This window comes from Faecalibacterium sp. OF03-6AC, assembly GCF_003478175.1.
Taxonomy (GTDB): domain Bacteria; phylum Bacillota; class Clostridia; order Oscillospirales; family Ruminococcaceae; genus Faecalibacterium; species Faecalibacterium taiwanense.
Map to the genome: position 1 here is coordinate 122,466 of NZ_QUEN01000003.1, position 187,029 is coordinate 309,494.

Annotated in this window: 233 protein-coding genes, 3 tRNA genes, 1 riboswitch and 1 other annotated feature; of the genes, 29 read left to right on the forward strand and 207 right to left on the reverse strand. The window is 55.3% G+C overall.

Features of this window, described 5'->3' with window-relative positions:
• Nucleotides 1-14: 14 nt before the first annotated feature.
• Nucleotides 15-2,426 (forward strand): endonuclease MutS2, encoded by a 2,412-nt coding sequence (locus tag DXA66_RS04465; RefSeq protein WP_118527065.1) that lies wholly within the window; start codon nucleotides 15-17, stop codon nucleotides 2,424-2,426.
• Between the two features lie 109 nt (nucleotides 2,427-2,535).
• Nucleotides 2,536-3,402 carry an N-acetylmuramoyl-L-alanine amidase gene (locus DXA66_RS04470; protein ID WP_243089027.1) on the forward strand — a complete coding sequence of 289 codons (867 nt, stop codon included), beginning with the start codon at nucleotides 2,536-2,538 and terminating at the stop codon, nucleotides 3,400-3,402.
• 605 nt (nucleotides 3,403-4,007) lie between these two features.
• Here the strand turns inward: DXA66_RS04470 and DXA66_RS04475 are convergent.
• The 102 genes from DXA66_RS04475 to DXA66_RS04920 all read right to left on the reverse strand — a co-directional run bounded on the left by DXA66_RS04475 (nucleotide 4,008) and on the right by DXA66_RS04920 (nucleotide 65,102).
• Nucleotides 4,008-5,213, reverse strand: coding sequence for a tyrosine-type recombinase/integrase (locus DXA66_RS04475; RefSeq protein ID WP_118527069.1), 1,206 nt, complete (start codon nucleotides 5,211-5,213; stop codon nucleotides 4,008-4,010).
• Between the two features lie 11 nt (nucleotides 5,214-5,224).
• Nucleotides 5,225-6,637: a DNA repair protein RadA gene (radA, locus tag DXA66_RS04480; protein ID WP_118527071.1), complete on the reverse strand. Its 1,413-nt coding sequence runs from the start codon at nucleotides 6,635-6,637 to the stop codon at nucleotides 5,225-5,227.
• A gap of 84 nt (nucleotides 6,638-6,721) precedes the next feature.
• Nucleotides 6,722-7,462 carry a hypothetical protein gene (locus DXA66_RS04485; RefSeq protein ID WP_118527073.1) on the reverse strand — a complete coding sequence of 247 codons (741 nt, stop codon included), beginning with the start codon at nucleotides 7,460-7,462 and terminating at the stop codon, nucleotides 6,722-6,724.
• 25 nt (nucleotides 7,463-7,487) lie between these two features.
• The gene (locus DXA66_RS04490) at nucleotides 7,488-7,883 is read right to left on the reverse strand and encodes a TIGR04086 family membrane protein (RefSeq protein WP_118527075.1); all 396 of its coding nucleotides are present in this window, start codon (nucleotides 7,881-7,883) and stop codon (nucleotides 7,488-7,490) included.
• Between the two features lie 75 nt (nucleotides 7,884-7,958).
• Nucleotides 7,959-8,270 (reverse strand): preprotein translocase subunit YajC, encoded by a 312-nt coding sequence (gene yajC / locus DXA66_RS04495; RefSeq protein WP_005942086.1) that lies wholly within the window; start codon nucleotides 8,268-8,270, stop codon nucleotides 7,959-7,961.
• A 73-nt stretch (nucleotides 8,271-8,343) separates the two neighbouring features.
• Entirely contained in the window at nucleotides 8,344-9,489 is a 1,146-nt protein-coding gene (gene tgt, locus DXA66_RS04500; RefSeq protein ID WP_005942084.1) for a tRNA guanosine(34) transglycosylase Tgt, read from the reverse strand.
• Between the two features lie 348 nt (nucleotides 9,490-9,837).
• A complete protein-coding gene (locus tag DXA66_RS04505; RefSeq protein ID WP_118527077.1) occupies nucleotides 9,838-10,365 on the reverse strand; it encodes a DpnD/PcfM family protein in 528 nt (175 codons plus the stop codon).
• Between the two features lie 15 nt (nucleotides 10,366-10,380).
• On the reverse strand, nucleotides 10,381-10,716 hold the full coding sequence (locus DXA66_RS04510; RefSeq protein ID WP_118527079.1) for a hypothetical protein: 336 nt from the start codon (nucleotides 10,714-10,716) through the stop codon (nucleotides 10,381-10,383).
• Complete coding sequence (locus tag DXA66_RS04515) at nucleotides 10,713-10,922, reverse strand: hypothetical protein (RefSeq protein ID WP_223454326.1); 210 nt, start codon at nucleotides 10,920-10,922, stop codon at nucleotides 10,713-10,715. Before DXA66_RS04515 ends, DXA66_RS04510 begins: the two co-directional genes overlap by 4 nt.
• A 128-nt stretch (nucleotides 10,923-11,050) precedes the next feature.
• Nucleotides 11,051-11,263, reverse strand: a complete 213-nt coding sequence (locus DXA66_RS04520; protein ID WP_118527083.1) for a hypothetical protein — start codon at nucleotides 11,261-11,263, stop codon at nucleotides 11,051-11,053.
• Complete coding sequence (locus tag DXA66_RS04525; protein WP_118527085.1) at nucleotides 11,260-11,592, reverse strand: hypothetical protein; 333 nt, start codon at nucleotides 11,590-11,592, stop codon at nucleotides 11,260-11,262. The genes DXA66_RS04520 and DXA66_RS04525 overlap by 4 nt, the downstream gene beginning before the upstream one ends.
• Entirely contained in the window at nucleotides 11,589-12,401 is an 813-nt protein-coding gene (locus DXA66_RS04530) for a hypothetical protein (protein ID WP_118527087.1), read from the reverse strand. Before DXA66_RS04530 ends, DXA66_RS04525 begins: the two co-directional genes overlap by 4 nt.
• A complete protein-coding gene (locus DXA66_RS04535; RefSeq protein WP_118527089.1) occupies nucleotides 12,391-12,717 on the reverse strand; it encodes a hypothetical protein in 327 nt (108 codons plus the stop codon). The genes DXA66_RS04530 and DXA66_RS04535 overlap by 11 nt, the downstream gene beginning before the upstream one ends.
• A gap of 15 nt (nucleotides 12,718-12,732) precedes the next feature.
• Nucleotides 12,733-12,993 (reverse strand): hypothetical protein, encoded by a 261-nt coding sequence (locus DXA66_RS04540; protein WP_118527091.1) that lies wholly within the window; start codon nucleotides 12,991-12,993, stop codon nucleotides 12,733-12,735.
• Nucleotides 12,959-13,618, reverse strand: coding sequence for a hypothetical protein (locus DXA66_RS04545; RefSeq protein WP_118527093.1), 660 nt, complete (start codon nucleotides 13,616-13,618; stop codon nucleotides 12,959-12,961). Before DXA66_RS04545 ends, DXA66_RS04540 begins: the two co-directional genes overlap by 35 nt.
• On the reverse strand, nucleotides 13,615-13,896 hold the full coding sequence (locus DXA66_RS04550; protein WP_118527095.1) for a hypothetical protein: 282 nt from the start codon (nucleotides 13,894-13,896) through the stop codon (nucleotides 13,615-13,617). Before DXA66_RS04550 ends, DXA66_RS04545 begins: the two co-directional genes overlap by 4 nt.
• 2 nt (nucleotides 13,897-13,898) lie before the next feature.
• Nucleotides 13,899-14,633 (reverse strand): hypothetical protein, encoded by a 735-nt coding sequence (locus tag DXA66_RS04555; RefSeq protein ID WP_118527097.1) that lies wholly within the window; start codon nucleotides 14,631-14,633, stop codon nucleotides 13,899-13,901.
• Between the two features lies 1 nt (nucleotide 14,634).
• Complete coding sequence (locus tag DXA66_RS04560) at nucleotides 14,635-14,871, reverse strand: hypothetical protein (RefSeq protein WP_118527099.1); 237 nt, start codon at nucleotides 14,869-14,871, stop codon at nucleotides 14,635-14,637.
• Between the two features lie 14 nt (nucleotides 14,872-14,885).
• Nucleotides 14,886-15,164, reverse strand: a complete 279-nt coding sequence (locus tag DXA66_RS04565; RefSeq protein ID WP_118527101.1) for a hypothetical protein — start codon at nucleotides 15,162-15,164, stop codon at nucleotides 14,886-14,888.
• 1 nt (nucleotide 15,165) lies between these two features.
• On the reverse strand, nucleotides 15,166-15,447 hold the full coding sequence (locus tag DXA66_RS04570) for a hypothetical protein (RefSeq protein WP_118527103.1): 282 nt from the start codon (nucleotides 15,445-15,447) through the stop codon (nucleotides 15,166-15,168).
• A gap of 1 nt (nucleotide 15,448) precedes the next feature.
• Complete coding sequence (locus DXA66_RS04575) at nucleotides 15,449-15,799, reverse strand: hypothetical protein (RefSeq protein WP_118527105.1); 351 nt, start codon at nucleotides 15,797-15,799, stop codon at nucleotides 15,449-15,451.
• 130 nt (nucleotides 15,800-15,929) lie between these two features.
• Nucleotides 15,930-16,391, reverse strand: a complete 462-nt coding sequence (locus DXA66_RS04580) for a helix-turn-helix transcriptional regulator (RefSeq protein WP_147365145.1) — start codon at nucleotides 16,389-16,391, stop codon at nucleotides 15,930-15,932.
• A 4-nt stretch (nucleotides 16,392-16,395) separates the two neighbouring features.
• Complete coding sequence (locus tag DXA66_RS04585; RefSeq protein WP_118527109.1) at nucleotides 16,396-16,914, reverse strand: type II toxin-antitoxin system PemK/MazF family toxin; 519 nt, start codon at nucleotides 16,912-16,914, stop codon at nucleotides 16,396-16,398.
• A 4-nt stretch (nucleotides 16,915-16,918) separates the two neighbouring features.
• Nucleotides 16,919-17,227 (reverse strand): hypothetical protein, encoded by a 309-nt coding sequence (locus DXA66_RS04590; protein ID WP_118527111.1) that lies wholly within the window; start codon nucleotides 17,225-17,227, stop codon nucleotides 16,919-16,921.
• Nucleotides 17,220-17,855, reverse strand: coding sequence for a hypothetical protein (locus DXA66_RS04595; protein WP_118527113.1), 636 nt, complete (start codon nucleotides 17,853-17,855; stop codon nucleotides 17,220-17,222). The genes DXA66_RS04590 and DXA66_RS04595 overlap by 8 nt, the downstream gene beginning before the upstream one ends.
• A 148-nt stretch (nucleotides 17,856-18,003) precedes the next feature.
• The gene (locus DXA66_RS04600) at nucleotides 18,004-18,408 is read right to left on the reverse strand and encodes a hypothetical protein (RefSeq protein ID WP_118527115.1); all 405 of its coding nucleotides are present in this window, start codon (nucleotides 18,406-18,408) and stop codon (nucleotides 18,004-18,006) included.
• Between the two features lie 17 nt (nucleotides 18,409-18,425).
• Nucleotides 18,426-18,776, reverse strand: coding sequence for a hypothetical protein (locus DXA66_RS04605; protein WP_118527117.1), 351 nt, complete (start codon nucleotides 18,774-18,776; stop codon nucleotides 18,426-18,428).
• Nucleotides 18,773-18,919: a hypothetical protein gene (locus DXA66_RS14210; protein WP_154276154.1), complete on the reverse strand. Its 147-nt coding sequence runs from the start codon at nucleotides 18,917-18,919 to the stop codon at nucleotides 18,773-18,775. The genes DXA66_RS04605 and DXA66_RS14210 overlap by 4 nt, the downstream gene beginning before the upstream one ends.
• Nucleotides 18,913-19,458, reverse strand: coding sequence for a hypothetical protein (locus DXA66_RS04610; RefSeq protein ID WP_118527119.1), 546 nt, complete (start codon nucleotides 19,456-19,458; stop codon nucleotides 18,913-18,915). Before DXA66_RS04610 ends, DXA66_RS14210 begins: the two co-directional genes overlap by 7 nt.
• Nucleotides 19,459-19,472: 14 nt before the next feature.
• A complete protein-coding gene (locus DXA66_RS14215; RefSeq protein ID WP_158576287.1) occupies nucleotides 19,473-19,610 on the reverse strand; it encodes a hypothetical protein in 138 nt (45 codons plus the stop codon).
• Nucleotides 19,594-19,929 carry a hypothetical protein gene (locus DXA66_RS04615; RefSeq protein WP_118527121.1) on the reverse strand — a complete coding sequence of 112 codons (336 nt, stop codon included), beginning with the start codon at nucleotides 19,927-19,929 and terminating at the stop codon, nucleotides 19,594-19,596. Before DXA66_RS04615 ends, DXA66_RS14215 begins: the two co-directional genes overlap by 17 nt.
• A 14-nt stretch (nucleotides 19,930-19,943) precedes the next feature.
• Nucleotides 19,944-20,162, reverse strand: a complete 219-nt coding sequence (locus DXA66_RS04620; RefSeq protein ID WP_118527123.1) for a hypothetical protein — start codon at nucleotides 20,160-20,162, stop codon at nucleotides 19,944-19,946.
• Nucleotides 20,163-20,258: 96 nt separating this feature from the next.
• Nucleotides 20,259-20,420, reverse strand: a complete 162-nt coding sequence (locus tag DXA66_RS14220; protein WP_158576290.1) for a hypothetical protein — start codon at nucleotides 20,418-20,420, stop codon at nucleotides 20,259-20,261.
• A 21-nt stretch (nucleotides 20,421-20,441) separates the two neighbouring features.
• Nucleotides 20,442-20,807: a hypothetical protein gene (locus DXA66_RS04625; RefSeq protein ID WP_118527125.1), complete on the reverse strand. Its 366-nt coding sequence runs from the start codon at nucleotides 20,805-20,807 to the stop codon at nucleotides 20,442-20,444.
• Between the two features lie 22 nt (nucleotides 20,808-20,829).
• Nucleotides 20,830-20,997, reverse strand: coding sequence for a hypothetical protein (locus DXA66_RS14060; RefSeq protein ID WP_158576292.1), 168 nt, complete (start codon nucleotides 20,995-20,997; stop codon nucleotides 20,830-20,832).
• Between the two features lie 137 nt (nucleotides 20,998-21,134).
• On the reverse strand, nucleotides 21,135-21,353 hold the full coding sequence (locus DXA66_RS04630) for a hypothetical protein (RefSeq protein ID WP_118527127.1): 219 nt from the start codon (nucleotides 21,351-21,353) through the stop codon (nucleotides 21,135-21,137).
• Nucleotides 21,340-21,678, reverse strand: coding sequence for a hypothetical protein (locus tag DXA66_RS04635; RefSeq protein ID WP_118527129.1), 339 nt, complete (start codon nucleotides 21,676-21,678; stop codon nucleotides 21,340-21,342). Before DXA66_RS04635 ends, DXA66_RS04630 begins: the two co-directional genes overlap by 14 nt.
• A 126-nt stretch (nucleotides 21,679-21,804) precedes the next feature.
• Nucleotides 21,805-21,957, reverse strand: a complete 153-nt coding sequence (locus tag DXA66_RS14225) for a hypothetical protein (RefSeq protein ID WP_158576294.1) — start codon at nucleotides 21,955-21,957, stop codon at nucleotides 21,805-21,807.
• A 99-nt stretch (nucleotides 21,958-22,056) separates the two neighbouring features.
• Nucleotides 22,057-22,344: a hypothetical protein gene (locus DXA66_RS14065; RefSeq protein ID WP_147365147.1), complete on the reverse strand. Its 288-nt coding sequence runs from the start codon at nucleotides 22,342-22,344 to the stop codon at nucleotides 22,057-22,059.
• Nucleotides 22,345-22,385: 41 nt separating this feature from the next.
• Nucleotides 22,386-22,814, reverse strand: a complete 429-nt coding sequence (locus DXA66_RS04640; RefSeq protein WP_118527131.1) for a hypothetical protein — start codon at nucleotides 22,812-22,814, stop codon at nucleotides 22,386-22,388.
• 19 nt (nucleotides 22,815-22,833) lie between these two features.
• A complete protein-coding gene (locus tag DXA66_RS04645; protein WP_097780300.1) occupies nucleotides 22,834-23,085 on the reverse strand; it encodes a phage holin in 252 nt (83 codons plus the stop codon).
• A 15-nt stretch (nucleotides 23,086-23,100) separates the two neighbouring features.
• Entirely contained in the window at nucleotides 23,101-23,754 is a 654-nt protein-coding gene (locus tag DXA66_RS04650) for a D-Ala-D-Ala carboxypeptidase family metallohydrolase (RefSeq protein ID WP_158576295.1), read from the reverse strand.
• Between the two features lie 12 nt (nucleotides 23,755-23,766).
• Nucleotides 23,767-24,075 carry a hypothetical protein gene (locus DXA66_RS04655; protein ID WP_097780298.1) on the reverse strand — a complete coding sequence of 103 codons (309 nt, stop codon included), beginning with the start codon at nucleotides 24,073-24,075 and terminating at the stop codon, nucleotides 23,767-23,769.
• Between the two features lie 66 nt (nucleotides 24,076-24,141).
• Nucleotides 24,142-24,261 carry a CD1375 family protein gene (locus DXA66_RS14655; RefSeq protein WP_343251956.1) on the reverse strand — a complete coding sequence of 40 codons (120 nt, stop codon included), beginning with the start codon at nucleotides 24,259-24,261 and terminating at the stop codon, nucleotides 24,142-24,144.
• 53 nt (nucleotides 24,262-24,314) lie between these two features.
• Nucleotides 24,315-24,428 carry a CD1375 family protein gene (locus tag DXA66_RS04660; protein ID WP_118527137.1) on the reverse strand — a complete coding sequence of 38 codons (114 nt, stop codon included), beginning with the start codon at nucleotides 24,426-24,428 and terminating at the stop codon, nucleotides 24,315-24,317.
• 2 nt (nucleotides 24,429-24,430) lie between these two features.
• Nucleotides 24,431-24,574 carry a hypothetical protein gene (locus tag DXA66_RS14230; protein ID WP_154276169.1) on the reverse strand — a complete coding sequence of 48 codons (144 nt, stop codon included), beginning with the start codon at nucleotides 24,572-24,574 and terminating at the stop codon, nucleotides 24,431-24,433.
• 56 nt (nucleotides 24,575-24,630) lie between these two features.
• On the reverse strand, nucleotides 24,631-26,487 hold the full coding sequence (locus DXA66_RS04665; RefSeq protein WP_118527139.1) for a DUF6273 domain-containing protein: 1,857 nt from the start codon (nucleotides 26,485-26,487) through the stop codon (nucleotides 24,631-24,633).
• Between the two features lie 18 nt (nucleotides 26,488-26,505).
• A complete protein-coding gene (locus DXA66_RS04670) occupies nucleotides 26,506-27,234 on the reverse strand; it encodes a hypothetical protein (RefSeq protein ID WP_118527141.1) in 729 nt (242 codons plus the stop codon).
• Nucleotides 27,231-27,914, reverse strand: a complete 684-nt coding sequence (locus DXA66_RS04675; RefSeq protein ID WP_158576297.1) for a DUF2612 domain-containing protein — start codon at nucleotides 27,912-27,914, stop codon at nucleotides 27,231-27,233. Before DXA66_RS04675 ends, DXA66_RS04670 begins: the two co-directional genes overlap by 4 nt.
• Nucleotides 27,907-29,346, reverse strand: a complete 1,440-nt coding sequence (locus DXA66_RS04680) for a hypothetical protein (protein WP_118527145.1) — start codon at nucleotides 29,344-29,346, stop codon at nucleotides 27,907-27,909. Before DXA66_RS04680 ends, DXA66_RS04675 begins: the two co-directional genes overlap by 8 nt.
• Nucleotides 29,328-29,693, reverse strand: coding sequence for a hypothetical protein (locus tag DXA66_RS04685; protein WP_118527147.1), 366 nt, complete (start codon nucleotides 29,691-29,693; stop codon nucleotides 29,328-29,330). The genes DXA66_RS04680 and DXA66_RS04685 overlap by 19 nt, the downstream gene beginning before the upstream one ends.
• Nucleotides 29,694-29,707: 14 nt before the next feature.
• Nucleotides 29,708-30,346: a Gp138 family membrane-puncturing spike protein gene (locus tag DXA66_RS04690; protein ID WP_118527150.1), complete on the reverse strand. Its 639-nt coding sequence runs from the start codon at nucleotides 30,344-30,346 to the stop codon at nucleotides 29,708-29,710.
• The gene (locus DXA66_RS04695; protein WP_243089028.1) at nucleotides 30,343-31,188 is read right to left on the reverse strand and encodes a hypothetical protein; all 846 of its coding nucleotides are present in this window, start codon (nucleotides 31,186-31,188) and stop codon (nucleotides 30,343-30,345) included. Before DXA66_RS04695 ends, DXA66_RS04690 begins: the two co-directional genes overlap by 4 nt.
• 61 nt (nucleotides 31,189-31,249) lie before the next feature.
• Nucleotides 31,250-31,792, reverse strand: a complete 543-nt coding sequence (locus DXA66_RS04700; protein ID WP_118527152.1) for a hypothetical protein — start codon at nucleotides 31,790-31,792, stop codon at nucleotides 31,250-31,252.
• A complete protein-coding gene (locus DXA66_RS04705; RefSeq protein ID WP_118527154.1) occupies nucleotides 31,785-31,979 on the reverse strand; it encodes a hypothetical protein in 195 nt (64 codons plus the stop codon). Before DXA66_RS04705 ends, DXA66_RS04700 begins: the two co-directional genes overlap by 8 nt.
• Nucleotides 31,980-32,437: 458 nt before the next feature.
• Nucleotides 32,438-32,746 (reverse strand): hypothetical protein, encoded by a 309-nt coding sequence (locus DXA66_RS04710; RefSeq protein ID WP_118527156.1) that lies wholly within the window; start codon nucleotides 32,744-32,746, stop codon nucleotides 32,438-32,440.
• Nucleotides 32,747-32,757: 11 nt separating this feature from the next.
• The gene (locus tag DXA66_RS04715) at nucleotides 32,758-33,351 is read right to left on the reverse strand and encodes a phage baseplate protein (protein WP_118527158.1); all 594 of its coding nucleotides are present in this window, start codon (nucleotides 33,349-33,351) and stop codon (nucleotides 32,758-32,760) included.
• 10 nt (nucleotides 33,352-33,361) lie between these two features.
• Nucleotides 33,362-35,536: a hypothetical protein gene (locus DXA66_RS04720; protein WP_118527160.1), complete on the reverse strand. Its 2,175-nt coding sequence runs from the start codon at nucleotides 35,534-35,536 to the stop codon at nucleotides 33,362-33,364.
• A gap of 5 nt (nucleotides 35,537-35,541) precedes the next feature.
• Nucleotides 35,542-35,694 (reverse strand): hypothetical protein, encoded by a 153-nt coding sequence (locus tag DXA66_RS14070; RefSeq protein ID WP_154276181.1) that lies wholly within the window; start codon nucleotides 35,692-35,694, stop codon nucleotides 35,542-35,544.
• 2 nt (nucleotides 35,695-35,696) lie between these two features.
• Complete coding sequence (locus tag DXA66_RS04725; protein WP_118527162.1) at nucleotides 35,697-36,245, reverse strand: phage tail assembly chaperone; 549 nt, start codon at nucleotides 36,243-36,245, stop codon at nucleotides 35,697-35,699.
• Between the two features lie 11 nt (nucleotides 36,246-36,256).
• Nucleotides 36,257-36,676 (reverse strand): phage protein, encoded by a 420-nt coding sequence (locus DXA66_RS04730; RefSeq protein WP_097780281.1) that lies wholly within the window; start codon nucleotides 36,674-36,676, stop codon nucleotides 36,257-36,259.
• A gap of 14 nt (nucleotides 36,677-36,690) precedes the next feature.
• Nucleotides 36,691-37,815 carry a DUF3383 family protein gene (locus tag DXA66_RS04735; RefSeq protein ID WP_118527164.1) on the reverse strand — a complete coding sequence of 375 codons (1,125 nt, stop codon included), beginning with the start codon at nucleotides 37,813-37,815 and terminating at the stop codon, nucleotides 36,691-36,693.
• Nucleotides 37,812-38,492: a hypothetical protein gene (locus tag DXA66_RS04740; RefSeq protein WP_118527166.1), complete on the reverse strand. Its 681-nt coding sequence runs from the start codon at nucleotides 38,490-38,492 to the stop codon at nucleotides 37,812-37,814. The genes DXA66_RS04735 and DXA66_RS04740 overlap by 4 nt, the downstream gene beginning before the upstream one ends.
• Nucleotides 38,489-38,914, reverse strand: coding sequence for a hypothetical protein (locus tag DXA66_RS04745; protein ID WP_118527168.1), 426 nt, complete (start codon nucleotides 38,912-38,914; stop codon nucleotides 38,489-38,491). Before DXA66_RS04745 ends, DXA66_RS04740 begins: the two co-directional genes overlap by 4 nt.
• A 1-nt stretch (nucleotide 38,915) precedes the next feature.
• On the reverse strand, nucleotides 38,916-39,377 hold the full coding sequence (locus DXA66_RS04750) for a hypothetical protein (RefSeq protein WP_118527170.1): 462 nt from the start codon (nucleotides 39,375-39,377) through the stop codon (nucleotides 38,916-38,918).
• Nucleotides 39,374-39,757 carry a DUF4054 domain-containing protein gene (locus tag DXA66_RS04755; protein WP_118527172.1) on the reverse strand — a complete coding sequence of 128 codons (384 nt, stop codon included), beginning with the start codon at nucleotides 39,755-39,757 and terminating at the stop codon, nucleotides 39,374-39,376. Before DXA66_RS04755 ends, DXA66_RS04750 begins: the two co-directional genes overlap by 4 nt.
• Nucleotides 39,758-39,760: 3 nt before the next feature.
• On the reverse strand, nucleotides 39,761-39,931 hold the full coding sequence (locus DXA66_RS14235; protein ID WP_158576301.1) for a hypothetical protein: 171 nt from the start codon (nucleotides 39,929-39,931) through the stop codon (nucleotides 39,761-39,763).
• A 72-nt stretch (nucleotides 39,932-40,003) separates the two neighbouring features.
• On the reverse strand, nucleotides 40,004-41,044 hold the full coding sequence (locus DXA66_RS04760) for a DUF2184 domain-containing protein (RefSeq protein ID WP_243089029.1): 1,041 nt from the start codon (nucleotides 41,042-41,044) through the stop codon (nucleotides 40,004-40,006).
• Nucleotides 41,045-41,064: 20 nt separating this feature from the next.
• Nucleotides 41,065-41,598: a hypothetical protein gene (locus tag DXA66_RS04765; protein ID WP_118527174.1), complete on the reverse strand. Its 534-nt coding sequence runs from the start codon at nucleotides 41,596-41,598 to the stop codon at nucleotides 41,065-41,067.
• Nucleotide 41,599: 1 nt separating this feature from the next.
• Complete coding sequence (locus tag DXA66_RS04770) at nucleotides 41,600-42,925, reverse strand: DUF2213 domain-containing protein (protein ID WP_243089030.1); 1,326 nt, start codon at nucleotides 42,923-42,925, stop codon at nucleotides 41,600-41,602.
• 37 nt (nucleotides 42,926-42,962) lie between these two features.
• Nucleotides 42,963-43,874 carry a minor capsid protein gene (locus tag DXA66_RS04775; RefSeq protein WP_118527176.1) on the reverse strand — a complete coding sequence of 304 codons (912 nt, stop codon included), beginning with the start codon at nucleotides 43,872-43,874 and terminating at the stop codon, nucleotides 42,963-42,965.
• A 492-nt stretch (nucleotides 43,875-44,366) separates the two neighbouring features.
• Nucleotides 44,367-45,128 carry a phage antirepressor KilAC domain-containing protein gene (locus tag DXA66_RS04780; protein ID WP_118527178.1) on the reverse strand — a complete coding sequence of 254 codons (762 nt, stop codon included), beginning with the start codon at nucleotides 45,126-45,128 and terminating at the stop codon, nucleotides 44,367-44,369.
• Between the two features lie 98 nt (nucleotides 45,129-45,226).
• Complete coding sequence (locus DXA66_RS04785) at nucleotides 45,227-45,619, reverse strand: YjcQ family protein (protein WP_158576302.1); 393 nt, start codon at nucleotides 45,617-45,619, stop codon at nucleotides 45,227-45,229.
• A 2-nt stretch (nucleotides 45,620-45,621) separates the two neighbouring features.
• Nucleotides 45,622-45,810 (reverse strand): CPCC family cysteine-rich protein, encoded by a 189-nt coding sequence (locus DXA66_RS04790; RefSeq protein ID WP_118527182.1) that lies wholly within the window; start codon nucleotides 45,808-45,810, stop codon nucleotides 45,622-45,624.
• Complete coding sequence (locus tag DXA66_RS04795) at nucleotides 45,794-46,081, reverse strand: hypothetical protein (protein ID WP_118527184.1); 288 nt, start codon at nucleotides 46,079-46,081, stop codon at nucleotides 45,794-45,796. The genes DXA66_RS04790 and DXA66_RS04795 overlap by 17 nt, the downstream gene beginning before the upstream one ends.
• On the reverse strand, nucleotides 46,030-49,260 hold the full coding sequence (locus DXA66_RS04800) for an anti-CBASS protein Acb1 family protein (RefSeq protein ID WP_118527186.1): 3,231 nt from the start codon (nucleotides 49,258-49,260) through the stop codon (nucleotides 46,030-46,032). Before DXA66_RS04800 ends, DXA66_RS04795 begins: the two co-directional genes overlap by 52 nt.
• A gap of 17 nt (nucleotides 49,261-49,277) precedes the next feature.
• Nucleotides 49,278-49,646 (reverse strand): phage terminase large subunit, encoded by a 369-nt coding sequence (gene terL / locus DXA66_RS14350; protein ID WP_243089031.1) that lies wholly within the window; start codon nucleotides 49,644-49,646, stop codon nucleotides 49,278-49,280.
• Nucleotides 49,643-50,701: a terminase large subunit domain-containing protein gene (locus DXA66_RS04805; RefSeq protein ID WP_199663709.1), complete on the reverse strand. Its 1,059-nt coding sequence runs from the start codon at nucleotides 50,699-50,701 to the stop codon at nucleotides 49,643-49,645. The genes terL and DXA66_RS04805 overlap by 4 nt, the downstream gene beginning before the upstream one ends.
• A complete protein-coding gene (locus DXA66_RS04810; protein ID WP_118527188.1) occupies nucleotides 50,685-51,182 on the reverse strand; it encodes a helix-turn-helix domain-containing protein in 498 nt (165 codons plus the stop codon). The genes DXA66_RS04805 and DXA66_RS04810 overlap by 17 nt, the downstream gene beginning before the upstream one ends.
• Nucleotides 51,183-51,192: 10 nt before the next feature.
• Nucleotides 51,193-52,125 carry a ParB N-terminal domain-containing protein gene (locus DXA66_RS04815; protein WP_118527190.1) on the reverse strand — a complete coding sequence of 311 codons (933 nt, stop codon included), beginning with the start codon at nucleotides 52,123-52,125 and terminating at the stop codon, nucleotides 51,193-51,195.
• Nucleotides 52,080-53,519 carry a hypothetical protein gene (locus DXA66_RS04820; protein ID WP_118527192.1) on the reverse strand — a complete coding sequence of 480 codons (1,440 nt, stop codon included), beginning with the start codon at nucleotides 53,517-53,519 and terminating at the stop codon, nucleotides 52,080-52,082. Before DXA66_RS04820 ends, DXA66_RS04815 begins: the two co-directional genes overlap by 46 nt.
• Nucleotides 53,520-53,681: 162 nt before the next feature.
• Nucleotides 53,682-53,758 (reverse strand) — tRNA-Lys (locus DXA66_RS04825).
• A 3-nt stretch (nucleotides 53,759-53,761) separates the two neighbouring features.
• Nucleotides 53,762-54,214: a hypothetical protein gene (locus DXA66_RS04830; RefSeq protein ID WP_097780261.1), complete on the reverse strand. Its 453-nt coding sequence runs from the start codon at nucleotides 54,212-54,214 to the stop codon at nucleotides 53,762-53,764.
• Complete coding sequence (locus DXA66_RS04835) at nucleotides 54,189-54,452, reverse strand: hypothetical protein (protein WP_097780260.1); 264 nt, start codon at nucleotides 54,450-54,452, stop codon at nucleotides 54,189-54,191. The genes DXA66_RS04830 and DXA66_RS04835 overlap by 26 nt, the downstream gene beginning before the upstream one ends.
• Before the next feature lie 237 nt (nucleotides 54,453-54,689).
• On the reverse strand, nucleotides 54,690-55,256 hold the full coding sequence (locus tag DXA66_RS04840; RefSeq protein WP_118527194.1) for a hypothetical protein: 567 nt from the start codon (nucleotides 55,254-55,256) through the stop codon (nucleotides 54,690-54,692).
• A 67-nt stretch (nucleotides 55,257-55,323) separates the two neighbouring features.
• Nucleotides 55,324-56,490 (reverse strand): methionine adenosyltransferase, encoded by a 1,167-nt coding sequence (gene metK / locus DXA66_RS04845; RefSeq protein WP_118527196.1) that lies wholly within the window; start codon nucleotides 56,488-56,490, stop codon nucleotides 55,324-55,326.
• Entirely contained in the window at nucleotides 56,487-56,822 is a 336-nt protein-coding gene (locus DXA66_RS04850; protein ID WP_118527198.1) for a hypothetical protein, read from the reverse strand. The genes metK and DXA66_RS04850 overlap by 4 nt, the downstream gene beginning before the upstream one ends.
• A gap of 13 nt (nucleotides 56,823-56,835) precedes the next feature.
• A complete protein-coding gene (locus tag DXA66_RS14525; RefSeq protein ID WP_242702823.1) occupies nucleotides 56,836-57,528 on the reverse strand; it encodes a single-stranded DNA-binding protein in 693 nt (230 codons plus the stop codon).
• The gene (locus DXA66_RS04860) at nucleotides 57,525-58,346 is read right to left on the reverse strand and encodes a hypothetical protein (RefSeq protein WP_118527200.1); all 822 of its coding nucleotides are present in this window, start codon (nucleotides 58,344-58,346) and stop codon (nucleotides 57,525-57,527) included. Before DXA66_RS04860 ends, DXA66_RS14525 begins: the two co-directional genes overlap by 4 nt.
• Nucleotides 58,347-58,358: 12 nt before the next feature.
• A complete protein-coding gene (locus DXA66_RS04865) occupies nucleotides 58,359-58,787 on the reverse strand; it encodes a RusA family crossover junction endodeoxyribonuclease (RefSeq protein WP_118527202.1) in 429 nt (142 codons plus the stop codon).
• Nucleotides 58,784-58,957, reverse strand: coding sequence for a hypothetical protein (locus DXA66_RS14240; RefSeq protein ID WP_158576304.1), 174 nt, complete (start codon nucleotides 58,955-58,957; stop codon nucleotides 58,784-58,786). Before DXA66_RS14240 ends, DXA66_RS04865 begins: the two co-directional genes overlap by 4 nt.
• Entirely contained in the window at nucleotides 58,950-59,843 is an 894-nt protein-coding gene (locus DXA66_RS04870) for an ATP-binding protein (RefSeq protein ID WP_118527204.1), read from the reverse strand. The genes DXA66_RS14240 and DXA66_RS04870 overlap by 8 nt, the downstream gene beginning before the upstream one ends.
• Nucleotides 59,836-60,588 (reverse strand): hypothetical protein, encoded by a 753-nt coding sequence (locus DXA66_RS04875; protein ID WP_118527206.1) that lies wholly within the window; start codon nucleotides 60,586-60,588, stop codon nucleotides 59,836-59,838. Before DXA66_RS04875 ends, DXA66_RS04870 begins: the two co-directional genes overlap by 8 nt.
• A 29-nt stretch (nucleotides 60,589-60,617) precedes the next feature.
• Nucleotides 60,618-61,526, reverse strand: coding sequence for a phage recombination protein Bet (gene bet, locus DXA66_RS04880; protein WP_118527208.1), 909 nt, complete (start codon nucleotides 61,524-61,526; stop codon nucleotides 60,618-60,620).
• A gap of 1 nt (nucleotide 61,527) precedes the next feature.
• Entirely contained in the window at nucleotides 61,528-62,007 is a 480-nt protein-coding gene (locus tag DXA66_RS04885; protein ID WP_118527210.1) for an NUMOD4 domain-containing protein, read from the reverse strand.
• A 4-nt stretch (nucleotides 62,008-62,011) separates the two neighbouring features.
• A complete protein-coding gene (locus tag DXA66_RS04890; protein ID WP_118527212.1) occupies nucleotides 62,012-62,722 on the reverse strand; it encodes a hypothetical protein in 711 nt (236 codons plus the stop codon).
• Nucleotides 62,723-62,741: 19 nt separating this feature from the next.
• Nucleotides 62,742-63,356, reverse strand: coding sequence for a hypothetical protein (locus tag DXA66_RS04895; protein ID WP_118527214.1), 615 nt, complete (start codon nucleotides 63,354-63,356; stop codon nucleotides 62,742-62,744).
• Nucleotides 63,301-63,570, reverse strand: coding sequence for a hypothetical protein (locus tag DXA66_RS04900; RefSeq protein ID WP_118527216.1), 270 nt, complete (start codon nucleotides 63,568-63,570; stop codon nucleotides 63,301-63,303). Before DXA66_RS04900 ends, DXA66_RS04895 begins: the two co-directional genes overlap by 56 nt.
• Nucleotides 63,567-64,178, reverse strand: coding sequence for a hypothetical protein (locus DXA66_RS04905; RefSeq protein WP_147365149.1), 612 nt, complete (start codon nucleotides 64,176-64,178; stop codon nucleotides 63,567-63,569). Before DXA66_RS04905 ends, DXA66_RS04900 begins: the two co-directional genes overlap by 4 nt.
• Complete coding sequence (locus DXA66_RS04910; RefSeq protein WP_118527220.1) at nucleotides 64,144-64,323, reverse strand: hypothetical protein; 180 nt, start codon at nucleotides 64,321-64,323, stop codon at nucleotides 64,144-64,146. Before DXA66_RS04910 ends, DXA66_RS04905 begins: the two co-directional genes overlap by 35 nt.
• Nucleotides 64,316-64,825, reverse strand: coding sequence for a helix-turn-helix transcriptional regulator (locus DXA66_RS04915; RefSeq protein ID WP_118527222.1), 510 nt, complete (start codon nucleotides 64,823-64,825; stop codon nucleotides 64,316-64,318). The genes DXA66_RS04910 and DXA66_RS04915 overlap by 8 nt, the downstream gene beginning before the upstream one ends.
• A gap of 58 nt (nucleotides 64,826-64,883) precedes the next feature.
• Nucleotides 64,884-65,102, reverse strand: a complete 219-nt coding sequence (locus DXA66_RS04920) for a helix-turn-helix transcriptional regulator (RefSeq protein WP_158576306.1) — start codon at nucleotides 65,100-65,102, stop codon at nucleotides 64,884-64,886.
• Between the two features lie 144 nt (nucleotides 65,103-65,246).
• Here DXA66_RS04920 and DXA66_RS04925 point away from each other — a divergent pair, with 144 nt between their 5' ends.
• The 3 genes from DXA66_RS04925 (at nucleotide 65,247) to DXA66_RS04935 (ending at nucleotide 68,126) form a co-directional block, all read left to right on the forward strand.
• Entirely contained in the window at nucleotides 65,247-65,627 is a 381-nt protein-coding gene (locus tag DXA66_RS04925; protein WP_118527224.1) for a helix-turn-helix transcriptional regulator, read from the forward strand.
• A gap of 31 nt (nucleotides 65,628-65,658) precedes the next feature.
• Nucleotides 65,659-66,291, forward strand: a complete 633-nt coding sequence (locus DXA66_RS04930; RefSeq protein ID WP_118527226.1) for a hypothetical protein — start codon at nucleotides 65,659-65,661, stop codon at nucleotides 66,289-66,291.
• Nucleotides 66,292-66,389: 98 nt separating this feature from the next.
• Nucleotides 66,390-68,126 carry a recombinase family protein gene (locus DXA66_RS04935; protein WP_118527228.1) on the forward strand — a complete coding sequence of 579 codons (1,737 nt, stop codon included), beginning with the start codon at nucleotides 66,390-66,392 and terminating at the stop codon, nucleotides 68,124-68,126.
• Nucleotides 68,127-68,167: 41 nt separating this feature from the next.
• Here the strand turns inward: DXA66_RS04935 and queA are convergent, their stop codons facing one another.
• Entirely contained in the window at nucleotides 68,168-69,223 is a 1,056-nt protein-coding gene (gene queA / locus DXA66_RS04940; RefSeq protein ID WP_118527230.1) for a tRNA preQ1(34) S-adenosylmethionine ribosyltransferase-isomerase QueA, read from the reverse strand.
• Nucleotides 69,224-69,393: 170 nt separating this feature from the next.
• Here queA and asd point away from each other — a divergent pair, with 170 nt between their 5' ends.
• The 5 genes from asd (at nucleotide 69,394) to DXA66_RS04965 (ending at nucleotide 74,142) form a co-directional block, all read left to right on the forward strand.
• Nucleotides 69,394-70,476 (forward strand): aspartate-semialdehyde dehydrogenase, encoded by a 1,083-nt coding sequence (asd, locus tag DXA66_RS04945; protein WP_118527232.1) that lies wholly within the window; start codon nucleotides 69,394-69,396, stop codon nucleotides 70,474-70,476.
• 42 nt (nucleotides 70,477-70,518) lie between these two features.
• Complete coding sequence (gene dapA / locus DXA66_RS04950; RefSeq protein ID WP_118527234.1) at nucleotides 70,519-71,412, forward strand: 4-hydroxy-tetrahydrodipicolinate synthase; 894 nt, start codon at nucleotides 70,519-70,521, stop codon at nucleotides 71,410-71,412.
• 90 nt (nucleotides 71,413-71,502) lie between these two features.
• Nucleotides 71,503-72,261, forward strand: coding sequence for a 4-hydroxy-tetrahydrodipicolinate reductase (gene dapB, locus DXA66_RS04955; protein WP_118527236.1), 759 nt, complete (start codon nucleotides 71,503-71,505; stop codon nucleotides 72,259-72,261).
• A 54-nt stretch (nucleotides 72,262-72,315) separates the two neighbouring features.
• Nucleotides 72,316-73,623 (forward strand): CapA family protein, encoded by a 1,308-nt coding sequence (locus DXA66_RS04960; RefSeq protein ID WP_243089032.1) that lies wholly within the window; start codon nucleotides 72,316-72,318, stop codon nucleotides 73,621-73,623.
• Between the two features lie 51 nt (nucleotides 73,624-73,674).
• On the forward strand, nucleotides 73,675-74,142 hold the full coding sequence (locus DXA66_RS04965) for an ACT domain-containing protein (protein WP_118527240.1): 468 nt from the start codon (nucleotides 73,675-73,677) through the stop codon (nucleotides 74,140-74,142).
• Nucleotides 74,143-74,234: 92 nt separating this feature from the next.
• On the opposite strand, the gene tyrS is transcribed toward DXA66_RS04965, so the two are convergent.
• The 22 genes from tyrS to ligA all read right to left on the reverse strand — a co-directional run bounded on the left by tyrS (nucleotide 74,235) and on the right by ligA (nucleotide 93,268).
• Nucleotides 74,235-75,455, reverse strand: a complete 1,221-nt coding sequence (tyrS, locus tag DXA66_RS04970; protein WP_044953690.1) for a tyrosine--tRNA ligase — start codon at nucleotides 75,453-75,455, stop codon at nucleotides 74,235-74,237.
• 64 nt (nucleotides 75,456-75,519) lie between these two features.
• Nucleotides 75,520-75,775 (reverse strand) — a binding site (T-box leader).
• 66 nt (nucleotides 75,776-75,841) lie between these two features.
• Nucleotides 75,842-77,506: a DNA repair protein RecN gene (gene recN, locus DXA66_RS04975; RefSeq protein WP_118527242.1), complete on the reverse strand. Its 1,665-nt coding sequence runs from the start codon at nucleotides 77,504-77,506 to the stop codon at nucleotides 75,842-75,844.
• Between the two features lie 21 nt (nucleotides 77,507-77,527).
• A complete protein-coding gene (locus DXA66_RS04980; protein WP_097777786.1) occupies nucleotides 77,528-78,010 on the reverse strand; it encodes an arginine repressor in 483 nt (160 codons plus the stop codon).
• A gap of 18 nt (nucleotides 78,011-78,028) precedes the next feature.
• A complete protein-coding gene (locus tag DXA66_RS04985; RefSeq protein WP_118527244.1) occupies nucleotides 78,029-78,880 on the reverse strand; it encodes an NAD(+)/NADH kinase in 852 nt (283 codons plus the stop codon).
• A 38-nt stretch (nucleotides 78,881-78,918) separates the two neighbouring features.
• The gene (locus DXA66_RS04990; protein ID WP_118527246.1) at nucleotides 78,919-79,722 is read right to left on the reverse strand and encodes a TlyA family RNA methyltransferase; all 804 of its coding nucleotides are present in this window, start codon (nucleotides 79,720-79,722) and stop codon (nucleotides 78,919-78,921) included.
• A complete protein-coding gene (gene dxs / locus DXA66_RS04995; protein WP_118527248.1) occupies nucleotides 79,719-81,602 on the reverse strand; it encodes a 1-deoxy-D-xylulose-5-phosphate synthase in 1,884 nt (627 codons plus the stop codon). Before dxs ends, DXA66_RS04990 begins: the two co-directional genes overlap by 4 nt.
• Before the next feature lie 68 nt (nucleotides 81,603-81,670).
• A complete protein-coding gene (locus DXA66_RS05000; RefSeq protein ID WP_097777783.1) occupies nucleotides 81,671-82,138 on the reverse strand; it encodes a divergent PAP2 family protein in 468 nt (155 codons plus the stop codon).
• Between the two features lie 32 nt (nucleotides 82,139-82,170).
• Complete coding sequence (locus DXA66_RS05005; protein ID WP_118527250.1) at nucleotides 82,171-83,052, reverse strand: polyprenyl synthetase family protein; 882 nt, start codon at nucleotides 83,050-83,052, stop codon at nucleotides 82,171-82,173.
• The gene (gene xseB / locus DXA66_RS05010; RefSeq protein WP_242702821.1) at nucleotides 83,052-83,267 is read right to left on the reverse strand and encodes an exodeoxyribonuclease VII small subunit; all 216 of its coding nucleotides are present in this window, start codon (nucleotides 83,265-83,267) and stop codon (nucleotides 83,052-83,054) included. The genes DXA66_RS05005 and xseB overlap by 1 nt, the downstream gene beginning before the upstream one ends.
• The gene (gene xseA / locus DXA66_RS05015; RefSeq protein WP_187119377.1) at nucleotides 83,245-84,468 is read right to left on the reverse strand and encodes an exodeoxyribonuclease VII large subunit; all 1,224 of its coding nucleotides are present in this window, start codon (nucleotides 84,466-84,468) and stop codon (nucleotides 83,245-83,247) included. Before xseA ends, xseB begins: the two co-directional genes overlap by 23 nt.
• Nucleotides 84,456-85,397, reverse strand: a complete 942-nt coding sequence (locus DXA66_RS05020) for a glycoprotease (protein WP_097781770.1) — start codon at nucleotides 85,395-85,397, stop codon at nucleotides 84,456-84,458. Before DXA66_RS05020 ends, xseA begins: the two co-directional genes overlap by 13 nt.
• Nucleotides 85,394-85,828, reverse strand: a complete 435-nt coding sequence (gene nusB, locus DXA66_RS05025) for a transcription antitermination factor NusB (RefSeq protein ID WP_097777779.1) — start codon at nucleotides 85,826-85,828, stop codon at nucleotides 85,394-85,396. The genes DXA66_RS05020 and nusB overlap by 4 nt, the downstream gene beginning before the upstream one ends.
• 74 nt (nucleotides 85,829-85,902) lie before the next feature.
• Nucleotides 85,903-86,289: an Asp23/Gls24 family envelope stress response protein gene (locus DXA66_RS05030; protein ID WP_118527252.1), complete on the reverse strand. Its 387-nt coding sequence runs from the start codon at nucleotides 86,287-86,289 to the stop codon at nucleotides 85,903-85,905.
• A gap of 160 nt (nucleotides 86,290-86,449) precedes the next feature.
• The gene (locus tag DXA66_RS05035) at nucleotides 86,450-87,076 is read right to left on the reverse strand and encodes a SpoIIIAH-like family protein (RefSeq protein ID WP_118527254.1); all 627 of its coding nucleotides are present in this window, start codon (nucleotides 87,074-87,076) and stop codon (nucleotides 86,450-86,452) included.
• A 32-nt stretch (nucleotides 87,077-87,108) separates the two neighbouring features.
• Nucleotides 87,109-87,642 (reverse strand): stage III sporulation protein AG, encoded by a 534-nt coding sequence (locus DXA66_RS05040; RefSeq protein ID WP_097777777.1) that lies wholly within the window; start codon nucleotides 87,640-87,642, stop codon nucleotides 87,109-87,111.
• Nucleotides 87,639-88,109: a hypothetical protein gene (locus DXA66_RS05045; RefSeq protein ID WP_118527256.1), complete on the reverse strand. Its 471-nt coding sequence runs from the start codon at nucleotides 88,107-88,109 to the stop codon at nucleotides 87,639-87,641. The genes DXA66_RS05040 and DXA66_RS05045 overlap by 4 nt, the downstream gene beginning before the upstream one ends.
• Before the next feature lie 3 nt (nucleotides 88,110-88,112).
• Nucleotides 88,113-89,195 (reverse strand): stage III sporulation protein AE, encoded by a 1,083-nt coding sequence (locus DXA66_RS05050; protein ID WP_118527258.1) that lies wholly within the window; start codon nucleotides 89,193-89,195, stop codon nucleotides 88,113-88,115.
• Nucleotides 89,192-89,575, reverse strand: a complete 384-nt coding sequence (locus DXA66_RS05055; RefSeq protein WP_118527260.1) for a stage III sporulation protein AD — start codon at nucleotides 89,573-89,575, stop codon at nucleotides 89,192-89,194. The genes DXA66_RS05050 and DXA66_RS05055 overlap by 4 nt, the downstream gene beginning before the upstream one ends.
• Nucleotides 89,572-89,766: a stage III sporulation protein AC gene (spoIIIAC, locus tag DXA66_RS05060; RefSeq protein ID WP_118527262.1), complete on the reverse strand. Its 195-nt coding sequence runs from the start codon at nucleotides 89,764-89,766 to the stop codon at nucleotides 89,572-89,574. Before spoIIIAC ends, DXA66_RS05055 begins: the two co-directional genes overlap by 4 nt.
• An 18-nt stretch (nucleotides 89,767-89,784) precedes the next feature.
• Nucleotides 89,785-90,249, reverse strand: coding sequence for a hypothetical protein (locus DXA66_RS05065; protein WP_118527264.1), 465 nt, complete (start codon nucleotides 90,247-90,249; stop codon nucleotides 89,785-89,787).
• Nucleotides 90,246-91,139: an ATPase, T2SS/T4P/T4SS family gene (locus tag DXA66_RS05070; protein WP_118527266.1), complete on the reverse strand. Its 894-nt coding sequence runs from the start codon at nucleotides 91,137-91,139 to the stop codon at nucleotides 90,246-90,248. Before DXA66_RS05070 ends, DXA66_RS05065 begins: the two co-directional genes overlap by 4 nt.
• 128 nt (nucleotides 91,140-91,267) lie before the next feature.
• On the reverse strand, nucleotides 91,268-93,268 hold the full coding sequence (ligA, locus tag DXA66_RS05075; RefSeq protein ID WP_118527268.1) for an NAD-dependent DNA ligase LigA: 2,001 nt from the start codon (nucleotides 93,266-93,268) through the stop codon (nucleotides 91,268-91,270).
• A 622-nt stretch (nucleotides 93,269-93,890) separates the two neighbouring features.
• Between ligA and DXA66_RS05080 the strand changes: the two genes are divergently transcribed.
• The 3 genes from DXA66_RS05080 (at nucleotide 93,891) to DXA66_RS05090 (ending at nucleotide 98,269) form a co-directional block, all read left to right on the forward strand.
• Entirely contained in the window at nucleotides 93,891-94,466 is a 576-nt protein-coding gene (locus tag DXA66_RS05080; protein WP_118527270.1) for a uracil-DNA glycosylase family protein, read from the forward strand.
• A gap of 70 nt (nucleotides 94,467-94,536) precedes the next feature.
• Nucleotides 94,537-95,622, forward strand: coding sequence for a hypothetical protein (locus tag DXA66_RS05085; RefSeq protein ID WP_118527272.1), 1,086 nt, complete (start codon nucleotides 94,537-94,539; stop codon nucleotides 95,620-95,622).
• A 160-nt stretch (nucleotides 95,623-95,782) separates the two neighbouring features.
• Nucleotides 95,783-98,269: an ATP-dependent DNA helicase gene (locus tag DXA66_RS05090; RefSeq protein ID WP_118527274.1), complete on the forward strand. Its 2,487-nt coding sequence runs from the start codon at nucleotides 95,783-95,785 to the stop codon at nucleotides 98,267-98,269.
• Nucleotides 98,270-98,335: 66 nt separating this feature from the next.
• On the opposite strand, the gene DXA66_RS05095 is transcribed toward DXA66_RS05090, so the two are convergent.
• The 4 genes from DXA66_RS05095 to glyA all read right to left on the reverse strand — a co-directional run bounded on the left by DXA66_RS05095 (nucleotide 98,336) and on the right by glyA (nucleotide 101,744).
• On the reverse strand, nucleotides 98,336-99,307 hold the full coding sequence (locus tag DXA66_RS05095) for a ketopantoate reductase family protein (RefSeq protein WP_097775482.1): 972 nt from the start codon (nucleotides 99,305-99,307) through the stop codon (nucleotides 98,336-98,338).
• Nucleotides 99,308-99,342: 35 nt separating this feature from the next.
• Entirely contained in the window at nucleotides 99,343-99,603 is a 261-nt protein-coding gene (locus tag DXA66_RS05100; protein WP_118527276.1) for a heavy-metal-associated domain-containing protein, read from the reverse strand.
• 270 nt (nucleotides 99,604-99,873) lie between these two features.
• Nucleotides 99,874-100,389: a cob(I)yrinic acid a,c-diamide adenosyltransferase gene (locus tag DXA66_RS05105; protein ID WP_097775481.1), complete on the reverse strand. Its 516-nt coding sequence runs from the start codon at nucleotides 100,387-100,389 to the stop codon at nucleotides 99,874-99,876.
• 101 nt (nucleotides 100,390-100,490) lie between these two features.
• Nucleotides 100,491-101,744: a serine hydroxymethyltransferase gene (glyA, locus tag DXA66_RS05110; RefSeq protein WP_005942005.1), complete on the reverse strand. Its 1,254-nt coding sequence runs from the start codon at nucleotides 101,742-101,744 to the stop codon at nucleotides 100,491-100,493.
• Between the two features lie 250 nt (nucleotides 101,745-101,994).
• Between glyA and DXA66_RS05115 the strand changes: the two genes are divergently transcribed.
• From DXA66_RS05115 to DXA66_RS05125, 3 genes are read left to right on the forward strand one after another with little or no spacing between them, the layout of a single operon-like run.
• Nucleotides 101,995-102,567, forward strand: a complete 573-nt coding sequence (locus DXA66_RS05115; protein WP_097777765.1) for a 5-formyltetrahydrofolate cyclo-ligase — start codon at nucleotides 101,995-101,997, stop codon at nucleotides 102,565-102,567.
• Nucleotides 102,558-103,193 (forward strand): cyclodeaminase/cyclohydrolase family protein, encoded by a 636-nt coding sequence (locus DXA66_RS05120; RefSeq protein WP_118527278.1) that lies wholly within the window; start codon nucleotides 102,558-102,560, stop codon nucleotides 103,191-103,193. The genes DXA66_RS05115 and DXA66_RS05120 overlap by 10 nt, the downstream gene beginning before the upstream one ends.
• A gap of 11 nt (nucleotides 103,194-103,204) precedes the next feature.
• A complete protein-coding gene (locus tag DXA66_RS05125; RefSeq protein WP_118527280.1) occupies nucleotides 103,205-104,059 on the forward strand; it encodes a bifunctional 5,10-methylenetetrahydrofolate dehydrogenase/5,10-methenyltetrahydrofolate cyclohydrolase in 855 nt (284 codons plus the stop codon).
• A gap of 107 nt (nucleotides 104,060-104,166) precedes the next feature.
• On the opposite strand, the gene DXA66_RS05130 is transcribed toward DXA66_RS05125, so the two are convergent.
• Nucleotides 104,167-105,120, reverse strand: a complete 954-nt coding sequence (locus DXA66_RS05130; protein WP_118527282.1) for a phospho-N-acetylmuramoyl-pentapeptide-transferase — start codon at nucleotides 105,118-105,120, stop codon at nucleotides 104,167-104,169.
• Between the two features lie 171 nt (nucleotides 105,121-105,291).
• Here DXA66_RS05130 and DXA66_RS05135 point away from each other — a divergent pair, with 171 nt between their 5' ends.
• Nucleotides 105,292-106,710 carry an MATE family efflux transporter gene (locus tag DXA66_RS05135; protein WP_118527284.1) on the forward strand — a complete coding sequence of 473 codons (1,419 nt, stop codon included), beginning with the start codon at nucleotides 105,292-105,294 and terminating at the stop codon, nucleotides 106,708-106,710.
• 127 nt (nucleotides 106,711-106,837) lie between these two features.
• Here the strand turns inward: DXA66_RS05135 and DXA66_RS05140 are convergent, their stop codons facing one another.
• Nucleotides 106,838-107,437, reverse strand: coding sequence for an ECF transporter S component (locus DXA66_RS05140; protein WP_097777761.1), 600 nt, complete (start codon nucleotides 107,435-107,437; stop codon nucleotides 106,838-106,840).
• A 151-nt stretch (nucleotides 107,438-107,588) separates the two neighbouring features.
• Nucleotides 107,589-107,708: riboswitch (FMN riboswitch) on the reverse strand.
• Between the two features lie 168 nt (nucleotides 107,709-107,876).
• Between DXA66_RS05140 and DXA66_RS05145 the strand changes: the two genes are divergently transcribed.
• Nucleotides 107,877-108,959 (forward strand): mechanosensitive ion channel family protein, encoded by a 1,083-nt coding sequence (locus DXA66_RS05145; protein ID WP_165853648.1) that lies wholly within the window; start codon nucleotides 107,877-107,879, stop codon nucleotides 108,957-108,959.
• Nucleotides 108,960-109,197: 238 nt separating this feature from the next.
• Here DXA66_RS05145 and pta read toward each other — a convergent pair whose 3' ends face one another.
• From pta to DXA66_RS14735, 7 genes are all read right to left on the reverse strand, one after another.
• Nucleotides 109,198-110,223, reverse strand: coding sequence for a phosphate acetyltransferase (gene pta / locus DXA66_RS05150; RefSeq protein WP_118527288.1), 1,026 nt, complete (start codon nucleotides 110,221-110,223; stop codon nucleotides 109,198-109,200).
• A 782-nt stretch (nucleotides 110,224-111,005) separates the two neighbouring features.
• Complete coding sequence (locus DXA66_RS05155) at nucleotides 111,006-111,257, reverse strand: phage holin (protein ID WP_118527290.1); 252 nt, start codon at nucleotides 111,255-111,257, stop codon at nucleotides 111,006-111,008.
• On the reverse strand, nucleotides 111,254-111,493 hold the full coding sequence (locus DXA66_RS05160) for a hypothetical protein (protein WP_097775474.1): 240 nt from the start codon (nucleotides 111,491-111,493) through the stop codon (nucleotides 111,254-111,256). Before DXA66_RS05160 ends, DXA66_RS05155 begins: the two co-directional genes overlap by 4 nt.
• A 6-nt stretch (nucleotides 111,494-111,499) precedes the next feature.
• Complete coding sequence (locus tag DXA66_RS05165; protein ID WP_118527292.1) at nucleotides 111,500-111,916, reverse strand: D-Ala-D-Ala carboxypeptidase family metallohydrolase; 417 nt, start codon at nucleotides 111,914-111,916, stop codon at nucleotides 111,500-111,502.
• Nucleotides 111,917-111,931: 15 nt separating this feature from the next.
• On the reverse strand, nucleotides 111,932-112,945 hold the full coding sequence (locus DXA66_RS05170) for a hypothetical protein (protein WP_118527294.1): 1,014 nt from the start codon (nucleotides 112,943-112,945) through the stop codon (nucleotides 111,932-111,934).
• 9 nt (nucleotides 112,946-112,954) lie between these two features.
• Entirely contained in the window at nucleotides 112,955-115,174 is a 2,220-nt protein-coding gene (locus tag DXA66_RS05175) for a phage tail protein (protein WP_118527296.1), read from the reverse strand.
• Nucleotides 115,175-115,178: 4 nt separating this feature from the next.
• Nucleotides 115,179-117,584 carry a hypothetical protein gene (locus tag DXA66_RS14735; protein ID WP_371682333.1) on the reverse strand — a complete coding sequence of 802 codons (2,406 nt, stop codon included), beginning with the start codon at nucleotides 117,582-117,584 and terminating at the stop codon, nucleotides 115,179-115,181.
• Between the two features lie 357 nt (nucleotides 117,585-117,941).
• On the opposite strand from DXA66_RS14735, the gene DXA66_RS14740 reads away from it, so the two are divergent.
• Nucleotides 117,942-118,337 (forward strand): hypothetical protein, encoded by a 396-nt coding sequence (locus DXA66_RS14740; protein WP_147365151.1) that lies wholly within the window; start codon nucleotides 117,942-117,944, stop codon nucleotides 118,335-118,337.
• Nucleotides 118,338-118,410: 73 nt separating this feature from the next.
• Nucleotides 118,411-119,328, forward strand: coding sequence for a hypothetical protein (locus DXA66_RS14745; protein ID WP_147365152.1), 918 nt, complete (start codon nucleotides 118,411-118,413; stop codon nucleotides 119,326-119,328).
• Between the two features lie 499 nt (nucleotides 119,329-119,827).
• Here DXA66_RS14745 and DXA66_RS14750 read toward each other — a convergent pair whose 3' ends face one another.
• The 21 genes from DXA66_RS14750 to DXA66_RS05265 form a co-directional block, all read right to left on the reverse strand.
• Nucleotides 119,828-120,112: a DUF6353 family protein gene (locus tag DXA66_RS14750; protein WP_118527300.1), complete on the reverse strand. Its 285-nt coding sequence runs from the start codon at nucleotides 120,110-120,112 to the stop codon at nucleotides 119,828-119,830.
• 65 nt (nucleotides 120,113-120,177) lie between these two features.
• The gene (locus DXA66_RS05190) at nucleotides 120,178-120,411 is read right to left on the reverse strand and encodes a hypothetical protein (RefSeq protein WP_147365153.1); all 234 of its coding nucleotides are present in this window, start codon (nucleotides 120,409-120,411) and stop codon (nucleotides 120,178-120,180) included.
• 60 nt (nucleotides 120,412-120,471) lie between these two features.
• Nucleotides 120,472-120,636 (reverse strand): hypothetical protein, encoded by a 165-nt coding sequence (locus tag DXA66_RS14250; RefSeq protein ID WP_158576310.1) that lies wholly within the window; start codon nucleotides 120,634-120,636, stop codon nucleotides 120,472-120,474.
• Nucleotides 120,629-121,408 carry a DUF6353 family protein gene (locus DXA66_RS05195; protein ID WP_118527304.1) on the reverse strand — a complete coding sequence of 260 codons (780 nt, stop codon included), beginning with the start codon at nucleotides 121,406-121,408 and terminating at the stop codon, nucleotides 120,629-120,631. The genes DXA66_RS14250 and DXA66_RS05195 overlap by 8 nt, the downstream gene beginning before the upstream one ends.
• A gap of 62 nt (nucleotides 121,409-121,470) precedes the next feature.
• On the reverse strand, nucleotides 121,471-121,698 hold the full coding sequence (locus DXA66_RS05200; protein WP_118527306.1) for a hypothetical protein: 228 nt from the start codon (nucleotides 121,696-121,698) through the stop codon (nucleotides 121,471-121,473).
• 65 nt (nucleotides 121,699-121,763) lie between these two features.
• The gene (locus DXA66_RS05205; RefSeq protein WP_097775616.1) at nucleotides 121,764-121,988 is read right to left on the reverse strand and encodes a hypothetical protein; all 225 of its coding nucleotides are present in this window, start codon (nucleotides 121,986-121,988) and stop codon (nucleotides 121,764-121,766) included.
• Nucleotides 121,989-122,041: 53 nt separating this feature from the next.
• Nucleotides 122,042-122,215, reverse strand: coding sequence for a hypothetical protein (locus tag DXA66_RS14255; RefSeq protein ID WP_158576312.1), 174 nt, complete (start codon nucleotides 122,213-122,215; stop codon nucleotides 122,042-122,044).
• Nucleotides 122,216-122,356: 141 nt separating this feature from the next.
• Nucleotides 122,357-122,491 carry a hypothetical protein gene (locus DXA66_RS14660; RefSeq protein ID WP_256372184.1) on the reverse strand — a complete coding sequence of 45 codons (135 nt, stop codon included), beginning with the start codon at nucleotides 122,489-122,491 and terminating at the stop codon, nucleotides 122,357-122,359.
• Nucleotides 122,492-122,600: 109 nt separating this feature from the next.
• The gene (locus DXA66_RS05210; RefSeq protein WP_118527308.1) at nucleotides 122,601-122,858 is read right to left on the reverse strand and encodes a DUF2442 domain-containing protein; all 258 of its coding nucleotides are present in this window, start codon (nucleotides 122,856-122,858) and stop codon (nucleotides 122,601-122,603) included.
• 13 nt (nucleotides 122,859-122,871) lie between these two features.
• Nucleotides 122,872-123,138: a DUF4160 domain-containing protein gene (locus DXA66_RS05215; protein WP_118527310.1), complete on the reverse strand. Its 267-nt coding sequence runs from the start codon at nucleotides 123,136-123,138 to the stop codon at nucleotides 122,872-122,874.
• A 50-nt stretch (nucleotides 123,139-123,188) separates the two neighbouring features.
• Nucleotides 123,189-123,536, reverse strand: coding sequence for a hypothetical protein (locus DXA66_RS05220; RefSeq protein WP_118527312.1), 348 nt, complete (start codon nucleotides 123,534-123,536; stop codon nucleotides 123,189-123,191).
• 88 nt (nucleotides 123,537-123,624) lie between these two features.
• Nucleotides 123,625-123,819, reverse strand: coding sequence for a hypothetical protein (locus tag DXA66_RS05225; RefSeq protein WP_118527314.1), 195 nt, complete (start codon nucleotides 123,817-123,819; stop codon nucleotides 123,625-123,627).
• Nucleotides 123,820-123,908: 89 nt separating this feature from the next.
• Nucleotides 123,909-124,157: a hypothetical protein gene (locus DXA66_RS05230; protein ID WP_118527316.1), complete on the reverse strand. Its 249-nt coding sequence runs from the start codon at nucleotides 124,155-124,157 to the stop codon at nucleotides 123,909-123,911.
• Nucleotides 124,158-124,227: 70 nt separating this feature from the next.
• Nucleotides 124,228-124,593: a hypothetical protein gene (locus tag DXA66_RS05235; RefSeq protein WP_118527318.1), complete on the reverse strand. Its 366-nt coding sequence runs from the start codon at nucleotides 124,591-124,593 to the stop codon at nucleotides 124,228-124,230.
• Between the two features lie 54 nt (nucleotides 124,594-124,647).
• Nucleotides 124,648-125,052 (reverse strand): hypothetical protein, encoded by a 405-nt coding sequence (locus DXA66_RS05240; protein ID WP_118527320.1) that lies wholly within the window; start codon nucleotides 125,050-125,052, stop codon nucleotides 124,648-124,650.
• A gap of 57 nt (nucleotides 125,053-125,109) precedes the next feature.
• A complete protein-coding gene (locus DXA66_RS05245) occupies nucleotides 125,110-125,349 on the reverse strand; it encodes a hypothetical protein (protein ID WP_118527322.1) in 240 nt (79 codons plus the stop codon).
• Nucleotides 125,350-125,448: 99 nt separating this feature from the next.
• Entirely contained in the window at nucleotides 125,449-125,682 is a 234-nt protein-coding gene (locus tag DXA66_RS05250) for a hypothetical protein (RefSeq protein WP_097775622.1), read from the reverse strand.
• A 92-nt stretch (nucleotides 125,683-125,774) separates the two neighbouring features.
• Nucleotides 125,775-125,844: transfer RNA gene (locus DXA66_RS05255), tRNA-OTHER, on the reverse strand.
• Between the two features lie 93 nt (nucleotides 125,845-125,937).
• Entirely contained in the window at nucleotides 125,938-126,084 is a 147-nt protein-coding gene (locus tag DXA66_RS14260) for a hypothetical protein (protein ID WP_158576314.1), read from the reverse strand.
• Nucleotides 126,085-126,349: 265 nt separating this feature from the next.
• A complete protein-coding gene (locus DXA66_RS05260) occupies nucleotides 126,350-126,763 on the reverse strand; it encodes a hypothetical protein (RefSeq protein ID WP_118527324.1) in 414 nt (137 codons plus the stop codon).
• The gene (locus DXA66_RS05265) at nucleotides 126,760-127,008 is read right to left on the reverse strand and encodes a hypothetical protein (protein WP_097775624.1); all 249 of its coding nucleotides are present in this window, start codon (nucleotides 127,006-127,008) and stop codon (nucleotides 126,760-126,762) included. Before DXA66_RS05265 ends, DXA66_RS05260 begins: the two co-directional genes overlap by 4 nt.
• Before the next feature lie 238 nt (nucleotides 127,009-127,246).
• On the opposite strand from DXA66_RS05265, the gene DXA66_RS05270 reads away from it, so the two are divergent.
• Nucleotides 127,247-128,488 (forward strand): tyrosine-type recombinase/integrase, encoded by a 1,242-nt coding sequence (locus tag DXA66_RS05270; RefSeq protein WP_118527326.1) that lies wholly within the window; start codon nucleotides 127,247-127,249, stop codon nucleotides 128,486-128,488.
• Nucleotides 128,489-128,610: 122 nt separating this feature from the next.
• Here DXA66_RS05270 and pfkA read toward each other — a convergent pair whose 3' ends face one another.
• The 6 genes from pfkA to hprK form a co-directional block, all read right to left on the reverse strand.
• Nucleotides 128,611-129,585: a 6-phosphofructokinase gene (pfkA, locus tag DXA66_RS05275; RefSeq protein ID WP_118527328.1), complete on the reverse strand. Its 975-nt coding sequence runs from the start codon at nucleotides 129,583-129,585 to the stop codon at nucleotides 128,611-128,613.
• Nucleotides 129,586-129,755: 170 nt separating this feature from the next.
• Complete coding sequence (locus tag DXA66_RS05280; protein WP_118527330.1) at nucleotides 129,756-133,265, reverse strand: DNA polymerase III subunit alpha; 3,510 nt, start codon at nucleotides 133,263-133,265, stop codon at nucleotides 129,756-129,758.
• Nucleotides 133,262-134,191 carry a DNA-binding protein WhiA gene (gene whiA / locus DXA66_RS05285; protein WP_118527332.1) on the reverse strand — a complete coding sequence of 310 codons (930 nt, stop codon included), beginning with the start codon at nucleotides 134,189-134,191 and terminating at the stop codon, nucleotides 133,262-133,264. The genes DXA66_RS05280 and whiA overlap by 4 nt, the downstream gene beginning before the upstream one ends.
• Before the next feature lie 16 nt (nucleotides 134,192-134,207).
• Entirely contained in the window at nucleotides 134,208-135,071 is an 864-nt protein-coding gene (gene rapZ / locus DXA66_RS05290) for an RNase adapter RapZ (RefSeq protein ID WP_097777756.1), read from the reverse strand.
• Nucleotides 135,072-135,105: 34 nt separating this feature from the next.
• Nucleotides 135,106-136,002, reverse strand: coding sequence for a UDP-N-acetylmuramate dehydrogenase (murB, locus tag DXA66_RS05295; RefSeq protein ID WP_118527334.1), 897 nt, complete (start codon nucleotides 136,000-136,002; stop codon nucleotides 135,106-135,108).
• A gap of 28 nt (nucleotides 136,003-136,030) precedes the next feature.
• Complete coding sequence (hprK, locus tag DXA66_RS05300; RefSeq protein WP_005941969.1) at nucleotides 136,031-136,966, reverse strand: HPr(Ser) kinase/phosphatase; 936 nt, start codon at nucleotides 136,964-136,966, stop codon at nucleotides 136,031-136,033.
• A gap of 298 nt (nucleotides 136,967-137,264) precedes the next feature.
• Between hprK and DXA66_RS05305 the strand changes: the two genes are divergently transcribed.
• From DXA66_RS05305 to DXA66_RS05315, 3 genes are read left to right on the forward strand one after another with little or no spacing between them, the layout of a single operon-like run.
• Nucleotides 137,265-139,052 carry a Na/Pi cotransporter family protein gene (locus DXA66_RS05305; protein ID WP_097775629.1) on the forward strand — a complete coding sequence of 596 codons (1,788 nt, stop codon included), beginning with the start codon at nucleotides 137,265-137,267 and terminating at the stop codon, nucleotides 139,050-139,052.
• A complete protein-coding gene (locus DXA66_RS05310; RefSeq protein WP_097775630.1) occupies nucleotides 139,049-139,738 on the forward strand; it encodes a response regulator transcription factor in 690 nt (229 codons plus the stop codon). Before DXA66_RS05305 ends, DXA66_RS05310 begins: the two co-directional genes overlap by 4 nt.
• Nucleotides 139,735-141,084 carry an ATP-binding protein gene (locus DXA66_RS05315; protein WP_118527336.1) on the forward strand — a complete coding sequence of 450 codons (1,350 nt, stop codon included), beginning with the start codon at nucleotides 139,735-139,737 and terminating at the stop codon, nucleotides 141,082-141,084. The genes DXA66_RS05310 and DXA66_RS05315 overlap by 4 nt, the downstream gene beginning before the upstream one ends.
• Nucleotide 141,085: 1 nt before the next feature.
• On the opposite strand, the gene DXA66_RS05320 is transcribed toward DXA66_RS05315, so the two are convergent.
• From DXA66_RS05320 to DXA66_RS05330, 3 genes are read right to left on the reverse strand one after another with little or no spacing between them, the layout of a single operon-like run.
• Nucleotides 141,086-142,057: a hypothetical protein gene (locus tag DXA66_RS05320; RefSeq protein ID WP_118527338.1), complete on the reverse strand. Its 972-nt coding sequence runs from the start codon at nucleotides 142,055-142,057 to the stop codon at nucleotides 141,086-141,088.
• Entirely contained in the window at nucleotides 142,054-142,854 is an 801-nt protein-coding gene (locus tag DXA66_RS05325; protein ID WP_118527340.1) for a hypothetical protein, read from the reverse strand. The genes DXA66_RS05320 and DXA66_RS05325 overlap by 4 nt, the downstream gene beginning before the upstream one ends.
• Nucleotides 142,851-144,311, reverse strand: a complete 1,461-nt coding sequence (locus DXA66_RS05330) for a spore germination protein (RefSeq protein WP_243089033.1) — start codon at nucleotides 144,309-144,311, stop codon at nucleotides 142,851-142,853. Before DXA66_RS05330 ends, DXA66_RS05325 begins: the two co-directional genes overlap by 4 nt.
• Before the next feature lie 78 nt (nucleotides 144,312-144,389).
• Here DXA66_RS05330 and DXA66_RS05335 point away from each other — a divergent pair, with 78 nt between their 5' ends.
• Together DXA66_RS05335 and DXA66_RS05340 are read left to right on the forward strand one after the other, a co-directional pair.
• The gene (locus DXA66_RS05335) at nucleotides 144,390-145,082 is read left to right on the forward strand and encodes a DUF421 domain-containing protein (RefSeq protein WP_243089034.1); all 693 of its coding nucleotides are present in this window, start codon (nucleotides 144,390-144,392) and stop codon (nucleotides 145,080-145,082) included.
• 9 nt (nucleotides 145,083-145,091) lie between these two features.
• A complete protein-coding gene (locus tag DXA66_RS05340; RefSeq protein ID WP_097782131.1) occupies nucleotides 145,092-145,460 on the forward strand; it encodes a DUF4363 family protein in 369 nt (122 codons plus the stop codon).
• 52 nt (nucleotides 145,461-145,512) lie between these two features.
• On the opposite strand, the gene nrdR is transcribed toward DXA66_RS05340, so the two are convergent.
• The 34 genes from nrdR to DXA66_RS05510 form a co-directional block, all read right to left on the reverse strand.
• Nucleotides 145,513-145,983, reverse strand: coding sequence for a transcriptional regulator NrdR (nrdR, locus tag DXA66_RS05345; protein ID WP_044953681.1), 471 nt, complete (start codon nucleotides 145,981-145,983; stop codon nucleotides 145,513-145,515).
• 38 nt (nucleotides 145,984-146,021) lie between these two features.
• Complete coding sequence (secF, locus tag DXA66_RS05350; RefSeq protein ID WP_118527344.1) at nucleotides 146,022-148,358, reverse strand: protein translocase subunit SecF; 2,337 nt, start codon at nucleotides 148,356-148,358, stop codon at nucleotides 146,022-146,024.
• Between the two features lie 180 nt (nucleotides 148,359-148,538).
• Nucleotides 148,539-149,822 (reverse strand): aminotransferase class I/II-fold pyridoxal phosphate-dependent enzyme, encoded by a 1,284-nt coding sequence (locus DXA66_RS05355; protein ID WP_118527346.1) that lies wholly within the window; start codon nucleotides 149,820-149,822, stop codon nucleotides 148,539-148,541.
• A 230-nt stretch (nucleotides 149,823-150,052) separates the two neighbouring features.
• The gene (clpX, locus tag DXA66_RS05360; protein ID WP_097777745.1) at nucleotides 150,053-151,375 is read right to left on the reverse strand and encodes an ATP-dependent Clp protease ATP-binding subunit ClpX; all 1,323 of its coding nucleotides are present in this window, start codon (nucleotides 151,373-151,375) and stop codon (nucleotides 150,053-150,055) included.
• 41 nt (nucleotides 151,376-151,416) lie between these two features.
• On the reverse strand, nucleotides 151,417-152,013 hold the full coding sequence (gene clpP / locus DXA66_RS05365; protein ID WP_005941935.1) for an ATP-dependent Clp endopeptidase proteolytic subunit ClpP: 597 nt from the start codon (nucleotides 152,011-152,013) through the stop codon (nucleotides 151,417-151,419).
• A gap of 146 nt (nucleotides 152,014-152,159) precedes the next feature.
• Complete coding sequence (gene tig / locus DXA66_RS05370) at nucleotides 152,160-153,476, reverse strand: trigger factor (protein ID WP_118527348.1); 1,317 nt, start codon at nucleotides 153,474-153,476, stop codon at nucleotides 152,160-152,162.
• Nucleotides 153,477-153,685: 209 nt separating this feature from the next.
• Complete coding sequence (locus tag DXA66_RS05375) at nucleotides 153,686-154,369, reverse strand: metallophosphoesterase (protein WP_005941928.1); 684 nt, start codon at nucleotides 154,367-154,369, stop codon at nucleotides 153,686-153,688.
• Nucleotides 154,370-154,403: 34 nt separating this feature from the next.
• Nucleotides 154,404-155,864, reverse strand: coding sequence for a threonine synthase (thrC, locus tag DXA66_RS05380; protein WP_118527350.1), 1,461 nt, complete (start codon nucleotides 155,862-155,864; stop codon nucleotides 154,404-154,406).
• Nucleotides 155,865-155,963: 99 nt separating this feature from the next.
• The gene (locus DXA66_RS05385) at nucleotides 155,964-156,326 is read right to left on the reverse strand and encodes a YraN family protein (RefSeq protein WP_005941923.1); all 363 of its coding nucleotides are present in this window, start codon (nucleotides 156,324-156,326) and stop codon (nucleotides 155,964-155,966) included.
• Nucleotides 156,323-156,970 (reverse strand): ribonuclease HII, encoded by a 648-nt coding sequence (locus DXA66_RS05390; RefSeq protein WP_118527352.1) that lies wholly within the window; start codon nucleotides 156,968-156,970, stop codon nucleotides 156,323-156,325. Before DXA66_RS05390 ends, DXA66_RS05385 begins: the two co-directional genes overlap by 4 nt.
• On the reverse strand, nucleotides 156,967-157,890 hold the full coding sequence (ylqF, locus tag DXA66_RS05395; RefSeq protein ID WP_005941918.1) for a ribosome biogenesis GTPase YlqF: 924 nt from the start codon (nucleotides 157,888-157,890) through the stop codon (nucleotides 156,967-156,969). Before ylqF ends, DXA66_RS05390 begins: the two co-directional genes overlap by 4 nt.
• Nucleotides 157,887-158,435, reverse strand: a complete 549-nt coding sequence (gene lepB / locus DXA66_RS05400; protein WP_118527354.1) for a signal peptidase I — start codon at nucleotides 158,433-158,435, stop codon at nucleotides 157,887-157,889. Before lepB ends, ylqF begins: the two co-directional genes overlap by 4 nt.
• Before the next feature lie 170 nt (nucleotides 158,436-158,605).
• Nucleotides 158,606-158,947 (reverse strand): 50S ribosomal protein L19, encoded by a 342-nt coding sequence (gene rplS / locus DXA66_RS05405; protein WP_022257134.1) that lies wholly within the window; start codon nucleotides 158,945-158,947, stop codon nucleotides 158,606-158,608.
• A gap of 215 nt (nucleotides 158,948-159,162) precedes the next feature.
• A complete protein-coding gene (locus DXA66_RS05410; RefSeq protein ID WP_005941909.1) occupies nucleotides 159,163-159,807 on the reverse strand; it encodes a TIGR03936 family radical SAM-associated protein in 645 nt (214 codons plus the stop codon).
• Complete coding sequence (locus tag DXA66_RS05415; RefSeq protein ID WP_118527356.1) at nucleotides 159,782-161,644, reverse strand: TIGR03960 family B12-binding radical SAM protein; 1,863 nt, start codon at nucleotides 161,642-161,644, stop codon at nucleotides 159,782-159,784. The genes DXA66_RS05410 and DXA66_RS05415 overlap by 26 nt, the downstream gene beginning before the upstream one ends.
• A gap of 65 nt (nucleotides 161,645-161,709) precedes the next feature.
• Complete coding sequence (locus DXA66_RS05420) at nucleotides 161,710-162,195, reverse strand: peptidase (RefSeq protein WP_118527358.1); 486 nt, start codon at nucleotides 162,193-162,195, stop codon at nucleotides 161,710-161,712.
• The gene (locus DXA66_RS05425; RefSeq protein WP_118527360.1) at nucleotides 162,192-162,722 is read right to left on the reverse strand and encodes a M23 family metallopeptidase; all 531 of its coding nucleotides are present in this window, start codon (nucleotides 162,720-162,722) and stop codon (nucleotides 162,192-162,194) included. The genes DXA66_RS05420 and DXA66_RS05425 overlap by 4 nt, the downstream gene beginning before the upstream one ends.
• A 94-nt stretch (nucleotides 162,723-162,816) precedes the next feature.
• Nucleotides 162,817-165,204: a polyphosphate kinase 1 gene (ppk1, locus tag DXA66_RS05430; protein ID WP_118527362.1), complete on the reverse strand. Its 2,388-nt coding sequence runs from the start codon at nucleotides 165,202-165,204 to the stop codon at nucleotides 162,817-162,819.
• Between the two features lie 41 nt (nucleotides 165,205-165,245).
• Entirely contained in the window at nucleotides 165,246-165,605 is a 360-nt protein-coding gene (locus tag DXA66_RS05435) for a ComEA family DNA-binding protein (RefSeq protein WP_118527364.1), read from the reverse strand.
• 66 nt (nucleotides 165,606-165,671) lie between these two features.
• Nucleotides 165,672-166,502 carry an HAD family hydrolase gene (locus tag DXA66_RS05440; protein ID WP_118527366.1) on the reverse strand — a complete coding sequence of 277 codons (831 nt, stop codon included), beginning with the start codon at nucleotides 166,500-166,502 and terminating at the stop codon, nucleotides 165,672-165,674.
• Nucleotides 166,499-167,431, reverse strand: coding sequence for an RluA family pseudouridine synthase (locus DXA66_RS05445; protein WP_118527368.1), 933 nt, complete (start codon nucleotides 167,429-167,431; stop codon nucleotides 166,499-166,501). The genes DXA66_RS05440 and DXA66_RS05445 overlap by 4 nt, the downstream gene beginning before the upstream one ends.
• 3 nt (nucleotides 167,432-167,434) lie before the next feature.
• Nucleotides 167,435-167,920 (reverse strand): signal peptidase II, encoded by a 486-nt coding sequence (gene lspA, locus DXA66_RS05450; protein ID WP_005941866.1) that lies wholly within the window; start codon nucleotides 167,918-167,920, stop codon nucleotides 167,435-167,437.
• A gap of 90 nt (nucleotides 167,921-168,010) precedes the next feature.
• Complete coding sequence (ileS, locus tag DXA66_RS05455; protein ID WP_118527370.1) at nucleotides 168,011-170,806, reverse strand: isoleucine--tRNA ligase; 2,796 nt, start codon at nucleotides 170,804-170,806, stop codon at nucleotides 168,011-168,013.
• A gap of 39 nt (nucleotides 170,807-170,845) precedes the next feature.
• Nucleotides 170,846-171,679, reverse strand: coding sequence for a DivIVA domain-containing protein (locus DXA66_RS05460; RefSeq protein ID WP_223387554.1), 834 nt, complete (start codon nucleotides 171,677-171,679; stop codon nucleotides 170,846-170,848).
• A gap of 21 nt (nucleotides 171,680-171,700) precedes the next feature.
• The gene (locus tag DXA66_RS05465; RefSeq protein WP_118527372.1) at nucleotides 171,701-172,519 is read right to left on the reverse strand and encodes a S4 domain-containing protein; all 819 of its coding nucleotides are present in this window, start codon (nucleotides 172,517-172,519) and stop codon (nucleotides 171,701-171,703) included.
• Entirely contained in the window at nucleotides 172,503-172,967 is a 465-nt protein-coding gene (locus DXA66_RS05470) for a cell division protein SepF (RefSeq protein WP_118527374.1), read from the reverse strand. The genes DXA66_RS05465 and DXA66_RS05470 overlap by 17 nt, the downstream gene beginning before the upstream one ends.
• Before the next feature lie 110 nt (nucleotides 172,968-173,077).
• The gene (locus DXA66_RS05475; RefSeq protein ID WP_243089035.1) at nucleotides 173,078-174,391 is read right to left on the reverse strand and encodes an HlyD family efflux transporter periplasmic adaptor subunit; all 1,314 of its coding nucleotides are present in this window, start codon (nucleotides 174,389-174,391) and stop codon (nucleotides 173,078-173,080) included.
• Nucleotides 174,392-174,396: 5 nt separating this feature from the next.
• Nucleotides 174,397-175,341: a tRNA (adenosine(37)-N6)-dimethylallyltransferase MiaA gene (miaA, locus tag DXA66_RS05480; protein WP_243089036.1), complete on the reverse strand. Its 945-nt coding sequence runs from the start codon at nucleotides 175,339-175,341 to the stop codon at nucleotides 174,397-174,399.
• Nucleotides 175,325-177,466 (reverse strand): DNA mismatch repair endonuclease MutL, encoded by a 2,142-nt coding sequence (mutL, locus tag DXA66_RS05485; protein WP_118527376.1) that lies wholly within the window; start codon nucleotides 177,464-177,466, stop codon nucleotides 175,325-175,327. Before mutL ends, miaA begins: the two co-directional genes overlap by 17 nt.
• A 43-nt stretch (nucleotides 177,467-177,509) precedes the next feature.
• Entirely contained in the window at nucleotides 177,510-180,125 is a 2,616-nt protein-coding gene (mutS, locus tag DXA66_RS05490) for a DNA mismatch repair protein MutS (RefSeq protein ID WP_118527377.1), read from the reverse strand.
• Between the two features lie 112 nt (nucleotides 180,126-180,237).
• Entirely contained in the window at nucleotides 180,238-180,645 is a 408-nt protein-coding gene (locus DXA66_RS05495; RefSeq protein WP_097775655.1) for a YlbF family regulator, read from the reverse strand.
• A 52-nt stretch (nucleotides 180,646-180,697) separates the two neighbouring features.
• On the reverse strand, nucleotides 180,698-182,077 hold the full coding sequence (miaB, locus tag DXA66_RS05500) for a tRNA (N6-isopentenyl adenosine(37)-C2)-methylthiotransferase MiaB (protein WP_118527379.1): 1,380 nt from the start codon (nucleotides 182,075-182,077) through the stop codon (nucleotides 180,698-180,700).
• A gap of 133 nt (nucleotides 182,078-182,210) precedes the next feature.
• Entirely contained in the window at nucleotides 182,211-182,603 is a 393-nt protein-coding gene (locus DXA66_RS05505; RefSeq protein WP_118527381.1) for a transcriptional repressor, read from the reverse strand.
• A gap of 48 nt (nucleotides 182,604-182,651) precedes the next feature.
• A complete protein-coding gene (locus tag DXA66_RS05510; RefSeq protein ID WP_118527383.1) occupies nucleotides 182,652-183,926 on the reverse strand; it encodes a replication-associated recombination protein A in 1,275 nt (424 codons plus the stop codon).
• A gap of 183 nt (nucleotides 183,927-184,109) precedes the next feature.
• On the opposite strand from DXA66_RS05510, the gene nth reads away from it, so the two are divergent.
• The 3 genes from nth to DXA66_RS05525 all read left to right on the forward strand — a co-directional run bounded on the left by nth (nucleotide 184,110) and on the right by DXA66_RS05525 (nucleotide 185,300).
• Nucleotides 184,110-184,799: an endonuclease III gene (gene nth / locus DXA66_RS05515; RefSeq protein ID WP_044953658.1), complete on the forward strand. Its 690-nt coding sequence runs from the start codon at nucleotides 184,110-184,112 to the stop codon at nucleotides 184,797-184,799.
• A gap of 20 nt (nucleotides 184,800-184,819) precedes the next feature.
• Complete coding sequence (locus tag DXA66_RS05520) at nucleotides 184,820-185,059, forward strand: GlsB/YeaQ/YmgE family stress response membrane protein (protein WP_005941717.1); 240 nt, start codon at nucleotides 184,820-184,822, stop codon at nucleotides 185,057-185,059.
• A gap of 165 nt (nucleotides 185,060-185,224) precedes the next feature.
• A tRNA-Thr gene (locus DXA66_RS05525) sits at nucleotides 185,225-185,300 on the forward strand.
• Between the two features lie 193 nt (nucleotides 185,301-185,493).
• Here the strand turns inward: DXA66_RS05525 and DXA66_RS05530 are convergent.
• From DXA66_RS05530 to DXA66_RS14355, 5 genes are all read right to left on the reverse strand, one after another.
• Entirely contained in the window at nucleotides 185,494-185,760 is a 267-nt protein-coding gene (locus tag DXA66_RS05530; RefSeq protein WP_118527385.1) for a phage holin, read from the reverse strand.
• 2 nt (nucleotides 185,761-185,762) lie between these two features.
• Nucleotides 185,763-185,996, reverse strand: a complete 234-nt coding sequence (locus DXA66_RS05535) for a hypothetical protein (protein WP_118527387.1) — start codon at nucleotides 185,994-185,996, stop codon at nucleotides 185,763-185,765.
• Between the two features lie 5 nt (nucleotides 185,997-186,001).
• Nucleotides 186,002-186,304 (reverse strand): DUF4406 domain-containing protein, encoded by a 303-nt coding sequence (locus DXA66_RS05540; RefSeq protein ID WP_118527389.1) that lies wholly within the window; start codon nucleotides 186,302-186,304, stop codon nucleotides 186,002-186,004.
• 10 nt (nucleotides 186,305-186,314) lie between these two features.
• A complete protein-coding gene (locus DXA66_RS05545; protein WP_118527391.1) occupies nucleotides 186,315-186,728 on the reverse strand; it encodes a D-Ala-D-Ala carboxypeptidase family metallohydrolase in 414 nt (137 codons plus the stop codon).
• Nucleotides 186,729-186,809: 81 nt separating this feature from the next.
• Nucleotides 186,810-187,029: hypothetical protein (locus DXA66_RS14355; RefSeq protein ID WP_118527393.1), on the reverse strand; the 220-nt coding region annotated here is incomplete at its 5' end.

Genomic DNA, 187,029 nt, shown 5'->3' on the forward strand with positions numbered 1-187,029 from the left:
CATAAAGGAAACCTATGGAAACAAGTTACTTAAAAACTCTGGAACTGGATAAGATCATCGCCCGTGCCGCAGAGGGCTGCGTGTGCAAGGAAGCGCGCGAAATGCTGCTTGCCACTCAGCCGCAGTGCGACCCGGACGAGGTGCGCTATGCGCTGGAACAGACCGATGCCATCAACACTCTGCTGATCAAAAACGGCTCCCCGCGCTTTGGCGGCGTGGAGAATGTCAGTCAGCTGGCGGCCCGCGCCGTAAAAGGTGGCGTACTTTCAATGGGCGAGCTGTTGATGGTGGCTGGTGCACTGCGCAATTTTCAGAATCTTTCAAGCTGGTATGGCGCTTCGGAGCACGACGCTCTGCCTACAGACGATCTGTTCTATGCGCTGGCACCGCAGCCGGGCCTGGAACAGCAGATCTCCAGCGCCATTCTGGCACCGGATGCCATGGCAGACACGGCTTCTCATACCTTGAACGATCTGCGCAAAAAGATCCGCGCAACGGAGAACAGCATCCGTGACCGTCTGGAGAGCATGGTCCGCAATATGGATACCTCCAAGTATCTACAGGAAAGCGTGGTTTCCATGCGCAATGGCCGGTATGTTGTGCCGGTCAAGAGCGAATACCGCGGTGAGGTGAGCGGCATTATTCATGATGTTTCGTCTACCGGAGCCACCGTCTTTGTGGAGCCGCAGGCCGTTGTGGAAGCCAATGCCCGCATTTTGCAGTACCGTGCGCAGGAAGCGCAGGAGATCGAGCGCATTCTGGTGGCCTTTACCGCACAGGTGGCTGCCATTGAGCCGCAGTTCCAGTACAGCTACAAGGCTATGCTGGAGATCGATGTTCTGCTGGCAAAGGCACGGCTGGCTTTGGATCTCAAGGCATTCAAGCCTGCTGTCCGCACCGACGATTCCTTCTCGCTGATCCGTGCGCGCCACCCGCTGATCGATCCTAAAAAGTGCGTGCCTGTGGATATTGCTCTGGGCAGGGATTACGATTCGCTGATCATCACCGGACCGAACACCGGTGGCAAAACCGTCACCTTGAAAACAGCGGGCCTGCTGTGCGCCATGGCGCAGTGCGGCTTCCTGATCCCGGCTGACGAGCGCAGTGAGATCTGCGTATTTGACGAATTTCTGGTGGATATCGGCGATGAACAGAGCATTGAGCAGAGCCTTTCCACCTTCTCCGGCCATATGAAAAAGATCACCGGCATTCTGGAGCTTGCCATGCCGCACACACTGGTGCTGCTGGACGAGCTTGGTGCCGGTACCGACCCCGCCGAAGGTGCTGCGCTGGCTGTGGCCATCATTGAAGAGCTGCGCCGCCGCGGCGTGCTGCTGATGGCCACCACTCACTACGCTGAGCTGAAGGTGTTTGCTCTGGAAACCAAGGGCGTTGTCAATGCCAGCTGTGAGTTTGATCTGGAAACGCTGCGCCCGACCTATAAGCTGAGCGTCGGCGTGCCGGGCAAATCCAATGCGTTCCTCATCAGCGAAAAGTTGGGCATCCCGGAGCGCGTGATCGAAGCGGCACAGCAGCATCTTTCCGCAGAGGATAAGCGTCTGGATGCCGTTCTGGGACAGCTGGATGATCTGAAGCTGCAGCTGAAGGAAAGCCAGAACGAGGTGGAAGAGCTGAAAAATGAAGCTTCCCACCAGCTGGAAGCCGCGCAGAAAAAGCGTGATGAGCTGATCCGTCAGGGCGAAAATGAACTGGAAGCTGCCCGTGCCAAGGCTCGTGCGCTGGCACAGCAGGTGGAAAGTCAGGCTTACGCCCTGACTGATGAACTGCGTCAGCTGCAGAAGGACGAGCGCATGAGCACCCAGCAGAAAGCTCAGCGCGCCCGCGAGATCGCCAAAAAAGAATCGGAAAAGCTGTTTATCGGCTCCGAGGCGGTGCATAACCCCATCAAGGAATTTGTGCCGTTGAAAGAGGTCAAGGTAGGGCAGGAGGTCTGCATTGCAGAGCTGAACCAGCTGGCCACCGTATTGGCCCTGCCGGATAAAAACGGCGATGTTCTGGTGCGTGCAGGCATCATCAAGACCAAAGTTCCGCTCAAGGGCTTGAAACAACCGGAAAAGCTGGTCAAGGAAAAGAAACCGCAGACCAAAGCACAGCAGCGTTATTCCCGCCTGACCGGCGATGCCAACCGCCCGAACGGCAGGGTAGAGAGGGTACAGCGTTCCGCCAAGATGGAATGCAATCTGCTGGGCCTGACGGTGGACGAAGCGCTGCCGGAAGTGGATTCCTTTATCGACCGTGCCATCCTGAACGGACAGACAGTGGTTTATCTGATCCACGGCAATGGCACCGGTGCGCTGCGCACAGCTATCCACAAGCATCTGCGCGGCAACCGCATGGTCAAAAGCTTCCGTCTGGGCCGTTATGGCGAGGGTGAAAGCGGCGTGACCGTGGTAGAGCTGAAATAAAGAAAAAGCTATCCGAAGGATTTTTCGGGTAGCTTTTTCTCACATTGAAGGAATTTGCAGAGCAGGATCGTATTCTATAAAGAATACTAATATAAGGATGTAAGCCAAAATGGCAAAACGATATTCCAAAGCCGCGCACTCAAAAAGACGAAAACAGACTTCTCATGTGCTCAAAAATACGGTCATTCTGCTTTTTTGCGCAGTGGGCATCTGGTTTGGCAGCTCACTCTGGCATGCAGCGCTGACTCTGCAGACAGCTCAGCCAGCGGAAAGCATCGCCAGTGAAGAATTTCGTCCGCAGGTCGGTGATCCGCCTTACCGCGTGGTGATCGATGCCGGGCACGGTGGAGCAGACCCGGGTGCAAGGGGAGTGATCGAAGAAAAAGATATGACCGCAGCAACCGCCTCGGAACTGATCCGGCTGCTGCAGCAGGACTCTAATTTTATTCCGCTGCAGACCCGTGACAGCTTTGATGAAACCACTACGCCCGCCCAGCGTGCCGCCAGAGCGGACGAACAGGCACCGCAGCTGCTGCTTTCCATCCACGGCAACTCAGCTGCAAACGGCTCCACTGCATCCGGCTTTGAGTGCTATCCGGCAGTGCCGGGCCGGACTTGGCATCAGGAAAGCTTTTACTTTGCGCAGCTGCTTGCCAAAGGAATGCAGGCTGCAGGGGCATCTCTGCGTGGGCGCGGGGGAGTCCGATACATTTATTATCTGGAAAACGATCAGAAGCAACTGGTGGAAAGCACCCACACCGAGGTGCGTGCAGAGCGAAGCTTTACGTTGCTGGAAGATGTAAATTGTCCGGCAGTGCTGGCAGAGCAATGCTTTGTAACGAATGAAGCAGATGTTGCACAGTTCGGCAGCGAAGAAGGTTGTAAAAAAACAGCCCGCGTTTATTACGAAGCGATCTGTGCATACTTTGGCACACAGCCGCAGGCCGAGCAGCTTGCCGGGTTCACTTTAAATTAAAAAGTATCAGCATAGCATCACCAAGGGAGAAGAAGCGATAACATTCTGAACCCAACACCATACAGCCATCCGTATTTTAAGACCGCTGAACTCATAACCAGAAGAGAAGGGCGGTCTTATTTTTCGATTACATGATTTTCGTATAATGCACGTTATGCGAAATGTAGGGAAGCGAAAAATCTCTATTTTCCTGAATCTGGCCTTTTTCTGCGACCTGCGGATCTGCAGCCATCTGTAATACCGTATGATTCAACTTTTGCTTTTTTATATTTTTGTGTCTCACATTTGTATTTTGGTGCTACAATCTTTTTATGGACTTACAAATTACAAAGCTGCACAGTCTGCCGCTGCCATGCGCGCTTGCATTTTATTTTTCCAGATTCTCTTTTTATGTCGCTATAAGTTCTGTGGTCATTCTGATCTTTTTATTTTTCTGTGAACGACCATTTGCTCGTACGATTTCAAATCGCTGGCCAGATCACAGCTTATCATTCCATTATTTATATTTATATAAATATATCTATAAAAATACCGCCGATGACATGTCCGCACTTTGGACGCGTCACAGACGGTATCGTTCCATTTTATGGGTATTCTTATGTGGTTCAGGAATTTCCGTTTCCAGCGTTCGCATCAGGCTTCATTGCAAGCACGGAAGTATCCAGCCCGATGCCATCCTGAGCCGCACCCTCGAAGGCTTTCATGGGCGCAGACGAAAGTTCCTCATCCAGAGCTGAATCCTCTGCTGTCTCCCCTGTTTCCTTTTCTGTTGTATCCAAGATGTGAGAAGATGCTTTGGGCTTTTTGACCTTGCCCAGCGGGTTTTCTTCAATAGCCGCGCGCACCTGAAATTCCTGTAGGTGCGTATAAATTTGTGTGGTAGACACGTTGCTGTGGCCCAAAAGCTGCTTGAGTGTAAGGATATCTACATTGCCGGTCTGATACATCAGAGTTGCGGCAGTGTGGCGCAGCTTATGTGTGGAAAAGCCTTTTAATCCGGCTGCTTTCATTGCACCGGTCACTAGCTGTTCTACCCTGCGGTTCGAGATACGCTCTTTGCGCCGTCGGGTAATAAAGACCGCCTTTTCCTGCGGCAGAAGCCCATCCATCGTATTGCGTTTGCCCAGATACAGCCGCAATGCTTCCATGCAGGCATCATTCAGATAAACCATGCGCTCCTTGTGGCCCTTGCCAAACAGGCGTATCTGGCGGTTTTCCAAATCAATGTCGTCCAGATTCATGCCGACAAGCTCTGCCAGACGCATTCCACAGTTCAAAAACAGCGTCACCATGCAATAATCCCGCTCCGGAAAATCGCTTTGGGTCTGCGTGCTTTCCAATAACTCCATGGACTGCTCCGCCGTCAGATATTTGGGCAGTACCTTATCCTGTTTGGGTGGGTGGATGGCCGCAGTCGGATCTGCATCCAGCCGGTTGACCTGATTGACCAGGTAATCATAAAAGCCGTGCAGGCTTGCCAGCCGCCGGGCCGTTGAGGACTTTTTGTTGCCGCACTCGCGGTTTAAAAAGTACAGATATTCGTAGATATCCTCCTTTGTTACGGAGGCCCAGAATGCGGTGTCCAGCCCTTTGGGGTCGATATCCTTCATCTCGCTGTCTTCGGGCACAAGCCCACGGCGGCGCTTCATAAAACGGCTGAATCCGCGCAGATCACAGTAGTAGCTGAACGCCGTGTTTGCGCTTTTGCCCGCGATCACTTCCAGATAGCGGACGTATTCTACAATGTCCGGCGCAGCATCATCGAAGGACTTGTGCTTGCCGGGATTTTTCTCGTCCAGATAGATCGACATTGTTTTTCCTCTTATAAGCGGTCAGATTTCAGGGCATTGATCGCATCGGTGATATAAGCCGCGCCAATCAGCTGCATTCCAGGATAATCTGCCGGGTTCAGATGATTCAGGCTGTGCTTCGGGATCACCGCACGTTCAAAGCCGATACGCTCTGCCTCATGCAGGCGCTGTTCCAGATTGGGTACGCTGCGCACTTCACCGCCAAGGCCGACCTCGCCAATGGCGATCAGCTTATCGCTGACGGGCCTGTCCAGCAGCGATGAGACCATACTCAAGCAGACAGAAAGATCACAGGCAGTATCACGCAACGCAATGCCGCCCACGATGTTGATATATACATCCAGGTTGCCAAAGAAATATCCTGCGCGCTTTTCCAACACAGCAATCAGCAGATTCATGCGGTTGTAGTCGTAGCCGCTGCAGGCACGGCGCGGTGCTGGAAAATTGGTTTTGGTTGCAAGGGCCTGAATTTCGCTCAGAATAGGACGGCTGCCCTCCATGGTACAGGCCACACAGTTGCCGGAAACGCCAAGAGGACGGCCTTCCAGCAGCATCTGTGAAGGGTTTTCGATCTCAGCAAGGCCCTGCCCCGTCATATCAAACATGCCCAGCTCATTGGTGGAGCCATAACGGTTCTTGGCCGCACGCAGGATGCGGTACGGCAGCATTTTATCGCCCTCAAAGTAAAGCACCGTATCCACGATATGCTCCATGACTTTGGGGCCTGCAATGGCACCGTCCTTGTTCACATGGCCCACAATGAACATGGGGATCTCCTGCTTTTTGGCCACGGCCAGCAGGCGGGCCGCACTTTCCTTGACCTGACTTACCGTACCGGCGGAGGACGAGATATCCATGCAGCGCATCGTCTGGATGGAGTCGATGACCACGAGATCCGGCTTTTCTTTTTCGATCAGGCCGCAGATCTCGTCCACATCATTCTCCGCTGCCAGAAAGATGTTATCCTGCGGCACTTTCAGCCGGGCAGCGCGCAGCTTGACCTGCCGCACCGATTCCTCGCCAGTGATATACAAAACGCTGTGCTGGTTGGAAATGGCACCGCACAGCTGCAGAAGCATAGTAGATTTGCCCACACCCGGCTCACCGCTCAAAAGCACAACGCCGCCCAGCACAATGCCGCCGCCAAGTACACGGTCCAGCTCCGAAATGCCGGTCAGAATACGGCTTTTTTCTTCGGTCATGCTGATCTCAGAAAGGCGTTTTGCGGTCAGGGTGGTCACCCCTTCCGGGCGGGCGGCTGCCGCCTGTTTGGCTGCGGCCGTACCTGCTTTGGGGGCTTCCGCTACAACGTCCTCGTTCATCGTGTTCCAGCTGCCACAGCTTGGGCAGCGGCCCATCCAGCGGGGGCTTGTCTCGCCGCAGTTGGAACACACATATACAGTTTTCAGTTTTGGTTCCTTCATCAAAAAAGCTCCTGTTACATTGTCTTGGTTTTATTATTCTCTATTGTAGCATATAACAAGCAAACCCGCAAGAAAAGCCCTTGTTCAAAGCCTGCTTCCAATGCTTGCAAGCGCTGCAGAAATGCCGCACAGCGGCACAAATAACGTCAGCGTCAGCAGATACTGCCGGATGAATCCATGTGGCCGGACGATCTCCCGGTCAGGCCCTGCTGCAAAAAAGGAACAGACGCGGATCTGGCTGCTCACCCGCAGAGAATCTGTGCCGAGCGTGCACAGCCCTGCAGAAGCAGCTGCCGCAGGCAGAAATGCAAGCAGCAGAAGCCACGTTTCTTTTTTCAGTGCCGTGTCGGAAAGCAGCTGCACAAACAGCGTCCCGTTTCCCAGCCCATAGAACATCGTAAACAAAAAAATCAAAACCGGCCCCAGTGTGGAAAAGCCCATCAGGAACAGAAGGGTCGCGGCCGCAGCCAGCGTAAGATATTCCGTTCCGAAAAGGCTGGCCGCAGTATGTGGATCTGCAGCGGCAAACAGGCCGCGCCAGCTTTGCAGGTAATATTGCAGCCAGTCCGGCTGCTGCTTTTCGCAGAAAGCCAGAAGCACACCAGCTGAGCCAGAGCCGATCAGAAAGGCACAGACGAGCAGCCAGCAGGTTTTCTGCCGAGTTTCCGTGTTATGTCTCTGCAGCGGTGAAGGCACTTCCGGTGCAGAGCGTTCTGGCGGCAGTGTTTTCTGCGGCTGCGGCAGAAGCACAGCTTCACCTGTGGGAAGCTGCTGCGCAGCTTCTGGCAAGTGCGCTGGCATTTCGGTTTGCTGATAGACCCACATGATCGAACCTCCTTGTTTTATTTGTTCAGCTGCGGCGCTTTTTCTCCCGGGTCACCATGCCCAGCAATCCGCCAATACTGCCGCACAGGATCAGCACAGCAAACCGCAGCAGCGGCGGCTCTTCCGTAAGCGTACCGGAAGGAACGCTGAGCACCACGAGCAATACCGCATAAAACAGGCCCTGTACAAGCCCGCACAGCAGGCCGCGTTCCTTTTTGCAAAATGCAGCGATCCAACCGCTGCAAAGGCTCCCTGCACCAACAGCTGCTGTTGCCAGCGGCGGTGCGGCGGCACCAGAATAACCCTGCGCTGTCATCAGCGCTGCCATTGCGGCCAGCCAGCCCGCTGTGACCATAACGCCGACTGCCCCCGCCAGCAGAAGAACCCGGAGTTCCGCCGGGAAAAGTTTTTTCTCAGACATAAAAACGCGCCTCCCTGCCAGTAATCTATGCAGGAAGACGCGTTTGATATGCTCTTAATTGTTTGAAGAAAAAGCTTACTTCTTGTCAGCCTTGTCCATGTTCAGCTTTTCAACAGCGGAAATTGCAGTCTTGGTGAAGCGGATCTTCACACGGTCAGCACCGGTCTCCAGAACAAAGGTATCGTCCTTGATTGCAACAACACGGCCAATGACACCGCCAATGGTGGTGACCTGATCGCCGATCTCTAGGCTGCTGCGCATTGCGGCATCCTTCTTCTCCTGCTTCTTCTGGGGACGATAGATCATGAAGTACAGCAGAACCAGCATCAGAGCCAGTGTGAAGAACAGGCTGATATAGCCTTCGGAAGTGGTAGTCAGAAATTGCATGGGGCAAAATCTCCTCTCAAAATTCAGATAAGCTTATTATACCTTTTTAAACGACCTGTTGCAAGGCTTATTCTCAAATTCGGGTATCCAGAAGCTTTACATATTTATCGTGGAAAGCCGTGAAGGTGCCTGCATCCAGCTCATCCCGGATGCGCTCCATCAGATGGTTATAGAACCACAGGTTGTGCATGACGGCAAGGCGCATTCCCAAAATCTCCTCCGCTTTGAACAGGTGGCGGATATAGGCGCGGGAATAGCTGCGGCAGACCGGACAGCCACAGGCAGGATCAATAGGGCGTTCATCGCGCTCATACTTTGCATTCTTGATGTTGATGATACCGCCCCAGGTGTTCAAGTGGCCGTGGCGTGCATTACGGCTGGGCATCACGCAGTCAAACAGATCCACGCCGCGGGAAACTGCCTCAATGATATTGCCGGGGGTGCCAACGCCCATCAGGTAGCGGATCTTATCCTTGGGCATGTGGGGCTCCACCTGACTGATCATTTCATACATCACCTCGGTGGGCTCGCCCACAGCCAGACCGCCGATGGCGTAACCGTCCAGATCGAGGTCTGCAATCTGCTTCATGTGCTCCACACGCAGATCAGCAAAGGTGCAGCCCTGATTGATGCCAAACAGCAGCTGATCGGGATTCACGGAAATGCCCTCGTGCTTCAGGCGGGCCATTTCAATCTTACAGCGTTTCAACCAGCGGGTCGTGCGTTCACAGCTGGCCTTGGAGTAATCGTGCTGTGCGGGGTTCTCTACGCACTCGTCAAAGGCCATGGCGATGGTAGAGCCAAGGTTTGCCTGGATCTGCATGCTCTCTTCCGGTCCCATAAAGATGCGGTGGCCGTCCAGATGGGAGGCAAAGGTCACGCCCTCTTCGGTGATCTTGCGCAGCTTTGCCAGACTGAATACCTGAAATCCACCGCTGTCGGTCAGAATGGGGCCGTTCCAGCGGGTAAATTTGTGCAGACCGCCCATATCGGCTACCAGCTTGTCGCCAGGGCGCAGATGCAGGTGGTAGGTGTTGCACAGCATGACCTGTGCGCCAATGTCTTTCAGGTCCTGCGCAGACAACCCGCCCTTGATAGCACCGGCGGTAGCCACGTTCTGAAAAGCGGGCGTCTGCACCGTGCCGTGCACGGTCTTGAACTCGCCCCGCCGGGCATCGTGTTCCTGCTTGAGCAGCTTATAGGTCGTCAAAGAAGGCATAGTTTTTGTTCCTTTCTGTGCACGGAAAACAGCCGTGCGATCTTCATGAAAAAGCCCGGGATCAGGCTCATCAACAACAGAATAGCGGGAAAAATAATCAAAGAATCAGCATCGCATCCCCCATACTGACGGGAGTCGGGATGCCGGTATGGAAAGCAGCGAAAATGCGAGCATTTTCAAAACGCAGGAGTGCCACTGGTTCCGTCTGAAACGCTACCTTTGCAGCCAAAGATTGTTTGTATCTGTGCAGCAAAAAGACCCCGTGTGGGGCCTTTTTGCTCGGTATAGTGCCGCATATCCCTATTCTAACAGATGCTTACCGATAATGCAACTGCTTTTTGGACGACATCAGCGGCCGAGCGTAAAGCTCACCCCGGCAAAGTCATCTGCGGTCAAGACGTAGGTTCCGTTGTCCCACGCCTCGTTGACAAGCATCTTGGCTTCTTCCCAGCTCGCCGCTTCGACGGGTACGACCTTCTTCAGGTATTCGACGATGACCACATCGTAGGTGCTGGTCCGGGGCGGAAGCGCTACCTTTGCGCGTTCCATCATCATGCCCAGAATCAGCTCGTCCTTCTGAAGCTCGCTGAAATTGTCCGGGTCACCGCCTTCTTTTCCCGCTTCCTCCAGAAGAAGCTCGCTGTTCATCTCCTGACAGAAGTCGATGCAGTCCCGGATGGTGTACGGCTGATCGTTGTCGGCATTCTCGCCGTCCTGATTGTCATGCAGGGCGAGATGGAACTTGTCATCCATCATCAGGCTGTAGTCATGCCCCTCCAGATAGCCCAGCAGCACTTTGGCCTCAATGGCGGCAAGCTCAACACCCTGCCGGACAGAAACGGCCATCAATTCTTCGGACTTCGTAATCAGCGTCATATAAGCGCTCTCCTTTCATTCCATACAGACTTTTCCGACCGAAAGCAGATACGAACACCAGCCGTAACTGATGCCGAGGCCTTTTGCCTTTTCGACCACCTGAGTGATGCTGTACTTCGGTTCCGGTCTTTTTGCGAGCAAAAGTTCCTCCAGCATCCTTTCCTCCAGCGTTTCCTGCTTCCGACGTTCAGCTTGAGCAAGGCTGCGTTCCAGATAATGCTCGCGGTGCTTGAGATAAGATTTGTGGGATTGTGCGGCCTGACGTTTCTTTACGCAGTCAGGGCAGAACTTCTGGCGGTTCTTGGCGTTCGGTATGTCCCGTCCGCACATCTCGCACTTTGGGGTACTCATCTGAAAATCCTCCCAGAATCCTTATCCATAAGAACAACCCGGCCCACGATCTCGAACCCGGCGAGATCGGCCACCTGCTTCAATGCGCTGACCAATGCGCTGATGGTGCGCATCCGGGCAGCTTCAAGCTGTTCCTCCTTGCGGATGTTCTTGTGTGCCTCATACGGCGTCGGGTCGTTGTAATGCTCGCTGTTCTTCAGTTCCACGGTCGGCACCTCCTCATCAACAGATCATCGGAATCAGAAAGAACCACAACGGGTACGTCTGCCCAGTTACGATAATGGCCGCGACAATCGCAGCTCCAACTGCCAGCCACTTGGCTGCATCAGACATTTCAGCCCACATTAGTTTTTCCCTCCGTTTCAAGGTCTTTGTACGTTTTTTCCATCATCCGCTCTGAAAAATACAGCGCTTCAGCCAGTCTTCCCTCAACAATCATTCGCTCGGTGCAGGGCGGAAATTTGGAGCATTCAAACAGCGCTTTTCTGACCGCATCACGAAATCCATCACTTGCAATGCTGAGGTCAAACATTTCTTTACGTGTCATTCTGCTTTTTCCTCCGGCGCTACAGGCAACGGCATCCAGAACGGAACGTCCACAGGGTGAAAAATTGCATTCTCCCAATATGTGATGTCAACATGCTTGACCGCGGCTCCCCAAACAATGATTCTTCCGAGTCTGTCAGCATCCGCTTCTGTCGGCGGGTCATACTTGGAATTTCTCCAGCATTGACCGGCCACTTCCTGCGGGGTAGCTTCTGGCTGGGTGTCGATATAGTTCTCCACATCCAGTAATGTGTGGATATGGCCTACCTTCATACCCATGCGCAGGAACTCTTTCAGCATCTCAGCTTCAAGATACCGTTTCTTACTCATAAGGCGTCGTCCTCCTTTGCCTCAGCAACGTAGCACCAGCTCTGGGGCGGCTTGCTCAAACAGCAGCCATTGATTGCGCAGGTCGGCGGGAGCATATAGCTTCCAGACGGCTGATAATGCTCGCAGCTCTCATTTCCACAGACATCGGTTCCGTTCATGCCACGAAAGTCATGCCTAGAAAAGCCGGACAAGGACTTGGGCTGGTCATAAATCTTCAGGTCTGAGATATGCCAGCCAAAGCCATCGCCGCCTTTAAGATACCCTTCGACGTCAGCTTCGCTCAGGCAAGCTGCCCGAAGCAGTTCGTCAGGGTATTCGTACTGCAAATCGGGAGTTTCAATGTACAGTTTAGCAGGCTCATTGCTCCCCATCGTACCAACATGGGCCAGTCTGTCGATTTTATCGCAGACGAATGTGCCGATGACTTTTCCATTGAGCAATTCAAAGAGGTTTTCGGCTCTTTCCCGCCCGCATCCATGAACCGGCCAGACTTCCTTACGGAATGCTTTTTTGTCAGGCGACCATCGTTCCTGCCACGCAAGCAGCGGGGTTGCCTGCGTGCAGTAAATATAGCATCGAAACGGGAAATCGAGACTCGGTACATTCCTGCGGATTTCGACCGTCTTTTTACCTGCGGCGATTTGGCAGCACCATCCCGGCCGAATGCTGATGAGGACTGCTTTATTCTTCAGGGACATCGACTTCAGGGCCACCATGCCCATCCGGCAGGCTTCCTGCACGGTTTCGAGGCTGTCGTAGTCCTCATAATGGGTGGGGTTGAGGATTTCGGCTGCGCGTTCATTGGTCATTTCTATCACCTTCCTTTGCCTGACTCACAAATGCGGAAACGTCGATAGATGCAATATTCATGCCATGGTACACATCATCGGCGAAGGCTTTATCATCGTCATTGAGAACTGCTTCCAGCGCGTCAACTGTGGCCTTCAGAGCTGCAACAACAAGCTGCAAATCAGCACGCATATAGCCCTGTGCAAATTCGCAAATGCCGTCGGTCATTTCGGCAAGCGCGTCATTGATGAGTTTCTTTGCGTGACTGTCGGCGCCAAGCGAGAGGAGCAGCCCGGCCTGAGCAATATAAGGAACATTTTTTGAAAACATAAGCATATAAAAACTCCTTTCTTATACGAGCCACTGGCTCATCCAACTATCGAACTCACTGAAGCGGAAGATGCGCAAGGCACGTCGCTGCTCAAGTGAAACGGCAAGCCACAAATCAAAAAGCGTTGCATCGTACATCTTCGTATCAACGCACAGGTCATTGTGCATACAGTACGCGGTCCACAGGGCCATGAGCTGACTGCGACAGACGGCGTTGCGAAAGTCTGTCGTGTCATCCTTGACGTAATCAACGAGGAACTGCCATTCGGACTTCTCGGTCATCCAGATCACCTCCAATCTTGTAGGTCTTTCCACGGCTGCGGCCAGTCCCCTTGCGGTACTCTGCAATCCAGACCGTCTTTCCGCTCTTGTAGTGGCGGAAGTGGCCTCTCACGGTAAAGGAGCAAGCCGGGCTTGCATGGTGGCCTCTGGGAACCGCTGTGAGCTGTTTTCCGGCCGAGTGAATGATGTATGTGGTGTTGGCTGTATGCGGCTTTGTGGAGCCTATGCGCTTGGCGGGAGCCTTTGTTGAGGTGGCGGATTTCTCACCCCTGATTCCGACCTCTCCATACGCCATCAGCGCCATCAGGGAGCCGTACACGGTCAAAGCGCCCTGTTCGGTTTCGGTGGGGTTACAGTCCGCAGGAAGCGTGCTTACTTTCTTCTTCCACAGGCCGTTGCCCAGCGGAGCAAAGACAACGTGGCCGAGCTTCCGGGCCGGGCTGTCGAGGTAGAGCTTCAGCTTCTTGTCAGAGCGGAAGCACTTGATGGAGATGCCACTCTCGACAATCTGGATTTCCACCTCTCGCAGGGGAACCGGCATCGAACGAACCAAATCGTTGTTCTCATCTCGCCATGCGAGGAGCTTTTCGATGTCTGCCGCTGTGACCACAATCTTGTCCATCATCGTGCATCCCTCCCAACGAATGTGCCGGCATAAAGCCGCCCGCCGATCATGTAGTGGTAGTATTCATGCCCACGCTGGATGTCGGCCTGTCTACCGGGCATGGGCCGCAGAACCAGCGGATGCCCAGCAATCTGCACCACATATTCTCCGGCTGGGATGAGCGCCGCCATCCACGGCTCCACCGGACTGGCCCGTGCCGGGCATCCATCCATGCAGCAGGTGGCAGTAATCGGGTCCACGTTCATGGTGAACATGGAAAGTTGCTGATAGTCGCTCATAATCACACCCACGCCGGTTCGACGGGCGACTCAGGCAGGTTGAACAGCCAGTCAATCACATCCTGCGGGACTTCTTCCGTCAACCACGAGTGACCGTACTTGTAGCCGCAGACCGGGCAGGGCTTGCCGAGAATGCCATCAGGGTGTTCCTCAGGATGGAGCCAGCCGAGGGTCTTTGTTTCGGTCGCACCAGCCATTCCGGGATAGAGAGGCTTCTGCGGTTCGTAATACAAAGCTGCATCGCCGGAGATTTCATGAGGAAGCGTAAGGCTGTACGGCAACTTAGCAACTTCGATCTGGTTATCGTTCAGGGCTGCGGTCATGCCATCGCAGAGCATCTTCCACGAGCTTTTCTTCATGGATTCCTGCCGCCGAAGGGTTTTGCTGTTCAGCCGATAGTGGTACAGCGTGACAGGCGTGACGGCCAGCTTGTTCCATCCAAGTTCTTTCTGGTGCTTGCAGTACGGCCGCATATCGTTCAAATGCCACTCGTCCCAGATGGAGCAGAACTTGTCGAGCATTTCCTGCGTCCATTCATCGCAGGGGTGGCCTTTGCGGATTGCATCAACGCACTGACCAGCACCGCCACGGCAGTTGCCGCTCGGCATGGGGCCGATAACGCCGGTGATGCTGAGTCTGCCATCCTCAAACTGGATTTCGCAGAATGCCCGTGCGGCAGCTTCATTACCGCTGCGGGTGTAGACCTTGCAGAAGCACGGACTAACAACTTTTTTCATATCACTCTCTCCCCTTTCGTGCTTCTTCAGCAATCCTGTCAATGTTGCGGTTGAGCAATTCGTTCATGTCCAAGAGCCGCTGTTCGAGGATTTCAAAGAACTGCTTCGTGACGGTCTCCCTGCTGATGACGCGGCAGTTGCAGTGAACTGCGAGAATCACGTCTTCAAACGTGATGCCGTCCAGCAGGTTATCGCAGGCTGCTAAGTCATCGCCAAGAATCCATTTCCGTTCTTCCATTCAGACTTCTCCTTTCAGATGGACGCGCAGAAGTCACCGAGCTTCTGCCACAGGTGGAACGTCTTCCGGCTCATCTGCACGGTATTGGGAACGCCCCGGCCGACCGTCCAGTTGTGAGCCATGCGGAACAGCCGCCCTGCGGCCTCACGCTCCGATTTGCTGAAGTCGGCCAGCCATGCCCTGCGGCAGCGACCGCTGCTCCAAGTGCAGCCGTAGCGAACCATGCAGATGAGGTCGTACGGGATGTTCGCCCGGACTTCCTCAACGGTGAGCTTCATCATCCGCTTTGCCATATCACTCATCCTCCTTAATCCTGAAAAAAGCCATTGCGCTTGCCTTGATGCTGCTCGGCCATCCGTCCGGGTAGGGTCGCTGCGTACCATCCGTAAAGGGAACAATCGCGGTGGCCTCTACGGCCAACATCTCACCTTCGTACTGGTAGGGGCGGCAGCGGAACGTACGGAGCTGGATGCTCTCGCATTCCATCGTACCAGCCCCCATGCGCCGCAGATCATCCGCGTTGCGTGCTGCATTCGGGTCATACCCGGCGGCTTTCATGTGGTCCAGAACCGTCATATCAGGCAACCTCCTTTCCGACAACATTCAGGCAGATGTAGAACCGGCCATCGAGGTCTTCAACCTCCCAGAAGTAACCGCCGGTGTACTTGCCATCGGTCAGCGCCTTGTCCTGCCAGAAGCCTTCCTTGATGCACTCCGTGATGGTTTCCTGCCAGCCATCGAAGCGCTTATCCCCGGCCAGCGCCTTGAAGAAGCGGTTGACTGCGGTCTGCCACATCTTGCAGTCGGTGATGAGGTCGGCGCAAACCATGCCGTTCGGCTTGTTCACGATGGCAACCAGATCAACGTCCTGCCGGTGTTCGTCCTGCTCGAACTTATCGAAGCTGGCGTATTCTTTCACCTTCAGCATTTCTAAATCCTCCGTGTTTTGGTAAGTTGTTTTCCGTATCTTCATTCTAGCTTACCGGTCTGGTAAGTCAAACGTATGCTGAAGTTTTCACAAAAAATTTTACGGTATTCCGAAGATACTTTATGGAGGCTTACACTACTTTACGGCTGAACCTTTCCCAGAACTGCTTGGCGATGTAGGGGCTGACCGGGGTGATGGTATGATGCTGGCATCCAGAAAGCTGGTAGAGGACGGTGAAGTAGTTCCCGGCGGCATCCTCGAACAGCTCTACATAGAAGTCCTCGAACATCACGGCCTTGTTCGAGCAGAGCGATTCTGCCTTCCGGGTGTCATATCGAACGCCGTCTACGGTCTGCGCTACGGCGGGGCTGGTGCTGTTGCCCAGCTCCGGGAGGCCCGCACCGTTGGCATCACTCATGGAGACCTCATAACCAGCAAAATGCAGAGCCTTTGACAGCTCATCGAAGGTGAGCGAGTTGTTCTTCAGCCGCCCGCTGAGGTTCTGCGGGGTCCAGCCCATGTGTTCGGCCAGTTCTTTCTGAGTCTTCCCGGCTCCAGCAAGGGCTGCGCGTACCATATCAGATGCTCGCATACCATCAGCCTGCCTTTCCAGCCAGAACCCGATTCAGCAGGCTCTCGTACATGGTCTGGAGCATTTCACACTTGGCTTTCGCTGCGGCCAGCTCCGCAGCCATGTTCGGATTTGACGCTGGCGTAGACACCTTGACATCCCGGATGACCGGAACTTCTTTCGTGACCTCCACGATTTTCTCTACGGGCTTTCCAACTTCCAGCTCCAGCGAGATCAGCATTGCAACCTCCACGTTGGTCATCTCTGCCGGGGTCAGGTGGCCCTTGTAGCCCAGCAGGCGGTCAACCGATACGGTCGTAATCTGCTCACAGAGGGCAGTGCTTTCACGTTCAGAGCTGCGGATGAGAACGTGCGTCGGCAGGTCTTTCTTCGGTTGGGTGGTCAGGTATACGACCTCTACTGTCTCTGCACAGGCGTTGTTCTTCTCGTTGGAAACGATGATTGCCGGGCGTCCCGCCGCCTGCTCACAGCCGGTGTAGTTGTCCTTGCTCACATACCAAATGTCGCCGCGCTTGATTTCCATATCCTTACTCCTCCTCTTTAGCCTGACGCTTCAGCTCGGAAGCATCAATGGTGATGCAGGTGGTGTTGGCGACGATGCCGTCAGCAATCCCCTTGCCATGCTCGTCCAGCAGGGACTCCAGCGAGGTCGCGGTGAGCCGCAGGGCAGCAATCATGAACGGGAAGTCCATCAGATCATAACCGCTTGCAACACCCATCAGCTCCTTGGTCATCGCAGTGACGCACTCAGCAGAGATGTTGCGGGCATCATCCGGCCTATTTGCAAGCACTGCCAGCGTCATCCGCAGCGCATAGGGCATCATTTTCTCAGGCATTGTTTTTGTCCTCCTTATACTCGCTGACGGCCTCCGAGATGGCATAATCACGGTGGTACGTCCAGCTATCGTCATTGTCGATATACTTCCGCATCAAGACCGCCGCACGCGGGGCGAGCGCATTGAGCGTCGTTCGGTCAAGCTCATAGGCTTCCATAAGCTCCTCATCGGTGAACTGTGAGATATATTCCCGCACGTCCTCCTCATAGCTCCGAAGCTCATATTCGGAGTAGGAGCGGACCGGCTCACAGCCATCCAGCGGTTTCGGGCAGTAATCGGTGCAGCCATCGTCGTGGACGCCCGGCTTCCTCCCGGTCAGGAACGGAGCCATGCAGATGCCCTGCGGGTTAAACACGCAGGTTTCGGAGTCGCATTCCGTGCAGAGCTTCTGGCAGTGCAGCAGGCTCGTGATGCTTGCCGCGTTAGAGGCATCCTCGTTGTAAAGCAAGTAGGCAACGCCCTTGCTATGCCGTTCATCAAACCAGCGCCAGATGTCAACGCGGCTGGTTCCTGCCGGGAAATCCAGAAACGGGGCCTCCATCGTTTCGGTGGAGGGGTCCATAGGGACATCCCCGAACCGCTTCCACAATTCTTCAAGCAGCGCATCGCGCTCTCTCAATGTTCTCATTACCAACGCCTCCCCAGAAAGAGCCTTGCCAAGCCCACAACGGCCATCGCCCCGACGATTGCCCAAAAAGCAGCGCAGAGGATGTCCGTGGCCGTTTCGAGCCACTGATCTACCACGATCAACCATGCCATCATCATTTTGCCTCCACTCAGCCGAATACCAAATCGCCAAACAGTGCGTGCTGGACAATCTCGTCCGCACAGGTGGCATCAATCTGGCCGCAGTCAACGGAACCATCTGTGCTGTCCACAACATCGCAGTTGGCGTAGCAATTTTCGAGCCACTGCTTAAATCCAGCGAGGAACTTGTCGAGATCGAGCATATAACAAGTCTTGTCATCCTCAAACGGTTCTTCGAGCCAAACGGCAAGCTGCCCACCGCGAGAAATCTGGTCGCTTGCGTACTCCCCAAGATACTTGCCCTGCACAACAACGCGCCTGCACCAGTAGTTGATGCCGCCCTCCAGCGCAGAAACCATGATGTCATCAACATCCTGCTGGGTCAGCCGAGCCGTAATCTCTGCACGAACCTCAAACTTCTTTTCATCGGTCATCTTTCTTCATCCTTTCATCAAATTGTCGGGTCAAAAATCAGGCCATCCCACTTTCCGTTCAGACGGTCGGGGTACTTCCCGGTCGGAACCATGTACCCGTCCGGGACTTCCGGCGGCAACGGCCGCTCGTTCCTCAAATCCATACCAGCGTCGAACATCGAGAGCTGCACGGTCTGGCTGGTACGTTCCCGCAGGAGCCGATACCAGTAGATGATGTGGTTCCGAACAAGGTTCAGATTCACACCATCCGGCCATGCGGGGTCAGAACAGCCGTTCTTCTTCAGGTCATCCCAGTGCTTATACTCAGCGTCCAACTGCTCCCTGATCTGGGCCTCGCTCATCTCTTCAGGGGGAATATAGCGGCTCACAGGTGCGCCTCCTTTCGGCGTTCATCGGCGATGACATCAGCGGTAATGCGGTCAACGCCGAGCTTTTCGAGCTGCCGGTAAGCTGCTTCCTTTTCCTGCGGGCAGTCGGCCCGGACGAGATCATCAATCATGTCACTCAGCATACGCCAGCCTCCTCTCTGGTGATAGTTCCGTGAGTCCACGGCCCGGTGCGAACGCCAATGCTGGGCAGGCGGGCCAGCAGGGCCTTTTTCATGCTATCAAGGTATCCCCGGTAGCGCCGCTTCTGAAGGCCGGCCATCCATGTGCTCTCACAGTCGGAATAGCCGTCTTTCTGGACAAGCTCGACGGCCAGTGACCACTCGTTATCCTCCACGCAGATGTAAAACAGCTCGTTTTCGAGGATGACCCGGCGCTCATTGCCGAGCCAGACGTTTGAGTTAGCCGCAGGCTGGAAGCTGGGACAGAGCTTCCGCAGTTCGGCGCAAAAGCATTCGAGAACGTCTTCTTCCTCGTAACTACTCCCGACCTCATCAAGAAGCCATTCACCGCTCGAAAAGTCTTCACAGCTGAGGTCGCGCTGTAAGCTGGTTTCCTCCTCTTTGGCGTAGGGGTCATTCCTGCGGTAGACCCGCAGATCATCGTTGTCGATGTAGAACAAGCCCTCATACGAGCCGGTCACACAAACATTGCCACGTCCCATATCACTCACCTCCATCAGTCACTCCAGCAAACGGCATTGGCTTCTTCGGGCCGCTGCCATTCAGGTTCTTCTTCAATGCCCCGGTCATCAGGCGGCTCCGTTACTCCGCCGAACCGGTCAAGCCGGCCGGAGCAATCATACATCGGATTCATCGCTGTTCTCCTTCAGGTAGCAGTGGTCAACGACCCAGCCGCCCTTGTTGCCGAAGTCCTTCATGTACCAGTCGAGGCGAACCATCTGGTCGGTGCCATCCAAGCAGGAACCGAACAGGCTGGTGGAGCAGCAGCTCGACCGGAAAGCCTTGTTGTCGCTGCTGACCTCATAGGTGCGGCTGCGCAGCGGGTAATGCCGGTCAGGCCAGTTGCTCTCAGCAAATACGATGCAGGCGCTCACCGGCTTTGCAAGCTGGGTCTTGTTGCGCTCAACGAGCAGGTCCCGCAGTTCGGGATAGGTCATGTTCTGGTTATCCATAGCTGATACCTCCATCAGAGAGCAAAGCAGATAACGAGCAGGGTGACGGCAAAGGCTGCTGCGCCGATGGCAACGGCGTTCAGCACGTTGTTGAAACGCTCCCGGTCGGCATCCTTCTGGCGGCGGGCTGCGCGGCTCCGCTGCTGTGCGGGGCTGTTCAGCATCCGCAGAAAGCAGTTCGGGTCGTTCTCCCACTCACGGGTCACCTCAGCGGTCATGTTCTCGTTTTTCATAGCTAAAACCTCCATAGTATCAATTTCTTTACGGGTGGCTCCCGCGACGCCCAGCAGGGCGTTTCGGCCTTTGCCAGAGGCCATCGTCAGGCGAGGTTAGATGTTGGTTTTTTGTGCTCCGTCTTTGGTGTGCTGCCACACATCGACGGAATAGCCAGTGCTGCGGAGCTGTTCGGCTAGTTTCCGTGCCCTGTCCACGTTGTCGGCCCAGGTGGTGAGCGGCCAGCCCCGCTTGCAGTAAACAATCTGGTAACGCATCGTTTACACCTCCTCACTTCATCAGGATGTCGTACAGGCGGGTCGGACTTCCTCGCAGTAGTAGAGGTCAACAAAACCGTTGCTGTACATCCACATCTGGCTCATCCAAGGCTGCTCGCAGTGAGCTGCATCGGTGCTGTGCCAGCCATTGCCCCGGTTGGTGAGAACGTCTGTGTAGGTGGCTTCTCGTGCATCCACGCCCTTGACTTTGTGAGCTGCCCCGCTGCGCTTCATGATCTTGAGAAGGTAGACCGTTTCTTTGTCCATGTACTGCTCGGCCTCGTTCATGGCATCCAGCAGGTTCTCCGCCTTCAGCATCTTGTAATCAATGGTCATCGGCTTGTAGTTTGCGCTGTAGTCAATCGCTACGATGTACTCGTTCTTCATATTCCACGCCTCCATTCTCGAATCAGCCGAAGTACTTGCTTGCGAACTGAGCCTTGCTGAGCGTCTTCATATCATAAACGTACTCAACAGCGGATGCGACATCCATGTCGGCTCCAGTAACAAGTTCCTTGACCAAGTGGGTGAGGTTGTTCTCACGGATGTAAGACTTCATAGCTTCGAGTTTCATCATCGTCTGTTCCTCCATAATCTTACCGTTTTGGTATGTTTTTCTGTATCTTCATTCTAACTTACCCACCTCTGGTGTCAAACGAAATTTGAAGATTTATCGAAAAAATTTACGGAGTACGTCCGGGGCTTTACCTGCGGTCAAAAGACTATGCCCTCCGGGTCGATGATGACACATTGCCAGCCGTTGACGTAGTAGGCGTTCCCTCCCTCATCGACCAGAACCCGGTACTCACCGTCCAGTCCGATCTCCGGGTTCTGGAACCTTCCATCCCATTCGGGCTTCCGGACCAGCCTACCGGTCACCGCAAACCCGATGGAGGAAGCATATCGGCGGGCTATGCGCTCAGTAGCACTCATGGGCGGTGTTGATAATCGAATAGGCCATCATTTTGATGGCTTCATCAATCGGGGTGTTCAGGCGAGGAAGACCTGCACACTCAACTATCTCAAAGTTGAGTGTGTCTCCGTGCTCATCCTTCGCATAAATCAAGCAGCCATCGTCGTCCTCGACAAGTTCAATCGTAAAGCACGGCTTATGGCCTTCGTACTCCAGATAGCTCCAGAAAATGCTGGCTTTGGTCTTGCTGAGAGCTTTTAGTGACCAGTGCCAGTTGGCATCATTTTTGTTTGCCTCGGAAACCAAACGGCGAATGAGGCCTTTATGCTCACGCAAATCAAACATAGCTATGAACCTCTTGACTTTCCCCTGCTATACTGATAAAATCGAAACGAGATGGGGCAGGTCCCATCCCGTTCCGACCGGCTAGGTTCCCACGTGGCTGTCAAACTTTGTGGGGGGACCTAGCCTTTACTGTTTCTTAGGCTCCTCGGTCTGCGGGTCGAGGACTCCGGCAATGCACTTGATACACTGCGTCGCTTCCTCGTCCGTATGACCGTGAGCTTTCAGCCAGTCGATCAGACGAGAGGCTTCCAGAGCTGTCATACTGCACTCACCTTTCATTTTGCTACACCTCCTGCTCGTGCTTCCAACTTACCAGCCGGATGCCAGTAATTGTAGATAACTTACCTTTTTGGTAATTTATCTTAGTATCATTATAACTTACCCAACTGGTAAGTCAATCTGTTTTTTAATTTTTTCAAAATATTTTTTATATCCACTGGCTATTTGATGCCGAGCCGCTGGTAGCCTCTGGAAAACCTCTGGATTTGCATTTTGGTTACGGGTAAGAGTGTATTGGAAATTGTCTGGAACCTTCTGGGAAGGATTTGTCAAAAGTGCATAACAAAATTTGGCTATTTTGAGAATTGATTTTTCTGGCGACGCTGTTCCATCGGAATTTCCGTGCAAACAAAAAAATCCCCCTGCACCAGCCTTTTTACGGGTCATGGTACAGGGGGATTATCATTTTACGCTGACTTTTCGCTGACTCAGCCCAGATTCAGCGTATTCTGGACAGCGGCCTGCTTGGCGGCGACATGGTTGGCGTCGATCTGGGCCTCAATACGATTTTCGAGGTACTGGGTCGTATCGCCGAAGTTGCTCTTGATGTAGTCCTGTGCGTCGCTGCTCATGCTTTTCAGGGCGGCAGACACGGCCCGCATCAGGGCTTCCTTCTGCTCCGCCTCATTGAACGTCTTGGCAGCTTTCAGGTCGTTGACGTAGGTCTGGTTCATCGCGGCCACGGCATCGGACACCGCACTGCCGATTTCGCGGACGAGGCGCTGCACCTTGATGTCGTTGGTCTTTGCCACGATGAACTCGATGAACACGGCAATGCCCTTCTGGATGCAGGCGGTCACGATGGGGACGCAGACCAGCAGGGCGACGTACAGCAGGCTTCTCGTAAACTCATTCATATTCGGTTACTCCTTTCATTCAGTGAACCTGATTCTTCAGGCTGTTCATCCGCTTATCACCTTCGATGGCGGCGGCGGTAAAACTGTTGTTCTTCCACCACGCAGCGACGCTGGTGGCAATGGTCAGGCCGGTGGTCACGAACTGTTCCACCTCCGAACTTTCGATGGGCAGCAGGGGCTTCCCGGCTGCGCTCGAAACCTGATTTGCCAGAGCGAACGCCAGAGCGGCCGTGCGGGCCAGCGTAGCGATGGACACTTTGCTATTCGTCATAGAGCCTATCTCCTCTCACAGGTACTTGTCAGCGCCAGACAGCGCCTTCCACGATGCAGGGCCGCAGATTCCGTCCACGGTCAGGCCATGCGCCTCCTGCGTCCTCATCAGGGCATTTTCCGTCCCCTCTCCGAACAGGCCATCAGCCTTCAGCTTCAGGAGCTTCTGGAGCATGATCGTCGCACTGCGGTTCGCGTCCCCAGTGCAGCCCCGGCGGATGGTGGGAAGCACGAACTTGTTGTAGGTCGTGCTGGGGTACTTTCCCGGCGTGGTGCAGAGCCACGTCGCTTTTGTGCCACGGGTGTCGGCGTGAACAAAAGCCCCACGGCTGTGCCAGTAGATGCCGATGCCGCCGAACCCCACGGCTTGAGCAAGGATGCCCAGTGCCACCGGGTTGATGCTGCGGTTCTCCGTCCTCCAGTCCGCCGCCATGCCATAGCGGTGCTTGGAGTTCTGGCTTCCGCCCACAGCCGCATTGTGCGTGATGCAGCGGTAGCCGGACGTGATCTTCAGCGGGCGGTCTACCTTGTCCCGGATGAGCTGGAGCTTTTCGGCCAGCTCCGTGTCAACCGACTGCTGTCCGCAGCCGCAGGGACACTCGAACTCAGACTTGGTAAAGTTCTTGGTGAGCGCGGTCTTATCCCCGCGCTGGAACGTAATGATGCTCAACTTACACACCTCCTAAAAGCCGATTTGGGTAAACAAGAAGCCGACAAAAGCGCCAATGACAGCGCTCACGACATACCCAACAGCTTTGCGCCACATTTCGCCATCATGGTCTTCCAGTGTTTCCAGCCGCCTGCCCTGTTTTTCCTGCTCCTTTACCATGCTTTCCATGCTCAAGGCCAGCTTCTCGACCGAAGTGGACAGTGCGCCCATTTTGCTTACGCTTTCCTCCAGCAAGGCGATTCGTCTGTCCTGACGGGCATTTTCCTCTTCGAGCCGACGCTTGAACTCCTCATGCTCGGCTCGCGTAATAGGCTGGTCCATCTGAACCTCCTCTCCTTCGTCATACAAAAAATGAGGGGAGCCGGTTCTCCCGACTCCCCTGCGCGATCACTCGACCTCGACTTCGAGGTCCTTCAGGATTTCCTCAACCTGCTTCCGAATCAGCGCCGGAACCTGATCGAGGGTCTTCTTGCCCTTCACAATGAGGGTTGCATAGATGACTGCCATGATGCCTTTCTCCTTTCTCAGTAATATTTTTAAGGCAAATTCCCGCAGGCGGCTCATGCGTTGCCGTCCGCCGCGAGAATGGCCTTGACTTCTTCCCGCAGGTGCTCAGGCACCTGCTCGATGGTTTTCCGCCCCCGGCGGATGAGGTTTGCATAGACTTCTGCCATGATTATGCCTCCTTATCTGCGGCGGATGTGACCGCGATGAGCTGTTCGTACACGTCGCACAGCGCCATCTGGGTATTATCGAGGTTGGTTTCCAGAGAAGAAACCTTGGTTTTCAGGGCTTCATTCTCCTCCTGCAATTCCGCCATCGTTTTCTTCTTCTGCAATTTAGCTACAGAATCGACTCTTACTCTGTTCAAACCCATTACTGGAAACCTCCCTGAATCGAAGCGATATAGCCGCTCTCGCCGCTTGCACCGCGCTCTGCGGTGACACGGAAATTGAATGCGAAGCCGTTGGCCGCAGTCTGGTTCGTGAACAAATGGTTCCGGCCATTCCGGGCCTCGGTGGTGGCGTCCTCCCATACCGGCGAACTGTCCTTGCCGTTGTTCGTGACCTCCACCTTGAACACAGCGTCAGCTGGAATCAGACCGCCTACGGTGATGGCGCAGAGCGTGATCTGGGCATCCGCCTCCATCGGCTTCGCCAGCGTGATGCTGGCGGCGGTGACGGCCTTCGTAAAGGTGAACGTCTTGGTGACGGTGGCCTTGCCATCGGTCACGGTAACGGTCATGGTATGACTGCCGTTCGTAATTTTCTGGAAATATTCACCGGTGACGGCGAAGCTATTGGTGGTCTTGCGGGTCGCGGTGTAGGTGCGCTTGGTCGTTCTGTCCACCTTTTCGGTGACAGTCAGGGTGTCCACCGCGTCCTCATCATCCACGGAGTACGAGATGGTGAAGCCGCTGGACTTCGTGCCGAGGTTGGCTGCGCTGGAGGTCGTGATGGTCGGCGCGGTGTTGTTATCGACCGTGCGCTTGGTGGACGTGGTGTAGCCGGACTGAGCGTCATAGCTGTCATACGCCTTGACACGGTACATCACGGTGGACCAGCCCTTGGTGATGGTGTCGGTATAGGTCAGAGCACTGCCCCGGTACACCTGCGTATAGGAGGCACCGCCGTCGGTACTGCGCTCCAGAATGTAGCCGCTCAGGTTGCCATCGCTGTCACTGGCCGCAGTCCACGAGATCACCAGCGTGCTGCCGCCCTTGACATCCTTCGGCACCGCGATGGACGGCGGCGCAGACGGGGCGTTGTTGTTGACCACCGTTACCTGCGAACTGGTGCGCCAGCCAGACTCCAGACCCTCGGTGTCGTATGCCTTGACGCGGTACATCACGGACGTGGTGCCGAAGGCGACATTATTCGTGGTGCTGGTGGCCGTACCCTGATAAATCTGGCTCCACGAACTGCCGCCGTTGGTCGAACGCTCTACCTTGTACCCGTCGAGGTTGCTCTCTGCATCAGAGCTTTTTGCCCACGAGATCGAGATGTTCGTGCCGCCCATGATGGACGAAGGAACGGAGATGCTCCCCGGAGTCGAGGGCGCAGTGTTAGTCGAGACCGTGCCGTCGTCAGAGACCACGAGTGTAGGGGGAAGAATGAAAGCGGGGCGAACACTGATGGAATTGTAGTGTTGCCAGAAGTTGAAAGAGCCATCCGACTTGACACCCCAGACGAGGCTGCCGTGGTTGGTGTTCGGAGAGCGCAGCCACCAGTTGGCAGCGGAGCTGCCGTTGTATGCGATACGCTTGCTGTTACCGCCGGAGCTGTTGCCAAAGTACGCCAGCCGAACACCATCCTTGGGGAAAGAGCTGTTGTCGCTGGTCGTCCAGCCAACCTCATAACCAGACAGCAGGAATACTTTCGTGCTCAGGCCATTGGAGCCGGTGGCAAGGCTACCGCCGGAACCAGTGCCGTTCTGGTACGGAATCTTGACCTGCTTGATAGCGTTCCGAATATCGGAATCGATCAGGCTGTAGAACGTGTCGTTCAGGTAGGTGTGGATGCCTGAATCCTTGTACGAGTTACCGTTACCGTCGCCGAATGTGGACTTGGCTGCTGATGCATCCTTCATCAGCAGCCAAGTACCGTTGCAGGATGCATCATAGACATTACCGGGCAAGCCCTGATGCACCACCAGCCAGTCGTAGTCCTTGCCGTCCACGGCGATTTTGACAATGCTGCCAACAGCTTTCGTACTCAGTTTTACTTTTGCCATAGAAATTCACCTCCTTACTCAAAATTCAACCCTTGCCAGATCGGCGTTCCAAACGCCGGCAACGGTCAAGCCGTCCAGCGTCTCAAATGTGACCGTGAACGGATTGCCGGTGACGGAGGTATTGATCATCAGCTCCAGCAGAGCCAGCCGGGCGGACACGTCGGAGATGCTGTTCTGGATGGAGTGGTGGGCCTCCTCATCGTCGTTGTGGGCATCTACGAGCTTCTGCGCTTCCTTCAGGAATGCCGGGAGCATCGTGACCGAGCAGTACTGTTCCACATCTTCCGCCGTCATCCACGCCTCGCATTTGTAGTCTACGGTGACTCCCAGCCCTTCGCCGATGACGATGCACACCGGGAAGCGGCGGACATCTACGCCGGTGTTGGATGCAGCGCTGACGTACTGCGGGTAGTCACCCAGCGTGCCATAGTAGATGAGGACTTCGCCCTTGTCCGGGTCAAATGAGAACACGCCGAACTCCCGGAGCCAAAATCCGTGGTCAAGACCGCCGTTCAGGTCGGAGCGGTACTCCACGATCATGCGGACGCTGGCTCCATCATAGACCGGCGCGGTCGATGTGCCAGCGACCACCGGCTCCACCAGCGCGGTCATCGTGGCCGGCTTCACATCATCCGGGATAGTGCCGCTGCCCACCATAATCTTGGAAATCGGGAGCTGCTGCCCGGCAACCAGCTTGGCAATCAGCTCTCGGCCGCTGTCAGTAACAACAAAGCCATAGTAGCTCATAACTCATCCTCCTCAAGTTCAGGCAGTTTTGTCTGCGTGATGTTCTGTGCAGCCGGGACCGGCAGCACAGTGTCGATGAATGCTTCGCCGGTTTCAATCTCCGGCAGGGTCGTTGTCGTATAGCCCCGGCCCAGAATGCCCTCGACCGGCACATCTGCGACCATTTCAGGAGCCTCGGTGTTCGCAACCACCAGAATTGCCACACCCGCCGCCTTGATGAACGGAGCGTTCAGCAGTTTTGAAACGTCAGCCTCCGGTGTCAGGGCATCTGTTTCAAAAATCATGGTGGCCGGGATAGCCGGGTCCTCGCGGTAATGCAGGGGCTTATCCCAAAACATTTTGAACGCCCGGATGATGTCATAGTAGGTGCAGTTGTTGGTGTTCTTCCAGATTTTGTATATCAGGTACGTCCGGTAGGCATCATCATCCAGTACATACACAGATTCTTTGGCGCAGGCCAAAGCACCAGCTTCAAGGCGGGTCAGAACCGCATTGTCGCCGATGCCATCAAGCTGCTTCCCAACTGCGGTCTGGATATTCCGCTTGTCGCGCAGGTCTTCGTAGAACTGTCGAACCTCGTTCAGCTCATCACCGACGGCCTCCATGAGCGCGTCGATGACCGGCTTGCCCTTGAACTGCTCCACAAGATCATCCCGGAGCTTCTGGACATAATCAACCATCAATGACCACCTCGATTCGGTTCTCGTCGGTGACGGCCCGTTCCCGCGCCGAGATGGACACGCTGCGCTGATTGTAACTGCCGCCCGGCATATCTCCGTCATTCGGCGTTGCGTACAGCCACACGTCGATGTAGTCGATGCCGGACACCTGCAAATTGAACTTCTGAGGGATGACGTTTTCGCCCGCCTCAAGCCCGGCCATCTTTCCCAGAATCTGCTCCTTGATAAGTTCGGCGTAGTTGGCCGGAGGGTTGATGTTCGGACTCAGTGTGACTCCGACACGGAACCAGACCTTGACATACGTCGGGCGGTTGAAGCGAATCACGATGTCCTCGCCATAAACGCCGTGCAGGGTGGCTTCTACACTGCCGAAAGTGTTGATGCCGCCTGCCTTTGTGTTCAGGATTTGCTGGGCAATTTCCGTTGCGTCGCCGCCCTCGACTACGACCTCGATGCTGTGCGGCCACCGACCGGCAGAATCCACTTCGTTTGTGCAGTTCTCATAGGGGGCCACACTGACTACACCCTGCACATTCTTCAGGATGGCGCTCCTGATGCTTTCCAGCATGGCAGACGAGCGGTTGTAGATTTTGTTCGTATAGGACTTTCGGAACTCGATGTCGCTCTCTGCAAGCTGGCCCGCAATGTAGGAGCCGACATTGGAAACGGCATTCAGGCCCGGTACGGCCTTTACGATCTTCGTGATGACTCCATTCGGGATGAAAATATCCCCGGCGTCCACCGTTTCAAACGTAACGACGCTGCTGACAGACGCTGTGGTCAAATTCTCTGACAGAACCAGCGTGTTGGAGCTGGTTTCATCCACGGCTTCGATCACGATGGTGTCATTTATGACCGTGACATGGAAGTCTTTATCGGTAATGGCCGTCCCCAGCGCCTCTAGGGCTTCACTGGAGCCTTTTTTGACATCAGGGGTAATGGTGTATAGGTTTCCGTTAAGAGCCACCCCAAGGGCTGTTTTTGCCTCCGGGGACGCGAGGATAACGGTGGCCTTGTTGAAGGATGCTCTCGTGATCTCTGCGTCTGCGCTGGAAACAAGGTTCGTGGCCGGGCTGGTGTCGGATGCAATCGACGTGCCGACCGGAATAGTCGTACCGTCCACGCCGGTACAGAGGATGCTGTAGTAGGACTTTGCAGCCATTCCGCGCGTGGAGCCGCCGAACTGCGCCGCGTAATCAAGGCTCACGCCGGTCGCACTGGAAACGTACTCCGAGTGGTACACATCCACGCCAAATTCCCACATCTCTGCGATTTCATCTGCAACATTGGTCAGCAGGTGATTCAGCAAAGACTGTGGGTTCTGGCGGGTGTTCACGCCAAGGCGGTCTGTCATCTTGCTGTGCATATCCTCAAGGATTGCATCCAGACGTTTCGGGTTAGGCCCCTGCGGTGTTAAGCCATATTTTGCCACGGTATTCTGATCTCCTCTCTGAACCTGTCTTCGTCCGTAGTGAACGAAATTGCAACGGACGCACTGCGGTTCTTTTTGTCAATGTCAAACGAAATATCCGTCACATCCTTCACTCCATCAACGCTCATCACGGTTTCCCGGATAAGATGCCGGAGCTTGGACTCATTCGGATTTTTGACCAGCAGGTTCTCGAAGTAAGGGAAGCCCAGCGACGGCATCAGCCTCCACTCTCCGAAAAACCAGAGCAAACGAATACGGACAGCCTGAATGATGCTGTCCGTAGATGATATATCGCCCGCCGCCGAGATGTCCAAATCCCCGGTGGCATTGAGCTTCAGGTCAATCAAGCCTATTCCTCCCCTCACTGCGGCTTCCCGGTCGTGCCGCCGCTGTCACCCTTGTGCGTGTGGCCTGCAAGGCTGATGCTTCCGCCGGATGCGGCAATATCATCGCGGGCAACAATGCCGCCCTTGACCGTGAGCTTTCCTTCGATGGTCACGCCGTCGGGCAACACACTCAGCACGGTTCCGCTGACCTTGGCCTGCACGGTGTCCGGCGTGATCTTGACCTTGGTATCGCCCGCTGCAATAACGACGGCATCTTCATCGCAGGCCAGCTTCATGGTACTGTTGCCTCCAGCGACGATGTTTGGGATTGCAATGGCATTGGTCAGGTCGAACTTCAGCTTCGTATCCGTTTCATTACCGTACATCCAGTAGTCGAGTGCCTGCTCGCTGAACACCAGCAGACAACCATCGCCTGCCTTGACAGGCCATGCAATCGTGACGTTCTTGCTCTGCGGAAACATAACCGGGACTCCGGAGATTTCCGGGAAGTCCATCGTGCTGCCATCTGGCTTTGTGAACTTTGCTTTCGGCAACACGGTGGCGACGCCCTTGCCCGGGTCGTAGCTTTTTATCTCGCCCGGCAAAGCTGTGTGCATATCGTCTGTTGCGCTGCGAGCAGTCTTATTGATCTGGTCAACAAACTCCTGCATCATTTTTGCTTCACCTCCAGCAGACGAGCTGTACAGCTCCATGAACCTTCCATGTTGTCGCCCTCAATCCTGACGGAGTAGACCCGGAAATACCCCTTGACCATCTTGCTATTCAGATACACATAATCGTCCAGACCGATGGCGGCGTTCATCAGGTACTCCACGTCCCAGCCGTAGCTGTACCCCTTGTCCTCGTTGGAGATTTGGACACGCTCAGGGAGGCCCAGCAGGCCGGTTTCTGCCGACAGCTCATACACCTCGCGGCTCATGGTATCGCCCGGCTTTTTGACCTGTAGGACGCCGTTGTTGATGCTCCACGTCAATCCGCTGGTTTCGCAGGCTTTCGTCAGCACATTTCTTGCCGGGCCAACATAGCTGTAGCCATTCGGGATGTCCTTGAACTCTGCGTTGTAGGAGAAAGCAACCGTCACGCCCATCTGGTCTGCGGTGTCCTGTATCAGGGTCTTGCAGTTTACAGCCCCGGCATAGCTTACGGAAACGTAGGTGTCGCGGACTTCAATGCGGTTATCCACCAGCTCGATCTCCGTTGCCCTGTCTGCTCCGTCAGCTTTTGTCGTAGCAAATGTGACTACGCCGGTGAAGATGAGCGGACGGGTGTTGCCATACCCTGCATGGAGTACGACCACGCAGTCATTTTTACTCAATTCTGCGAGATGTTCATCGCTCAGGTTCCAGATGGTCACTTTTGCCGTGTTCTGGCTGTTGGTGTCAGCCTTTTCCACTGAGAACGAAACGTGCAGCGGTCGCTTGCCGCCGCCTATTTCAAATCCGGTCGAGCCTGCCTTTCCAGCGGATAAGCGGTACTGCCTGTCAAAATTCTTCACAGCATCCTCCCCTTTCGATGGCAACAAAAAAGGCTGCGTTTCCGCAGCCCATAAAGGTTTCTTACTTTGCCTTGCTGATTTCCTTCTTCAGCAAAACGCATTCCAAGATGATATTGTCCAGTCTTTCGATGAGCGACCCGCCATCTGCCGGAACCTGCTCCAGAAACCGCTTTGGATGGACTTCCACAATCGTTACGTCCTGCTCCTGCTTTTCCTTCTGCTGGGGAGGCTTGTTCCATCCGGGGTAAGCCCGCGCAACTTCCTCGCCCATTTCCTGTGTTTTTGGGATGACCTCATCCTCCAGCCAGCGAATCGCCGCATACGGAGCCGGTCTGCGGCACAGGAGCTTCACGGCGTTCTCAGCACTGAAGCAGGTGAACTCGCAGCGGCCTTTCCGCATCCCGTTGTCCCAAGGCACCTTCCGCAGCACGGAGTCGATACGGTTCACTCCCTTGTTGCCACCGGTGACGGCTTTCCTCGGCTGCTCATACCCGGCAATCGCAGCGAGATCAGGCCCGCAGAAGAACGGGGTTCCGTCCGGGTCAAACACGACCCGGAGTTCCTGACGTTCCGGTGTCGTGAAAATCACGCAGTTGTCACGCATTCCGCCCACCTCCGTAGAAGCTGTTCCGCAGCCCGTCATTGCGGGCTTTGAAGATTTCCCGGAGAATCACAACGGCACGTTCAGCCTGCTCCAGCTTGCCATCCGCAAGGTTGCTGTCTACCATGTCGATAGCGACACCGACATCGCCCATACGGATGACCTCGCGCTCAAGGTCCATAGCACTCATATCGGCACACTCCTTTATCTTGCAAGAAGCCCGCTGACATGATATAATCGTGTCAACGGAACTTCTCAGGATTGTTCCGGGCAAGATGTAGGAACCAGCGGTGCTTTGTGAGGGCGAGCCGCTGGTTCTTTTTTGTTTGCCCGGTTCACATCTTCATTCTAACTTACCGTTCTGGTAATGCAATGAAAGTGACCAATGATATGAGCGTTTTGCGAAAGTTTCCCGTTTTGGTCAGTCCAAGGACTGTCCGGCGGACAATCCAACGGATTCCATGTAAAATCGGCCATTTTGAACGGCATTCATCCCAAAACCTCTGAAAAGCCTCTGATTAAACCCGGACTTTACCAGTAAAAGTATATGGAAATTTGTCTGGAACCTTCTGAGAACGAATTGTCAAACCCACCCTCAGATATTTGTTCAAAATGAGAATTGATTTTACCGGATGATTTGTTCCAGCGTCATGCCGGGACAAACACAAAACGAGCAGTCCCATCGGCAAAATCCTGCCGACCGACGCTCTCCTTTTCGGTCAGGACAGCGAAGATGCCGCTGGGCATATCATCCCGGCCGAACAGCAGGTTGAGCGGAAACTGCGGAACCATCTTGACACCGAGCAGCATGGGCGTTCCGAGCGAGTCCATCACCCCGAACATCCAATAGCCGCCGGTGTCATTCCATGTGAAACGCAGCTGATACAGCCTGCTTTGGAGGGAAACCTTCACAACGCTGTCGTTCATGTCCGGGACTTCGATAACGAAGTAGTCCACGAACGCCCTCCTTATCCCAGCAGGCCGAAGCTGCTGGCAACGTTATAGAGAACAGAACTCCTGCTGGAGCTGGACGAACCAGACGAAGAACCGCTGGATGAGCTGCTTCCCGCCGTGCTTGCGGCGGTTGTGCTTGCTTTTCCAGCGGCTTTCCCTGTTTTACCCGACTTGCCGTATCTGGCCGGTATTTCTGCGGTGGCTGTTTCCGTCACCTCGATCTTCTTGAAGGCTATCGGAATCTCACGGGCGTAGCCGACCTCCACAGACTTCTTGATGTTCATGCTTGTAATCACCATGTTGGAATACACGCAGTCAGTGGTCGTGACTTCGAGAATCTTCTTGGCGAAATACAGGTCCTTCAGCCGACGAACAACGCCCTCCGTTTTTCCGGGGCCGGAGCCTGTACGTTTCCGCCATGTCACCGGCGTATCGGTCACATAGAGCGTCATGTTCAGGGTGTCGGCTTTCAGCACGATGGTGTCGCTTACACTGAAGCCCTTTTCGGTCGGGTACTCAGGCACATCCGCTTCATAGCCTTCTTCGGAGTCGATCAGGGCATCAAACTCGATGTCATCGACGCTGACGGGCTGTTTTGCTCTTGCCATGTACTCTCACCTACTTTGCAAATGCCAGCGCACGGGCCATCTCGCCGGTAGCATCGCCTGCGGCCTTATCCATAGCCTCAGAACTCTTTTGCTGCCCGGCACGGTCGCCGTTGAACTGGTTGTTGATGTTTACGTTCTGGGTCACAGTGCGTCCACCGGTCGTTCTGCCGGTTGCGCCCCGCCCGGTAGCTTTGGAAACCACATTGGCCTTGGCGATGACCGACATTTCGCCGGTCATGCCTTCCAGTGCATCCTTCACCTTCTTCTTGCCGGAAGTGATGCCCGATGCCATCAGGTCGATCATGTCCGGCATATAGGTGTGGAAGTCGCTCAGGGGGCCATCCTCCGGCTCCGAGAAGCCGAGGAACGACTTGATCTTATCGGCTACGCCTTTTACAGCCTCGCCTACACGACCTACCGCAGACTGGATGCCTGATACGATGCCGTCGATGATGTCGGAGCCCCACTTCAGGGCTTCAGCCGGGAGAGATGTTATCCAGTCGATGGCCGCTTGGATGCCCGTCACAATGGCATCGCGGACGTTGCCAATCGTAGCCTTGATGCCTTCCAGCAGATTGCCTGCTGCCTCACGAATCTTGTCCCAGTTCTTCCACAGCAAAACGCCGATTGCGATTGCAGCGGCGATTGCCAGAATGACCGGGCCGAAGGCGCTGGCAAGAACAGAGATTACCGCACCGACCACCTTGATAACGGTGATGATGCTCTTTACAACAACAAAGGCCAGCTTAATAACGGAAATGACCGCTTTCACAACAGAAATAACGGTTGTAATCACGCCAAAGATAGCCGAGATGCCCTTGACAGCGGCTATGACAGCCACCACGCCCACGGCAATTCTGCCGATGGATTCACCGATGTCTGTCCATTTTTTCTTATCAACCTTCCCGCTCGACAATTCCTTGAAGAACTGAGCGATACCGGGGGCTACCTTGGCTACGGCTTGCTGTATCTCCTCAAACGCCACCACCGCCGCAGTTCGGATGCCCTCAAATATGGGAGCAACCACATTACGGATGCCTTCGCCGATGTAGCCGATGGCCTGCTTGATCTTCGTCCATACTCCGACGATGTTCTGGCGCAGCTTTTCGCAGTCTACGCCAGCTCGTTCGAGCATGGTTCCGAGCAGGCTTTTGTCGCCCCGCATGAACGAGATGAAGTCCTCAATCACGAGGGCCAGCAACAGGAAGACCGCAAAAAAGGCCAGCGCCTTTCCGTGGCCCAGTCCTATTGCCCGTGCCAGCTTCGTAAAGCCGGTTATGGCCGCTCCGATTTTCTTGAGGTTCATCGCCACGAGCATGGCCGTGAACGCCGCAGCCAGAACAGACAGCACACGCTGTGAGCCGCCCAGCTTATCCGTAAGGTCGGTGAGCTTCTGGAGCCAGTCACGAATCATCGTCAGACCCTTTGCTCCAATGCCCAGAATCTTCTGATAGGTCGGCAGGAAGAACTGGCCGACTATCGTTTTGATTTCCTTCAGCTTGGCGATGTACCGCTTTTTGGTGCTTTCGTAGCTGTCGAGGCTGCGCTGGCAGTCGCCAATGGCATCCGGGCTTTGCTGGAGAATAGCCTGATAGTTGACCTGCATCTTCGTGAGCTGGTCTAGCTTATCGTAGGTTCCCTTCAGGCCCAGCGTAGCCATCGCCTGCGCTCTGGTGCTGTCGTTCAGGACCGCACCCAGCGTCTTGGCGGCTTCAGACTCACCCATGACAGCCTTCGTCATGGCGTTTACGGACGCTGTTTCGTCCATGTTACCAAACGAGGCAAGGTCGAGGGCCAGCGAGGTCATCTGCTCGGCCATTTCAGCGCCAGCTTGGCGGGTCATGCCAAAGCCGACCAGCAAGTTCTGCTGATCGGCAAGGTAGGTCTTGATGTCGTTTTTGTTGCGGCCAATGGCATCGGAGTATTCCTGCGCCCATTTATCGACTTCATTCCGCATATCGCCGAAGACAACATCGAACTTGTTCTGCATCTCTTCAATGGAGGATGCCACCTCAACGCAGCCATCAATGGCGCTCTTGATGCCCGCGACGGACAGCGTAATACCGACCGCGCCGAGAACTTTGGAGGCCATCGACTTCAGCGACTTGATGCTGCCCTCTACCTTCTGCTCGGAGGCCTGATCGACTTTGTAGCCAAACAGGATACCGATGTCGCGTATGGTCATACCGGTCAGCTCACCTCCTTAGCCATATCCTCTACTCGGCCGGCTTCCACGTCCTGCTCCATGCGGTACAGTGCATAGAGCTTCAGAGCTTCGTCCAGTGTATAGCAGTTCTTCAGCTCCCACATGGATGCCAGCCGGGCCTTGATGAGGATATACATTCTCAGCTCAAGCTCTGTGAAACCGCTGAGGTCGAGGTCGCCGTAGCGCTCCGGGCCTGAGCCATCGTCCTCTCCGCCCACTCGGCGACTTTGCCAAATCGGTCGCCGAGCTTCTTGAAAAAACCGTTGTAGTTGGTGCGGATGACCTCAAACGCCAGAATGAACATATCCTGCACATCGGTGCAGAACACCTCGTTGGCAAGGTCTTCCGTAAGCAGGCGCACCTTTTCGCCCGGCTGCTCCACCGAGATGTTGCTGCCCGCGATCAGCAGGTGCTTCAGGATTTTCTCGACCTTATCGCCATCGAGCGAAGAGAAAGCCCCCGCAATCGCGGGAGCTGCATCTTCTACCTTGATGTCGAGCAGACCGTTACCCTCCTTTTCCGTATCCACGGCAGACAGCATCGGTGCAAGGCCAGATACGAGCGGCAGAACGAGCGCTGCCAGTTCGCCGGTCATATTCGCCGCTTTGAACGCCGGAAGCGGACGGATGTAGAAGATGTTTTCACCCACGGTTACTTCGCGGGTTTCGAGCTGCTTCAGGTTATTCATCGGCGTCCTCCTTACTCGTTCATGGTGGCATCGCCGGTGTCAAGCTCCCACTCACGGTTGTTGGTCTCTTTGCCGCGAGTGACGGGTGCTTTCTTCACGCACCATGCAGCTTCCGTGCTGAACACCAGACCGCCCTTCAGGTCCTTAATCAGAATCGGGAACAGACCGTTGCCGGTGTCGCGGTCGAGATCGACCATACCGGAGAAGTACGAGTTGCTGTCGCTGGTCTGCAACAGGGTGAGCTTGACCTTGTAGGTGTTGTCCGGCGAAATTGAACGGGCAATTTCGCCGTCACAGCCGGTCTTTTTGGTAATACCGTCGCCGTTCGGCTCAATGCTGATGAAGCTGTCATCTGCATAGCCGGTGACAATGTGCGTACCACAGGTGACGATAACTTCCTTCGGGTTGTAGGTCTTGATCTTGCTGGACATTTACTTTCCCTCCCTTACAGCTTCTCGTAGGTCAGGCAACCCTTGATTTCCACCACATGGATAGCACCAGCAATGCGGGCAGAGAACTTGCAGTCCTTCAGGATACGGGATGCCTTCTGGGCGCTGGTCAGGTCTGCTGCCAGCGGCACAGACGTGGTGTAGCCCGGAATAGCATTACCGTCTGCATCATACTCCGTAGGAGCAATGCCGCCGTACTTCTGGCCGTCCTTCAGGGATGCAAGCATCTGGTTCTCAACAAGGCCGATGCCGTTGTCGGTGTAGGGAATCTTCGGGTTGACGATGAGCAGGTTCACGACACGAACCTGCATATCGTTCTGGATCCAGTCGCGGAAGCGGATAACATCAATCCACTCACCGCCGCCGGTCTTGCCGCCCTGCGTGATGTTCTTGGATGCCACGGTAATGACGTAGTTGAAATTTGCAGCCTCCAGTTTCTTGATAAACGTGCTGGTCAGCTTTGCAGGAGAAACGGTCGCAAGCGGCATCAGCGCCCACGTTTCCTGACCGGCGTGGTAGTTCATAGCCTTGACGGCCGCAGCTACAGCCATGCCGTACAGGTTCTCAGCCGGGATGTCGTTCTCCAACTGGTCTGCCGTTTCTTTCGGGAAGAACGGGAAGCTGCGCAGATAAAGGCCGGCATCCACAATGGGTTTATCCGGGTCCTTGTCGATGTAGCCGCACAGCTTGTTCTGGGTTTCGGTCCACTGGATGATTTCCTTGACTTTTTCATCTGCCAGACCGACCGGGCAGATGCAGTACCAGCCATTGACGGCCAGCGCGTTCTCCAGAACGGCGCTTACGGTCTGCAATGCAGCGTTTTCGCTCTCTTTGTCCACGATGTCGCCCATAAAGGCAACATAGACCTCGTGGGGTCTGGGAGACTGCGAAAAAGCCACCCGCGCAGCTACGCCAACAGGGTCAGCGCGTTCGCCGGTGGCGATGATGCCCAGCGCCGTCAGCTCCTCCAGACTGTTGTACACGCCAACGGCAGGCACATCTTCAGTCGGATTTGCAGGGGCCGGACCCAGAATCAGGATATTGTCGAAGTTGGCATCGTTGGAGATGGGGGACGCCAGCGAAATGTCAACGGTACAAATCCTATCGAGGCTATTGCTCATATATCTTTTTCCTCCTTTACGGGTCGATTATTTATCTCGGCATTCGTGAAATATTCGCCCTCATGGGCAGTCATCTCCGAACTGCCGCCGCCGCTGGGTGTCGGGGTTACCTGCGGCTCAATGTTGATGACATCATCAGCTTGGATGTCATCTTCGCCATCGGAATGCTTCACGCTGTCGATGTCCAGCGTTCCGGTAATGCCGATGGCCGTCATGGTGAAATAAACCGCGATTTCCAGCATTGCCCGGAACTCGTAGTTGGTATCATGCACCAAATCGGTCAAATCCTGAACTGCCGTAGGAACGACAATGGCGATGTCATGCCGGTGACACCACTGTGTTACGAACGGGGAGTTCAGGAAGCTCTCAAAGGCCAGCATATCATCTTCAGCTGTGTTTTCGGCAATGGGGGTGAAGCCCGGTGCCACTTCTTCCTGCCTGCCATGCGTGAACAGATCAATCTGCACAGGAACAGATGCAGGATAAAAGGCTACCGGTGTGCCTTCAATGATTTTGACCGGCGGGTTTCTCGACCGGTTGACGGAGCCGGTGGTCAGCGTGACCAACGGACTGCCGGGCTTTGCTACAAAACTCTGCTTGGCATACGTCACGGTTGCTCCGGCAAAGTACGTTTGGGTGAGCTGCACAAGCAACTTCTTCAGCTCAGATAGCGTCATACGCAGCAATACCCGCCTTTCCCATCTGCTCGGATTTCAGGGCGCGGCATACGGTTGGCCTCTGCTGCTGAAACCTGAACAAACTCGCTGCGGCAGTGACCCACCATCGTGTGGTCCCACCCCAGCGAGCTGACACATTCATACCAGTGTCCTTCCGGGTCCATCCGCCCCTGATAGAAAAGCCAGTCGGCTCTGCGGCCGGCAGAGCGGTCTGCGGTATGGAAAACGAGATCACCGAAAGCCTTCATGCGCTTTACGGTATTCTCACCTTCCGGGAGCGCCTGAAGCTCATCTTTGGAGAGCGGCTGAACATTCAGGGACGTGATGAAGTCTTTATACCCGGAAACCCCATAGCCATCGACAATGTTCTCCTCGCCGAAGCGACGCACAACAAATGCTCTGCGAAAAATGCCAAGCCCCATATCAACCACTTCCTTTCTTGCGAATGACGTATTTGACGGACTGCCGCATTCTGCCGGTGTCGATCAGCGGTTTGTCTGATTTTTTCTTGCGGATGGTGGAGGGCGCATTCGGTTCATAGCTGCCGCTCTCGATTTTCTCTTGAACTAAGCCCACACCGAATACACCAATTTGCTTCAGGCTTTGCTCGGCCGTTCCGCCAGCAGTAATAGCCTTTAGCTGCTGTGCGCACATGGCGTTGATGGGGTCAGCATTCTCATCAACGCTCTTGCGCAGAAATGGCCGGGACGGCGCGGTCGAAGTTCCCAGTTCATTCCACATAGCTATTTGAGCCATATCAACGCCCCGGTCGTCTGTGACCTTGCCAGCCTGAAATCCAACAAAAACTTCCTTGTCCTGAAGCTCATCAATTTGGCGGAAGAACTTTTCCCCTTCCGGGGTCAGCCGGTCCCACCCGCCAGTCATCGGCACTCACCCGCTGAGTGAATCGAGATCACGACCAGCCGCCGCAGCGTCAAATACTCCAGACCATAGGGAGTCAGCGCCAGTTCGGCATCTGCCATCAGGTTGGTTCCCTGATTTACGTTGAAGCTGACAGACGTTTCGCCTTCAGTGTAGCTTCCAACGCGCAGAGCGTCGCCTACGCTTCCGTACTGGTTGTCGCCATAGCCGGCCATTTTCAGGCGATGTGCCGTCAGGAGTGCGATGGCTTGGTCATACAGCTTCCCGAACACCTTCTTGCTGATGAGCGGCGCTGTGAGGTTCAGCCATGCCTCAACGGTCTCATCGTTCAGCACGTCGAACTCGGTGGCAACCAGCCTGAAAATTCTGACGGCATCTTCCATGACTTATTTCTCCTTCGCAGCAGTGCGGCTCTTGACATCGGACAGGTTTCCCTGCCCGATGAAGAACTTCACGATCTCGTTGTCATCATAGCCGGTGACTTCCTTGGTTTCACCCGGCAGGATCACGGTAGCGCCGACGCTGATGATTTTGTTTCCGATATTCTTCAGTTTCATATCATGGCTCCTTTACAAAAAGATAGGAGCCGCCGCACAAACGTACAGCCGTACAGCAGCTCCACGGGTGAATCAGCAGATGCCAGTAGCAATCAGCATGGACATGGGGTAGTAGATGATAGCGCCTGCGGTGCGGGCCTCGCAGGGAACGACCATCTCCAGACCTTCAGGCTGCACGGGATACTGCATGAAGGACAGCGGGTTCTCGATGGTGAACTTGCGGGGGTCGTTCTTGAACAGCAGCGCAACACCCTTGCCATCGCTTTCTGCCGCATACGGGTTGGTGTCCACGCTGTCGGGGTCCAGCTCCGGGCAGGAGACGATGCGGGCAATATCCGTGATATTATCCTGAATGTACTTCAGCACGGTGGTCGCAGTGCTTTCGATGCGGCGGTTCTGAATCTCGATATACGCCTCGGACGGCAGGGCCAGAGTGTCCGGCTTCTCCACCTTCTTGGTGGTGCGGGCGACCTGCTTCAGCATACCGGTGATGTCGGCCAGAATCTCGTCCTCGGTCTTGTCGGCCCACTTAGTAGAACCCTTTGCACCGGTCGCAGGGACGTACAGCGGCACATCGTTATCCTTGGACAGAACGCCGCGCAGGCCGGTCTCGGCATCGCCATTCCACGCGATCTTGTTGTTCAGGTAGTCGATCTGGTAGCGGGCGGACTCAGCCTTGCGGGCATCCAGCGACTTGCCTGCCATAGCAGAGGCACGCATTTCCTGAACGGAGTAGCCGTAGCTGTCACCCAGAGACTTGATGATGGCGGTGGTGGGCTTGCCCTTCACATCAGCACGGGGCAGGTCGGTGGCATAGTTGCTGATAATCTTCGCCATGCCGGTCTTATCGTAGCTGTAGTAGGTGACGGTCTCGGCACCGGGGTTGATTTCGCTGGACATCGGGAACAGCTTCAGCGCGGTGAACTCCGGGTACTCCACATCGTAGGACTGAGACTTGACGTAATCCAGCTCGCGGGCGAAGAACACGGAGGCATCGCTGGCATCATCGAAGTTCATCTGCGGAATTTCGACCAGAGCGGCCGGAATCTCGGAGTGCAGCAGAGCGTTGTAGTCGTTCTGGTCGTATCTCATGGATTTCTGGTTAGTGTTCATCTGATTTTGTCCTCCTTCTCTCAGACAGTAGGCTTGGCATCGTCGGTGGATGCAGCGTGACCGTCAGCGCCGCTCGCGGCAGGAACGCCGTACAGCTCCACCGGCGCAACGCCATTGCTGGCCGCACCGATGAAACGACCGGGAATTGCGATGCCGCCCTCCTTTGCGAAGCAGCCTGCCTCATCGCCTTCCACGATCATGTGCAGGGCATCACCATAGGCGGGTGCAGCGCCGGTCGCCAGACGTACCCAAACGCGGCCACGGCGCATGACACCGACGTTCTGGTTGTTCAGGACGTAGAGCTTCCCCTCCAAATCCTGCTGGCGGTCGAAACCGTTGATGACAACACCCTCGAAGTTATCAGCAGTGCTTGCGCTGGTCGGAAGCGCAACGCTGCTGCCCGGGACCTTGCCGGTGACAACACCAACACCGAAATGCAGCTTGCCGGTCGCCTCCTCATTGAAACGGGAGTCCACCGGGTAGTGGAACATATCGTAGATGCCACCTGCAACGCCCTTGCTGGTTGCATAGCCGTAGGTTTTCTGAACACCCATCTTACTTTTCCTCCTTCTTCATTCTGCGGTCGATCATGCGCTGGCGGGCCTCGGAAGCGGAGCTGGTCTGCTTCACAGGGGGCTTGCCATCGCCGTGCATCATCTGGGAACGCTGATAGTTGGTATCCTTGCGCTCCTTCATCTCGGAAACGGCCATGTCAAACGCTGCGTTGACGTAGGCGGCGCTCTTGCCGTCCAGATGCAGGGTGGGCTTCAGCTTGCCCAGAACGGCCTTCTTGGCATCCTTGACACTCATGGCTTCCAGACCATCCATGTTCAGGCGGTCGCCGACACGGACAACGCGCAGCAGCTCGCGGAAGTCATTGGCGGAGTCTGCGTGGCCTTTCTTATCCTGCGCGGCGTCGCCGCCCTCATCGGCGTTGCCTTCATCGCCGTCGCCATCGGTCTGAGTGCCGCCGCAGTCGCCCTCAGCGCCATCAGTGGTCGTACCAGCAGCTTTCAGAACGTCGATAACTCCCAGCAGGGTGTCGATGTCCTCGTCCTGCTGCGCAATCACGCCCATTGCGCCGGGCATATCTGCCGGGTCGCCCTCAGAATCGCGGCGGTCACGGCGGTCTTTGACCTGCTGAACTGCATCCGGCTGTTCGCCTTCAGCAGCACCGGCGGTCTGCGCAGGCGGCTCTGCGGTAATACCGCCGTCGGCCGCAGCACCAGAACGCTCTGCACGGCGTTTCTTGAACGCCTCCACAGCAGCGGCCAGCTCCTCCGGGGTGGGAGCGCCATCAGTTCTCTTGGTGGTGTTTTCCATGTTCAGTTTTTCTCCTTTCATGCAGTCGTGGCCCTGCCCATCAATGTTGAGCCGGGCCTGTTCACCAGCCCTCGCTTTATCGACAAGGGCGAGATGGTTGATTTCGATGTCCCGCTGAATGGCATCATAGGGTTGCCCCTCCCAGACACCGGGCGTTTCGTCCAGACGCAGGTTATAGCCGCAGGACAACTCGCGCATTTTGTACTTCTTCAGGCTGTCGGTGTCGTGGACGATGATTTCTGCTCGGACATCATCGCCGTCCCGGTAGCCCTCCGACAAAATCGTGCCGATGCTCTCCTCTTTCACGTTGTCGGTGTCAACGTAGCCTGCATCATGCGTTACGATGATGGGCTTCCCCTTGTAGGACGCAAGGCTCTTTTCAGCAAAGACTTCTTCGGGCAACCGCAGCTCCCGGCGCTCGGAACCGTCCGGGTTGTGATAAACAAAAATGCCCACCGATGTCACGATGGGATGGTCTACAAGGTAGCCCTCATCTGTGAAATAGGTGGCATCCAGCGGCAGGCTGTCAAAGCGCTGAACCTTCATATCGTTTTCCATATTGAACAACTCCCCTCTCAGGTCTTACAGGATAGTTTCATCCACGGCCATCGCCTCCTTTCGTGACCGGCAGGTCAACGGTTTTGATGTTGAAGACCGGCAGTGCGCAGCAGCGGCACTGGTAGTCTTTGCCGGGGTGACAGCGCCGCCCGGTCTTTTCATCGACCACCGGCGGGTCATCCCAGCGGAACCGCTTGCGGTTCAGCGCAGCATGGCTTGGGCGGACGCGGCTATCGCCAGAGGTTGACCAGACGTACTCCACCACGCCTGCGTCCTGCTGTTGCTGCTGGGTGATGTCACCGTTCAGCTTGGCGATCTGGTCGCGGGCAAGCAGTTGGGCGTGCCGCCGGTCTACGCTGTACGCCCGCTGAATCTGCTTGATGATGGCCGTCGTGGTTTCGCCGTTCCGATAGCCCTCCAGCACGATCTGGCGCATACGCCCCAGACTTTCCTGCGGGATGGTCTTGATGAGCGCCACGTTATCCTCGACCCAGCGCTCCATCATCGTTCTGTACAGCTCGCCGGTGTAGTAGTCATCCATCAGGTCGATGCCCAGCGTGGACTTGACTGCTTTCTTCCACTCCCGGATGCTCAGCTTCCGAGTGAGTCTTGCCATGGACTCAATCTTGCTGCGCAGGCTGAACATCGAAGTCCGGCGCTCCAACTCCACGGCCATCTTGGAGAAGACGGTCTTGACCTTGGCAATCAGATCTGAAGCATCATCGTAGCGCTGACCTTCTTTCTCGGCTCGCGCGGCATCCCTGATCTCCGGCAGGCTCTCTTTCAGCAGTTCGTTCAGAATGCGGATGTACGCATTTGTGACCCGCTGGAACTCTCGCTCTGCCTGCGCAGGGTACTTTGGTGAATATTTGCATATCAGGTTATCGTGACTGCCGAAGCGGTGGCGGAGCAGGTCTTGTACCATGTGTCCGTGGACGGTATCATTCACTGTTTTCGCCTCCTTTTCTGGTTCTGAACAGCAAAAAAGCGGCGATTTGCACCGCCGCAGTTGAGATTATGGCTTAATGCCCTCTGAGAACTTCTGATGAGTGCCGGGAAACGTCCCAAATGTGCTTGTGGGATAATTTTGTGTCAGAGGGTTGAAAGACGCTGGATGGCTTTATTTGCGGCAGTTGCAAAAAGTCCCTGCCTGATGCTCGGCCCCGCGCCCGCACCGTTGGCAAATTTGAACGAAGTGAAAATTTGACAACAGGTTACGGTTTGGTTGGGTAAGGTACGGTTATAGTCGGACGCTCCAGTGGATTGTCCGGCGGACATTTTACCAAAATTTGGTTGATTTCTGCCATTTTTGAATATTTATCCAAATTTGATTGAATTTATTCTAAGAATAGGCAAATTTCGGGCCTGCGTTTTCCGACCATTTCGGTGATTGCGGTGGAAAAGCGGCTCTTTTCTGGTTTACAATCTCCTTGACATTGGTTTACAATACGGTGAACTGCGGTAAAACAGCCGGTTCCTTGCACAGCAGACGGAAGGTCTCCCGGCCCTTCGGGGTGATGAGCGTCTGGGTCCCGGCCCAATCATTGTGCCGGCCCTTGCCCTCCTTCACCTCGAACAGACCGTTGTTCTTTGCCGCATACGGCATCAGCTTGTTCTTCTGGTCACGGTAGACGTACTTATGGTCGAGCAGCCAGCCGATGAAGTCCTTCTCCTTGATGCCCAGCTCCTTGGCGGTTTCGCGGAAGTTGGTCAGCAGGTTCCGGGCCACCAGCTCGTCAAAATACTCAGCCTTCGGCTGCATGATCTGGTTCTGCGCCGTCAGCTCCTTGATGCGGGCATCGCGGTCAGTCAGGGTCTTCTGCGCGACCAGCAGGGCCTTTGCCATAAGCTCCTGCGGGGAAAGCTCCTCCTGCCCGGCAATGTAGCCGCCGTTCTTGCGGATACTGGGCAGCACCACGGCCGTGACCCACTTGCGGAAGGGTTTGGCCTCCGGCTTATCGCTGCGCAGGATGACGTTGTACAGGCCGGACTCGCTGATAATGCTCATCATCTGCGAACCGCCAAGGGTGTAAATCTGACTGACCCCCTTTTCATCGTCATCCAAGCGGTCAGAAACCATGCGGCTGTTGCTGAGGCCCAGCACATCGCACACATCCTTCAGGACGAACCACGGTTCGTCGTTGATGCTCATGGTGCGCACCAGCTTGTTTTCCTCGTACTTGAAAATCGTAACTTTGTTCATAATCTATCTCCGTTCCGTTTTCTGAGATGGGAAATTCGGACAAAGAAAAAGAGCGGTGGTTTCCCATCGCTCTAAAATGTTGATGATATTTTTAATGGTCAGTAAATATGTGTACCTGCAGCGGCCCCCATTTTCTGGTATCCTGTGCGGGCGGCGGGGGGCGGAGAATCCGGCTTTCTGATAATCTTACCAGAGGCTTTCTTCTCGATTGCTTCGGCCCTTTTCATTGTAGGATTTTCCTGCAAGTATTCCAGACCTCTAAGGGTGAGTCGTACACTGGAAACAGACGTGACTGTTTTGCGACCAACGCTCTCCCTCGCACACACCACTTCGATGTAATTTTCTCCGGCGAGCATCGCCAACAATGAAAGCCACCTCCGTTCGGAGATGGCCATTGTTTTTGCAGATATGCAATTCATATCAGGTTCATCGTAATCCAGCGCCTTTTCCAGATACCGCAGGATACGGTAGATGACTCTGAAGTTGTCCATGCTCACTCCACCTGCTTTCCAGCAGCCCATGCCGCGCGGGCTTGGTTCAGGCTCATGCGGTTCTCGCAGTCCTCCTCATCAGGAAACTCCTCCTGATAGCGGTCATGGAACCACTTGCAGACATCGCAGACATCGCCGTCATCGACAAGTTCGGTCTGCCCGCATACCGGGCATTTAACTGCCTTGCTCATCGTCTTCCTCCTTCAGGTCCTTTTCCCTATTGAACTCGTAATACTTCATGGCGACTTCGGGCTGTGCCTCGCCAGTCTTTCGGTTGCACTTGGCTTTCATGTAGGTTTTAAGCGGCCCACCGGGAACACCGGTTGCGTACTCTGTCGTTTTGGTGTTGAACCGAACAACTACGCCATCAGGCCGAGCATAACCAATAACATCACCGCCACAAGGCTGCTTCAGAAAGTCGATGCCTTTCTGCTGGTATTCCTCTTTCGTCGCAAAGCCCATCTCAGCCAGCCCGTGGCGGGTGGCATGATCTTCAAGCCTTGCAGGAGAAGCAAACCCAGTGCAGGGGGCATTTTCACCTTCGGGAGATACCGCGCAGGCCCGCTTTCGGTGGAGCCAGAGCTGCTGCCCTCGCTCTCCGCGAACTGCCCGTTTTCATCCCGTGGGTGGTCGGCCTCGTTGAAGTCCATCCTATCTTTCATCTTAGCATTTTGTGCTTCCGATGTCAAACCGGGATTTAACGATAAAACGTCGAGCAATGCAGTGATGCTTTGGGCAAACGGCGGGAACAGACGTTCCGGATTCTGAGTGGACAGCTCGGCCACCTTTTCGACGGTGATGAACCCCGGAGAGGTCATCTCGCCATCAGTGCACCGGATGCTTCCGTCAAAATCCGTGCAGAGAAACACATGGGACGGGCAGTACGGCGGTTTCAGGTCACTCAGAAAGGCTACCGGCATGAGGTCTTTCGGCGTGATGCCAAACTCCTCCCGCGTTTCGCGGATTGCTGCATCTTCCGGGGACTCCCCCGCCTCGATATGACCACCCGGTCCACCAACAGAGCCGCCCTTCAGGCGAGTGCCACAGAGAAACCGGCCATCCTGCACAACAAGAACGCCGACACCATAGTCAGTGTCGGCGGCATCAGCACGAGGGGACATGGATTCCGGGAAGCACATTGCATCTCTGGTCAAAAACACGATGTAGTTCTCGGCATTGCTTCCTTTTCCGTTTACGTTTGACCGGCGCACAGCATTATAGCCCATTTTATAGGCGACGGCTTCCTGTGATAGCTGTGGGTACTTCCTGCAAAGCTGCTTCAGGTCTTTCTGCTCAATAACTCTTGCATTCGGTGCAACGCACAGCTTCACAATTTTTCCGTGTCCATAGTTTTCGGCACTTTCTTGCTTGTTTGTGGTGTAGTAGCCTTCCGGCCCACCATTTCCGATGTAGGTCTTATCGCCATAAAGAGTACTCCTTATGATGTCATCAGCAGAAACTCCCTTGCGGTCGTTTCCAATAATTCCTCTATACAGAACACCGTCCTCGCTACTGGATGCAATTTTCTCAAACTCGGAATCGGAAACCACTTTTGGCCTTGCATTAAGATTGAAATGCTCAACCATGTGCTGCCATGGACTAGACGTATTCAAACTAGGGTCGATTTTCTCTCGGCTGGCTTTTTTCGCTTCATCAGCGAGATCGTCTTCGGGCATGTCCATTACAGCTTTTTGTTCTGTAGATGCTTTTTCATACCTTTCGGCCACGTCAACATACTTTTTATCGATGTTGTCCTTGGCCTCATCAATAGCTTTTCCAGACTCGATAAGTTCAACACACTTGTCGTAACTATATCCACAGTTCTCATCAAGATACGATGCGGCATCTTCCTGAGACTCCAACGACTCTTTTTCACTGCGAGAATACGCCGGAGTGTAACCGGTTCTTGAAAAAACAGCATCTGGCGAGTTTTTAACTGAGGGAGGTTCTGCCGGGGATGTCTTCGAGGCTTCAGAGCTTTTTTGACTCTTTGCACCCTTAAATTCCTTTCCTTTCAGCTTTCCGCCACTTTGTGCAACGCCATTTTCGTCAATGAGGACGTGAGTGCCGTTGATAGTCACCCAGTCTTCAGTGTTAGCTGCATCCTTATGAGATTCAGCTAACACACTTTGCTCTGCGCCGCCCGGAGCCTGCCCCTGCTCAATGTTCTTCTGGGCGGCTTCCACGTCGCTCATGGTGCTCGGCTCAGTACCCAGCAACGACTGCAACAGATCATCCTCGTCATCCTCGGAGATGATGTCTTCGACATCAAACTCCTCATCGGACGCAAGGCGGCGGCGCACCTCGGTGGGGTCGAGCGCCTGCATATCGACGTATGCCTGCGCAGTCTGGGCCTTGACCAGAGCGGTCTGAGCCTTGGTCTGGTCAACTGCGGCCTGCTCTGTGTCGCTCAGGCTCCACAGGGGCTTGAACTCCAGCTTGTAGTCGGGTTCCTCGGCCACATCGCCTGAAGCGATGCCCGCCCGGAACACAACGTCCAGCAGTGTGCGGAGGTTACGCTTCAGCATCAAGCGCTGAATCTTCTCCACAAAGTTGTAATAGCTCTCGAAGTCACTGTCGCCGGTGGCGTTCATGCCGGCCGGTGAACGGCCAAACAGAATCGTCTGGGGGATGTTCGTCAGCGCGGACAGCATATTGCAGGTCGCGTCGATGACATCCTTGACACCGGAAAACTGGAACGTCTTGAAGTCGTACTGCTCTCCCTCGGAGTCAATGGCGATGCTGTTCAGCAGACCACGGGAAGTGTCTACAAGCTGTAGGCGCTTCAGCACTTGGTTCTCGCCGTCATCCGTGGTCAGCAGAGAGGCAAGGCCCTTCATGCTGTAGATAGCCTGCACGCTCCGTTCCAGCAGCTTCACGCTGTCGGTGTGAGCTGTTACGGTTTCCCGCAGTGCCCGGCGAATGCGAACGTATTCAGGCATACCCCAGAACAGGTAGGTTGCATTGGAGGTCTGCTCCGGCAGAACGCCGTTGCGGAACACCAGACAGCGGCTCTCATGGACCTTGAAAGAGCCGTAGATGCTGGAAACATAGTAATACTCCGGCTGTCCGAACTTAGACACCCGGTTTCCTACGCCTTTCCCGCCGTAGTCCTGCTGGTACAGGCTGGCGTAGTCTGGCTGCACGATGGAGCGCTCATAGACGCGCAGTTCATCAATGCTGCGGATATGTTCCCAGTCAACGGGTTCTTCCAGCCCGCGCCCATCGTCGATCAGCATGACGATAAGAGCGCCGCCGTAGAGCCGCGCCCACTTGATAGCGGTAGTGGCCTTCTCATCCCATTCGAGATCATCCAGCGCCTCATCGACAAAAGCATTCATCTCGTTGCTTTTCAGATTCAGGTCAAAGCCGTGCTTCAGCGCTTCCTCGGCAGGCGTATCAATGATTTTGGAGAACAGGCCATTGCCTTCATACAGCCCTGTGAGCTGCATATCAGGGATGACCGGCTCCCGCTCAAACTTGTACGCCTCGGAGTTGTCCTGCTTGGTTCCATACTTGTTCAGGAGGTTCACATAGCCATCCTCACGATGCGGACGCACAGCGCCGTTCTTCCGCCGGAGGATTTCACGGCCACGCTCATTCAAACGCCGACGCTCGGCTTCATCTTCAGGTATGTGCATTGTATTCACCTCTTTTCTTACGTTATCAGCGAACGAATATCAAACGTATTGTCGTTGTAATAGGCGTTCGCCTGCGAATAGCAGTCAACTTGGTCGTCGTGGGCACCGCTTGGGAATGCCGCCATTTCTTCCACAAAGTCCATCACCCATGGGCAGGCAGATGCCGCTGGGATGTAGACGTTCCCAGCTTCAGCCACAGCGGTGGTCGCATGGGCGCGGACCACCTTGCCGCCAAACGGCTCTACGGGTATGATGCCGGGGATTTCTTTCTTCAGCACGTCGATGACTGCCGTGCCGTTGGCCTTGTCCTCGACCAGCTTTCTTGTGGTCTGGGGCCACTTGGAGGAAAGCCCGCGCATGGCATCCAGCGTTTCCGTGAAGCTCATGCGGCCACGCACCTGATCGAGCAGATAGCGGTCTGCGCCTTTCCTTTCCTTGCCCAGACCTGTCCAACAACGAAGTCTGAACCGTCCTTGTCCTTGAAGGTGCAGTCCCACGACTGGATGAAGTCATGCAGGCCGGACGGCAGCGCCGCCCAGCGTTTCCACCACTCTCTCTTGAACATACCGCCGGAGCTTGGTGTGGGGGTCTGCATATACAGAGAAGACCATGCGTATGTACCGACGGTCTCTTTCTGTTGTGCAGCCCATGCTTCGTCGTAGCCGCCTGCAGGCCACAGCGCCTCGCCTAGCTCACGGCCCAGAGGGTCGGTAGCCGGGTCTTCGCAAATGGCCGGGAGCGAGATAATGTCCCAGTCCTCAACCTTGCCGTACTCCGGGTTCAGGAGCCGGGCGGCAAGGTCGTCTTCGTGCCAGCGGGTAAGGATGATGATAACAGCGCCGCCTGCGTGCAGTCGGGTACTCACCGTAGACTGGTACTCGTCCCACAGCTTATCGCGGTAGGTGGCAGATTCAGCCTCGGCGCGGTTCTTGATGGGGTCATCGACGATAAGCAGGTCTGCGCCATAGCCGGTGATGGAGCCGCCGATACCAACGGAGATCATGCCGCCCATGCCGTTGTCGAGGTTCCAGTTCGTTTTGGTGGCCTGCACTTGGGAGATGGTATGCCCAAACAGCGCAGGACCGAACTCCTCGACCTTATCGCGGTTCCGCTTGCCAAATTGTTGAGCAAGGTCGCCGCTGTAGCTGATCTCGATGACCCGCTTTTCAGGGTTCTTGCCCAGATAGAACGAGGGGAAGGTTTCGGTCACGGTCATGGACTTGCCGTGGCGCGGCGGCATGAATATCATCAGCCGCTTGGTCTTTCCCTCCATGATGCTTTCCAGCTTCTCACACACGAGGTCAAGGTGTCTGGCTCTTTTCCACCTGCCCATGTGGACGTACTGGACATAATCGGCGTAGTGCCGTTTCGCCAGCGCAATCCGGGCATTGGAGCCGAGGTACTTGCGCTTGGCAGGCGAAACATTATTCTGCGTCGCCATCAAGGCCCTCGTCCATTTGAGCCAGACGGCGGAGTTCATCATCCGTCAGGTTATCGAACGGGGATGTCTGAACAGCTCCGTCAAGCGTAACCTTCTGGGTCTGGGAGAACTCATCCCGGCATCGGTTGTTGAGCCAGTACATCTGCGCCATCGTATCGGGGACGGCTTTCTTGGTGAGCGTTCGGACCCGCACCGGCTTCTGTTCGCCCGTCCGGGGGTCTACGTCGATGACGCTTTCCTTTTCCTGATACTCGAAGCCTACGGCACGTTCATACAGCGACCGCTTCACCTTTGCATCGGCGACTTCCTTCCCGTGCTGGCAGGCTTCATTGAACGACGGGTATGTCTGCCGCCAGCGGATGATGGTCCTACGCGAAACATGGAAGGCATCAGCAATGTCCTGATCTGTTGCGCCCTTGATAGCAAGCGACCATGCCCAGTCATCGTGGTACGCCGGATTGTACTTTAGAGGCGTAGGCATTTGCTATCACCTACTTCCCTGCCAGATAATCCGCAGCCCAGTATTCGAGCGCCTGCCACTTGTTCTTGGGGCCGATCTCGCCCTCCTTGACCATCTTGTCAAGAGCCTGTGCGATGGTGTCGGCGGCTTCCTTCGGGATAGCCGGGGAACCAAACAGGTTCGGGAGCTGCACCCACTCCTGACTCTCGTCGAAGTGCAGGTCCTCGAACAGGGATTCCGTGGCCTTAATCATCGCATGGATGGCAGCGCCGGTGTTCTTGACATTGGCGAACTGCTGATACTTCGTGATGGTTTCGATGAACTCCTCGTGCTGGTCAATATCGGCAACGCCCAGCATATCGGGACTGAGAGAACCCAGAACCTTCACAAGCTGGTCCAAATCGCGGAGCTGGTGCGGCAGGAAGGTGAACGTGACGTTCTTCCAGTCAAACTCCACCTTCGGGGACAGCAGCTTCTCAAGCTCGGCCATAGGCTCGCCGATGATGTCCTTGCCGATGTAGCTTTCCAGCATATCATCAACATCGTCGATCATCTTGGCAATTTCCTTCAGGGTGGACTGGTCATCAAAGCCGCTGATGGCGTTGTGCGCCAACTGCTTTGCAGCCACCTGAGAGCGCCGCAGGCCGGTGGTGTCCAGAATGACAAAAAGCTCCGTCAGCACACCGCTGTCCTTTGCAGAACGGATGCGGTGGTGGCCGGAGATAATCTCGATCTTGCCGTCGATGAGTGCGCAGAACGGGAGACTTTCGAGCTGTCCCCGCTTTTTGATATTGTCGGTGAGCTGCTTCTGCATCTCGGTCTTCATAATGCGGGCGTTGATGTCCTGCTCCCTGAAATCCGTCAGCTTTACCTTGGCGATGACCAGCCCCGAACCCATGTCGGCGACCGTTTCATACTTTACGGCTGCGCTGCCGACTTGGTTTTCTCGCGCTGTTTCTGCCATCGTTCTTCCCTCCCTAACCATTCATTCAATGCCTGTTTGGCGTTTCTATCGTACAAAGGCGACTCGTATGTGAGACGGTAGCCCATCTTCTTGTCCGGGACTTTCTTGGTCAGCTCCATCAGCCCCCGCATTTCCTTGGCCTCCGGATACTTGGTCATCTGCACTGTCTTGAGGGACTTGGCCTTTTCTTTCTCCAAATCCGTGCAGATGTTCATAATCAGCGGCCGGTTCTGTGCAAGCATGGTCAGCAGCCGCCCCAACCGGTAGGTCTTATGGGGAACTGTCATGCCGTACATGAGGAACACGGCATCAGAAACCTGCGTGCCGAAGGCACCCATCGTGAGTGCCGACTTATCCAGCCCGAACACGCCTGCCAGTTTTCCGTCGATGAGGACGGCCATGTTGATAGGCGCAGACGAACCGACAAAGTTGTGCGTCCAGAGCTTTCTGTAATACTGGGCGGCGGTGCGCTCGATCTGGGTAATCTGAATCTTGCTCTTGCGGGTGATTTCATAATCACGCGGCAGGATGCTGCAATCCAGAGGTTCCAGCTTGCCCTCGTTCGGGCGGGTAATCATTTTACCCTCGGCAAGCATGGTCGCCTCATCCGGGCGGTTGGTAGTCAGGTACACGTTGATGCCGTCGCGGACACCATACCGGGCAAAGACGGGATGCCCGGCAGTGAGGCCCGGGGCGTTTTCCTCATAGCACATCAGCAGGCACTTGGCATCCTTCATCTTGTCGAACAGATCGTTCAACCCGGTCTTGGGGTCAAAGATGCCGTACTCAGGCTCTTTCCACGTCATGCGCCCGCCGGTGTCGTACCACTTCTCGAATCCAGCGGCATAGGTGGGCGGGTTTGCAACCACAAGGCAGTGGGTGTCATCATAGCACGTTTCAAGGTGCTTCCACATATCCAGCGGGCGGTAGCTCATGCCGTGGAGGGACTGCTTGGCTCTGTCGAGCTGTGCGCGGATTTCCGCCAGATGCTCCTCCTTGCGGTATTCCAGATCGCGCATGATGCCGTAGAAATATTCCTTCCCGGCGTTCTTCACAGTCCGCAGGTACAACTGCGCATAGAGCGCAACCGCAGGGTCAAGCAGCTCCTCATTCGTGAAGCCGTCCGCTCTGATTTCCAGCTCCTCAAGGGACCGGCCCGTGATGGCATATCCCATGATGGAGGTGAACATCGAGACATCACTGGCCTCGATCTCGCTGGGCTTGTACCCACACTGCGCCGCGATGTGCGACATGGCGAAAGCGCCGGCGCACGGCTCAACAAACCGGGTGTACCCATGCTTGCGGGCGTTTTCAATCAGCGGCTTCAGGAACTTCTGCTCCTGAGCAACCAGAGTTCCGAGGAAGAACGCTCCGGGGTTCTGGAACTTTGCCATTCATATCACCGACCTTTCTTTCAAAATTGCCCCTCTGGTTTCGACTGGAGCAGTTGCTTTCCAGAGGGTGGGTTGTTTCCAAAGACGTGAACGTCTGGAAAGCCCTTGTTCGTAGGCATAAAAAATGGGAGCCATGCTGTTTCCAACATGACTCCCTATGGTTGGTCCGCCGAGCAGGGATTGAACCGTGCGACCCCCTGATTAAGAGTCAGGTGCTCTACTTTCTGAGCTATCGGCGGGTATTACCACATTTTCATCTGGACTGCATCAGGCTCAACCGCTTTCTGCGGTTCAGGCTGTTTCGCCCACTTGTTTGGTGACGGGTCGGGCAACTCCTCGATCATTTCTCCTGTTCTCTGGAGCCACCATTCTGCGAACACCAGTCTATGACACCACTCTCCGGGTTTTCGGACATCTTCGTAGCAACAAAGCACCACGGGCTTGCCCATGTCCTCATAATGCTGGAGAATCTGAGCAATCCGCGCCGTCCCTACTCTGTCCATGTGCTGGAAGTAGGGCGGCGTGAACCGCTCCCGGTTGTATTCGTTGAACAGATAACCCGGCGGCGCGATCTCCATGATGTTGCCTGCAAGCGTATACCGAAGGGGGAACTTAGGCGCCCCCCGTGTTATCCCAACGACTGTGTAGTTCCCGGTCTTGAGTTCCGGGTTACTGTACCGGCTGGTGTAAATCATGTGCCTCGCTCCTTCCGTACAAGCCCACCAGAATCTTCACGCCCTCAGCTATCTTCTCATCGAGATCATAGCCGAGCTGCTTGTAGAATCTTCCGTGGACCATGCACTCATACGCTCTTGTCATCGTGGAGGACTGCTCCTTCGTGATGCCGAGCCTGAAGTCCTTTGCAATCCGCAAAGCCCCTTTGAAGTCGCCGTCTGCAACCAGACGCCTGACCTTATCGGATTTTCGTTCCATCTGTCGCACCTCCTGACCGATTCGGTAATATTTTGGGGTCATCTTCATTCTAACCCTTTACCCACCGGAGTCAATCGGTTTTGCATTCGGAGCGAAAAATTTGGGCTTTACAGCTTGATACGAGGCCGGATGTGCCACTCGCGGTTTTTCCGGGGTGACACATCGGTTCACGCTTCGTATCTTACCACAGTGGTAATTGCACTGCAATAGCAACTTTTTTGCAACTTTGCCAAAATTTTAGTCCAACCATCCAAAAATCAGGGCGCTCAACTTGGAAATACCCGCCTTCTGGTCGCGGAACACGGTTGACAAATCGACGTGTTCTTCATCGGCGATCTGCTGCTGAGTCTTGGGTTCAGGGGCAATGTAGAGGTCGTAAATCGTCCGATACCGACGCATTTCCTCCGCGCGCTTGGAATGCTCACAGCGGAACTTGTAGTATTCCAGCATACGGTCGATGTGCTGCACGATGATGCGGGTGTGGGCAGCACTCTCCTGAATGCTCCTCACCACCGGGACCCTCACCCTGCCGTCGCTCTGACTCATCAGCTCCTCCATCAACTCCTCGAAGTCATCATCCTCGGAGAGCTGGCTGGCTTCATACACGGCACTCTTACTATGCTCTACAAAGCAGTGGTAGTTCTGAAGCAGCAGCTTGGTGTTATGCAGGCGCTTATCCTTGACGGCCTTTCGGTTCCGCTCCGCTTCGTGCTGGAACTTTTCAATGGCTGTTTCCGATGCCACCCGTACGATCTCCTGCATCATTTCCGGGGGAATGGTGACGTTCTTGTCTTCCTGTGCCATGTCTAAACCTCCCATCATGGGCTTCGCCCCCTTCCCCGCCCACGGGGAAAGAGGCTTGCCCTGTTTCTTACAGCGTGTTATACGTTCTGCGCAGGAGTCCCGCTTTGTGGGTGCTCTCCCATGTGAAATTTCCGCCCACCACGTTTCCGAAGTGGCCGTAGGCGGATGTCTGTTCATAGATGGGCAGGCGCAGGTTCAGGGCATCAACTATTCCCAGCGGGGTCAGTTCAAAGCAGCGATCTACTGCATTGCAGAGCTTTTCCTCATCCACATTGGCCCCGAACGTGTCGATGCGCAGGGATACCGGGAGCGCCATGCCGATTGCATAGGCCAACTGAACCTGACACTTGTCGCACAGACCCGATGCCACGACGTTCTTTGCAATATGCCGGGCCATGTATGCTGCACTGCGGTCAACCTTTGTGGGGTCTTTGCCAGAGAATGCCCCGCCGCCGTGGGGAGCATAACCGCCATAGGTGTCCACGATGATCTTCCGCCCGGTCAAGCCGGTGTCTGCCGCAGGGCCACCCTGCACAAAACGCCCGGTAGGATTGATGTACAGGTCGTAGGTGTCGATGTCGAGCCACGGGAGGTGCTGACGGGCTTCCTGCAAAACAGGCGTGATGACATTTTCCACCAGCGGGTGCATCAGCAGAGGGAGACTCCCGTCCGTGTGCTGAGTGGAGATGACGATGGTGTCGATACGCTGGGGCTTCCCATCCCCCTCATATTCCACCGTTACCTGCGTTTTGCCATCCGGCAGGATAAAGGGGATGGTTCCATCCTTGCGGGTCTGGGAGAGCTTGTAGGCCATCTTGTGCGCAAGCATGATGGGCAGGGGCATCAGCTCCGGGGTTTCGTTGCAGGCATAGCCGAACATCATGCCCTGATCGCCTGCGCCGCCCACCGTGTCGCTGGTTCCCATTGCAATATCGGGGGACTGCTTGTGGATGAACGTCATGACCTTGCAGGTATCGGCATCAAAGCCAGATGCCCCACCGGTGTAGCCGATGTCACGCAGGACCCGCCGGGCAATGCCCTCAATATCCACATCGACCTTGCTCGTGATCTCGCCTGCAATAAACACCGTGTCGGTGGTGCAGCAGGTCTCACAGGCCACCCGGCCGTTCGGGTCAACAGCCAGCACTGCATCCAGCACCGCATCAGAGATACGGTCGCACACCTTGTCGGGATGACCCTCGGTCACAGACTCAGACGTAAACAGCTTTCTCATGCCTTTTCCTCCTCAGCATTCTTCTTGTCTTCCTGCTCGTGGTGACATACAGCAGCAGCCGCCTGCAAGAGTCTCATCAACTCATCCAGACGGACGCTCACCATAACGGGCTTTTCCCCGTGGACAGAGAACGAGACCGTTCCCCGCGTATAGCTGGCAAGCATATTGCATTCTGCCGTACCCATGCTTTCGATGCCAGCCGGTTTGCCATCGACCGCCGCAAAGGTGGTCACGGCTGCGTTCACCGTCATCTGCACCCCGTCAGGGATGCCGGACACCTGTGCAGGGACCTTTACGACGTGGCCCATAAGGGGATTCTTATTTTCTTCCATGTGTTCTCCTTTCTCAGAACGGGATGTCATCATCATCGGGCAGCGGGCGGAAATCATCGTTCGTGGGTTCCGGCGCTGCCTGCGGGGTGGAGCCGCTATCTTTCTTGGACTCGCCGAAGAAGACCTGATCGCAGCGAACCTCCGTCCGCTTGCGCTTCACCCCGTTTTTCTCGTAGGTGCGTGTGGTAAGAACACCGCTTGCCTCGATACGCTTTCCCTGCTTGAAATACCGGGCGACAAACTCAGCTTTCTTTTCCCACGCCACGCAGTCGATAAAGTCCGTCTGGTCCTTAACGCCGGGCCGGTCAACCGCAACCGTGAACTCCACCACGGGCTTTCCGTTGGGAGTGGTGCGCAGTTCGGGGTCGCGTGTCAAGCGGCCGCTGATGGCAATAATGTTCATAGGGTAGCTCCTTTCATCATCGTAGTAGTCGAGTTCCAGATAGTTCTTCCCGAATGCCGCCCGGAAGTCTGCGACGCTGGCTTTGTGGGCCATCATGTACTTGATCTGCCAGAACTGCTTCAGGGCATCGGAGGTTTCCCTGCACTGGTGCGCCGCATACCGGCCGTTCCGATGGCAGCTCTCGCCGCACAGGCCCACCTTCAGGCCATACTTTTCGGACTTGTCCCGGAACGGCCCCGGGTAGACGTGGTGCTCTTCCAGCCAGCCGGTCTTTCCGCACAGAAAACAGGTTCCGTACCTCATTCGGCATCACCCTTCTGGACGTTGGGGTTTTCCACATCCAGCAGGATGCCACCGCATTCCAGACACTCTACCACGATCTTCTCCGGCTCCTCATGGTCGCCGACCTGAACCGTGCCGAAGCCGTTGCAGGCGATCTCCTCTGCCAGATGAGGCTCCAGAATGCTGTCATCCACATGGCGGGGGTCTTCTGCGAGGTAGGCAGAACCGAGGGCGATGATGCCGTCTGCGGTCTCCGCATAGCAATGGCCTGCACTCCGGCTCACCGTCATCCGCTCTCCCACAAGGACTTTGAGGATGCCCCACTGGTCCTTGATGCCGCACTTATCGGGGTTGCGCAGGATGTAGCCCTTGTCATCGCTGATGACCGTGTAGTCAACATCCACGATGCCTTCCGGGAGCTGGGGCGGTTCCTGCTCCACAGGGGACGCAGCATTCTGGCGGCTCTTGGCCGTGTCGAAAAGCGAGGTCTGCCCATCGTCGATGTCCTTCATCACATACTCCATCAGCTCCTCATCCCACACCAGCTTGCGGTTGCCGGAGAGGTTGCCGGTCGTTTTGTCCTTGACCTTGATTTCGGTGCTGATCTCGTGGCTGAAGCTGGGCTTCATCACCTGCACGGTGTCCCCCTCCCGCGTTGCATCGAAGTTCCGTTCCGGAGCCGGGGTCAGTGCCACGCTGATTTTGCAGTTGATGGAGGCGCTGTCGCTCTGGAGCCTGTCCATCTTCTGAAGCAAGCGCTGGAGGGCGCTGTCGAAGTCCATCTTGAAGGCGTTGAAGGTGTCCGCGCTCAGGGACAGCACATACGTTTTGTCGCTCATAGTCTTTCTCCTTTACTGTTCATACGGTATATCTGAGATTTCAACGATAACACGCGGGGTGTCGGAGTAGAACTTCCGAACCAGTGCGTCTACGATCTGGGCATCATCGCGGTAGGCAATGCCGTTCAGGGCATCGCAGATGACTTTGCCGATGTTGTCGAAATCAGGCTTTCGTGTCGGGCGTATCAGGCGGTCGATCATGGCAAGGTGTTTTTTCTGGCTGGCCGACCTCGGGACGGAGAGGAACGCAAAAATCCTCACGCTCAACATGGCGTCATCAGCAAACCGAACCCCGGATTGGATTCTGTACTCGGTCTTTACGAGGTTTTCGTACAGAACCGTGTTTTCCGGGGTTCTGGCTGTCACATGGCCGCATACGGTTGAGAATTTCGGGCGTTCCTTACCTCGCGGCTCCCCGTAGATGCAGAATTGCGTCCTCATTCCCCTGCCGCCTGCTTCGGCTTGTCGTTCGGAGTGTACTCCAGATAGTATTCGTAGCTTTTCTTGCCCTGCCGGAGCTGCTTGCCCTGCCGGACGGTGTAGTCGTTCTTTACGAGGATGGCAGCTACCGTAAGCCGGTCCTCAACGCTTGCGATGATAACTTTATCCATCGTTGCCCTCCAAAAAGTTCTTCATCTCGTCAAATCTGCGGGCCGCTTCCGCCTTTCTCCACGACCGACCTGTGAACTGCATCGGGTAGCACATTTCAAAGATACGGTCATAGATGCGGGTGTAGCGGATGTCCGCAGATTCTTTCATTTCGGTCATGCTCAGATTCGTGGTGAGGATGATGGGGAGTTTGGCTCTGTACCGGCTATCCACAATGTCGTAGACCTTTTCCAGCGCAAAGTCTGTACTGCGTTCAGCGCCGAGATCATCAATGATGAGCAGCTTTGCCCTGTTCAGCCGGGCAATCAGGGCGCTGTCATCCTCACTGAAGCCCTGCATGGTTTCCATCAGCTTCACAAACGAGGTCATCACCACCGGAACCCGCAGGCTCAGGAGATGGTTTGCAATGCAGGCCGCTGCGAATGTCTTTCCGGTTCCGACCCCACCGTAGAACAAAAGCCCCTGATTCTTTGCCAGCATTTCATCGAAGTGCTTCGCATACCGCAGGCAGAGCTTCAGGTTGTAGGCGTTATCCTTAGTCTGCTGGAATCCCTCAAAGCTGATGTCCCGCAGGCGTTCGTCCATGAGGCTTTGCCGCTGAAGCGTTTGCGCCGCCCGCATTTCCCGGTCCTGCATGAGCATCTGCTCTTCCTGCTTCCGCCGTTCTGCCCGGCAGCGGCAGGATACCGGCATCTTGACCCGGACTTTCTTCTTAGGGTCGAACGGAACGGCTTTCAGGTCGGGCATATTGACTTCTACCTGCCGACGGGTGTGGCAGTTCCCGCAGACGAGGAACCCTTCATCGTCGTAGTAATCACCGTTCTCCGGTTGATTTGCCGCCTGCGCCTGACGAACAGCACCTTGCAGCAGGCCGTCAAATTCACCCATTCTGCTCACCCCACTCTCTGAACGGATTATCCTTAGCCGGTGCTGCCTCGCTAACGCTTTGCTGAAGCAGGCCCGGTTTCTTTTCTTTGACCCGGTCTACGACCCAGCAGAGGATGGCGCGGTAGTCGTCCTTGTAGGTCTTTCCCCGTGCGCCCTTGTAGTTGTCAAGCTCCACAATGCAGGCATCCGCAAAGGCTTTGCCGTACAGTTTCACGAGCCTGTCGTAGTTTGCTTCGCTCATCTTCACGAACTCCGCATAGGATTTTTTATCGGGTTTCGGCTTTGCAGGCGGCTTGACTTCTGGTTCCACAGGAGGTTCCATCTGTTCCGGCTCCGGGGTCTTCGGCGCAGGCTTTGCGGCCTCACGCTCCATCTGGCGGGCTTTCCGCTTTCGTTCAGCATCCAGCCTACGGTTTTTCTGGAGCTTATACCACTGCTCCTGCCATGTGTCCCAGTCGTGGATGTAAAAGCCGTCAGCCGCCACATCAATCCAGCCGGTATCCACAAGGGCCTGAACCACTTTGCCCATGTCGAGCTTGCAGTCCTCGCCGCAGCCGTACAGGTATCGGCTCAGGACTTCGAGGTCTGCATCCTTGACCAGCCCGGTCTCATCGGCGTTCTTCATTCCCCAGAACCACAGGAAGTTCAGGATGCCGAGGGCTTCAAACTTGGAACACCCGATGGCACGGTATAATCTACGGAGCTTCGTACCGTCCACCTCCTGATGTACGCTTATCCACGGCATCCCCTCACCTTCCTTTTCCGCCGGTGGCTTTATTCTTCAGCCGCACCGTCATTTTTGGTGCCGTCCTCAGCTTCCAGCTCCGCCTTGTGGGCCGTGCAGATCTCGACCAGCCGCTCGACCACCTTGTTGTAGGTGGACATCTTCATGCCGGTCGTAGAGGTCAGCCCCATCTCCTCGATGATGGACTTGACCACGGCGTTGCCTTTGTCCTTGCCGAAGTTTGCCTGCGCCGCCTTGAAAAGCTGCTGGCGCTGCTCCTGCGAGATGGCCGGGTCATCTTCTTCCTGTGCAGGCTCCTCCGGCTTCGGGTCATCCAGCTCCCTGTATTCCGCCGGGATAGCGCCGGATGCGATCATCTCATCCTCGGAGTACACACCCTCATAGTCCTTCGGGAAAGCGTCCCTCACGCACTGGCTGACAGCGACCTTGTTGATCATGGTGGCAGGCTTGGAGTTCCAGTTTGCCTTCCCCTTGTTGTACTCGGCAAAGGCAACTTCCTTGAATGCAGTGCGCTCCTTGCCGTTCCGCATGAAGGTAACGCGGCACCAGCCGCCAACCAGAGTTTCACCCGGATAGAGGCAGCATCCCTCTTTCTGGATAATCTCGTTCCCACGCTGTACCGTGATGCCGTCGTTCTTGAACAGGTAGTCCGGGTGGTCAAATGCTCTGCGGAGGTAGGCATCCTTGCCAACGACCATCTGCGCCGGGTCATCCTTGCTGTACTTGATGAGGTAGACCTCGCCCTGAACCAGCGGGTTGAGCTTCTGCTGGCGGCAGGTGTTCATAAAGAACACGAGTTCCTGATTGCTTACCAGTTCTGCCCTGCCGCGAACGAGGTACTTCTTCACGAAATCCAAATCCAGCTCAACGTGCGTGCCCAGAACATCGTAGCTGACAACGAGAGCGTTGCTCTCAGCTTTGCTCATAGCAGTAGACATCTCACATATCTCCTTTCGCGGATTTAATATAACGAGCGGTATATCCGCCCGTGGATTTAATTCTGCCGTTGCATACAGCCGACAGATTGCCCTGATGGACACCGAGAACACGCGCGGCTTCGTTCGCACTGTCGAACCGCATCGTCACCCCGGTAGAAATACAAGTGACTTCAACCGGCTTGCTTCTCTTTTCAATACACCATTCCAGATTATCGACACGGTTGTTCAGCTTGTTGCCGTCAATGTGGTTGATTTGCGGCAGGGCTTCAGGATTCGGCAGAAACTGTTCTGCAACCAACCGATGAACTGTAAGCGTCTTCCGCCCGCCGTTGTGCTGAAGTTTAACTGACGAATACCCGCGTGAATTGGGAGCTGTAAAAAGAATCTTCCCGTCATTCCTTTTGACTCGTCCAAACGAGCTGACTTCATACCGATTATCGTAACCAGCAATCGGTTTCCAGATTTCCATTGAACAGTCCATGGACTTACCCCCTGAAGCTCATTTTTGCGACCTGACGGTAGGTGATGCCGGGAATCTCGATCTGGCCCTTCGAGGCGCGGATGAGGCGCATAACAGCGGCCTGATCGACCGGGCGGAGCTCAATGCCAGCCACCGCCAGCGGGACCGCCTTGGGGTCAATCTCGACGATTTCCCAGTCTTTCGAGGTGCTGACGCCGGAGACCTTCGGGGTGGCTGCGGCAGGCACTACCGCATAGCTTGCAGCATCATCCATGATGGCGGCTTCCTCAAAGGCGGCCTCCGCTCCATCTGCGTCACCAGCGGCTTCCAGCGTAGCCGCTTCCTGAATCTTGCGCTCCCGTTCAGCTTCCGCGGCCCGTCGAGCAGCTTCTTCAGCTTCCCGGCGCTTACGTTCCTGCTCTGCAATGTAGGCGCTCATCACCTGCTTGACCGTCTTCTCGGCGTTGCGCAGCGGGGTCAGCATGGCCTTTTCCCGGTCGCAAACCGCTTTGTGGGCCTGATAGGCGCTGTCTTTCATGGGCTTGAAGAACGTCGTGACCTGCGACGCCTTTTTCTTCAGCATCTTGCCGAACTCACCGGCAAAGGCGTAATCTTCATCGGTCTGAATAACCAGCGACTCCGCCTGAAACTCGATGTCGGTCACATCGCGGGAGAGCTGCTGCTCATCAACGATTTCGGCCTGCGGAACGGTTGCCACCATCGTTTCTTTTTCCATCTGTCGAACCTCCTAAAAATCACTCGTTCATGTAGTTCTTAATTGTCATCAAGGACGAAAACACCGACCAGCACTTCCCACTCCGGGGAAAGCGCACTTCCTGATAGCCCTTCTTGGACAGGTGGAGAATCAGCCGGTCATCGACCTTGATGTCGTGACTCTCCCATGCCCTGTCATAGGCTTCAAGCTGCACAGCGCAGAGCTTGCTGTTCACCTGTGCCGATGTCTTGTAGTCCACCAGCGTCACCCTGCCGTCGATGATGCACAGCAGATCGACCGTGCCTGCATACCGCAGGATTTTGTGGTAGACCTTGGTTTCGGTCGCCAGAACTTCCGGCTTGCGGCCATCCCACCACTCCCGGAAGCCGGCAAAATACCCGGCATACACCGGCGGAATGTCCTCAATGCCGAACTTGGCGTAGTTCTCCACCGCATTGTGGATGGCCGTGCCGCGCTTTGCGGCCTTGTTCAGAACCTCCGGGTCCACCGTGCTGTAGAAGTCACTGGACAGCGGCTTCATCAGGGTGGTCACGCTGGGTACTTCCAGCCCGTTCAGGTAGTAGAGATGCCGTTCTTCCTCAAATGTCAGTTCCGGGAACTGCGGAATTTCGGGCTTCACGCATTCGTTGCTCACGTTGCTTCTCTCCCTTCAGGTTGATTGCCAACCGCATATAGTAGTCGGTCAGCTCGGTTTCGTACAGAAGCGGAAGGTAGCTCTCCGGCTGCTCTGCCAGCTCACATTTGCGCCGGGCATACCAGAGAACGCTGGTGGCTACCACATCCGGGATTTTGAATCCCAGCGATGTTTCCGCCGCCTGCCGTGCTTCTGCCAGCTTATCGGCACTCATGCCTTTTCCGCGAGTCTGCGGTGGATTTCCTGAAGCAGATCATCGGTTGGAATCTTGCTCAAGTCCAGACCGGCCTCAGAGTCCTCAAAGAGGATAGAGGGGGCCTTCAAAGCGGGGCGAATGCCGTACGAGTTGGAGCAGTAGCTGTTGCTCCAGACGCCATTGGAGCTGACGCCCAGCGCGTAGTCACCGTCCGACTGGCTGGGACCGCTCCAACCGGTCGCCAGCCAGCACCACCGCTCCGCATTGGGGATGATGTCAGCGTACTCGCGAGCTTCATCCAGTGTAATCGGCGCAGCCTTCACCGACAACTTCCCATAGCAGCCGGAACCGTCCAGCGTGGTCAGGTCGATCTCGCGGGGGATGAGCTTGGCGTTGTCGAGCCCCCTCTTGTCCATGTCCTCCAACCACTTGTCCACGGCCTTCTTCAGGTCGCTCTCTGCGTAGTTGTTGGAGCTGCCAAATTCAGAAGTACCAACCGATTCCAGCGCCAGCAGGAACAGGCTGTCCGGCAGGCTACCACGACGCTCAACATCCAGCACCACAAATCTGGTTCCGGCCAGCGTAACGATGTCACCCGGCTCGTGCAATACTGCGTACTTTTTCATGTTTCGTTCCACCCTTTCTTACCGGCGATGCAAACACGCCGATATTCAATCCGCCGATTTTCTTCATGGCTTCGTCGAGTTCTCTTGCGGTTGTGATGCCATATTCTTCTGCCAGCAGCTTCTTCAGCGTTTGGATGTCAGCCATCGTCTGTGCCTCCGTTCAGGAGCTTGGAGCCAATGAGCTTCAGCTCCCGCGCCGCCAGAATCAGTCCGTCGAGGTAGTCGAGGATTTCGGTCAGGTCTGCCCACTCATCCTTGGAGATGATGCCATCTGCCGTGATGTCGATGAGCTTTTCCTTGACCTGCTCGATGTCACCCTGCCGGAGCTGCTTCAGCAACTTCATGGTCGTACGCTCTACCGAGGCAATTTCAGGGGACGGCATTTCGAGGCTCTTTCCGATAAGGCATTCCGACGAACAATACCACGCCATCAGCTCCGGTGCATTGTAGATGTCTGCCATCAGCACCACCTTATCCACCGGGATGACCTTTGTGTTGCCCAACTCGTAATCTGCAAGGCTCGAGACAGAGATTCCGAGCAGTTCCGCAGCACCTTCACGGCTACCGAGCTTATCGTTGTACTTTGCGGCCTCTTTCCTACACCGGAAGCACTGGTTTTCACAGGCTTTTGCGGCATCGCGTCCCATTTTCTTTGCCCCCTTGATGCGTTATACTTTAGACATCAGCAAACCGCCATGCGTATACTTACCCTTTCGGTAAGTTGTCGTCGAAAAAAATAGCGTTGACCTGATCGCTGGTCAGGTCAAGCGCCTTGGCGACAATGCTCATTTCCTCATTGGAGAACTCGACTTCTCCGCGCTCCTTCTTGGAGTAGGTAACAAGCGATTTGCCGATCAATTCGGCCATGTTCTTCTGGGTCTTTCCCTTCTCGACCCGGATGCCCTTGAGCTTGGAGCTATTCATCTGCTCACCCCCTTTCCGTGTCTTCATTATAGCTTACCAATATGGTATATGTCAATCTTAAAATGATAATTTTGGTAAGTTTTGTTTACTCTTTGACAAGTATGTTATAAACTTGGTAAGTAAGCTACATTGGGAGGTATCACTATGTACAGCAAAGCCATGTTCGCCAAACAGTTCAAAGAACTCATCGACAAGCGCGGCCTCACGCAGCGTACTGTCGCAGAGCGCATCAACACAACGGAGACGACCATCTCACGTTATGTTTCCGGCGATAGAACGCCGAACATCGAGACTGCTGTGGAGCTGGCCTCTGTACTGGGCGTGACGCTGGACGTTCTGGTCGGTGCTGATCTGCCCTCTGCAAGCCGCACACCGCCCGACGTCAACATCTTAGTCGCCTGCTACGAGAAAGCGTCCATCGCAGACCGGCAGGTTTTGTGGTCGTTGCTTGACCGCTACATGACCCCGGAACAGCGGGTCATCATAATGTCCATGCAGCGTGAGGAAAAAGCCGACGTAGGCTAATACGAGTTGACTTTTCGAGGAGATGAAAACCATGACGAAGCAACGTACCGGGGACGAGCTTATCATCTTCGATGATATGCCCATCGGCAAATCCTTGGGGGACTACTGGCGCTGGAACGCATCAGACCTGCTCAACAACACCCTACGAGGCTCCTACTGCGAGTTCATCGTATCGGCCGCGCTGGGCATTGATCTGAGCGGAACCAACGATGACTGGACTCCCTACGACATCTCTTTTCCCTACAACTGGGTATGTAATGGCGAGGCTCGCGATGAAGTGCGCATCGAGGTCAAGAGCTGCGCATATCTTCAGGCATGGCGACAGGGCGATGGCAGGCTGTCCAACATCCAGTTCAGCATCCGTCCGACAAGAGCTTGGGACTCCATCAACGGTTATGCTGAGGAGGTCATGCGGCAGTCCGATGTGTATGTGTTCTGCCTCTATACCGAGACCGTGCGCGAGCGTGCCGACCCGCTGGTGTTGGATGGATGGGACTTCTACATCGTACCGACTCATATTCTGGACGAGCAGTGCGGCCCTCAGAAGACCATCTCGCTTACTATGCTGCAAAAGCTGGATCCATACCTTGCAGACTATGGCAGCATCCGTGATGCCGTTGTTCATTCGCTGGATGTGTACCCCCCTCCCCGACATTTTGCATAATTTCTTTCATTCCTTTTTGTGCATAACAAAAAAGCAGCCCCGCACTACGCACGGAGCTGCTTTTTCTTCAGCTATCATTATCTTCTGGAGGTTTCGCAATGGGCTATGTAACGAAGAAGGCGGCACAACGCTTTGAGGAAAAGAAAGCCGCCATATACGTTCGAGTCTCAACGCAGTATCAGGTTGACCGGGCTAGCCTGCCCGTCCAGCGAGAAGAACTCATCAACTATGCAAAATATGCCCTCGGCATCTCGGACTATGTGATTTTCGAGGATGCAGGCTACTCTGCCAAAAATACCGACCGTCCAGACTATCAGCAGATGATGGCCCGAATGAGGACCGGCGAGTTTTCTCACCTGCTGGTCTGGAAAATCGACCGTATCAGCCGTAACCTTCTGGACTTTTCCGTCATGTACGCCGAGCTGAAAGAGCTTGGCGTGGTCTTCGTGTCGAAGAACGAACAATTCGATACCAGCTCCGCGATGGGCGAAGCCATGCTCAAAATCATTCTGATCTTTGCGGAACTGGAGCGCAAAACGACCTCTGAGCGAGTCAGCGCCGTCTTCGTGTCCCGCGCCAATGATGGTATCTGGAACGGCGGCAAGGTTCCCTACGGGTACTCCTACGACAAAGAGGGCAAGACCTTCTCCATCGCCGAGGACGAGGCCAAAGTCGTCCGTCTGATCTACTCCTTGTACGAGTCCGAAAAATCCATTGTCCGGGTTGCTCGGATTATGAATGAGCGTGGCCTGAAATCCCGCGCTGGAAGCGACTGGAGTCCGACCACCGTCCACACGATTCTTTCCAGTCCATTCTATTCTGGAACGTATCGGTACAATTACCGCAACGAGTCCAACAGAAAGCGTTTCCGCGAAAAGGGCAAGGACGAATGGGTATTGGTCGAGAACCACCACCCGGCCATTGTGTCCCCTGAACGACAGGCTGCTGTCGGTGTCATTCTGGAAAGCAAACGCTACAACAAGAATGCCACCTATCAGCGAAAAAACGTCCACGTCTTCGCCGGGCTGCTCACCTGCGGCTGCTGCGGCTCCACGATGGCTGCAACCACCGATAAAGTCCGGGCAGACGGCTGGAGACCGTCTATGTATATCTGCTCCCGGCGACGCAAATCCGAGGACTGCACCAACAAGTACGTCTCTGATGTGAGCCTCGGTCCCTTTGTGCTGAACTTCTTCGCCAACCTGATAAAGGCATCCAACTCCTTCGGCAGAACGACATCCATCGAGACACTGGAGAAGAAGCTGCTGCGTGGCGAAGCGCTTTCCCGCGTTGACCACATCGAGCGTCCGGGCCTCGAAGAACTATACAACCACCTGCGCAGCGGCTTTGACGAGAAGCGCTTTGAATCTCCTACCATCGCGGCCACGGAGTCCAGTGCAGACTTGAGCGAACGCGATCTGCTGCTCTCCGAGAAACGCCGGCTTGAGCGCGCCCTCAACCGCCTGAAGACCATCTATCTCTACGGAGATGACGAGATGGCAAGCAAAGACTTCAACATCGAGCGTGAGCGCATCACAAAAGCCCTCAGCGAGGTAGACTCCCGCATCAACGAGCTGGACATTGCCAATGCCTTCGACCTGTCGCTTTCCGATGAGGCATTCATGCAGAAGGCCAGCCAGTTCATCCTGACCCAGCAGCTCTTGGACAAGCGCTATGTGAACTATGAGCGTTTCATCCGCAAGATCGACCCCAAAATCGTCAAGGATTTCCTCAACGAAACGGTCTCAAACTTTTGTATAAAAGATGGCCTTACCACCTCAATTTTGCTCAAAAACGGCATTGAACTACGATTTTCGTACAAAACCGCCGAATAAGAAAAAAGTCCAGAAACCCGCATGGCTTCTGGACTTTTTCATTACTTTTTATCTTCCGGGTCGTTCCCGCCTCGTATAAACATCGCATCGCCAAAAGAGAAGAATCTATAACGTTCCTCCACAGCCACCTTATAGGCTGCCATGGTCTTTTCGTAGCCATACAGGGCCGACACCAGCATGATTAGGGTGCTTTCCGGCAGGTGGAAGTTGGTGATCAGGCCGTCGATGCAGTTGAACTTCACGCCTGGATACAGGAAGATAGAAGTGTTGCCGCTGCAGGCGCGGATCTCGCCGTACTTTGCGGCAACGGCTTCCAGCGTGCGGCAGCTGGTAGTGCCCACTGCGATCACACGGTGACCGGCAGCCTTGGTATCGCGGATCACCTGCGCCGTTTTTTCGTCGATGCAGTACCATTCGCTGTGCATTTTGTGATCCGTGATCTCGTCCTCCTGTACAGGGCGGAAGGTGCCCAGACCCACATGCAGAGTCACTTCGGCAATGTTCACGCCTTTGGCGCGGATGGTATCCATCAGTTCCGGGGTGAAGTGCAGGCCAGCCGTGGGCGCTGCGGCGCTGCCAAGCTCCTTGGCATAGACGGTCTGGTACTGGCTCTGATCCTCCAGCTGCTTGGTGATATAGGGCGGCAGAGGCATTTTGCCAAATTCGTCCAGCTTTTCATAAAGGGTCTCGGTATCGTAATAGAATGTAACGTACTTGTTGCCGTCCTCCATGGTCTCGTCCACCACAGCAGTCAGGGAGCCATCGCCAAAGCTCACCTTCGTGCCGGGCTGCATCCGCTTGCCGGGCTTTGCAAGGCATTCCCACTGGTCGCCTTTGACCTGACGCAGCAAAAGCAGCTCACACACAGCACCGGTGGGCTGCTTGACGCCCACAATGCGGGCGGGCAGGACCTTGGAATTGTTTACCACCAGCAGGTCGCCCGGCTCTAAAAATTCCGGCAGATCGTGGAAGATCTTGTGCTGGATGCTGTCGTCTTTCTGGCTCAGCACCATCAGCCGTGCAGAATCTCTGGGGTCAGCCGGCTCCTGTGCAATGAGTTCTTTGGGTAAATCATACCAAAAATCTTTTTTTAACATAGCGTGCAATTTGCCTTTCCGATGATTGACACGGACACCGTATCAATGATATCATAAAATCTGTATAAACAGTATCTATTATATTGCATCGCTGTCCGGTTTGCAAGCCGTGAATCTATGTAATAGAAATATTTATTGAGTTCGCTTTCACGAAAGGAAAGGTGCTGGAAATGGAAAAACAGTATAAAGTGGGTATCGTAGGTGCGACTGGTATGGTCGGTCAGCGTTTTGTGACGCTGCTGGAAAATCACCCCTGGTTCAAGCTGACCGTTCTGGCTGCATCCGGCCGCAGCGCCGGCAAGACCTATGAGGAAGCTGTCGGTCCCCGCTGGGCCATGACTGTCCCCATGCCGGAAAGTGTCAAGAAGATGGTAGTTTTGGATGCATCCAAGGTGGAAGAGGTTGCTTCTCAGGTGGATTTTATCTTCTGTGCAGTCAACATGCCCAAGGATGAGATCAAGGCTCTGGAAGAGGCCTATGCAAAGGCTGAGTGCCCGGTGGTGTCCAACAACAGTGCGAACCGCTTTACCCCGGATGTGCCCATGGTGGTGCCCGAGATCAACGCCGACCACATCGAGATCATCCCCGCACAGCGCAAGCGTCTGGGCACCAAGCGCGGCTTTATTGCCGTCAAGTCCAACTGCAGCCTGCAGAGCTATGTTCCCGCCCTGCACCCGTTGATGAAGGATTTTGGTGTCAGCAAGGCTCTGGTGTGCACCTATCAGGCCATTTCCGGTGCAGGTAAGACCTTTGACCGTATGCCCGAGATCGTGGACAACGTGATCCCCTACATCGGCGGCGAGGAAGAAAAGAGCGAGCGCGAGCCGCTCAAGCTGTGGGGCCACATTGAGGGCGACCATATCGTGAACGCCGAAAAGCCGGTAATCACCGCACAGTGCTTCCGCGTGCCTGTCTCCGACGGCCACACCGCTGCCGTGTTTGTAAGCTTTGAGAAGAAGCCCACCAAGGAGCAGATTTTGGAGGCATGGGCAAACTTCCGCGGCCCTGCACAGGAGCTTGACCTGCCCAGCGCACCCAAGCAGTTCCTGCATTACTTCACCGAGCCGGATCGTCCGCAGCCCAAGCTGGACCGCAACACCGAGAACGGCATGGCTGTGTGCATCGGCCGCCTGCGCGAGGACACCCTGTTTGATTACAAGTTTGCCTGCATGAGCCACAACACCCTGCGCGGTGCTGCAGGCGGCGGCGTTCTGCTGGCAGAGCTGCTGGCCGCAAAGGGCTATTTCGACTAAGTATATTTTGCGCAAAAGCGCATACAAAGGAGTTTTTAGGCTATGAAGAATCCTGTCTTTACCGGCGCGGGTGTTGCCATTATCACCCCGATGTACGAGGACGGAAGCATCAACTTTGACGAGCTGGGCCGCATTATTGAGGATCAGATCGCGCACCATACCGATGCCATCATCATCTGCGGCACCACCGGCGAGTGCTCTACTATGACCGATGAGGAGCAGCTTGCCGCCATCAAGTATACGGTGGATGTTGTCAACCACCGCGTGCCCGTCATTGCCGGTGCCGGCTCCAACGATACCGACCACGGCTGCGCACTGGCCGCAAAGTCTGCCGAATGCGGCGCAGACGCTCTGCTGATGGTGACTCCCTATTACAACAAGACCACGCAGGCTGGTCTTGTTGCTCACTTTACCGCCATGGCTGAGGCCGGAGGCATCCCGGTGATCATGTACAACGTGCCTTCCCGCACCGGCCTGAACATTGCCCCGGAGACTGCTCTGGAACTGAGCAAGCATCCTCTGATCAACGGCATCAAGGAAGCTTCCGGCAACATCTCTCAGGTAGCCAAGATTGCACAGCTGTGCGGCGACGAGCTGAACATTTATTCCGGCAACGACGATCAGGTGGTTCCCCTGCTGGCTCTGGGCGGCAAGGGCGTGATCAGCGTCGTGTCCAATGTCAAGCCGGAGCTGGTGCACAACTGCTGCAAGGCATTCTTTGACGGCGATACCGCAAAGGCCCGTGAGCTGCAGCTGGAAATGCTGCCGCTGGCAGATGCTTTGTTCTGTGAAGTGAACCCCATTCCGGTGAAGTACGCCATGAATGTGCTGGGCTGGGAAGCTGGCGAGTGCCGTCTGCCTCTGGTAGAGCCGAGCGAGGCACACAAGGAGTATATTGAAAAGGCTCTGCGTGCAGAGGGTCTTATTACAGAATAAGTTTTTGGCTGCAAAATGCCCGGCGGAGCGCTCTGTCCGGGCATTTTGCGATATGCCGATATGTAAAACGGGCAGGAAAGGATAAAAATTATGACGGATATTGTGATTCAGGGCATCGGCGGCCGCATGGGCCATGTGCTGTGTGATATGATCGCACAGCGCGAGGACTGCCGCGTGATTGCAGGCATCGACATAAAGGATGGCGAACAGAACGGCATCCCTGTGTATGACAGCCTGGAAAAGCTGGACGGCAAGGGCGATGTGATCATCGATTTCAGCTCTCCGGCCGCTGTGGAAAAGGCTCTGCCCTACTGTGAAGCTCACAAGCTGCCCATCGTGGTGTGCACCACCGGCCTTTCGGAAGAGCTGCAGCTCAAGGTGGTGCAGCTATCCCGCACGGTGCCGGTGTTCAAGAGCGCTAATATGTCCATGGGAATCAATGTGCTGTCGGAGCTGTGCAAGCGCGCTTCGGCTATTCTGGGTGTGAACTACGATATTGAGATCGTGGAGCAGCACCACCACAACAAGCTGGATGCACCCAGCGGCACCGCTCTGATGCTGGCCGATGCCATCAATGAGCAAAACAATGGCGAATATCATTATGTTTACGACCGTTCTTCTGTCCGCCAGAAGCGCGACCCGAAGGAAATTGGTATCAGTTCCGTGCGCGGCGGCAGCATCGTGGGTGATCACGAAGTGCTGTTCTGCGGCCCGGACGAGGTGATCACTCTCAAGCACACCGCTTATTCCCGCAATATTTTTGCAAACGGCGCTGTGAATGCAGCAGTTTACCTTGCAAAAAAGGAGCCGGGCCTGTACAATATGGGTGATATGATCGCTGCACTTTAAAAAGCCTGATTGCTCTGCTTTTGGCAGAAACATGGTGGAAGGATGTGGACGCGGATGAGCAAACAATCCCCGCAACAGCACCGGCGCAGACCGACTGCAAAACGCCGCGCCAGAAGGCAGGCTTTCTGGACAGCCGGAGCGATGCTGATCGTATTTCTGTTCTGCCTGCCTTTGCTGCCAAAGTTCTTTCTGCAGGAAAGCATACTGACGGCAGAACCGGTGAGCACGGAAAGCTCTTCTGCAGGTTTTACCACTGTATCACAACCGGAAGAAGCAGAGCCTACGCCAGAGCGGGAACCGCAGCCGCTGGTTCAGACTGTCTGCTTTTCTGCAACAGGAGATAATCTGATCCATGCTCCCATTTATAAGCAGGCGCAGCGCCGCGCTTCCGGGGAGGAAGCTTACAGTTTCGATTACTGTTACGAACATATTGCGCCTTTTTATGCACAGCATGATGTGAACTGGATCAATCAGGAAACGCTCTGCACGGATGAATTGGAGCCATCCACCTACCCATGCTTTTCTACGCCGGGCGATTGCGCCCGTGCGCTTTATCGGGCGGGTGTGCGGGTGTTCAGCCTGTCCAATAACCACACCTACGATAAAGGCGCTTCCGGCATTGCCGCTACCCTGCGCTTCTGGGGCAGTATGCCGGAGGATGTAGTGACCACCGGTTTGTGGAAGGGCAAAGAGGACTACGGTCATATCCCGCTGCAGACTGTCAATGGTGTAACGATCGCATATCTTTCCTATACAGAGCATACCAATGGCATCCCGCAGAATAGCTCCATGCAGGCCAATGTGATCTATACCAGCCAGACCGATGTGATCGAGCAGCAAGTAAAAGCGGCACGTCAGCTTGCAGATTTTGTGGTGGTGGGTGTGCACTGGGGTGTAGAAAACAGACATACCATCGCAGATCCGCAGCGAACTCTGGCGCAAAACCTTGCAGACTGGGGTGCAGACTTGATCATTGGCACCCACCCGCATGTGCTGCAAAATGCACAGTGGCTGACTGCAGCAGATGGCAGGCAGGTGTTCACGGCCTATTCTCTGGGCAATTTTATCAGCACGCAGGAAAAGCCCGATCAGCTGGTCGGCGCAATTTTATCAGTTCAGCTTGAAAAAACGACCGAACCGGACGGCACTGTCCGTTGCAACGTGCTCTCTCCCAGACTTCTGCCGACAGTGACCCACTATGATGCAGGCAAATCCAATGTGCGTACCTACCTGTTCCGCGATTATACCGAAGCCCTTACAAAGGCCCACGGAGTACGGCAGGCGTATCCGGATTTCAGCCTGGAAATGATTCAGTCCATTGCCCGGGAAAATATCGACCCGGAGCTTTTGCAGCTTACCTGAATAAATTTTGTATCGTTGAAGCCCGCCTTTCGGGCAGAATGGAGGATCTTTATGTACGGAGTATCGAAGATCAATATTGAGCCGAGCCTCATGATGATCAGTGTGCAGGATGTAGCGTTCAAGGGCAACAGTCTGGCACGTTACCTGCAGATCTTTGCAGATAACGGTGTGGTCGTAGATATGATCAGCCAGAGTGCACCCCATGGCACCACCATTGATTTCAGCTTTACCGCTTCCAGCAGTGATCTTCCGCTGGTGATGAAGGCTATTTCCGTTGCAAATCTGGACAAGGATGCCAAGGCTTCCCCGCTGATCAGCGTGGGTTATTCCAAGCTGAACCTGTTTGGTGAAGAAATGGTCACCAGCTGCGGCGTAGCTGCCCGTGCACTGAATTCTCTGGCAATGGCCGGCATTGAAGTACTACTTATCACCACCAGCGATCTGGATATTTCCCTGCTGGTCCACGCAGAGAATGAGGATGCAGCTTACGAAGCATTGAAGAAGGCTTACGAGCTGTAAATTCTGCAAGCAAGCGAGCAATCCTCCATCAAGTGAAAAAATGCCGGTGCACTCCAAAACAGAGTACACCGGCATTTTCATGTTCAATATTTTTACAGAGTGACCTTGTGGTAGATCTTCTTGCCCTTCTTAATCACAATACCCTTTGCCAGCTGCTCAGCAGTGAAGCCAACGGTGGGAGCGGCTACCTTCTCGCCATCCACCAGAACACCGCCCTGCACGACCAGACGGCGTGCCTCGCCGTTGGATGCTGCCAGACCAGCCTTGACCATCAGGGTCAGGATACCGATGGAGCCATCGGTCAGGTCGGCCTCGGTCAGCTGAGTAGAAGGCATGTGCTCGGTATCCATTGCGCTGCCGCTGAACAGTGCGCGGGCAGCATTCTGGGCCTTTTCGGCCTCTTCTTTGCCATGGACCATGCTGGTCAGCTCGTAAGCCAGAATTTCCTTAGCTTCGTTCAGGCGCTGATCCTTCCATGTGCTCATCTCGTCGATCTGCTCCAGCGGCAGGAAGGTGAGCATACGGATGCACTTCATCACATCGGCATCGCCCACATTGCGCCAGTACTGGTAAAACTCGAAGGGACTGGTCTTGTTGGGGTCCAGCCAGACGGCATTGCCGGCGGTCTTGCCCATCTTCTTGCCCTGAGAGTCGGTCAGCAGGGTGATGGTCATAGCATAAGCGTCCTTGCCCAGCTTGCGGCGGATCAGCTCGGTGCCGCCCAGCATGTTGCTCCACTGGTCGTCGCCGCCGAACTGCATGTTGCAGCCGTAGTGCTGGAACATGTAGTAGAAGTCGTAGCTCTGCATGATCATGTAGTTGAACTCGAGGAAGGACAGGCCCTTCTCCATGCGCTGCTCGTAGCACTTGGCGCGCAGCATGTTGTTCACGGAGAAGCAGGCACCCACATCACGCAGCAGTTCCACGTAGTTCAGGTTCAGCAGCCAGTCTGCATTGTTCAGCATCAGTGCCTTACCCTCAGAGAAGTCGATGAACTTTTCCATCTGCTTTTTGAAGCATGCGGCATTGTGGGCGATATCCTCTTTGGTCAGCATCTTGCGCATGTCGGTACGGCCGGAGGGGTCGCCGATCATGGTAGTGCCGCCGCCGATCAGGGCAATAGGCTTGTTGCCTGCCATCTGCAGGCGCTTCATCAGGGTCAGGGCCATAAAGTGGCCTGCGGTCAAGCTGTCGGCAGTGCAGTCAAAGCCGATATAAAAGGTTGCCTTGCCATTGTTGATCAGGTCGATGATCTCTTCATCGGTGATCTGGGCCACCAGGCCACGGGCCTTGAGTTCTTCGTACAGAGTCATGATTTTTTCCTCCTGTTTGTGGGCAGAGGGAAAAATAAAACACCCCCTGCCAAAAATGAATTTGGCAGAGGGCGAGAAAATTCGCGGTACCACCTCTGTTTGCCGCTTCCTCACAGAAACGACCTCACGAGTGCACACCCCAGAGTAGAGAGACACTCCTGCGTTTGTAACGCTCGCACGCGGCACAGCCTATTAACCTGAACGGCATTCAGCCTGCAGCTCCGGGAGGTATTTCCCCTGCTGCTCTGCGGCCCCTTACACCAACCGGGGTTTCTCTGGGCAGAACACTTCAAGGTACTTGTTCCCTTCATCGCCATTAACAAGAACTACTTTATCACAATGCTTCGGGCTTGTCAACCCCCTTATCTGCAGCGGTTTATTTTGGCTTATTTTGCGCCAAGACCCAGCATTTCGCGGGCATTGGCACGCGAAAGCTCGGTAACGTGGTCGCCGGAGATCAGCCGGGCCAGTGCTTCCACCCTGCCCTCCTCATCCAGCGGATGGATCTCGGTATAGGTGCGGTCATTGGCTACATTTTTCTGAATCAGCAGATGGCAGTCGGCCAGTGCAGCGATCTGGGCTGTATGGGTGATGCACAAGATCTGGTGGCCCTGTGCGCTCTGGCGCAGTACCTCACCGATACGCCCGGCGGCTTTGCCAGAAACACCGCTGTCGATCTCATCATAGATCACGGTAGGCACGGCATCCTTATCGGCCATTGCATTTTTGATGGCCAGCGTGATGCGGCTCAGCTCGCCGCCGGAAGCAATTTTTGCAAGGGGTTTGGGCGCCTCACCGGGGTTTGTGGAAATGTAGAACTCGATGCTGTCCTGCCCATGGCTTGCCAGCGGGCCGCGGGTATGGCGCAGTGTCATGCGCACGCCCGGCATGTTCAGAAAATCCAGCGTGCCGGAAATACGCTTGTTCAGCTCTTCAAACGCGCGCAGGCGCGTCTGGGTCAGTGCTTCTGCCTTTTCACGGGCCAGCGCATAAAGGCGGAGCTTTTCTGCCTGCAGGTGGTCATGCCGCTCCTGTGAGGACTGGATGCGCTCCAGTTCTTCCCTTGCATTCTGTCCAAAAGCGATCACGTCTTCTACCGTATCACCATATTTGCGCTTGAGCTTGTAGATCAGATCCAGACGCTGCTCAATCTCGTCCAGCTCCGCATCGTTGGTATCATAGGAATCCAGCCGACCGATCAGATCTGCGGCAACATCCTTTGCATTGTAATACAGATCCAGCAGCTGACTGGATGCACCGGCAAGTGCATCATCCAGCTGCGCGGCAGCATCCACTGCATTGGATGCCTCGCCCAGCAGATCGACTGCGCCGGAGGCCTCGTCATCGCCCGAAAGCAATGCATAGCTCTGTGCGATCTTATCCCGGATGGCAGATGCATTGGCAAGGATCTTGCGGCGGCTTTCCAGCGTCTGTTCCTCTCCGGCGGTCAGTTCGGCATCCTCGATCTCCTGCACCTGATAGCTCAACAGATCGATCCGGCGCTGCTTTTCGGCTTCGTCGGTGATCATGACATCCAGCTCCCGCTTGATGCGCACAAGCTCCCGGTACAGGACATAATAGTCCTGAAACTCCGCGCTGTTCTGCGCATAATCATCCAGAATGCCCAGATGTCTTGCCGGGTTCAGAAGGCCCACAGAGTCGTGCTGACCGTTGATATTGATAAGTCCTCCGCACAGCTCCCGCAGAACCGCAGCCGTTGCAGGCATTCCGTTGATGCGGCAGGTGCTTTTGCCCTCGGCTGTGATCTCGCGGCTGAGCATCAGTGCATCCGAGCGCTCGTAGCCCGCCTTCTCAAGGCTGTCCAGCACCGTACCGGGCACCTCCTCAAAGGCTGCACGGATCACCGCCTTGGAGGCCCCTGTGCGCACAAGATCCTTTGAAGTGCGGTTTCCCAGGATCGCATTGATGGAATCGATCAGGATCGACTTGCCGGCACCAGTCTCACCGGTAAGAACATTCAGTCCCGGCTTGAAATGTACTTCAGCCTTCTGGATCACAGCAACATTTTCAATTTGCAGGCTGCTCAGCATATCTTTTCTCCCGCGTTATTTTTATCCAATGTGTCTCGTCAGTTCCGAGCAGATCGTTTTTGCATCACGCTCCGACCGTGCAACGATCAGGAACGTGTCGTCGCCCGAAAGCGTGCCGACCACACTTTTCCACTGCAATGCGTCAAAAACCTCGCATGCGGCGTTGGCCATGCCGGAATAGCACTTTACCAGCACAACATGTCCGGCGTAATCCACCCCCAGCACGGATTCATGAAAGATCGTTTCAAACCTTCCCTGCGTTTTGGGGTTGAAGCTTTCGTTCCGGCTGGAGACATAGCGATACCCCTCTGCCGTGGCAGCTTTTACCAAACACAGCTCCCGGATATCGCGGGAAACGGTGGCTTGTGTTACCTCGAATCCCTCTTTGGAAAGGTGATCCAGCAGAACTTCCTGCCGGCTGATCGGGTGCTCCTGCACAAGCCGGAGAATCGCCTGCTGACGTTCTCCCTTGCTTTTTACATCTTCTTTACGGCTGCGCGCCATCGTAAACTCGCCTCCCCTTTATCGTCTGCTGCGAAGCTTCTGGTCAATGGCCTGGAACTGATCTGCTTTTCCGAAGGTGATCAGCTTTACCACCTGATCGGAGAGTCTTACTTCAGCCGTTGCGCCGGCCTTGAGCGGACAGCCAGCTCTGCCATCGCAGCTGATAAACACTTCATCATCGGCCACCTGTCCCACACAGATATTCAGCTTGCGCTCCTGCGCAAACACCATGGCCGGGCTGGCCAGACTGTGCGGGCAGATAGGCGTTACAACAACGCCCTTCGTCTGGGAATCCAGGATCGGCCCGCCCGCCGCCAGCGAATACGCTGTGGAGCCGGTGGGCGTTGCAACGATCACACCGTCCCCACGGTAGTGCTCTACTAAAATATCATCGCAGTAAATGCTGAAATCGATCGCCTGCTGCAGGCGGCCCTTTGTGACCACCACGTCATTCAGGGCGTGGCCCTCCCAGCCATCGTGGCCAAGAACGCGGACATACAGCAGCATCCGGTTGTCTACGCTGAACTCTCCCCGTGCAACAGCGGAGAGCTTGGCTTCCATCTCGCTGACTTCGCAGGTAGCCAGAAAACCACAGCGTCCCAGATTGATGCCCAAGATCGGCTTTGCGTACCGGAGCGAAAGATTTGCCTCATGCAGAATGGTGCCGTCGCCGCCAATGGTCAGGATCACATCTGCCTGCTCAAGGCATTCCTCCAGCGGCAGATAAAACACTCCGGCTGTGCTGCAGCTTCTGCGTGGCTGTTCACACATCAGAACAGCTGCACCATGGTTCATTAGGATCTGCGCTGCACGCAGTGCGATCTCGTTGGCAGAGGTCTTGCCGGGATTTGGCGAAATATAGATCGTCATGCTGGAAGCTCCTTTTTCTGGACTGATGGCAGAGCCGCTCAGCGGTCCAGCGTGCTGTGGCTTGCCGCCACCACCTGCTCTGCAACGCTGTCGTCCAGCACGGAAGGTTCACCGCTCTTCTGCACGAACATCAGGTATTCAATGTTGCCCTCGGGTCCCTTTACCGGGCTGAAATCCAATCCGCGTACAGCAAAACCGTTTGCAGCAGCATAGCCCATGGCATTGTGCAGCACTTCACGGTGGGTAGCAGGGTCGCGCACCACACCGTTCTTGCCAACCTTTTCGCGTCCGGCTTCAAACTGCGGCTTGACCAGACAAACGCCCATGGCATCCGGCGTTGTGATTGCCTGTGCCACCGGGAAAATATGGTGCAGCGAGATAAACGAGACATCCACACTGAAAAACTCGATCTGCTCGGCAAGATCCTCCGGCTTGACATTGCGGATGTTCGTGCGCTCCATGTTCACTACGCGCTCGTCTGTACGCAGGCTCCATGCAAGCTGTCCATAGCCGACATCCACCGCATAGACCTTGACGGCACCGTTCTGCAGCATGCAATCCGTAAAGCCGCCGGTAGATGCGCCGATGTCCATGCAGATCTTGCCATTGGGTGTAAGTGGGAAACACTTCATAGCTTTTTCCAGCTTCAGGCCGCCGCGGCTGACATAGCCAATGTCGTGCCCGCGCACTTCCACCTTGGCATCTTCCTTGATCATCTCTCCAGCCTTGTCCACCTTTTGCTCATTGACAAAAACGATGCCGGACATGATCAGCGCCTTTGCGCGCTCACGGCTCTGTGTCAGACCATGCTGAACAAGATATTGGTCCAATCGAATCTTCAAAGTAAATTTTCTCCTTTCGTCACGGCCATCTGCACGGCCTGTACAAGATGCGCTGCATCCAGACCGGTTGCCTGTTTGATCTGTGCCACACTGGCATGCGGAAGACACGCGTTCCGCACTGCACAATGGATAAAGCGCCCATTCCATCCGTTTTGCTGCAAAGCATATTCCAGATGTTCACCAATGCTTCCGTTTGCAATGCATTCTTCCGCGAACAGGATTATTTTATATTTCGACAGATCAGCGATCATTTTGTCTGTAAAGGGATATAGCTTTACAGTCTTTATCACATCACACGCAATACTTTTCTGCTGTAATTCACGTTCTGCCTGCAAAAGGTCGGCCAGTTCGTCGGCGTAACTCACCAGAACGATTGTTGCATCATCTGCCTTGCGCAGGAAATCATAATCTTCGCCGGTGCAGCCAAATTCCGCCAGAGCTGCATCCTGCCCACCGCGGGGATAACGAATTGCCCGTGGGCCATGGAAGCGGTCACTCAACAGCTGCTGCAGCCAGTAATTCAGTTCCTGATAATTGGAAGGCGCATACAGCGGCATTCCAAGCTGGCTCAGGAAAGCGGGATCGTAAATGCCCTGATGCGTTTCGCCATCCGCTGGGACAAAACCGGCGCGGTCGATGGCAAAAACTACATTCTCCCGCAGCAGATTTACGTCGTGGATGATCTGATCATAGGAACGCTGCAGGAAGGTGGAATAAATGCATACCACCGGCAGCATGCCCTGACTTGCAAGCCCGGCAGCAAAGGTCACAGCGTGCTGCTCTGCCATACCGACATCAAAAAAACGCTCCGGGTGGCTGTGCGCAAAAAACTGCAGGCCGGTGCCATACTTCATTGCTGCAGTGATGGCGCAGATATTCGGGTTCCGGTCGCCTTCCGTCACAAGAGCATTGCCAAATACCGTCGAGAACGATTCCTTTGGTGCCACCTCCGGGTCGGGCATTCCATCCAGATCAAATGCCGACACGCCGTGATAGTTGCCGGGGTTTACCTCGGCCGGCTGATAGCCCTTGCCCTTTTTTGTGATCACGTGCAGAAAATGTGGCCCTTGCCGGTTGCGGATGGTGCGCAGTGTGCGTTCCAGCTCTTCCACGTTGTGGCCATCCACCGGCCCGATGTACTGGAAGCCCATATCCTCGAACATGGTAGAGTGGTACATTGCCCGACGCAAAAGCGTCTTGCACTCGGTGATGTTTTTTTTCAGTGGAGCGCCCACCAGCGGTACTCTATCCAAAAAGCTGCGCACATTATCCTTGGCATCAAAATAGGCCGTGGTCGTGCGCAAATGAGTCAGATAGCGGGCAAGTGCACCGACATTTTTAGAAATGGACATCTTGTTGTCGTTCAGGATCACAAGAAGGTTGTCCAGCTGTTCAATGTTGTTCATTCCCTCGTAGACCATGCCGCCGGTAAAGGCACCATCGCCGATCACCGCGACCACAAGCCCTGCTTCATGATGCAGCTTTTTGGCCCACGCCATGCCGATCGCAAGCGAAAGCGCCGTGTTTCCGTGCCCGGCAATGAATGCATCGTGTTCGCTCTCGTTCGGGTTCGGGAAACCGGAGATCCCGTCGAGCTGGCGCAGCTTATCAAACTGTCCGCGCCGACCCGTAAGGATCTTGTGTGTGTAGCACTGGTGACCGACATCAAACACGATTTTGTCCTGTGGTGTATCCAGAACACGGTGCAGCGCAACGGTAAGCTCTACCACGCCAAGGTTTGAGGCAAGGTGGCCGCCCGTCTTGGAAATATTCTCCAGCAGAAACTGGCGGATCTCCGCGCACAGCTGTTTCACCTGCTGTTCATTCAGTTGCTTTAAATCCTTGGGCTGATTGATGCTGTCCAGCAGCAATGCTCCCATAAATCACACGTCCTTCAAATGAAGATTTTCTGTTTCTGCAGTGCGTTCCTGCGTGAAAAAAGAATGTCTCAAGCCAGCGGATACAGGAAGCCGACGGCTGCGCCGACCAGTACGCCTGCCACGACCTGCAGCGGCGTATGGCCGACCATCTCCTTCAGATGCATGTTCTGCAGGAAAGGAGCATTCTTCTCGCTCACTTCGATCCACTGATCGATCATCTGGTTCAGGACCTTGGCCTGCTCGCCAGTCTCATGCCGCACGCCCATGGCATCGTGCATGGTAATGATTGCCACCACGCTTGCCACTGCAAAAATGGCAGAGTCAACACCCACACAGCGTCCGGTTGCAATGACCATGGCACAGACCGTTGCGCTGTGGGCACTGGGCATACCGCCATCACCCCACATGCGTTCCAACTGGAACTTGCCCAGTAGGATAAAATTGATGATGGTTTTAAGCACCTGCGCCACAAACCAGCCGAGCAGTGAAACCGTAAGGATCTGATTGAAAGACAGGATGTTTTGAATAAGCTGCATAATCTTTTTCCTTTATTCTGTATGGATTATTTTTAGTTTTTACGCACAAGAAGCTGCTGCGCAAGCTGTTCCAGAAACGCAGCTTTTTCGCCAAAATTCCGGTGCAGTTCCGTGCAGGTCTTCTGATTCAGGTCATGTGCAAGCTTCATGGCACCTTCCGCACCATAAAGGGTCACAAAGGTAGTTTTTCCATTTTCGCTGTCGCTGCCAATGGGCTTGCCCAGCTGTTCCGGTGTGCTGGTAACATCCAGCACATCGTCCACGATCTGAAAAACAAGACCCAGACCATAAGCATACTGTTCCAGCGCTCTGCACTGTGCTTCATCCGCTTTGGCCGCAGCCGCACCCATCTGGATGGCTGCATTGATCAGCGCACCCGTTTTATTGCGATGGATCAGCCGAAGCTGGTTTTCTGTTGCGGCCAACGCTTCGTATTTCAGATCCAGTTCCTGCCCATAGACCATGCCGCGGCTGCCAGCGCCTGCACCCAGTGCCCGCGCTGCCTGTACACAGACAGACGCATCTGCCGGGGCATTGGCGACTGTCTCAAATGCTTCTGTCAGCAGCACATCACCGGCCAGCATGGCAGTTGCTTCGCTAAATGCCTTGTGGCAGGAAGGACGGCCGCGGCGCAGATCATCATTGTCCATGCAGGGCAGGTCATCGTGAATGAGCGAATAGCAGTGCAGCATTTCTACAGCAGCTGCAAAATGCTGTGCCGCCTGCATACTGCCGCCCAGCATATCGCAGACGCTGAGAACAAGAACTGCACGGATCCGTTTGCCGCCGCCCATCAGGCTGTAGCGTGCCGCACGGCACACCTCGGATTCTTCCGGCAGAAAACGGCCGCAGGCCTTTTCCAGCGCGGCCATTGCCTGCGCCAAATAATTCTGATACTGCTCCTGATAGTCCATTAGCTTTCCTCCTGCACTGTGCCCGCAAGCTTTGCGTCGATCTCGTCGATCTGCAGCGATGTTTTTTCCAGTGCAGCATGGCAGTACTCCATCAGAGAAGCGGCCTCTGCATACAGTTTGACCGAATCTGCAAGGGTCGTATCCTCACTCTGCATCTGTGCAAGGAGCGTATTCAGCCGTTCCATGCCTTCCTCAAAACTTTTGGGTGCTCTCATTGATCTCCTCCACCGCTTCCACCCTGCACTTTGCACGGCGGGAAGCGCTGCGAACATAGATTGTTTTTTCCGGCTGCAGATCATCTGCATTTAAAATAGTGCCGTTGGCTGCTGTGACCATCGTGTAGCCGCGCGCCAGCACCTTGTATGGATCCAGCGATCCTGTAAGTGCTGCCGCATGACCCAGCTGCAATTCTGCAGAATGCAGGCGTTTCTGCATCTGCTGACGGATGGCATCCTGCACCTGCTGCAGCTGCCCCTGACTTTTTTGCCAGTTTCGGTGTGCAAGGCCCTGCTCCAACACAAAGTTGTATTGTTCCAGACCATTATAGCATAAATCAAAACGTTTTTGCATATTTTTGCGAATATTTTGCTGCAAATCCAGCAATATCCGCTCCTGCTCTGCCCGATCCGGTACAGCCAGCTCTGCTGCAGCCGAAGGTGTGGGGGCACGGCAGTCTGCCACAAAGTCCAGAATGGTATAGTCGATCTCGTGGCCGATTGCGCTGATCAGTGGTTTTTTGCAGCGGTATGCAGCCCGGGCGATCATCTCTGCGTTAAAGACCCACAGGTCTTCCCGGCTGCCGCCTCCGCGTGCAACGATGATCTCGTCCACCTCTTTGCACTGATCCAGCTTTTTGATGGCATCGGCCACCTGCTGCGCGGCTTCAAACCCCTGCACTGTCACCGGACACAGCAGCAGCCGTACCGATGGCCAGCGCCGTGTGAGCACATTGCGGATGTCCTGCAGGGCAGCTCCCGTCTTGCTGGTAACAACACCGATGCATTTAGGAAATTCCGGCAGCGGCTTTTTGTGCTCCGGTGCAAACAGGCCCTCCTGCTCCAGTTTTGCCTTGAGCTGTTCCAACGCCAGCTGTGCGGCACCAATGCCATCTGGAAACATATCGTTCACGTACAGCTGAAATGCGCCGTCGCGCTCATAAAGGGTAGCGCGGCAGCGCACGACTACACGCATTCCCTCTTCCGGGCGGAAAGCAAGGCGGCATGCATCAGTGCGGAACATTACCGCTTTGACGCTGCAGACATCATCCCGCAGAGAAAAATAGCAGTGCCCGCTGCGCGCATTCTGTACAAAATTTGCGATCTCGCCGCGCAGGGCAAGGTCAAACAAAGCATCGTTGGCATCCAGCAGCGTTTTTACATAACGGTTGAGTGCTGAAACGGTAATCACTTCAGCCATAATCCGGCCTCCCGCGCTGCCAGGATCGAAACACCGATGGCATTATCGCTGGAATACTGTCCCGGCACAAAGTAGACCTGCGGCAGACGTTTCTGCACCCATGCACGGATGATATCGCTGCTCATCACTCCGCCAGCACATACCACCGGCAGGCCGGGGTATTCCTTCTGTGCAGCTTTGGTCATTTTTACCACTGTATCCGCCACACAGAGCAGGCAGTACTTGCACACATATTCCGGCGTTTTGCCTGCGGCAAGCAGGGCATTGCACTGGTTTTCCAGCCCGGAAAGGCTGCATTGCATCCCCTTCACGCTGGATTTTGGCTTGATCTCCTCAGTGCACTGTGCAGCCAGACGGGAAACCTCGGCACCCGCCGGGAAGCCAAAGCCAAGCCTGACCCCCACACGGTCCACAGCCTGTCCGGCATAAAGGTCTGTGCTGGTGCCAAGCGTTGTGATCCGGCGCACCTGATCGCAGAGCAGCAGGTCCGTGGTGCCGCCGGAAATATGGAACAGCAGAACTTTTTCAGCAAACAGCTGTTCCCCCTTAGCTGCAAACAGCGCTGCGGCAGCGTGACCCTGCTGATGGGTCGTCAGCACAAGTGGGATCCCTTTTGCATGTGCAAAGGCCGTTGCAGCATTGACACCTGCAAGAAAGCAAGGCATATAGCTGCCTTCTACCGGGCGGGGCTTTTGCGATACGCCCACAGCATCGATCTGCGTCAGATCAAATTCCTGCGCCAGTTCCTGCATCATCTCCGGCAGCGCGACCGTATGATGAAACAGTGCATCGCTTTGCCGCAGGCCCAGCTGGCCCGCTTTTACCGGCAAAAAGCGCTTCTTTGCGCAAACAACCTCTCCAGCTGTATCAAACACTGCCAGAGAGGTTGCATAGTTGCTTGTATCAATGCCAAGCGTATAACGGCTCACTGTTCGGCCTGCTCCGCATCCAGACCGTGATCCCGGGCCACTGCGCCAAGCAGACCGTTCACGAACTGGTAATCTTCGTCCGCACCATACTTTTTCGTCAGTTCCACCGCCTCGTTGATGGCAACACCGGGCTTATTCTCGCCGCCAAACAGCATCTCGGCAACTGCCAGACGCAGGATGGTCAGGCTGACACGAGGCAGGCGCTCCATGGTCCAGTTGCGCAGATGTGCACGGATCTCGTCATCCACCTCGGCAGAATGATCGTAGTATGCGTTCAGCAGATGCTTGCTGAAACCATCCACAGGGTGTTCTTCATCGTTTTCTTCGTGGTTGGTAATGGCCTCTGCCAGCGGGATATCACCAAAGGTCTGCGAAAATGCCAGCAAAAATGCATTCTCGCGTGCTTCTCTACGGGGCAAAATATTTTCCATAATGTTCCTCTCGCAGCACGAAGCCTCTCCGGCCAGAGCACAGAGAGGATCGGCTTCCAATTCTGAATTTTATTTTACTGCTCTGCTGCAGCGGTTTGTGCAAGGCCGGCGATCACCAGATTGACGCGGCTCACAGTGACATTGGTCATGTTCTGTACGGCGTTCTTCACGTTTTCCTGCACCTTTTCGGCCACAGCAGGAATGCGTGCACCAAAGCTCATCATCAGGTTCAGAGTGATGTTTGCGGTACCATCCCGCATTTCCACCACGACCGGAGACTGGATGCTGGATGCTTCCAGCAGATCCTTGAGCTTTTTATTTTGTCCGCCGCAGGAAACCTCGGCAACGCCGTCAATTTCCAATGCTGCGCAGCGTGCGATCTTACCGATGACTTCGGTGGAGATCTGAAGGCTGCCGCCCTGAAGATCTGTATTCTGAAAATCCATTGTGTTGTCCTCCATTCAAAAGCGGGCACAGCCTGCTTTTTCTTGTTTGAAATGGTCCTGCCTGAAACGATCAATGCCATACGCAGGACAACATCATTCTTTATTGATAGAGTTATTATACCATCAAAGCGGGTGCGATTTCAATACTTGTTTCGGAAAACTCTGCCGCACCTTCTTATTTGACCTCCACCACCGTGATGTTCTGGGCAGTCACAGTGCTTTTGTTCAGCACCACATCCCGGATCTGTGCCACCTGTGCCGCTGTGAGCGGTTCACCGGAGGTCATCACGGTAAGGTCTGCCCGGCCGGACTGCAAAAAGCACAGGCAATCGGCAAAACCTTTGGCTTTGATCAGCGTTTCGATCTCATTCTCCGCATTCAGATCTTCCAGATTTTCGGTCATCTGGGCGGTATATTCCTTCTTTTCCTCTGCGGAAAGCGACGAGGATTTCATCGTTTTCTTGATGGAATCCATCGCCTCATCGTGGGCCTTCTGTCGCTTGAGCCGAGCCTGCTCAAAAAACTTTGCACCGCTGTCACTGGCAACGCTTACAAGCTGCGCTTCACCATAGTTTTTGTTGGCGCTGGACACCGCTTCGGCCTCTGTGGGCAGCTCATCCAGAACCGTCTGCGCCTGTACCGGGACATCCTCAGCCTCTGCCGCGACCATTGCAGCATTGTCCGGCAGTTCCGTGGGCACATCGCTGCGGGCATACTGCCAGTTCAAGTATACGGCGATCACCAGTGCGGCAGCCAATGTAACAGCTGTGGCCCTGCGGGTATTTCTGGAAAGTGCTCTCATAAATCGTTCCTCCTTATAAAAGCTGCAGGGTCTCAGCCCTTGCGCTGTTCCACACAAATGCGGTTGGATGGCAGATCCAGCAGTGCGCTTACCAGTTCGGTGATCCGGGCAGCAACGCGGATGTCTCCGCCGCCCTCGCACAGCACGGCCACACCGCATACCTGCGGCAGACATACTGTTTCGGTCAGGGCTGAGCCATCTTCCAGCAGAACATGGGTCTGCTGGGACTGCATTTCTCCGGACTGTGTATCCAGCGCATAAATGGCTTCTTCCCCAGTCTCCAGCGTGACCATCACGGTCGTTTTGCCCGCACCGCTCATCTGTGAGATCAGATGTTCCAGCCGGTTCTCCAGCTGTGCCTGATATTCCGTGCTGCTCTGGGCAGACTTTGTGTTTTTTGTGCTGCCCGCTGCCGTGTTCTGCGGAAAAAGTTCCGACAGCAGGATCAGCAGCATTGCCAGAACGCCTACTGCCGCAGCAAGCCTTGCTCTACCCTGTTTCCCTTTACATTTCCGGGCAAAATCTTTCACGGAATCTCCGAACGAAATGCCCCCTGCTTCTTTCATTCGGTGTCCTCCTGCACTTCCAGTATCGGTGCCATGCCAAGCTCCTGCTGCAGATATGCCGCGATCCGGCTCTGCTCTGCGGATGTGCACGCCGCCGGGAGGATCACAAGCACCTTTTCTGCCCGAACGGTCTGTTCTGCCCGGGTCAGTGTGATCTCCAGTTTCACCTTTGTACCAAAGCGCCGCTCACACTCTGCGCAAAGATCCGCTTCCAGTCGTTCCTGCGCTCCCTGCAAGAGCGATGTCTCCGTACTCTGGATGCTGACCGCTGCCGGAGCAGCCGCCGCTGCACTTTTCAGTTCCAGCTTCATCTGCGGGGCCAGCCGGAACAGGATCACTAGAATATATAGCCCGGCAACGGCTTTTATGCATCTGCCCGCCCAGCCTGCGCCAACCAGCAGCGTCGTGATCTCCGCACATATACAGGCAATGCAGAACGCCGATGCCGCCGTCTGAAATGCGTGCATTTCCTATCCGCCTCCCGTCATCATCAGAAGCCCCACGCCTACCGTCAGCAGTTCAAAAAACAGTGCCGTTACTGCTGCCATGCATTTTACCGCTTCGGCCATGCAATCAAACAGCGCCTGACAGCGCCGGTTCTCCGCAAGGCCGCACAGAAGCCTGCATCCTGCAAGGAATAGCAAATGGAGCAGAAGCTGCAGATACAGCGGCAGAAATTCGGCCCCGATCACGGCAAGTGCCGCAAAACCCAGACTGCTTTTGAGCAGCTGCATCCCGGCAAGAAATACTTCTGCCGTATCGCTCAGAGCCTGCCCGATCACCGGCACGCCGCCGGTAAGAAACTGGCCCAGCCGCAGTGCAGAACGGTCCAGCTGAACCGTTACCGCTCTTTGCAGCCCTAACAGCACTGCAAAAATCCGCCCAGCCCAGACAAGCCCCCTGCGCAGCAAAGCGCCCATGACACGGCACGTTTCCGAAAGCCCCTGCTGGGTGCTGATGCAGCACGCCATGCTTACCGCAAGGTAGCTCTGCAGCAGCGGACTGACCACAAGCACCGTACCCTGTGCCAGAAAGCACAGCCCGGTCAGCAGCAGACCGCTTGCCGCTGTGCTGGCATTTACCTCTCCACCGGCAGCGAGCACACCGCTGTACACCGGAAGAAAACCCAGAAGGTAGTTTTTCCACCCCTCCATCCGCTCACAGATCAGCTGTGCAAGGCTGATCAGATCTCCCCACAAAAGGGTGCCGCAGCCCACAGCCGCAGCCAGCTCCAACAAGGCGCTGTCGGCTGCTCCTCCCACCAGAAATGAAAGCACGATCAGCAACAGTAAAAACAGCAGAACATCCGCATAGCAGTGTGCCATCTGCCGGATCATCTCTGCCGGTGATCCCGGCAGGAGCGCGAGCAGAGTTTTGAGCGGATCTTTGGCAAAGGAATCTGCGCTTTGTGGAGCTTTTTCCAGATAAGGCTGCCAAAGCTCCTGTCCGGGCAGGCCCTGCAGCTGTGCCGCAGCGGCATCAGGTGCAAAAGCCAGAAAGCATGCTGTGCACAATACAAACGCTGCCGCTTTTTGCAGGAATTTTTTTATCATGCGGCAAGCCCCCAGATCATCTGGCAAATCTCTTCCAGTAGAGGAAATGCTGATGCCAGAACCAAACATCGGCCCGCAAACCCGGCGCACCATGCCAAAGTATCCGCACCAGCTTCTTCACACAGGGTCCGCGCGTAATCGGTCAGCAGCAAAATTCCGGCACAGCGCAGCAGGCAGGCAAATGCAGGCCCGTTCACCCGGCGGCTGAAAGCCAGTATATTCCGAAGCAGCTCCTGCGCTGCCGCTCCAAGCTGCAGCAGCACAAACAATGCTGCGCAAACGGACAGCAGAAACGCATAGGCCGGTGCATCCTTCCGCAGCAGAAGCTGCGCCGCTGCAAAGACGACCACTGCCCCCAGAATGGAAAAAGATGTACTCATAGTGCAAACAGCGACTTGATGGTAACGAACAGTGCGCTGATCTGCCTGACAAGGATGGAAAGCACTACCACAAGACCCGCAAGGGTCGTCATCATGGCCTGATCCTCCCGGCCGGAACGGATCAGCAGCTGGTTCAGGACGGCCACGATAATACCGATCGCTGCAATTTTGAACACAAGGTCGATCTCCAAGTTTTCGTCCTCCTGCCACTACAAAAGAATCAGTGCTGCCACCGCGCCGGCTGCAAGGCCAAGCCTGCACGGTAAGCCCTGCCTGGATGCTGCTTTCTGCTGCGTCTGGTGCAGGAATGCTTCAAAACGGGCAGAGTAATAATCCAGTCGTTCGCATTCCTGTGCCGCTTCGCTTTGGCCAAGGCCGGCAAAGCACTGCTCAAAGCAAAGGCGTTCCGCATCATCAAATCTTTCCGGTGCCGGAATTTCCTGCAGTTTTGGCGCTGCATCGCTTTCCAGCAGCTTTTCCTGCACGAGACACCGCTGCAGCTGTTCCAGATCCAGCCTGCGGTAAGCGATCTCCTGCCGGATGCGCTGCAGCAGCTCCACGGTGCGCTGCAGCTGCAGGATATGCTGCTCTGTTCTGACCTGAAATGCAGAACCGGTCAGCCACCCGCACAGCAGGAGCAGTGCAGCCGCTGCCCAATGAAAAAGCTGCATCATACCATGCAGACCTGCCGGACTTTTCCCGGCGCTGTGCAGCCGTGCAGCAGTACAAATACACGCAGCATTCCATGCCGCTGCAGCGCCTGCACCTGCGGCCGCCGGGCGGCTTCTTCCACGCTTGCGGCATGGACGCTTGCAACAAAGTCCACCCCGCTGTAAAAACCCTGTTCCAGCGCTGCAGTTTCGGCAAGCGTGCCCAGCTCGTCCAGCAAAATAACCTGCGGCGAAAGCGTGCGCAGTGCCATCTGCACAGCCCGTTCCTTAGGGATGCCGGACAGCAGATCCAGCGGCAGCATCTTCTCGGAATCACCCGGCGGAAAGATCTCGCAGCGCTCGTCCACCACGCAGGCTCGCCGTTGCATCCCGGCCAGTTCTCGTGCGATCTGACGCAGCAGCGTCGTCTTGCCGCTGTCCGGCTCACCGACCACAAGCATCCCAATAAAATGTTTTTTCAGTTGCACCAGAAGTTCGTCCGGCAGCTGTACCGGAACCGCCCTTGCAATGCGCAGATTCAGCCCCTGCACCTGCTGCAGAACCGTCTGGCCGTCGCGATCCACATAGCGTCCTGCCACACCCACCCGGCAGCCGGAGGGTATGGTCAGAAATCCATGCGCAAGCTCCGTCTGGTGTGCATGTACCGCGCCGCCGCACAGGGTGTGAAAGATTTCTTCGATCTGAAGCTGATCCAATACACACTCCCTCAGCTGCAGCGGGCACTCCGGCAGGTCCTGCAGCGGGAGCTGCCGACCCGACAGTGTAACAAAAACACCACAGCCTGTCCGGAACCGAAGTTCATGGATCTGCGCTGCCGTCTGTGCTGGCAGCTGTCCCAATGGCCCGGCCAGCCATGAGGGAAGCAGGCGTATCGCCCGATAATACTCATCCACACTGTCCTCTCCTTTTTCAGGCTCATTGCCTGCTATGAGTATATGCCTGTCCCTGCCGGATAGAACCTGCGGACATAAAAATATCCCCGTAGCACAAAACTGCGGGGATATCCATTGGAGCGGTTTTATCAGATGTTTTCGTCGCTGATCATTGCCAGAAATTCTGCCTCGGTCAGCACCGGGATGCCAAGCGCCTGCGCCTTGGTCAGTTTGGAGCCTGCTGCCGTGCCTGCCACGACATAGGCCGTTTTCTTTGAAACAGAACCGCTGGCCTTACCGCCGTTTTTCACGATCAGTGCTTCCGCCTCATTGCGGGAAAGAGTTTCCAGCGTGCCGGTGACCACCAGCGTTTTCCCTGCCAGCTTATCACCTTTCGGTTCGCCCTTCCACTGCATATTCAATCCGGCATCGGCCAGACGATGGACAAGGTCGATCGTTCCCTCTTTTGCAAAGAATTCCACGACGCTCTGTGCCATTACGCCGCCAAACCCATCGATCTCGCTAATCTGCTCTGCACTTGCTTCCCGGACAGCCTGCAGCGTACCGAAATGCTCTGCCAGCAGGGCTGCAGCTTTATCGCCAATGTTGCGGATGCCAAATCCGAACAGGAGCTTATCCAGATTGTTCTGCTTGGAAGCCTCGATGGCGTTCAGCAGGTTATCGGCGCTCTTTTCCTTGAACTTATCCAGCGTCAGCAGCTGTTCCCGTGTCAGCGTGTAGATATCTGCTGCGGAGTGCACCATGTCCTTCTCCACCAGTTGGGTGGCAACTGCTGTGCCAAGGCCCTCGATATCCATTGCATCGCGGGAAGCAAAATGGATGATATTGCGCAGTGCCTGTGCCGGGCACTCGGGGTTAACACAGCGCAGAGCTGCTTCATCCTCCAGATGAACGACTGGTGCACCGCAGGAGGGGCAGACCGTGGGCATCTCATAGGGCTGTGCATCCTCTGCGTGATGGGTAACACCGATCACTTCCGGGATGATATCACCCGCCTTGCGCACCTGAATGGTATCGCCGATACAAAGGCCGAACTGATGGATAAAATCCTCATTGTGCAGGGTCGCGCGGGCAACGGTAGTACCCGCCAGAAAGACAGGGTCAAAGCAGGCCGTCGGGGTAAGAACACCGGTGCGGCCAACTGCGACCTCAATGCTGCGCAGCGTTGTCTCCTTTACCTCTGGCGGATACTTAAACGCAATTGCCCAGCGTGGGAATTTGTTGGTGGAACCCATCAAATCGCGCTGTGCAAAATCGTTCACCTTAATCACTGCACCATCCATATCAAAATCCAGTTTGGCACGGTTCTGACCGATCTGCTCGATCTCGGCAATGGCCTGCTCAATGTCATGCACGATATGGTAGCGCGGCGAGACCGGCAGGCCAAGGCTCTTGAGGTAATCCAGGCTTTCGGCATGTTTGGTAAGCGTTTTGCCGCGGATCTGCTGCACATTGAAAACAAAGATAGAAAGGCCCCGGCTTCCGGTGATCTTTGCATCCTTCTGGCGCAGCGAACCGGCAGCCGCATTGCGCGGATTTTTAAAGGGCGCTGCGCCCTGCAGCTCCTGCTCTGCACACAGCTTCTGGAACGCGCCATGCGGCATATACACCTCACCACGCACTTCCAGAAATTCCGGTGCATCCTTCAACTTTTTGGGAATGCTGCGAATGGCGCGGACATTGGCGGTCACGTCCTCGCCCACCACGCCATCGCCGCGGGTAGAGGCACGAACCAGCTCACCGTTTTCGTATTCCAGACTGCAGGAAAGGCCATCGATTTTGATTTCCACCACATACTCCGGCTCTATGCCGGCTTCCCGCACGCGGCGGTCAAAATCCCGCAGTTCATCATACGAAAATGCATCCAGCAGGCTTTCCATTTTTACCGCATGGGTCACCTTGGGCAGCTTGCTGCTGGCCGTGCCGCCTACCTTCTGGGTAGGCGACGATGCCGTGACCAGCTGCGGAAACTGTGCTTCCAATTCTTTCAGTTCCCGGGTCAGAGCATCATACTCAAAATCTTCAAGCTCCGGGGCATCCTGGTCATAGTAAAGCCGATTGTTTTTCTCAATCACAGCGCGCAATTCTTCCACGCGCTTTTTTGCCTGTTCCAACTCCAAAAGTTCCACTCTCCCGCTATCCGGTTTCTCCCGCGCTGCCGTCCGGCACTACCGCCTGAAAATGCATCGCAGAAAACTATTTTGATTATAACACATCCAGCCGCGCTCTGCAAAGAGAAAGCGGATACAATTTGTATAAGTGCTTTGAAATCTGCACGTGTAATCGTTTTCAATCGTCGCTGCTGATTGATTTAAAATCAACACGTGGAGATACTCTTTGTTTATTCTATTGATAAAGTAACGTTTTATCGCGTGATTTCTCCACATCCATGACGAGTGAATCGTCCTGTGGTATCGTTAAATCGCCAGCCAAAACACACACAGAAAGGGCAACGCATTCGTCGTGAATGCTTTAGGCCTTGTCCCCCCGGCATCGTCCTCATGATGGTCGTGTTCAGTTCGTCACCACGGCAAAGAAAGCCGGTGTGGATGAGCATGTCATTAAAAAGATTGTCGGCCACTGTATTGATGATGTTGCCGAAAAGTCGTATACTAAAAGAGGCATTGAGTGGATTCGTCATTTCATGCAATGCATCGTACCATCCTAGATTTTGTACTATTATTTTAGGAGAAAAGCTGTTCCGATTTGTGAATTAAGCATCATACCGTTTCAAGAGGAGATCAAGCCGCCATGGATTGGGAAACATTAAGATCAAGCTGTCTTGCCTGCACCCGCTGCGAGCTGTGCAAGACCCGCACCAATGTGGTGTTCGGTCAGGGTGTGGAAGATGCCGAAGTTCTGTTTGTGGGCGAAGGCCCCGGCCAGAATGAGGATGAGCAGGGTCTGCCCTTTGTGGGGCGCAGCGGCCAGCTGCTGGACAAATATCTGTTTGCCATCGACCTTGACCGCACGAAGAACTGCTATATTGCAAACATCGTCAAGTGCCGCCCGCCGCAGAACCGTGACCCTCAGCCTGCTGAGAGCGAAGCCTGTATGCCCTGGCTGCGGGAGCAGTTCCGCCTGCTGAAGCCAAAGATCGTGGTCTGCCTTGGCCGCATTGCCGCCCAGCGGATGATCCGAAAGGATTTCTCCGTGACCAAGGAGCATGGCCAGCTGTACGAAAAGGGCGGCATCCTGTTCATGGGTACCTTCCACCCTGCCGCTCTGCTGCGCAGCCCGCAGAACAAGCCTGCAGCCTTTGCTGATTTTACTGCCCTGCGGGACAGCATTGAAACGGTGTGCAAACATACCTATCATAAAGACTGAATCATTCCCGCTGCAAGAACCAAACACCTTCCTTTTGCATACTCTAAAACAAAAAGAGAGGTGTTCGATTATGGAAGCTGCACGACATGATTCCATTGATTTCTTTCTGGGTGCCACAACGCCTGCCGGTTTCAAGGGCTATTTTGAACCGCTGCGCCACGAACCCGGTATGCAGATGTACCTGATCAAAAGCGGGCCGGGCTGCGGCAAATCCACCCTGATGAAGCGGCTTGCCCGTGCTGCCGAACAGCGCGGCGAACTGACGCAGCGCATCCACTGTGCCAGCGACCCGGACAGTCTGGACGGCGTGATCCTGCCCGGGCAGCACAGGGCCATCGTGGATGCCACTGCGCCCCATGTGGTGGAGCCGGATGCTCCCGGTGCGGACGAAGTGGTGGTGAGTTTGTACCACACCATCGATGCAGAAAAGCTGCACCAGTGCACCGATGAGGTCAAGGCGCTGTTTGCCCGCAACGCCCTGCTGCGCAGCCGCGCTGCACGATATATTGCATCGGCAGGCAGCCTTTTGCTGGACAGCCGCCGCGCCGAAGCCTGCAGCGCCAATTTTGACAAGGTGCGCCGTTATGTCAAACGGCTGTGCACCCGGGTGATGCCGCGCACGGAAGGCATTGGCAGCGAAGAGCTGCGCCTGCTTTCCGCCGTCACCCCCAAGGGTGAAGTGTTTTATCAGGGCACTGCACAGGCATTGGCGGATAAGTTTATCGTGTTCCGGGATGACTACGGCGCGGTGTCCCGCCTGCTGCTGGAGCTGATCCGCGCCGAAGCCCTGACGCGGGGCTACCACATTATTACCTGTCCATGCGCCATGCACCCGGAGGATAAGATCGACCATATCCTGATCCCGGAGTTGAAGCTTGCCTTCCTGACGGATAATCGCTGGCATCCGGTGCATCTGCCCAGTGTGCAGGCTGTGCGGTGCACCCGCTTCCTTGACAGGGAAAATCTGGCAGCGTACCGGGCACGGCTGCGCTTTAACGAGCGTGCTGCCGCCGAACTGCTGGAACAGGCCAGTGCCCTGATGGCACAGGCCAAGAGCTGCCACGATGAGTTGGAGACCTATTACCGTGCAGCGGTGGATTTTGGCAAAGTGGATGAAGCGGCAGCAGAATGCATGGAGATGTTCGGCCTGAAATAATCAGTTTACTTCGACGAACCGGGAGTTTCTCTGAAGACCGTCCGCTGGGGTGGGACCCTGTTGCCGTGAGGCAATCGGGCGGGCGATGGAATGGCCCGAATCGTGTCTGAAGAGAAATTACCGGTTCGTCAGTGTATCCCAAAAGCGGAGGTGAAATGCTTTGGCAACGGTTCATCTGCCCATCCGGCAGCTGGTGGAATTTCTGCTGCGGACCGGCAGCATTGACAGCCGGTTTACAGGGTTTGACCGTGCACTGGAAGGTGCCCACATCCACCGCAAATTGCAAAAAGCTGCCGGAGACGGCTATCAGGCTGAGGTATTTCTCTCCGTAGAGCGGCAGGCAGAGGACATCACTTTTACCCTTGAGGGCCGGGCTGACGGCATTTTTACCGATGAGACTGGCACGGTAGTCATTGACGAGATCAAGACCACCGCTGTGCCGCCGGAAGAGATTACTGAGGATATGAACCCCTGCCACTGGGCACAGGGCATGGTGTACGGTGCCATTTATGCCACACAGCAAAGCCTGCCGGAACTGAACGTCCGGCTGACTTATTATCAGATAGACACCGATCAGATCATCCGCTTTATCCGCCGCTTTACGCAGCAGGAGCTGGATGAATTTCTTGACAAATTATTGTGCCAGTATGCTCCGTGGGCGCAGCGCCGGATAGAGTGGGATGTAAAGCGTACTCAGAGCCTTGCGGCACTGCAGTTCCCGTTTGCGCAGTACCGGCCCGGACAGCGGGCTATGGCGGGCGAGATCTACCGCGCCTGCCGCGCTGGCAAGACCGCCGACTGCAAGGGCGGTACGCGGCTGTTCTGTCAGGCTCCTACCGGCATTGGCAAGACCATGAGCGCGCTTTTCCCCGCGCTGAAAGCCATGGGCGAAGGCAACGGAGAAAAGCTGTTCTATCTCACGGCCCGCAACACGACCCAGACTGCCGCCGAGGATGCCTTGACCCGGCTGCATACGGCACAGCCAGAGCTTGCCCTGCGCAGTGTGACGCTGACCGCCAAGGAAAAGGTCTGCCTGCATCCGGACGCAGAGGGACATCCCGCCTGCCTGCCGGAGCTTTGTCCCTACGCCAACGGCTACTACGACCGCATCAAGGATGCGCTGACAGCTCTGCTGGACGGTACCGGCAGCTTTGACCGCGCAGCGCTGGCCGGGGCGGCAAAGCGTTTTTCGGTGTGTCCCTTTGAACTGGGGCTAGACCTGAGCGAGTGGTGCGATGTGGTCATTGGGGATTACAATTACCTGTTCGATCCGGTGGTGCACCTGAAGCGGTTCTTTGATTCTTCCGGCGACTGGTTGTTTTTGGTCGATGAAGCACATAATCTGCCCGACAGAGCCAGAGCAATGTATTCTGCACGCTTTTGTAAAAGCAGCCTGACCGAGGCAAAACGCGCATTGGGCAAGGGCAAAAGTGCTTTAAAGACCGCTCTGACCAAAGCAGACAAAGCCCTGCTGGAAGCCCGGAAAGCCTGCATACAGCTTGCACCCCGGCACAGCAGCCAGACCGATGCCGCAGACCCGGCACAGACCAGTCTTTTGCCTGAAAACACTGCCCCCGCACTGGAACTGCCCGAACCGCTGTATGTACAGGACAGTACTGTGTTTTTGCAGGAGCCGCCCTCTGCCCTGCTCAGTTCGCTGCGGGCCGTACAGGCACCTTTGCAGGACTGGCTGGAAGCGAACCCGGATGCCGAAGTACATGCACAGTTGCTGGAGCTTTATTTTGCTGTACAGGACATCACCCGTGCCGCCGAACGATACGACAGCCACTTTGTCACTCAGCTTACCGCGCGCGGCAGAGAGCTTGAATTGCAGCTGCTGTGTCTGGACCCGGCACCTTTTGTGGATGCCAGCCTTGCCGCAGGGCGCAGCGCAGCGCTGTTCAGTGCAACACTGGCTCCGCCCTCGTTCTACCGCAGTGTTCTGGGCTGCAGCGATGCACGTGCCGTCGCACTGGACAATCCCTTCCCGGCTGAAAATCTGGGGCTGTATTGCCTGCCGAATATTTCTACCCGCTACCGCGACCGCGAAGCCAGCGTGCAGGCAGTTTCGGATGCACTGGCCCGGCTGGTGCAGGCCAGAACGGGAAACTACTTTGCCTTTTTCCCAAGCTACGCATATCTGCGGCAGGTACACGAAGATTTTGCAGCACGTTACCCGGGCATTCGCACCCTTGTGCAGGAAAGCCGTCTGGATGATGCCGCTCGGGCTGAATTTCTGGCTCAGTTTGTGCCGGACCCGACCGAAACGCTTCTGGGTTTTGGCGTGATGGGCGGCATCTTTGGTGAGGGAGTTGATCTTGCAGGCAGCCGCCTGATCGGGTGCGCCATTGTGGGTGTGGGCCTGCCGCAGGTAAATCCGCAGCAGGAAATGCTGCGCCGTTATTATGACGCACAGAACGGCTTTGGATTTGATTATGCCTACCGCTATCCCGGCATGAACAAGGTACTGCAGGCCGCAGGGCGCGTGATCCGCACGCCGGAAGACAGAGGTGCGGTGCTTTTGCTGGACGACCGGTTTGCCCAGCAGGAATACATCCGGCTGTTCCCTCCTCACTGGCGGCATATCCGCTATCTGCGCAGCTGCGAAGAACTGGCCGCTGCCCTGCAGGACTTCTGGAATAAATGAGACCCAAACAAAAAGGCACTGCCGCACCCAAAACAGGAGCGGCAGTGCCTTTGCTTCTTTTTTGTTTTATTTTGCTGCTTTCCGGTTCTGCTGCAGGCTATCCCACGAGGGCATTTCATTGCGCAGCTTTTCCCACATGGGCATTGCCGTGCCGGTCTGCCTGCGCAGAGCATCGAACGCTTCGTCCAGATACTTCATTTCGGACACTGCGTGCATGGCGTGATCCGAAACGCACAATCTGCCCAGCGGTGTTTTTGTCATGGTAAACACCATCGCTTCCATCTTACGGCGGGCCGATGTGCCGGGCTGGAAATTATCGGTGTTGTTGGCATCGTTCACCGGGATGCCCGCATCCTTGAGCATCAGGCAGGCTTCATAGGCGGCATCCAGAATGGCGCCGCGCTGCTGCTTGGTGGCCCGGTGCAGATCGCCGTTGCAGGCATAGCACACATAGCACGCCGGCAGAACGAATGCAATGTGGCACTTGAGCCATTCATCCATATCGCCATAGAAGGTCAGCTTGTATTTTGCACCGTCAAAGGCGGTCTTGAGCCGGGTTCGGAAGGTGCCAGAAAGCGGAGTTGTGGCACCGCCCACCGTCATGCCAGCACTGGCGTACACACTGACCACATGGTCGTGTTCACGGCGGCCTGCCGTGCCCTGAAAGCCGAATGCGATCTTATCCGCCGGGCGCTGCATGAATTCCAGCACCTGCTTTGCCTGCGGGTTGTTGCCCACAAACACAAAATACTGGCTCTTGTTGGCCTTGAGCACAGGAAGCACATCCGGCAGCTGGCCCGCCTGCACGACCACAAAGACGAGATCATAATAATCATCCGGGGCAAGAGTGTCCACGGTTTTGATCCGTTCCGTTGTGGTCTTGCGCTGCACCCAGTGGCGGATGACCAAACCCTTCTGGTCGATCATTTCCTTCCACTCTCCACGTGCAAGCAGCGTGACAACGTTCTTTTTGTTCTGCATCAGCACATGGGCCAGCTCGCAGCCCAAAACGCCCGCACCGTAAACCAGAATCCTCATCCAGATACGCCTCCCTTATGTGTGTTAAGGTTTGCTTACTTTTTCAAAAACGAGAAAAAGCCTTTTTTCTCGTAAGGTGCACTGCGTACGCCCTTGACCTCATAGCCGGTTGCATTGATGGCATCCCGCAGCTTCTGCTCGTCCAGCGGCTGTTCCGAGTGGATCACCGTCTGGGCTTTTGCCTGCGAGGACGACACCCTTTTTACCTCCGGGAAGGCCTTGCGCACGGCTTCGTTGACATGGCTCTCGCACATGCCGCACATCATACCCTCTACTTTTACGATCGTTTCAATCATTTTATTCTCCTCCAGATCTTCTGCGCGCATCGGCCCGTTGACGCAGAATCTGTTAGGAAGCGCTAACCGTAGTTTCAAACAAAACGCCGTCGGGAACTGCCCGGCAGCGGTGCGGAGCGGTTCCCTGTTCTGTGGTGGGTCTGCTCAGAAAATGCACGCATGATTTCTTGTCTTCATCATATCACACCAGTGGGCTAAATGCAAGATGAAAAATACCCCATCCCGGTTTTTGCGCTTTTCACTCATGCACCCGGTATCCTGCTGCCGTGGTCAGTATTCAATGCCCTGCCGGGCGGAAATTCCCCTCTGGTAAGGGTGGCGGTGGCACTTCATCTCCGTGGCATAGTCGGCGGCATCCAGCATCCACTGCGGCGCAGCATGGGCAGTAAGCACGCATTCCTGCTCTGCCGGGCGTTCCAGCACAGCCTTTTGCAACAGGGCTTTATCCACCATATCCAGTTCCCATGCGCTGCCTGCTTCGTCCAAAATCAGCAGGTCGGCAGGGTCGGCCATGGCAGCTGTGAGGTTCGCATTCTGCAGCTGGCGGGTGGCTTCCTTTTCCGCTTCGTTCATCTGGAACACGAATTTCTGCCCCGCCTTGCCGCGGTACACCTTTGCACCCAGCTGTTCCAGCAGCGGCACCTCGCCGCTTTTGCCGCCTTTGAGGAACTGCAGGATCACCACCCGCTTTCCGCTGCCCATGGCCCGCAAAGCAAGGCCCATGGCAGCGGTGGTCTTGCCCTTTCCGTCGCCGTAATATAGATGTAACAGCCCTGTACGCTTCATGGTCATTTCTCCTTTTGTCTTTGCGTTTATGGTAACACAAACCCAGCAAAAAAGGAAGAGGAAGCACCCGAAGGCGCTTCCTCTTTCAAACAATGCGATATTTACTGATACAGAGGGAAATCCCGGGTCAGCTTCAGCACACGGTCACTGATCTCGTCCTTCTTCTCGTCGTAGTGCCAGATGCAATCGGCGATGCAGTCGGCGATCACCTTCATCTCGGCCACGCCCATGCCGCGGGTGGTAACAGCCGGGGTGCCCAGACGCACGCCAGAAGTCACGAACGGGCTGCGGGTCTCGCCGGGGACAGTGTTCTTATTGGCGGTGATGTGCACGCTGTCCAGACGTGCTTCCAGCTCCTTGCCGGTGCACTCCTCGTCACGCAGGTCGATCAGCATGAGGTGGTTATCCGTACCGCCGGACACCAGCTTGACACCGCGTGCCTGCAACTCTGCTGCCAGAGCCTGTGCATTCTCCACGATCTTGCGGGCATATTCCTTGAACTCCGGCTTCAGTGCTTCACCAAAACAGACAGCTTTTGCGGCGATCACATGCTCCAGCGGGCCGCCCTGGGTGCCGGGGAACACGGCAGAATTGATGCGCTTTGCAAGAATGGGATTGTTGGTCAGGATCAGACCGCCGCGGGGGCCGCGCAGGGTCTTGTGGGTGGTGGTGGTAACAACATCAGCATACGGCACAGGGCTCTGGTGATAGCCGCCTGCCACCAGACCGGCAATGTGGGCCATATCCACCATCAGATATGCACCATAGCCGTGGGCGATCTCAGCGATCTTCTCAAAATCGATGGCACGGGGATATGCAGACGCACCGGCCACGATCAGCTTGGGGCGCACCTTTTTAACCTGCTTTTCCAGCTCAGCATAGTCGATCACGCCGTCGGCATTGACACCGTAAGAGACAAAGTTATAGTTCTTGCCGGACATGTTTACCGGAGAACCGTGGGTCAGATGGCCGCCCTGAGACAGGTCCATGCCCATGACAGTATCGCCCAGATCCAGCAGAGCAAAATAAACTGCCAGATTGGCCTGTGCACCGGAGTGGGGCTGAACATTGGCATATTTTGCGCCGAACAGCTTGCAGGCACGCTCGATGGCAATGTTCTCCACCTCGTCCACATAGACACAGCCGCCATAGTAGCGCTTGCCGGGCAGGCCCTCGGCGTACTTGTTGGTCAGGATGCTGCCCATTGCGGCCATGACGGCGGGAGAGACGATGTTCTCACTGGCGATCAGTTCAATGTTCTGGCGCTGACGGTTCAGCTCGCGATCCATGGCTGCGGCCAACTCCGGATCAACGGTATTGACCAGACCGATGGTGTCCATCATTTCATTGTACATAATATTCTACCCCTCTCAATTTCCGGAAAAAGCCCCGGATCTCTGGATCTCTTCAAGCCACCCTGCTCCGCGCACGAACCGAATTGCTTTCTTTTATCATAGCAGAAAGCTGTAGAATCTTCAACTTCCATTTTGCCAAAAGGCTTGCTTTTTTCGTCTGAAGTGTTTATTATACTTGTATAAAAATGCAGTGTCGTTTTTGTATATTTTTCAAGTCAGTCAATCTTCAGATGAAGCGAGGTGTTCTCTGGTGACGGTCAGCGAAGCAAAGCAGACCCAGCGCAAAGCGGGCCGTGCCGCACGCAAGGCTCTCGGCCCGGAAGAACGCAAGGCTGCAAATGCCGCTTTGTGCGCATCCCTCTGGCAGCTGGCTGCCGTGCAGAATGCGCAGACCATCCTGCTGTACGCAGCGTTTGGCTTTGAAGCCGACCTTGCTGCCTTTGCCGCCGAAGCAGCAGCTCAGGGCAAAACACTGGCCTATCCGGTGTGCGGCGAGGCGTATTCCCTTACAGCCGCTGTGCCCGGCCCGGACGGCTGGGAGATGGGGCAGTACGGCATCCGCACCCCCATCCTGAGCCGGTCGGAGATTCTGCTGCCGGAAGCGCTGGATCTGGTCCTTGTACCCTGCACGGCTTTTGATGCAGACTGCTTCCGGGTCGGCATGGGCAAGGGTTATTACGACCGGTATCTTCCCCGCTGCAAAAACGCGGTGAAGATCGGCATTGCATTTGAGGCACAGCGGGTGGAACATGCTGCCGTAGACGAGCACGACCAGCGGCTGGATGCCTATGTAACAGAGAGGGGTATTTACAAATGGAAATGACTAAGCTGAGCTGTGAGAAATTTCTCGCAGAGCTGGCCAGCAAAGTCCCCACGCCGGGCGGCGGCGGAACGGCAGCGCTGGTGGGTGCTGCCGGTGTAGCGCTGGGCAATATGGTGGGCAACCTGACCACCGGCAAAAAGAAATATGCCGCCGTGGAAGCAGACATTCAGGCCCTGAACACAAAAGCCGATGCCCTGCGCAAAGAGCTGGAAGCGCTGGTGCAGGCCGATGCCGATGCCTTTGCGCCGCTGGCTGCGGCCTACGGCCTGCCCAAGGACACACCAGAGCAGGCTGCACACAAAGCCGCCGTGCTGGAAAAGGCGCTGGATGCCGCCTGTGCCGTGCCACTTGAGATCATGGAAAAGTGCGCCGAGGGCATTGCTCTGGTGGAAGAATACGCCGCCAAGGGCAGCGTGATGGCCGTCTCGGACGCAGGCTGTGCAGCCGCCCTGTGCAAGGCAGCCTTGCAGGCCGCAAGCCTGAATGTGTTCATCAACACAAAGCTGATGGCAGACCGTGAGCGCGCTGCTGCGTTGGACGCAAAAACAGACAAACTGCTGGATGAATTTGTGTTGCGGGCAGACGCTGTTTTTGCATCCGTGATGAACAAATTGCGAAATAAGTGAGGGAAAGTATTATGGCAACGATTTTGAAGGGCGCACCCGTTGTAGCCGCTATGAACGAACGCAATGCGGCGCTGTGTGAGCAGCTCAAGGCAAAAGGCATCACTCCCACGCTGGCCGTGGTGCGTGTGGGTGAGCGGGAGGACGACCTCTCCTACGAGCGCGGCGTGATCGCCCGCTGCGGCAAGGTGGGCGTGGAGGTAAAGCAGTTTCTTCTGCCCGCCGATGCTTCGCAGGACGATCTGTTGAAGGCGATCGCCGAGGTGAACGCAGAGGATACCATCCACGGATGCCTGCTGTTCCGTCCGCTGCCCAAGCAGTTCAATGACCGCACTGTGCGTGCGGCGCTGGCTCCGGAAAAGGACATTGACGGCATCACGGACGATTCTCTGGCCGGTGTGTTCACTAATACCGATCTCGGCTACGCTCCCTGCACCGCGCAGGCCTGCCTTGAGATCCTGAAGTATTACAACATTCCGCTTTCCGGCAGGCGCGCTGTCGTAGTGGGCCGCAGCCTTGTGGTAGGCAAGCCCGCAGCCATGATGCTGGACCGCGAGAACGCCACCGTGACCATCTGCAATTCCCGCACGCAGAACCTGCCCGCCATCTGCAAGGAAGCAGATGTGGTAGTAGTGGCCATGGGCAAGATGGGTGCCGTGGGTGCCGACTGCCTGCGGGAGGGCCAGACCGTGGTGGATGTGGGCATCCATGTGAACGAAGAGGGCAAGCTGTGCGGTGACGTAAAGTTCAGCGAAGCAGAGCCGGTAGTGGATGCCATCACGCCGGTACCCGGCGGTGTGGGCACTGTGACCACCTCGGTTCTGGTGGGCCATGTCGTGCAGGCTGCAGCCAAAAAGGCCGGGCTGTAACGAATCATCGAACTATAAAATAAAAGACGCTTGATACACTGCTGTATGCTTCCCTGCCGGGAAAACATATTCAGACAAGACCAAGCGTCTTTTTTGATTGCTATATTTTAGCCGCGGACAATGAGCAGCAGCAAAGCCGAAGCCACACACTGCATGATCAGCCAGCGGGCCACCACCTGCTCGTCGCTCCAGCCCTTATTCTTGCGGGCGTGGTCGTGCAGAGGGGTGCGGGTGTTCTTGAGGATGGAAATGTGCAAAAAGCGCTTCAGGCTGATCTTCAGGATGCCCAGACTGCCATCCACGATGAACACGATGGCTGCCAGCAGGAAGGCAAACGGATGGCCGCATTTGAGGGACAGCATTGCGATAAAGAAGCCCATTGCGCGGCTGCCGGCATCGCCCATCAGCAGGCTGGACGGCTTTGCGTTGGACCACAGATAGGCCAGCAGCGCACCCATGAACACAACGCCTGCGGTGCCGTACTCAGCCAGTTCTGTTTTATAGGCCAGCAGGTAGGTGCCGATGGTCACCACTGCAACACTTGCCGAAAGGCCGTCCACGCCGTCGGTGCAGTTGACCACATTGATGCTGGTCCAGATCAGAATAACGATCAGCAGCAGATACACAGCATACGGCAGAGTGAAACTCCACTGCAGGAAATTCACACCGCAGCCGTTGAAGTTGAGGTAGGTCACACCTGCAACGATGGCAATGGCAAAATCAATGATGCCCTTTTTATACTCGTTCCATGCAGTTTCAGCAGCATCGTCAAAGTAGCCGGACAGCATGGATGTAATAAGCAGAATGGTGTAGATGACGTATTCCACCTTGAACGGCAGGAATGCCAGCGATACCAGTGCGATGCACAGCACGAAGATCAGGCCGGAACCACGGGCCTTACCCTTGGAAAGCGCACCGTTCACCGCAAACTCGCGGCCATGGTCGTGCGGAAGCTTATCGTGAAAAACGGAGTCCATCAAAGCCGTGAGGGCAAACGCCAGCAGGAATGCCAGAGCATCGACACCGCGCTGTCCTACGACCGAAAGCAGTGATTCGATCATATTCAAAGTTCCTCTTTCTTTTATGTTTGTGAGAGAAGTGTATCACGCTATCCATAAAAAATCAATCATTCCCGGAGAAAAATCCACGTTTGATTGACTTTCTGCAGCACCGCACTTATAATAGTATATCAGTCTGTCAAAAAAGTTATTGTTTCTATAAAAGGAGAACTCATGTCCATCTCTCTTGAGCAGCTTTCGGCGCAGATGCGCCGGGGCGAACAGGTGCCGCTGCGGCACACCATGCAGGTGGTGCTCACACTGAGCATCCCATCCATCCTGCAGCAGATCGTGGTAACTGCGGTGGAGTACATCGACGCAGCCATGGTGGGGCATATCGGTGCATCTGCTACGGCATCCATTGGCATCGTCAGTTCCAGCACGTGGCTCATGCATGGAATGCTGGCCGGTCTATATATGTCCTTTGCCATTCAGGTGGCACAGTATCTGGGTGCAGACCGGCAGGACGATGCACGCGGTGTATTGCGCCAATCTATGATCTTCAACCTTGTGGTGGGCCTTGCAGCTGCGGCCTTCGGCATTGGCATCAGCCGCTTTCTGCCCGGATGGCTGGGTGCCGACCCTTCCCTGCAGGCGGATGCTTCGGCCTACTTTGCCATCTGGTCGGCTTCCCTGCCCTTTTTGATGATCATGGGAACCTACTCCTCCATGCTGCGTTCCTCCGGCGATGCCCTGACACCGGGCCTTATCAGCGTGCTGACCTGCGTGCTGGATGTGATCTTTAACTTCTGCCTCATCAATCCCACCCGTGAGATGGTGGTGTTTGGCCGCACAATGACCGTCTGGGGCCTTGGCTGGGGGGTACCGGGCGCAGCACTGGGCACCGCCCTTGCTACCACTATCAGCGGTGTGCTGACCCTTGCCATCCTGCTGCTGCGAGACGGCCCGCTGTGCATCCGCAAGCCCGGCTCCTGGCACATTACCAAAGCCTGCCTGCAGAACCTGTGGAAGGTAGGCGCACCGCTGGCCGCAGAGCGTGCAGTTCTTTCCTCGGCGCAGGTGCTGCTCATCCGCATCGTATCCGGCCTTGGCACCACCGCCATTGCTGCCAACAGTCTGGGTGTGAGTGCCGAAAGCCTGTGCTACATGGCAGGCTATGGCATTCAGGATGCATCCCTTGCACTGGTGGGGCAGGCCGTGGGCGCAAACCGTCGGGATATGGCAAAAAACTTTGCCTGGCTGTGCACCGGCATGGGCATGGGCATTATGGCGCTGACCGGCGTTGGCATGTACATTTTTGCGCCAAACCTGATGGGTGTTTTCACCGCAGATGCGGCAGTTATTGCGCTGGGCGCACAGGTGCTGCGCATTGAAGCACTGGCCGAACCGATGTTCGGTGCCAGCATCGTTGCCAGCGGTGCCATGCAGGGTGCCGGAGACAGCACGGGATGCTTTGTGCTGAACCTTGTCAGCATGTGGGGCATCCGGCTCACGCTGGCTTCCCTGCTGGCTCCGCATTTTGGGCTGGTGGGTGTATGGATGGCCATGAGCTTTGAGCTGACCATGCGCGGTGTGCTGTTCCTTGTGCGGCTGGCCCATGGCAGATGGCTGGACAAAGGGGCATTGGCCTGATCGACCGCGGGCGGATATATTTTCCTCTAAATAACAGCTCCCCGGCCGGGAACCGCACTGCGGGACCTGACCGGGGAGTTTTGCTGTGGTTATATGATTTGAGAAGAAGAAAAAAGTGGAGAACAAGTTACTTTCTGCCGTGCAGGATGGGAGACAGCGGCTTGTAGATCAGCATGCACAGCACTGCATCCAGCAGGCCCTTGACCAGCGTGAAGGGCATATTGAAGATGACAAGGCACTTGATGAGGCTGTCTGCAGAAGGCAGGATGGCCTGATACATGCCGAGGATGGCTTCCAGCGGCATGTGGTAGAACTGCACATAGGCCGGATAGGTGATGAAGTAGTTGGACGGTACGCTGAACACAGCCATGGCTGCAGCGCCTGCAATAGCACCGATGATGGCGGTCTTGCGGCTCTTGTGGTGCTTATAGACAGCGCCTGCCACAGCGGAGAAAACCGCACCCAGCATGAAGTTGCACAGCTCGCCCACGCATGCAGTGGAAGTGCCCTTGATAACGATGTGCAGCAGGTTCTTCATAAAGCTGATGACCACACCGTACACCGGGCCGAGAGCAAAGGCACCCAGCAGAGCCGGCAGGTCAGAAAAGTCCATCTTGACGAAGGACGGGATGAGCATCGGAATGGGAAACTCAATGAACATCAGGATAAAGGCCACCGCGCTGAGCATGGCGGCAACAGTAAGATTGTGAGTCGTGCTTTTTTTCATGGTAATGATCCTTCCCGGGGTAAGACACCCCTTACAAAAATTGTTCCGAAAGCTCTTTTCGTATCTTGTTTTTTTGGAACGGGAAGGACAAATAGAAAAGCGCCCTGTTGCAACAAAAACACTGCAACAGGGCGCGTAGACAACGATTTGCCTGCCGTTTCTTGCATCCGGACTATACCGTTGGTCCCGGAGTTGCACCGGGTCAGCACCCTTGCGGGTGGTCGCGGACTTTACCGCCAGTGGGGAATCTCACCCCGCCCTGAAACGAACTTTCTGGCACAAAGTATAGCGTGGCAGGCACAGCTTGTCAAGAGGGCATCTTAAAATTTGTGCAAAAAATGTCAAAGTAATTCTTTCAAGCTCCCTTCTCTGTAAGCTCTTGCCCGGGTGGGTGCGGTATGGTATCATAGATGGGTCGTATAAAATTCAGGAGGTTATCATGATCTTTTCTATTCGTGATCTTTCGTTTGAGTTTGGCTCTGTACTGCTGGAGGGCTGGTTTGCACTGGCTGCGCGCGCAGGGTGCGCGCTGCTCATTCTGCTTGCCGCATGGCTGGTACGCCGCTGGCTGAGCAAAAGGGGCATTCCGGCACTGCTGGCCCGCAAGTGGTACTTTAACGGCACTCCCATCCTGCTGCGCAGCTTTGCGGTACCCATCCAGCGCATGTGCACTGCGGTTGGCGTATATCTGGCGGCAGCTTCCCTGCCCTGGGCCATTCCCGGCATTGCCAGACTGCTGTTGGTCTGCTTCCGCCTTGTCATGACCCTGCTGGTCTGCGAAGGCCTGTATGCGGCATCGGATCTGGCCGCCCTGCTGCTGGCTTCCTGCAGCCCGGAGATCCGCTCCAACAAAACACTCTGCTCTTTGCTGGACACCGCCTACAAGGTGCTGGTGATCGTGCTGTGCGTGGCAGCGTTGGCACAAGAAGTGGGCTTTCCCATCGGCAGCATTGTCGCCGGTGCCGGTCTGGTTGGTCTGACCATCTCGCTGGCCGCACAGGAAAGCGCCAGCAACCTGTTTTCCGGCATCGTGATTCTGCTGGACAAGCCCTTCTCGGTGGGCGACTGGATCACTGTGGGCGATGTGGAAGGCGAAGTGATCGACATCAACTTCCGTTCCACCCGCATCCGCTCGCTGGATAAAACCATCAATGTGGTGACGAACAGTAAGATCTGCTCTTCCACCGTGCAGAACGCCGCCCTGCGCACCATGCGGCCCTACAAGTTCAATCTGGGTGTCACCTATGGCACCACCCGCCCAAAGCTGGAACAGCTGATGAAAGACTTGCAGACCATGCTGGACGCAAGCCCTTACACCAACAAGGGTACCAACATCGTACAGCTTGCAAACTTTGGCGATTCCAGCATCAACATTCTGGTCTCCGCCTACCTGCTGACTAACGCCTACGCGGAATTTTTGCAGATGCAGAACGACCTGAACCTGAACATTATGGACATCATGCAGGCCGACGGTGTGGATTTTGCGTTCCCCTCCACCAGCGTGTATATCGAAAAGAACTGAGCAAACCTGTAAAGGGGCTGTTGCAAAATAGCGCCAATGAAAAGCGGAAAGCAAAAATCTCATCTTTTTCCCTCAAAAAGAGTAGAATTTTTCGGAACTGAAAATGCAAAAAGCTGAGCACCTGCTTTTTCACAGATGTTCAGCTTTGCTATACTCATTTTTTGAAATCTGCCTTTGAAGCCTCAACATTCTGCCCGTTTTGTACGGTGAATGCGGCGGCTATTTTCAATCAGTCAGCTCAAGACTGGCAGGCAGTGATCAGGCTCATTTTGTAGACCTCGTCGGCGTTGCAGCCACGGGACAGATCGTTGATGGGAGCGTTCAGACCCTGCAGGATGGGGCCGTAAGCTGCATAACCGCCCAGACGCTGAGCGATCTTATAGCCGATGTTGCCGGCCTCGATGCAGGGGAAGATGAAGGTGTTGGCCTGACCAGCCACCTTGCTGCCCTTGCACTTGACCTGTGCAACTTCGGGAGCAACGGCAGCGTCAAACTGCAGCTCACCGTCCACAGCCAACTCGGGATCCATTTCCTGAGCCTTGATCACAGCGTCATGGCTCAAAGCAACGGTGCCGCCCTTGCCGGAGCCCTTGGTGGAGAAGCTCAGCACAGCAACCTTCGGATCGATGCCGAACAACTTTGCGGTCTTAGCGGTCTCAATAGCAACCTCAGCAAGCTTTGCAGAAGCGGCGATCTTGACCTCGCCGGTAGCCTTATCAACGGTATCGGTATAGTCGATGTTAACAGCGCAGTCGCCCATGGCAATGCGCTTCAGGCCCTCTTCACCGCAGTCACGGTCCAGAATGAAGCAGGAGCTGACCAGATGTGCGCCCTTCTTGGTCTTGACCAGCTGCAGAGCGGGACGAATGGTGTCGGCAGTGGAGTAAGTAGCGCCGCCCAGCAGGCAATCAGCCTTGCCCATCTTCACCAGCATGGTGCCGAAGTAGTTGGACTTCTTCAGCAAAGCGGTGCACTCCTCAGCGGTCTGCTTGCCCTTGCGCAGCTCCACCATGGTGTTGACCATCTCATCGAAACCGGCATAGTTCTCGGGGTCGATGATCTCGGCAGCGGAAATATCAAAGTTACCGGCGGCAGCAGCAGCCTTGCACTCAGCCTCGTTGCCCACCATGACGACCTTCAGCACACCCTCGGCCAGCAGCTTTGCAGCGGCCTCCAGAATGCGGGGATCATTGCCCTCGGTGAAAACGATCGTCTTGGGATTTGCCTTCAGCTGTGCTACCAGCGGTGCAAACATATCAGCCATTGTGATTACCTCCGAATTTACTTTCCAATATTCACATCCAGATATCTGTTGGACACAAGGATGCCTTTCTCTTTTATTCTAGCACATACGGCAAAAAGTTCAAGACAAAATTGGCTTTTTGTGCTACAATTTTTGCCTCACGCATCATCGTTATTTTCCTGCCAAAGTAGTAAGACACGCCCTGCGTATTCCTTCACAATTTCCCGTAAACCACCTTCCACAAATTTCAATTTTAAGCTATGCACTTTTGATTCACAATTTTTCTTTTTTAAAAATGCAGAAAGTTCCAGTCAGTTCATATTTTTTGCGTTAAAACGTAAAAAAGAGCCATTTTCCCGATTCTTCGAGAGAACAGCTCCATAGTATTGGCTTTATAAATATCAGATAGAAATGGTGTTACAAAAACCCCGTACTGTTGAATTTTGCTCGTATTATCGATATATTTTCGTCAAAAAATCCACCCAAACAATGCCCCGTCCAAATCCATTCGCCGTCTATCGAGTCCAGTTCTCTTGTTGATTATCAATCTTCTTATAATATCGCATTTCCTCTAAAAATAAAAGTCCCTGCAATTTTCGCTCACAGCTCCCACTCAGAGCCATAAACGATCGTTGCAGGGGCTTTCTTCATCTTACCGGTCACTCCATTTTGAATTATGCAGACAGTTCCTGTCTTCGGTGAGTGCCAGATGAATTATTTTCAGGCAGTGCAGAAGAAACACTCAGCGTTGGATACGTGTGTGGATCACATTTTCCGCTCCTGCCCTGCCCAAAATATCATTTTTACTTCCCGCTCTTTGCCTTCAAGCGGTCATACTCCTTGTCGGCCGCAATGGCTTCCTTCGTAAAGGAGTTGTTCTTCCACCATGCGACCAGTGCCGCAATGGTCGTGATGCCAGCCGTCACCAGCTGTTCCACAGTGGTGCTCTCGATGGGCAGCGGACTCTTGCCCATGGCGCTCAGCATCTGGTTGGACAGAGCCAGCAGCAGAACGGCAGTACGTGCAATGGTGCCTGCAGTAATGTTGAAATTCATACGTTGCTCCTTTCGTGTTCGTATTCATGTACTTCGATGTCGGACATTCTGTGGTTCAACACCTGAATGTCTCTCTGGATGACCGGGATCTTCTCCGCAAAACCGTTGTGCTTGCGGACTTCCCGGGTCAGCTCCTCAATTTTGTATTCCATCACGGCATTGGAACGCGAGTTTGCGATCAGTACGCCGATTAGGGTCACAACACCGCTGAGGATGGCGGCAATGATGCTTTCCATCGGCGCTCACCCCTTCCAGCGGCTCTTGGCTTTGCGCACGTCCACATGCACCCAGCCGTTGGTGCGTCCCAGACCGGGCGGGTAAATGCCACAGCCACCGGCGTTGCCCAGCAGTTTGTCCGCGTAGGCATACACCTGCTCCACGCTGATGCCCTGCACCTGAATGTCTGCCGCCTTGCCGTACAGATGCTGGCTGAACTTTGCGGCATTCTTCTGCTTTGCGTTCCAGCTTGCCGTGCGGAATCCACTCGTGATTGTCACAGGCTTGCCAAAGTGCGTCCGGATCTTTTCCAGCACCTCCACAAGCGCCGTGTCAATGAACACCGGGTCGCTGCCGTCACGGCAGTAGAACTCGCGCACCTTGAAATGCTCCGAGAGCTTTTCGTTTCCATTTTTCAAAATGGAGTACGCTTCCAAACTCAAATATCATCCTTCCTTTCATCTTCCAAGCCGGAATGCTCCTTCTACCCGTTTCAGCGGCTTTACCTCCACAGGCAGGATATCTGCACACAGCATCGCCGCCACCGGCTTTGCTGCAGCATGCGCTGTGATCTTGATATTTCCCGTCACCGATGCCATTTTGATTTGCGCACTCGCATTGTCCTCTGCCATGGCAACACAACTTCCGGTCACATCCGTGCCGCCCATCTCTACGGTCAGTTCCAGCATTTCCTTCTCGCTGTCGCCTACGTTGAACACATTTTGATAGCTCATGCCGGCAACGATGCTCACCACCGGGTTCGTCTCGCTCACGCCGTCCAGTGCCCGCTCAATGGTAAAGCTCTCGTAAGCGCCTACCGTCACGGTGCACTCGGCTTTCACGCCGCCGCACTCTGCCGTCACCACCGCTGTGCCCTTCCGCAGGGCCAGAATGGTTCCATTTTGAGTAATTTTCACCACGTCCCGCGGTTTCGCGGTCACGTTCATCTTGCGGTAGAACGTATTCGTCGGCCCAACGCCCACCAGCAGCTGGTACTCCATGCCTCTGTTCAGCTTCAGATCGTATACGTTCAGCGCCACGGCTTCCACTTTCAGGGTGTACATGGTCGGGTGCAAGTTGTACTCCAGCGTGATCTTCGAGTGCCCCTTGTCGCTTTTGAGCTGGTTCACCCACAAGAGACCCGAATAATAATGGCTTGGATTGTCCTCCAGCGCAAACCGCACCCGCTGTCCCTTCAAGGTCTCGCAGATGGTCGTGTACGCGGTCTCCCAGTCCCAGCCGGCATAGTCGTTTTCGAGGTAGAACTCAATTTTTCCGGTACGGTCATCATAAGTAGGACGGTTTGCAGGGGTACGGCTGTAGTCCAGTGCGCCGTCTCTGCCGGGCACAGTCACGAACTTTGTCCGCTCAATGGGCGGTGCAATCACCGGCCGCGAGGAAGGGATCAGCTTCCAGTCGTCCCAGGTGTCAATGTAGTTGTCGCCTACATTTATAATAAGAGAATGGTACATTGATCTTCCTCACTTGTTGATGTATCCAATGGTGGACTGGATCGCGTTCCACGCCTTGCCCGCCGTTGCAAAGTTGCCCGCCTGCAAAGACGAGAGCTTTGCCGTGGTCGCACCAAAGGTAAAGTCTTTCTGGTCCAGCTCATGCAGCGGGATCACTTCCTTCGTGCAGGGCAGCCAGTCATCGATACCGTGCGGTTCCAAGAGCACGTACGTCTCCTTCATAAAGTCCAGCCGGTCGGTGTCCACGCCAATATCACACAGGTCTGCAGCGTTGATCTGCACACTTCCGGTGAAACCGCTGTACTTTTTCAGCTCGTCCGTGGCCTTCTTCAAAAGGCTGTCTCCCGTGGAATCGGTTCCTTCCACCACAAGGACGCGCTGGCACAGGCCGTACTTCTTGATGGATTCTCCGTTGTACGCTTCCCGCGAGATGGGGTTCGTGGTCTCCCAGAAGAACCATCCGCTCTTGTACCAACCATATGCCTTCACCGAGTTCACGATGTCGCCGGCCTTGATGTAGTACGAAATGTCCAGCAGGTTCTTTCCAAGCTCGATCACCTGATCGGTCTTGTCGTTCAGTTTTGCCAGATAGTCCAGATATCTTGTGTAAACGCGCACGCCGTCCACCATTTTGATTTCTTTGCGCAGGCGCAGATATCCGCCGTACTTTCCGGTCAGGCTGTTGGTCAGTACGCTCCAGCAGTCGCTGATGGCCTTGGTCTCCTTGTCCGTGTCGCTTTCCGGCTTTTCTACGGTCACGTTTCCGGGCAGGAACACCTTGCCTTCGCCCTTGAAGCCGACGTGTTCTTCCGGGTCATCCTCCACGGTCAGCGCCAGTGCCAGCAGTTCGGACGCCGTGTAGAACTTGTTCTCTACCAGACAGTCTCTGTCCTGCAAGTATCCAAACTCGCTCTCGCAGGTCACTTCCATGTCCAGCTCAAAGTTCTTTTCCATTTCGGTGATATAGCCCATAAAGATCTCGCGGCCGTCCTCTTCTATGCTGACTACCGGCTTTTTCAGCTCCAGCTTGTCGTAGAATGGGTTCGAGACGGGCACAGTAAAGGTAAACGAACTGATCTCGTTGGCTTCCAGTGCCACTTCCGGGTCAAGGATCACCGGCGCATTCTCGTTGAACGGATCGTCCAGAATGTTTCGCTCTGTCCAGTAGTAGCTCTGTCCATCCGCCGTGCCTTTGATCTGCCCGATGTACACCACGTACCCGGATGAACGGATGCGGTTCACTCTGCAGCTTTTCCGGTTAGTGGTCCGGCCGTCGCTGGCTTCTACCGTCAGGATATAGTCGGTGTTCCAGTCAAAGCTTTCCAGCTCTTTCTGTGATATTTCAAACCGGTATACTCCATTTTGAATTGCCGTAAACGTCCTGTGCACTTCGCCGTTCAGCTTTTCGGTCACGGTAATGGTGTTACCATCTGCATCATAAACGCGGTACGGCAGCCCGAACTTTCCCCACCGCCCAAATACGCCGTTCATGCCAAAGTAGTTGCTCTGGATCTCCGGTCCGCTGTTGGCTGTCAGACATCCATTGTCGTCCACCGTGGCGTTCTCGTCCACGCAGAAACATACGAGAATATTCGGGCTGGAAACTCCCCACTGTCCCGTTGTCGTATCCCAGTAGGTGTTAATGTACCCCGGCGACCCGGGGTCGGCACCTCTGCCGTGCTTCACGTAAAGGCTCAGCGCCTCTCCGCGGGTGTTATCGCCATCTTCGTAGTTTTTGGTGCTTCGCGTGCTGAACACATACGTCCACAGGTCGTAGATGTTGCTTCCTTCGGTAATATCCGCCCTGCCGCCGCTCAGACTATCCTCAAAAAATCTTCGGATTCCCGTAAACAGCGCCGTATCTCCGCTGAAGTCTACTACCCTTGGCACAAAGAACCGCTGTTCTTCCAGCGTACCGCTCTCACTTGAACCATAATCATACCGGATCGTCACCGGCACGATGGTCTTCAGCGTGTCCTCACTCAGCCGTGCTGCGTAGGTGTTTTCCAGCCAGTTGCGCAGGGTCGGCTCGTTCTTCCACGAAACATCTTTCTTGTTGTTGCCCCACTTCACTGCGTCTTTCAGCAGGGTGGTGCGCATCAGCATGGTCTTGCCCTTGCCGTTCAGGTCTTTTTCGTAGTTGTGCTGGGCCACCACAAACTCTGCTGCAACGCCGTCCTCGTACACTTTCAGGGTATCACCGGGGTTCAGTTCTTTGATGATCGCCATTTTCTCACTTCACTTTCGCTGCAGTCAGCCGTCCCATCCGGTCATCAATGTAGCCAATGGCCTTTCTGCCGTTGATGGTCACGCTCATGCCCTTGATGCTCTCGGCCACGCCGTCCATGTGCCCGGCCAGTGCATTGATGGCACGCAGCGTGTCCTCATTTCCGGCGCTCTTCAGTCCATTTTGAAGCTGCACTTCGGCATCGATCTTGTTTGCAAGGTTCCGGCTCACATCTCCGTCAAGGCTCAGTGATCTTGTCGCCGCAAAGGCATTGTCGATCTCGTCCGCACCTTCCAGCACGTTGGTCAGGTCCACCACGGGCACGATCTGGGGCGTGTACTCGTAGTCGTCGCCCATCACCTTGCTGATGGTCCCAAGCGCACCCTTTGCAATGTCCATGGCATTCTCGGTCATGTCGCTCACGGCATCGTCCACAATGGGCGCATCTTCCTTCACGCCATCGCTGATACCCTTGTCGATCTCCGAGCCAACGTCCTTTGCGCCGGTGGCCTTTTCCTTCTTCCGGCTGCTGATAAACCACGCAATACCGCCGATCAGTGCCGCGATGGCTGCAATAATGCCCACCACAATCAGCAGTTCCGGCAGCACCGCCAGTATGGAAGAGCCCAGCCCGCCCAGTGCTTCGCCAATGCCGCCAATGGTAATGGCCGCACCGCCGCCTGCCGTGCCCAGCTGGCTCAGCATGGTCAACAGGCCTCCGCTTCCGGTCAGAGCGTTTTGCACCTGTCCCGCTCCATTTTGAAGTTTGCTCACAAACCCCATCATCAGCGTTCCAGTCTCCTGCAAAAGCTGCTGGCCCATCTCGGTGCTCATCAGGTCGATGATGGCGGTCGCAGCGGATACCAGCGCACCGGCATAGTCACCCTGCATTGCGGATGTAATGGCCGAAAGAAACTCCGTCCCGATTTCAATGCCTTCCTCGCTGAACGCCGCACCGAACACCCGTTCCAGCGTCCCGCTCATCTCTTCGCCCATGGCTTCGGAAGCTTTCTTCCATACCTCGGTAAAGGCGTTGCTGATGGGCACCCAGTTCTTCTGGATGGCATTGGCAAGCTTTACCACCAGCTTCTTGCCGCTGTCGTCCAGATTCATGGCATCTGCCAGTGCCCCTGCAAAGCTCACCATAGAGCTGCGGGCAGAAAGCAGCTGGTCTTCGTAGCCCTTGCGCTCGTCATCGCTCAGATCGACCCGGTTACCGTCCGCGTCCAGCGTATAGCCTTTCTTCAGGATATCCTGCAGTTCGGCAGTTTTCTGCAGCTCTGCATTCATGTTCTGCAAAGCGCTCACCGTGCCCAGAATGCTGGTCGTGATGCCCTGATACTTCGCTTTTCTTGCCTCAGCGCTGTTCTCTCCGTATTCTTCCACAGCCTGCTTGTAGGCCTCTGCACGGTCTGCAATACTGCCGTCGTCGTAGACGCTCGTCAGCAGGTCCATGCGGCTCTGCATCCGGCTTTGTTCATCCTTGATGATAGAAAGCTGCGCATCCAGCTTGTTCAGAGACTGCTTTGCAATGTTATTTTGAAGCTGCAGGCTCTCGGTCTGCGCATCCAGATAGTCGTTCCAGGCTTCCTTTGTGCGCAGGTCGCTTTCGCCGTATTCCTTCCGCAGGGTCTCCCACTGCTCTTTCGCCTTGGCTTCTTTTTTCTGCTTCAGCTCCAGTTCGTCCTTCTGGTACTCAGTCTCCCGATCGATCTTGTCCAGCTTTGAGGCAGTGTTGCTGTTCTGGGCAGTCCAGAGGTTGTACTCTTTTTCCAGTGTGTCAAGGTCGGTGTCATACCGCTTCGTAATGTCTTCAAACAGGCCGGTGTACTGGTCTGCCTGCAATTTCGCAAGGCTGGTCTTTTCGCTCAGCAGGCTGGCGTAGGCTTCCTTGGTCTCGGTCTTGTCCGCGCCCCAGCGCTTCAGCATTTCGTCGTACTTTGCCTGTGCAATGGCCACCCGCTCGGTCTGGTTCGCAATTTCTGCCGCCGCGTTCTCCATCTTCTTCGCCAGCAGCGTGTCCTCGTCCGCACTATATTGGTTCTCGGTCTGCCACAGCTCGTACTCGCTGTCCAGTGCTTCCCGTGCCGCCTTGTTTGCTTCCAGCTTCGGCTTGTACTTTTCCTCGATCTGCTGGGCCACGGTCTTCTTCGTGCCGGAGGAGCCTTTTTTCTTGCCGGTGGTTGTACCGCCAGAACCGGCAGGGCTCGTATCTCCGGAGCCAAAAAGTGTTCCAAGAATATCTTCCGCAGCATCATCTGCCACAGTATTTGGAGTCACATTCCGGTACTTGCTGATCTCTTTTTCGTACCACTCGTCAAACCAGTCGTCTTTGGAACCAGTTTGAACATTCTTCGCCGCGCCCAGTCCGTTATAGAAACTACTGGCCGCATCACTGCCTTTGCTGAACATCCAACGGTTCAAACCATCAAACGTACCGGAAAGTCCAGATTTTACATTTTCACCAAATACCTTGGTTCCAGCATTCAGCTTCGTAATAGATGCTGTTCCATTCAGTCCGTTTATAAGACCCGGTGCAAACCACTGGCCGAGCTCCCTCATCCAGGTCGAAGGCGAATTGATTCCAAACGCGTTCCGAAAGAAATCCTTCACCTTATTGCACAGAGTCTGAACACCGTTGTTTGCAGTCTGCACGGAAGCTCCAGTATTCAGGCCATTGGCAAGTCCCTGAGACATGTATTCTCCGATTTTGCCAAAGAAACCCGAAATCGTGCCCAGCAAGCCACCAAACAGGTTTATCGGATTAAGATGTTCAGAAAGCCATGCAACAATATTTCCCAGCAGTTCACTCAGTGCACCTTTGATGCCGCCTCCCTCACCGCCACCATCCCATGCCCATGCGATCAGATCGATAATGGTCTGGATCACTATAGTGCCCAGCGTAAACAAAGCCTGTCCAATAGGCTCACTGCACTGTACGATAACATTGCAAATGGCTACGATGAGCTGAGCAAGTGCATTGCCGATTGCAGGAACGGCCTGCGCAATTGCGTTGCATACCGCTACAATAATTTCAGCGATTGCAATAGCAATACTTCCAGCTGCTGTTCCAAGCCCTGCGATTACTCCAGCGATAAAAACGCCAATTGCAGAGCCAAGCGTTCCAAGTGCCACGACAAGTGCTTCCATCTGAAGAGGCATTAGACTTACTGCTGCCATCGTTCCAAGCAGCAATGCAAAGCTTCCTGCCAGCAAACTCAGAGCTGCAGAAACAGCAATGACAATTGGACCTGCAAACGACATTGTTCCAACAGCAATCGCAAAAATGCCAAGTGCCCCACCAACTGCGAGTAATCCATGCCCGATCTCTTCAAGTGACATTTCGCCAAGAGATTTCAGCGGAGAAACGAGAGCATTCAACACAACCGACATGATAAGGAACGAAGTTGCACTGCCAAGAGAGCCTTTTACAAGAGTCAGTGCGACGCCCATTTCAATCAGTCCGCCTGCCATTGCTGCCAGTGCCACGCCGATCCGACCGAGCGTCATGCCACCGAGGTTTGCCAGAGCATTGGATAGAATCAGCAGCCCTCCGGACAAAATAGTTAAGGCAGTTGCTGTAGAAATCACATGTTCTGCCAAGTTGGACAACATGTTGAAAACCGCAATTTCGCCAAGAATCGCACCCAGTGCACCAAGTCCATTCTGGAGTTCATCTGCCGACATCTTGCTGAATGCCGACACTGATTTTTCCAACACACTCAGTGCTGCTGCCAAGACCAAAATTCCCACTGCTTTTCCTGCCGTCAGTCCGCCAAAATTACTCAGCCCCGAAAACGCAGCAACTTCCGCCAGCAGTCCTGCTACGGCAATAAGACCCTTCTCAATTCCATCCCAGCCAAGGTCAGCCAACTGTTCTACTGCTTCTGCAAGGACACGAACTGCCGCAGCCATTGCAAGCATACCCATGGCATGCTTAGCACCATCTTTTGCCCATTTTGAAATTGCAACTTGTGCGGCAACCAATTCTGCCATCACCGTGCCCAATGTGATAACTGAAGTCAGAAGCTTTCCGGTTTCAATTTCAGAAATCTTCTTCAGCGCAGACGTAAGGATTAGAACACCTGCTGCCATAACGACCATTGAACTGGTGCCTTTGCCAACTTTTTTGGCTTTTTTCGCAATTTCGTCATAAATTGCAAGCGCCACAAGCAGTTCAGCGAACAGCGCAATCATAGCTCCCGTAGATGCAGCCAACCGTTCTGGCTTCACCAGCGAAAGCACAACAAGTGACCCCGCAAGAATTGCCACAGCGGTCGAAATCGTCTTGAGCGTTTCTGTGTTCTTGTTGTTTTTCCATGCAGTGACAGCTTCTCCTAACTTGTTAAGAAGTTCTGCCACACCCCCGATTGTGTCTTTAACCGTAGAGCCGATATCTTTAAAGGCTTCCAGAAAGCCCTTAATGCCTGCAATGAGCCCGGCAATCATTCCAGCATTCGCAAAGCCCCAAAGTGCGTTGCCATTCAGATTACCAAAAGCACCGGATGCACCGCTGCCCAGTTCTTCAAAAATCTCCCCGATTTTATCAGCAAGCCATTTCAGCTTTGGTGTAATGAAAGAAATAAAATTTTCAAACCACTCACCAAGGGTCTTTAACGGGTCGAACACGACAGAGACGTTATTCGATACATCAGTCAGTACCCCTGCAAAGGTCTGCATCCCTTCAGACACCTTTCCGATAATCCAGTGAATACCATCCAGTGTCGTCTTAAACGCCTTAGAGTTATGGTCTTCGCATCCAGCTTTTCGACACCGAGTTCTGCCTTCTTTTCCTCCAGCAGGATCATCGCCTTCGGAGTTGCCTCGATGGCGAAACCTACAGCCATGACGCCTGCGCCGATAGCAAAACCGGCCAGGATCTTGGATGCATTGCGATTCAGCATCTGCCGACTCGCTTTTGCAAATGATTTCAGGTTCATTTTTCATACCTCCGTAAAATATAAAAAAGAAAGAGCCTACGATTTCTCGTAAGCCCTCGCTTTCGTCAGATGTGTCCAGTTCGTTTCCAATTCTCGAAGCGAATCGTTTCCTCACGGTCACATTCACGCTCGATCTGGATACAGTACCAGATGTATTCCACCAGTCTGATCGGCTGCATCAACACGTATCGTACTGTAGCATACAGCACACGTACCATGTTGATGGCCAGATCTGCCAGCAGATTTACCATCAGGCTGTCCATTTGTTCGTAAAAATTGTAATCGTACATAAATATCATTCTCCTTTACTTTGTTCAAATTGGATTTCTCTTCCATAAAGGAGCCTGTATTTTTCGCGTTTACTGGTTCTTTTCCGCCAGCTGCCGCCGTACTTCTTCCTGCACCATATCCTGCAGGTCTTCCTCGGTCTTTTTATCCTCGATCAGGTCATGTCCAAAGCTCAGCACTGCGCTTGCAGCCATCAGCGCCACAGATGCAACTTTCCACCAGTCGATCTTATGCATGATAAGTGTCCTCCTCATAATTCAGGTAATTTTTAACCGGATCAAGTGCAGGTGCCAGGTAATAGCACTCCAGTCCATCATCCGTGATTTGTTTATCGTATTCAAAGTCCATCCAGTAGGCATCACAGTCATATATGAGTTGGTCCAGACACCATCCCATTTCGTCGCCTTCTGGTGTAACGGTAAGTTCATCAGCGCAGAGATAGTTGCACCATTCGTTCACAGAAATACAACCGTTCGTGGCCAGTTCCCGGTTGAAATAGTACGATGCCTCAATGACACGGGACATGGTGGCATGAAAATATCTTTTCGACGCAGGCTCGTAGAACAGCCGGATGACATCACCATCTTTATCCCGCTGAACATCCTCACCTTTTGTCTTTTCAGCAACTTCCATGCGAAGCTTTTTTTCCTCTTCAGCACCGATGCGCTCCGCCACCTCCCTGCGGTACTCCTGATAGGTTTTTCCCAGTGCCATGTAGGCAGCGGTCATACTGGCCAGCTGTTTCTTGTTCAGCGCATTGGACCCCAGAATGCACGCCACAGTTCCAGCGCCAACCACAGCCGCTGGAATATAAAACTTCCAGCAGTCCTTGACGATTTCTTTTTTCGCCATAGGTTCGTCCTTGTTCATGGTAACGAACGTGGTAGCCTTCACAGTCGCCTTCCCCGTCTCCCACATGGTCAGACCGACACCAATTGAGGCTCCGATGGCAAGGATCGTCCCGCCATGTTTGCGCAGAAACTTTGCGCATGTTTTCGTCAGTTTCATTGCTAAACCTCCATTTTGAAAAATAAAAGAGCCTACGATTTCTCGTAAGCCCTCGCTTTCGATTAGCGCTTCAGATGCCTTTCGGCCTGATCTGTTTTCAGGAATTCATACAGCTTCAGCTCCCAGTTTGCTCGGCCTGCTTTCATCGCATTGTCGAGTGCATCTGCCGCTGAATCATCATTGCGCATCATAAGCTTTCTCCACATGATTGCAACGGTTTCAACGCAGAACAACTCGGTAATGCCAAGAAACGCCACTGCGCCCAAAGCAACCTTCACCAGTTTCTTCATAGTTCATACCTCCAAAATATAAATCTGAGACTAATCATCTCATAAAGCACACTGAAAATTTCGCGTCACAGCACTCCAGCTTTTTTCAGAATATCATTCAGCTGAGCCTTCGTTACCTCCGCATCCAGCTCCAGATGTACCCGCAGCTTCTGCTCCTTGTCCACCCAGTTCACCTGAGCTTCTTTCAGCTCCACTTCTACACCGGGTGCCTGCTTCTTCAAAGCCTTGTTGATGATCTGTGAAATGATACGGCGCATAAAACTTGACCGGATCAGCATAATGTCCTCCATAGCGTTCGACCTCCGAAATATCATTTTCAAAAAAGATAAGAGGGCGTGATCTTTCAGATTTGATTATCCATATCTCTGAATGAATTGTATTTATCAAGCCTCTCTGCCTTGTCCTTATAAGCGATCCACTTCTCGTAAGCAGCGATTGCCCCGATGACTGCTGCATACAGTCCCAGAACAATACCGCTCCACTTAAAGCTGTCGCCCCAAGTAATAGTTTTCATCATAGTAATTTCTCCTTTCGATAAAGCCCTCTTACCTCCATAAAGCAAGCTGATTTTTTCGCGCCATGCCAAAAAGAAAGAGCCGCAGATCTCTCCACGGCTCAATTCCGGAACAAAGACAAGTTCAGTTCGTACCTTGTTTTGTCATTTCTTGCTAAGAATCGATCGCACAATCAATGCAAACAACAGCACTGCAAGACCCACTCCAAGTCCGAATGCCATTGTCACAATCATGTTGCCAATCGTAATCGAATAGTTCCAAAATTTGTTTTCTCGCATAGTATTCTCCTTTGTTCATGGTCTTTGCTCCATAAAGCAAGGAGATTTTTTCGCGTTTGGACAAAATAAAAAGAGCCTACGATTTCTCGTAAGCTCCCCCATTCACATATCAAGCTGTTTTCTTCACAGAAACGCTGTTCTCATACAGTTCATGCGGCGCAATGTCTTGTCCTTCCGGCCATTCAATCCCAATTCCATCGGGTAAAAGCCGAACGGAATTAAAATATTTCTCATCCTTCAGCTGCCCATACCACGAACCGTTTGCATATGGCACGACATCGAACACTTTTACCTCATGGGTTTCATAGTACAAGCGGAGTTTCAAATCCGGCATCGGTTCAACTTTAACTAGTCTCGGCTGCAGCATCAAATATCACTCCTTACTTCAGCGGGTCAATACGGAAAAACTGTTCACCGTTGCTCAACAGCTTCCAGTTTGCTTCCAGATCATCATGATGAATAACGACCCACGCTTCCAGAAGCTTCAATTTATTTTTCGGGAAGCTTCCTTCCAGAATCGTTCCATCCAAGGCCATCACGATTTCTTCTCCAGAATACTCAGCGTGAATGTGCGGCATATTATGCTTGCCACCCTGCTCACGGTACATTCTGACGATAATACCATAGAAAATGCTCAATACCGGCATTTTTGTCACCTCTGTCATCAATTTGATTTTATCATATGTAAGTTATTTTTTCAAGCTTTCATGCTCTTCATTGCCGCTTCAAATTCTTCCACGCTCATGTCAACGCGCGGCGCAGCATCCTCTACCTTCAGGAGTCCATCGCGGACAAGCCCAGCCAGAATATCAATCTCGACTTTGTGCTTGGCGACTTTCTCCTGCGCTTTCTTTTGTTCACGCTCGACACGATCACGCTCCACCGGGCATTTTTTCATGCATTCGGGATAGCTCGGTTCGCCGCAGGAATTGCACATCATGCAGTGCCGTCCCAAATCCGGAATATCTTCTTCAAACTCTTTGATATAGGTCGTCCACTTGCCGTTTTTCTTCACGGGAACAATCATGTGCGATGTCACTCTCACGCTCTTCGCCTCCCTTTGTTTCATTATAGCATGGCCCGGACAAAAGCAAAAGACCATGTTTCAGATCTTTTGCCCTCCAGAGTAAGATTTAGGAAATCAACGTCTGGTAGCGGTCATTCAACTTCGCCATCTTGTCTTCGTCAGCCATAACCTTGACGTGGAACTCCATTCGGTTCTTAGCGTTTATCACACTTTCAACAACCAAACCTTTGTATCCTTCGTCGTACAGCATTCTCAGGCAAATACCGAGCTGTCTGTCGCTCTTTGCCAGAAGGTATTCCATAACTCTCACCTCCTTCATAATAGAGCAAGTTTTTCTCGCGTCTACGAAAAACAAGAGCCGCAGATTTCTCCACGGCTCCTGCCTGTGAGTTACTCTTTAAGCAATTTGTCTTCGGTTTCCGTATAAGCTTTGCATATCGTACTACGTCCCTCCGTATCATTATCGCGCACCGAAATCCACATAGTTCCGTGCATGTAGGTAGCATAACTTATCGCAGTAAGCACCAAACCCACTGCAGTAAAAATCACGCCAGCCGCACCCGCACAATCCATGCGATCAATTTTCGCTTTGTCTGACATTCCAAGTGACGTACCATTAGCATTAGCTTTGATTTTCATAGTTCATACCTCCAAAATATAAATGTTAAGACGTAACTCGTCTCATAAAGCACCCTGTAAAATTCGCGTCCTAAATCGTGCTTCTGTCAAACACGGTCTCCCAGCGCTCTTTTTTCAGGGGCTTCATCCGCAGCGCCCACATGATCTGCCGCACGGTCACGGTAGGATATTCTCCGTTTTGATTTTTTCGTTTGGCATGGCTGTCAAAATATTCCTTGAACCCGTCATGCAGGTAAATTTTATCGGTCAGCCATGGGTCTATGGCGCTCCAGTAGGTCGCTTTGCTTTTCTCGTTGTAGCGCTGCTGGATCACGCACAGGCCCTTGCTGCGCTCTTTATACAAGGTGCATACCCGGTACACAGGATGGTTGCAGCGGTAGACGCTTCCGTAGTAGTTCGTCCACTCCTGCGGCTGAGCGTTATCATGATATCGCATAAAAAATAAAGAGAGTCCGCAGCTTTCGCCACAAACCCTCCTCGGTTCCTCCTTTTAATCTTTTTCCGTAAAGCCTCTCTTCAGCTCATGTACTCCCTCGCTGATTGCTCTCGACAGCTGGGTTACACCGCCTGCCTCGCAGATCGACCAGTACACAGTCATGCCAATCGTGCCTGCAAACGTCAGCGCCTTCATGCCGATTTTTGCCCAGTCAAGTTTGCGCGCCTTCTCCGCTTTCTCCTGATCGAGTTCCAGTTCGTGCACTTTCCGCACGGCCTCGTCCTCTTTCAGCTGTTTTTCGTTTTCCTGCGCTTCATCCTTGAGCTGCATATCGTACAGCTTCAATGCCATGTTTGCAGCCGTATTGTACTCTTCCGTACCCGGCTTCAGATCCTTAAGACTTTCCAGCGATTTCTTCGCCGCGTCTTTCAGCAATTCTTTGTTTTCGTAGTTTTCCATTTTGAAATATCTCCTTTACAAAATATCATTCTGGAGTCTCCTCCATAGAACACCACGTTATTTTCGCGTCCGGATCATTTTGATGTTCAGCATCACCCGCTCTTTCCCTGCCAGAGTTTCCGGACTTTTCGCAAGGTCCAGGAACATGCAATGGTCTGCATCCTCGTCACCGGGTGCGATCACAAGATCACCGACACACCTCTGGCCTTCGCTCAGGTTGAAACCGATGGCAATACCCAGCACCAACCCCAGTGCAGCAATGCAGATGAAAACGATCAGAAACAGTTTTGCGTCCATTTTGAAATTCTCCTTTTTAATAATATAGTAGAGGAACCTGTCCCCTGCGTGCGGAAAAAAGAAAAAGAGCCTACGATTTCTCGTAAGCTCCATTTCGCCTCAGATGTCATTGCGAATCAGGAAAAGCTCATTGCGGTTGCAAGTAACACGCACGATTCCTCCCGCCCGCACCAGCGCGATCGCGTTCCGGTAAGCACAGCGTGCCGTCTCAGCATTCTTATACTCGCGTGTATCGACATACATCACTTTCGAGCTGCTTTCGATGAACACGCGGATCTTATCCATAGCGTTCACGTACCCGCGGTCATAATTCGTCTTTACTCGTTTTGCCATAATAGCATTTCTCCTTTCGTTCTTCGGAAGACATCCTTCCATAAAGGGCAATGCGTTTTTCGCGCCAACATTCTATTCTAGAATAGAAAAAAGAAAGAGAATGGGATTCGGACCCACGACCTCTGCAATCAAGCAGCGCTCTGCCAACTGAGCTATCTCCTTCCATAAGGGAGGCTGTATTTTTCGCGCCTACACCGAAACGTCAAAGAAAAGAGCGCATGTTTCCATACGCCCGTTTTCCGGTCAGAATATCCATTAGCGGATACCACACCGAACCTCGTTCAGCATGAGGAGTTCTTCCCCTTCATTCCAGCCCGCATACGGATCGCTCAGCGACTCGTTCATAGCGGTCAGAACACAGTTCATCATTTCCTCAAAACCTTTAATAACATTCTTCAGCATAGTAAAATACCTCCTAAAATTGTTCATTTCTTTCCATAAAGGAGGGTGAATTTTTCGCGTCTGCGAAAAAAAAAGAGCCTATGGCTTCCCATAAGCTCCATTTTGATTTTCAGTGTTTCTTCTTTGTTCTCTGTTTCACCTCTTCCGTCTTAGCGCCAACAAGGCCAATGCACTTGACCAGCAGCACAACGATCAAAATTGCAACGATCAGACTAAACATTGTTCATACCACCTTTCTCATAAAGGCGGCTGATTTTTTCGCGTCTCACTGCCGTTCCTTGCTCAGGAGCCAGAAGAAGTACCGGTAATGCTCGTAGTAGGTCTCGCGGCAGCAGGGGCAGCCATTTGCTTGAAGCTTGTTGTAGCCGTCTCCCTCTGTCACTCCCTTTTTTATGTACGGTGCCAATGCCGTATCAAGTTCCGCAATACACCTGTCCACGATATCGATGCAGCTAGAGTAGAACACTCTGGACAGTGCGATCCTCTCGGTCTGGCTTACAGGTGGGCAGCCCTTGATGATGCCGGAAATATCATTGGGTGATATCTGCCAGCCGTCGATCAGAGTCAGGGCCTTCTTCCAGTCATCGTACTGCCTGCAAAAATACTTCAGCTCGTAGTAGCGGTATCTCGGAATGTGGTATGGGTTCTTTTTTGACAGCTCCGCACGTTCTCTGCTCATTTTTCGCCCCTCCATTCATAGCCGGTCTGCTCATAGAGGAGCTTGGGTGAGATGTAATAGCTGATCCTGCCCAGCTTTGAGTTCATCTGCTGAATATCTGTAACGCGCTTTCCGTTCCTAGTCGCTTCTCCAATCGGTAACCACCCAGCGATGATTCCAGCTCTCACCCAAGCAGGATCTCTGCCGTATACTCGTGCTGCGATCCGTACAGGAACCGAACCCATTTCTAATCTAGCTTTATCCATTCTATCGTACTCCTTTTGTGTTACTCTAGGAGCGTCTAAATACGTTCCCAGGCTCAAAAGGATGATACTTGTAAAAATGGTCCCCCGCGTGCTGTTTTTTATCTTTTTCGCCCTGAAGGATTGACAAGCAAAAATCTATCGTTTAACCTAGAATAGCTTTTTCAAACAGAAAAAGCCCGGTTTGACCGAGCTTTTGAGTAAAAATGGCAAATTTATACAATGATTGAAGGAGGTTTCTATGTTAAAACTCTGTCCAGAGTGTTGTCTACAAGTGAGCGATAAGGCAGCAGCTTGTCCTCATTGCGGTTACCCGCTCAAATCCAAGTCATCGCTGCCACCAAAAAAGAAAAAACATATGCGTCTTCCCAATGGATTCGGCCAGATTTCCGAAGTCCGAGGGCGTAATCTTCGCAAGCCCTTTCGGGCAATGGTCACAGCCGGAAGAACTGATGAAGGCAAACCGATCGTATGCCCGCTCCGTCCGGTCGCTTATTTTGAAACGTATAATGAAGCATATGAAGCGCTTATGAAATACAACGCGCATCCATTTGACCTTAGCAATAAAACAACCATGCAGGACCTTTTTGATATGTGGCTGACCACGAAAGAGAAAAAAGTGGATTCTTCTACGATTTCCCGTTATAAAAGAGCATGGGCCTACTCCTCCTCGATTCATAACATGCTTGTCCGCGACGTTCATATCTCGCACCTGCAGAATTGTATTGAAAACGGAACCATCGTTTACGCCGGAGAAACTCGCCATGCACAAAACAATAATAAAGACTCAATGAAAAATCTTTATAATCTGCTCTTTGATTATGCAGTCTCCCGCGAACTCGTCGATAAAAATTATGCTCGTATGTTCACGATCGATTCGGGGTATGTCCGCAAACCGAATAGTCATATTCCCTATACCGAAGCAGAACTCGATCTTCTATGGGCAAATATAGACAAGCATCCTATCATTGACATGATTCTAATTCAGTGCTACTCTGGCTGGCGTCCCGGAGAACTATGCGACCTGAAAATGAAGGATGTTGATATGGATGTGGGCACATTTACAGGCGGCTTAAAAACAAAAGCGGGGATAAACCGAACAGTGCCGATTCATCCCCGAATTTACAACCTGGTAAAAGCCCGCTACGAAAAAGCGCTCGAAGCAGGTTCGCCTTATTTATTTTTCACGATCCGCCAGCGTGGTTTCCATCATCAGAACACCGTAAAAGGCGAAGTCACGCAAATGCGCTATGCCTCTTTTTCCGTGCAGCTTGTCAACGAAGTCGTTCCTCTGCTGTCACTGAACCCTGAACATAAAGGCCATGATGGACGTATTACTTTTGTTACAATGGCCAAAAAGTATAACATGGACGAATATGCCATCAAACGACTTGTTGGGCACCATATTAAAGACCTTACTGAACGTGTTTATACCCAAAGAAGCATCGACTGGCTTAAAAATGAGATTGAAAAGATCCCATAATTCCTTATACCGCTTTTGCATTTGAATACAGGGAATGTGTAGGAGTGACCCGATTTTGTCTACATTTTATCCAATCTGTAGATGCCGTATTTCACGTATTTACGTTCAATTCAGTCCAAAAATCAGATAGAAATGGTGTTACAAACGTCCAGCAGCACCGGGTCAAGCGTCTTAGTCATTTCAAGAGCTTCATCCACAGGGTAATCCACCAGTTTTTCGCCCCTCATGCCGACGATGCGGTTATACCCGCCCTGCTCCAGCAGGCACACGGCATGGTAGCCCATTGCAGAAGCGTTCACACGGTCACGCAGAGTGGGAGAACCACCGCGCTGGACATGGCCCAGAATGGTGGCGCGGGAGTCGATGCCGGTGCGTGCCTGAATCTCGTTTGCGATCTCCTGTGCATGGCCGACACCCTCGGCAACGATAATGATGAAGTGACGCTTGCCGGTCTTCTGAGTCTCAGCGATCTTATCCAGAATATCACGCTGCATGTCAAATTCCTTCTCCGGCAGTAGAACAGCCATAGCGCCGGAAGCAATTGCAACATTCAGAGCAATATAACCGGCGTTGCGGCCCATGACCTCGACCACACTGCAGCGGTCGTGGCTCTGGGTGGTATCGCGCAGCTTGTCGATCATCTCCAGCGCGGTATTCATGGCGGTATCGTAGCCAATGGTGTAATCGGTGCAGGAAATATCGTTGTCAATCGTGCCGGGCAGACCGATCATCGGAATGCCGCGGTGGGCCAGCTCACGAGCGCCGCGGTAAGAGCCGTCGCCGCCAATGACCACCAGCGCATCAATGCCCAGTTCACGGCATTTCTCTGCACCCTTGTCCTGACCTTCCTTGGTCTTGAATTCCAGACAGCGGGCGGTATACAGAATGGTACCGCCTGCAGAGATGATGTTCGACACACTGCGCAGGTTCATCTCAAAGCATTCGCCGTTCAGCAGGCCATTGTAGCCACGCTGAATGCCGATCATGCGGTAACCCTTATGCAGGCCGGTACGGACTACGGCGCGCACGGCAGCGTTCATGCCAGGAGCATCACCACCGCTCGTCAATACGCCAATCGTTTTGATCTGCTTTTCCATACGAGAGTTTCCCTCCAATTTGTTTCTTCATTTACCCAATGGTATCACAGCGCTCTCTATTTTAACGCTGTCCAAAGCACTTCACTTGCCTTGAATCATTATAACACAAACGCCTTATTTTGGAAACAGCCATCCCGCCGGATTTGCGTTAAGATTCGTGCACGGAAATGTCATTTTGTTGCAATGTTGTCCGTTCCGACCAGCCTTTCCAGCTCTTTGAACAGCAGCGGATGGCCGGATGCGTACAGATGGCGCGGCACACGCAGATACTGCTTGGTATCGGTCAGATACAGGAGCACCGGCATGTCCCCATCAAAAATGCCAAGCAGATTGACCACCTTTGCATATTCCCTGCTGCTGCGGGAAGGCACACGGATATACAGCTTCTTTGCTGCCGTTTTCATCGGGTCCGGCCTGCCGTTATCCAGTCGGGCCGGATCGTAATTTTCGATCGGGACGATGCTCTCTGCCAGCAGCTTGGAAGCTTCATCCTCCCGTACCGACAGTCTGCCATCGATCACGACGACTGCATTTTCGTGCAGTGAATCCCGGAAAGCATCCAGCACCTTTGGGAATACGATCACTTCCATGGTGCCGGTCAGGTCTTCTACGCTGGTAAAAGCCATCATGCTGTTGGACTTTGTGGTCATCATGCGGCTTTTTACCACCGCGCACACAATGCGCACTTTTTCTCCATCCTTCACATGGGCATCTTCCCCTGTAAGATCCTTGATGGTGTGGGATGCAATGCGTGCCGATTGTTCCCGGTAAGCATCCAGCGGATGACCGGACAGATACAGACCGCTGACTTCCTTTTCCTGCTGGAGCAGTTCCTTATGGCTGTATTCCGGCAGCTGCTTTATTTCATAGTTATCCTCGGAAGCACCGCTCTGTGCTTCCCCGCTCATCACCGAGAACAGATCCAGCTGTCCATCCAGATTGCGCCGAGAGTCGGTCTCAATGCTCTTCAGAATGCCCTCTACGGCCTCCACATGGCTGTGGCGGTTGTTGCCCAGATGATCGAATGCGCCGGCCTTGATGAGGCACTCCACTGCCCGGCGGTTCAGTTCATTGCCATGCATCCGCTTGCAGAAATCGTACAGGCTGGTGTAAGGCTTATTCTGCCGCCCCTTCACCACATTCTCGATCAGGTTGCGGCCCACATTTTTGACCGCATTCAGGCCAAAGCGGATCTGACCGCTTCCATCCGCCGTAAAGCCGCCGTTGGAAACATTCACATCCGGCGGCAGCACCTTGATGCCAAGGCGGGCACACTCGCCGGAATATTCAATAACCTTATCCGTGTTATCCAGCACACTGGTCAGTAAAGCCGCCATGAACTCACTGGGATAATGGCACTTGAGGTAGGCCGTCTGGAAAGCCACATAGGCATAGCAGGCCGCATGGCTCTTATTGAACGCATATGAAGCGAAACTGGACATTTCATCGTAGATCTCATTGGCCACTTTCTCAGAGATGCCGTTTGCCACACAGCCGGGGCATTCGTTGCCGGGATCGGTGCAGCCGTACACAAAGTGCTCCCGCTCGGCCTCCATGACGGCATGTTTCTTTTTGCTCATGGCACGGCGGACATTGTCTGCCTGACCAAAAGAAAAACCTGCCAGCTCCCGGAAGATCTGCATGACCTGCTCCTGATAGACGATGCAGCCATTGGTCACATCCAGAATGTGAGCCAGCTGTGGGGTCTTATAGCTGATTTTGTCTGGCTCGTGGCGGTTGCGCAGGTAGGTGGGGATCGAATCCATGGGGCCGGGCCGGTACAGGCTGATCAGAGCGATAATGTCTTCTAGGTTCTGCGGCTGCAGGCCCACAAGCACCTGCTTCATGCCGGAAGATTCCAGCTGGAACACACCCTCGGTGTCTCCCTGTCCCAGCATCCTGTAGGTGTCCGGGTCGTCGTAATCCAGCTTCTGGATGGAGAACTCCGGGTGGTGCTTCTGCACAGCAGTTTCCGCGTCATGAATGACGGTCAGCGTGCGCAGGCCCAGAAAGTCCATCTTCAAAAGGCCAAGTTCTTCGATCTCGGTCATGTTGAACTGGGTCACAGGCAGGCCGTCGTTGGTGGCCAGCGGCAGATAGTAGTCCGTAGGCTCCGGGGTAATGACGACACCCGCCGCATGGGTGGAAGCATGGCGGGGCATGCCCTCCACCTTCAAGGCCGTGTCGATCAGCTCTGTGACCTGCGGGTCGGTATCGTACATCCGCTTAAGTTCCGGCGATACCTCCAACGCACGCTTCAGCGTCATTTTCAGCTCCATGGGCACCTGCTTTGCCACAACATCTACCTGCTGATACGGAATGCCCATCACGCGGCCCACATCGCGGATGGCGTTGCGGGCGGCCATGGTGCCAAAGGTGACGATCTGAGCCACATGGTCGGCACCATATTTCCGGTTGACGTAATCGATCACTTCCTGACGGCGCTCGTAGCAGAAGTCCACATCAAAATCTGGCATACTGACGCGCTCCGGGTTCAGGAAGCGCTCAAAGATCAGGTTATAACGGATGGGGTCGATATCCGTGATGCCCACGCTGTAAGCCGCAATGCTGCCTGCGCCGGAGCCACGGCCCGGGCCTACCGGGATACCCTGACTCTTGGCGTAGTTCACGTAGTCCCACACGATAAGATAGTAGTTCGTGTAGCCCATCTTTTTGACCACGCCGATCTCGTATTCCAGACGGTCTTTGTTGGCCTGCGGAACATTGGGGCCGTAGCGGCGCTCCAGACCTTCCCAGCAGAGCTTTTCAAAAAACGCCTGATTATCCATACCGTTCGGCGCTTTGTAATATGGAATTTTAGTGTGTCCAAAATCAAAATCAAAGTTACACTGTTCGGCAATTTTGGCGGTATTCTCGCAGGCTTCCGGCACCATGGAGAACAGCTCGTACATTTCGTCTGTCGTTTTGACATAGAACTCGTCGGTCTGGAACTCCATTTTATCCGCATCCTGAATGGTCTTGCCGGTCTGGATGCAGAGCAGGATGCCCTGCATTTTGGCATCCTCCTTGCGCAGATAGTGGGAGTCGTTGGTGGCTGCCATGGGAATTCCGGTCTCCCGTGCAAGCTTGATGAGCTGCGGCAGCACAGTATTATCCTCTTCCAGACCATGGTCCTGAAGCTCGATATAATAGTTTTCCTCGCCGAAGAGGTCCCGATACCACAGCGCGGTTGCTTTGGCGCGCTCATAATCGCCCGCCAGAATGGCCTGCGGAACTTCGCCTGCCAAACAGGCCGACAGGCAGATCAGACCTTCGTGATATTTTTCCAGCAGTTCCTTATCAATGCGGGGCTTGGAATAAAAGCCCTCCACAAAGGCGGCCGACACCATTTTGATCAGGTTTTTGTAGCCGGTCTCATTTTTGCACAGCAGGATCAGGTGGTTGTTGCCGTCGATCTTATTTACCTTGTCAAAGCGGGTGCGGGTGGCCACATACACCTCACAGCCGATGATGGGCTTGATGCCAGCCTTTTTTGCAGCCTTATAAAACTGCACGCAGCCGTACATCACGCCGTGGTCGGTGCAGGCAATGGCGGTCTGTCCGCACTCTTTTACGCGATCCATCAGCTGGTCAATGCGGCAGGCACCATCCAGCAAGCTGTACTCTGTGTGAATGTGCAGATGGACAAAAGGCCGGGTATTGGCTAATGCTTCGCTCATGCTTTTGCCTCCTGTTCCAGATTCTGCCGCAGATTTTCGGCCAATGCCTCCAGCTTCTTCATCCGGTGCGACAGGCCGGATTTGCTCACGGGTGGCTCAAAGCAGCCGCACAGCGCTGTGAGCGAAAGATCCGGGTACTGCATCCGCTTGGCAGCGGCTTCCTGCAGTACCTCCGGCAGAGTGCTAAGGGCATCCTGCTCTTCCAGAAAGCGGATGGCCTTCAGCGTCTGCGCATTGGCACGGGCCGTTTTGCCAAGGTTTGCCGTATCGCAGTTGGTCTGTCGGTTGGTATGGTTGCGCACCTGCTTGAAGGCTTTCTGCGCATGCATTTCCTCTGCAGCGTTTCCAGCGCCCATAAAGCTGAGCAGCCGTTCCACATTGGCCCCGGTCTTGACGTAAATCAGGTTCACGCCGTTGCGGCGGGTGCGGTGTGGTGCAAACTCATGCTCTGCCAGAAGCGCTTCAAAGTCCCGTGCCAGATTGGTGCGGGAGGTAAGAAATTCCAGATTATATTCTTTCTGCGGATCAATGACCGTTCCACTGCACAAAAAAGCTGCGCCAATGTACGCACTGACGCAGGTCTGACAGCGGATAAGGCGGGGGTCGATCTGCAGGCTGGTCTCGCTGCCCGTGGTGCCGAACAGCTCGTGCATCCGGGCCACCTGCTCCGGCGCGCGGATGTTGAACTCATACAGCATGCCGCTGGGCCGCTGCTTGTGCAGGATCTCGCCCTGCACGCCGCAGCGTGCGAACAGCTGCTGGGCAGCCTGCACCGTCTCCTTCTGCTCGGTCTGCACCACCAGACCCTTTGCATCAAAATATTTGGCAAAGCACGCAATGCCATAAGCTGCCGCACGCACACAGCAATCCTTCTGGATGCTGCGCTGCGCGATTTCCTCCCGCGCGCGGGATGCAAAACTACTCATACTTCCTCGAATTCTGTCAGCGTTTGGCATCGCGGTGCTGCACGCCCGGCTCATAGCCGAGCGAGGTACAGTATTCCGCGATCTTGCGCGCAAATGTAATAGAGCGGTGCTTGCCGCCGGTACATCCCACCGCAATGGTCAGCTGGCTTTTGCCCTCCTTGACGTACAGCGGCAGTGCATACTGCAAAAAGTTCTCATACCGTTTGAGCAGTTCCTGCGCTTCCGGGTGGCTCATGACAAAATCCACCACATCCTGATCAAGGCCGGTCTTATGCTTGAGTTCCGGCACGTAGAAGGGGTTGGGCAGGCAGCGCACATCCAGCACAAGGTCTGCCTCCGGCGGGATGCCGAATTTGAATCCAAAGGACATCACGGTCAGGCGCATGGCGCCCTTGGCTCCGCCATTTTTTGCAAAAAGATCGCAGATGCGTTCTTTGTTTTGTGCTGTAGAAAGCAGGGCAGTATTGATGACGTAATCTGCACGCTCCTGCAAAGGCTTCAATATTTTGCGTTCCTTTGCAAAGGCCTCCCGGGTGGAAATGCCCTCGGCAATGCTGATGGGGTGGCGGCGGCGGGTCTCGCTGTAGCGGCGCATGAGTACATCGTCCGGGGCATCCAGAAATAGAATTTTATAATCCACACCCTGCTCATCCAGCTTGTCGAGCGCACGCTCGATCTCTTCGCTGGTGCGGCAGCCGCGCACATCCATGGAAAGAGCCACCCGCTCCAGCTGGCTGTCGCCCGCTTCCGAAAATGCAGTGATGCTGGGCAGCAGTCCGGCCGGAACATTATCTATACAGAAAAAACCGATATCTTCCAGCGCATTCATAGCCACCGACTTGCCTGCACCGGAAAGTCCGCTGACGATCAACAGCTCCATAATCTGATCTACCGCTCCTTTTTTGCTTTTTCCGTTATCGGACGACCCGGATCTCTTTTTCAAGGTCGTAGCCCGTCTTTTCCTTTACGATGGCGCGCACCTCGTCACAGAGTGCCAGCACATCAGCACAGGTAGCGCCGCCAAGGTTTACCACAAAGCCGCAGTGCTTATCGCTGACGGCTGCGCCGCCGTGGCGATAGCCGCGCAGGCCGCACTGGTCGATCAGCGCAGCCGCAAAAGCACCCGCCGGGCGCTTGAAGGTGCTGCCGGCGCTGGGCTTATCCAGCGGCTGTTTTTCCACACGCTTGGCCATCAATTCATCCATTTTTGCACGGATGTCCGCTGCGTTTCCGGGCTGCAGATGGAACTGTGCCGAGAGGATGCAGCCGCTGTTCTCTTCAAAAATACTGTGGCGATAGCGGAGATCCAGCTCTGCGGCAGGCACTTTTCTGACCTCGCCTTCTGCCGCAAGATACCGCACTGTGGTGAGCACGTCCTTCATCTCGCCGCCGTAGGCACCCGCATTCATATACACTGCACCGCCCACCGTGCCGGGGATGCCGTAGGCAAATTCCAGCCCGGACAGGCCATGCTTCAGTGCCGCCTTACACAGTGCCGCAAGGCGGACACCTGCGCCTGCGGTCAGGACTGTATCTTCCACCGCGATCTCTGCGTCCAGTGCCGAAACATCGATCACCACGCCGGAAAAGCCTTCGTCCGCAAACAGGATGTTGCTGCCGTTGCCCAGCAGGTAATAGCGGACAGCCTGCTCTTTGCAAAGCGCAACTGCACTGCAGAGCTGCTGCTCGTTTTCCGGCATGACAAACAGCTGTGCCGGGCCTCCGATTTTAAAGGTACAGTGCGCCGCAAGCGGTTCATTCTCCCTGAACGGGATCGCCGCTGCCTGCAGTTTCTGCTTGAATCGTTCCATGATAACTTGCTCCTTTTGCGGTGTGGGATCAATCCATTTTATCGTCCAGACCCAGACGGATCAGCAGTTCACGCGCTGCGTTGTAGCCCATCTTCTTCTGGCGGTTGTTGATGGCTGCAGTTTCCAGCACGACAGCCAGATTGCGGCCCGGTGAGACCGGAATGCTGGTGCTGGGAATGCTGACACCCAGAATGTCGTAGTATTCGTTTTCCAGACCGGTGCGCTGGTAGTTCTTAGTGGGGTCCCATGCTTCCAGCTGAACCACAAGGTCAAGGCTTTCGCTCAGCTTGACCGCGCCCACGCCGTACACACGGGCCACATTGACGATGCCAATGCCGCGCAGCTCAATGAAGTGGCGGATATTCTCCGGGGCAGTACCCATGATCTGGCGGTTGGACACCTTGCGCAGCTCCACCGCATCATCTGCCACAAGGCGGTGGCCGCGCTTGACCAGCTCGATGGCAAGCTCGCTTTTGCCAATGCCGCTGTCGCCCAGGATCAGGATGCCTTCGCCGTACACTTCCACCAGCACACCATGGCGGGTGATACGCGGTGCCAGTTCCAGATTCAGCACACTGATCAGGCTGCCCATCAGAGTGCAGGTGGTCTCGTTGGAGCGCAGCAGTGCAACACCATGCTTCTGGGCCAGCTCCTGCATTTCCGGGAAGGGGGTCAGTTCTTCGCTGCGGCAGACGATAACAGCCGGCGGCTGCTGACGGAACAGCTGATCCAGCGCTTCGTAGCGTTTTTCCGGTGAAAGGCCGGACAGAAAGTTCATCTCGGCCAGACCCATGATCTGCAGACGCAGCTTATCAAAATAATCGTAATAGCCCGCCAGAAACAGACCCGGGCGGTTCACTTCGGCGATCTCCACACAGATCTGATCCAGTTCCTTCGGCGTATAGACAACTTCCATGCTGACACGGTCGGTCAGCGTTTTGAGCGAGACATTGAATGTGCCCATTCTTGTTCCTCCTGTGCTCCCCTTTTGCTGCACAGCCCTGCCTGCTGTCAGGTACCGTACAGGATTCCTTCTTATTATTATAATAGAACGATCGGTAAAAAACAATATTGTGCGGGCGGCTTTTTCGCAGCCCGGCAAGAATGCACGCAGCAGCGCAGCCATGTACTGATTTTTTACATTTTTCTTACCTTTACACGGATTTTACATTCCCTCGATTTTGGATTTTACATTGCATCTGTATACTCAAAATCAGGAGAAACACATCAAAAACACGTCAAACAAAAGTGAGGAAATCTTTATGACCATCTTCAATGTCTTTTCCCTGCTTGGAGGTCTTGCCCTGTTCCTGTTCGGCATGGACATCATGGGCAAAGCACTGGAAAAGCAGGCCGGCGGCCAGCTGCAGAAGATCCTGAGCAAGCTGACTGACAACCCCCTTAAAGGCTTTTTCCTTGGCCTGTGCGTCACCGCTGTGATCCAGAGTTCCAGCGCTACCACGGTCATGGTGGTCGGCTTTGTCAACAGCGGCATCATGGAGCTGCATCAGGCCATCGGCGTGATCATGGGCAGCAATGTGGGCACCACTGTCACCAGCTGGATCCTGAGCCTTTCCGGCCTGCAGGGCGACAGCCTCCTCATCAATCTGCTCAAACCCACTTCTTTCAGTCCTTTGCTTGCATTTATCGGCATTTTGCTGTATATGTGTAAGAGTGAGAAGAAAAAAGGCGTGGGCACCATCCTCATCGGCTTTGCCGTGCTGATGACTGGCATGACCACCATGTCTAACGCCGTCCTGCCCCTGCAGAACGAGGCATGGTTCACCAGCCTGTTCACCCGCTTTTCCAACCCCCTTCTGGGCGTTCTGGTGGGTGCCCTTGTTACCGGCATCATCCAGAGTTCCAGCGCCAGCGTCGGCATCCTGCAGGCATTGAGCGCCACCGGCGTGATCACCTACGGCAGTGCCATTCCCATTATCATGGGTCAGAACATCGGCACCTGCGTTACCGCGTTGATCTCCTCTGTGGGTGCCAACAAGAATGCACGCCGTGCTGCCATGGTCCATCTGTACTTCAACATCATCGGTGTGACCATCTTCCTTGTCGGCTTTTACGGCCTGAATACGGTCTGCCACTTTGCTTTTGTGAACACCACCATCGAGGCATGGGGCATCGCTGTGGTGCACTCGGTGTTCAATATCGTGGCAACGCTGGTGCTGCTGCCCTTTGCAAACCTGCTGGAAAAGCTGGCCATCCTCACCATTCCGGATTCGCCGGAAAAGGAAAGCTTTGCGCTGCTGGATGACCGCCTGCTGAACACCCCTGCCGTGGCCGTGGAGCGTGCACGCTCTGCAACTGCTGAAATGGCAGAGCTTGCCCGTGTGGGCGTGATGCAGGCCATGAGCCTGACTCATGATTGGAACGACACCCTTGCGCAGAAAGTCCGCGAGGAAGAGACGCAGGTAGACCGTTACGAGGACGCTCTCGGCACCTATCTCGTCAAGCTTTCCAGCCGTGAGCTGAACCATGCCGACAGCCAGAGCGTAAATACCCTGCTGCACACCATCAGCGATTTTGAGCGCATCAGCGACCATTCCGTAAACCTGATGGAATCTGCCGAGGAGATGCACACCAAAGAAATCCAGTTCTCGCAGGATGCCCGCGACGAGCTGCAGGTGCTGGAGGATGCGGTGCAGGATATTCTGAACCGCACCACTGATGCTTTCCGCAAGGGTGATCTGCATCTTGCCAGCAAGGTGGAACCGCTGGAAGCCGTGGTCAACGAGCTGGTACGTGCCATCAAGGCCCACCACATTGCCCGCCTGCAGGCCGGCAGCTGCTCCATTGAATATGGCTTTGTGCTGGACGACCTGCTGACCAACTATGAGCGTGTGTGCGACCACTGCAGCAACGTAGCCGTTGCACAAATCGAGGTTGCACAGGACAGCTTTGATACCCACGCATACCTCAACGAGCTGCGTCACGGCAATGACACCAAGGAAAGTGAGGAATTCCATCGCCGTCTTGACCGTTACCGTGAACGCTATCTCTTCCCTGAAAATCAATCTGCGGAGGATTTTGACAAATGATCTATATTGTTGAAGACGATGCCGCCATCCGGGAGCTGGAACAGTATGCCCTGCAGTCCAGCGGATACGAAGTGACCAGCTTTGAAAGCTCTGAGCCGTTCTGGCAGGCCATGCACGCTGCAGAGCCGGAACTGGTGATCTTAGACGTGATGCTGCCCGGTGAGGACGGTTTTTCCATCCTGAAAAAGCTGCGCAACACCCCTTCCCTGCGCAGGCTGCCCATCATTATGGTCACGGCTAAGTCCAGTGAGCTGGACACCGTGCGCGGGCTGGACTGCGGTGCCGATGATTACATCTCAAAGCCTTTTGGTATCATGGAATTTTTGAGCCGGGTGCGCGCCGCCTTGCGCCGCTCGGCTCCGGAAGCACGTCCCAACGTACTCAGCTTTCACGAGATCCTGCTGGACAATGCCCGTCACAACGTGACTGTGAGCGGAACGCCGGTGGAGCTGACCTACAAGGAGTACAGCCTGCTGCGCCTGCTGCTGGAAAATACCAATCTGGTGGTGACACGCGAGACCATTCTGCAGGTGGTGTGGGGCACCGACATTTCGGTGGAGAGCCGCACTGTGGATATGCATATCCGCACCCTGCGCAAAAAGCTGGGGGATGCCGGCAAATACATCTGCACTGTGCGCAAGGTGGGTTACAAGCTGACCGATGAAGAGGAGGCCGGTGAAGAATGAAGCTGCGCAGCATGGAAGAAAAGATCAGCTACCGCCTGTTCCTGATGGGCTTCCTTGGTCTGCTGTTCACGGCGGCGCTTTGCATCTTTGTTTTTCACAAGGCATTCACGGCTCAGGCATGGACCAGCCTTGAGCGGGAAGCCGATCTGGTAAGCGCCGGTTATGATCTGGTGCAGGACCCGCAGCAGCTTTCGTCCTTTGTTACCAATGATCTGCGCATCACCCTGATCTCGCAGGACGGCAGCGTGCTATTTGAATCTGCTACCGATCAGCCCATGGAGAACCATCTCTCCCGCCCGGAGATCCGTCAGGCCATGACCGAAGGTGTGGGCCGGGACATCCGCGACTCCCAGACCATGGGCTACGAGACCTATTACTATGCCGTACTGTTGCCCAACGGTGAGATTTTGCGCATGGCACAGGATGCAGAAACGGTCTGGTCTATTTATGATTCGACCCTGCCTGCCATCGTGCTGAGCTGCGTTGCACTCATGCTGGCCGCCGCTGTGCTGGCAGCTCTGCTCACCCGTGCATTGGTCTCCCCTGTGCTGAGCATGACCGAAGATCTGGATCATATTCAGGACAATGTTCCCTATAAGGAGCTTGTCCCCTTTGCTGAAAGCATCCACTCTGACCGCATCCTCCGTGAGAACAATGAAAAGATGCGGCAGGAGTTTACTGCCAATGTCAGCCATGAGCTGAAGACCCCGCTGACCAGTATTTCCGGCTATGCGGAGCTGATTGAGACCGGCATTGCAAAGCCTGAGGATGTGCCGGGCTTTGCCCAGAAGATCCATGCGGAGGCCAGCCGTATGATCCAGCTGGTGAACGATATCCTGCAGCTTTCCAGTCTGGACAACGCCAGCGAAGCCGGTTCTGAGCCGGAGATGGAGACAGTGGATCTGCTTACCGTTGCCAAGGACTGCGTAGAGCGCCAGAAGCTGAATGCCCGCCGGGCTTACATCTCGCTGAACTGTCTGGGCGAAAGTGCTCTTGTGCACGGCAACCGTGCCCTGCTGGACGAGCTATGCCAGAACCTGTGCGATAATGCGATCCGTTATAATCGTCCCGGCGGTAAGGTACAGATCACCACAGCCTGCAGCCGCAACGGACACTGCACCCTGACTGTGGCCGATAACGGCATCGGCATCCCGAAAGAAGCACAGTCCAGCGTGTTTGAGCGCTTCTATCGTGTGGATAAGAGCCGCAGCAAGGCTACCGGCGGTACCGGTCTGGGCCTTGCCATCGTCAAGCATATCGCACGCATCCACAACGCACGCATCAAGCTGGAAAGTCAGGTGGATGTGGGCACTACCATTACTGTCACCTTCCCCACTGCCAACTGAATCACATCGGTAAAAACCTCACGTCTGCCTGCAATTGCGGGCAGGCGTTTTTTATTGTGATCTTTTCTCTGCCCACACCGTTCTGCAATGCACTGCGCTGCTGCAGATGCACAAGGTCGATGCCCTGCTGCCAGAAAGACTGCACCGTCTGCGTGCACAGTTCTGCCAGCTGTTCGCACTGTGCGGCGCTGGGCTGCGGCGTATCATAGCTGCGCTGACAGTCCAGCCGCAGACTGGCAGTTTCTTCCTGCAGGGTGACAGACACGCTGCATCGGCGGACCGTTACCGGCTCACCTTCCAGCCAGAACGTATGCACGCCGCCCATTTCCAGCAAAAGCCGCGCTGTTTCCGCCTGCCGGGCCTCCATCTCAATGCTGTTTTCCACTCGCCAGAGGATGCTTGTATCTGCAAGTGCCACTTCCTGTTTCTCTGCCCGCAGCTGCGGCAGAAGCATTCCGTCCTGATACTGGTAAAGCCTCGGCATCTGGTCTGCGCACTGCTTGAGCTGCTCAAGCAGTTTGTTCGGAAATTCCTGCTTTTCTGCTGGAAGTTCCTCCAAAAATCCATCGTCCATTTCCAGCACAGAAACTTTTGCCGATACCCTGCCCTGCCTGTTTTCCAGCACCGTACGCTCATACGCTGCAAGCAGCTCTGCCGATGCATCTTGATCGATCAGCAGATAATCGCACAGGCGGTAATCCGCCTTTTGCGGCAGTTGCTTTTGAGCCGCCGCCAGCGCTTTTGCCAGCGTGTCCGCCTGCGCCAACTGCAGCTGCACAGCACCAGAAGCCTCGGATGCATCGGCGGCGGCTTCCGGAGCCTGATACAGCAGCCCTACGGTGATGGACTGTTCCTTCTGAGCAAGATACAGCGCACGAACCATGCTTTTTTCGGTGGTCTCGCAGCGCAGAAAAATCAGGCACCACCCGATCAAAAGCACCGCACTGAGAGAGCGCAGTTTCTTCTGCTTCATTTTACCGCTCCTTTCCCGCACTGCACCGCGCGCTGCCACACGGTACGCACTGCCGCGCAGAGAAAGCCGGTGCGGAAGATCGCGCAGGTGAGCCAGATGAGCAAAAGCAGCGCATCCATGCGGGAGAAAACATCTGCGCTCCATGCCCGCAGCAGCTCCTGTGCCGGGTAATCCGCTGCGCCAAATACGAGGCACATCCCGGCAGTAAGACCCGCCTGTACCAGAAAGGTGAGCCATGGCAGCCAGGACATGCTGCGCGGCTCTTCATAACCTGCAAGAAGCGGCCAGAACAAATACTCCGCATACAGCGGAACACGCGGCCAGCGGGCCAGTTGCACAGCATCTGCCGTCAGCAGGTGCGCCCAGTCCATCTGCCCGGCAAGCCCTGTCAGACAGACCAGCCCACCCAGCAGCACGAACCACCACAGCACCCGTGCCGGAGCATCCCAGCCGGAAGGCGGAATACACCACCCTGCCCAGAGCAAAAGCGGCAGCAGGCCGATCAGCGCCATGGAGCGGAACTCCTGCTGGCAGATGTTCTGGGCCTGCATTACGGTTTCAAACAACTCTGCCAGAAACCATGCTCCTGCGGAAAACAGCCAGACCCACTGCATGGCTGCCCGCTGCCAGCAGGCAGAGAACACCCCACTGATGCATGTGAGCAAAAGAGCCTGAACCGCTCCATGAATGATCATCCCACGCGGAGAGATACCGGTCTGCATTTCTTCTGCCAGCGCAGCTGTCCACACGCTCAGTGCCAGCACGGGAGCAGAAAAGCCTTTCTGTTTTTGTATCATTTTCCCTCCCGTTTCTGCCAGATATTAAAGTCGTGCGCTGAAAGGCGGCGGTAGTTGCGGCGGATGATGCCATCCTCTTCCATGGGCCGCTGCGGGAACGGATGCGCCGCCAGATATGGCACCTGCAGGCAGGCTGTGCCGGAAAGACTGAGCAGAACTGCAAAAAAAGCCCCCGCAAGTCCCACCGGCCCGGCAAGACCTGCAGCCAGCACCACACCCAGACGCAGCAGCGTAGCAGGCTCGTACAAAGAGGGCGTGACGAACACCGCGATGGCCGTGATGCTTGCCACAAAGATCACCGGCGTGCTCATAAGCCCGGTGGCAATGGCAGCATCGCCGATGATCAACGCGGACACCAGACTGACCGAATGCCCCAGCGACTGCGGCATCCGCAGACCTGCTTCCCGGATGACCTCCAAAATGAGTATGACCAGCAGCATTTCCGCAAACAGCGGCAGCGGTGTGGCCTTCTCCGCCGCTTCGATCTTGTACAGAAGCTGCGGTGGGATCAGCTCCGGCAGGTAGACCGCCAGACAGACGAACACACCCGGCAGAAATACTGTGAGGTAGAACGAAACATATTTGAGGATGCGCAGAAAAGAGGAAAACACGGCGGTGGATGCATAATCGTCCAAGCACTCAAAATTTTCGCAGAAAAGAGCCGGAAGCACCATGGCAGAGGGACTTCCGTTGACCAGCACCACGATCTTGCCCTCACAGATCTTTGCCGCCGCCACGGCAGGCCGCTCGGTGTAGCTTACCGGCGTGAACAGCCGCGCCTTGCCCGGCAGCAGCCACGGCACAAAGTAACTGGAATCCAGCAAAAGCTCCGGCTTTGCAGCGGCAAGCGCCTTGCGCACACGGATCACCATGGCGGAGTCTGCCCTGTTTTTGCAGTAGCAGATGGCGTATTCCGTTTGCATTTCGGTATCGGCCTGCGCCACCTCCTGCACCAGATGTTCGGTACGGATGAGCCGCCGCAGCAGGCTCAGATTGACCCGCAGCAGGTCGGCAAAGCCTTCGCGGGAGCCGCGCAGATTGCCCTCCCCGGAAGGCTCGTCTACCGAGCGGAACTTCAGTCCCTGTACCGAGAAGGCAATGCCCTTTGCGCAGCCGTCCAGCAGTAAGACCGCCATGCCTGCTGTCATTCGTTTGATCAGATCAGCCAGATCTGTTACCGGCTCACTTTCTGCCGGAAAGGCTGAGCCGTGCAGGATCAGCTCAAAGACCTGCGGCCCGGTGCAACGCTGGCCTGCCTGCTGCGGCGGTGCCTGACGGCTGGCCGCATCCAGTAAAAGCTCCCACAAAGAATCCAGGCTTGCCATGCCGTCAAACAGCAGGATGCTTCCCCTGCAATGATAAATCGTGATCTCCTTGGCATAATAATCCGAAGAGGTGCCAAACATTTTGTCCAGCACCGCAAGATTTGCCGCAAGGCTCTGTGATAACTGCCGCATCCAACCACTCCTTTGCACAGCAGTATGCCCGGCTGCAGCGGCATCCATTCCGCCAGAAACGACAGGAGGTCTTGTTACTTGAAGCTTCTGATCTGCCGCACGATCATCATTTATCTGTGCGTCCTGTTTGCCATGCGGCTGATGGGCAAGCGCCAGCTGGGCGAACTGCAGCCCGAAGAACTGGTGTCCACCATTCTCATTTCCAATCTGGCATCCATCTCCATTGAATCGGAAGAGGTGCCCATCACATCCAGCCTGATTCCTCTGTTTCTCATTGCAGCGCTGGAACTGCTGGGCTCCGTGCTGAGCTTCCGCAGCCAGAAATTCTTCAACTTTCTCTCCGGCAGACCAAAGACGGTGATTTTGGACGGACAGATCGATCAGAAAGCCTTGCGGATGTTACGGCTGACCACAGCCGACCTGATGGAAGCGCTGCGCGGTAAAAATATTTTTGACCCACGGGAGGTCTCCTACGCGGTGATCGAGACGAACGGCACCCTTTCGGCAGCACTGCGGCCAGAAAAAGAGCCAACTCGTCTTGCCGACCTGCAGCTGAAGGTGACCCATACCAACGCCACCATTCCCTTTGTGCTGGACGGACAGGTGCTGGAAGACAACCTACGCTGGTGCGGCAAGGACCGCGCGTGGCTGGAACGCACGGCGCAGGCCAACACCCTGCTGCCGGAAGAAATTTTGCTGCTGATCGGCAACGAGACCGAGGATTATTTTTTGCTAAAAAAAGAGAACCGCCGTGCCGGCGGCTCCCATTGAGGTGAGCGGATGAAACGGATCTATGCATGTATCGCTATTGTGGCCGTACTGCTGAGCGTGGCCTTTTACAGCAGCTGGAAGGTGCAAAGCTTTGCGGATGTGATCTCGGCAGACCTTGACACCGCCGCCGAAGCCATCCGCAATACCGACTACCCTGCCGCCCGGCAGGCGCTTGCTGATGGTGCCGACCGGTGCGACCAAATGCGCACCAAAATGAACCACCTGCTGCGCACCGCAGATTTTACCGAGCTGGAAGCTGCACTGCGGGCGGCGGACGGACACCTGGAAATGGGTGCCCCAGAGGAAGCCTTTGGTGAGCTGCGCCGCGCACAGGTACAGGTGGAAACACTGGAATGGCTCTCGCACCGGCTGGTATAAACAAAAACACCGGCCCTGCCCCATTGGGCGAAAGCCGGTGTTCTGATGCAAATTATTTCTGTGGTTCCTTGCGGTCGCCCATCAGCTTTTTCAGCTCATTGAAAAAACTTTCCACGTCTGCAAACTGACGGTAGACCGATGCAAAGCGAACATATGCCACTTCGTCGATTTTTTTCAGTTCCTGCATGGTCAGCTCACCGATGCGCACGCTGGGGATCTCACGGTCATAGGAGCTGAGCAGCGTCTGCTCAATGCTGCTTACCGCACGCTCCAGCGATTCGTAGCTGACCGGCCGCTTGGCGCAGGCACGCACCATAGCGTTGAGCAGCTTCTGCCGGTCGAACGGCTCACGGGAGCTGTCCTTTTTGATGACCACAAGCGGAACAGTCTCCACGACCTCATAGGTCGTAAAGCGCATATGGCAGCTCAGGCATTCGCGGCGGCGGCGGATGCGCTCGCTGTCTTCGGTGGGGCGGGAATCGATCACTTTGGATTCCTCGGCTCCGCAATAGGGACACTTCATGTTCTGTTCCTCCTGTCCGGTCTGACCGGGCTGTGTTTTTAGGCTTTGGTCTTGGGCTTGCGCTCACTCCACAGCACCCACGCAGAGGTGGAAACGCACAGCGAAGTGTACACGCCGCTGATCATGCCCATCATCAGCGGGAACGCAAAGGTAAAGATGCTGTCCAGACCATACAGCTTTGCCACGATGCACATAACGCCCAGCGCCATCACCGTGGTAATGGTGGTGATCAGGGTGCGGCGGGCGGACTGGTTCACCGAGTGGTTCACCAGCTCTTCAAAGGATGCCTTTTTACCCATCAGGGTGCGGTTCTCGCGGATACGGTCGTAGACCACAACGGTATCGTTGATGGAGTAGCCAAGGATGGTAAGCATGGCGGCAATGAAGTTGCCATCCAGCGCGGTGCGCAGCAACACGAAGGTGCCAAACACCACCATCAGGTCGTTCACCAATGCCAGCACCGCCATCATGCCTCCGGTCAGGCCGCCGATGTTCTTGAAGCGCAGGGCGATGTACAGCAGGATCAGCACCAGTGCAAACACCACGGCAACCAGACTCTTCTGCAGGAACTTGGTGCCCATGGCAGCGCTGACGTTGCTTAGCGACAGCTGTTCAAAATTGTTGTCCGGGCAGCTTTCGTTCAGGCTGTCCAGCAGCTTAGCCACCTGCTCGGTAGTCACTGTTTCGGTACCGGGCATCGAGATTTTCAGGGTCTGGCCACCGGTAGCAACATTCTCGCCGGTCTGCAGGGTCAGGCCGTTATTCTCCAATGCAGAGGATGCAACCTTCTGCACATCCGACATGGTAAAGCTGCCCTCGTAGCTCAGGGTGATCATGGCACCGCCGGTGAACTCGGTATCCAGATGGACACCCAAAACCACAGCGCACAGCACGATGGCTGCCATCAGGCAGGAGGAGATCGTCAGGAAGCGCTTGCGCAGGCCCACAAAGTCGATGGGCTTCTTCTCGGCTTTTTCCTTGCCAGGCTTTTCTGCACCGTAGAGCCAAGGGTTGCGCAGTGCCTTGATGGATGCCGCACCGCGGATCATCACACGGGTTGCGAACACGCCGAACACAAAGTTCAGCAGCACGCCGGTGAGCAGCGTGTAACCGAAGGCATAAATAGTGCCTGCGGTAGAGGGGCCAAAGGCAAAGAACACAAAGTGGAGTGCCTTTGCAAACATGCCGTCCGAGGGGCCAAAGGCACCCATCAGCACGATGGCCACGATGACGATGGTCACGTTGCCGTCAACGATGGGGGTCAGGCCGCGGGCAAAACCGCTCTTGAGCGCGCCATCCAGAGACTTGCCGTTTTTCAGCTCTTCCTTGATGCGTTCTGCCGTGATAACATTGGCATCCACGCCCATGCCGATGGCAAGGATGATGCCTGCGATGCCGGGCAGAGTCATGGTAAAGCTTTCAAACACCGGGAAGTAGCCGGAAACGAACGCCAGCGTTGCCGCCACCTGACCAGCCAGTGCAATACATGCAAGGAAGCCCGGCAGACGGTACAGCATCGTCATGAACACCACGATCAGTGCAAAGGCGATCAGGCCGGCCAGAACCATGGCGCTTAGGCTGTTCTCGCCCAGACTGGGGCTGACGGTGGAATAGCTGTCCACCGTCAGTGCAAAGGGCAGTGCGCCGGAGTTGATCTGGCGGGCCATCTTGACGACCTGCTCCTGCGTGAAAGGATTGGAAGCCGAGCTTGTAATGATGGCAGAGCCATCGGTAATAGCAGTATTGACCGTAGCCGTGCTCACGTTTTCATCGTCCAACCAGATGCTGATGGTGCCGCCCGATGCAGCCAGCTTTGTGGTAGCATCGCCAAATGCCTTGGCACCGTCATCGGTGAACTTCAAGGAGACGAAATATTCCGAAGCACCGCCATTGCTGACGGGGCCATACTGAGCTGCGGCGCTCTCGATCATGGAGCCGTCCAGAATCAGCTCACCGTCCGCACTGCTTCCCTCGCGGAAGGTCAGATAGGCGGTGGTGCCGATCTCATCGATCGCAGCTTCCGGATCAAAATCTGTCTCACCGGACTGCCACGGGAATTCCAGGATCAGGCTGTCAGAATTGTTGTCCACATACAGCTCATAGTCGGTCACGTTCAGCGCCACGAGACGGTTCTCAATGACGAGCTGGGCTGCTTCCAGCTGTTCTTCGGTAGCATCGTAGCCATCCGACGGCACAAAGGTGACGTTGACACCGCCCTTGATATCCACACCGAAGCGGATATCCTTTGCACCTTTGATGTAGGTCGTGGTCGTATCGCCGTACTTGGCATACACACCGAAGAACGCAGTATACACAAATACCACGATCAACAGCACTGTGGCGATCAGATGCCATGCTTTGCCTTTTGTTTTCATAAAATTCAGGGAACCTCCAAAAGCAGCAGTTCTTGCAGCTGCCGCCCGTATTCTAGTGCGGACCGCCTGCTCCGGCGGGCCTTATCATTTCCGCAAGGGGGCCGTCGTGCCGGCTTTCTTGCGACAAAACTCCCCTGACGGCCCAGACGGGCCGCACAGAGGAGATAAAATCAAAAAATGTTAGTCTGCCTTGTCAGCCAGCAGTTTTTCTGCCACAGCCAGACGCACACAGATGCACAGCAGTTCGGAAGCAGTTTCCACCTCATCCAGACTGGGATAGGTGGGCGCAATGCGCAGGTGAGAATCCTCGGGGTCCTTGTGATAGGGATATGCAGAGCCGGCACCGGTCAGGGTCAGACCCGCGTCCTTGCACAGACCCGCCACGCGCTTTGCACAGCCGGGCATCACATATAGGCTGATGAAGTAGCCGCCCTTGGGATCCGTCCAGTGGGCAATATCCCCGCAGGGGATGAGGTTGTTCTTGAATGCCGTCTTGACGGCATCAAAGCAGGGCACCAGACGACGGCGGTGCTTTGCCATGTGGGCCAGCACACCTTCCTTGTTCTTCAGGAAGCGGACGTGGCGCAGCTGGTTCATCTTGTCGTAGCTGATGATCATGACCGAGAAGCGCTTGCAGATATACTTCATGCTGCTCTCGCTGCAGGCAATGGCAGAGACACCTGCGCCCGGGAAGGTGATCTTGCTGGTGGAAGTGAACATGAACACACGGTTTTCGTTGCCGTACTTCTTGCTCTCGTTCAGCAGCACCGGAGTCTCGATGATCTCATCGGTCAGGTGATGGACGATATAGGCTTCATCCCAGAAGATCTTGAAATCAGGCGCAGCGGTCTTCATCTTGGCAAAACGCTCGATGGTCTCATCGCTGTAGGTGTAGCCATCGGGGTTGGAATACTGCGGCACACACCAGATGCCCTTGATGTCAGGATCCTCGGCCACCAGCTTTTCCACAATGTCCATATCCGGGCCATTGGGGGTCATAGGCACGCTGACCAGCTCAAAGCCAAACTCCTCGGTAATAGCAAAGTGACGGTCATAGCCGGGCACCGGGCAGAGGAACTTGCGCTTCTCCACCTGAGACCAGGGGCACGGAGACTCCGGGAAACCGAACACATAGCCGATATTGACGAGGTTATACATCAGCTGCAGGCTGGAGTTGCCGCCCACGAACACTTCCTCCGGCTTTACGCCAAAGACATCCGCAAACAGCACGCGGGCCTCCTGCAGGCCTTCCAGCTCGCCATAGTTGCGGGCATCCGTACCGGCATCGGTGGTATAGTCATTCATCTTCAGCAGGTCCATAGCCAGATCCATCTGGTGAGGACCGGGCTTGCCGCGGGCCATGTTCAGCTTGAGACCCTTGGCCTGAAATTTTTTATACTCTGCTTCGAGCGCTGCCTTTTCGGCAGTGAGTTCATCACGATTCATTGCAAGATAATTTGCCATTGGAAACACACTCCTTTATCGTACTTCCTGTTACCCATAGCGCCAGAGCGGCATTTTGCGGAGCATTCCTGCCAGGGAGCGTTCCCCATGCCATTCCAGACCTTAATATTATAGTACATTTTGCCCTCGGAAACAAGAATAATAAAGCAAAAAGCCCTGCCAAAAGCAAAAAGCTTTTGAAACAGAGCTTGAATGCCGGGTCTTTGCTCCCCTGCTGTACGCTAAAAGCGTCAGCTCAGAGCGACCTGATTTTTATAGCGCTTGCGCACCGCGCCGTATTCCAGATGTGCTTCGCCGCCTTCCACGGTATCTTCATCCACAGTTACGCGGATGATGGTAGCATCGGTGGGCACCTCGTACATGATGGGCAGCAGAATGCTTTCCATCACGCTGCGCAGGCCGCGGGCACCGGTCTTGCGCTCGATCGTCTTGCGGGCAATGGCGTGGAGTGCTTCATCAGTGAAGTTCAGTTCCACATTATCCATGCTCAGAAGTTCCTTATACTGCTTCACAAGGCTGTTGCGCGGCTCCTTGAGCACGCGAACCAGAGCGTCCTCGTCCAGATCGTCCAGCACGGTAATGACCGGCAGACGGCCGATCAGTTCCGGGATCAGGCCGAACTTGACCAGATCGTGGGGTTCCACCTTGCGCAGCAGAGCCTTCTCCGCTTCGCTGGAATTATCCTTCAGGCTGCTGCCGAAGCCCAGTGCGGACTTATCGGTGCGGCGCAGGATATACTTATCCAAGCCATCAAATGCACCGCCGCAGATGAACAGGATGTTGGTGGTGTCGATCTGGATGAACTCCTGCTGCGGGTGCTTGCGGCCGCCCTGCGGAGGAACATTGCTCACAGTGCCCTCCAAAATCTTCAACAGGGCCTGCTGCACACCCTCGCCGCCCACATCGCGGGTGATGGAGGGGTTCTCACTCTTGCGGGTGATCTTGTCGATCTCGTCGATATAGATAATACCGATCTGTGCCTTCTGCACATCAAAATCCGCTGCTTGGATCAACTTGAGCAGAATGTTCTCCACATCCTCGCCCACATAACCGGCTTCGGTCAGGGTGGTGGCATCGGCAATGGCGAAGGGAACGCCCAGCATTTTTGCCAGAGTCTGTGCCAGCAGGGTCTTGCCCACGCCGGAAGGACCCAGCAGCAGCACGTTGGACTTCTGCAGCTCCACATCGCTGCCCTTGCCGCTGAGGATGCGCTTGTAGTGGTTGTAGACCGAGACGGCCAGCACACGCTTTGCCTCGTCCTGACCGATCACGTACTGATCCAGACCTTCCTTGATCTCGGCCGGGGTCAGGATGTTGATATCCAGATCGTCCGCAGGCTGGATGTGTGCACGGTTTGCACCGCGGGCCGGTCGGGCGCTTTTGGGCTGATCCGGCTTGTCGGAAAGCAGGTCGTGGCACAGGCCGATGCATTCGCTGCAGATATTGACACCGGGGCCGATGATCATACGCTCCACTTCGTCCTGATGCTTTCCGCAGAAGCTGCAGACCAGATCCTTTTCGTTTTTGTCTCTGCCGGAATTGTTATTTGCCATAGCTGTTTTTCCTTATCCTGGGTAAATTAAATGTCGGCGGCTCAGCGGTGGGCAATGACCTCATCGATCAGGCCGTATTCCTTTGCCTGCAGTGCGGACATATAGTTGTCGCGCTCGGTATCCAGCTGGATCTTTTCCAGCGGCTGGCCGGTGTACTCGCTGAGCATGCGGTTCATCTTATCGCGGATATACACCATGTGCTCGGCATGGATCTTGATATCGGTGGTCTGGCCGGAAAGGCCGCCGCCCTGCCCGCCGATCAGCGGCTGATGGATCAGAATTTCCGAGTTGGGCAGTGCAAAACGCTTCCCCTTGGTGCCGCTTGCCAGCAGGAAGGCACCCATGGAAGCTGCCATGCCCATGCAGATGGTGGAAACATCGCACTTGATATACTGCATGGTATCGTGGATGGCCATGCCGGCGCTGATGGAGCCGCCGGGGCTGTTGATATACAGGCTGATGTCCTTGTCCGGGTCCTGCCCTTCCAGATACAGCAGCTGTGCCACAACAAGGCTGGCGGAGGTATCGTTGACATCCTCGCTCAGAACGATGATGCGATCGTTCAAAAGACGGGAGAAAATATCATAGGAACGCTCGCCATGGGACGACTGTTCCACAACGTAAGGAACAAAACTCATAAAGTTCGCCTCCTGAAATGGAATATAGTATTTGCAAAATTGACCGATACGGTTTCCCTGCCGGTTCTGCCGTATCGGTCAATTTTTACAACCTTTGATTGAAACCGTGCAGCATACTGCCCGCTTCAAAGGAACACAGGAGCTGATTACTCAGCGTCTGCAGCCTTCTCTTCCTCAGCAGCCTTCTCCACGATGTTTGCGTGGCTCTTGATGAAGTCAATGGCCTTGTTGATGGCCAGATCCTTCTTCAGGTCGTCAACATTGACCAGCTCACGAACCTTGTCCTCTTCCATCTTGTACTGGTCAGCGATGCGCTTGATCTCAGCGGAAACTTCCTCCTCGGAAGCCTCAATGTTCTCAGCAGCAGCAACAGCCTCCAGAGCCAGACGGATCTTGACCTGCTTCTCAGCCTGCGGCATGAAGGAGGCGCGGAACTGCTCCATAGTCTGGCCCATATACTTCAGGTAGTCCTCGAGGCGCAGGCCCTGCTGCTCCACGCGGAATGCAAAGTCGTTGACCATCTCGTCCATGCGGGCATCATACATTGCCTGGGGGATCTCACCCTCCATGCTCTCGATGACCTGATCCACCAGAGCGTTCTCAACAGCCAGATCGTCCTGCTTGTCCAGCTGCTCCTGATTGTTCTTGCGGATGGAAGCCTTGAACTCGTCCAGAGTGTCGTACTCAGAGCAGTCCTTAGCCAGCTCGTCATCCAGAGCAGGCAGCTCCTTGTACTTCACTTCGTGCAGCTTGATCTTGAACACAGCAGCCTTGCCAGCCAGTTCGGCAGCCTGATACTCGGTGGGGAAGGTAACGTTCACGTCGAACTCTTCACCAGCGGAGTGGCCCACGATCTGATCCTCAAAGCCGGGGATGAAGCTGCCGCTGCCCAGAGTCAGGCTGTAGTGCTCAGCCTTGCCGCCCTCGAAAGCCACGCCATCGACGAAGCCCTCGAAGTCGATATCAGCGATGTCGCCGTTCTCAGCAGCGCCCTCACGGGTCAGCTCACGGGCATTGCGCTCCTGCACACGCTTCAGCTCAGCTTCAACAGCCTCGTCAGAAACAGTATGGACAGTCTTTTCAACCGTCAGACCATTGTAGCTGCCAACCTTGACTTCGGGCTTGACAGCGACCTTGACGGTCAGGGTGACACCGTTGGTCTCATCAGCAGAGTCAACAGTGACCTCCGGACGGCCGACCGGCTCAACGCCAGCTTCCTTGACAGCAGCCTCGAAAGCCTCGGGGAACAGCTCATTGATGGCATCATAGGTAAAGACATCAGCGCCGTACATCTTCTCGATCAGAGCGCGGGGAGCCTTGCCCTTACGGAAGCCGGGAACAGCGTACTTCTTGCCTTCCTTCTTGAAAACATCGGCAACAGCCTTCTTGAAAGCCTCTGCGTCGATGGAGAACTGCAGTTCTGCCATGCTCTTCTCGAGCTTTTCACACTTGATGAAATTCATTTGTTTTTCCTCCACTCAAAAATTCTATTGCGCAGGGCAGGAAGTTTTTGCCCTTTGCAACCGCGCACTGCGTCCTGGATGAACTTGCTTTTGCAATATGCGGGGACGCGCGCGCTCAATTGGGTGCAACAATCGCGTCAAAAACTATTATAGCACGCTCCTGACACAATTGCCAGCCCAAATTGTTAATTTTTATTGGTTTTAACGGTTCAATTGATGCGGTACGGGCAAAAACGCAGCCCATCGGCACTGACCAGCTTGTAGTGGATGCCATCCACATCGCCCTGCACCGCATAGCGGATGGCATTGCCGTGCAGATGGCCATAGTAGCAGGTCCTGATGCTGTATTCCTTTAAGGTGGCCACGATCTCCGGCGCACTGGTGCCGGTATACACCGGCGGATAGTGCAGGAACACCAGCTTTTCCAGCCCGGGTTCGGCGGCATCAAGGCTCATGCGCAGCCGTCCGATCTCGCGGTTCATCACCTTTTCGTCGTGGGCCTCGCCTGCATCAAACAGCCAGCCGCGGGTACCGCACAGTGCATACCCCTCTACACTGTAGGAGTTGTTGTGCAGAATGTGCAGGGTATCAAAGCCTTCTGCTTTGAGGTAGGCATTCATCTTGTTCACGGTAGACCACCAGTAATCGTGGTTGCCCTTCATGATGATCTTCTGCCCGGGCAGGCTCTGCAGAAATTCAAAATCCTTACGGGTATCGGTCAGGCGCATGGCCCAGCTGATATCGCCCGCCAATACAATGGTATCCTCTGGTTTGATGAGCTTGCGCCAGTTTTTCTCAAGGCGCTCCACATAATCATTCCAGCCGGGAAAAATATCCATCGGCTTGGAAGCGCCCAGAGAAAGGTGGGTATCGCCAAGCACAAAAAGTGCCATGTTTTTACTCCTGTTCTAAATGCAGCAGGATGTGTTATTCCTGATAGCCCAGCGCCACCTCGGCGATCTGCGCAGGATCGATCACGGTGTTAAAGCGCTCCGGCTTCTGGCGCAGTGCGGCAAGGCTTGCCGGTGCGGTATGCGCAGAGACTGCTTCCAGCTGCTGCATTGCTTCAAAATCATTTTCCGGGGCGGTGCGGCCCAGTGCTTCCAGCACGCTGCGCGGGAACTTGAAGGGAGACGCGGTGGACAGCACCACCATGGGCACGCCCTCGCGCTTTTTCTGCGCTGCCACATGGAACGCAACGGCGGTGTGGGTATCACACAGGTAATTGTCCTTCTCGTAGCGGACACGGATCTCCCCTGCCACTTCTTCCTCACTGCTCCAGCCGCAGGAGAAGTTCTCCTGAATGGCAGCCAGCGTCTCCGGACGCACAGTATAGCTGCCGGTCTCGGCAAGGCTCTTCATCAGGCCCGCCACCTCGGCATCACTGCCGGTGACATGGTACAGAAGGCGCTCGAGGTTCGAGGATACCAGAATGTCCATGCTGGGCGAGGTGGTCTTGAAGAACTCCCGCTTTGCGGTGTAAGTGCCGGTGGTGAGGAAATCGGTCAGCACGTTGTTCTCATTGGAAGCGCAGACCAGCTTGCCCACGGGCAGGCCCATGCGCTTTGCATAGTAGCCTGCCAGAATGTCGCCGAAGTTGCCGGTGGGTACGCAGAAGTCCACTTCATCGCCGAAGGTGATCCTGCCCGCCTTGAGCAGCTGGGCATAGGCGGCAAAGTAATAGACGATCTGCGGCACCAGACGTCCCCAGTTGATGGAGTTGGCGCTGGACAGGCGGATGTTCCGCTTGGCAAGCTCTGCTGCAATGGCAGTGTCACCAAAGACCTTTTTCACGCCGGTCTGTGCATCATCAAAGTTGCCGCGCACAGCGTACACTGCCACGTTGGCACCCTCCTGCGTTGCCATCTGCAGGCGCTGGATCTCGCTGGTGCCGCCCGTGGGATAGAACACTGCGATCTCCACGCCCGGGATATCATGGTAGCCGTCCAGAGCTGCCTTGCCGGTATCGCCGCTGGTCGCCACAAGGATCAGGGTCTTTTCCGTGCGGCCCAGATTCTTTTTGGCTTCCACCAGAAGCTTCGGCATCAGCTGCAGAGCATAATCCTTGAATGCACAGGTAGGGCCATGCCACAGCTCTAAGGCATAGGTATCCCCTTCCACCGGGGCAAGATAGCCTGCCTTGCCGCCAAAGGCCTCTCCGTAGGTCTTGTGGGCAGCTTCGGTCAGGAAATCCTGCGAGTAGTCGGTCAGATACTCTTTGATGACGGCAGCTGCCATGGCCGGGTAGTCCAGCTCACACAGTGCCTTCACATCCACCTGCGGAAAGCTTTCCGGTACAAACAGACCGCCCTCATTGGACAGGCCCTGTGCGATCGCTTCCGAGGAAGTCACTTTGCGGTTTTGGTCTCTGGTACTAAAAAACTGCATTGTTGTTGCTCCTTTTTCGCCGTAGAACGTGCAAAGCACGCTCTTCTGCTGTAGCAGAGAAGCCCTCTGCCCGTACATTTTCCCACCGGGGCCGTTGCTTTACGTGAGGAAAGCGCCCCTTATAATATGTACCATCCAGCGCCCGCTGTCAAGAGGGAACACTTCTGCCACGTCAAATCGTACCGGTGCATCGCTCAGGCCGTTCTGCTGCAGATAATACTGTGCTGCACGGATCAGGCGGCGCTGTTTGGGCCGGTCCACCGCTTCTGCCGGGCTGGCCAGAGAGCCTTCCGCACGGGTCTTGACCTCACAGATGACAATGGTCCCATCCGGCTCCTGCACCACAACATCCAGCTCACCCATCCGGGTGTGGAAGTTGTGTGCCAGCAGCCTGCAGCCCTGCTTCTGATACCAGCGGGCCGCAGCAGCTTCTCCCCTGCGCCCTGTCTCGGCGCGGTTCACTTTCCGTTCTCCGGCCAGTAGCCCTGCTTTTTGAGGAAGCTGCGGCGGTAGAACGGCTGGATGCCGTACTGGGCGATCAGCTCATAGTGGAGCCTGGTCGGGTAGCCCTTGTGCTTTGCCAGCTGATACTGCGGATACTGTCTGTCCAGTTCCAGCATATAGCGGTCACGGCTGACCTTGGCAAGGACGGATGCTGCGCCGATGCTGGCACTGGTGGCATCGCCCTTGACCACCGGCTGTGCCGGGACCAGCAGCCCTGCCGGGGTGCGGTTTCCATCCACGAGAACAAGGTTCGGCACGATGTCCAGCTCTTCCACGGCCTGCTTCATGCCGCCCATGGTGGCGTTGAGGATGTTGTCCCGGTCGATGATCTCCGGCCCCACAAAAACAATTTTGTAGGCCAGCGCCTTTTCAATGATCTCATCAAACAGAGCTTCCCGCTTTTTCTCGGTAAGCTTTTTGGAGTCGTTGATGCCAAAGACCGGATTCTCCGGGTCCAGAATACAGGCCGCTACGCACACCGGGCCGCACAGAGGGCCGCGCCCGGCTTCGTCCACGCCTGCAAAGCAGCCATACTGACTGCGTACAGCGGCATCGTACTCATACAGCGGAGCCGAGATCTCCTCGTCGGAACGGCGCTTCATTCGTCATCCTCCTCGGCAAAATCAGCCAGATCATCCCGCTGCGGCGGACGCTCCAGCGAGATGCGGCCCCATTTGCAGGCGCGGAACTCGTCCACCAGCATAATGGCGCAGCGCTCGGTGTTCACCTCGCCGCCGCGCACCAGCAGACCGCGCTTGCGGCCGATGGCTTCCATCAGCTCGTAGGGCGGCAGGGCCAGCGTTTCGGCATCCAGCTTGTAGCGCTGGGCCACAAGGTCGGGGTAGTTGCGGCGCACCTCGTCCAGCAGGTTCATGGCCAGCTCTTCCACATCCAGAATATCATCCTTGATGGAGCCGATAAAGGCCAGATTGGACGCAATGGTCTTGGAGTCAAACTTCTTCCACAGTACGCCGGGCATATCCAGCAGGTCAAATTTGTCGGTGCTGACCCACTGTTTGCCCTTGGTTACGCCCGGGCGGTCTGCCGCCTTGGCGCGGGCAGAGCCTGCAAAGGTGTTGATGAAGGTGGATTTGCCCACATTGGGGATGCCGCACAGCATCACCTGTGTTTTGGCACCGCCCATGCCGCGGTTCTGGCGGCGTTCCAGCAGGCCCGCCAGTTCTTTTTCAATGGCAGCCTTTACCGCATTGGCACCGCCCTTCTGCTTGGCGCTGATGGCCACACAGCCGGCATCTGCCGCACGGAAATACTTGATCCACTCTTCCGTTACAGCCGGGTCTGCCAGATCGGCCTTGTTCAGCGCGTATAGTTTCGGCTTGCGGGCCGTGATGCGCTCGATCTCCGGGTTCAGGCTGGAAAGCGGGATTCGGGCATCCAGCAGCACAAGGCTGGCATCCACGTGCTGGATCTCCTGCTCCATCATGCGCAGAGTCTTGGTCATGTGGCCCGGGAACCACTGAATATTGTACTGGTTTGCAAAGCGGGTATCCATTTCGTTCATTTTACCACCCCAAAATCTGTAAAGGGCATAAAGCACACAAGCACCTTGCCCAGAATATCCCGTTCGTCGATGCAGCCGACATAGGTGGAGCGGCTGTCCAGCGACTGGTTGCGGTTGTCACCCATCACGAACACCGTGCCCTCCGGCACTGTGTACGGGAACTGCACATCGTAGCCAAGATAGGTAGGCTCTGCAATGTAGTCCTCCTGCAAGACCTCACCGTTCACCATGACCACACCGGAATCGTAATCAATGCTGATGGTATCTCCGCCCTTGGCGATGACACGCTTGACCAGCGGCTTGCCGTAGGAGGTATAGCTGTCCACAATGACCACGTCACCACGCTGCGGTGTATAGCCTGCTCCCCACACGATGAGCTTATCACCGTTCACCAGTGTGGGCACCATGGAGCTGCCGTCCACCTGAATGATGCGGAAGAAAAACGAAAAAATCAGCACCAGCACCAGCGCTGCCGAGATCAATGCCTCGTACCATTCCAGCAGATTCTGCCCACGCACGGGCTTTGCCTGTTCCTGTTTTTCCATATCCGGTACACCTCACCTTCTGGTTTTACACTGCTGACCCGATTATACCGCAGCCGACAGGCTCTTCGCAAGAACGGTGCCTGCAAAAAGCCGCATTTTTTCCGAAATTTTGATAAAGAAAAAAGGGACAACAAGGTTGTCCCTTTTCTCCCGTTTCAAATCGGGGATGATCAAATATCGCTCTTGACCTTGGCAGCCTTGCCCGTACGGCCACGCAGGTAGAACAGCTTTGCGCGGCGGACCTTGCCCTTGCGGACAACGGTGACCTTCTCAACGAAGGGGCTGTTGATGGGGAAGACACGCTCGATGCCAACACCGTAAGCAACGCGGCGAACGGTAAAGGTCTCAGCAACGCCGCCGTGCTTCTTTGCAATCACAGTGCCCTCAAAGGCCTGAATGCGCTCACGGTCGCCTTCCTTGATACGAACATCAACGCGGACGGTGTCGCCAACGTTGAACTGGGGCTTTTCAGCCTTGATGCTGCCTTCAGAAATAATCTTCAGTGCGTCCATTTTTGAATCCTCCATTTGTTTTTAGACGTTCATACACGGCACTTTGCCGTCAGAGGACCGCCCGTTTAATGATATTGTCATTAACCCCGCTGTGGTCTCAGCGGACACTAACGCCTAAATAGGATATCACAAAACCTGCGTGAATGCAAGCGTTCTGACCAAAATAAATGCAAAAATTTTCTGTTTTGCCCAACAGACAGTCTTTCACACTCCGATCAGACAAACAGCTGCTTATCTGCCGTCAGAAACTTTTTGCGCAGGATGTTGGCGCTGACAGCAGGCAGGCCGAATTTTTCTTCCAGAAAGCCGGTGAGCAGCGAGGGGTTCAGGTTCAGTTCCTGTGCGGCCGGCATGCACAGATCCATGTGCAGGCTGTCCCCTTCTGTGGTGTACTCCACTTTGGGCAGATGTTCCTTCAGCTCAATGATCTTGTTGCCCTTTTTGCCGTGCTTTTCCACCGGGGCGCTTTCCAGCGCGTTGTACTGATCCAGCGCCGCAGCCGCTGCCGCCGGGTAGGTGATGCGATAGCATGCGTAGGCAATGAGGTCCGCCTTCATCTGCACCGGGCCAACGTGCGTGATCACGATGCCTGCGGGCATGATGGCATTGAGGGCCGCTTTCCACTGTTCAAAATCCGGGGCTTCCGCTTCGGTCTTGACGTCCACGCACTCGCACTCGCTCTCCTGCCCCAGAGAAAGCGGGCAGGCAAAGGTCATATAGATGTGGGGATTGAAACCCAGCGTATGCCACACCGGCAGGCCGCTGCGCTTGAGCACACGCTGCATCACCCGCTGCAGGTCCAGCAGGGAGATGTAGGAGGCCTCATTCTTTTTCTCAAACGAGATTCTTACTGTAATCAAAGCAGGGACCTCCTAACAGGTGATTTGCACCGCAGCCGTGGCAGGCACGGTTGCAGGGCTGGGTGGTCTGGGCGGCAAGGGCCTTTTTGTACTCCCGTACCAGATATTCGTGGGTAACACCGTAGTCCATATGGGACCAGGGCGTTACCTCGTCCAGACCAATGGGGCGCTGGCAGTAAAATGCCGGGTCGATGCCCAGATCAGCAAAGGTCTGCAGCCAAGTATCGTACTTGAAGCACTCCTCCCAGCCGTCGAAGTAGCAGCCGCGTTTGTAGGCTTCCACAATGACCGGTGCCAGACGGCGGTCGCCCTTGGCGAACACGCCCTCCAGAAAGCTGGTGGTGCTGTCGTGGTAGTTCACCTTGATCTTGCGGCTGCGCACACTTTCCAGCAGGTGCTTCTGCTTGGCGCGCAGCATTTCTTCAGTGTCCATGGGCACGAACTCAAACGGCGTATGGGGCTTGGGCACAAAGCAGGCACAGCTGATGGTCACCTGTACACCCTTGCCCTTGCCGCGCTTGGGCAGCGAATAATAGAGGTCTACCACCTTCTGCGCCGTCTCTGCGATGCCCTCAATGTCCTCCATGGTCTCGGTGGGCAGGCCCATCATGAAGTAGAGCTTGACCGAGGTATAGCCCGCATTGAATGCGATGGTGCAGGTCTTTTCGATCTCGTCCCATGTGACATTCTTGTTGATGACGTTGCGCAGGCGCTGGGTGCCGGCTTCGGCAGCAAAGGTCAGGCCGCTCTTGCGCACCTTGGTGGTCTTTTCAATGAGGCTCTGGGAGAAGTTGTCCACGCGCAGCGAAGGCAGCGACAGACTCACATGCTCCTTGGGTGCCCACTCGTTCAAATCGTCCAGCAGCTCTTCCAGCTGCCCGTGGTCAGAGGTGGACAGGCTGGAAAGGCTCAGTTCTTCATAGCCGGTGTTAGCGCACAGCTCCTGCGCCGCCCTGTTCAGAAGGCCTGCGTCACGCTGGCGCATGGGACGGTACAGAAAGCCCGCCTGACAGAAACGGCAGCCACGCACACAGCCGCGCAGCACCTCGATGCTGGCGCGGTCCTGAATGGCACCCACCATGGGCACCACGAAATTCGTGGGCGGGGCAAACTCGTTCAGGTCCTTGATGATCGCCTTGGTGATGCGCGCCGGGATACCCGGCTCATTGGGGATGATGGCCTTTACCCGGCCATCCTCGTAATACTCCACATCGTAGAATGCCGGAATATAGACACCGGGGATCTTTGCAATGCGCAGCAGCAGTTCCTTTTTGGAAACGCCGCCCTCCTTCTTGGCCTTTTCAATCTCGGCGCAGATGCCGGGCAGCTGGTTTTCGCCCTCACCCAGCTGAACCACATCAAAAAAGTCCGCAATGGGTTCCGCATTGCAGGCACAGGGGCCGCCCGCCACGATCAGCGGCCAGCTTTCATCGCGATCCTTGGAATAGAACGGGATGCCCGCCAGATCCAGCATAGCCAGAATATTGGTATAGGAAAGCTCGTACTGCAGGGTGAAGCCCACTGCATCAAAAGCGGTGAGCGGATCCTTGCTCTCCATGGTGTAGAGCGGCAGACCAAGACGCTCCATCTCGGCCTTCATATCCAGCCACGGCATAAAAGCACGCTCGCACCACCAGTTTTCGCGGCGGTTGAGCAGCTCATACAGGATCTTTTCGCCGAGGAAGGACATACCTACCTCATAGGTGTCCGGAAAGCAGAACGCAAAGCGGACATCCACTTTTTCTTTGTCCTTATATACACTGCCGGGTTCTCCGCCGGTATAACGACCAGGCTTCTGTACCCGTCCCAGTGCTTCTTTCAGTTTTGGATCAAACATCGAGTCCTCCAATAAACAGTCCATTTTTACACGTCATTTTATTGTACCCGAAATGAGCTGTTTTTTCAATCATTTCCCTTAAACTTTTTGCCTGCACGCCGCATTTCGCACAGGCAGGATGCCAGCTGCGCCCCATCCAGCGGTGGAACGGGCAGCAGATTGAATCCCCCGGTCAGCAGATTTGCCGCCCAGAAGGCACTGCCGCGGATGGTCAGTTCCTGTTCCAGCCGCAGCGCCCAGATGCCTGCCAGCATGAAATTGACCGCCGGGCCTGCAGCAGCCAGCCAGAAGAGCCGCCCCGGTGAAAGGCCCCGGACCGGAGCGTCCATCCGCATACAAAAGCCAGTCATGGTCACCTCAATGACCGGAAAGCGGCGCAGCAGCGCACAATACACCAGAATGTGCCCGCACTCGTGCAGGAACGCCGCCAGCAGCCCCAGCCGCAGAAAGCCGCTTGCATCAAAGTAGAGCAGAAAATACAGTGCGCTACACAAAAGCAGCGGGTCGCGGAACACCAGCGGCCCCAGCTGCCGGGAATCATGCAGCTTCATGAGGAAAGGCCCAGCGCATCCGCCGGGTCACAGGCTGTTCCCTGCCGGTACAGTTCAAAATGCAGGTGTGCTCCCGTAGCGCGCCCGCTGCGCCCTGCTGCGCCCAGCAGCTGCCCTGCTTCCACCACCTCGCCCGGGCGGACATAGGCGTACTGCAAATGGGCGTAAAGTGACTCGCTGCCATCTGTATGGAGAACACGCAGACAGGTGCCATAGCTTGTGCTGCGGTATGCCTGCACCACCGCACCGTCTTCCGCAGCAAGCACTTCTGTTCCCTCTGCACAGGCAAGATCAATGCCCTTATGGAACGTCCTTTCCCCGGTAAAAGGATCCTGCCGCCAGCCGTATCCGTCCGAAACACGGTACTGTGTGGTGTCCAGCGGGAAACAGAGCTTCCCCGTTTTTTTCTGCGCCCGCACCGGAAGCACCACGCACACCAGCAGTCCGGCTAAAACTGCCAGAAAAATCACCCTCCGTCTGGGCTGCTCCCTGCCGTGCCCGGCTCGTCCCCATCGCTTTGCCCGCACCTTCTGCCTCCCGCCTTCCGTTTGCTTTTTATTTATGCAGGCAAACACGCAAAAAGACCCGGCAGAGGGTTTGCTCTGTCGGGTCTTGCAAATATTATCTGCGTAACCTGAAGAAATCCAAAATCCGTTTCAGGCGGTTTCTGGGGGCGGGTGTCTCCACCACCACCGGCTTTATCGGCTTGGCTGCAGGGGCAAGCTGCGGCTCTGTACGCTTTTTATGATTGACCATCTGTTCCAGCTGGTCAAAGCGGTCGCCGCTTTCCGGTGCCGCAGCAGATTCCGGGTGAGAAACTTCTGCCTGTTTTGCAGCGGGAGCCGCTTCCGTTTTCGCAGGTTCTGGCTTTGCTGCTTCGGCAGAAGGTTCAGGCTGTTTTTCCTGCACAGCGGCAGAAAGCCTCCAAGGCTCCGGCTGCGTCCAGTCATTTTTCAACAGCTCATACATGCCCATCTGGCCGTTCACCAGTGCTTCGCCCTCAGCGGGCTTTACCTTCTGGTAGCTGCCGTCCGGGCGCATCTCGCGGGCATTGACATTATCCCGCAGCTGCAGCTGCAGAATGTCGGTAAGCTTCCGCACCAGCACGGGATCCTCCACGCGCACGCCCACCTCCACGCGGCACTCGGTGTTGCGGGTGAGGAAATCGCCGGATGCAATATAGATGCGGGTATGTGCACCATCGAAGAAGCTGTAAATGCGGCCATGCTCCAGATAACGACCCACAAGGCTGCGGATATGCAGGTTCTCCGTCTTGCCGGGCACGCCGGCGCGCACGCAGCAGATGCCGCGCACGATCATATCAATGCGCACACCGGCACAGCTGGCTTCCTGCAGCTTGAGGATGATATCCCGGTCGCTGATGGAATTGTTTTTCAGGATCATGGATGCCGGACGGCCCATGCGGGCGGCGGCAATGACACGATCCATCTCTTCCAGCAATACGCTCTTGAAGCGCAGCGGTGCTACCAGCATCCGGTCGCTCTCCTCAGTCAGCTTCTGCACGGCAAGGTTCTGGAACACATTGGAAGCTTCCTCGCCAATGCCATGGTCTGCCGTAATGAAGGAATAGTCCGTGTAAAGCTCACTGGTCTTTTCGTTGTAGTTGCCGGTGCCGATCTGGGTGATATAAGAGTAGCCCTCTTTGCTCTTTTTGGTGATAAGGGTCAGCTTGGAGTGCACTTTGTAATCATCAAAGCCATAAATGACCGTACAGCCTGCGCTTTCCAGCTGCTTCGACCAGTCGATATTGTTCTGCTCGTCAAAGCGGGCGCGCAGCTCCACCAGCGCCACCACCTCTTTGCCGTTCTCAGCGGCTTCCATCAGCGCCTGCACGATCTGGGACTCCCGCGCCATACGGTACAGCGTCATTTTGATGGAAATGACCTCAGGATCATGGGCAGCCTTTTTGAGCATGGCAATGAAGGGCCGGATGGACTGGTACGGGTAGCTGAGCAGCACATCGTGCTTCTGCACCTCAGCGGCAAGGTCGTAGTCCGGCGGCGGCAGCATGGGCCGTGCAGCCGGGTAGAACAGTTCCGGCCGACCCTCCGCTTCCATGCGGCCGGTGAGCTTGTAGAAAAAGCTCAGGTCCAGCGGGCTTTTCTGCTCGAACACCCGTTTATGGGTGAGCAGCAGACGGTTGCACAGCAGGCGTTCTACCTCCGGGGCCGGGGCAGGCGTGATCTGCAGACGCACCGCAGCCAGCTTGCGGCGGCGCTTGAGCAGCTCGGTCATGATCTCGCGGTAGTCGATATCATGATCCATCATGCCCTCTTTTACGTCGATATCCGCATTGCGGGTAACACGGAAGAGACATTTTTCCTGAATCGTCTCTTTGCCAAAGATGCTGGCCGCAAAGTGCAGCACCAGCTCTTCGGTAAGTGCAAACTGCGTTTCGCCGTCTTTTTTTACAACGTGCATCCGTTCCATCTGGCTGGAAATGGGAATGATGCCAAGGCTCTGCCCTGCCGGGTGTTTTTCCTTGAGCAGAACGCCAAGGTAAATCTCCTGATTGCGCAGGAATGGGAACGGATGGCGGTTATCCACGATCTGCGGGCTGAGGATGGGGAACAGCTCCGTTTGGAAGTACTTCTTCCAGAAGTGCTCGTCCTCCTTGGACAAGTGGTCAAGATCCACCTTGCGCCAGCCGCACTCCGCCAGTGCTTCCAGCGCCTTTGCGTAGTATTTATCGCACTCCTCCTGCAGCTGTGCCGTTTTGGGCATGATGGCAGTCAGCTGTTCCGCCGCGGACATGTTGGTCTTGTTTTCCCTCTTGACCTTTTTGCCCTGTTCCTGTTCCAGATTGGCGCGCTCCTGCAGAGAACCCACGCGCACCATAAAAAACTCGTCCAGATTGGAGCCGTAGATCGCAAGAAATTTGACCCGCTCTGCAAGCGGAACATTTTTATCCTTTCCCAATGCAAGAACGCGCCGGTTGAAATCCAGCCAGCTCAGTTCCCGGTTGATAAAAATGGTATCGTCACTCATAATCATTCCCCTTTTTGCTGCGCCGGGCCGCCGGCTGCGGCTCAGCTCACGGTTGCCATTCCTGCCCAGGAATCCACAATGGTCTGTGTCAGGCCCGGAACATCGGCTGCATCTTCTACCCGTTCAAACGGGCCATTCTGCGTCCGGTAATCCAGAATCGTCTGTGCGCGCTTTTCCCCTACGCCCGGCAGTGTGCACAGCGCAGAGAGATCAGCAGTGTTCAGATCCACCAGCACATACTGTTCCAGCCCGGTCGTATCCGGCAGGACCTGCGGTTCGGCAGCCTGCAGCGGCACGGCAAAGCCAAAGGCCAGCACTGTGCACAAAACCACCGCCGCCAGCGACAGCGCAAGAAAGAGTTTTTCCTTCTTTTGCAGGACCAGAAGATGCGTTTCTCTCATTGTACCTGACTTTCCTCCAAAAAGAAAGGCTTCTGCGAAAGAATTTGCAGAAGCCTTGCACAAATTTTACGCCAAATTTTCAGCATCCCGCACCATACGGTACAGCACTTCCACTGCAGAACCTGCCGCAGCATCGGTCAAAGTGACCTTTTGGGCAGCAAGACGCAGCTCAGCCGGGGCATCCGCAGCTGCGGTGCTCTGGCTGGAAGCGCGCACCATGTCCAGCATAGGCAGCCCTCCGGCAAGTACCAGCACATCTTCCGGGTCGATGCCCACCGGCATACACACGGCATCCAGCATTTCACGGCCAGAGACGGTTCTGGGGGTCAGGATCAGCGTATCCGCTGCGGCACGCTCGCCCAGCAGCACCGCTGTGCGGTCGCCCAGAGATTTTTCCAGCAGCGAGATCATGGGCACTGCCTTGCTGTCCTGATACAGCAGCACCCGCAGCACTTCTTCCCCCTTGATGTCTGCCGCGTTTGCCAGCAGATAAGGGGTCCATTCCTGCCGCAGATGACACTCCAATGCCTCGCTCATGCGCAGCACGCGGGTGGTACCGTCGGTCATCTGCAGGGCAATGCCCACGCCCTCTGCCACCGGCAGGCGGGCGAACAGGTCGGCATCCTGCCCGGCAAAGGTGCACAGCGGCTGGCGGGTGCCATCGGAAAAATGGTAGGCCATGGCACCGCCGCACACCAGCGCAGGAGCGCTGAGCCGCACACTGCCCAGAATGGACCGCACTGCCCGCGGCGTGCGCTGGGAAAACACCGTAAAACGTCCGCCGCGGCGGACGAACAGCTGCAGCACATCCCGCACCACCTGCGTCAGGTTGCCGTCGGCACCCAAAAGCAGGTGGTCCAGATCACACAGTACAAGCGTTGAAGAAAGATGGTTCATACCGTTCCCCTCCTGAGCGTTGCAAGAAAACGAGTGAAGTATTCCGGCAATTCCGAATCGAACCGCAGATGTTCGCCGGTGATCGGGTGCACAAAGCCCAGCGTTTTGGCGTGCAGGCACTGACCGTGCAGGCTGGTGATGCAGTTGTGCGGGCCGTACACCGGGTCGCCCGCCACCGGGTGCTGGATGGATGCCATGTGCACGCGGATCTGATGGGTGCGGCCGGTCTTCAGACGGCATTCCAGCATGGTAAAGTTGTTCAGCCGTTCCAGCACCTGATAGCCGGTATAGGCATATTTGGTGTGCGGCTCACTGGCCGGGTAGACCGCCATCTTTTTGCGGTCGGTCTTGCTGCGGCCCAGATTGCTTTCCACAAAGCCCTCATCTTGTGCAAAGCCGCCGTACACGATGGTGCGATACGCGCGCTCCACACTGTGCACCGCCATCTGCTGGGAAAGGCCGATGTGCGTTGCATCGTCCTTTGCCACCACCAGCAGGCCGCTGGTGTCCTTATCGATGCGGTGCACGATGCCGGGGCGGATCTCGCCGCCGATACCGGACAGGCTTCCCTTGCAGTGCCACAGCAGCGCGTTCACCAGCGTGCCGTCCGGGTTGCCGGGAGCCGGGTGCACCACCATGCCTTTGGGCTTATTGACCACCAGCAGATGCTCGTCCTCATAGACGATTTCCAGCGGGATGTCCTGCGGCACGGCCTCAATGGGCTTTGCGTCCGGAATTTCCAAAAGGATGGTGTCGCCCGCCTTGAGCTTCAGGCTTTTGGCAACCAGCTTGCCGTTGCACAACACATGACCGTCGGCCACCAGCGCCTGCAGAGCAGACCGGGAAAGGCCGGTGTCCTCGCCGCTCAGAAAGCGGTCTATGCGCTGGCCTGCCGTCTCCTGCTCCACCACAAATTCACGCTGTTCCATGGCTCACTGCTCCTTCGGGGACTGCCCGTTCTCAGCGTGCAGCTCTTCCAGAAAAATTACCAGCACCCAGAGGCCCACGCCCACACACACGCAGATATCCGCAAAATTGAACACCGCAAACTGCATGAACAGCAGATTGATGTAGTCCACCACCTCGCCGTTGAGCACACGGTCGATCAGGTTGCCGATGCCGCCGGCAAGGATCAGCAGCAGTGCGGCCTGCTGCAGGTATCTGCCGCGGCTGCGGAAGAACAGCCCATAGGCCACAAAGATCAGCGCTATGCTGGTAGCGATGATGAGGAACAGCTGCTTGCCGCTGAGCAGGCTGAACGCCATGCCCGGGTTGAGCACGAACCGCAGCTCCACCACATGGGGGATCAGCGGCATTGCACCAATGGGCTGCAGCACATTGGTGGCCCACAGCTTGATGGCCTGATCGATGCCAATGAGTGCCGCAGCCGCGAGCAGATTAAAAACAACAAATGCCATAGGATACTCCCAAAATCATTCAGTATAAAAAACGGCGCTCCCCGGTATAAGGGAGCGCCGCCCTTTAAAACATTGTTTTATGCGGAACGCTTAGGCTTCCACAACGCTGGCGCAGCGTGCGCACAGGGTGGGATGTGCGGCATGGCTGCCGATGGAAGAAGAATACTTCCAGCAGCGCTCGCACTTTTCGCCGGTGGCATGTGCAGCAGCAACGCCCAGGCCTTCAACAGCACTTGCAGCGCCGCCTTCGCCCTTGACCAGCTCTACCTGAGAGACGATCATCAGGTCGGCCAGCTCGTCCATGGGGATGCTGTTCAGCAGATCATACACCGCGTCATTGCAGTACAGGGTGACGGCAGCCTCCAGAGAAGCACCGATGACCTTTTCGGCACGGGCCTGCTCCAGAACCTTCTTCACCTCATCACGGACGGCGATCAGCTGTGCCCACTTTGCCTTGAAGGCCTCATCGGCGGCATACTGGCCGGCCTTGGGCATCTCCTCAAAGACAACGTACTGGTTCATGCCCTCGGTCTTGGGCATGAAGTCCCAGATCTCCTGACTGGTGAAGCACAGGATAGGAGCAATGATCTTGTCCAGAGCCACAAGGATCTTGTACATGGTGGTCTGAGCAGCCTTGCGGCCTGCGCCGTTGGTGCAGTACAGGCGATCCTTGGTCACATCCAGATAGAAGTTGGACATTGCAACAACGCAGAAGTTGTACACTGCATGGTAGACTTTGTTGAAGTCGTACACAGCGTAGCCTGCGCTGGTGTTGACCATCAGGTCATCCAGAGCAGCCAGTGCCCAGCGGTCGATCTCCTGCAGCTGATCGTCAGCCACGCAGTCGGTGTTGGGATCAAAGCCGTCCAGATTGCCCAGAATGAAGCGGGCGGTGTTGCGGATCTTGCGGTAAGCCTCGCTCAGCTGCTTGAAGATGTTCTTGCCGGCACGCACATCCACGGTGTAGTCGGAAGAAGCCACCCACAGACGGATGATATCAGCGCCGTAGTCCTTGATGATCTCGCTGGGCTCCACGCCGTTGCCGGCGCTCTTGTGCATCTGCTTGCCCTGCTCGTCCACGACCCAGCCGTGGCACAGAACAGACTTATAGGGTGCGCAGCCCTTGCTTGCAACGCTGGTCAGCAGGCTGGACTGGAACCAGCCGCGGAACTGGTCGCCGCCTTCCATATACATATCAGCCGGGAAGCGCAGCTCGGGGCGCTCCTCCAGCACAGCGGCGTGGGTGGAGCCGGAGTCGAACCAGACATCCATGATGTCGGTGTCCTTGGTCCACTCGGAAGCACCGCACTTTTCGCACACTTCGCCTGCGGGGATGATCTGCTCGGCTTCGTACTTATACCATGCATCGGAGCCTTCCTTGCGGAACAGGTTGCTGACAGCCTTGATGGTGGCATCGGTGATGTGGTAGGTGCCGCACTTCTTGCAGTAGAATGCGGGGATGGGCACGCCCCAGGTGCGCTGGCGGCTGATGCACCAGTCGTTGCGGTCGCGCACCATGCCCTTCATGCGGTCATGGCCCCAATCCGGCATCCAGGTAACGGTGTCGATGGCCTTGTAGACATCCTCGCGGAACTTTGCGATGGAGCAGAACCACTGTTCCGTTGCACGGAAGATGATGGGGTGATGGCAGCGCCAGCAGTGCGGGTACTGATGCTTGATGTGCACCTGACCCATGACAGCACCGGACTCGGTCAAATCGGCCAGAATGGTCTTGTTGGCAGCCCACACGCGCTGACCTGCATACTTACCGGCCAGCTCGGTCAGGTAGCCGCCATCGTCCACGGGGACGGTGATGGGCACCTGCGGATACTTCTGGCAGACGTTGAAGTCGTCCACGCCGTGGCCGCCTGCGGTATGGACACAGCCGGAACCGCTTTCCAGCGTGACGTGATCGCCCAGAATGACCCAGCCCTCCTTGGGCAGGTAGACGTGGTTGTAGCGCATCAGCTCAAACTCGGCACCGGAGACCGGCTCACCCACGATCTCGTAGTTCTCGATGTGGCAGGCATCCATGACGCTCTTGACCAGTTCGGTGGCCATGATGTGGAACTCATCGCCGATCTTGACGAAGGAGTACTCGAACTGGCCGTTCAGGCAGATCGCCTCGTTAGCGGGCAGAGTCCAAGTGGTGGTGGTCCAGATGACGAAGTAGGTCTTGTCCATCGGGATGCCGTGCTTTGCCAGCACACCGTTGGGGTCCTGAGAGACGTGGAAACGCACGAAGATGGAATCGCAGTCGTCCTCGCCGTACTCGATCTCGGCCTCTGCCAGAGCCGTGCGGCAGTCCGGGCACCAGTACACGGGCTTCAGGCCCTTGTAGATGTAGCCCTTCTTTGCCATCTCGCCAAAAATCTCGATCTGGCGTGCCTCGAACTCAGGCTTCAGGGTCAGATACGGATGCTCGAAATCGCCGATAACGCCCAGACGCTTGAACTGGTCGCTCATGATATCGATGTGCTCGGTAGCAAACTTTTCGCAGATCTGGCGCAGTTCCAGCTTGGAAATGTCCTTCTTCTTATCACCGACGGAGGACAGAGCCTTCAGCTCGATTGGCAGGCCATGGGTATCAAAGCCGGGCACATAGGGAGCCTGGAAACCCTCCATGTTCTTATCGCGGATAATGATATCCTTGATGATCTTGTTCAGGGCAGTACCCATGTGGATATTGCCGTTTGCGTACGGAGGGCCGTCGTGCAGGATGAACTGCGGCTTGCCCTCGTTGTGCTTCATGAGCTGATTGTACAGGTCGTTGTCGTCCCAATCCTTGAGCATGACCGGCTCCTTCTTGGGCAGGCCGGCACGCATTTCAAACAGGGTCTTGGGCAGGTTCAGAGTACTATCGTACTGCGATTTGTTCTTAGCCAATGGTTTACACTCTCCTCTATATTTCCTTATGGGGTTGCCTTACTCGCTGAACTTGACACCCTGAAAAGCATCGTAGTCCGGCTCGTCCGGCTTAAAATCAGCAGGAGGCGCGGGCGGCGGGTCCAGCTTGAGCTGGCTCTCATCCTTTGCCCAGAAATCCTCGCTGCTGTCAGCTGCCTTGTCGTCGTCATTTTCAACAACGGCAGCAGGTTCTGCATCTTCCTGTGCGGGCTGTGCAGGCTCTGCTTCCGGCTCCTGCACGTCCGCTGCCTGCGGCTGGGCTGCAGCGGCAGGCTCACTTTCCTCTGCAGCAGGCTCTGCCTGTTCGGCATCCTGTGCAGCCGTTTCCTTCTGGAACTCCGGCAGACGGCTCAGCGACTCCACATGGCTGCGGTACAGGTTGAGCACATCAGACTTGAAGCGGGTCACTTCCAGACGCACGCGGTCATACTCGCGCTCCTCTGCAAGGCGCTTCTCGTTTGCTTCGTTCTCGATCTCGTCTGCACGGTCGTTTGCCTTCTGCAGCAGTTCGTTGGCATCGCGGATGATATCATCACCGCGCAGATTTGCACGATGGATGATCTCTTCTGCTTTCTGGTTTGCTTCGCGGATGACATTTTCGCCCATGCGCTGTGCATTGATCAGCGCGCTCTTGAGCATTTCACCATCTGCCTCAAAGCTCTTCAGTTCATCGTGCAGCTTCTGGTTTTCAGCAGTCAAGTCCGCAATCTGCTTGCGAAGCTGTTCCGCCTGCGCATCGTCGTCCCGCAGCTGTTCTTCCACCTTATCCAGAAAACGGTCTACGTCCTCTGTGCGGTAGCCGCGGAGGTTTTTCTCAAATTGCACAGAACGGACATCCTGCGGAGTCAGCATAGTCATTTCCTCCCGTTGCTTTTAATATTGAAAAAATTCGATGATCGACCGATCTTTTCTGCTTTTGCCGGGCAGTGCAGTCAGGTTGAAGCGGCCCTTGCCGCGCACCGTGAACACATCGCCCTCATATACCTGCGCATGAGGTTTATCCGCCGGCAGGTGGTTGATCTCCACCCTGCCCGCCTCGATCAGTTCCGAAGCCTGTCCTCGGCTGCAGTGCAGCATAGCTGCCAGCACAGCGTCCAGCCGCAGGGACGATACCGTTGCACTGTGCATCTCACGCTCCGCCTGCGGAAACTGCGGCACCTCGTCCAGCGTCAGCAGTTCCGTGGTCAGCTCCGTGTGTCCAGCCTGAAACAGTTCCCGGCAGATCAGCTGTGCTGCCGGTTCCAGCGCAAACACATAAGCTGTGCCCGGCTGATCCTCCGGCAGAACGATATCTCCCAGCGCCTCGCGCCGCAGCTCAAGGCCCATCAGACTGCCCAGGTAATCCTTGTGGGCGGGCAGCGCAGCTCCCGCCTGTGCACGGCATTGCAGCCGCACACAGCAGATGGGTGCTTCGCCGCAGCTGTACTCCGGCTCGATACAGAGCACTCTGCGCTCCGCATTCAGCCAGCCGCCCTCAAACCGGAAGCTCTCCTGCACACCGGCACGGCCCAGTGCCGCGCAGGCCAAGTCCTGCTCGCGGTCACTCAGGAAAGCCGAATACCGCGCAATGTCCCGGGAAAAGGCCGTGTGGGCCAAGTCCTCGATATGGCGCATGAGATAGCGTTCTTCATCGGTACGCGCAGGGATGAACCCGCGCGCCGCCTTGGGCTGCGAATCAATAGAACGCGCCATTGTTCTCCAGCTCGTCCAGCAGATCACCCATGATATCCACGTTGTACGGAGTGATGATGAAGGTGCTGTTGGCCACGCGCTTGATCTGGCCATTGTTTGCATATGCAACACCGGACAGGAAGTCCACCAGACGGCGGGACACTTCCTTGTTGGTGGACTCCAGATTGAGCACCACGGTGCGCTTGTTGTTCAGGTGGTCAGCAATGGTACTGGCATCCTCAAAACGCTCAGGCTTGACCAGAACGACCTTGAGCTGAGTGGTGGCATTGATGTTGACCACCTTGCCGTTCTTCTTGGCACCCTCAACAGGCTCTTCATTTTCGTCGTCAGCACCAAGGCCGGTGCCATTGTTATTGTTTACCATCTGGGGGCCATCGTCAATGTACTGATCCTCATAATCGTCTTCCTGGTCAAACAGACCTTTCTTAATGCTGTCAAGCAAAGACATACAATCTGCTCCTTTCATTCGGGCAGCATGGCGCTGCCTGGCGTTCTTTGCAAATAGATGCAAATAATAGCTTTATCTATTATCGGATTTTTTGCCTCAGATGTCAATAACTACAAAAGCTTTCCATCATACAAATTTTGTCCGGAAACGATTATTTCGTCATAAAGCCTCACCTTGCTGACCGAGCCCTCGGTCCCTTCGGGCAGAACAAGGATGTAATCGCCGTCCGTGATGAGGGGATGGTCTGCGTCCACCGGGTCGATCCGGCAGAAGCGGGCAATGTTGCCAAGTTTCACGTACACACCGGGAATGTAGTTTTCGCCCTGCGTTTGTGCCTCGGTGCCATCCTCTTTCAAATAGTGCACAGCCGCAGCAGGCACCCGCAGGCCGCTGCGCTCTCCTACCGAGATGCGTGCTGCAGCCCGGTTCAGGCAAAGCACATCGCCGTTGATGGAGTTGCAGGCAAGCACAAAGCGGGCAAGGCCGCTGTCCTGATCGATCTCCACCTCGGTGACGGTGGCCTTGAGGCTGTTCTCCACCTGACCCGGGAAGCTGATCTCCACCGCTGTGCTCAGCGGCTTGCCGTTCTGACCCAGCAGCTTTTCGCCCTGCTTTGCAGTGCACACGCCCACATAGCGCCATGTGAACCCTGCCACGATCTTACCGGCGCAGCCGTCCAGTGCCAGCACTGGGTCGGACTGCAGATAGCCCTGCAGCTCCTGTGCGTTCAGTGCAAGGATATCATCGGCACTGGCATTGAGCCGTCCGCTGCTGGAAGAGCGCACAAAATAGCCGGTCTGCGGTGCAGTAATCTGCGCCGGGCTGCCCAGCTGCGCCTGCACGCTCTGGGACTGCTGGACCAGCGCAGTGATCTGATCGGTAAAGTTTGCAGCTTCGCCCGTTACCACCCAGAGCTTGTTCTGGGCCAGCAGGTAGGCATTGGCATCATCATCCACCGCTTCATAATCGCTGTCGTCCAGCGTATCCAGCAGGTCATACAGCGCAGAAGAACGTTCTTTTAAAAGGGTATCCAGCTGCAGCGCAGAAGTGTTCTGCGATTTTTGCAGCAGGTCGATCTGATCATTCAGCTGGTTCAGCTGCAGGCGCAGCGAAGCCTGAGAAGCGTTGCTGTACACCTCTGCCACTGCGGTGCCCGCTGAAACGCGCTCGCCGTCGGCAGCAAGATATCCAAGATTCCCGCTGCCTGCCACATAGCTTTCGTCGAACAGCAGAACTCCGTCGGCTTCCACCGTATCCGAAATAACCGCAGGCAGCGCAGTCTCATAAACATTCTGCGGGAACAGGATATGTGCGGCCTGATACACCACATAAATTGCTGCCAGCAGCAGAAACGCGATCAGCACGCCTGCCAGAGTGGTAAGCACATGCGGTGCATGGCGTTCCTTCTGGGTCTCATCCGGCATATCGATCATCCTTTCGCTAAAAATTCGCTCGTTTTGCGGATGGCAGTCTGCACTGCATCCGGTGCACCGGCATCCAGCCAGACCACACCGTCCATATGGCGGAACCAGGTCAGCTGGCGCTTGGCATAGTTGCGGGACGCCTGCTTGAGCTTTTCCGTGCAGGCTTCCAGTGGAGCCGTCTGCTCAAAATACGGAAAGAACTCCTTGTATCCGATGGCCTGCGCTGCCGTGCGGAAGCTTTCCCGGTTCTGCCAGACATGCTCCGCTTCCTTTATAAGGCCCGCTTCCAGCATTTTGTCCACACGTAGGTCAATGCGGCGGTAAAGTACCGCACGCTCTGGGAAATCCAGACCGAGGATCAGGCTGCGGTAGGGTCGCTCCGGTGGGAGAGACTCCGCCTTCTGTTCGCTCAGCTTTTTGCCGGTGGCACGATAATGTTCGAGTGCGCGCAGCACCCGCACCTGATTGTTCGGGTGGATCGCCGCAGCAGCTTCCGGGTCGGCCTGCTTCAGTTCTTCGTACATGGCAGCACCGCCTTTTGCAGCCAGTTCCGCCGCCAGCTGCTCCCGCAGACCGGCAGGTGCTTTTTCCTCTGTAAAGCGCACCCCATACAGAAAGCTCTGAACATACAGCCCTGTGCCGCCCACAAGGATGGGCAGCTTCTTCCGGGCAGAGATCTCTTCTTCCAGCTTTCCGGCCATGGCGGTAAAGTCTGCCACGCTGAAAGCCTTGTCCGGCGTAAGGATATCCACGCCGTGATGCGGGATACCGCAGGTCTCCTCCGGTGTCACCTTTGCCGTGCCTATGTCCAGACCTTTATAGATCTGCATGGAATCACAGCTGATGACCTCGCCGGAAAAATGTTTTGCAAGCTCTACGCCCAACGCCGTCTTTCCGGTTGCGGTAGGGCCGACGACGGCCACCGCGGGATGTTTATACGATGCGTCCAAACTGCTTTTCCAGCTCCTTCCGGGTCAATTTGAGTACGCAGGGGCGGCCATGCGGGCAGAACGGCGGCACCTCGCCGGAAAGGATCTTTTCGGCCAGCGCCAGCAGTTCCTGCGGCGAGGACTTGTCCCCCGCCTTGATGGCTGCACGGCAGGAGATAGAATGCAGCACCCACTCGGTGTGCTCGTTCAGCGCATCATGGCCGCCCTTGAGCAGCTTATTTGCGATCTCCACCAGCAGGCTTTCGGCATTCTGCGGCTCCACATCTGCGGGCACCGCGCGCAGCACCACGGTATTGCCGCCAAAGTCCGCGATCTCAAGGCCCGCATTTTCCAGCAGAGGGATGTTATCCAGCAGGGCCTGCTTTTCCTCCGCAGCAAGGTTGATGGCAGCAGGCTCCAGCAGCATCTGGCTGGGCACATTGCCATAGTTCGCGGCCAGTTTTTCGTACAGCTGGCGCTCGTGGGCAGCGTGTTTATCGATCAGGCACAGCTCGTCGCCGCGTTCTGCAAGGATATATGTTCTGAACACCTCGCCCACATAGCGCAGCGGCTCCGGCTGATCCGCCGTCGGATCAAAGTTCATCTGCTCCGGCTCGGCCAGTACAGTTTTCTGTTCTGCCGCTTCCGGCGCATCCGGTTCTGTTTCTGCACAGGGTGCACTCTCAGGTTCTTCCTTCGGTGCTTCCTGCGCAGGGTTCCACGCTGCCATATGGTCCTGAGGCGAATGCAGTTTTGTCTCACCAAATTCCGGTTCCACATCCAGCTGCGTTTCACTTGCCGCCGCACGGAACGGCTCTGGTGCCTTTGTCGTTTCCAGCTTCGGGCTGTGAAGGGTCACGAACGGATCCAGCATATCCTCGTTCTGAGCACTGCCTTTCCAGCGCGGCACACTGGGTGCTGTCGGTATTTGCATTGCAGCAGACGGGGCAGGCTGCTGCGGTGCTGCGGCGGGTTTTGCCGGTTCCCAGTGCTGCTGTGGCAGAACGCCCGGGTCCGCTTGTCCCCGAATGATCGCAGAAAGCCCTGTAAAGTTATTATTCTTTACATCATTTTTGATTATATCAGCGTCTTTTTTTGAATTCTCAGCTTTTTCTTCTTTTTTGTCTGCTTCAAAGGTAAAAAGCCGTTCACCAGTGCCGGGCTGAGCCAATGCCAGCTTGACGGCATGATACACCACATCAAAAACATCATTTTCGCGGGCAAAGCGGGCTTCGATCTTGGCCGGATGCACATTGACATCCACAAGGTCGGCCGGCATTTCCAGCAGCAGAATGCCGCCCGGGAACTTGCCCTGCATCATGGTACCCTTGAATGCCATCTCCATACCGGCCATCATGGTGCGGTTGCGCACATAGCGGCCATTGATGTAAAAATGCTGCATGCTTCGGCTGGCGCGGCAGCTTTTGGGCGGGGTGACCAGACCGGTGATGCGGTACACGCCCTCCTGATTTTTCAGCTCAATGAGGTCCCGGCTGAACTCCCGGCCCAGCACCGCATAGGCTGCACCTCGCAGCTGGCCGTCGCCGGGCGTGACATACTGCAGCTTGCCCTCACGGATGAACTTGACGCTGACTTCCGGGTGGCTGAGCGCTACATGGGTAACTGTATCCGACACAAAGGTGCCCTCGGAGGAGTCCTTTTTGAGGAACTTCATGCGGGCAGGCGTGTTGTAAAACAGATCCTTTACCCGGATGGTGGTGCCCACAGCTCTGGCACCCGGCTCACGGGAGACCTCTTCCCCGCCCTCAATGCGGTAGACCGTGGCAAACTCGTCCACCTCGGTTCGGGTGGTCAGCTCTACACGGGCCACGCTGGCAATGGATGCCAGTGCTTCACCGCGGAAGCCAAGCGTATGGATGTTGGTCAGATCGTCCGGTGTTTCAATTTTGCTGGTGGCGTGGCGGATAAACGCCGTGGAGATATATTCTGCCTCGATGCCGGTGCCGTTATCGCTGATCTCGATCAGCTTGACGCCGCCGGATTCAATGCTGACGGTCACCTGCGTGGCACCGGCATCAATGGAGTTTTCCAGCAGCTCCTTAACAACGGATGCCGGACGCTCGACCACCTCACCGGCTGCGATCAGCTCGGCTGTGTGCTTATCCAGAACATGGATCACTGCCATGGTGTTTTCCCTCCTTGTATGGTCTGGGTCAGGTAGAGCAGTTTCATCTGTTCAGGCTGCCCTTCAGGGTCTTTTTCAGCTCGTAGAGGAAGTTCAAAGCCTCAATGGGGGTGAGTGTTTCCACATCCAGAGCTTCCAGCTTGTCCATCATCTCGCTGGGCACAGCCGGAGAGTTATACTCCTGCAGGGCATCAAAATCCATCTGCTCTACTTTATTTTTAGGTGCAGTTGCTTCCAGCGCGCGCAGCACCTCATGGGCGCGGCGGGTCACACTGCCGGGCAGGCCTGCCAGCTTTGCCACCTCGATGCCGTAGCTGTCATCCGCCGGGCCGCGCACGATGCGGCGCAGGAAGGTGATGTCCTCGCCGCGTTTTTTTACCGCAATATTGTAGTTTTTTACGCCGTCCACGCCGCCTTCCAGTTCGGTCAGCTCGTGGTAGTGGGTGGCAAACAGAGTCTTGCAGCCAAGGCCCTTGGCGGGGTCTGCAATGTGCTCCACTACGGCGCGGGCAATGCTCATACCGTCAAAGGTGGAAGTGCCGCGGCCGATCTCGTCCAGCACCACAAGGCTTTTGGCGGTGGCATTTTTCAGGATCTCCGCTACCTCGGTCATCTCCACCATAAAGGTGGACTGACCGGCAGACAGGTCGTCCGACGCACCGATGCGAGTGAAAATGGCATCCACCACACCCACATGGCAGCTGGAAGCCGGTACAAAGGAGCCGATCTGCGCCATCAGCGCGATCAGTGCATTCTGGCGCATGTACGTGGATTTACCTGCCATGTTGGGGCCGGTGATGATCAGGCAGCGGTCTGCACCGCAGTTCAGGGTGGTATCATTGGGTACAAACAGGCTGCCTTTCAGCATCTGCTCCACCACAGGGTGACGGCCCTCGGTGATGGTCAGCTCGTCACTGTCGTCCACGATGGGACGGCAGTAGTTGTTTTCCGCTGCCACCTGCGCCAGCGCCGTGAGCACATCCAGCTGGGCCACCGCATTGGCCGTGCGCTGGATGCGGTCCAGCTGAGCGCTGATGCTTTCCAGCAGTTCGCTGAACAGGCGGTGCTCCAGCGTGATGAGCCGTTCGTGGGCACCTAAAATTTTGCTTTCCAGCTCTTTCAGTTCCTGCGTGATGTAGCGTTCGCCGGAAGTCAGGGTCTGCTTGCGGATGTAGGTCTCCGGCACCATGCTCTTATAGGAGTTGCTTACCTCGATGAAGTAGCCAAACACATGGTTATAGCCGATCTTCAGCTTGGGGATGCCGGTCTCCTGCCGCAGGCGGGCTTCCAGCTGCGCCAGAACGCCCTTGGTATTGTCGCGGATGGAACGCAGCTCGTCCACCTCGGCATGGTAGCCTTTGGCAATGACACCGCCATCCTTGAGGGTAGAGGGCGCTTCCGGGTCCACCGCCGCATAAATACGGGCCTTGATGTCCTCCAATGGATCGATCTGTACTGCCAGTTCTGCAAGCTCCGGGCAGCCGCAGGCCTCAGCCTGCCTGCGCAGGCCGGGCAGCCGGTCGCAGGTCTGGGCCAGCGTATAGATCTCCTTGGGTGTGGCAGAGCCGTAAACCGTGCGGGTCATCAGGCGTTCCATATCCGCAATGTAACCCAGCTCTTCGGTCAGGTCGCCGCGGGCCATGGTCTGCTTGACAAGGCTTTCCACAGCGTTCAGGCGGTGGTTGATGAGTGCACTGGAAATAAGCGGCTGCTCGATCCAGCTGCGCAGCATACGCTTGCCCATGGATGTACTGGTCTTATCCAGCACCCAGAGCAGCGTGCCCCGCTTTTCGCGGCCGCGCAGCGTCTCGGTCAGCTCCAGATTGGCGCGGGTCACGGGCGAAAGACGCATGAACTGGGCCTTATTATAGGTTATGACCGTTTTCAGACGTTCCACGCCCTTGATCTGGGTATCGTGCAGATATTCCAGCAGTGCCGCCATGGCAAAGCGCACAAGGCCGTCCGCTGCAATGCCGGTGGTCTGCACCCAGTCGCGGCCAAACTGGTTTTCCAGCGATGCCGCCACAAGGCCCGGCGCATAGCGTTCATCTTCCACCAGTTCCACCGAGCAAGTCATATTCTTTTTGATGTACGCCGTCACCTCGCGGCAGTCCAGAAGGCCCGGATTCATCAGGACTTCGCTGGGATGATAGCGGCACAGCTCTGTGATCACAGCCGGTGCCGTTTTATCCGCGTTCAGCTCGGTGATATGCGCCGTGCCGGTGGAGACATCCGCAAAGCACAAACCTGCTTTCTTTCCTTTGAGGAAGATACTGGCAATGTAGTTATTGCGGTCGTCCTGCAGCATGCTGCTCTCAATGACCGTGCCGGGCGTGACCACACGGATGATGTCTCGCTTGACAAGGCCCTTGGCCTTGGCCGGGTCTTCCACCTGCTCACAGATGGCTACTTTGTAGCCCTTGGCGATCAGCCGCGCCACATAGCCCTCGTAGCTGTGGAAGGGCACGCCGCACATGGGTGCTCGCTCTTCCATGCCGCACTGCTTGCCGGTCAGGGTCAGGTCCAGTTCCTTGGATGCCGTCAGGGCATCGTCAAAGAACATCTCGTAAAAATCGCCGATGCGGTAAAACAGAATTTCGTCCTTATGTTGTTTTTTGATCTCAAGATATTGCTGCATCATGGGCGACAGCTCTGCCATGGTTTACCCTCTCTCCCGTTCTATGGTTCTGTGCACAAGTTTGCGGCTTGTAACCGCTTTTGCAAACAAAACGCGGTCTGTTTTGCACAGCCGCGTTTTGTTTTTGCCGGTTTTAGTGGCAGCCGCCGCAGGTGGAGCAGCTGCCGGTGCAGGAAGCAGAAGGCTCCTGTACCGTCATGGGGTCGCCGCCATTCATGGCAGTGTTGATGATGGCATCAATATAGTTCACAAGGTTCTCGCAGTCACGCTTGGCCTCGTTGTAAGCCACCATGCCTTCGTTGCCCATGATCTGACCGTACAGGCTGTTCACCTTTTCGTTCAGTTCGGCGATGCGGGCATCGTTGCGCTCACTCTTGCCGATCTCGTTGTTCAGATCCATGCGGGCGAGATTGAACTCGCCGATCAGGTTCTGCAGCTCTTCGTCCTTATCGTTTGCCTTGCGGGTCTGATCCAGAACGAGGTAGCGGCTATCGGTCTGCAGCGCAACGGCTGCGCGCTTGAAAAGATCAATGCAATCCATTTGAATGGTCTCCTTCTTATTTATACGTTCAGGGGCACTGCCCCGGAATCACTCAGGCAAGCTCACCCAGCAGCACAGTCGCCCGTGCGCCCGTGAGATGTACGTTGGCATAGCTGCCCATCAGGGAAGCATCTGCCGTGAACTCCACCGTCAGGTTGTTGTCCAGACGGCCGGAGAGGGTGCCCTCATTGCGGCCAAAGCCCTCTACCAGTACCTTTACAGTCTGACCAACCTGCGCCTTGACCAGCGCCATGGCGATCTCGTCCTGCAGCTTGAGCAGGCGGGTCATGCGGTCGGTCTTTTCCTTACGGGGGGTGGGATCGGGCATTTCGGCAGCCTTGGTGCCGGTGCGCTTGGAATAGATAAAGGTGAACAGCTGCATATAGCCCACCTTCTGCACCAGTTCCAGCGTCTTGACAAAATCCTCCTCGGTCTCGCCGGGGAAGCCAACGATGATGTCACTGGAAAAGGTGATGCCGGGCACCGTTTTGCGGGCGTATTCAATGAGTTCAAGATACTGTTCCACGGTGTAGTGGCGGTTCATCTTTTTCAGCAGTTCATCGGAGCCGCACTGCACCGGCAGATGCAGGTGCTTGCACATCTTCGGCTGGGCGGCAATGGTGTCGATCAGCTTGTGGCTGGCATCCTTGGGGTGGCTGGTCATAAAGCGGATGTGGTAATCGCCAGGCACCGTGCACAGCAGGTTGAGCAGATCAGAAAAGTCCACCTTTTCTTCCAGACCCTTGCCGTAGCTGTTGACGTTCTGTCCCAGCAATGTGATCTCCTTATAGCCTGCCTCCACAAGACCGCGGAATTCAGCAAGGATATCACCGGGCTTGCGGCTCTTTTCGCGGCCGCGCACATAAGGCACGATGCAGTAGGTACAGAAGTTGTCGCAGCCGTACATGATGGGCAGCCATGCGCGGAACTCGCTCTCACGCCGGATGGGGATATTCTCCACGATGACCGGGCGCTGGGCGGGCTCCATCAGCACACGCTTATGCTTCTGCAGCTTCTGGGCAATGAGCTGCGGCAGGGTGTCGATGCCGTCCACGCCAAACACAAGGTCAACATAGGGGTAACTCTTACGCAGCTTTTCTACCACATGCTTCTGGTTGGCCATGCATCCGCACAGGCCGATGATGAGATCATGCTTTTTTTCCTTGAGTCCCTTCAGGGCACCTACGTTGCCGAACACACGCTGCTCGGCATGCTCACGCACGGCGCAGGTGTTGAAGAGGATCAGGTCTGCATCCTCGGGCTTATCGCACAGGCCATAGCCGATGTCCATCAGCACGCCCTTGATCCGCTCGCCGTCGTTCACGTTCTGCTGACAGCCATAGCTGTGCACAAAGGCCAGCGGCGGCGTATCATAGGCCTGCTTTACCAGCTCAGCGGCAATGTTATTATGTTCAAAACTAATGTATTCCAATCAAACCATCCTTCTCCGCCGGACCGAAGTGCCCTGTGCGGCGAAAATCTACTTGCACTTTCTGAAAAGAGCCTTCTCTATAGTATACCCTGTTTATACGCTCCGGGCAAGAGGTCCGTGCAAATTTTATGGTTCAGTGGGCGTTTTCCTGCGCCTGCTTCTCGCAGCAGGCCTCGCATACGCCGATCAGCACAACAGCGCAGTCCTGCACATGGCCCTTCTGGTTTTTCACCAGCTTCATTACCTGCTTTTCGTCCACCTCGGCATCGTTCACGCTGCCGCACACGGTGCAGTACAGATGGCTGTGCCAGGGCAGCGTGTGGTCAAAGCGGTCAGCCTTGCCTGGAATGGACACCCGGCGCACCCGGCCCGCATCCACCAGACTATTCAGGTTACGGTATACGGTGCCAAGGCTCAGCCCCGGGCACTCCTTCACGGCTTCATCGTAAATTTCCTCGGCAGTGGGATGATCGCACAGGTTCTGTACCGTCTGCATGACCAGCTCACGCTGTTTGGAATATCGCATATCGTTCTCCTTTTTCTTTGTTTTTTGGTTTTGGGTGTAAGGCGTGGATCAGACGTTCTCTTCGCCCTTGATCTTTGCCCAGTAGGCACGGGCCGCCTGTTCATTTTTGTTATCGCCAAAGGTGTAATATTTCACGTCCTTGATGGCATCTGGCAGGTATTGCTGTTCCACCCAGTGATGGTCGTAGTCATGGGCGTATTTGTAGTTCTGGCCCTTCACCAGAGCATCCTCACCATCACAGTGTTTGTTCTGCAGCTGCCGCGGGATGGGCCCGGTGCGGCCCGCCTGCACATCCGCAATGGCCGCGTTGATGGCATCGTGGGCACTGTTGGACTTGGGACTGGTGGCCACCAGAATGACGGCATCTGCCAGCGGGAGCCGTGCTTCCGGCAGGCCCACCATGTTGGCGGCATCAATTGCCGCCTTCACAATGGGAATGATCTGTGGATAGGCAAGGCCCACATCCTCGCAGGCACATACCATCAGGCGACGGCAGGCCGAGGGCAGATCTCCTGCTTCCAGCAGACGGGCCAGATAATGCAGCGCCGCATCCGGGTCGGAGCCGCGCATGGACTTCTGGTAGGCTGACACGATGTCGTAGTGGTCATCGCCCTCCCGGTCATACCGCATGGCAGTGCGGCGGGTGACCTGCTGGATCATTTCCAGCGTAATGTGCTTTTCCCCATCCTCAATGGGAGCTGCCGTCACCGCAAAATCAAGACAGCCCAGCGCCTTGCGCAGGTCGCCGCCTGCGCTCTCGGCAAGGTAGGCACAGGCATCCTCGTCCATGCAGACCTTTGTGCTCTCCCCTTCCGAAAGCTTTTTCAGTGCATTGTGCACCCCACGCTCCACATCCGCCGCCGAAAGCGATTTGAACTCAAACACCGTGCAGCGGGACAGCAGCGCATTATAAATGTAGAAGTACGGATTTTCGGTGGTGGATGCAATGAGCGTGACCGAGCCGTCTTCAATGCATTCCAGCAGGCTCTGCTGTTGTTTTTTGTTCAGGTACTGGATCTCGTCCAGATACAGCAGGATGCCTCCCGCACCTGCCAGCGTGCCGATATCCTTGAGCACCGCCTTGATGTCCCCGGTGCCGCAGGAAGTGCCATTGAGCTTATGCAGCGTCATACCGCTGTTTTCTGCAATGATGCGCGCCACAGTCGTTTTTCCGGTACCAGACGGGCCGTAGAAGATCATGTTGGGGATGCGTCCGCTCTCGATGGTACGGCGGAACACCCTGCCCGGTGCCAGCAGATGCTGCTGACCGCAGACATCTGCCAGTGTTTTGGGCCGCAGACGCTGTGCCAGTGGTTCGTTCATCGTGTTTCCCTCCTCCCGTACCGAGGTGCAATTCCCCCAGCATTTTTCTATAGTATATCGCATTTTGTCAGTAAGAGCAAGGTTTTATCTGAAAATCATTCTCAGATAATTTTTGCCCGCAGTTTACAAAAAACGCAAAACATGGTATTATCGTATCAGCTTTTGTTGATGGGAGTGGATGAAATGCCTGTTCGCAAAAAGGCACCAGAAGACCTTACTGCAAAAAAGGCGCTGGCGCTGGAAGTGATCGACCGGTTAAAAAAAGAATACCCAGATGCCGGCTGTACATTGGATTATGACCACGCCTGGCAGCTTCTGGTCAGCGTGCGTCTGGCAGCCCAGTGCACCGATGCCCGCGTGAACATTGTGGTGGAAGACCTGTTTGCCAAATATCCCAATGTTGCTGCGCTGGCTGCTGCGGAACCCGAAGACATTGAAGCCATCGTCAAGCCCTGCGGGTTGGGACACTCCAAAGCGCGGGATATCTCCGCCTGTATGCGGGTGCTGCGCGATAAATACGGTTGTCAGGTGCCCACCACCTTTGAAGAGCTGCTCGCCCTGCCCGGCGTAGGCCGCAAGAGCGCAAACCTTATCATGGGCGATGTGTTTGGCAAGCCTGCTATCGTAACAGACACCCACTGCATCCGGCTGTGCAACAAGATCGGCCTTGTGGACGGCATCAAGGAACCGCAGAAGGTGGAAATGGCCCTGTGGAAGATCGTTCCTCCGGAAGAAGGCAGCGACCTGTGCCACCGCTTTGTGATGCATGGTCGGGCAGTGTGCAATGCGCGCAAACCAGAATGCGAAAAATGTTGTTTGAAGGATATTTGCCGCTTTGCCCGGGAAACCGCCGGGCAGAGCGCAGAGCTTTAAAATTCAGGAGGTCGAGTATTATGTTTGGTTTTATTTTCAGTCTACTGATCGGCGCTCTGGCTGGTTACATCGCTGGCCGCATTATGGGCAGCGAAACTTCCACCGTGCGCAATATCGTGCTGGGCATTCTGGGCGGTTTTGTAGGCAGTATCGTGTTCGGCCTGATCGGTCTGAGCGCTACCGGCATCGTGGGTGAGATCCTCGTTTCCGTTGTGGGTGCCTGCATCTGCATCTGGATCGGCCGTAAGCTGTTCAACTGATTATTCTTGTGTGCAAGGCTGCTCTTCGAGTTTTTCTCGGAGGGCAGTTATATTTTTGCATCACAGACGATTTGCACCTGTTCTGCCGCAAAATCAAATCTTGACAGCGCACAGGAAGTATGATAGAATATTTCTCGTTGCAGAACATGCAAGAAAATTTTATCTGCTACTGTGGCTCAGCTGGTAGAGCAGCTCACTCGTAATGAGCAGGTCGCCTGTTCGAATCAGGTCAGTAGCTCCAAAACAAAATCCCCAAAAAGCGGCTTTGTGCCTAGCTTTTTGGGGATTTTTCTTTTTGTAGCCGTCCTTCGATTTTTAGAAAAAAGCGCCTTAATTACCCTTATTTCACCATAACTTTCCTAAATCTGTGGCGCAAGAAGTGGCGCAAAATGGCGCACAGCATCAGATTGTTTTCGCGCTCTGTGCCGCTGTGTTTACTTTCCCTGCGCCTTCAGCTTGTCGTAGGTCTGGTCTGCCTGAAGGGCTGCGGGGGTGAAGCTGTTGTTCTTCCACCACGCGACCAGCGCGGCCACGGTGGTGATACCAGCGGTGACCAGCTGTTCCACGGTCTGGCTCTCGATGGGCAGGACGGGCTTGCCGCAGGCGCTGAGCACCTGATTGGTCAGGGCCAGCAGCAGGCAGGCGGTGCGGGCAATGGTGCCTGCGGAGATGGTGGGTGCGTTGTAGGTGTGTTCGTTCATAGTTAGGTCCTTTCTCTTTCGTGTTCGTTTGCTTCTAAATCAGCGATGCGGTGGTTGGCCACCTTCATCTGCTCTTCCAAAATAGGGACGCGGCGGGCAAAATTGTTGTGCTCCCGCACCTCGCGGGTCAGCTCTTCCAGCTTGGTGTCGGTCACAGCCTGACTGCGGCTGTTGGCGATCAATACACCGATCAGGGTCACCGCACCGGCAAGGATGGCTGAGATGATGCTTTCCACTGGTCTCACACCTCCATCACGGGGATGCCGTAGTCCTCGGCGCACTGGTGCTCAATGCGGCAGCCGCGCGCATTCTGCCAGCCCGGAGCAAAGATTGCCACATCGGCCTTTGCAAGGAACTCGATGCTCCGGGCCAGATAGTCCAGCGGCTTTGCTGCCGGGCCGAAATCATCAAAGAAGGTTTCCAGCGGAGCCACATCTTCACCCAACAGAGCCTTTGCCTTGCTGATCGCGGCGGCGCGTTCCTGAAGTACCTGTTCATCGGACAAGCCACCCATGGGCTGGCTGATAAAAATAGTCTTGCTCATGTTATTCACCTCACAGCGTCCACCGGCTCTTGTTCGGGCGGGTGTCCACGTGCACCCAGCCCTTGGCCCGGCCTGCCTTGACCGGGTAGCGGCCCACGCCGCCCCAGCCGGGCATCAGGCTTTCAGCGTAGGCGGCAACGGCCAGCGGGTCGGTGTCCTGCACCTGAATGTCTGCGGCCCGGCCCAGCAGGTGCTGGCTGGATTTAGAGCCACCCACCTTTGCGTTGTGGCTGGCGGTGCGGTAGCCGCTGGTGATGGTCACCGGCTTGCCGAAGTGCTCCCGGATGCACTGCAGCACCACCACAAGGCCCTCGTCAATGAGGATGGTGTCGGTGCCGTCGCGGCAGCGGAACTCCCGCACGCGGAAACCGGGTGCCAGCTGCTTTGCACCGTCCGTTTCCAGGCTGTACTGTTTGATTGCCATATGTATCACGTCCTTTCACGGGGTCAGGCCCCGATTTTCACGTTCTTTTCCAGCTCCTGATCTGCATTGTCCTCAGCGTCCTTACTGCGTGATTTCCTCAAAGCCGCTCTTGATAAGAATTGCCTTGACCTTTTCCTTCAGCAGGCGGGGGCAACGCTCGTACAGAGCCTTTGCGTCCTCCACGGTCTCAGCGGACATGATTTCCTGCGCCCATAACATAGCCATCATAAGTACCATCCTTTCGATTTTTTGTGTGATTTTAGGCACCAGCTCCTCTGCCCGTGCGGCAGCAGCCTCGGCA

Excerpts from the sequence above, each read along its gene's own strand:
- DXA66_RS04465 (WP_118527065.1), top strand. The coding sequence starts at position 15 with ATGGAAACAAGTTACTTAAAAACTCTGGAACTGGATAAGATCATCGCC.
- DXA66_RS04470 (WP_243089027.1), top strand. The coding sequence starts at position 2,536 with ATGGCAAAACGATATTCCAAAGCCGCGCACTCAAAAAGACGAAAACAG.
- DXA66_RS04475 (WP_118527069.1), bottom strand. The coding sequence starts at position 5,213 with ATGTCGATCTATCTGGACGAGAAAAATCCCGGCAAGCACAAGTCCTTC.
- radA (WP_118527071.1), bottom strand. The coding sequence starts at position 6,637 with ATGAAGGAACCAAAACTGAAAACTGTATATGTGTGTTCCAACTGCGGC.
- DXA66_RS04485 (WP_118527073.1), bottom strand. The coding sequence starts at position 7,462 with ATGTGGGTCTATCAGCAAACCGAAATGCCAGCGCACTTGCCAGAAGCT.
- DXA66_RS04490 (WP_118527075.1), bottom strand. The coding sequence starts at position 7,883 with ATGTCTGAGAAAAAACTTTTCCCGGCGGAACTCCGGGTTCTTCTGCTG.
- yajC (WP_005942086.1), bottom strand. The coding sequence starts at position 8,270 with ATGCAATTTCTGACTACCACTTCCGAAGGCTATATCAGCCTGTTCTTC.
- tgt (WP_005942084.1), bottom strand. The coding sequence starts at position 9,489 with ATGCCTTCTTTGACGACCTATAAGCTGCTCAAGCAGGAACACGATGCC.
- DXA66_RS04505 (WP_118527077.1), bottom strand. The coding sequence starts at position 10,365 with ATGACGCTGATTACGAAGTCCGAAGAATTGATGGCCGTTTCTGTCCGG.
- DXA66_RS04510 (WP_118527079.1), bottom strand. The coding sequence starts at position 10,716 with ATGAGTACCCCAAAGTGCGAGATGTGCGGACGGGACATACCGAACGCC.
- DXA66_RS04520 (WP_118527083.1), bottom strand. The coding sequence starts at position 11,263 with ATGACACGTAAAGAAATGTTTGACCTCAGCATTGCAAGTGATGGATTT.
- DXA66_RS04525 (WP_118527085.1), bottom strand. The coding sequence starts at position 11,592 with ATGAGTAAGAAACGGTATCTTGAAGCTGAGATGCTGAAAGAGTTCCTG.
- DXA66_RS04530 (WP_118527087.1), bottom strand. The coding sequence starts at position 12,401 with ATGACCAATGAACGCGCAGCCGAAATCCTCAACCCCACCCATTATGAG.
- DXA66_RS04535 (WP_118527089.1), bottom strand. The coding sequence starts at position 12,717 with ATGCTTATGTTTTCAAAAAATGTTCCTTATATTGCTCAGGCCGGGCTG.
- DXA66_RS04540 (WP_118527091.1), bottom strand. The coding sequence starts at position 12,993 with ATGACCGAGAAGTCCGAATGGCAGTTCCTCGTTGATTACGTCAAGGAT.
- DXA66_RS04545 (WP_118527093.1), bottom strand. The coding sequence starts at position 13,618 with ATGATGGACAAGATTGTGGTCACAGCGGCAGACATCGAAAAGCTCCTC.
- DXA66_RS04550 (WP_118527095.1), bottom strand. The coding sequence starts at position 13,896 with ATGAGCGACTATCAGCAACTTTCCATGTTCACCATGAACGTGGACCCG.
- DXA66_RS04555 (WP_118527097.1), bottom strand. The coding sequence starts at position 14,633 with ATGAAAAAAGTTGTTAGTCCGTGCTTCTGCAAGGTCTACACCCGCAGC.
- DXA66_RS04560 (WP_118527099.1), bottom strand. The coding sequence starts at position 14,871 with ATGGAAGAACGGAAATGGATTCTTGGCGATGACTTAGCAGCCTGCGAT.
- DXA66_RS04565 (WP_118527101.1), bottom strand. The coding sequence starts at position 15,164 with ATGGCAAAGCGGATGATGAAGCTCACCGTTGAGGAAGTCCGGGCGAAC.
- DXA66_RS04570 (WP_118527103.1), bottom strand. The coding sequence starts at position 15,447 with ATGACGGTTCTGGACCACATGAAAGCCGCCGGGTATGACCCGAATGCA.
- DXA66_RS04575 (WP_118527105.1), bottom strand. The coding sequence starts at position 15,799 with ATGCTGAAGGTGAAAGAATACGCCAGCTTCGATAAGTTCGAGCAGGAC.
- DXA66_RS04580 (WP_147365145.1), bottom strand. The coding sequence starts at position 16,391 with ATGCGAGCATCTGATATGGTACGCGCAGCCCTTGCTGGAGCCGGGAAG.
- DXA66_RS04585 (WP_118527109.1), bottom strand. The coding sequence starts at position 16,914 with ATGGAAATCAAGCGCGGCGACATTTGGTATGTGAGCAAGGACAACTAC.
- DXA66_RS04590 (WP_118527111.1), bottom strand. The coding sequence starts at position 17,227 with ATGCCTGAGAAAATGATGCCCTATGCGCTGCGGATGACGCTGGCAGTG.
- DXA66_RS04595 (WP_118527113.1), bottom strand. The coding sequence starts at position 17,855 with ATGAGAACATTGAGAGAGCGCGATGCGCTGCTTGAAGAATTGTGGAAG.
- DXA66_RS04600 (WP_118527115.1), bottom strand. The coding sequence starts at position 18,408 with ATGACCGATGAAAAGAAGTTTGAGGTTCGTGCAGAGATTACGGCTCGG.
- DXA66_RS14210 (WP_154276154.1), bottom strand. The coding sequence starts at position 18,919 with ATGCTGAGTGACATGATTGATGATCTCGTCCGGGCCGACTGCCCGCAG.
- DXA66_RS04610 (WP_118527119.1), bottom strand. The coding sequence starts at position 19,458 with ATGGGACGTGGCAATGTTTGTGTGACCGGCTCGTATGAGGGCTTGTTC.
- DXA66_RS14215 (WP_158576287.1), bottom strand. The coding sequence starts at position 19,610 with ATGAATCCGATGTATGATTGCTCCGGCCGGCTTGACCGGTTCGGCGGA.
- DXA66_RS04615 (WP_118527121.1), bottom strand. The coding sequence starts at position 19,929 with ATGGATAACCAGAACATGACCTATCCCGAACTGCGGGACCTGCTCGTT.
- DXA66_RS04620 (WP_118527123.1), bottom strand. The coding sequence starts at position 20,162 with ATGAAAAACGAGAACATGACCGCTGAGGTGACCCGTGAGTGGGAGAAC.
- DXA66_RS14220 (WP_158576290.1), bottom strand. The coding sequence starts at position 20,420 with ATGCGTTACCAGATTGTTTACTGCAAGCGGGGCTGGCCGCTCACCACC.
- DXA66_RS04625 (WP_118527125.1), bottom strand. The coding sequence starts at position 20,807 with ATGAAGAACGAGTACATCGTAGCGATTGACTACAGCGCAAACTACAAG.
- DXA66_RS14060 (WP_158576292.1), bottom strand. The coding sequence starts at position 20,997 with ATGATGAAACTCGAAGCTATGAAGTCTTACATCCGTGAGAACAACCTC.
- DXA66_RS04630 (WP_118527127.1), bottom strand. The coding sequence starts at position 21,353 with ATGAGTGCTACTGAGCGCATAGCCCGCCGATATGCTTCCTCCATCGGG.
- DXA66_RS04635 (WP_118527129.1), bottom strand. The coding sequence starts at position 21,678 with ATGTTTGATTTGCGTGAGCATAAAGGCCTCATTCGCCGTTTGGTTTCC.
- DXA66_RS14225 (WP_158576294.1), bottom strand. The coding sequence starts at position 21,957 with ATGAAAGGTGAGTGCAGTATGACAGCTCTGGAAGCCTCTCGTCTGATC.
- DXA66_RS14065 (WP_147365147.1), bottom strand. The coding sequence starts at position 22,344 with ATGACCCGTAAAAAGGCTGGTGCAGGGGGATTTTTTTGTTTGCACGGA.
- DXA66_RS04640 (WP_118527131.1), bottom strand. The coding sequence starts at position 22,814 with ATGAATGAGTTTACGAGAAGCCTGCTGTACGTCGCCCTGCTGGTCTGC.
- DXA66_RS04645 (WP_097780300.1), bottom strand. The coding sequence starts at position 23,085 with ATGACGAATAGCAAAGTGTCCATCGCTACGCTGGCCCGCACGGCCGCT.
- DXA66_RS04655 (WP_097780298.1), bottom strand. The coding sequence starts at position 24,075 with ATGGACCAGCCTATTACGCGAGCCGAGCATGAGGAGTTCAAGCGTCGG.
- DXA66_RS14655 (WP_343251956.1), bottom strand. The coding sequence starts at position 24,261 with ATGGCAGTCATCTATGCAACCCTCATTGTGAAGGGCAAGAAGACCCTC.
- DXA66_RS04660 (WP_118527137.1), bottom strand. The coding sequence starts at position 24,428 with ATGGCAGAAGTCTATGCAAACCTCATCCGCCGGGGGCGGAAAACCATC.
- DXA66_RS14230 (WP_154276169.1), bottom strand. The coding sequence starts at position 24,574 with ATGGCGGAATTGCAGGAGGAGAATGAAGCCCTGAAAACCAAGGTTTCT.
- DXA66_RS04665 (WP_118527139.1), bottom strand. The coding sequence starts at position 26,487 with ATGGCAAAAGTAAAACTGAGTACGAAAGCTGTTGGCAGCATTGTCAAA.
- DXA66_RS04670 (WP_118527141.1), bottom strand. The coding sequence starts at position 27,234 with ATGAGCTACTATGGCTTTGTTGTTACTGACAGCGGCCGAGAGCTGATT.
- DXA66_RS04675 (WP_158576297.1), bottom strand. The coding sequence starts at position 27,914 with ATGGTTGATTATGTCCAGAAGCTCCGGGATGATCTTGTGGAGCAGTTC.
- DXA66_RS04690 (WP_118527150.1), bottom strand. The coding sequence starts at position 30,346 with ATGATGCAGGAGTTTGTTGACCAGATCAATAAGACTGCTCGCAGCGCA.
- DXA66_RS04700 (WP_118527152.1), bottom strand. The coding sequence starts at position 31,792 with ATGCGTGACAACTGCGTGATTTTCACGACACCGGAACGTCAGGAACTC.
- DXA66_RS04705 (WP_118527154.1), bottom strand. The coding sequence starts at position 31,979 with ATGAGTGCTATGGACCTTGAGCGCGAGGTCATCCGTATGGGCGATGTC.
- DXA66_RS04715 (WP_118527158.1), bottom strand. The coding sequence starts at position 33,351 with ATGGCAAGAGCAAAACAGCCCGTCAGCGTCGATGACATCGAGTTTGAT.
- DXA66_RS04720 (WP_118527160.1), bottom strand. The coding sequence starts at position 35,536 with ATGACCATACGCGACATCGGTATCCTGTTTGGCTACAAAGTCGATCAG.
- DXA66_RS14070 (WP_154276181.1), bottom strand. The coding sequence starts at position 35,694 with ATGTATATCCTCATCAAGGCCCGGCTGGCATCCATGTGGGAGCTGAAG.
- DXA66_RS04725 (WP_118527162.1), bottom strand. The coding sequence starts at position 36,245 with ATGAATAACCTGAAGCAGCTCGAAACCCGCGAAGTAACCGTGGGTGAA.
- DXA66_RS04730 (WP_097780281.1), bottom strand. The coding sequence starts at position 36,676 with ATGTCCAGCAAGATCAAGACCTACAACCCGAAGGAAGTTATCGTCACC.
- DXA66_RS04735 (WP_118527164.1), bottom strand. The coding sequence starts at position 37,815 with ATGAGCAATAGCCTCGATAGGATTTGTACCGTTGACATTTCGCTGGCG.
- DXA66_RS04740 (WP_118527166.1), bottom strand. The coding sequence starts at position 38,492 with ATGACGCTATCTGAGCTGAAGAAGTTGCTTGTGCAGCTCACCCAAACG.
- DXA66_RS04745 (WP_118527168.1), bottom strand. The coding sequence starts at position 38,914 with ATGGGGCTTGGCATTTTTCGCAGAGCATTTGTTGTGCGTCGCTTCGGC.
- DXA66_RS04750 (WP_118527170.1), bottom strand. The coding sequence starts at position 39,377 with ATGACTGGCGGGTGGGACCGGCTGACCCCGGAAGGGGAAAAGTTCTTC.
- DXA66_RS04755 (WP_118527172.1), bottom strand. The coding sequence starts at position 39,757 with ATGGAAGATGCCGTCAGAATTTTCAGGCTGGTTGCCACCGAGTTCGAC.
- DXA66_RS14235 (WP_158576301.1), bottom strand. The coding sequence starts at position 39,931 with ATGAAACTGAAGAATATCGGAAACAAAATCATCAGCGTCGGCGCTACC.
- DXA66_RS04760 (WP_243089029.1), bottom strand. The coding sequence starts at position 41,044 with ATGAACACTAACCAGAAATCCATGAGATACGACCAGAACGACTACAAC.
- DXA66_RS04765 (WP_118527174.1), bottom strand. The coding sequence starts at position 41,598 with ATGGGTGTTCAGAAAACCTACGGCTATGCAACCAGCAAGGGCGTTGCA.
- DXA66_RS04770 (WP_243089030.1), bottom strand. The coding sequence starts at position 42,925 with ATGGAAAACGATATGAAGGTTCAGCGCTTTGACAGCCTGCCGCTGGAT.
- DXA66_RS04780 (WP_118527178.1), bottom strand. The coding sequence starts at position 45,128 with ATGAACAAAGTTACGATTTTCAAGTACGAGGAAAACAAGCTGGTGCGC.
- DXA66_RS04785 (WP_158576302.1), bottom strand. The coding sequence starts at position 45,619 with ATGGACAACTTCAGAGTCATCTACCGTATCCTGCGGTATCTGGAAAAG.
- DXA66_RS04790 (WP_118527182.1), bottom strand. The coding sequence starts at position 45,810 with ATGAGCAAGGCAGTTAAATGCCCGGTATGCGGGCAGACCGAACTTGTC.
- DXA66_RS04795 (WP_118527184.1), bottom strand. The coding sequence starts at position 46,081 with ATGGGCTTTGCGACGAAAGAGGAATACCAGCAGAAAGGCATCGACTTT.
- DXA66_RS04800 (WP_118527186.1), bottom strand. The coding sequence starts at position 49,260 with ATGCACATACCTGAAGATGAAGCCGAGCGTCGGCGTTTGAATGAGCGT.
- terL (WP_243089031.1), bottom strand. The coding sequence starts at position 49,646 with ATGAGCTTCACGGAAACGCTGGATGCCATGCGCGGGCTTTCCTCCAAG.
- DXA66_RS04805 (WP_199663709.1), bottom strand. The coding sequence starts at position 50,701 with ATGGCGACGCAGAATAATGTTTCGCCTGCCAAGCGCAAGTACCTCGGC.
- DXA66_RS04810 (WP_118527188.1), bottom strand. The coding sequence starts at position 51,182 with ATGCCTACGCCTCTAAAGTACAATCCGGCGTACCACGATGACTGGGCA.
- DXA66_RS04815 (WP_118527190.1), bottom strand. The coding sequence starts at position 52,125 with ATGGCAGAAACAGCGCGAGAAAACCAAGTCGGCAGCGCAGCCGTAAAG.
- DXA66_RS04820 (WP_118527192.1), bottom strand. The coding sequence starts at position 53,519 with ATGGCAAAGTTCCAGAACCCCGGAGCGTTCTTCCTCGGAACTCTGGTT.
- DXA66_RS04830 (WP_097780261.1), bottom strand. The coding sequence starts at position 54,214 with ATGATTTACACCAGCCGGTACAGTAACCCGGAACTCAAGACCGGGAAC.
- DXA66_RS04835 (WP_097780260.1), bottom strand. The coding sequence starts at position 54,452 with ATGGAACGAAAATCCGATAAGGTCAGGCGTCTGGTTGCAGACGGCGAC.
- DXA66_RS04840 (WP_118527194.1), bottom strand. The coding sequence starts at position 55,256 with ATGGCACAGGAAGACAAGAACGTCACCATTCCCCCGGAAATGATGCAG.
- metK (WP_118527196.1), bottom strand. The coding sequence starts at position 56,490 with ATGAGAAAGCTGTTTACGTCTGAGTCTGTGACCGAGGGTCATCCCGAC.
- DXA66_RS04850 (WP_118527198.1), bottom strand. The coding sequence starts at position 56,822 with ATGGAAGAAAATAAGAATCCCCTTATGGGCCACGTCGTAAAGGTCCCT.
- DXA66_RS14525 (WP_242702823.1), bottom strand. The coding sequence starts at position 57,528 with ATGAGGTACGGAACCTGTTTTCTGTGCGGAAAGACCGGCTGGCTGGAA.
- DXA66_RS04860 (WP_118527200.1), bottom strand. The coding sequence starts at position 58,346 with ATGAGCGACAAAACGTATGTGCTGTCCCTGAGCGCGGACACCTTCAAC.
- DXA66_RS04865 (WP_118527202.1), bottom strand. The coding sequence starts at position 58,787 with ATGAGGACGCAATTCTGCATCTACGGGGAGCCGCGAGGTAAGGAACGC.
- DXA66_RS14240 (WP_158576304.1), bottom strand. The coding sequence starts at position 58,957 with ATGGATAAAGTTATCATCGCAAGCGTTGAGGACCGGCTTACGGTAGCT.
- DXA66_RS04870 (WP_118527204.1), bottom strand. The coding sequence starts at position 59,843 with ATGGGTGAATTTGACGGCCTGCTGCAAGGTGCTGTTCGTCAGGCGCAG.
- DXA66_RS04875 (WP_118527206.1), bottom strand. The coding sequence starts at position 60,588 with ATGCCGTGGATAAGCGTACATCAGGAGGTGGACGGTACGAAGCTCCGT.
- bet (WP_118527208.1), bottom strand. The coding sequence starts at position 61,526 with ATGTCTACTGCTATGAGCAAAGCTGAGAGCAACGCTCTCGTTGTCAGC.
- DXA66_RS04885 (WP_118527210.1), bottom strand. The coding sequence starts at position 62,007 with ATGGACTGTTCAATGGAAATCTGGAAACCGATTGCTGGTTACGATAAT.
- DXA66_RS04890 (WP_118527212.1), bottom strand. The coding sequence starts at position 62,722 with ATGGAAAAAGAAACGATGGTGGCAACCGTTCCGCAGGCCGAAATCGTT.
- DXA66_RS04900 (WP_118527216.1), bottom strand. The coding sequence starts at position 63,570 with ATGAGTGCCGATAAGCTGGCAGAAGCACGGCAGGCGGCGGAAACATCG.
- DXA66_RS04905 (WP_147365149.1), bottom strand. The coding sequence starts at position 64,178 with ATGAAAAAGTACGCAGTATTGCACGAGCCGGGTGACATCGTTACGCTG.
- DXA66_RS04910 (WP_118527220.1), bottom strand. The coding sequence starts at position 64,323 with ATGGCTGACATCCAAACGCTGAAGAAGCTGCTGGCAGAAGAATATGGC.
- DXA66_RS04915 (WP_118527222.1), bottom strand. The coding sequence starts at position 64,825 with ATGGGACGCGATGCCGCAAAAGCCTGTGAAAACCAGTGCTTCCGGTGT.
- DXA66_RS04920 (WP_158576306.1), bottom strand. The coding sequence starts at position 65,102 with ATGAATAGCTCCAAGCTCAAGGGCATCCGGGTCGAGAAGGGAAAGACC.
- DXA66_RS04925 (WP_118527224.1), top strand. The coding sequence starts at position 65,247 with ATGTACAGCAAAGCCATGTTCGCCAAACAGTTCAAAGAACTCATCGAC.
- DXA66_RS04930 (WP_118527226.1), top strand. The coding sequence starts at position 65,659 with ATGACGAAGCAACGTACCGGGGACGAGCTTATCATCTTCGATGATATG.
- DXA66_RS04935 (WP_118527228.1), top strand. The coding sequence starts at position 66,390 with ATGGGCTATGTAACGAAGAAGGCGGCACAACGCTTTGAGGAAAAGAAA.
- queA (WP_118527230.1), bottom strand. The coding sequence starts at position 69,223 with ATGTTAAAAAAAGATTTTTGGTATGATTTACCCAAAGAACTCATTGCA.
- asd (WP_118527232.1), top strand. The coding sequence starts at position 69,394 with ATGGAAAAACAGTATAAAGTGGGTATCGTAGGTGCGACTGGTATGGTC.
- dapA (WP_118527234.1), top strand. The coding sequence starts at position 70,519 with ATGAAGAATCCTGTCTTTACCGGCGCGGGTGTTGCCATTATCACCCCG.
- dapB (WP_118527236.1), top strand. The coding sequence starts at position 71,503 with ATGACGGATATTGTGATTCAGGGCATCGGCGGCCGCATGGGCCATGTG.
- DXA66_RS04960 (WP_243089032.1), top strand. The coding sequence starts at position 72,316 with ATGAGCAAACAATCCCCGCAACAGCACCGGCGCAGACCGACTGCAAAA.
- DXA66_RS04965 (WP_118527240.1), top strand. The coding sequence starts at position 73,675 with ATGTACGGAGTATCGAAGATCAATATTGAGCCGAGCCTCATGATGATC.
- tyrS (WP_044953690.1), bottom strand. The coding sequence starts at position 75,455 with ATGACTCTGTACGAAGAACTCAAGGCCCGTGGCCTGGTGGCCCAGATC.
- recN (WP_118527242.1), bottom strand. The coding sequence starts at position 77,506 with ATGCTGAGCAGCCTGCAAATTGAAAATGTTGCTGTGATCCAGAAGGCT.
- DXA66_RS04980 (WP_097777786.1), bottom strand. The coding sequence starts at position 78,010 with ATGGCGCGCAGCCGTAAAGAAGATGTAAAAAGCAAGGGAGAACGTCAG.
- DXA66_RS04985 (WP_118527244.1), bottom strand. The coding sequence starts at position 78,880 with ATGACGATCTATATTTCGCCAAATCCCGGCAAGACCTCTGCCAACGAG.
- dxs (WP_118527248.1), bottom strand. The coding sequence starts at position 81,602 with ATGGGAGCATTGCTGCTGGACAGCATCAATCAGCCCAAGGATTTAAAG.
- DXA66_RS05000 (WP_097777783.1), bottom strand. The coding sequence starts at position 82,138 with ATGCAGCTTATTCAAAACATCCTGTCTTTCAATCAGATCCTTACGGTT.
- DXA66_RS05005 (WP_118527250.1), bottom strand. The coding sequence starts at position 83,052 with ATGGACTATCAGGAGCAGTATCAGAATTATTTGGCGCAGGCAATGGCC.
- xseB (WP_242702821.1), bottom strand. The coding sequence starts at position 83,267 with ATGAGAGCACCCAAAAGTTTTGAGGAAGGCATGGAACGGCTGAATACG.
- xseA (WP_187119377.1), bottom strand. The coding sequence starts at position 84,468 with ATGGCTGAAGTGATTACCGTTTCAGCACTCAACCGTTATGTAAAAACG.
- nusB (WP_097777779.1), bottom strand. The coding sequence starts at position 85,828 with ATGGAAAATATTTTGCCCCGTAGAGAAGCACGCGAGAATGCATTTTTG.
- DXA66_RS05030 (WP_118527252.1), bottom strand. The coding sequence starts at position 86,289 with ATGGAGGACAACACAATGGATTTTCAGAATACAGATCTTCAGGGCGGC.
- DXA66_RS05035 (WP_118527254.1), bottom strand. The coding sequence starts at position 87,076 with ATGAGAGCACTTTCCAGAAATACCCGCAGGGCCACAGCTGTTACATTG.
- DXA66_RS05040 (WP_097777777.1), bottom strand. The coding sequence starts at position 87,642 with ATGAAAGAAGCAGGGGGCATTTCGTTCGGAGATTCCGTGAAAGATTTT.
- DXA66_RS05045 (WP_118527256.1), bottom strand. The coding sequence starts at position 88,109 with ATGCACGCATTTCAGACGGCGGCATCGGCGTTCTGCATTGCCTGTATA.
- DXA66_RS05050 (WP_118527258.1), bottom strand. The coding sequence starts at position 89,195 with ATGATAAAAAAATTCCTGCAAAAAGCGGCAGCGTTTGTATTGTGCACA.
- DXA66_RS05055 (WP_118527260.1), bottom strand. The coding sequence starts at position 89,575 with ATGAGTACATCTTTTTCCATTCTGGGGGCAGTGGTCGTCTTTGCAGCG.
- DXA66_RS05065 (WP_118527264.1), bottom strand. The coding sequence starts at position 90,249 with ATGATGCAGCTTTTTCATTGGGCAGCGGCTGCACTGCTCCTGCTGTGC.
- DXA66_RS05080 (WP_118527270.1), top strand. The coding sequence starts at position 93,891 with ATGGATTGGGAAACATTAAGATCAAGCTGTCTTGCCTGCACCCGCTGC.
- DXA66_RS05085 (WP_118527272.1), top strand. The coding sequence starts at position 94,537 with ATGGAAGCTGCACGACATGATTCCATTGATTTCTTTCTGGGTGCCACA.
- DXA66_RS05095 (WP_097775482.1), bottom strand. The coding sequence starts at position 99,307 with ATGAGGATTCTGGTTTACGGTGCGGGCGTTTTGGGCTGCGAGCTGGCC.
- DXA66_RS05100 (WP_118527276.1), bottom strand. The coding sequence starts at position 99,603 with ATGATTGAAACGATCGTAAAAGTAGAGGGTATGATGTGCGGCATGTGC.
- DXA66_RS05105 (WP_097775481.1), bottom strand. The coding sequence starts at position 100,389 with ATGAAGCGTACAGGGCTGTTACATCTATATTACGGCGACGGAAAGGGC.
- glyA (WP_005942005.1), bottom strand. The coding sequence starts at position 101,744 with ATGTACAATGAAATGATGGACACCATCGGTCTGGTCAATACCGTTGAT.
- DXA66_RS05120 (WP_118527278.1), top strand. The coding sequence starts at position 102,558 with ATGGAAATGACTAAGCTGAGCTGTGAGAAATTTCTCGCAGAGCTGGCC.
- DXA66_RS05125 (WP_118527280.1), top strand. The coding sequence starts at position 103,205 with ATGGCAACGATTTTGAAGGGCGCACCCGTTGTAGCCGCTATGAACGAA.
- DXA66_RS05130 (WP_118527282.1), bottom strand. The coding sequence starts at position 105,120 with ATGATCGAATCACTGCTTTCGGTCGTAGGACAGCGCGGTGTCGATGCT.
- DXA66_RS05135 (WP_118527284.1), top strand. The coding sequence starts at position 105,292 with ATGTCCATCTCTCTTGAGCAGCTTTCGGCGCAGATGCGCCGGGGCGAA.
- DXA66_RS05140 (WP_097777761.1), bottom strand. The coding sequence starts at position 107,437 with ATGAAAAAAAGCACGACTCACAATCTTACTGTTGCCGCCATGCTCAGC.
- DXA66_RS05145 (WP_165853648.1), top strand. The coding sequence starts at position 107,877 with ATGATCTTTTCTATTCGTGATCTTTCGTTTGAGTTTGGCTCTGTACTG.
- pta (WP_118527288.1), bottom strand. The coding sequence starts at position 110,223 with ATGGCTGATATGTTTGCACCGCTGGTAGCACAGCTGAAGGCAAATCCC.
- DXA66_RS05155 (WP_118527290.1), bottom strand. The coding sequence starts at position 111,257 with ATGAATTTCAACATTACTGCAGGCACCATTGCACGTACTGCCGTTCTG.
- DXA66_RS05160 (WP_097775474.1), bottom strand. The coding sequence starts at position 111,493 with ATGGAAAGCATCATTGCCGCCATCCTCAGCGGTGTTGTGACCCTAATC.
- DXA66_RS05170 (WP_118527294.1), bottom strand. The coding sequence starts at position 112,945 with ATGTACCATTCTCTTATTATAAATGTAGGCGACAACTACATTGACACC.
- DXA66_RS05175 (WP_118527296.1), bottom strand. The coding sequence starts at position 115,174 with ATGGCGATCATCAAAGAACTGAACCCCGGTGATACCCTGAAAGTGTAC.
- DXA66_RS14735 (WP_371682333.1), bottom strand. The coding sequence starts at position 117,584 with ATGTTCAGCAAAGGCAGTGATGCGGCCAGTAGTTTCTATAACGGACTG.
- DXA66_RS14740 (WP_147365151.1), top strand. The coding sequence starts at position 117,942 with ATGTTCAGAAAGCCATGCAACAATATTTCCCAGCAGTTCACTCAGTGC.
- DXA66_RS14745 (WP_147365152.1), top strand. The coding sequence starts at position 118,411 with ATGACAATTGGACCTGCAAACGACATTGTTCCAACAGCAATCGCAAAA.
- DXA66_RS14750 (WP_118527300.1), bottom strand. The coding sequence starts at position 120,112 with ATGAACCTGAAATCATTTGCAAAAGCGAGTCGGCAGATGCTGAATCGC.
- DXA66_RS05190 (WP_147365153.1), bottom strand. The coding sequence starts at position 120,411 with ATGATATTTATGTACGATTACAATTTTTACGAACAAATGGACAGCCTG.
- DXA66_RS14250 (WP_158576310.1), bottom strand. The coding sequence starts at position 120,636 with ATGCATAAGATCGACTGGTGGAAAGTTGCATCTGTGGCGCTGATGGCT.
- DXA66_RS05195 (WP_118527304.1), bottom strand. The coding sequence starts at position 121,408 with ATGAAACTGACGAAAACATGCGCAAAGTTTCTGCGCAAACATGGCGGG.
- DXA66_RS05200 (WP_118527306.1), bottom strand. The coding sequence starts at position 121,698 with ATGAAGAAACTGGTGAAGGTTGCTTTGGGCGCAGTGGCGTTTCTTGGC.
- DXA66_RS05205 (WP_097775616.1), bottom strand. The coding sequence starts at position 121,988 with ATGGAGGACATTATGCTGATCCGGTCAAGTTTTATGCGCCGTATCATT.
- DXA66_RS14255 (WP_158576312.1), bottom strand. The coding sequence starts at position 122,215 with ATGATGAAAACTATTACTTGGGGCGACAGCTTTAAGTGGAGCGGTATT.
- DXA66_RS14660 (WP_256372184.1), bottom strand. The coding sequence starts at position 122,491 with ATGCGAGAAAACAAATTTTGGAACTATTCGATTACGATTGGCAACATG.
- DXA66_RS05210 (WP_118527308.1), bottom strand. The coding sequence starts at position 122,858 with ATGCTGCAGCCGAGACTAGTTAAAGTTGAACCGATGCCGGATTTGAAA.
- DXA66_RS05215 (WP_118527310.1), bottom strand. The coding sequence starts at position 123,138 with ATGCCGGTATTGAGCATTTTCTATGGTATTATCGTCAGAATGTACCGT.
- DXA66_RS05225 (WP_118527314.1), bottom strand. The coding sequence starts at position 123,819 with ATGGAATACCTTCTGGCAAAGAGCGACAGACAGCTCGGTATTTGCCTG.
- DXA66_RS05230 (WP_118527316.1), bottom strand. The coding sequence starts at position 124,157 with ATGAAAATCAAAGCTAATGCTAATGGTACGTCACTTGGAATGTCAGAC.
- DXA66_RS05235 (WP_118527318.1), bottom strand. The coding sequence starts at position 124,593 with ATGCGATATCATGATAACGCTCAGCCGCAGGAGTGGACGAACTACTAC.
- DXA66_RS05240 (WP_118527320.1), bottom strand. The coding sequence starts at position 125,052 with ATGGAAAACTACGAAAACAAAGAATTGCTGAAAGACGCGGCGAAGAAA.
- DXA66_RS05245 (WP_118527322.1), bottom strand. The coding sequence starts at position 125,349 with ATGGACGCAAAACTGTTTCTGATCGTTTTCATCTGCATTGCTGCACTG.
- DXA66_RS05250 (WP_097775622.1), bottom strand. The coding sequence starts at position 125,682 with ATGGCAAAACGAGTAAAGACGAATTATGACCGCGGGTACGTGAACGCT.
- DXA66_RS14260 (WP_158576314.1), bottom strand. The coding sequence starts at position 126,084 with ATGCTGAAGAATGTTATTAAAGGTTTTGAGGAAATGATGAACTGTGTT.
- DXA66_RS05260 (WP_118527324.1), bottom strand. The coding sequence starts at position 126,763 with ATGAGCAGAGAACGTGCGGAGCTGTCAAAAAAGAACCCATACCACATT.
- DXA66_RS05265 (WP_097775624.1), bottom strand. The coding sequence starts at position 127,008 with ATGGATAAAGCTAGATTAGAAATGGGTTCGGTTCCTGTACGGATCGCA.
- DXA66_RS05270 (WP_118527326.1), top strand. The coding sequence starts at position 127,247 with ATGTTAAAACTCTGTCCAGAGTGTTGTCTACAAGTGAGCGATAAGGCA.
- pfkA (WP_118527328.1), bottom strand. The coding sequence starts at position 129,585 with ATGGAAAAGCAGATCAAAACGATTGGCGTATTGACGAGCGGTGGTGAT.
- DXA66_RS05280 (WP_118527330.1), bottom strand. The coding sequence starts at position 133,265 with ATGAGCGAAGCATTAGCCAATACCCGGCCTTTTGTCCATCTGCACATT.
- whiA (WP_118527332.1), bottom strand. The coding sequence starts at position 134,191 with ATGAGTAGTTTTGCATCCCGCGCGCGGGAGGAAATCGCGCAGCGCAGC.
- rapZ (WP_097777756.1), bottom strand. The coding sequence starts at position 135,071 with ATGGAGCTGTTGATCGTCAGCGGACTTTCCGGTGCAGGCAAGTCGGTG.
- murB (WP_118527334.1), bottom strand. The coding sequence starts at position 136,002 with ATGGAACGATTCAAGCAGAAACTGCAGGCAGCGGCGATCCCGTTCAGG.
- hprK (WP_005941969.1), bottom strand. The coding sequence starts at position 136,966 with ATGGGCACATTCAATGTCTCGCTCAAAACGCTGACCGACCGTGTCAGC.
- DXA66_RS05305 (WP_097775629.1), top strand. The coding sequence starts at position 137,265 with ATGACCATCTTCAATGTCTTTTCCCTGCTTGGAGGTCTTGCCCTGTTC.
- DXA66_RS05310 (WP_097775630.1), top strand. The coding sequence starts at position 139,049 with ATGATCTATATTGTTGAAGACGATGCCGCCATCCGGGAGCTGGAACAG.
- DXA66_RS05315 (WP_118527336.1), top strand. The coding sequence starts at position 139,735 with ATGAAGCTGCGCAGCATGGAAGAAAAGATCAGCTACCGCCTGTTCCTG.
- DXA66_RS05320 (WP_118527338.1), bottom strand. The coding sequence starts at position 142,057 with ATGAAGCAGAAGAAACTGCGCTCTCTCAGTGCGGTGCTTTTGATCGGG.
- DXA66_RS05325 (WP_118527340.1), bottom strand. The coding sequence starts at position 142,854 with ATGATACAAAAACAGAAAGGCTTTTCTGCTCCCGTGCTGGCACTGAGC.
- DXA66_RS05330 (WP_243089033.1), bottom strand. The coding sequence starts at position 144,311 with ATGCGGCAGTTATCACAGAGCCTTGCGGCAAATCTTGCGGTGCTGGAC.
- DXA66_RS05340 (WP_097782131.1), top strand. The coding sequence starts at position 145,092 with ATGAAACGGATCTATGCATGTATCGCTATTGTGGCCGTACTGCTGAGC.
- nrdR (WP_044953681.1), bottom strand. The coding sequence starts at position 145,983 with ATGAAGTGTCCCTATTGCGGAGCCGAGGAATCCAAAGTGATCGATTCC.
- secF (WP_118527344.1), bottom strand. The coding sequence starts at position 148,358 with ATGAAAACAAAAGGCAAAGCATGGCATCTGATCGCCACAGTGCTGTTG.
- DXA66_RS05355 (WP_118527346.1), bottom strand. The coding sequence starts at position 149,822 with ATGGCAAATTATCTTGCAATGAATCGTGATGAACTCACTGCCGAAAAG.
- clpX (WP_097777745.1), bottom strand. The coding sequence starts at position 151,375 with ATGGCAAATAACAATTCCGGCAGAGACAAAAACGAAAAGGATCTGGTC.
- clpP (WP_005941935.1), bottom strand. The coding sequence starts at position 152,013 with ATGAGTTTTGTTCCTTACGTTGTGGAACAGTCGTCCCATGGCGAGCGT.
- tig (WP_118527348.1), bottom strand. The coding sequence starts at position 153,476 with ATGAATTTCATCAAGTGTGAAAAGCTCGAGAAGAGCATGGCAGAACTG.
- DXA66_RS05375 (WP_005941928.1), bottom strand. The coding sequence starts at position 154,369 with ATGGCACTTTTTGTGCTTGGCGATACCCACCTTTCTCTGGGCGCTTCC.
- thrC (WP_118527350.1), bottom strand. The coding sequence starts at position 155,864 with ATGCAGTTTTTTAGTACCAGAGACCAAAACCGCAAAGTGACTTCCTCG.
- DXA66_RS05390 (WP_118527352.1), bottom strand. The coding sequence starts at position 156,970 with ATGAAGCGCCGTTCCGACGAGGAGATCTCGGCTCCGCTGTATGAGTAC.
- ylqF (WP_005941918.1), bottom strand. The coding sequence starts at position 157,890 with ATGAACGAAATGGATACCCGCTTTGCAAACCAGTACAATATTCAGTGG.
- lepB (WP_118527354.1), bottom strand. The coding sequence starts at position 158,435 with ATGGAAAAACAGGAACAGGCAAAGCCCGTGCGTGGGCAGAATCTGCTG.
- rplS (WP_022257134.1), bottom strand. The coding sequence starts at position 158,947 with ATGGACGCACTGAAGATTATTTCTGAAGGCAGCATCAAGGCTGAAAAG.
- DXA66_RS05415 (WP_118527356.1), bottom strand. The coding sequence starts at position 161,644 with ATGTTTGATCCAAAACTGAAAGAAGCACTGGGACGGGTACAGAAGCCT.
- DXA66_RS05420 (WP_118527358.1), bottom strand. The coding sequence starts at position 162,195 with ATGAAGCTGCATGATTCCCGGCAGCTGGGGCCGCTGGTGTTCCGCGAC.
- ppk1 (WP_118527362.1), bottom strand. The coding sequence starts at position 165,204 with ATGAGTGACGATACCATTTTTATCAACCGGGAACTGAGCTGGCTGGAT.
- DXA66_RS05435 (WP_118527364.1), bottom strand. The coding sequence starts at position 165,605 with ATGAGAGAAACGCATCTTCTGGTCCTGCAAAAGAAGGAAAAACTCTTT.
- DXA66_RS05440 (WP_118527366.1), bottom strand. The coding sequence starts at position 166,502 with ATGAACCATCTTTCTTCAACGCTTGTACTGTGTGATCTGGACCACCTG.
- DXA66_RS05445 (WP_118527368.1), bottom strand. The coding sequence starts at position 167,431 with ATGGAACAGCGTGAATTTGTGGTGGAGCAGGAGACGGCAGGCCAGCGC.
- lspA (WP_005941866.1), bottom strand. The coding sequence starts at position 167,920 with ATGGCATTTGTTGTTTTTAATCTGCTCGCGGCTGCGGCACTCATTGGC.
- DXA66_RS05460 (WP_223387554.1), bottom strand. The coding sequence starts at position 171,679 with ATGCTGACTCCGCAGGATGTCCGTTCTGTGCAATTTGAGAAAAACCTC.
- DXA66_RS05465 (WP_118527372.1), bottom strand. The coding sequence starts at position 172,519 with ATGGCGCGTTCTATTGATTCGCAGCCCAAGGCGGCGCGCGGGTTCATC.
- DXA66_RS05470 (WP_118527374.1), bottom strand. The coding sequence starts at position 172,967 with ATGTCTTTGCTTGACAGCATTAAGAAAGGTCTGTTTGACCAGGAAGAC.
- DXA66_RS05475 (WP_243089035.1), bottom strand. The coding sequence starts at position 174,391 with ATGCCGGATGAGACCCAGAAGGAACGCCATGCACCGCATGTGCTTACC.
- mutL (WP_118527376.1), bottom strand. The coding sequence starts at position 177,466 with ATGGCAGTGATCCATGTTCTGGATAAGCACACAGCCGAGCTGATCGCA.
- mutS (WP_118527377.1), bottom strand. The coding sequence starts at position 180,125 with ATGGCAGAGCTGTCGCCCATGATGCAGCAATATCTTGAGATCAAAAAA.
- DXA66_RS05495 (WP_097775655.1), bottom strand. The coding sequence starts at position 180,645 with ATGGATTGCATTGATCTTTTCAAGCGCGCAGCCGTTGCGCTGCAGACC.
- DXA66_RS05505 (WP_118527381.1), bottom strand. The coding sequence starts at position 182,603 with ATGCGATATTCCAAACAGCGTGAGCTGGTCATGCAGACGGTACAGAAC.
- DXA66_RS05510 (WP_118527383.1), bottom strand. The coding sequence starts at position 183,926 with ATGAACGAACCACTGGCACAGCGTCTGCGGCCCAAAACACTGGCAGAT.
- nth (WP_044953658.1), top strand. The coding sequence starts at position 184,110 with ATGCCTGTTCGCAAAAAGGCACCAGAAGACCTTACTGCAAAAAAGGCG.
- DXA66_RS05520 (WP_005941717.1), top strand. The coding sequence starts at position 184,820 with ATGTTTGGTTTTATTTTCAGTCTACTGATCGGCGCTCTGGCTGGTTAC.
- DXA66_RS05530 (WP_118527385.1), bottom strand. The coding sequence starts at position 185,760 with ATGAACGAACACACCTACAACGCACCCACCATCTCCGCAGGCACCATT.
- DXA66_RS05540 (WP_118527389.1), bottom strand. The coding sequence starts at position 186,304 with ATGAGCAAGACTATTTTTATCAGCCAGCCCATGGGTGGCTTGTCCGAT.
- DXA66_RS05545 (WP_118527391.1), bottom strand. The coding sequence starts at position 186,728 with ATGGCAATCAAACAGTACAGCCTGGAAACGGACGGTGCAAAGCAGCTG.